We start from the raw sequence: 196,995 nt of genomic DNA on the forward strand, positions 1-196,995 counted from the left end.
GGGCCACCCCCGACACCCCGTTTCTGGCGGTCTCGGTCGGCCCGGCCCCCCGCCGTATACCAACTAAGCCGTATTGGCGGAGGGCGCGAGGGCGGGTTGTCCGTCGCGCCACCGGAAGGGGTGAAGAGTCGTAACTTTCCCGTACGGTTCGCGTTCGAGCACGCTAAGAACTAGGTGGGGCCCCCTAGCGGGATCCCGCGAGGACCTCCTCCGGACGGCGCCGGCCGAGGCGGCGGGCGGCGGCCAGGGCCGGGTCGAGGGAGGGGACGGCTGCCAGCAGTTCCCGGGTGTAGGCGTGGACCGGACGGTCGTAGACCTCGTCGACGGGGCCCTCTTCCACGATCACTCCGCCCCGCATGACCGCGACCCGGTCGCTGACCTGGCGCACCACCGCGAGGTCGTGCGCGATGAAGACCAGGGCGATGCCGAGCTCCCGCTGGAGTTCGGCCAGCAGGGCGGTGACCTGCGCCTGCGTGGTCACGTCGAGGGCCGAGACGGGCTCGTCGCAGACGATCAGGCGGGGCCGGGGCGCGAGCGCCCGGGCGATGCCGACGCGCTGGCGCTGGCCTCCGCTGAACTCGTGCGGGTACCGGTCGTAGTGGGCCTCCTCCAGGCCGACCCGGACGAGTAGTTCGCCGACCCGGTCCCGGATCGCCCGCCGGTCCTTCTCCCCCGCCGTGCGCAGCGGGTCGGCGATGGATTCGCCGATCGAGCGGCGCGGGTTGAGCGAGGACACCGGGTCCTGGAACACCATCTGCACCCCGGCCGCCAGCCCGGCGCTCTGCGCCCCGTCCCGCCGGATCTGCCCGGAGGTGGGCTCCAGCAGCCCGACGAGCATCCGCCCGAGGGTGCTCTTGCCGCTGCCGCTCTCCCCGACGATCCCCAGCGTCTCCCCGGCGCGCACGAGCACCGACACCCCGCCCACGGCCTCCACCCGCCGCTTGCCCCGCCCGAACTCCTTGCGCAGCGAGAACGCCTCGACGACGGGCACCCCGGTCTCCACCTCGGCCACATCCGGCTCCACCGGGGCCCCTTTCAGCCCCGCCGGCGTGTGAGGCGCGGGCACGGGCAGCGCCCGTACGGCCCCCGGCCGGGGCGCCCGCACCGCGTCGAGCCGCGGCACCGCCGCCAGCAGGGCCGCGGTGTACGGATCGGCCGGCGCCGACAGCACCGACCCGACCGGGCCCCGCTCCACGACGGCCCCGTCCCGCATCACCAGCACCGCGTCCACGTTCTCCGCCGCCACGCCCACGTCGTGGGTGACCAGCAGCAGCCCGAGCCCGCGTTCCTCGCGCAGCCCGTGCAGCAGGTCGAGGATCTGCGCCTGGACGGTGACGTCGAGCGCCGTGGTCGGCTCGTCCGCGATCAGCAGCCGCGGTTCGCACGCCAGGGCCATCGCGATCAGGGCCCGTTGCCGCATGCCGCCGCTGAACTCGTGCGGCCGCGCCCGGGAGCGGCGTACCGCGTCGGGGATGCCCACCCGGTCCAGCACCTCCACCGCGCGGGCCCGGCCCGCGCGCCGCGTCACGGCGGCGTGCACCCGGTAGACCTCGGCGATCTGGTCGCCGATGGCGTAGTACGGGTCCAGGGAGCTCAGCGGGTCCTGGAAGACCATCGCGGCGACGGCCCCGCGCAGCTCCCGGAGCTCTGCCGCCGACGCCGCGCCCACGTCGGTGCCGCCGACCCGGACGGTGCCGCCGAGTCGTGCGCCGGTCCCGTGGTGCAGCCCCAGCAGGGCTGCCGCGACGGTGGACTTGCCGCTTCCGGACTCCCCCACGATGCCCAGGGCGCGGCCGGGCTCCAGGGTGAAGGACACCCCGTCCACGGCCCGTACGTACTCCCCCGGCCGGCCGACCGGGAAGTCGACGGTGAGGTGGGCGACGTCCACCAGCGGTGCCCGCGTCATGCCAGAACCACCCTTCGGTCCGCGACGGCGTACAGCAGGTCGGCGATGACGCCGGCGATGACGACGGCCGCGCCGATGGAGAGCACGACGCCCACCACGACGGGCAGGTCCACGACCCGTACGCCGTCGATGAGGGTCTTGCCGAGTCCGGGGATCCCGAACAGCGACTCGGTCAGCACGGCGCCGCCGATCATCGTGCCGAAGTCCACGGCGCTGAGGGCGATCACCGGGGCCACCGCGCCCCGCACGGCGTGCCGGGTCACGATGGCGCGCTCCCCGACCCCGTAGGCGCGGAAGGTGCGGATGTGGTCCTCGGCGAGCGTTTCCAGGATGGAACTGCGGCTCAGCCGGGCGTACTTGGCGCTCTCGAAGAAGCCGAGGGTGACCCAGGGCAGCAGCATGTTCCACGCCCACTGCTCGGGATCCTCGCCGAGCGGTACGTACGTGGGGAAGGGCAGCCACTGGAGGTAGGCGCAGACGGCCATGAGGAGCAGCAGCCCGAGGATGAAGACGGGGGTGCCGGTGGCGGCGAGGGTGAGCACGGTCAGGGCCCGCTCGGTGAGCCCGCCGCGGCGCAGCGCGGAGAGCAGTCCGGTGCCGACGCCGATCACGAGCCAGATCACCAGGGCGCCCAGGGCCAGCGACAGGGTGGCGGGGAGCCGCTGCAGCAGCAGCTCGGTGACCTGCTGGTCGTTCTGGTACGAGAATCCCAGGCAGGGTGCGTCGCAGTGCAGGACGAGCCCGGCGCCGCCGGAGTAGTCCCGGCCCACCAGCAGTCCCTGGAGGAACGTCAGGTACTGGGCGACGGTCGACTCGTTCAGCCCGAGCTGTTCGCGTACCTGGGCGATCTGCGCCGGGTTGCAGCGCTCCCCGCAGGCGAGCCGGGCGGGGTCGCCGGGGACGAGGTAGAAGAGGGCGTAGATCACGACGGACAGGGTGAGCAGCACGAGCAGTGCGCCGCCGGTCCGTTTGAGCACGAAGCGGGTCACGCCGAGCGCTCCTTTCTGGTGCCGACCCGCAGCCGGGAGTCCTCCCGCGGGTCGAGGGCCGTGCGGACGGCGTCGCCGAGCACGGTGAAGGCGAGCACGGTGACGAAGAGCAGCCCGGCGGGGAGCAGCACGTAGGCGGGGTCGGCGCGGAACCAGGTCTGGGCGCTGGAGAGCATCTGCCCCCACGAGGGGGTGGGCGGCTTCACGCCGACGCCGAGGAAGGACAGCGAGGCCTCGACCACCATGGCGGTCGGGACCTTGATCGCGGCGAGGGTGATGACGGGCGCGGCCAGTGAGGGCAGCAGCTCGCGGCGGGCGATCCGCAGGGTGCCGCTGCCCGAGAGCCGGGCGGCGTCCACGAAGTCCAGCTCCTTGAGGGAGAGGGTCTGGGCGCGGACCATCCGGGCGAGGCCGCCCCAGTCGAGGAGTCCGATGACGAGGATCAGCAGCAGCGGCCGCGGGAAGCCGGACGGGACGACGGCGGTGAGGGCGATGGCGATCACCAGCATGGGCAGGGCGATCATCACGTCGGTGACCCGGCTGACGACCTGGCCGGCGAACCGGCCGCCGAGGGCCGCGGCGAGCCCGACGCCGACGCCGACGAGCACCTGGACGAGGGTGGCGCCGAGTGCGACGAGCAGCGAGACCCGGGCCCCGTAGAGCAGCCGGACGAACAGGTCGCGGCCGGTGCCCGGTTCGACGCCGAGCCAGTGCTCGCCTGAGATCCCGCCGAAGGAGCCGAGCGGGACGCCCCCTCGCGCGGAGTCGACGAGCTCGTCGTGGTAGGCGTTCGGGTCCTGGCCGGCGAGGTGGGCCAGCAGCGGTGCGGCGAGGGCGAGGAGGACGAGGAGCAGCAGGACGGCGGCCGCCGCCACGGCCGAGGGCCGGGCGCGCAGCCGCCGCAGGACCTGCCGCCCGAGGCCCGGACCCGGGGCGACGGCCCCGGGCCCGGCCTGCGGCCGGTGGGCGAGGAGCGTCACTTGACCGAGACCTGCGAGATGTCGAGGACGCCGGTCCAGTCGCTGATGACGACGTTCTTGACGTCCTTGCCGACGAGCCGCTTGTAGACCGGGTGGAAGAGCGGGACGTCGAGCGCCTGCTCGCCGATCTTCTTGTCGAGGGCGCCCCAGCGCTTGCCGGCCGCCGCGAGGTCGGTCAGCTTGGCGATCTCGTCGATCTCGGTGTTGACGGCCGGGTCGTTGAGCTGGGCGTGGTTGTAGTTGCTGCCGTTGGTGACGATCTGCCGGCCGTCGAAGATCGGCGCGAGGAAGGGTGCGCCGGACGGCCAGTCGGCGCCCCAGCGGGAGAGGAAGAGGCCGGGGGTGTTCTTGGCGTCCCAGCGCTTCTCGTTGAAGGCGTTGTTCTCCAGCCCCTCCAGCTTGACGGTGATCCCGGCGGCGGCGAGCGCCTGCTGCACGGCGGTGGCGACCTCGGGGCTGGTCTGCCGGTTCTGGGCGTTGGAGTGGGTGAGCGTGATGGTCAGCCCGTCCTTGAAGCCCGCTTCGGCCAGCAGTTCCTTGGCCTTGGCCGGGTCTCCGGTCTTGCCGGCCGGGAAGTGGTCGTAGGCGGTGAAGCCGAAGGCCTCCTGCTCGGGCAGGAAGGTGGTGGCGGGTTCGGCGAGGGCGGAGCCGCCGGCCGCGTTGATCACGCTGGTGCGGTTGATCGCGTAGGAGATCGCCTGGCGGACCTTCGGGTTGTCGAAGGGGGCGACCTTCGGGTTGAAGGCGAGGTAGTTGACGTAGCCGAAGTGGCCGGTGCCGACGCGCCCGCTCAGCTCCTTGTTGTCGCCGATCTGCGCCAACTCGGCCGGTCCCAGGTTGGTGTCGGTGGTGACGGCGGCCGCGTCGGGGCCCGAGCTGGTGGACAGGCGCTGGTTGATGACCGCCGCGTCGAGCCCGGAGCGGACGTCGATCTTGTCCGGGTAGGCCTTGCGCTCCTCGTCGGTCTTCTCGTCCCAGTTCTCGTTGCGCTCCAGGGTGAGGTGTTCGCCGTCGTTCTCGTTCTTGACGACCTTGTACGGGCCGGAGGAGACGGGGTGCTCCTCGTACTTGACCCCGTTGTCCTTGGCCTTGGGCACGGGGGCGAACTGCGTCTGCGTGGCGAGGAAGGGGAACTCCCCCTCGGGCTTGCGGAGTTTGAAGACGATCGTCTTCGCGTCGGGCACCAGGATCGAGACGAGGCCCTTGCCGCCGTCCTTGTACGGGCCCTCGTACGTCTCCCCGCCGACCAGCCAGTCGCGCAGGTACGGGGCTCCGCCCGACAGCTCGGCGGCGAAGGACCGCTCGATGCCGTACTTGATGTCGGCGCTGGTGATCGGCGAGCCGTCCTCGTACTTCAGCCCGTCCTTGAGCGTGTACGTCCACTCGGTGGCGTCGGCGTTGGGCTTGCCGAGGTCGGTGGCCAGGTCGGGCACCACCTTGGCGCCGGCCGGGCCCGCCTCGCGGTTGCGGGTGGTGAGCGTGCGGAAGACGAGCGAGGGGACGTTGCCGCCGCCGGAGGTGTACAGGCGGGCCGGGTCGAAGTCGGTCTGCGGCTCGTTGTTGAGGACGGTCAGGGTGCCGCCCTTCTGCGGGGCGGCGGCGCCCGGGGCGCCCGGCTTGTCGCCGGCGGAGGCCTTGTCCGCGCCGTCCTTGGGCCCGCAGGCGGCGGCGCCCCCGGCCAGAACGACGCTGACGGCGACCGCGGCCACGCGGCGGGATATGAGGGACTGACGGACCATGGGGAAAGGGACCTCTCGGCGTGAAGGGAGATGCGGAAAAGGCCACGCGAGGGGCAGCGGTCCACGTCGGCGCGGTCGGCGGCATGCCGACGGCGGGGACGGAAGAACAAAAGGAGCCGCACCTGCGGGCTGGTGGCCCCGGGCGCGGCGGAACGACGGAGAAAGGCGGAAGTCGCGCGCTCAGGGAGGCGTCAGCGACAGAGGATGTCGGCCACGCTGTGCGCGGTCACACCAAGCAGCGCCAGCTCAATGGCGGCGCTCGCGGCGGTGGTGTGGATGTGCGACATGCGGAGAACAATGACCGACCATCGAACATTTTGTCAAAGCCCTATATCAACTCCCGGGATACACCCAGGGGTTGGGCTTGCACTGGATTCCGTTGATGTCCAGGGACTTCGTCTGCTGCTGCATGATCGGGGCGAGGGCGCCCGGGGTCTGGCAGCTCACGTGGCCGTGGCCGAGCCGGTGGCCGACCTCGTGGTTGATGAGCATCTGGCGGTAGGCGAACATCTGGTCCGGGCCGAACGTCACCGAACCCTGCGCCCAGCGGTACGCGTTGATCATCACGCGGTCGGTCGCCGCGGAGTCGCAGGAGACGTTGTCGATGGTGGTGTCGAGCCCGGACTTCTTGCACCAGACGCCGGTGGTCCCGGGGCTGGCGAGCGTGATCACGAAGTCGGCCTCGCCGCCCGGCACCCGCTCGAAAGTCTTCGTACCGCCGTGGCCCCAGCTCCGGTCGTCGTTCAGCGTGCGGTGCACGGCCTCGGCGAACAGCTGCGGATCGAGGCCGAGCCCCTGCTCCACGTCGACGCGGTAGCGGACCACCTTCCCCTTGCCGGGAGCCGGCGCCACGCCGGGCACGGTGTCGAAGGCGCCGGGGCCCTTCAGCTTCTCGTCGATCGGGAACCGCTGCGCCATCTTCTGGTCGTACGAGAGCTCCGGCGCGGCCTGGAGCGCCGCGGAGGCGTCCGGGGTCGGCCGGCCGTCGGACCGGGAGGCGGCGGAGTTGCCCTGCGCGGTGTGGCTGTTGCCCTCGTCGGCGGCGCGCAGGGTGTTCTTCGCGTTGTCGTTCTCGGAGGCCGCCTGGCCGGCGACGACGACGGCGAGCGCGACGGTGAGCGCCGCGGCGGCCATTCCGGCGTAGGTACGGCCCTTGCCGCCGCGCCCGGCCGCGGGCGGCGCCTCCACCGGCTCCGCGGCGGGGGCGGTGACCGGCGTGCGCGGCGCGGGGATCCGGCGGTGCGAGCCACTGGCGGTGAAGGCGTCCTCGGCGACCGGGACGGCGCGGTGGGGGCCCGTCGTGGTCATCGGTGAATCCAGGCGGACCTGCGGGAAGCCGACCGCGGGGGTGCCGAAGGCCGGGGTGTCGAAGACCGGGCTGTCGAAGACCGGGGTGCCGTGGGTGGGCGCCTGGTGGACCGGGGTGCCGAAGGCGGGGCTGTCGAACGCCGCGCTGTCGCGGACCGGGGTGTCGCGGACCAGGCTGTCGCGGACCGGGCTGTCGATGACCGGGGCCGCGGGCCGGGTGCGGGGGGCTCCGCGCCAGTCCCCGTAGGCCGCACCGGTACCGGCCGCGGCGCCCCAGGCTCCGCCGGGCTCGTGCTGTTCGGGATGTCCGCCGCGTGCGCCGGACACCGGCTCGCGGCGCGGCGGGGCCGCGTACCCGCGGGGGGCGGCGGCCGGTTCGGCCCGCCCGGCGGGGGCGGGGGCGGTCCGGGCGCCGGCCTGTTCGGCCGGCTGCGGATGGCCTGAGCCGGGGCCGGGAGCCTGTCCGGGCTCCTTGCGGCTATGTCGTCCCACGTCGTCAGACCTTGCCGTCCTCGTCGGTGTTCACGGTGTGCTCCGGCGCGGCCGGATCCGGCAGGGCCCGATCCGCTGCGCCCGGGTCCGGCTGGGCGCCGTACCCGTCGGCGGTGGCGTCCAGCAGGTCCCGGAAGGCGGCCTCGACCACCTCGGGGTACTCCATCATCGCCACGTGCCCCGCCTGCGGGAGGCACAGCAGCCGCGAACCCCGGTAGGCCGCGGCGGCCTTGCGCGCCATACGGTACGAGACGAGCTGGTCCCGGCCACCGTAGACCAACAGGGTCGGTGCGAGCACCCGCTGCGCCTGGCGCCACAGTCCGTGCTGGCCGCCGAGGGTGTAGGCGTCGACGATGCCGCGCGAGGAACGGCTCAGCGCGTCCCAGAAGTACGGGAGCGCGAGCCGCCGTTCCATTTCCTCGACGGCCTCCTCGAACACCTCGGGCTTCACCCGGGAGGGGTCTCCGTACAAGAGGTCCGTCAGCCCCCGGGTGCGCTGTTCGGCGCTCAGCCCCCGGGTGAGCCGGTCGAGGAAACCGGCCATGCCGGGCAGCGCGAGCAGCGCGGTCGGCACGGCCGACTTCTGCACGCGCAGTTCGGGCAGCGCCGGGGAGACCAGGGTCAACGTGCGCACCAGGTCGGGCCGGACGGCCGCGACCCGGGTGGAGACGGCCCCGCCGAGGGAGTTGCCGAACAGGTGCACCGGTCCGCGTCCGGCGGCGTCGAGGTGGCGGATGACGGCGCGGGCGTGCCCGGTGATGGAGTAGTCCCGGTCGGCGGGCGGCGGGGACCAGCCGAAGCCGGGCAGGTCCAGGGCCTCGCCCTCGACGGAACCGGCCAGCCGCTCCATGAGCGCGGACCAGTTCTGCGAGGATCCGCCGAGCCCGTGGACGAACAGCGCGGGCGGCAGGCCGGACCGGAGGGCCGGGCGTACCCGTACGTTCATTTCCAGCCCGGGCAGCCGGTCGGTGCGCAGCTGCTCTCCTTCGGCCAGTCGCACGGCTCCCACCTGGGAAGACTGGGCGGAAGACGAGGGGGCGGAGGACCGCACACCCGGCAGCTCGGTCGAAGACATGGGGCAATGTTACGAGACGATCACGCAGCTCCTCTTGTGTTCGCCGTCACAGAGGCTTGCGGAACCGTCTGGCGGGGTATGCGCGATCCTCCTAGGCTCATAAGTGGAAAGGGGAGTTCCATGACTGTCGACCCTGCGGAACCGGACACCTTCCAGTCGGAGCGGCCGGAAGCCCTCGACGTGGAGGCCCCCGAGGCGGACGCGGCGGAGCAGAACACGGAGTTGAATCCGGTCGGTGACGATCCGCTCACCCCCGTCGGCCAGCGCGAAGCCTCCGACGCGGACGCCGCCGAACAGACCCGGGTGGTGAACCTGGACGAGGACGATTACCGCTGAGCCAGCGCTGACCAGCATCTCCGGTGGGTCACCGGCGGTCCGTACCGCGAGAAAACTCGGCTTGAACCCTCCAGATTCGGTTACCGAAAAGTACGATGGCCGCGCGGCGCAAGGCGCACTGTGTTCTAGAGAAAGTGGGAGGCGGCGTGACAGCCATCGAGCAGACCGAGGCAGCGCGTCCGCGGGGCACGCGACTTCCGCGCCGGGCCCGGCGCAACCAGCTCCTGGGCGCCGCCCAGGAGGTCTTCGTCGCGCAGGGTTACCACGCAGCGGCCATGGACGACATCGCGGAACGCGCCGGAGTCAGCAAGCCGGTGCTCTACCAGCACTTCCCCGGCAAGCTCGACCTCTACCTGGCACTCCTGGACCAGCACTGCGAGGCCCTGCTGCTCGCCGTGCGCACCGCGCTCGCTTCGACGAACGACAACAAGATGCGCGTCGCGGCGACGATGGACGCGTACTTCGCGTACGTCGAGGACGAGGGCGGCGCCTTCCGGCTCGTCTTCGAGTCGGACCTGACGAACGAGCCGGCGGTGCGCGAGCGCGTCGACCGCGTCTCGCTGCAGTGCGCCGAGGCCATCTCGGACGTCATCGCCGAGGACACCGGCCTGTCGAAGGACGAGTCGATGCTGCTGGCCGTGGGCCTGGGCGGGGTCTCGCAGGTCGTGGCCCGGTACTGGCTGTCGAGCGAGAGCCCGGTCGCCCGCGACACCGCGGTGGGTCTGCTGACCTCCCTCGCCTGGCGCGGAATCGCCGGTTTCCCGCTGCACCCGACGGACGTCTGAGCGGCGCCGGCCCGGGTTTCCGGGCCGGTCCCGGCGCTCCCCGCCGGTCTGACCGGCGGCTGTTCGCTGCGAGCGTTTTCGACGCGCGGCGGACACGTCCCCTCTCCGGGCTAATGTGGACCGGGTAACGGCGCGGCTGATCGCGCGAACCGGACCGTCGGAGGGACAAGGCCGTGGAGGTCAAGATCGGCGTGCAGCACGCACCCCGGGAGATCGTGCTCGAGAGCGACCTGAGTGCCGAGGAGCTGGAGAGCATCGTCACCGCCGCCCTGTCCGGCTCGGCGCCGCTGCTGAGCCTCACGGACATCAAGGGCCGCAAGGTCCTGGTGCCGTCCGAGCGCCTGTCGTACGTCGACCTGGGCGAGCCCAGCGCGCGCAAGGTCGGCTTCGGCGCTCTCTGAGCCCGGAAGTACCCAGAAGTCCAGAAGTACCCAGAAGTACCGAGAACGGCCCGGTGGACGAGTCCGCCGGGCCGTTTCCGTTTCCTCCGCTTCGGGTAGGACCGGTGTAAGACACGCTCCCGGTACGCCCCGGTACGCCCGACGTTCGAGAGGAACCCCCATGCTGCTGATCGAGGCGCTCGGCTCCGCTCTCCTGGGCCTCGCCCTGGCCGGAGCGGCCGTCCGCGTGCTCGGCCCGCGGCTTCCGTCCTCGCGGGCGGTGCTGGCGAGCGGAGTGGCGGGCGCCCTGTTCGGTACCTATCTGACGCACACCGCGCTGGGCCCCGGGCACAGCACCCTGTTCGCGACCCTCCTCGGCGGCGCGCTGGTCTCGATGGTGGTGCTGTCCCTGCTGCTGCGGCCCGCCGGCCGGACTCCGAGGCCGCCCCGCCGGGCTCCGTTTTCGGTTCCGACGCGGGGCTAGACGGCCCCGCTGAGCCCCCTGGCACACGCTGACACTTGCTGACACCCACGGAGGGACGCAGGTCGCACAGACGCAGGCCGGCCCCCGCGCGGATGCTCCGCGCGGGGGCCGACGTACGTCCCGGGGCCCGGACTACGCCGCGAGGCCCAGGGCCGCCATGCGCTTGGTGTGCGCCTTGGTGATCCGGGTGAACATCTCGCCGACGGCCGCCAGGTCGAAACCGGCCGCCATCCCGTCCACCCCGCCTACCAGCATGGTGGAGAGCGCGTCGCGCTCCGCGACCACGCGCTGCGCCTGCGACAGCGCCTCGCCCATCAGCCGGCGGGCCCACAGCGCGAGGCGGCCGCCGCAGCGCGGGTCGGCCTCGATGGCGGCGCGCACCTTCTCGACGGCGAAGCCGCCGTGGCCGGTGTCGTCGAGCACGCTCACGACGAGCCCGCGGGTGTCGGTGTCCAGGTGGGTGGCCACCTCGCGGTAGAAGTCACTGGCGATGGAGTCGCCGACGTACGCCTTGACCAGGCCCTCCAGCCAGTCCGACGGGGCGGTCTGGCGGTGGAAGTCGTCGACGCCCTTCGCGAAGGGATCCATCGCGGCGGTGGCGTCCTCGTCGATCGCGGTGAGCCGGTCGCGCAGGCGCTCGAAGTGGTGGAACTCGGCGGAGGCCATCTTCGCGAGCTCGGCCTTGTCGCCGAGGGTGGGCGCGAGCTTCGCGTCCTCCGCGAGGCGTTCGAAGGCCGCGAGTTCGCCGTACGCGAGCGCCCCGAGCAGATCCACCACGGCGGCCCGGTACTGCGGCGAGGCGGAGGCCGTGGCCCAGTCCTGGGCGGCGATACCGGCCGCCTCGGCGGGGGCGCTTTCGTCGGCGGGCGATGCGTTTTCAACGGTCGACATGCACCGCACAATAGCTCGCCGAAAGGCACCGTGAACCACCTGCTCAGTCCACGTAAACGCGCCTACCTGGTGAATTCACCCGACACAGCTGCGCGATTCCGGGGTACAGTGGTAATGCGCCTGCCGAACACTCGGCGGGCCATCCGAATGAGGATGCCCGGTCGGTGGCCCGATCGGCTCCACCCGACCGCCCTCGGCGTGATGCGCACGTTCATACGTCGCCTCCCAAGAGGGGCCCCCTCAGCGGCATAAAGCGCCTGAGCGATGGCTCGTGGTCCCGCGCAGCTTCGTACGTACGTAGTAGTACTGCAAGCCCGGCACGGTACGACCCCCTTCGCCGCCTCGCGCCGCGTCTCACAGAAGAGGCAGCACCCTGACTACGTTCCGAGACCTCGGGATCTTTCCCGAGACGGCCGAAGCCCTTGAGGCCGTCGGCATTGTGTCCCCCTTCCCGATCCAGGAGATGACCCTCCCCGTCGCCATGTCCGGCACGGACGTCATCGGCCAGGCCAAGACCGGTACCGGCAAGACGCTCGGTTTCGGCCTCCCCCTGCTGGAGCGCGTCGTCGTCCCCGCGGACGTCGAGGCGGGCCGTTCCACGCCGGAGCAGCTCACCGACGCCCCGCAGGCCCTCGTGGTGGTTCCGACCCGCGAGCTCTGCACCCAGGTCACCAACGACCTCCTCACCGCGGGCAAGGTCCGCAACGTCCGCGTCCTCGCCATATACGGCGGCCGCGCGTACGAGCCTCAGGTCGAGGCGCTCAAGAAGGGCGTCGACGTCATCGTCGGCACCCCGGGCCGCCTGCTCGACCTGGCCGGGCAGAAGAAGCTCGACCTCTCGAAGGTCAAGGCCCTCGTCCTCGACGAGGCCGACGAAATGCTCGACCTGGGCTTCCTGCCCGACGTCGAGCGGATCATGTCCTACCTGCCGGCCAAGCGTCAGACGATGCTGTTCTCGGCGACCATGCCGGGCGCCGTCATCGGACTGGCCCGCCGGTACATGACGCAGCCGACGCACATCCGCGCCGTCTCGGAGGACGGTGAAGGCGCGACCGTCGCCAACACCACGCAGCACGTCTTCCGTGCGCACAACATGGACAAGCCGGAGCTCGTCTCCCGCATCCTGCAGGCCGAAGGCCGCGGGCTCGCCATGATCTTCTGCCGCACCAAGCGCACGGCCGCCGACATCGCCGAGCAGCTGGAGAAGCGCGGCTTCGCCTCCGGCGCCGTCCACGGCGACCTGGGCCAGGGCGCCCGCGAGCAGGCGCTGCGCGCCTTCCGCAACGGCAAGGTCGACGTGCTGGTCTGCACCGACGTCGCCGCGCGCGGCATCGATGTCGAGGGTGTCACCCACGTCATCAACTACCAGACGCCCGAGGACGAGAAGACCTTCCTGCACCGCGTGGGCCGCACCGGCCGCGCGGGCAAGAAGGGCATCGCCGTCACCCTGGTCGACTGGGACGACATCCCGCGCTGGCAGCTGATCAACAAGGCGCTGGAGCTGGACTTCCACGACCCGGTGGAGACGTACTCCACGTCCCCGCACCTGTACGAGCAGATGAACATCCCGGTCGGCACCAAGGGTGTCCTGCCCCGCGCCGACCGCACGCGCGCCGGCCTGAAGGCCGAGAACCTGGAAGACCTGGGCGAGACCGGCGGCCGCGGTGGCCGTGGCGGCCGCGACGGTGGACGTGACGGCGGCCGCGATGCCGGCCGTGACGGTGGTCGTGGCCGCGACGGCGGACGTGACGGTGGCCGCGGTGCCGCCGCCCCGGCCGCCGCCGAGGAGCGCCCCGCCCGTACCCCGCGCCAGCGCCGCCGCACCCGTGGCGGCTCGGACCAGGGCGCCGAGCTCCTGACCCCGACCCCGGTGACCGCCGAGGCCGCCCCGGTCAGCCCGGTCGCCGCGGCCGCTCCCGCGGTCAAGGCCACCGCGGTCCAGGCCCCGGAGACTCCGGCCGCCGACGAGGCGCGCAAGCCGCGTCGCCGCCGGACCCGGTCCGCCGCTCCGGCCGCCACCTTCGTCGCCCCGGCGACGGTGCTGGAGCCGCTGGCCCCGTTCGTCAGGGAGCCGGAGCCGGACTTCCAGATCGCCCCGCCGGTCGAGCCGGTCCGCGCCCCGCGCAGCGGTGGCTCGCGCAGCAGCGCGCCCCGCAGCAGCACCCCGCGTGCCCGTGCGCCCCGTAAGGCAGCGGCCGCTCCGGTGGCCGAGGTCGTGGCCCCGGTGGCCGAGGTCGTCGCCCAGGCCGCCGCGGTCGAGGCTCCGGTCGCCCCCGTCGTCGCCGCGGTCGCGGTCGCCGAGGAGGCCCCGGTCAAGCCGAAGCGCACCCGGACCCGCAAGGTCGCGGCCGCCGCCCCGGCCGCCGAGGCCGTCGCCGAAGCCGCCGCTCCGGTGGCGGAGGAGGCTCCGGTCAAGCCGAAGCGCACCCGCACCCGCAAGGTCGCGGCCGCCGCCCCGGAGGCTCCGGCCGCCGAGGCCGCCGCTGCGGTCGCCGAGGAGGCTCCGGTCAAGCCGAAGCGCACCCGGACCCGCAAGGCCGTCGCCGCGGTGGAGACCCCGGAGGCGTAACGCCCTGCCGATGGCCCCGGTCCCCTTTCCAGGGGCCGGGGCCATCGGCGTACCCGGGGCCGGGCGGAGCTCCCGTACGGGCGTACGGGCCGGTAACCTCGGGCCATGAGCAAGCCGCCGACCCTCACGCTCCCGCCCTCAGCCCGTGCGTACCGGCTGGCCACGGCCCGCGGCGAGTTCGCCGTGCACGAGGCCGTGCCCGTCGGGCCGGCCCGTGGCACCGCCCTGCTGGTGCCCGGCTACACCGGCAGCAAGGAGGACTTCCTCGGCCTCCTCGGGCCGCTGTCCGCCGCGGGGTACCGGGTGGTCGCCGTCGACGGCCGCGGCCAGCACGAGAGCGGCGGCCCGCGCACGCAGGCCCCGTACGCCCTGCCGGAACTGGCGCGCGACGTCCTCGCGCAGACCGCCGCCCTGGGCGCGGACGGTCCCGTGCACCTGCTGGGGCATTCGCTGGGCGGGCTGATCGTCCGGGCCGCCGTGGTCCGCGACCCGGCCCCGTACGCCAGCCTCACGCTGCTGAGCAGCGGCCCGGGCGCGGTCTGCGCGGACCAGCAGGGCCGTACGAAGCTGCTCGTCTCGGCGCTGGAGGCGATGGGCGACGACATGCCGGCCATCTGGGACGCCATGCGCGCCATGGATCCGCGTGACGCTCCCGCCGAGGACCCCGCCCTCAAGGCCTTCCTGCGCGGCCGATGGCTCGGCACCGTCCCCGAGCAGCTGATGGTCACCGGGCGGGCGCTGATCGAGGAGCCGGACCGGATCGACGAGCTCGCCGCCGCGGCGCCCGCTCTGGCGAAGCTGGTGCTGTCCGGGGAGTCGGACCCGGTATGGCCGGTGTCGGAGATGGACGCGATGGCGCGCCGGCTGGGTGCGGCGCGGGTGGTGGTCCCGGGGACGGAACACTCGCCGAACGCCGAGGATCCGGCGGCCGTCGCGGCGGCACTGGCGGCGTTCTGGGGGGCCTCTGACGTCTCCGGTACGCGTTAGTAGTTAGACAAGGAAAAAATTTCCTTAGCGTAGGGAATGTTTGCGGCTTACACTTCGTTAACCCTGTAGAAGGAAGAAACACTGACGAAGGGAGAAGCCCCATGCGCTTCGAGATTCTGCGCCTGGACGACGTCGACGGATCTGCCGTGGACAGCACCGTCGTGGACGCGGCCTCCGTCAACCGGATCGTGCAGCAGGCCGCGGCCGTCGGCCAGCGCATCCTGATCCGACCGGCTGAGACCGTGTCCAACTGACGCGTACGCGTCCACCTGACCGCGGCCGTCCGGCCGCGTCCATCCATTCGCCGAACGCCCCCGCACCGATCCCGGTGCGGGGGCGTTCGCATGCGCGGCGGGCGGCGTCACGCGGTCCGGATCACCTGGAGCACGCCGTTGATGATCTGCTGGACCGCGATGGCCGACAGCATCATGCCCGCCAGACGCGTCACGAGGACCACGCCGCCGTCCTTGATCACGCGGATGATGACGAGCGAGTAGCGCATCACCACCCACAGCACGACGTGCATCGCGACGATCGCGGCCCACACGGAGAACTGGGCGGTGAACCCGTCGGCCTTCTGCACGGCCAGGATCACCGAGACGATCGCGCCGGGTCCGGCGAGCAGCGGCATCCCGAGCGGGACCAGCGCGACGTTCACGTCCTTGGTCTGCTTCGGCTCGTCGGTCTTGCCGGTGAGCAGGTCGAGCGCGATGAGCAGGAGCAGGAGCCCGCCCGCGATCATCAGGGCCGGCACCGAGACGTGCAGGTAGTCGAGGATCTGCTGGCCGCAGAGGCCGAAGACGGCAATGACGCCGAAGGCCACGCAGACGGCCTGCCAGGCCATGCGGCGCTGCACCTTGGCGGGACGGCCGGAGGTCAGCGCGAGGAAGATGGGCGTGATCCCCGGGGGGTCCATAATCACAAAAAGGGTGAGAAAGAGGGATCCGAAGACGGCGAAATCGAGCACAGTGATGCCTTGCAGGAGAGGGGTGTCACGAAAAAAGAGGCGACGGAGCGGGAGGCGGGAGGGGCGGCGGCAGGGGTCAGCCGCGCACGCGTCCACCGGCGCCGGGGACCGGGAACGCCCCGGTGGCACGGCGGGTGATCTCGCCGTAGATCTCGGGGTCGGTCGTGTACTCCCCGAGGCGGCAGGTCTTGCGGCTGCCGTGGTAATCGCTGGACCCGGTGGTCAGCAGACCCAGGTCGGCGGCCAGGCCGCGCAGGCGCGCGCGGGTGGCGTCGTCGTGGTCCATGTGGTCGACCTCGATGCCGTCCAGGCCGGCCGCCGCGAGGGCCGCCACGGCGCTCTCGGGCACGCAGGTACCGCGCTTGAGGGCGGCGGGGTGGGCGAAGACGGTGACCCCGCCGGCCGCCTTGACCAGGCGGATCGCGTCGAACGGGTCGAGCTCGTGCTTCTCGGCGTACGCGCGGCCCCCGTCGGCGAGCCACTCCGCGGTGAACGCGTCGGACACGGTGCGCACGACGCCGAGCTCGACGAGAGCGGCGGCGATGTGGGGGCGGCCCACGGACCCCTCGCCGGCGATCCGGTCCACCCGTTCCCAGGTGATGTCCACCCCGAGGCCCTGGAGCTTGCCGACCATGGCCTGGGCGCGCGGGGTGCGGTCGTCGCGTACGAGCTCCCGCTCGCGGGAGAGCTCGGGCTCCTCGGGATCGAAGAGGTACGCCAGCATGTGCATGCCGATGCCGTCGAGCCGGCAGCTCAGCTCCGCGCCGGTCACCAGGGTCAGCCCCTCGGGCACGGCGGCGATGGCCTCGCGGTATCCGGCGACGGTGTCGTGGTCGGTCAGCGCCACCACGTCGAGCCCCGCAGCGGCGGCATTGCGCACCAGCTCGGCGGGGGTGTCCGTACCGTCCGAGGCCGTGGAGTGGGCGTGCAGATCGATGCGCACAGCCGGACTCCAGGGTTCACGCGCGGACGGGGGACACTCCAGGATACCGTCCGCTTTTCCCGCTAAGCCCCCCTGCCCGACCGGCCGCGCGAGCGGTGCGTCAAGAGGAGAGGATGCGGGGGCTCAGGGCTCCGCAGGGCAGCAGCTCCACCTCGGCCCCCGCGTCGCGCAGGTCGGTCAGGACCAGCTCGTCGTACATCAGCAGTCCCGACTGCTCCGGCCAGACGATCGCCCACAGCCACAGCCCGCGCGCCTCGCCGGCGAAGACGGCCCGGTCCTCGGGGACCCCGGTGACGTGCCAGAGCGGCGTCGGGCGCCCGGCGGCGACCACCTTGGCGTGCGGCGGGGCGGAGACGTTCATGTAGCGGCCCGGGTCGGGGGCGTCGAGGCCGGCGAACCGCGCGCCCAGCCCGACGCCCAGCTCCTCGGCGACCAGCAGCAGCTCGCCGATGCCGCCGAGCGGGCCGGGGCCCGAGCAGGCCACGGCGGTGGCCCGGCCGCCGCTGCGGTCGTCACCGGCGGAGGCGATCCCGGTGAACAGCCAGCCGACGGGCAGCGGCCAGGGCATCCAGACCGGTACCTGCGCCCGGTTCACCACCACGCCCAGGCCTTCGACGCTCGGCGGGATCACGGGCTGCAGGGGATGGACGGTGCCGTGCACCGTGCACTGCCAGGAGTCGGCGAAAAGACCGGGCGCCCTGACCCGGCCACCACACTTCGGGCAACTCGGTTCGCCCCTCATAAGAAGCCACGCTCCTCCCCGCCGCCCGCCCCGTCAAGATGCGATCACCCGTCCGGGCGGCCGGATGTTCAGTCCAGGGGGACCGCCGTGCGCAGGGGGTCGCGCAGATCCGTGCCGCGGGCGAGCCAGCGTTCCTGGAGGGCGGCCGCTCCGTGGACGCGTTTCCAGGCCGCCTCGTTCGCCGTCATCGGCAGGAGGGGGAAGAAGGAGACGGGGTCCATGGGGTCGTCCAGGGCGAGGTCCTCCACCAGGCCGCCGGGTTCCGCGACGAGCACGGAGGTGAACGGTGCCCCTTCCCAGAGGGGTTCGCCGACGTCCAGGGAGGCGCCGGGCGCCACGATGAGCCCTTCCACCTGGGGCGAGGCCGCCAGCACGGCCAGCGGCCGCAGCAGCCTGTCGGTGGGCGCGAGCCCGCCCCGTACGGTCAGGACGAGCTCCGCGCGCGGTCCGCGGACGGGGTCGGAAACCACCGCCGTCGGGTCGGTCATCGGCTGGGCGGACATGCCGAGGGTCGCGTACCGCACGAGGTCACCCACGGTGAAGCGGAGGACTTCGAAGCGGTCGGTGCCCAGGAAGGTGACGGCGGCGCGGGCATCGGGTTCGCCGAGGGCGGAGCGCAGCCGGGCTTCCACAAGGGCCAGAATTTCTGCCATGGAGCGAGCATAGAACTCGTATCAGCCGGGTAAAGGGCGGGTCTTGACCATCCGTCGGCTGATATCGTTGACCGCTGGTCGGGGACGCTCTCAGAAGAGAAGTTTCAGTGCCCCGGCGACAGGACGTCCCTTACGGGGGACCGGCCGGAGGAGGTGGGGCTGCGGTGCATCGAAGTCGATCGCACAGTACGTGCGGTACCTCTCGCTCTTCCACTTCGCCGACGGGCGCGCCGCGCCCCCTTTGATCTGCACGTCTTCACCACGTCGGATCGGTCGAAGAGCGACGGAAGAACTGTGTCCTCCCGTCCTGATCCTTCCGCCTGCCCGCCCGGCCTGCCCGACCGGGTGCGGGTGCCGTCCGGAAGGACCTCCCACCCGTACGGTCCGCAGCCGTGCGCGCGAAGGAGCCTGCCATGTCGATGCTGCCCTACCTCCGTGCCGCCGTCCGTCCCGCACTGCGCAGGTCCACTCCGGCCCAGCCCGGCTACGACACCACCCGTGACCCGTCCGCGAACAGCGCGGTGGTCGACTGCGCGGTTTACCGCGACGGGCGGCGCGACGGACGTGGACAGGGCGCCTCCTGTCTGACGCCCCGTGAGGCGCTGCGCGAGGTCCGCGAGAACGGCGGGTTCGCGTGGATCGGGCTGCACGAGCCGACGGCGGCCGAGTTCGCCGGGATCGCCGCGGTGTTCGGGCTGCACCCGCTCGCGGTGGAGGACGCGGTGCACGCGCACCAGCGGCCGAAGCTGGAGCGCTACGACGACACCCTCTTCACGGTCTTCAAGACGATCCACTACGTCGAGCACGCCGAACTCACCGCGACCAGCGAGGTGGTGGAGACCGGCGAGGTGATGTGCTTCACCGGCCCCGACTTCGTCATCACCGTCCGGCACGGCGGCCACGGCTCCCTCAAGGGCCTGCGCCACCGCCTCCAGGACGATCCGGCCCTGCTCGCCAAGGGGCCGTCCGCCGTCCTGCACTCCCTCGCCGACCACGTGGTCGACGGGTACATCGCCGTCGCGGCGGCCGTCCAGGACGATATCGACGAGGTGGAGAGCGAGGTCTTCGCCGCCCCCGCCAAGGGCAGTGCGCGCGGCGGGGACGCGGGGCGGATCTACCAGCTCAAGCGCGAGGTGCTGGAGTTCAAGCGGGCCGTCTCCCCGTTGCTGCGCCCCATGGAGCTGCTCAGCGAGCGCCCGATGCGGCTGGTGGAGCCGGACATCCAGAAGTACTTCCGCGACGTCGCCGACCACCTGGCCCGCGTGCACGAGCAGGTCGTCGGCTTCGACGAGCTGCTGAACTCCATCCTGCAGGCCAACCTGGCGCAGGCGACCGTCGCGCAGAACGAGGACATGCGCAAGATCACCTCCTGGGCGGCGATCATCGCCGTGCCCACGATGATCTGCGGGGTGTACGGGATGAACTTCGAGCACATGCCGGAGCTCCAGTGGCGGTACGGCTATCCGATGGTGATGGCCACCATCGCGGGGACCTGTTTCACGATCCACCGGGCCCTGCGGCGCCACGGCTGGCTGTGAGGCCACGTGCGGTGACGTCACTGGTGGTGAGCCCACTGGCGGCGACGCCACTGGCTGTGGGCGGGCGCGGGGCGCTGGCTACCCTGTGCGCATGACTCTCAGCGCGCTCGATCTGGCCCTCGTCGAGGAGGCCACCAAGAAGTCCGGCCTCATCTGGGTCCGCGGCTCCGGGGCGGACCGCGGCCTGTGGCACGCCTGGGTGGACGGCGCGGCGCACGTGCTCGGCGACGGGCCCGGGGAGCAGCCCTTCCCGGGGCTCGCGGACGGGGGCGCGGCCGAGGTGACCGTGCGCAGCAAGGACAAGGGCGGCCGGCTCGTCGCGTGGACGGCGACCGTACGCGAGCTCGTGCCCGGCAGCGAGCCCTGGGAGGCCGCGGTGGCCGAGCTCAAGGGCAAGCGGCTCAACGCGCCCGACTCCGCCGAGATGACCGGACGCTGGGCGCGGGAGTGCCGGCTGCTGCGCCTGGAGCCGGAGTCGGTGCGCACGGAGCTCCCCGGGGGTTCGCTGGCGGCGGTCCCGCTGGGCTCCCCCGCGACGACCCGGCAGCCGATCCCGGCGGGGCTGCCGAAGCTGCTGCTGAAGCGGAAGAAGAAGGCGGCCCGCTAGGACGGGAGGGGCGCTAGCCCTGCGGGTTGGCGCCCTGGCCGGATCCCTGGCCCGAGCCCTGGCCCGAGCCCTGGCCCGGGCTCTTGCTCGGGCTCTTGCCGGAGCCGCCGTCCGCGTCCTTGGTGGTGGGCAGTTCGGAGCCGTAGTCCACCGTCTGGTCCGGCGCGGGCGCGGTGAGCTCGACCGGCGTGCCCCATTCCGCGAGGGTCACCCGGCCGGCGCCGCCCGCGCGTTCCATGAGGAGCGGGTAGGGGGTGCCCTCCAGGGAGACCGAGAGCTTGCCGCCCTTGCCCTGGTCCGCCGAGACCTGGACGGCCCGGGTGTGCCCGACCTTGGTGTAGTCCTCGCCCTTGGTGAGCTTCCCGTCGAGCCCGAGCAGCCCGTCGAGCATGACCTGCATGTCGGTGAAACCGCGGAACTGCTTGTAGGAGGGGTCGCCCTCGGGCACCTTGACGAACTTGTCGCCCAGCTTGCCGGCCGCCTCGGACTGGCCCCAGAACGCGGCGCCCGCCTTGAGGTAGAGCTGTTCCTTGACCCGCAGCAGCTGGAAGGTGGTGTCGTCCTGGGACTTCACCTCGCCGGAGCCGCCGTCCGCCCCGAGCCGCATGTCCAGCGTGAAGGACTTGCCGCCGCTGACCAGGGTGCCGGAGAGGTGGACCGAGTGGGCCCCGGTGACGGCCGTCTTCGCCTTGTCCTGGATCTGGTCGGCGGACAGCTTCCCGACCCCGTTCGTCCCCTCGTCGGGATCCGCTCCGCACCCCGTTCCGACGACGGCCAGGCCCGCGCACAGGGCACTGACGAAGGCGGCCCGGCGCAGCCGCGGGGCGGGGAAATAGGCGGTCACGGGCGGGTGCCCCTCTCGTTGCGTCGGCGAGCAGCTGGCAGCGTACCCGCCCGTACGCGGGCCCCTGCGCGGCACCCGCACGCAGCTCGTGGGGACGCGCGTACGGGGTCGCGGGGGCGCCGTGCCGGAGCGGTGCGCGGCCCGGCCGGACGGCCCCACCAGGAGGTTGGGTGCGGTACGGGCTAACCTGAGGGACGGCAGTACCGGTGATCGACGGATGACGCAGCTCGTAGGAGGCGCTCGGATGGCGGCAGGCGCCCCACGGATCTTCGTCTCGCATCTGTCGGGTGTGCCCGTTTTCGACCCCAACGGCGACCAGGTGGGCCGGGTGCGCGACCTCGTCGCGATGCTCCGCGTGGGCGGCCGGCCGCCCCGGCTGCTGGGTCTGGTGGTCGAGGTCGTCAGCCGGCGGCGGATCTTCCTGCCCATGACCCGGGTGACGGGCGTCGAGTCCGGCCAGGTGATCACCACGGGCGTGGTCAACATGCGGCGCTTCGAGCAGCGCCCCACCGAGCGGCTGATCCTCGGCGAGCTGCTGGACCGGCGGGTGCGCCTGGTCGCGGACGACGAGGAGGTCACCGTCCTGGACGTGGCCATCCAGCAGCTGCCGGCCCGGCGCGACTGGGAGATCGACCGGATCTTCGTACGGAAGGGCAAGTCGGGTGCGCTGCGGCGGCGCGGCGAGACCCTGACGGTGGAGTGGTCGGCGGTGACGGGCTTCTCGCTGGAGGAGCACGGGCAGGGTGCCGAGAACCTGGTCGCCACCTTCGAGCAGATGCGCCCGGCGGACGTGGCGAACGTGCTGCACCACCTGACGCCGAAGCGGCGCGCCGAGGTGGCCAGCGCGCTGGACGACGACCGGCTCGCGGACGTCATGGAGGAGCTGCCCGAGGACGAGCAGGTGGAGATCCTCGGGAAGCTGAAGGAGGAGCGCGCGGCCGACGTCCTGGAGGCGATGGACCCGGACGACGCGGCCGACCTGCTCTCGGAGCTGCCGGAGGACGACAAGGAACGGCTGCTGACGCTGATGCGGCCGGACGACGCCGCCGACGTGCGGCGCCTGCTGTCCTACGAGGAGAACACCGCGGGCGGTCTGATGACCACGGAGCCGATCGTGCTGCGGCCCGACGCGACGGTCGCCGACGCGCTGGCCCGCGTACGGCAGTCGGACCTGTCGCCGGCGCTGGCGGCCCAGGTGTACGTGTGCCGGCCGCCGGACGAGACGCCGACGGGCAAGTACCTGGGCACGGTCCACTTCCAGCGGCTGCTGCGCGATCCGCCGTTCACCCTGGTCAGCTCGATCGTGGACACGGGCCTGGCGCCGCTGCGGCCGGACTCCTCGCTGCCGGTGGTGACCAGCTACCTGGCCGCGTACAACATGGTCGCGGTCCCGGTCGTCGACGAGAGCGGCTCGCTGCTGGGCGCGGTCACCGTGGACGACGTACTGGACCACCTGCTGCCGGACGACTGGCGGGAGACGGACTTCCATTCGGAGGGCCCCGGGGGTCCCGAGGATTCCGAGCGTGCGGAAGGGGCCCTCCGTGGGGACTGAGCGGGGGCGCGGCGAGCAGCCGCGCGAGCGGCGCAAGGAGCAGATGCGGGAACGGCGCGAGCAGGCGCGGGCGCAGGCCCGCGAGCACGGGCTGGCGGAGGCCGCCGCCGAACGGGCGGAACGTTCCTCTTTCGAGCGCGGCGAGCGGGCCAAGGCGGGCCAGACGACGGGCGCGAGCGCACTGTCGCGCTCGCGCACCCGCCTCGACCTGCCGCGCCCGGCCCGCCGGCGGCTGCTGCCGGAGTACGACCCTGAGGCCTTCGGGCGGCTGTCGGAGCGGGTCGCGCGGTTCCTCGGCACGGGCCGGTTCATCGTCTGGATGACCGTCGTCATCATCATCTGGGTGCTGTGGAACATCTTCGCGCCGGTGAGCGTGCGCTTCGACCAGTACCCGTTCATCTTCCTCACCCTGATGCTGTCGCTCCAGGCCTCCTACGCGGCCCCGCTGATCCTCCTGGCGCAGAACCGCCAGGACGACCGCGACCGGGTCAACCTGGAGCAGGACCGCAAGCAGAACGAGCGCTCGCTGGCCGACACCGAGTACCTGACCCGCGAGATCGCGGCCCTGCGGATGGGTCTGGGCGAGGTCGCCACGCGCGACTGGATCCGGTCCGAGTTCCAGGATCTGATCAAGGAGATGGACGAGCGGCGGCTGTTCCCCGCCGAGAGTGACGAAGGCGACCGCTAGCAGCCTTTCCTGAGGCGTGCCACCGCGCCGTACCATCGGGGCATGGCTACCGACACAAGCTCCGCCTCCGCCGCTGCCGTGCCCGAGCAGGACGCGATCCTGGACGCGCTGGCGACGGTGAACGACCCCGAGATCCACCGGCCCATCACCGAGCTGGGCATGGTCAAATCGGTGGAGATCGGTGACGGCGGCGAGGTCGCCGTCACCGTGTTCCTGACCGTGTCGGGCTGCCCCATGCGCGAGACCATCACCAACCTGGTCACCGAGGCCGTGCAGCGGGTCCCCGGCGTCACCTCGGTCGCCGTCACGCTGGACGTGATGAGCGACGAGCAGCGCAAGGACCTCGCGGCGACCCTGCGCGGCGGAACCGCCGAACGCGAGGTCCCCTTCGCCCAGCCCGGCTCGCTGACCCGCGTCTACGCGGTAGCCTCCGGCAAGGGCGGCGTCGGCAAGTCCTCCGTCACCGTGAACCTGGCGGCGGCGATGGCGGCCGACGGCCTCAAGGTCGGCGTCGTCGACGCCGACATCTACGGCCACAGCGTGCCGCGCATGCTCGGCGTGGAGGGCCGCCCCACCCAGGTCGAGAACATGATCATGCCGCCGTCGGCGCACGGCGTGAAGGTCATCTCCATCGGCATGTTCACCCCGGGCAACGCGCCCGTGGTGTGGCGCGGTCCGATGCTGCACCGGGCCCTCCAGCAGTTCCTGGCCGACGTGTTCTGGGGCGACCTGGACGTCCTGCTGCTCGACCTGCCGCCGGGTACGGGCGACATCGCGATCTCCGTGGCCCAGCTCGTGCCGAACGCCGAGATCCTCGTCGTGACCACCCCGCAGCAGGCGGCGGCCGAGGTCGCGGAGCGGGCCGGCTCGATCGCCGTGCAGACCCACCAGAAGATCGTCGGCGTCGTCGAGAACATGTCCGGGCTGCCCTGCCCGCACTGCGACGAGATGGTCGACGTGTTCGGCTCCGGCGGCGGCCAGAAGGTAGCCGACGGCCTGACCAAGACGATCGGCGCGAACGTGCCGGTGCTGGGCTCGATCCCGATCGACGTCCGCCTGCGCGAGGGCGGCGACGACGGCACCCCCGTCGTCCTGTCGGACCCCGACTCCCCCGCCGGTACGGCCCTGCGCGCCATCGCCGGGAAGCTCGGCGGCCGGGCCCGCGGCCTGGCCGGCATGTCGCTGGGCATCACCCCGCGCAACAAGTTCTGACATGGAGAAGGGGCCCGCAGCGAGGAAATCACCTCGCAGCGGGCCCCTTCCTCATGCGTCCTACTCGTACGCCGCCAGGTCCCCGATCACCGAGAAGCCGAGCCCGTACGCGCTCATCCCGCGCCCGTACGCGCCCAGGTGCACCCCGCTCCCGGTCGACCCGGCCAGCACCCAGCCGAACTCCGACTCGCGGTAGTGGAACGGCGTCGGCTCCCCGTCCACCGGCAGCGACAGCGTCGACCAGTCCGGCCCCGCGAGGTCGTCGGCAAGCTCCCACGCGGCCTCGGTCTGCTGGTCGAGCCAGTCGTCGCGCAGGCTGTGGTCCATCTGCCCCGGCCAGCTGTACGCCAGCAGCCCCGAGCCGGCCAGCCAGGCCGCCGAGGAGACCGAGGTGGCCTCCAGGACGCCGGTGCCGTCGGCGGTGCGCCGCAGCGGGTTGCTGGCCACCGTGACGACCACCGCGAAGCGCTCCTTCTCCCCGGTGGCGATCTCGCCGCGGGCGGAGGGCTCGTCACCGTGGCCGGTCGAGCCGTGCTCCACGCTGCCGTCGGCGCCCGCGGCGACCTGCATCAGCCAGCGCGGACCGGTGAAGGCCCCGTCCAGCCCGTACCAGGGGAAGTCGGCCCGCAGGTACCCCTCGGCCGCCCGGCGGGCGGCAGGGACGGGCGGGGCGGCCGCGTCCGGGGGCTGCGGATGGTCCTGGGCTGCGGGCGTCTGTGCCTCGGCTGGCTGCGTGCCTACCCGGCTACTGCGCGTCGTCTCCATCTGAGCGGCCTCTCGTTCCGTGGGATCCGGAACGGCCCACCCCCCTCGGGCGTCCTGGGTCCGGACTCAAAGGAGGATAGCCATCCGACCGCGGTTCACCGGGCAGGCGGGCGCGCGCGTGGTTCCGGGTGGCGTCAGGTCGCGTCGGCGTCGAAGCGCGTGCGCTGCTCCTGCGCCGGGGTCGCGGGCTTCTTGACCATGTCCGGTCCCGCGCCCGGCGTGGCGGCGGGGAGGGCTCCGCCGGCGGCCGCGGCCGCGTCGGACTCCTTGCCGTTGACCGCGTCGGTGACGTCGTTGAGTTCCTTGCGGAGGTCGAAGCTGCTCCGGATCTCCTTGAGGTCCTCGTTCTCCGTCAGCTGCTTGCGGATGAAGTTCTTCGGGTTCAAGTCCTCGAACTCGAAGTCCTTGAACTCCGGACCGAGCTCGGAGCGGATGTCCTGCTTCGCGCTGTCGGAGAACGCACGGATCTTCCGGATCACGCCCGTGACGTCCTGGATGACCTTGGGCAGTTTGTCCGGGCCGAAGATGAGAATGGCGAGCACCACGATCGTGACCAGCTCGAGTGCGCCTATGTCGTTGAACACCTTGCCCCGCTCCTCGGCTCTCTGCACCATCAGGCCTGTCACACGGTACCCGGCCGGGTCCGCAGGCCAATACACCAGGACCGCCTGATTACCGGGCGGATTCTGGATTCACCGGCCCGTCACGAACCGTTCGCCGAGCCCAGGACCACTTCCAGCGTGCGCTCCCGGCCGCCCCGCAGCACGGTGAGGGTGAGCCGGTCGCCCGGCCGGTGGGCCCGGATCTTGATCACCAGCTCGTCGCCGCCGTGCACCCGTACCCCGTCGACCTTCGTGATCACGTCGCCCGGCCCGATGCCCGCGCGGGCTCCGGGCCCGCCCGCGGTGACGGCGGGCTTCCCGCCCTCGCCCTTCTCCCCCACCCGGGCCCCGTCGCCGGAGTACTCCATGTCCAGGGTGACGCCGATGACGGGGTGGGTGGCGCGGCCGGTGCGCATCAGCTCCTCGGCGACGCGCTTGCCCTGGTTCACCGGGATGGCGAAGCCGAGGCCGATGCTGCCGCGCTGCTGTCCGGAGCTGTCCCCGCCGTCGCCGCCGCGGATGGCGCTGTTGATGCCGATGACCTGGGCCCTGGCGTCGAGGAGCGGCCCGCCGGAGTTGCCGGGGTTGATGGGGGCGTCGGTCTGGAGCGCGTCGACGTAGCTCACGTCGCTGCCGTCTCCCTTGTCGCCGCCGGCGGTGATGGGGCGGCCGGTGGCGCTGATGATGCCGGCGGTGACCGTGTTGGACAGGTCGAAGGGGGCCCCGATGGCCACCACCGGATCGCCGACCTTCACGTTCTCGGAGTTGCCGAGCGCGAGCGGCCGCAGGCCCCGTACCCCGTCGACCTTGACCACGGCCAGGTCGTAGCCGGTGTCACCGCCGACCAGCTCGGCGGCGACGCTCTCGCCGGTGCTGAAGGTGACCGTTATGGTCCGGGCCCCGTGGACCACGTGGTTGTTGGTGAGGATGTGGCCCTGCCCGTCGAGGACGAAGCCGGTGCCGGTCGAACCGCCCTCGGCGCCGTTGACGTGCAGGGTCACCACACCCGGCAGTGCGGTGGAGGCGATCCCGGCCACGCTGTCGGGGGCCCGGCCGCCGTCGGCGGGGGCCGCCTGCGGGAGTTCGAGCCGGGTGCCGGCCTGCCGCTCGGCGAGGACGCCGGCGTAGCCGCCGATGCCGCCGGCCAGGAGGGCGGCCCCGAGGCCGAGGACGATGCCCTGGCGCAGCCGGATCCGGCGGGACCCCGCCTTGCCGTGGTCCACCGACTGGAGCGGGCGCACGCTCCACGGGTCGTACCGCGGCGCCGCGTCCGGGCCCGCGTCCGGGCCCGCGTCCGGGCCTGCCCCGGTCTGCGGCCCGGTCCGCGGGGGCGGTACGGATCCCCCGGGCGCGCCGGCCGGCTCCGCGGGGCGGCTCCACCACTGGGGTACGGGGGCCGGGACCGCGACGGGATCAGGGTCCGGCTCGGGCTCGGGCTCCGGGTGCGGGTCCGCGTGTGCGGCGGCCCGTGGGGGCGGTACGGGTCCCCCGGGCGCGCCGACGGACTCCGCCGGGCGGCTCCACCACCGGGGCAGGGGGGCGGAGACCGGATCCGTCGCCGGATCGGTCCGCTGACTGTCGGACATGGGTGCTCCCCGCCTGCCTGTCGTTCTCCGCCGGCCGCCGGGGCGGCGCATCTGGCGGAGATTCAACCAGGTCGCCCCCGCCGCCCGCCCCTGCGGGCCGCACGGGCGGTGCGGGCGGTGCGGGCGGTGCGGGGAAACCGCCCGGGACCGCTCAGCGGTACAAGGACACCGGGTGGGCGGAGGCGGTCGGGCGGGAGGGCGCCGGGGAGGACGCGAGGGGGGTGACCGAGCGGAGCGTCGGTACGGTGCCCGGCTTCGGCAGCCGGTTCTCCCGGACCACCGCGTCGACGACCGGAACCACGGGTCCCGGGCGGGCGGCCGGGGCTTCGCCCCGCGCGTTGGGCTCGATCGCCTCCATCGGGAGCGTGCCGCCCAGCGCGATCGCGGCGAGGGACACTGCCCCGGCGGCCACGAAGGCGAAGCGGCGCCGCTGGCGGCCCACATCGTGTATCCGGAAGCCCTGCTGCTGCGGTGCGGCGGCGGCCGCGGGCGGCGCGTAGCCGAAGGACCCAAAGGGCTCGGCTCCCGGCGGCGGGCCGAAGGGGCCGGAAGGGCCTGAGGGGCCCTCGGAGCCGCTTCCCGGCAGCCCCTGCAACCGCGCCAGCAGCCCGGCCGACAGCGGAGGCGGTGCGCTCTCCACGAACATGGTCTTCAGGCGGCGCTGCGCATCGGCCTCGGCCTTGCACTGGGAACACGTCGCCAGGTGCGCCAGTACCCGCTCGCGCGCGTCGTGCTTCAACTCCCCGTCCACGAGGGCCGCGAGGCGGTCGCCCAGGTGCTGCTCGACGGAGGAAGCCTGTTCGGCGGCGGACGGCTGCCCGGCGGAGAACGGTTCGGCAGGCGACGGGGACGGACTGATCCCGCTCACTCGGCTCCGCCCTCTCCCCCGGCGCCCGGGGCGCCCACCGCCACACCGGCCAGCGCGCGCTGCTCCGCACGGGCCTCGGGAGACCGGTGCTTGAGCGCCTTGCGCAGGTGCGAACGGCCACGGTGGATACGGCTGCGCACGGTGCCGAGCTTCACGCCGAGCGTGGCGGCGATCTCCTCGTACGACAGGCCCTCGATGTCACAGAGCACCACGGCCGCACGGAACTCGGGGGCGAGGGTGTCCAGCGCCTGCTGCACGTCCGCGTCGAAGTGGGTGTCGTGCAGCACCTGCTGCGGGGACGGCTCGCGGCTCGGCAGCCGCTCGGCGGCGTCGTCCGCGAGGGCGTCGAAGCGGATCCGCTGCTTGCGCCGGACCATGTCGAGGAAGAGGTTCGTGGTGATCCGGTGCAGCCAGCCCTCGAAGGTGCCGGGCGTGTACGTGGACAGCGAGCGGAAGACGCGGACGAAGACTTCCTGCGTCAGGTCCTCGGCGTCGTGCTGGTTGCCCGTCAGCCTGTAGGCGAGGCGGTAGACCCGCGCACTGTGCGTGCTGACGATCTCCTCCCACGAGGGAGGGGTCCACGCCTGGGAGCCCGCATCGGCGGCGAACGTCGCGGTGGTTGCGGTGTCTACGGTGCGGAAACGGTCAGCAATGTTGGTCACGGATTTCGGCTCACCGGCCGACCAGAAGAGGCGTCGGAGGACACCCCCACGATCCACAGGCGCAGCCGCACCTCCCCTGTCGGCTCTGGTGGTGTCCAGCGGAATCCCTACCATAGCCACCCCTCCCGTCAGCTCTGGATAAGCATTTTTGCAGTAACTTTGCACAGGCTCCGGGCCCCGGGCTGCTCTTGCGTCTCTACTGCTCTCAACGCCCGGTCCCATCTGCGGGTTCCCGACTCCAGCGGATACAGTCACCGTTGCGCCAACTATGGGGACAGGAGAGGGTCATTACCGGCAACCGGCAGACGAGCTGGGCGTTCGCCGACGCGTTTGTCGCCGAAGACGACGCTCTGCGGTGGGCCCGCGACCGGTCCAGGGAAGCGGGACTGCGGTCCGTCTCCCCCGGCACCGGGGCCGCGCTGCGCCTGCTCGCCGCCACCGCCGACGCCAAGGCGGTCGCCGAGATCGGCACCGGAACCGGCGTGTCCGGCATCCACCTCCTGCACGGAATGCGCGCCGACGGGGTCCTGACCACCGTGGATCCCGAACCGGACCGGCAGGCCTTCGCCCGCCAGGCCTTCCGCGCCGCCGGCTTCGCGGGCAACCGCGCCCGCTTCATCCCGGGCCGCGCCCTGGACGTACTGCCCCGGCTGGCCGACGGCGGGTACGACCTCGTCTTCTGCGACGGCGACCCCTCCGAGTCCCTCGACTACCTCGCTGAATCGTTGCGCCTGCTCCGCCCCGGCGGCCTCGTCTGCTTCGAGGGGGTCTTCTCGGACGGCCGTACGGTCGACTCCGCGGCCCAGGCGGTGGAGGTGCTCCGCGTCCGCGAACTGCTGCGCACCGTCCGGGAGACCCCGGCCCTGGAGGCCGCCCTGCTCCCGGTGGGCGACGGCCTGCTGTGCGCGGTCCGGCGCTGAGCCCACCGGGCGGCGGGCGCAGGCAGGTGCAGGCGGGCGCAGGCAGGCGCGGCCGGTCAGCGCAGCAGGGCGAAGGTCAGCGCGGCCGCACCGCCCAGCGCGGCGCCGGCGAGGAGCTGCGCCGCGGTGTGCGCCTTGAGGACCAGCCGGGACCACCCCACGCCCGCGGCGACCAGCACCGCGGGCAGCACGACCGGGCCGAAGACCAGCAGCAGCACCATGACGGTGCCGGCGGCCACCGACATGTGGATGGATATCTGCCAGCCGATCGTCACCAGCAGCGAGCAGACCAGCCCGACGAGCATCGCGACGACGAGCGCGAAGACGTCGGCCGGGGCGCCGAGCACGCGCAGGAGGGTGATGCCGGCGGCGACCGAGACCAGGCTCAGCCCCATCGGGACGACCCGCTGGCGCCGTATCCGGATGTGCTGGTCGGTCAGCCGCCCGCGCCGGACCCCGAGCAGGATGATGCCGATCGGGACCACCCCGCAGAACAGGGCGCCGAGCAGGCCCCAGCCGAGACCGGACCACGACCCGGTGCTGTGCCAGCCGATCAGCAGGAGCTGGGCCACGACCAGGTTCGCCGGGGCCAGGACCTCGGTGAGGACCCGGGCCGTCCGCTCGCGGGGCGTGGACGCGGCGAAGGCGGGCGGAGCGGGCGGGGAGAAGGTCACGGCAGGGCTCCGGGGTCGGGTCGGCGTCGGCGCCCGGGTCGGGGTCGGGGTCATGACCGGGGACACAACACTGCCCCGGCCGCTTGGTGCGGCCGGGGCAGTGCAGAGAATGCAGCGAAAGTACGGTCAGTCATCCCTGGTGGACCTGGGGATCAGCCGACGACCTTCTTCAGGGCGTCACCCAGGGCGTCCGCCTCGTCCGGAGTCAGCTCGACGACGAGCCGACCGCCGCCCTCGAGCGGTACGCGCATGACGATGCCCCGCCCCTCCTTGGTGACCTCGAGCGGGCCGTCGCCCGTCCGCGGCTTCATGGCCGCCATGCTCGTTCCCCTTCCTGAAACCAGTTCATCGTCAGCCGACGGCTCCATTCAGGCGCCTAGTACCCGGCATCGAACACATTGCTTCCAGGCCATTATCCCGCATGTCAGGACCCGATGACCAACATCGGCTGGGAACGCTTGTGCAACGCGCTTGACCAAAACCACTCATTTCGGGGACACGCCTGCGATACTTCGCCGCCGCGACACGCGAATGCCCTTCCGTTTATTTGACGCACATCACATGTGCGACCCCGGCCCGGTCCGCCATGCTGACCTTTGCACCGGCCGGTACCGGCCGGTAGCCAGCCCGCGACGAAGGGGGACCCCCGCCATGGCCGACAGCGTGCTCTACGAAGTGACCGACGGACTCGCGACCATCACGATCAACCGTCCCGAGGCCATGAACGCCATGAACACCGAGGCCAAGGTCGCCCTGCGCGACGCGGCCCGGGCGGCGGCCGCGGATCCGGCCGTACGGGCGGTGCTGCTCACCGCGGCCGGCAACCGGGCGTTCTGCGTGGGCCAGGACCTCAAGGAGCACGTCGGGTTCCTCGCGGCCGACCGGGAGCACGGCTCCTCCCTGACCATGAACACCGTCGCGGAGCACTACAACCCGATCGTCCGGGCGCTGACGGAGATGCCGAAGCCGGTGGTCGCGGGCGTGAACGGCGTCGCGGCGGGCGCGGGCTTCGGCTTCGCCCTGGCCGCGGACTTCCGCGTGGTCGCGGACACCGCCTCCTTCAACACCTCCTTCGCGGGCGTCGCCCTGACGGCCGACTCGGGCGTCTCGTGGACGCTGCCCCGCCTCATCGGCGGCTCGCGCGCCTCCGACCTGCTGCTCTTCCCCCGGTCCGTGAAGGCCCAGGAGGCCCTGGACCTCGGCATCGCGAACCGCGTGGTCCCCTCCGAGTCGCTGGCGGCCGAGGCGCTCGCCGTGGCCCGGCGGCTGGCGGAGGGTCCGACGGTCGCCTACGCGGCGCTGAAGGAGTCCCTGGCCTACGGAGCCTCCCGCTCCCTCTCCGAAGCCCTCGACCACGAGGACGTCCTCCAGGCCCGCGCGGGCGCCTCCGAAGACCACGGAATCGCCGTGGACGCCTTCCTCGCGAAGCAGCCCCCGAAGTACCTGGGCCGCTAGCGGCTCCGCGCGGGGTGCGGGTACCGCTGCGCGGGCGGAGCTCCCCTACCCGCCCTTCGCCCGTTCCCCGGGCTGCGCCCGGACCCCTTCTGGGGCTCCGCCCCAGACCCCGGTCCTCAAACGCCGGACGGCTGGAATTGCTGCGCCCGAGCCCCTGGGGGTCGGCCCCGGCCGACCACAATCAGCCCCTCCGGCGTTTGAGGAGCGGGGGTCCGGGGGCCGGCCCCCGGCAACGGGGTCCGGGCACAGCCCGGGGAACGGTGGAAGGGCGGGTAGGGGACCCAGCCCCGCAGGGTCGGGGCACGCCGGGCGGGGGCCCGTCAGGGCAGTTTGCGGGTCATGCAGCGGGAGAGGTGGTCGTTGACCAGGCCGCAGGCTTGCATCAGGGCGTAGGCCGTCGTGGGGCCCACGAAGCGGATGCCCGCCTTCTTCAGGGCTTTGGCCAGGGCCGTGGACTCCGGGGTCACCGCCGGGATCTCGGTGGTGCTCTTCGGGGCCCGCCCCGGGGCCGGGGCGTGGGACCAGATCAGGGCGTCGAGTTCGCCCTCCCCCCACCCGACCAGGGTCTTCGCGTTGGCGAGCGTCGCCTCGATCTTGGCCCGGTTGCGGATGATCCCCTCGTCGGCGAGGAGCCGTTCCACGTCCGCGGCCCCGAACCGCGCCACCTCGGCGATCTCGAAGCCCGCGAAGGCCGCCCGGAACCCCTCCCGGCGGCGCAGGATCGTCAGCCAGGACAGCCCCGACTGGAAGGCCTCCAGGCACAGCCGCTCGTACAGCGCGTCGTCCCCGTGGACCGGCCGGCCCCACTCCGTGTCGTGGTACGCGATGTAGTCCTCGGTGGACAGCCCCCAGGGGCAGCGCAGCCCCCCGTCGGGGCCGGCGAGCACCCCACTCACTGTTCGGCGGCCTTGGTCAGGTCCACGGAGCCGTCGGCGGGCGCAGCAGTGACTGCGGACCCGCCCGCGGGCACGGCCGCCGCGGTGAGCTCGGCGATCCGCGCGTCGCGCTCGGCCAGCTCCGCCGCCAGCCGCTCCAGTACGTCGTCCACGTCGGACATCCGGTAGCCGCGCGGGGCCACCGGAAGGCGCAGCTCGTCGATGTCCGCCCGGACGACGGGCCGGTTCTCGGGCAGGGCGTCGGACAGCCGGTCGGGCTCGGCCTCCGGCAGCACGGCCTCGGACCCCCCGCCGGCCACCGCGAGGGTGACTCCCGCGACGACCACGACCAGCGCGATGAGCAAGAACGCGAACACGATCAACTCCCCTGAGAGACTCCGGCCACCAGGTTAAGGTCGCAGGCGAGGCGCGAGGGTCGCCGAAGGAGGAAAGAGCGGGATGCTGCGACTGGGCAGGCGCGAGTTCGACGACCACGAGCCGGTGATCATGGCCATCGTGAACCGGACCCCTGACTCCTTCTACGACCAGGGAGCGACCTTCCGCGACGAGCCGGCCCTGGACCGGGTCGAGCAGGCGGTGGCCGAGGGCGCCGCGATCATCGACATCGGCGGCGTGAAGGCCGGTCCCGGGGAGCACGTGGACGCGGCGGAGGAGGCCCGGCGCACGGTCGGTTTCGTCGCCGAGGTGCGCCGCCGCCACCCCGACGTGGTGATCAGCGTTGACACGTGGCGACACGAGGTCGGCGAGGCCGTCTGCGAGGCCGGGGCCGATCTGCTCAACGACGCGTGGGGCGGGGTCGACCCGAAGCTCGCGGAGGTCGCCGCGCGGCACGGCGCGGGCATCGTCTGCACCCATGCGGGCGGGGCCGAGCCGCGGACCCGGCCGCACCGGACCGAGTACAAGGACGTGATGGCCGACATCCTGCGCGTCACGGTCGGCCTGGCCGAGCGGGCGGCGGCCCTGGGCGTACCCCGCGAGTCGATCATGATCGATCCGGGTCACGACTTCGGGAAGAACACCCGTCATTCCCTGGAGGCGACCCGCCGCCTCTCGGAGATGACGGAGACGGGCTGGCCGGTGCTGGTCTCCCTCTCCAACAAGGACTTCGTCGGCGAGACCCTCGACAAGCCGGTCAAGGAACGCCTCCTGGGCACCCTGGCCACGACGGCCGTCTCGGCCTGGCTGGGCGCCCAGGTCTACCGCGTCCACGAAGTCGCGGAAACCAAGCAGATCCTTGAGATGGTCCGCACCATCCAGGGCCACCGCCCCCCGGCCGTTGCCCGCCGGGGCCTCGCCTGACCCCCGGCACCACCGGCCCCCGGAACCGCCGGGGGCCGGCGTGGCGGTCGGCGGGTGCTACCTGGCGACTTCCTTCGTCACGAGGGCGATCGCCTCGTCCACGTCGTCGGTGACGTGGAACAGGTAGAGGTCCTTCTCCGAGGCCTTGCCCTGGGCGATGACCGTGTTCTTCAGCCAGTCGATGAGCCCGCTCCAGTACGCCGTGCCGAACAGCACGATCGGGAAGCGGGTGATCTTCTGCGTCTGGACCAGGGTCAGGGCCTCGAACAGCTCGTCGAGGGTGCCGAGCCCGCCCGGCAGGACCACGAAGCCCTGGCTGTACTTCACGAACATCGTCTTGCGGACGAAGAAGTACCGGAAGTTCAGCCCGAGGTCGACGTGCTCGTTGAGCCCCTGTTCGAAGGGGAGCTCGATGCCGAGGCCCACCGAGAGGCCGTTGGCCTCGCGCGCCCCCTTGTTGGCCGCCTCCATCGCGCCCGGGCCGCCGCCCGTGATCACCGCGAACCCGGCTTCCACGAGCGCGCCGCCGATCCGCACGCCCGCCTCGTACTCCGGCGAATCCACCGGCGTCCGGGCGGAACCGAACACGCTGATCGCCGGCGGCAGCTCCGCCAGGGTGCCGAAGCCCTCGATGAACTCCGACTGGATGCGCAGGACCCGCCACGGATCGGTGTGCACCCACTCGGAGGGCCCGGCCGAATCCAGCAGCCGCTGGTCCGTCGTACTGCCGGCCTGCACCTGGCCCCGCCTCCTCAGCACCGGCCCGAGCTGCTGCTCCTCGGGCCGATGACGAGCGGACCCTTCAGGGTTGCCCATGATGTGCTCCCTCCTGCTGATCGTTGGATCAGGTTAGGCGCACAAAGGTGACGAGAAGCGGAATTCAGGAGGTCAGCCAGGCGCGGAGTCGTTCCTCGCAGTGGAGGATGGCCTTGGTTTCCACTCGCTCGTCGGCCTTGTGGGCCAGGAGGGCGTCGCCCGGGCCGTAGTTGACGGCCGGGACGCCGAGGGCGCTGAAGCGGGAGACGTCCGTCCAGCCGAACTTCGGCATGGCGTGTCCGCCGACGGCTTCCATGAAGGCGGCGGCGGCCGGGTGGGAGAGGCCGGGGAGGGCGCCCGGGGAGAGGTCGTCGATCACGAACTCGTCGATGTCGCAGTCCGCGAAGACCTCGCGGACGTGGGCGATGGCCTCGTCCGTGCTGCGGTCGGGGGCGAAGCGGAAGTTGACCGTCACCGTGCACGCGTGCGGGATGACGTTGTTGGCGACCCCGCCCTCGATGCGGACGGCGTTGAGGCCCTCGTGGTACTCCAGGCCGTCGATCACGGGCTTGCGGGGCTCGTACGCCGCCAGCGTGGCCAGGATCGGGCTCGCCGCGTGGATGGCGTTGGAGCCCATCCAGCTGCGCGCGGAGTGGGCGCGCTCGCCGGACGTGCGGAGCAGCACGCGCAGGGTGCCCTGGCAGCCGCCCTCGACCTCGGCGTTGGAGGGTTCGAGGAGGACGGCGAAATCGCCGGTCAGCCAGTCGGGGTGGGCTTCGGCGACCTTGCCGAGGCCGTTGAGGTCGGCGGCGACCTCTTCCTGGTCGTAGAAGACGAAGGTGAGGTCCCGGTTCGGCTCGGGGACGGTGGCCGCGATGCGCAGCTGTACGGCGACGCCCGACTTCATGTCGGTGGTGCCGCAGCCCCACAGGACGTCGTTCTCGTCGAGGCGGGAGGGCACGTTGTCGGCGATCGGCACGGTGTCGAGGTGCCCGGCGAGTACGACGCGTTCGGCGCGGCCCAGGTGGGTGCGCGCGACCACGTTGTTGCCGAAGCGGTCCACGGTCAGGTGCGGCAGGCCGCGCAAGGCGTGTTCCACGAGGTCGGCGAGTACCTTCTCGTCGCCGCTCACGGAAGGGATGTCGACGAGCCGGGCGGTCAGCTCGGCGGCGTCCAGGGTGAGGTCCAGCTCGGATTCGGACATGGAGCTGACCCTAACGCCCCGGGCTGCGGCGAAGCCTTGTCCGTCCGGCCGATGGACGCGCCATATGGCTCAAGTACGGTGGGCGGCGTGCCGCAGACCGATCCCTCCCGACCTCGCCGCCGCCGGCGCCCGCTCCGCTGGGCCGCGGGGTTCCTGGTGCTGGTGGCGGTCGCGGGGTACTTCGTGGTGCAGCGCGCGTCGAACGACAACGGCGGCGTGCCCTACTGCACGGTGTCGGCCGACGGGAAGAGCGGTGCGAAGGGCTCCGGCCAGTTCGGCGAGATGTCCCCGGAGCAGGCGTCGAACGCGGCGGTGATAGCCGCCGTCGGGGTGTCCAAGGGGATGCCCGACCGGGCGGTGACCATCGCGCTGGCCACGGCCATGCAGGAGTCGGCCCTGCGCAACCTCGACCACGGCGACCGCGATTCGCTGGGCCTGTTCCAGCAGCGGCCCTCGCAGGGCTGGGGCACGCCGGAGCAGATCATGGACCCCGTGTACGCGGCCGGGATCTTCTACGACCGGCTGGCCGAGGTCAAGGGGTACTCGCGGCTGCCGCTCACGGTGGCGGCGCAGAAGGTGCAGCTGAGCGGTTTCCCGCAGGCCTATGCGAAGCACGAGCCGGAGGCCACCGTGCTGACCGCCGCCTTCACCGGCGCCGGCCACCTGACCTGCACCGGGCCCGCGCCCGTGCGGGCCGGCGATCCGGCGAAGGTGCGGGCGGAGCTGACCCGGCTGCTCGGCAAGAACCCGCTGTACACGCTGCCCGCGGCGGGCGCGGGCGCGGGCGGCGGGGCCGGCGGAGGTGACGGGGCGGCCGCCGGGTCCGAGGTGACCCTGGTGGCGAAGGCCGGCGGCGGGGAGGCGGCGGCGCGGACCGGCCAGGTGCTCGCGCAGTGGGCGGTGGCCGGCTCGCGCGAGCTGGGGATCACGCGGGTCTCGTACGGCGCCGGGTCCTGGGTGGCGGGCAAGGACGGCGACCGGTGGCGGGAGCGGAGCGCCGCGGCCGCCGGGAACGGCGCCGCGGATCCCGCCGCGGCCGCCCCGGGCCAGGTACGGATCTTCGTGCGCGGCTGAGCCGCGGCGGACGGGCACGGACGGGCACGGACGGGCACGACGGGGCAGGGACGGGCCTGGACGGACGTGGACGGGCGTACGACCTGTCGCCCGTACGGGGGTGACCCGAACGGCGGACACGAGGCGCGTGGCGGGTCCGCAACCGCAGGTCGGCGCGCGTTCAGGGCGGTCGGGGCGGAAGCCGATTAAACGATCCGTTACTGATCCTTTACCCACCGGCTCCGCAACTCGCGCCCCCCTCCGACCGGTTGTCACGGCGTACTCAGCCGCTACCGCTTAGGAGCATCATGTCCCTCCCCCTGACCCGTCGGATCGCCCGTGCCGCGCTGCTCCTCGCAGCCGGGGCAGCGCCCGTGGTCGGTGCGGCCGGCGCGGCCAGCGCCGCGGGCCTGGAGTCCGTGCCGCAGCTGGGCGCGCTCACCGCGCCGGACGCGACGGTCGCCGCCGCGGGCGACACCGCCACCGGGGCCGTGCCCGCCGCCTCCACCCTGTCCGCGCCCGCGCCCGCCGGCGAGGTGACCGGCGCCGCGGGCAGCCTGCTGGCGGGACTCCCGCTGGCCGGCGGCGGGCTGCCGGGCGGACTCCCCGGCGGACTGCCGGGCGGGCTGCCCGGCCTCGGCTAGCAGCTGCCGCCGGAACACCGGAACCACCGAGAAACACCGAGGGGCCCGGGAGCACGAACTCCCGGGCCCCTCGGGCCGTCCGTGCGCAGTACGGCGCGGGCCGGTTACGCCAGCCGCTTGACCGCCGCCGCGACGCGCTCGTCCGTGGCGGTGAAGGCGACGCGGACGAACCGCGCACCCGCCTCGCCGTAGAAGTCGCCCGGTGCGACCAGGATGCCGAGTTCGGCCAGGTGGGCGACGGTGTCCCAGCAGGGCTCGTCCCGGGTCACCCACAGGTACAGGCTGGCCTCGCTGTGCTCGACGCGGAAGCCGTGCGCCTCCAGGGCCGTGCGCAGCGCCGCGCGGCGGGCCGCGTAGCGCACCCGCTGCTCCTCGACGTGCCGGTCGTCGCCGAGGGCCGCGACCGTGGCCGCCTGCACGGGGGCCGCGGTCATCATGCCGCCGTGCTTGCGGATCTGGAGCAGCTCGCCGAGGACGTCGGCGTCGCCGGCGATGAAGGCGGCCCGGTAGCCGGCCAGGTTGGACCGCTTGGAGAGCGAGTGGACGGCGACGATGCCCTCGTACGAGCCACCGCAGACCTCGTCGTGCAGGACGGAGACGGGCTCGGCTTCCCAGCCCAGTTCGAGGTAGCACTCGTCGCTGAAGACCAGGATCCCGTGCTCGCGCGCCCAGGCCACGATCCGTACGAGCTCTTCCTTGGGGAGGACCTCGCCGGTGGGGTTGGACGGGGAGTTGAGCCACAGCAGCTTCACGCGGGCCGGGTCGAGCTCGGTGGTGGGGTCGTCGTAGACCACCGGCTCGGCGCCGCACAGCCGCGCGCCGACCTCGTACGTCGGGTAGGCCAGGCGGGGGTAGGCCACCTGGTCTCCGGCGCCCAGGCCCAGCTGGGTGGGCAGCCAGGCGACCAGTTCCTTGGAGCCGACGACCGGCAGGACGTTGCGGTGCCCGGCGGTGCTCGCGCCGAGGCGGCTGCGCACCCACCCGGTGATCGCGTCGCGCAGGGCGGGGGTGCCCCAGACCGTGGGATAGCCCGGGGAGTCCGCGGCCTCGATCAGGGCGCGCTGGATCAGCTCCGGCACCGGGTCGACGGGGGTGCCGACGGAGAGGTCGACGATCCCGTCCGGGTGGGCCGCCGCCGTCGCCTTGTACGGCTCCAGCTTGTCCCAGGGGAAGACGGGAAGACGGGCTGAGACTGCGGCCACGCTGTGCTCTTTCCAGGAGGTCTTCGTTGTGCTGTCGGAACGGGCAAAACACCTCGGTCCCGTGCGGCTGCGAGCCGGACGGGACCGAGGGGCGCTGCTACTGCCTGAAAGGTCAGTGCTCGCCGTTGATGCCGGCGGGCAGCGCTGCGATGAAGGGGTGGTCGCGCTCGATCAGGCCGAGCTTGGAGGCACCACCGGGCGAGCCGAGCTCGTCGAAGAACTCGACGTTCGCCTTGTAGTAGTCCTTCCACTCCTCCGGGGTGTCGTCCTCGTAGAAGATGGCCTCGACCGGGCAGACCGGCTCACAGGCACCACAGTCGACGCACTCGTCCGGGTGGATGTACAAGGACCGCTGGCCCTCGTAGATGCAGTCGACGGGGCACTCTTCGATGCATGCCTTGTCCTTGACGTCGACACAAGGCTCCGCGATGACGTAGGTCACGCTCTCGTTCCTCCTCATAAGGGCTTTCCATATCGCGCGGGAGCGCGGCGTCGTCGATGCCCGCCTCTAGTATCTCCGTTCCCGGGCACGATCCGAACAGGAGGGGCGGACAGAGCTGTGGAAATCACTGCCGGTGGACGGCTGGAGATCCGGATTACACCCGCTGACGTGGGTAAACGTGTCTCTGTGCGACGGGTGGAGCGCGGCTCGGCCGGGGGCCCCTCTTTCACGGACACCGTAGGGGTTCTCACATCCTGGAACGCGGGTGTGGTCACGATCACACGAAAGACCGGCGAGTCCGTCCGCATCGCGGAATCCTCGCTGGTGGCTGGCAAGGTCGTACCGGCCGCGCCGGCCCGCCGCAGGGGTCCCGCGGCCTCCTTCGAGGAGCTCGCGGGGGTCTGCGCACGGGCCTGGGTGCCGCTGGAGAGCGAGCCGCTGGGCGAGTGGACGCTGCGCGCGGCCGGCGGATTCACCCGCCGGGCCAACTCCGTACTGCCGCTCGGCGATCCCGGCACACCGCTGGACGATGCACTCGCGCGAGTGACCTCCTGGTACGCCCGGCGGGGCCTTCCGGCCTACGTCCAGACCTCCACGGGCGCCGCGGGCACCCAGGAGCTGCTGTGCGCGGAGCTGGAGGACCGGGGCTGGATCCGCGAGGTGTCGGCCGACGTGCAGGTAGGCGGGCTGGCGGCGGTCGGTGACCTGGACGTGGACGATTCCCTGGTCGCGGGCGTACGGCTGACCCGCGAACCGGACGAGGACTGGCTCTCCCGCTACGGGCGGGTGAAGGATCCCGCAACCGCCCGCCGGGTACTGACGGAAGGCCCCTCGGTGTGGTTCGCGGCCGTGCCCGGGCAGGCGATCGGGCGGCTCGTGGTGGACGGCCGGTGGGCCGGGTTCGCGGCCGTCGAGGTCGACCCGGAGCACCGGCGCCGCGGGCTCGCCTCGGCCGTGATGGCGGCGCTGGCGCGGCGCGCGCTGGAGGAGGGCGCCTCGGCGGCCTGGCTCCAGGTGGAGAGGGACAACACCGCGGCGCGGGCCCTGTACGACGGGATGGGCTTCGGGGTGCACCACTCCTACCACCACTACCGGGCGACGGCGTGACCTCGTCCTGGCGGGAGCAGTTCGCCGCCGAGGCGCGGGCGGAGCGCCCCGATCTGGCCGCGCTGTGCCTGCTGCTGGCCGCGGAGGGCGACCCGGACCTCGACGAACGGGCCATGGACTGGGCGCAGATCGAGCTGGACCGGCTGGCGGGGATGCTGCCGTACGGGCTGCGGGGCGCCCGCGCGTGGGCCTCGGCGGTGAGCGAACTGCTGGGCGGGCGGATGGGCTTCCACGGCACGCCAGCCGACTACGACCGGCTCTCGTCCTCGCTGCTGCACGAGGTGCTGCGACGGCGCCGGGGGCTGCCGATCCTGCTGTCCGTGGTCTGGCTGGAGGTGGCCCGGCGGGCCGGGGCCCCGGTGTACGGGCTGGCCCTGCCTGGGCACTTCGTCGTCGGCTTCGGGGATCCGGAGGAGGGTGTCGTCGTCGACCCCTTCGCCGGGGGCGCCTCGCTGGGCGCGGGGCCGGCGGAGCTGGCGGCGGGGCCGCGGACCGCCGCGCGCACGATGGACATCGTGCTGCGGATCCTGAACAACATCCGGGCGTGGGCCTCGTCGCGGCCCGAGCACTCGGGGGTGGCGCTGTGGGCACTGGACCTGGCGCTGCTGCTGCCCTCGCATCCTGCGGCGTTGCGGTACGAGCGGGCGAAGCTGCTGGTGGAGCGGGGGGACTTCGCGGTGGGGGCGGCGGAGATGGAGTCCTACGCGGTGGTCGTGGACGTGATCGATCCGCCGTCGGCGGTGCGGATCCGGGCGGAGGCGGCGGCGGCGCGGGCCCTGCTGAACTAGCCCGTCGGCCCGGCTCGGCCGCACCCTTACCGCTGCGCGGGGCGGATTTCCCCGCTGCGACGCTTGCCGCTGCGCGGGGCAAAGGTCCCCTACCCGCCCTTCCACCGTTCCCCGGGTGCTGCCCGGAGCCCGGTCCTCAAGCGCCGGACGGGCTGGGAGGGGTACCGGGCTGCGCCCGGACCCCACGGGGCTCCGCCCCGGACCCCGTGCCTCAAACGCCGGCGGGGCTGATTCTCCGGACGGCTGGGTTACAGCCAGCCCTTTTCGCGGGCCACGCGTACCGCCTCCGCGCGGTTGCGGGAGGCCAGTTTCTGGATGGCTGTCGAGAGGTAGTTGCGGACGGTGCCCTGGGACAGGTGGAGGAGGGTGGCCAGTTCCGCGTTGGTGGCGCCGGACTCGGCGGCGCGCAGGACCTCCCGTTCGCGGTCGGTCAGGGGGTTGGCTCCCTCGGCGAGGGCGGCCGCCGCCAGGGCGGGGTCGATGACTCGCTCCCCCGCCAGGACCTTGCGCACGGCCGCGGCGAGTTGGGCGGCCGGGGCGTCCTTGACGAGGAAGGCGGAGGCTCCGGCCTCCATCGCTCCCCGCAGGTATCCGGGGCGGCCGAAGGTGGTCAGGATCACGATGCGCAGGGAGGGCAGGGCGGTGTGCAGGGCGGCTGCCGCCTCGATGCCCGTCATGCCGGGCATCTCGATGTCGAGGAGGGCGACGTTGACGTCGTGGGACCGGGCTGCGGCCACCACCTCGTCGCCGCGGGCGACTTGGGCCAGTACCTCGATGTCCGGTTCCAGTCCGAGGAGGGCGGCCAGGGCCTCGCGGACCATCGACTGGTCCTCCGCGAGGAGGATCCGGATCGGGCGGGGGCTCATGAAGGCGATCCTAGTGCTGTGGCCGGAAGGGTTTGCCGGGTCGCGTCGTCCGGTGCGGTGCATCGCAAGGCGGAGGACCACGCCTCGTACTGGACGTACTGGCGTGGTCCGACAACGCGGCGAGGTGCCGTGCCGGGCGGCGTGACCCGGTGAACCTTTCCGGTCACAGCACTAGGGGGCTCAGCGGAACGCTCGCCCGGAGCCGGAAGCCCGGCCGGTCCCGGGCGCGCTGCCCGGCCGGGCCCGCGGTGAGGGTGCCGCCCGCCGATGCCAGGCGTTCGGTGAGGCCCGTCAGCCCGTTGCCGGGGGTGCAGGGGCCGGCGCCGCCGTCGTCGGTGACCGTCAGCTCCGCCACCGGGCCCGCCAGGGTCTGCCGGGTGGCCAGGGTGACGGTGCAGCGGGCCGCGCCGCTGTGCCGGACCACGTTCGTGACGGCCTCGCGCAGCGCCCAGGCCAGTGCCGATTCGACCTCCTCCGGGAGCTGTCCGGGCCCGTCCGACGGGAGGTCCGCGAGGATGCCGGCCGCCGTCAGCGCGGTCCGCGCCCCCGCCAGTTCGCCCGGGAGCGTGGGCCGCCGGTAGCCGCTCACCGCTTCGCGTACGTCGACCATGGCCTGCCTGCTGACCTGCTCGATATCCGCCACCTGGCGGGCGGCCTCCTCGGGCCGGCCGGGCAGCATGCGTCCGGCGAGCTCGCTCTTGAGGGTGATCAGCGACAGCGAGTGGCCCAGCAGGTCGTGCAGGTCCCGGGCCATCCGCAGCCGTTCCTCGTTGGCGGCGAGCTGGGCCACCGTGGCCCGTGCCCGGCGCAGTTCGATGGTGGTGCGGATCATCGTGCGGATGCCGACCATGGCGAAGCCGCCCATCAGGGCCGGGATGAGCAGTCCGGCGAGGTAGGCCTGGCCGCCGGGCACCGTGAGGGCCGTGGCCGTCAGCAGGGCGGTCGCGCCGGGGACGGTCCAGCGGGAGACCTCCCCGGGCAGGGCGGCTCCGGAGGCGATGGCCACGTAGACGAAGAGCACGAGCCATTCGCGGCCGAGGCTCAGGGAGAGGACGGTGGCCTGGGCGGCGAGCACCGACACCGAGAACAGGACCCGGCGGGTCTCCGTCTGACGGCCGGTGCGGAAGACGAGGAGCAGGTACCAGGCGACGAACGCGGCGAGCCCCAGCCAGCCGAGCAGCCGGACGCCGAGGGAGTGGCCGCCGCTGATCAGGTCGGTGACGGGGGCGCCGAGGTAGACGAGCCAGACGCTGATCCACAGGGCCTTCACGATCCGCTGCCGGCCGTTCTCGGGCGGCACCCCGACCCCGGTCGCACCCGGCACCCCGGTCGGTTCCCCGGCTTGCGGGATGCTCGTCACGGCTCTCACGCCTTCAGGGAGTCCTTGCGGTACAGCCAGGCGGCGGCACCAGTGAACAGTACGAAGTAACCCGCGAGGATCGCCACGTCCTTGGCGTCCGGCGCGCCGCCCAGCTCGATGGCGTGCCCGAGGCCGGCGTAGGCGGTGGTCGGGAGCCATGCGCAGATGTCCTGCAGCCACTGCGGGAAGGCGGCGGTGGGCATCCACAGGCCGCCGAGGATGGAGAGGCCGAAGTAGCAGAGCATGGTGATCGGGCGGACGTTGTCCCCGCTGGCGAGGTAGCCGAGGGCGACGCCCAGGGCGGCGAAGACCAGGCTGCCGGCCCAGATGGAGCCGGTGAGGGCGAACCACTGCCAGGCCTCGAACCGGACGCCCTTGGCGGACGCGGCGACCGCGAAGACGACGAGGATCGCGGGGAGCGAGAGCACGCCGGCGCTGGCGGTCTTGGCGATGACGTAGCCGTGGCCGGGCAGGGAGGTGAGGCGCAGCTGGCGGACCCAGCCCGCCTCGCGCTCCTTGGCGATCCGCTCGCTGTTGCCCATGAGGACGGCGGTCAGCGCGCCGAAGGAGGCCATCGCCACCATGTAGAACGCGGGCATGGTCAGTTCCGTGCCCATGACCTTGGTCGTGCCGCTCAGGGTGCCGCCGAGCATCAGGAAGAGGGCGGCCGGGTAGAGCACGGTGAAGAACAGGTACTTCTTGTTGCGCAGGGCCCGGGTGACTTCGAGCCTGACCAGTTTGACCGTTCCGGGGTTCGGCATGGTGTTCAGGCCTCCTCGGCCGCGGTGAGGGCGATGAAGGCCTGCTCCAGGCCCAGTCCCGCGACCTCCAGGTTGCGGGGGTACAGGCCCAGGGCGTACAGGGCGTGGACGGTCGCGTCGGCGTCGCCGGACTGGAGCCGGACCGTGTCGCCGTGGCGTTCGAAGCCGGTGAGGTGCGGGAGTCCGCGCAGGGCCTGCTCGTCGGCCGCCGGGCCGGTGAGGTCGAAGGTGATCCGGCGGGCGCCGGCCTTGGCCTTGATCTCGGCGGCGGTGCCGTCGGCGAGGAGCCGGCCCTTGCTCAGGACCAGTACCCGGTCGGCGATGGCGTCGGCCTCCTCCAGGTAGTGCGTGGCGAAGAGGACGGTGCGGCCCTGGGCGGCCTGCTCGCGCATGGTGGCCCAGAAGGCCTGGCGGGCTGTGACGTCCATGCCGGTGGTGGGCTCGTCGAGCACGATCAGGTCGCTGTGTCCGGCCGTGGCCAGGGCGAAGCGCACCCGCTGCTCCTGGCCGCCGGAGAGCTTGTTGACCAGCCGGCCGGCGATGTCGGTGACACCGGCGAGGCCGAGGACCTGCTCGGCCGGGTACGGGCGCGGGTGCAGGGCGCAGGCCAGCTCGACCAGTTCGCGTACGGTCACTTCCTCCATCAGGCCGCCGGTCTGGAGCATCGCGCCGACCCGGCCGGCCACCACGGCCTCGCGGGGGGTGGTGCCGAAGAGCCGGACGGATCCGGAGTCGGCGGGGCGCAGGCCGAGGAGCAGGTCGAGGGTGGAGGACTTGCCGGCGCCGTTGGGGCCGAGGAGCGCGACGGTCTCGCCCGGGTACAGGGCGAGGGACAGGCCGTCGACCGCCCGGACCGGGCCGTAGTTCTTGGTGACGTTCTCGAAGCTCACCACGACACCGTCGGGGGCGGGTCCGGTGGCGGCGCCGGGCCGCGTCGCTGTCTTCGTCTTCATGGCTCAAGGCTCGCCCGTACGGGGGTCCGCGCGGCAGTGTCCCGCGTCGTGAGGGCCGCATGACGGATGTCATGCGGCCGGGGTGACGCGGATGCGCCGGAGCCCCTCCCCGGCCGGTCGGGGAGGGGCTCCGGTGCGTGCGGTCAGCTCGGGTTGGTGGGGATGACCGCGGTGCGCTCGGCGGTCGTCTTGCCGCGCAGCGCCTTGCCGAGGACTCCGGCGACGTCCTGCGGGGTGACGGCGGTCTTCTCGCCGGTGCCGCGCATGATGAGGACGCCGTCGAAGGTGTTCCCGTAGGCCGTCTTGAGGGCTTCCAGGTCGTACTTCTCGACGAGGTGCCCGTCGACGACCTGCATGCTCAGGATCTTCGGCAGGGACTTGGCGCCCAGCGGGATGGACTTGGTGCCCGCCTTGACGAGGACCGGCGCCGACATCGCGGGCTGGGCGAAGTCCTTCATGGCCCGGTCCAGTTCGGCCTGGTCGACGACCGGGTCCTTGGTGGCGACCGGGAGCGTGACCGGGGCGGCCTGGCCGGTGGCGACCATGTCGTGGAAGGCCTTGGTGACCAGGCTGACGGAGCCGTCCACGTCGAGGGTGGAGCCGGGCTTGCCGGGAACGGCGAGGGCCTTGCCGGTGTCGAAGGTGATGGTGCCCTCGGTGGCGGTACCGGCCGTGCCGGCCAGCTCCTGGAGGGCGACCCGCAGCTTCTCCTCGTCGGTGGGCAGGACGGCCTCGGCCTTGCGCTCGCTGCCGAAGAGCGAGCCGATGACCGTGACGGGGTTGTAGTCGCTGCCCGCCGCGTTGCGGACGGTGGTCTGGCTGTCCAGGCTCAGGCCGGCCTTCTCCGGCTTCAGCTCGACCGGCTTGCCGCCGACGGTGAGCTGGAGCGGGGCGACGGCGCGGTTGCCGAAGGAGGTCTGGAGCTTGGCGATCGCCTCGTCACGGCTGCCGCTGATGTCGACGCCCTCGACGGTGGTGCCCTTGGGGACGTCGGAGTGGTTGAGGAGCAGGCCGGCTCCGTAGGCCACGCCGAGCAGCACGAAGAGGGCGCCTCCGAGGAGGGCCACCTTGCTGCGGCCCTTCTTGGCGGGCTTGGCCGGGGCGGGCGCGGGGGCCTTGCCCTTGGCCTTGGCCTTGTTCGCGGGGGCCGGGACGGGCGCGGGCTGCGGGTATCCGGCCGCGTCCACCTCGGGGCCGGGCCACCTCGGCTCCTGCGCCCCGCCGACCGGTACGGAGCCCAGCGCGGGCCCGCCGGTCGGCCCGTCGGGTCCGCCGCCGCTGCCGGGCCAGGCCGGGGCGGGCGGTACGGGGGCGATCAGGGCCTTGGCGACGGGACCGGTGGTGGGGCCGGAGCCGTAGTCGACGCCGGCCTGCGGCACGGGCGGTCCGGCGGGGCCGGGGCCCTGCGGGGCCGCGGGGGCGCCCGTACGGGGACCACCGGGTCCGGCGGGCGGCGCGGGGTAGCCCGCACCCGGCCCGGTGCCGACACCGGGGCCGCCGGGGCCGGGGCCCATGGGCGCACCGGGGCCGGGGCCCATCGGAGCACCCGGGCCGGGGCCCATCGGAGCGCCCTGGCGCGGCCCGGCCGGGCCCTGGGCGAAGCCCTGCTGCGGGGGCCCGTCGAAGCGCCGGCCGCCGGCCTGCGCCGGGGCGGGCCCGGGACCGCCGGGACCGGGACCCATCGGAGCACCGGGGCCGGGACCCATGGGCGCGCCGGGACCGGGACCCATCGGCGCACCCGGACCGGGACCCATGGGCGCGCCCGGGACCGGGCCGGGGCCCTGCTGCGGAGGTCCGTCGAAGCGGGGGCCGCCGGCCGGGGCCGGTCCGCGCCCCGGGACCGGGGCGGGGCCCTGCGCCGGGCCGGGGCCCTGTGCCGGGCCGGGCGCGGAGCCGGCCTTGCGCGGGGCGAACCAGTTGCTGGGCATGTCCCCGCCCGGACCCTGCTCGGGCGCGGCCGGCGGGGCGGGCGCGGGCTCGGGCGCCTGCCCGGCCTCGGCTTCGGGCATGGCCTGGCGTACGACCACGGGCGGGATCGGCCGCGAACCCGGGATGTTGATCCGGATCCGGGTCGTCAGCTGGGTCTCCGTCTTCGGCCCGTCGGAATCGGGGGTGGACGGCTTCGCGGGCGGTGCGGTCACTGAACTCTCCTCCGGGATGGTCGCCGCGCCCGGACCGGGGGGCACTGCCGTGGTCGGATACTGGCCTGATCCGTGCGCCGGCGTGCCCGAGGGGTACGCGGCTCCGCCGCGCCCAGCGGGCCCGGCGGACGGACTGTCAGTATCACGACTCAAAGCAGGTTCTCCCGATCGGCTCCGCCACCCGTCATAGCGTGCGCGGGCAGCTCGGCGGCCGGTCCACCATACTGGCCGCCGCCCGCACGCACCCGGCCGCCGGGAACGAAGGGTTCCCCTTGACCTCCTGCGCGGCCCCTCCGTGCCCCTTCCGGGCACCTGTCGCCGGACCTCCGGGGGCTCGCGCACGCGGCGGCCGAGCCGCTCGTCAAGGCGTCGCGTGCGTCCGACGCCGTGTCACCCGGCGTTCCTGGCGGCCGAAAGCGGCCGTTCCCCCGGGAGGCTGATCGTGGCGCACATCACAGCGAGCACCACTCCACCCAAAAGGTAGGCGTACATGCTGATTCCGGACGAACCGAGCAGGAAGTCGCCCTCCGCCCGGGGCACGCCGAGGAGTACGTAGGAGAGGAACCAGCCACCCGTGGCCGCGCCGACGCCGATGCCGGTGCCCAGGGCGATCCGGGCGCCGAGGAACAGGCCGAAGAGCCCGAGGAGCGCGAGCGCCAGTCCGGCCGGGAACCAGAGGTCGACGACGAGCCAGCCGGCCGTTCCGGTCAGGACCCCGGCCGCCAACAGGCCCAGCAGGGCGGCGATCCGCCCCGCGCTCCACGCGCCGGTCATGCCCGCACCCCCGCGAAGAGGTCGCGCTCGCGCTCGCCCGCCGGGACACCCGGCTCGCCGAGGACCAGCTCGTAGTACTCGTGGGTGAACAGCGGCTGCGCCAGGTCGTTGGAGAGGGCGAAGACGGGCCCGTCCACCGCGATCTGGGTGGCATGGGCGCGCATCGCGGCGGTCTTGGCGGCCACGAACGCCTGCTCGGCGGCCTCGTCCCCGCCGATCTCGGCGGTGATGCGCTCGTCGGCGACCACCCCCGGCACGTCGTCCGGTGCGGCCGGCGCCGGAAAGGGCACCTCGCTCCCGGCCTCGCGGAGCCGGGCGAAGCCCTCCTCGACGACCGTGCGCGGGACGCGGTTCCAGTAGAGCTTCTCGATGGCGTGGGGTGCGCCGAGGTCCGTGCGGTACGAGGGTTGCGCGGCCAGTTCGGCGGCGCGGGTGGCGACGCGGTGGGCCTGGATGTGGTCGGGGTGGCCGTAGCCGCCGTCCGGGTCGTAGGTGACCAGGACCTGGGGGCGCAGTTCGCGGATCACCTCGACGAGGTACCCCGCGGCCTCGTCCACGTCGGCGGACCAGAAGGCGCCGGGCCGGTGGTTCTGTTCGGCGCCCATCATCCCGGAGTCCCGGAAGCGGCCGGGGCCGCCGAGGAACCGGTGGTCGGCGACGCCCAGTTCCCGCATGGCCTCGGCGAGCTCGCCGATGCGGTGGGCGCCGAGGGCGTCCTCGCGGTCGGACGTCAGGTGGGCGAGGTCGGCCGGGATGACCTCGCCCTCCTCGCCGAGCGTGCAGGTCACCAGGGCGACGTGGACGCCCTCGGCCGCGTACTTGGCCATGGTGACGCCGTTGTTGATCGACTCGTCGTCCGGGTGCGCGTGCACGAGCAGGAGCCGACGGGCGGGAAGACCGTTCATGGGACTCACCCTACGAGCTGCGCGGGACCCGGCGCCCACGACCCCGCGCGGCGTCGCCCGCGCGGGCCCCCTGAGTGCCCCTGAGTGCCCGCGCTAGAACTTGAGGCCGCTGATCATGCTCGCCACGTTGGACGTCAGCTGGGAGAGCGTCGGAGCCACGGTCGAGCTCGCCAGATAGAAGCCGAGCAGTACACAGACCACTGCGTGACCCGCCTTCAGGCCCGAACGCCGGACCAGCAGGAAGACGACGACTGCCAGCAGCACCACGGCCGAGATCGATAGTGCCACGGCGTTTCACCTCCACGTCGAGCGGACATCGGGTTCGCGTACTCGCAACTCGGTGCTCGGCAGAGTCATACCCACCGTGCGCTACGGATCATAACTATCCGTACCCCGACATCGATCGATTCCGGCAGCACGAGGGGCGCACGCCGCGCACGTCCGGGGTCACAGGAGTGCCGGCCGGGGAAGCTGTACGCCTCCCCGGCCGGCTGTCGGCACCCGCACGGCCGCACGGGATCAGGCTGCACGGCCCAGATCTCGGGACAGAAACGGTCAAGTTGCCTGTTTGTAAACCGAGTTGTGGATATGCCAGGTGCCGTTCACAGCTGTGGCGAGAAATGAGCGGTCGCGGGGGCCCGCAGCTCACTCCTTGGTCGGTGGAACGACGGTCCGCTCGGATGCGAAATGGCAGGCCGAGGGGTGGGCCGCCGGCCCGCCCGGGAGGAAGGCCGGGATCTCCAGCAGCGGGACCTCCGAAGCGCAGCGCGCCTCGGCCTTCCAGCAGCGGGTGCGGAAGCGGCAGCCCGAGGGCGGGTTCGCCGGGGAGGGCACGTCGCCGGAGAGGATGATCCGCTCGCGGCCCGCGCGGGCCTGCGGGTCGGGCACCGGGACGGCGGAGAGCAGCGCCTGGGTGTACGGGTGGGTGGGGTGGTCGTAGATCTGCGTGTCGGTGCCGATCTCGACGATCCGGCCGAGGTACATGACGCCGACCCGGTCGGAGATGTGGCGGACGATCGAGAGGTCGTGCGCGATGAACACGTAGGAGAGGTTGAACTCGTTCTGGAGGCGCTCCAGGAGGTTGACCACCTGGGCCTGGACGGAGACGTCGAGGGCGGAGACGGGCTCGTCGGCGACGATGATCTCGGGCTGGAGGGCGAGGCCGCGGGCGATGCCGATGCGCTGGCGCTGGCCGCCGGAGAACTGGTGCGGGTAGCGGTTGATGTACTCCGGGTTCAGGCCGACCACGTCCAGCAGGTCCTGGACCTTGCGGCGCCGGTCGCCCTTGGGGGCCACCTCGGGGTGGATCTCGTAGGGCTCCCCGATGATGTCGCCGACGGTCATGCGGGGGTTCAGCGAGGTGTACGGGTCCTGGAACACCATCTGGATGTTGCGGCGTACGGCCTTCAGGGCGCGGCCGGACAGCTTGGCGAGGTCCTCGCCCTTGTACCTGATCGCACCCGCCGTCGGGCGTTCGAGGTTGACGAGCATCTTGGCGACGGTGGACTTGCCGCAGCCCGACTCCCCCACGATGCCGAGGGTTTCGCCGGCCCGCAGGTCGAAGGAGACCCCGTCGACGGCCTTCACGGCGCCGACCTGCTTCTTGAACAGGACGCCCTGGGTCAGCGGGTAGTGCTTGACCAGGTCCTCCACCACGAGGATCGACTCAGCCACCGAGGCACTCCTTCCAGAAGAAGCACGCACTGGCGCGGTCCGGTCCGACCTCGGCCAGCGGCGGTACGTCGGTGCGGCAGACGGCCCGGGCCATCGGGCAGCGCGGGTTGAAGGCGCAGCCGGGCGGGATGGCCAGCAAGTTGGGCGGCAGTCCCTTGATGGCGTACAGCTCCTGGCCCTTCTGGTCCAGGCGCGGGATGGAGTCCAGCAGGCCGCGGGTGTAGGGGTGGGCCGGGTTCCGGTAGATCTCGTGGACGGGGGCCGACTCGACGATCCGGCCGGCGTACATGACCGCGATCTTGTCGGCGACGTCGGCGACCACGCCCAGGTCGTGGGTGATCAGGATCAGGCCCATGTTCAGCTCGCGCTGGAGCTCCGCGAGGAGATCCATGACCTGGGCCTGGACGGTGACGTCCAGGGCCGTGGTCGGCTCGTCCGCGATGATGAGCGAGGGTTCGAGGGCCATCGCCATGGCGATCATGATGCGCTGGCGCATGCCCCCGGAGAACTGGTGCGGGTAGTCCCCCACCCGCTCGCGGGCCGCCGGGATCTTCACCCGGTCCATCAGCTCGACCGCCTTGGCCCGGGCGTCCTTGCGGGACATCCCGCGGTGGACCTCGTACATCTCGCCGAGCTGCGCGCCGACGCTCAGGACGGGGTTGAGGGAGGACAGGGCGTCCTGGAAGATCATGGCCATCTCGGCGCCGCGGATCTTCCTGCGCTCCTCCTCCTTCATCTTCAGCAGGTCCTTGCCCTTGAAGAGGATCTCGCCGCCCGCGATGCGGCCCGGCGGCATGTCGAGGATGCCCATGACGGCCTGGGCGGTGACGGACTTGCCGGAGCCGGACTCGCCGAGCACGGCGAGGGTCTCGCCTTCGGCCACGGAGTAGTTGACCCCGTTGACGGCCTTGGCGACTCCGTCCCGCGTCTTGAATTCCACGTGCAGATCGCGCACTTCGAGCAGCATGTGCGGGGCTCCTCAGCGCAGCTTGGGGTCGAGGGCGTCGCGCACCGCGTCGCCGAGCATGATGAACGCGAGCACGGTGATGCTGAGCGCGCCCGCCGGGTAGAGCAGCATGTGCGGGGCGTTGCGGATCTGGGAGGCGGCGTTGGAGATGTCGATGCCCCAGGAGACCGTCGGCGGGCGCAGGCCCACGCCCAGGAAGGACAGGGTGGCTTCCAGGGCGATGTAGGTGCCGAGCGCGATGGTGGCCACGACGATGACGGGTGCGATGGCGTTGGGGGCCACGTGCCGCAGCAGCATCCGGCCGTTGCCGGCGCCGAGCGCCCGCGCGGCCTGGACGTAGTCGTTCTGCTTGGCGGTGATGACCGAGCCGCGGGCGATGCGGGCCAGTTGGGGCCAGCCGAGCAGCACGATGAAGCCGACGACGGGCCAGACGGTGGTGCTGGTGACCACGGACAGGAAGACCAGGCCGCCGAGGACCACGGGGATGCCGAAGAAGATGTCGGCGACCCGGGAGAGCAGGGCGTCGCCCCAGCCGCCGAAGAACCCGGCGAGCCCGCCGAGCGCGGAGCCGAGGAGGGCCGCGCCGAGGGTGGCGCAGATGCCCACGGTGATGGAGGCGCGGGCCCCGTAGACGGTGCGGGTGTACACGTCGCAGCCCTGGGTGTCGTAGCCGAAGGGGTGGCCCGGTGAGGAGCCCTGCTGCGATTTGGACAGGTCGCACTGGAGCGGGTCGCCGCTCGCGATGAGCTGGGGCCAGATGGAGATGACCACGAGGAAGAGGATCAGCAGCGTGGAGACGATGAAGACGGGGTTGCGGCGCAGCTGGTGCCAGGCGTCGGACCACAGGGAGCGGGCCTTCTCCTGGGGGCCGCCGGGGGCTCCCCCGAGCTCCTTCTCCAGTGACTCCCCCTCTTCCAGGGCGAGATCCATGGCCCCTCCCTGGCCGGTGGGGGCGATGGCCTCGTGGGGGCCGGGGCGCAGCGGATCGTAGGCGGCGTGCTCGGGGTCGGGCTCAGGCATAACGGATCCTCGGGTCCAGGACCGCGTAGAGCAGGTCGACGAGCAGGTTCGCCAGCAGGAAGACGATCACGAGGATGGTCACGAAGCCGACCACCGTCGGGGAGTTGTTGCGCAGGATGCCCTGGTAGAGCTGGTAGCCGACCCCGTGGATGTTGAAGATCCGCTCGGTGACGATGGCTCCGCCCATCAGGGCGCCGATGTCGGTGCCGATGAAGGTGACCACGGGGATCAGCGAGTTGCGCAGCAGGTGGCGGGTGACGACCCGGCGGCGGGGCAGGCCCTTGGCCACGGCGGTGCGGACGTAGTCGGCCTTGACGTTCTCGGCGATGGAGGTCCGGGTGAGCCGGGTGACGTAGGCGAGGGAGACCAGCGCGAGCACGATGCCGGGCAGGATCAGTTCGCTGAAGGGGGCGTCCGGGGAGACGGTGGGCCGCACCCAGCCCCATTTGACGCCGAACAGGAACTGGAGCAGGTAGCCCGTCACGAAGGTGGGCACCGAGATCACCACGAGGGTGAGGACGAGCACGCTGGTGTCGATGGACTTCCCGCGCTTGAGTCCGCTGATCACGCCGAGGGTGATGCCGACGACGATCTCGATGGCGATCGCGACGACGGTCAGGCGCAGGGTCACCGGGAAGGCGGAGGCCATGAGTTCGGTGACCTTCTGGCCGTTGAACGCGGTGCCGAAGTCGCCCTGGAAGATCTGCCCCATGTAGTGCAGGTACTGCTTCCACAGGGGCTGGTCGAGGTAGAGGTCCTTGCGGATGCGCGCGGCGGTGGCCGGGTCGGGGGCCTTGTCTCCGAAGAGGGCCGCGACCGGGTCACCGAGCGCGTACACCATGAAGAAGATCAGGAACGTGCTGCCGATGAACACGGGGATCATCTGGAGCAGTCGCCGGATCACATAACGTCCCATGGACTGCTCCAGGTTCGATCCGTCTGAAGGGTCAGCTGACCTTGATCTGGTCGTACACCGGGACGCTGAACTGGTTGAGCGCCACCTCCGAGATGCGCTCCGAGTGGCCCGCGCTGCCGTTCTGGTACCAGAGCGGGATCGACGGCATCTGGGCCGCGAGGATCTTCTCGGACTCCTGGAACTTGGCGGTCGCCTTGGCGGCGTCGGTCTCCCGGTTGGCCTCGTCGACGAGCTTGTCGAACTCCGGGTTGCTGAACTTGCCGTAGTTCGAGGAGGCGCCGGTGTAGTACAGCGGCTCCAGGAAGTTCTGGATGAGCGGGTAGTCGGCCTGCCAGCCGGAGCGGAAGGGGCCGGTCAGCTTGAAGCTGCTCTGCTGGTTCCTGAAGTCGGCGAAGGTGCCGACGGGGTTGACGGTGCAGACCGGGCCCTCGCCCAGGGCGTTGTTGACGCTGTTGCAGACGGCGTCCATCCAGTCGCGGTGCGAGCCGGTGTCCACGTTGGAGGTCAGGGTGACCTTGCCGCCGGGCAGTCCGCCGGCCTCCTGGATGAGCTTCTTGGCCTCGGCGGGGTTGAAGGAGCAGGCCTCGCCGCAGGCGGTGGCGGAGAAGCCGCCCTTGTCGCCGAGGGCCGGGGAGGTCCAGTCCTTGGCCGGGGTGCGGGTCTCGCGGAAGATCTGCTTGGTGATCTCGTCGCGGTTGATCGCCATGGAGATGCCGCGGCGGACCTTCTCCATGCCCTCCTTGCTCCACTGCGGGTCGTACAGCGGGAAGGTGAGGGTCTGGATGATCAGGGCCGGCTGGTTGATGTAGCGGTCGCCGAGGTCGTTCGCGACGTTCTTCAGCTGCTGCGCCGGGATGTCGTCGACCAGGTCGAGGTTGCCGGAGATGAGGTCGGTGTAGGCGGTGTTGTTGTCGGTGTAGACCTTCAGGTCCACTCCGCCGTTGACCGCCTTGTCCTCGCCGGTGTACGCGTCCCACTTGCGCAGCTTCATGCCGGTGCCCTTGGTGTACGAGTCCACCGTGTAGGGACCGTTGCCGACGGGCTTCTTCAGCCAGCCCTCGTGGTCGGTGAAGAAGGACTTGGGCAGGGGGGAGAAGGCCTGGTAGCCGAGGGTCTCGGGCCAGGTGGAGAACTTCTCCTTGAGGGCCACCGTGAAGGTCTTGGGGTCCTTGACGACCAGGCCGGACATGGTCTTGGCCTTGGGGTCGCCCTTCTCGGGGTGGACGTCCGCGTAGCCGACGATGTCGGAGAAGAAGGGCGAGTTGTTCTGCTTCTTGGTGACGTCGGCGCCGTAGTTCCAGGCGTCCACGAAGGACTGCGCGGTGACGGGCTCGTCGTTGCTGAACTTCCAGCCGTCCTTCAGCGTGATCGTGAAGTTCTGGCTGTCGGTGGTCTCGATCTTCTCGGCGAGGAAGTTCTTCGCCTCGCCGGTCTTGGGGTCGTACCGCTTGAGCCCCCGGAAGATCATGTCGAGGACCTTGCCGCCCTGGACCTCATTGGTGTTGGCGGGCTCCAGCGGGTTCTGCGGGTCACCCCACGAGGAGCTGACGATGCCCGCCTCGCCGCCTCCGCCGCTGTCGCTTCCTCCGCCGCAGGCGGTCGCCGCGAGGGCGACGGCCGCCGCACATGCGGCCCACTTGGCGTGGGTGGCTCCGCGCATGGAGTGCCTCCTCATGGATCCCAAGACTCACTTAGGGGCCAATGTCACCCTATGTGGGGTCCCGCACACTCCTCGTTGGACCGATTGCACCCTCGCGCCGCTCGGCTGTCACCCCTGCGAGTGCAAAGCAGACCCGCGCAGCGTCAGCTCCCAGGTGTCCACCGCATGGTGCGTCCGCATGCCGTGCGCCTCGTACAGCCGCAGCGCCCCGGTCGCGTTGGCCGTGTCCACGCCGAGGCCCACCGTGGCCCGGCCGCGGGCGGCGTAGGCGGCGAAGCAGTGGCGCAGCAGGAACCCGCCGACGCCCCGGCCGCGGGCCTGCGCCCGTACGCCGAGGTGGCTGAGCCAGCCCATGCTGGTGCGGTCGTCGCGGGTGAGCAGGACCCCGGCGTCGCCCAGTACGGGCAGGCTCGCGATCCACACCAGCGACCAGTCCAGGCTCCGGCCGTCGATGTGGTCCAGCCAGGGCTCGTACGGGCGCTCCACGTGCCCGAAGTGGTCCGCGAAGGTCTCCTCGATCAGGGCGTGGGCGCGCCGGCGCTCGGCCTCGTCGCCGTCGCAGGGGCGAAGCGCGAGCCCGGCGGGCGGGGCCGGGGGCGTATCGGCCGGGCCCAGCGGGCGGGTCAGCACCCGGTGGCTGCGCACCGTGCGGTACCCGCGGCCGGGCAGCAGGCCGGGGTCGAGGGTGCGGCCGCCGCTCGGCGCGAGCCACAAGAAGGCGCGCGGGGCCCCGGCGGTGAGTTCCCGGGCCCTGGCCTCCACCCGCTCCAGCAGCCGCACGGCGGCCTCGCGGCGGCCCGGCAGGACCCGGAAGTGGCAGTCGGCCCGGCCGGGGCCCGAGTCGGCCCACACCAGGGCGTAGCCGAGGAGCCGGCCGTTCTGGAAGGCGAGGAAGGAGTCCGCCTCCAGGTCGACGTCGGGGTGGTGCAGATCGGCTTCGACGGCGCCGAGGTCGGTTTCCGGGCGGCCGATCTCGATCCGGTCGATGGCGTTGAGGAGCCCGCAGATGTCCGGGGCGTCGGAGGGCCCCGCGGGCCGGACGGTGAGCATGCGGGCCATCAGACCACGGCGGCGGTCGGGAGGACGTCAGAAGTCACAGGGGGTCAGAGCGGGGCGGAGGGGGGCGGAGGGCATCGGGCGGCGTCGGGGAAACGGCAGGGCGCCCGCCGCCGGAGAGATCCGGTGACGGGCGCCCTGAGGTGTCGCTTCGGTGAGGTCAGACGGCCAGGACGGCCTTCTCCTCGGCGAAGTGGCAGGCGGACTCGTGCGAGGCCAGCGACTTGACTCCCTGGAACCGCTCCGGGATGGCGAGCAGCGGCTCCTCCACGGAGCACTTCTCCTCGGCCTTCCAGCAGCGGGTGCGGAAGCGGCAGCCCGACGGCGGGTTGGCCGGCGAGGGGACGTCACCGGTGAGGATGATCCGCTCGCGGCCCTCGCGGGCGTCCGGGTCCGGCACCGGCACCGCGGAGAGCAGCGCCTGGGTGTACGGGTGGGTCGGGTGCTCGTAGATCTGCTCGTCGGTGCCGATCTCGGCCATCTTGCCGAGGTACATGACGCCGACGCGGTCCGAGATGTGGCGGACGATCGACAGGTCGTGCGCGATGAAGATGTAGGAGAGGTTGAACTCCTCCTGCAGCTTCTCCATCAGGTTGATGACCTGGGCCTGCACCGATACGTCGAGCGCGGAGACCGGCTCGTCGCAGATGATGATCTCCGGGTTGAGCGCGAGGCCGCGGGCGATGCCGATGCGCTGGCGCTGGCCGCCGGAGAACTGGTGCGGGTACCGGTTGATGTACTCCGGGTTGAGACCGACGACGTCCAGGAGGTCCTGCACCTTGCGGCGCCGGTCGCCCTTGGGGGCCACCTCGGGGTGGATGTCGTAGGTCTCGCCGATGATGTCGCCGACCGTCATGCGCGGGTTCAGCGAGGTGTACGGGTCCTGGAACACCATCTGGATGTTGCGGCGTACGGCCTTCAGGGCGCGGCCGGACAGCTTGGTGATGTCCTGGCCCTTGTAGAAGACCTCGCCGGCGGTGGCGCGCTCCAGGTTCATCAGCAGCTTGGCGACGGTGGACTTGCCACAGCCGGACTCGCCGACGATGCCCAGGGTCTCGCCCTGGTACAGGTCGAAGGAGATCCCGTCGACGGCCTTGACGGCGCCGACCTGCTTCTTGAACAGGATTCCCTGGGTCAGCGGGAAGTGCTTGACCAGGCCGCGGACCTGGAGGATCGGCTCCCGTGCGGGGGCGTTGGTGAGCTCAGCCATGGAGCTGCTCCTTCCAGAAGTGGCAGGCGCTGTGACGGCCGGCCAGCTCGCTGCCGTCCTGCTCCGTGACGGGCTGCAGGGCGGGGATCTCGGACCGGCAGATGTCCTGCGCGGCGATGCAGCGCGGGCTGAACGAGCAGCCGGTGGGCAGGCGCAGCAGGTTCGGCGGCAGGCCCTTGATCGCGAAGAGCTCCTGGCCCTTCTGGTCCAGGCGCGGGATCGAGTCCAGCAGGCCCCGGGTGTACGGGTGCGCCGGGCGCTTGTAGATCTCGTGGACCGGAGCGGTCTCGACGATCCGGCCGGCGTACATGACCGCGATCTTGTCCGCGACGTCGGCGACCACGCCGAGGTCGTGGGTGATCAGGATCAGACCCATGTTCAGCTCGCGCTGGAGCTCCGCGAGGAGGTCCATGACCTGGGCCTGGACGGTGACGTCCAGGGCCGTGGTCGGCTCGTCCGCGATGATCAGGTCGGGCTCCAGCGCGATCGCCATGGCGATCATGATGCGCTGGCGCATACCGCCGGAGAAGTGGTGCGGGTAGTCGTCGACCCGCTCCTTCGCCGCCGGGATCTTGACCTTCTCCATCAGCTCGATGGCCTTGAGCCGGGCGTCCTTCTTCGACATGCCCTCGTGGACGCGGAACATCTCGCCCAGCTGGTAGCCGACGGTGAGCACCGGGTTCAGGGAGGACAGGGCGTCCTGGAAGATCATGGCGATCTTCCGGCCGCGCAGCTTGCGCCGCTCCTCGAAGCTCATCTTGAGCATGTCCTGGCCGCGGAAGAGGATCTCGCCCTGCGGGATCTTGCCGGGGGGCATGTCGAGGATGCCCATGATGGCCTGCGCCGTCACGGACTTGCCGGAGCCGGACTCGCCGAGGACGGCGAGGGTCTCGCCGGCGCTCACCGAGTAGTTGACGCCGTTGACTGCCTTGGCCACACCGTCGCGGGTGTGGAACTCGACGTGCAGGTCGCGCACTTCGAGGAGCGGCGTCTGCGGGTCCCCGTCACGCGGGGAGGGAAGGCTGGAGGTGTTGTCCATGGTGATCACTTACGCCCTCCTCAGCGCAGCTTGGGGTCGAGGGCGTTGCGGACCGCTTCGCCGAGCATGATGAAGGCGAGGACGGTGATGCTGAGCATGATCGAGGGGTACAGCAGGATGTGCTGGGCCACTCGGATCTGCGAAGCACCGGCGGAGATGTCCACGCCCCACGAGATGGTCGGGGAGGCGAGGCCGAGACCCAGGTAGGACAGGGTCGCCTCGGCCGCGATGTAGCCGCCGAGCGCGATCGTGGAGACCACGATCACCGGGGCCATGGCGTTCGGCAGGATGTGCCGGAACAGGATCCGGGTGGTGCCGGCGCCCAGCGCCTTGGCGGCGTGCACGTAGTCCGCCTGCTTCACGGTGATGACCGCTCCGCGCATGACGCGGTTGATCTGCGTCCAGCCGAGGAAGGCGAGGGCGAAGACGACCGTCCACACGGTGCGCTCGGTGAAGGCCTGGAGGACGACCATCGCGCCGAGCAGGAACGGGATGCCGAAGAAGATGTCGGTGACGCGCGACATGATCGCGTCGGTGATGCCGCCGAAGTAGCCGGCGATCATTCCGGTGATGCCGCCGAGCACGGTGACGATCGCGGTCACGGAGACGGCGACGATGACCGAGGCGCGGGTGCCGTAGATGAGGCGCGCGTAGACGCTGCGTCCCTGGCCGTCCCAGCCGAGCCACTCGGGGGAACCCACGGCGCCCAGTTCGGGCTTGCCGAGGAAGTGGTGGACCAGGTCGCCCTTGGTGGGGTCGATGCTGGTGAACCAGCCCGGGAAGGCGGCGATCACGAGGAGTACGAAGATCAGCGCCGAGGAGACCACGAAGTAGGGGTTGCGGCGCAGGTCGGCCCAGGCGTCGCCCCAGAGGCTGCGGGCCTTCTCGGCCTTCACCGGCTCCACCGGAACGCCGGGCGCCGCGGAGGTCTCGGCCGCCACGATTTCGGTCTTGGTCAGATCAGGCATACCGGATCCTCGGGTCCATGACCGCGTAGAGGAGGTCGACGAGCAGGCTGGCTATCAGGTAGACGACGACCAGGACGGTGACGACACCGACCACGGTCAGTCCTTCGCGGCGTACGACCGAGTCGTAGATCAGACCACCGACGCCGTGGACGTTGAAGATGCCCTCGGTGACGACGGCGCCGCCCATCAGGGCACCGATGTCGGTGCCGAGGAAGGTGACGACCGGGATCATCGAGTTGCGCATCAGGTGCACGCCGATGACGCGTCGCTTGGGCAGGCCCTTCGCGACGGCGGTGCGGACGTAGTCGGCGCGCAGGTTCTCGGCCATCGAGGTGCGGGTCAGGCGGGCCACGTAGGCGAGCGAGAGCGATCCGAGCACGATGGCCGGCGCGACCAGTTCGCCCCAGGTCTCGTTGATGCTGACGTTCGGCTGGATCCAGCCGAGCTGGAAGGCGAACACCGACTTGACGATGAAGCCGAGCACGAAGACCGGCATCGAGATGATCAGCAGGGTGAGGATCAGGATCAGGTTGTCGACCAGCTTGCCGGCCTTGAGACCGGCGACGATCCCGAGGGCCAGGCCCAGGACGATCTCGATCGCGAACGCCATGAAGGCCAGACGCATGGTGACCGGGAAGGCGGCACCGATCACTTCGGTGATCTCACGTCCGCTGCGGATCTGGGTTCCGAAGTCGAAGTGGAACAGGATCCCGGAGATGTAGTTCCAGTACTGCTGCCAGATCGGCAGGTCCAGACCGTGCTGGTGACGCAGCGCGGCCAGCGTTGCGGGGTCGGTGCCCTTGTCCCCGAAGAGTCCGGCCACGGGATCGCCGGGCAGGCTGTACACCATAAAGAAGATGAGCAGGGTCGTCCCGAAGAAGACCGGGATCATCTGGAGCAGTCGTCGTGCGACATAGCGCCCCATCATGCCTCCGTAGAAGATGCGGCAGGCGCAGCCGGACGGGCCCTTTCGCCACGCACGCGCGTGACGGTTACGTCACTGCGTCGCGAAAGGGCCCCCCGGGCGCTGCATGTAGGCCCGAATGTGGGCCGGCTCCCCGCCGGCCCACATCCGTCGAAAGGAATTACGCTGTGGGACTTACTTCTTGACCTCGACACCCTCAAGGATCGGGTCGCCGTCCTGGGCGTACTTCACGTTCGAGACCTTCTCCGAGTAGCCCGCGTTGACCTTGTAGTACCAGAGCGGGATCGACGGCATGTAGTTGACGAGCTCCTTCTCGATGGCCTGGTAGGCCTTCACGGACTCGTCGAGCGTCGGCGCGGTGTCCGCGGCGGCGATCTTCGCGTCGAGCTCGGGGCTCGAGAAGCCACCCTGGTTGCCGCCGGCGCCCGTACGGAACAGGTCGCTGATGAAGTTGGCGTTCACCGGGTAGTCGAGCACCCAGCCGGAGCGGTAGATCGACTTGACCTGCTTGGACTTGCGGGCCTGGAGGTCGGCCTGGAAGTCCGGCTTGGCGTCACCGGTGCACTTGACGCCGGTGGCGGCGGTGATGCTGCCGCAGACGGCCTCGACCCACTCCTTGTGACCGCCATCCGAGTTGAACTGGATGAAGATCTCGTTGTTCGGGACGCCGCCGCCCTCGGCGATGAGGGCCTTGGCCTTCGCCGGGTCGAACTTGGTGACGTCACCGGAGCCGGTCGGCGTGTAGCCGAGGACGCCCTTGGCGACCCAGCCGGTCGCCGGCTCGCGGGTGCCCTGGAGCACCGTCTTGGTGATGGTGTCGCGGTCGATCGCCATCGACAGACCCTGGATGACCTTCGGGTCGATCTTCTTCGGCTTCGACCACTGGTCGGCGTAGTACGCGATGGCCAGCGTCTGGACGGCGGAGTACGCCTGGTCCACGGCGCGGTCACCGAGGTCGGCACGGTAGACCGGGAGGTCCTTCGGGCCGATCTGGCGCAGGACGTCGACGTTGCCCGACTTCAGGTCCTCGTAGGCGGTCTCGAGGGTGGTGTAGTTCTTGAGAATCACACCGCCGTTCTTCGCCTTGTTCTCGCCCTTGTAGTCGTCGAAGCGGGTCAGCTCGATCTGCTTCTTGTGCTCCCAGGACTTGAACTTGTACGGGCCGTTGCCGACCGGCTTCTCACCGGCGGCCGCGGGGTCCGCGTAGAACGAAGCGGGCAGCGGGGAGAAGACCTCGTAGCCGAGCTTGTACGCGAAGTACGGCACCGCGTTGTTGAGCTCGATGGTGAAGGTGTTCTCGTCGACGATCTTCAGACCGTCGAGCGCCTCGGCGGTGGGCTTGGCGCCCTCGGCCTCGGGGTGCAGGGCCTCGAAGCCCTTGATGTCGGCGAACCAGGACGCGTTGCCCTGCTTGTTGTTGATGTTCGCGGCCCAGTTCCACGCCTTGACGTAGGACTCGGCGGTCACCTTGGTGCCGTCGTGGAAGGTCCAGCCCGGCTTCAGCTTGACGGTCCAGAGCTTGCTGTCCGTGCTGGTGACCGACTCGGCGTTGACGTTGACGATCTTGCCGTCGGCGTCGTAGTCGACGAGCTGGGAGAACAGACCCGACATGACGATCGAGCCGTTGGACTCCATCGTGTCGGCCGGCTGGAGGAGCTTCTCCGGCTCGCCCACCTCGACCGAGAAGATTCCGTTCGGGTCAGCCTCACCGCTGGCGCCGGACTTGCCGCCGCCACCGCCGCAGGCAGTCGCTGCCAGGGCGACGACAATCGCGCCCGCTACCCACTTGGCGCTCTTGGCACCGCGCATGGGTTTCCTCCTCATGAGTCCACTGTCTGATGTGAAGGACACAGGTGCGTTTCGCCGACACCCCTGACGGCGATAGGACCGGTGTCCCGAGTGTGCTCGTGAGTCGACGCTCCCCACAGCGTGTGACCCATTGACCCGAGCTCAATGGAGCCATCCTCAGGGACTGCCTGACCGTAAACCACACTTAAGTGGTCTCGTTTTCACAACATCGCACTACGGCTAAAACCCGAAATCCGGACAAACGGATAGGAGACAGACATGAACGAAACGGACTGTTAGCTCTTCTTCCGGAGTGTCACGGTCGGTATGCGGACACCGGACCGAAACAATCCGCTTGACAAAAGCGAACAGCCCCCTCCGTCACGGTGTACGTGACGCAGGGGGCTGTCCACTGAAGCCGTATCCGGCAGGACCCGGGTGTGACCCAGGTCCTACCCGATTACTTGCCGGACTTGGCGCGCGAAGCGGTGCGCGAGCGGTCCTTCTGGTCCAGGACGACCTTGCGGATGCGGACGGCCTCCGGGGTCACCTCGACGCATTCGTCGTCGCGGCAGAACTCCAGGGACTGCTCCAGGGAGAGCTTGCGCGGGGGCACCACGTTCTCGGTGTTGTCCGCGGAAGCCGCACGCATGTTGGTGAGCTTCTTCTCCTTGGTGATGTTCACGTCCATGTCGTCGGCGCGGGAGTTCTCGCCGACGATCATGCCCTCGTACACCTCGGTGCCGGGCTCGGTGAACAGGACGCCGCGCTCCTGCAGGTTGATCATCGCGAACGGCGTGACCGAACCGGAGCGGTCGGCGACCAGCGAACCGTTGTTACGGGTCACCAGCTGGCCGAACCACGGCTCCAGGCCCTCGTGGATCGAGTGGGCGATGCCGGTGCCGCGCGTACCGGTCAGGAACTCGGTACGGAAGCCGATGAGGCCACGGGACGGGACGACGAACTCCATGCGGACCCAGCCGGAGCCGTGGTTCGACATGTTGTCCATGCGGCCCTTGCGGACGCCCATGAGCTGCGTGACCGCGCCCATGTGCTCCTCGGGGACGTCGACCGTCATGCGCTCGACCGGCTCGTGCACCTTGCCGTCGATGACCTGCGTGACCACCTGCGGCTTGCCGATGGTCAGCTCGAAGCCCTCGCGGCGCATCTGCTCGACCAGGATGGCGAGCGCGAGCTCACCACGGCCCTGGACCTCCCAGGCGTCGGGACGCTCGGTCTCCAGGACGCGGAGCGAGACGTTGCCGACCAGCTCGCGGTCCAGACGGTCCTTGACCTGGCGGGCGGTGACCTTGCGGTCCTTGACCGCGGACTTGGCGTCCGCGCCCTTGCCGCTGCCGCCGCGGCCGACCATCGGGGAGGTGTTCGTACCGATGGTCATGGAGATCGCCGGCTCGTCGACCGAGATCAGCGGGAGCGCGATCGGGTTCTCCGGGTCGGCCAGGGTCTCGCCGATCATGATGTCGGGGAAACCGGCGACCGCGCAGATGTCACCCGGGCCCGCCACCTCGGCCGGCTTGCGGGTGAGCGCCTCGGTCATCATCAGCTCGGTGATGCGGACGTTGGAGATGGTGCCGTCACGCTTGATCCACGCGACGGTCTGGCCCTTGCGGAGCTCGCCCTGCTCGACGCGCACCAGCGCGATGCGGCCGAGGAAGTTGTCCGCGTCCAGGTTGGTGACGTGGGCCTGGAGGGGGGCCTCCTCGTCGTACACCGGGGCCGGGACGTGGGCCAGGATGGTGGAGAAGAAGGGCTCCAGGCTGTCGCTGTCCGCGGGGACGGTGCCGTCCTCCGGCTTGGTCAGCGAGGCCACGCCGTCACGGCCGCAGGCGTAGACGATCGGGAACTCGATCTGGTCCTCGTCGGCGTCCAGGTCGAGGAAGAGGTCGTACGTCTCGTTGACGACCTCGTCGATCCGGGAGTCCGGGCGGTCCGTCTTGTTGATGCAGAGGATGACCGGCATCTTCGCCTGCAGGGCCTTGCGCAGGACGAAGCGGGTCTGGGGCAGCGGACCCTCGGAGGCGTCCACCAGCAGAACGACGGCGTCCACCATCGACAGACCGCGCTCGACCTCACCACCGAAGTCGGCGTGGCCGGGGGTGTCGATGATGTTGATCGTGATCGGGGCAGACCCGTCCTTCGGGTGGTACTTCACCGCCGTGTTCTTGGCGAGGATCGTGATGCCCTTCTCACGCTCCAGGTCGTTCGAGTCCATCATGCGGTCGTCGAGGTGCTGGTGGGCGGCGAAGGCACCGGCCTGCTTGAGCATGGCATCGACGATGGTCGTCTTGCCATGGTCGACGTGGGCGACGATGGCGACGTTACGGATGTCGTGGCGCGTGGGCACTTCGGCGCTTCTCCCGGGATCGTGGATGGCGGCGCGTACGGTCCGGCACGCGCGCCTCGACCGGGCGGAAAACCTGCCACGGCCTTACCCCATCGTACGTCGGCTGGCGGGAACTGCCTGCCGGGGGGTCTGTCAAGAGGCCGGACGACTGAGCAGGACCGGGTCCTGGGTGGGGGGACTCGGCCGGGGGTGAAGCCGGTAAACACGCGGGTCAACGGGTACGTACGACCTTGCCCGCCGGGTGTTCCGGCGGGCAAGGGACTTGAGTCACATCTGAGCTTGAGACCTTCGAATCAACCCCGGATGCACCCGTTCGTCATCACTTCTTCGCGTTACTTCTCCGCGTTCTTGTCCTTGGCCGTGGCCGGCTTCTTCCAGCCGATGTCCTGGTAGCGCGGGGCTCCGAGGCCGAAGGCGCCGGCGTTGGTCAGACCCGGCTTCACGGCGACCAGCTCGGGGCGCTGGTAGAGCGGGATGGACCCGGCCGTCGCCCAGATCCGGGCGTCGGCCTTGCGCATCAGGTCGCGGGAGGCCGCCTCGTCCAGCTCGCCGAGCGCCTGGTCGAAGAGCTGGTCGATGTGGTCGGTGCCGACCCGGGTGTAGTTCTGTTCGACCAGCAGCGAGCCGTCGGCGGCCGGCTCCGGCTTGGCGAAGATGGGCCGGGCGTCGGTGGCCGGGTAGGCGGTCGCGGGCCACGAGTAGAGCGCCAGGTCGTACTGGCCCGAGGCGATGTGGTCCTTGAAGAAGCTCTCGTCGGCCACCTTGGTCAGTTCGGTCTGCACGCCGACCTTCTGGAGCATCTGCGCGATCCGCTCCCCGACCGTGCGCAGCGCCTCCGAACCGGGACCGGCCGGCAGGACGAAGCGCAGGGCGAGGGGCTTGCCGTCCTTGGCGAGCACGTTGCCGGAGGTGCGTACGGCCTGCTTGGCGGGGGCCGGGGCGGGGCTCGCCTTGGCCGGGTCCGCCGGTTCGGCGGCGGTCTCCGCGTCGAGGGCCGGGCTGCGCTTGCCGTCGTCCACGGCCTCGGCCTGGGCCTCGGCCTGGCTGCGCAGGTGCTGCTCCTGGAGGGCCGCGAACGGGGCCGGGGCGAGCACCGGGGAGGGGTGGTTCTCCCCGCTCGCGCCGAAGGCGTCGGCGTCGACGACCTCTCCGTCCGGCTGCCCGCCCGGCTGTGCGTCCGGCTGCCCCTCGGGCAGGCCGTCGCCGTTGCGCCCGTCCTCCTGGCCCACGATGTAGAGGCCGTCGTTCCCGGTGCCCGGGCCCGCGGCCGGGACCGCGGGGGTCTTGGAGTCGTCCGTCTCCTTGGCCGCCTCCGCACCCGCCTTGGCGCCCGCCGGTTCGGTGATCTTGCCGCCCCGGCGCCAGCCGGCGTCCGCGAGCAGGGCCTGCGAGGCCTGGGTGTCCTGGCCGCCGAGGGCGTCGCTGTTGTCGGCGTACGCCTGCTGCCCGGCCAGTGCGAGGTGGCTGCCCACCGGCTTCGCGGGCAGGCCCAGCGGCTTCAGCACGATGTCGGCGAGCGCCTGGCGGTCCAGGGCGCGGGCGACGGCGCGGCGCACCCGCTCGTCGGCGAGCGGGCCGCTCGCGCCGTTCATGGCGAGCTGGGTGTAGGCGGGCTCCAGGGACTTGCGGACGGTGAATCCGCGCAGGGCGCTCTGCTCCTCGGCGTACCGCTTCACGGCCTCCGCGTGCTTCTGGCGGGTGGCCTGCGCCTCCTTGGCCTTGTCCTCGTCGAGTCCGAAGGCGAGCGCCCACGCCAGGGTGGCCTGCGCGGGCGTCACCGAGGCGGCCGGGCCGTGGGAGCCGTCGGCCTTGGCGGCGTCGCGGCGGGCCAGGGCGATCCGGTCGGCGCCGGTGCGGTCGATCTCCGCCAGGTCGAGCTTGCCGGCGGCCAGCGCGGCGGGGCGCTCGGAGCGGGGCACCGCGGTGAGGACGAGGGTGTCGAGCTTGGCGGGGCTGCCCCACCAGCGCGGGTTGCGGGTCAGCGAGGCGGTACCGGTCTTCTTGTCGACGGCGCCGAGCCCGAAGGGGCCCGCGGTGACCTTCAGGGCGCCCCGGGCTCCCTCGTTGAAGCTCTCCGGGGTGCCGGTGACCTGCTTCGGGTAGAGGGGGCTGAAGAGGGAGCGCCAGTCGGTGTACGGCCGGACGAAGGTGACCTTGACCTCCAGGTCCGTCTTGCCGCGCTCGATCTTCTCGATCCGGTCGTAGCCGGCGTTGCGCGCCGTCCAGTACGCGGAGTCCTTGCCGTTCAGGGCCCGCCACTGGGAGACGAAGTCGGCGGCGCCGATCTCGCGGCCGTCGCTCCAGACCGCCTGCTGGTTGAGCTTGTACAGGACGACCTGCTTGGGCTCCCGCTCGACGACCTCGGCCTTCTCCAGGTAGTCGGGGTTGGCCACCGGCCGCCCCTTGCCGTCCAGCACGAACAGCTGGGGCAGGACCGCCCCGGCGATCCGGTTGGTGGTGGCGTCGGCGTCGGCCTGGAAGGCGTTGAGGGTGCCCGGCATGGAGTCCACGGCCCACCGCAGCACCCCGCCGTCGGCGATCTTGTCGCGGGCGGTGGTCGCGATGTCCTGTCCGGCGGCGGCCGGGCCGCCCTCGTCGTCACCCGCGCCGCAGCCCGCGAGCAGCGGCAGTGCAAGAACTCCCGAGGTCAGGAGCGCCAAGGACCTGCGCCTTCTCTGGGACATGGGTGGTACCTCCGGGACGGGGCGTGGGGGAGCCGTGAAAGGGGGTTTTGATCACGTTCGGCGGTATATGGAGCTGATCACACTGGGTGCCGAAACCCACTGAAATCGACACCCCGCCGCACCCACCGCAGCCGGACCCCGCCACGCCGCGAACCCCACCCGTGCGGACCAATCCGGCTTGCCTTCCGGGCGGGCGTTCCCCCGTAGGAGGGACGGAAGCGGGGGCGGGGAGGGGCGCACGTCCGAGACTGCGCGCCCGCAATCGCTGCACGTCCCTTCACAACGGGGGACGAGAGGCGCGACACTCGCAGGCGCACATGAGCGTTGCCACCGCACCCAGCGGAAGTGAGGGCAAATCATGTCCCTGCAAGACGATTTGACGGCCGTACGGCGCAATCTGAACGAGCTGGTCCGCTCGGTGGAGCAGCTGGAGCGCGACGTCGCGCGGCAGGCACCGCCCGCCTCCCGGGCTCCCGGCGGCGGCGCGATGGTCAGCGTTCCGGACACCCCGTACGACAGCGCGCTGTGGACGGACGCGGACGACGAAGGCCTCGGCGTCCGCGACCGCCGCGCCCCCTGACCCGGCTCTCCCGCACACCCCACCGCCCCACCGGACCCGGTCACCCGCAGCGACGGGCGGCCGGGCCTCCTGGGCACCCCTCATCACTCCACCCGGAGTCCCCCTTGGCCACAGGCACCCAACCATCCCCACAGCGGCCCGGCGGCGTCCACGACGCCTCGCGGGCCGCGATATCGGCCCGGCACCTGCGGACCGACCGGTGGTGGCTCTCGCCCGCCGGCACCGCGGCCGGGCTGTTCGCCTTCATCGTCTACTCGACGTGGCGGGCCTTCGCCAACGCCGACTACTACGCGGCGCCGTACGTCTCGCCCTTCTACTCCCCGTGCCTCGCGGAGAACTGCGCGGACATGCGGAGCGGCCCGAACCTCGACCTCTTCGGCAGCTGGTGGGGCCTGTCCCCCGCGCTGCTGATCCTGGTCTTCCCGCTCGGCTTCCGGCTGACCTGCTACTACTACCGCAAGGCCTACTACCGGGGCTTCTGGGCCTCGCCGCCCGCCTGCGCCGTCGCCGAGCCGCACGCCTCGTACAGCGGTGAGACCCGCTTCCCGCTGATCTTCCAGAACATGCACCGCTACTTCTTCTACGCGGCGCTGCCGGTCGCGGGCATCCTCACCTACGACACCGCGCTGACCTTCCGCGACGAGCACTACGCGTGGGGCCACATGGGCCTCGGCACCCTGCTGTTCCTCGTCAACATCGGGCTGATCTGGGCGTACACCCTGTCCTGCCACTCCTGCCGGCACATCATGGGCGGCCGCCTGAAGCACTTCTCCAAGCACCCGGTCCGCTACCGCCTGTGGGGCTGGATCAGCCGTCTCAACACCCGTCACATGCAGCTGGCGTGGGCCTCGCTGATCAGCGTGGCCCTGTGCGACTTCTACGTGTACCTGCTGGCCAGCGGCGCCTTCACCGACCCGAGGATCTTCTGAGATGGCTCAAGTGGAACGGCAGCAGTGGGACGTGGTCGTGGTCGGCGCGGGCGGCGCCGGGCTGCGGGCCGCGATCGAGGCGCGCGAGCGGGGCGCCCGTACCGCCGTGATCTGCAAATCCCTCTTCGGCAAGGCCCACACCGTGATGGCGGAGGGCGGGATCGCCGCCTCCATGGGCAACGTCAACGAGGGCGACAACTGGCAGGTCCACTTCCGCGACACGATGCGCGGCGGCAAGTTCCTGAACCAGTGGCGGATGGCGGAGCTGCACGCCAAGGAGGCACCGGACCGGGTCTGGGAGCTGGAGACCTGGGGCGCGCTCTTCGACCGGACGCCCGACGGGAAGATCTCGCAGCGCAACTTCGGCGGGCACGAGTACCCGCGGCTCGCGCACGTCGGCGACCGGACCGGGCTGGAGCTGATCCGCACCCTCCAGCAGAAGATCGTCCAGCTCCAGCAGGAGGACTTCAAGGAGTACGGGGACTACGAGGCCCGGCTCAAGGTCTTCCAGGAGTGCACGGTCACGAGGGTCCTGAAGGACGGTGAGCGGGTCTCGGGGACCTTCTGCTACGAGCGCGAGAGCGGCCGGTTCTTCGTCCTGGAGGCCCCCGCGGTGGTGCTGGCCACGGGCGGGATCGGGAAGTCCTTCAAGACCACCTCGAACTCGTGGGAGTACACGGGCGACGGCCACGCGCTGGCGCTGCTCGCCGGGGCTCCGCTGCTGAACATGGAGTTCGTGCAGTTCCACCCGACCGGCATGGTCTGGCCGCCCTCGGTGAAGGGGATCCTCGTCACCGAGTCGGTGCGCGGCGACGGCGGGGTGCTGCGCAACAGCGAGGGCAAGCGGTTCATGTTCGATTACATCCCGGACGTGTTCAAGGAGAAGTACGCGCAGTCCGAGGAGGAGGGCGACCGCTGGTACGAGGACCCGGACCACAACCGGCGCCCGCCCGAGCTGCTCCCCCGCGACGAGGTGGCCCGCGCCATCAACTCCGAGGTCAAGGCCGGGCGCGGGTCCCCGCACGGCGGGGTCTTCCTCGACGTGTCCACCCGGATGCCGGCCGAGAAGATCAAGCGGCGGCTGCCCTCGATGTACCACCAGTTCAAGGAGCTGGCGGACGTGGACATCACCGCCGAGGCGATGGAGGTCGGCCCGACCTGCCACTACGTCATGGGCGGCATCGCGGTCGAGTCCGACACGGCCGCCACCCTCGGGGTGCCCGGCCTGTTCGCCGCCGGTGAGGTCGCGGGCGGGATGCACGGTTCGAACCGGCTCGGCGGGAACTCCCTGTCCGACCTGCTGGTCTTCGGCCGCCGGGCCGGGCTGCACGCGGCCGGGTACGCGGCGCGGGAGGCCCCGGCCATCGGCGGGCGGCCCGAGGTGTCCCAGGCGCAGGTCGACGCGGCGGCCGCGGAGGCGCTCGCCCCGTTCCATGCCGCCGAGGGCGCGGAGAACCCGTACACCCTGCACCAGGAGCTCCAGACGGCCATGAACGACCTCGTCGGGATCATCCGCCGGGAGGGCGAGATGGCCGAGGCCCTGGAGAAGCTGGCGACCCTGCGGCTACGGGCCTCCCGGGCCGGGGTCGAGGGGCACCGGCAGTTCAACCCGGGCTGGCACCTGGCCCTGGACCTGCGCAACATGCTGCTGGTCAGCGAGTGCGTGGCCCGCGCGGCCCTGGAGCGCACCGAGAGCCGGGGCGGGCACACCCGTGAGGACTGCCCGGCGATGGAGCGTTCCTGGCGGCCGGTGAACCTGCTGTGCCGGCCGGTCGACCCGGCCCCCTCCGACCCGGCGGCGGACCGGATCGAGCTGACCCGCGTGCGCACCGACCCCATCCGACCGGACCTGCTCGCGCTCTTCGAGAAGGAAGAGCTGGTCAAGTACCTCGCCGAAGAGGAGCTCTACGAGTGAGTACCTACGATGCCGCGTTCCGGATCTGGCGGGGCGACGCGGAGGGCGGTGAGCTGCGCGACTTCACCGTGGAGGTGAACGACGGGGAGGTGGTCCTGGACATCGTGCACCGGCTCCAGGCCACCCAGGCCTCCGACCTCGCGGTGCGGTGGAACTGCAAGGCGGGCAAGTGCGGTTCATGCAGCGCCGAGGTCAACGGGCGGCCGCGGCTGATGTGCATGACGCGGATGTCGACCTTCTCCCGCGAGGAGACGATCACCGTGACCCCGCTGCGGGCCTTCCCGGTCGTCCGCGACCTGGTGACGGACGTGTCCTTCAACTACCAGAAGGCGCGGGAAGTACCCGCCTTCGTGCCGCCCGCCGGGGTGGCGCCGGGCGAGTACCGGATGCAGCAGATCGACGTGGAGCGCTCGCAGGAGTTCCGCAAGTGCATCGAGTGCTTCCTGTGCCAGGACACCTGCCACGTGGTGCGCGACCACGAGGAGAACAAGGCGGCCTTCGCCGGTCCGCGCTTCCTTATGCGGGTGGCGGAGCTGGACATGCACCCGCTGGACGCGGCGGCCGAGGCGGGCCTGGACCGCAAGCGCACGGCGCAGGAGGAGCACGGGCTCGGCTACTGCAACATCACCAAGTGCTGCACGGAGGTCTGCCCGGAGGGCATCAAGATCACCGACAACGCCCTGATCCCGCTGAAGGAACGGGCCGTGGACCGCAAGTACGACCCGCTGGTGTGGCTGGGGAACAAGATCGGGCGTCGCTCCGGTCAATAGCCGCCCCCAATCGTTCACTCGGCAGGACAGAATGCCCCCTGAGCAACGTCGTCGACATGACCTCAGGGGGCATTCGCGGTGCGGGTGGGGGATCAGCTGGCGGACCGGTACCGCCTCGAACAGCGGCTCGGCCAGGGCGGCATGGGCGAGGTGTGGCGGGCGCAGGACACGGCGCTGGAGCGGGCCGTGGCGGTGAAGGTGCTGCTGGAGGCGGCCACCAACGACGAGCTCGTCGCCCGCTTCCGGCGCGAGGCCACCATCGGGGCCCGGCTCCAGCACCCCGGCATCACCGTGGTGCACGACGTGGGCCAGGAGGACGGACGGCTCTTCATCGTGATGGAGCTGCTGGCGGGCGAGGACCTGCGCACGGCGCTGCTGCGGGCTCCGGGCGGGATGCCGGTGGCGGCCGCCCTGGACCTCGCCGCGCAGACCGCCGAGGCGCTGGCCGCCGCCCATGAACGCGCGGTGATCCACCGGGACTTGAAGCCGGCCAACCTCTTCCTGCTGCCCGGGGGCCGGCTGAAGATCTGCGACTTCGGCATCGCGCACTCCTCGGACGCCACCGCCGGCTGGACGGTGACCGGCCGGATCTTCGGCAGCCCGCCGTACATGGCCCCCGAGCAGTGGCGGGGCGAGCGGGTGGACGCCCGGTGCGATCTGTACGCGCTGGGGGGCGTGCTGTACGCCCTGCTGAGCGGGGAGGCGCCCTTCGGGGAGGCCGAGAGCCCCTACGTCCTGATGCGCCGGCACATCGAGGACGCGCCGCTCCCGCTGCGCACGGCCGGCGCCCCGGTCGCGCCGGAGGTGGAGCGGCTGGTGCGGCAGCTGCTGGCCAAGGACCCGGCGGACCGGCCGGAGTCGGCGGCCGTGGTGGCGAAGGAGCTGCGGGGGCTGCTGGGCGGCTCGTCGGCGGCGGCTACGGCGGCGGCCACGACGGCGGCCCCGGAGCCGGCCCCCGACGGGACGGCCGCGGCGGCGCCGGGGGACGGTGGCCGCGGCGGAGCCGGGGGCGGGACTGGGGGCGGGGGCGGGGGCGGAGCCGCGGGCGGGTCCGCGGCCGCGCCCGAAGACGGGGTCGTGGACGAGCCGGTCGCCCGGGACCGGGGACCGGTGGTGCCCGGCGTGGGGCAGCAGTTCCTGCGGGACCTGCTGACCGAGGTCGAGGACACCCTCCTGCTGCTGCCGGCCGACAGCGAGTCCCGCATCGAGATCCTGGGCACGGCCGCCGACACCGCGGCCCGCTTCGACGCGGATCTGGCCCGCCGCCTGCTGCGCGACGCCGAGGCGGCGGCCTGGACCGCGGGCCGCCACGACGGTGCGCGGGTGGCCCGGCATCTGCTCCGGCTGGCCGGGAGCACCGCCGCGCACGCCCCGGCCCGGTCCCACCGGCTGCTGACGGACGCGCACCAGGCGCTGTTCACGGTGCCCGACCCCGATCGGGCGGGCCTGCTGCGGGAGGTGGCCGGGAAGTTGCTCAAGGTCGACCCCGAGCAGGCTCGCCAGATCTCCGAGCACCACCTCGGTAACAAGCCCGAGGACAGACCCCTGATCGACCGGATCCAGAAGGCGGCGATCGCCTCCGACCCCGAATGGGCCCGGCTGTACCTGGACTTCATCACCGACCCCGGCCAGCGGGCGGCCGAGACGTACGAAATGGTCGTGGCCATGGGGGTGCGGGACCTGCCCGCGGCCCTGAAACTCTCCGAGCGGATCGGCGACGCGGTGGCCCGGCTGCTGGTCCTGTGCCAGCTGGCGGAGGACCTCGCCGCGGCCAAGGACCACGAGAGCGCGGCGCGCGTGCTGGAGCAGGCCGGGGCGGCGCTGCCCCCGGCCCTGTCCGAGCGGGCCTCCTGGCTGCGGGAGGAGGCCGACCGGCACGCCGCGAGCGGGCGGGACGTAGACGCCGAGCGGCTGCGCGGCCGAGCGGCCGCCCTGCTGCGGGGCCGGCTGGAGGCGGCCGCCGACGAGAAGGCGAGCCATTGTGCGGCCGCCCTGGCCGGCGCCCGGGAGCGGGTCGTGGCGCCCGCCCCGGCGCAGCAGGACCTGGGCCGCGCCGCGGAACGGGCCCGCCGGGCCCGGAGCCTGCCCGACGCCGCCGAGCGGGCCGGCGAGCTGCTCGCCGCCGCGTGGACGTACGCGGCCGGGGGCGGCGCGCCCTGGCTGACAGCGGTGGCCGCCGACCCGGGTACCCCGCTGTCGCCCGGGACGACGGTCGTCTTCGCACCGGCCGGGACCGGCTACCGCAGTCCCGCGCCGGGCAAGCTCGCCTGGTCCGGGGGCGCGATGGCGGACGAACTGCACGCGGCCGGCGGACACCTCGTACGGCGGTCGGGAACCGAGGTGGCCTTCCTGAACCCGGAGACGGGCACGCTCCACTGGACGGCCCGTGCCGACGAGGGGGTGAGCGGGGCGCCCCGGCTTCCGGGGCAGCGGCGGATGCGGATCTCCTGCGTCGCCGACGCCGCCACCGTCTACGTCGAGGTGTCGCGCACCGACGAGCCCGGGGTCCGGCTGGTGGCCCGGGAGCCGGAGAACGGCCGGGTGCGCTGGTGGCGGGACCTGCCGGAGCGCCGGCCCCTGCACAACCTCGGCCCGGTGCTGCTGCACGGGGCGCCGGGCGATCTCACCGCTCTGGAGGCGGCGACCGGCGACGTGCTGTGGCGGCGTTCCCTCCCGGACCCCGCCGCCGGGTCACCGGCGGCGGCGGGCGACTGCCTGCTCCTGAAGGACTCCCGGCTGCTCCAAGCACTGCACCTGCCGACCGGCCGTGCGGTGTGGTCGTGGTCCGTGGATTCGCCCGCGAAGCACACGGTGTACGGGGAGCAGGACCTCGGGGACGGCCCGGTCCACTTCCTGGACGGCCCCTTCCTCATCGCCCTGCGCCGGAGCACCGGCCGGCATCTGTGGCGGTTCGACGTGGGCCACGCCGCGGAAGGGCCGCTGATCGAGGCGGGCACGGTGTACGTGGCCGCGTACGATCCGGGCCTGGGCGGGGACCGGGTCGTCGCACTCGACGCCGGGACCGGGGCGCTGCGCTGGCAGCGCACGCTGACCCGGCACCGGGGTCCGCAGTGCGCGCTGCGATTCCTCGGCCTGCGGGCGGGCGCCCTGTACGTCGACGTCCGGAGCGCCGGCCGCCGCAGCCGGTTCGGCCGTACGACGGATCCGTACGTCGGCGCGCTGGACACGGGGACGGGCATGACGCAGCGCATGTGGGAGCACCCGGCCTCCTCCGACGGTGAGACCCTGCTGGTCGGCGAGCGCCTCGTACTGTCCTGGCCCACCCTCTCGGCGTACGCCCTGCCGTAGCCGCCGGACCCCGCACCCGGGGCCGGGCGGCTCCGGGTGCGGGGGCACTGAACCACCCATACCCTCCGAAATGTGACTCCGCCGAAGAGCAGGACGAAGAAGCGCGCGAAGAGGCGCACGAGGAAGCGCACCACCCCCGGGATACCCGCCCGGACCGGCCTCGCCCTCGCCGCCGGGCTGCTCGCGGCCACCGGCTGGGCGGCGGTCACCGCCCCGGCCGCCCGGGCCGACGATCCCGTCACCCTGTCGCAGCAGGGGCAGATCACCGACCGGGTGGGCGCCCTGGGCGACCGCAGGCCGGAGGTCACCGCCGCGCTGGACAAGCTGTACGCCGACCGCAAGGTCCAGCTGTTCGTCACGTACGTGCGCGACTTCTCCGGCCGGTCCGCGCAGAGCTGGGCCGATGCCACCGCCCAGAAGAACGGCCTCGGGCAGAACGACGTCCTGCTGGCCGTCGCCACCGGGGCCCGGCAGTACGCGTATTCGGCCGATGTCGACTCCGGATTCACCAAGGAGCAGCTCGCGGCGGTCGCGCAGACCGCCATCGAGCCGGCCCTCAAGCAGAACGACTGGGCGGGCGCCGCGATCGGCGCCGCCAACGGCTACGACGCGGTCCTGGGCGGACTGCCCGTGCCGGTGCCGGCCGTCGTGCCCGGCGAGGCCGACCCCGGAGGCGCCGGGGCGAGCGGCGAGAGCGGTGCCGGGGACTTCGTGCTCCCGGTGGTCGCGGTCGGCGCGGCCGGCGCCCTCGGGGCGTACGCGTACACCCGCCGCAAGCGCAGGCAGGCGGGCGGCGGCAGCAGCGGCGCACGGACCACCGGCTGGTCCGGGCAGGGGCCCGCACCCGTTCCGCTGCCGGAGCTGGACGCCAGGGCCAAGGCCCTGCTGGTGGAGACCGACGACGCGATCCGCACCAGCACCGAGGAACTCGGCTTCGCCACCGCCCAGTTCGGCGAGGAGGCGGTGGCGGCCTTCACGCAGGCGGTGGAGTTCGGGAAGGGCGAGCTGACGGCCGCGTTCCGGCTGCGCCAGCAGCTCGACGACGCCTACCCGGAGGACGACGCCACCCGGCGCCGGATGCTCGACGAGATCGTGGCCCGCTGTACGGAGGCGAGCCGGCGGCTCGACGCCGAGACGGCGGACTTCGACCGGCTGCGGGACCTGGAGAAGAACGCCCCGCAGGCGCTCGCGACCGTCGAGGCCCACTTCCGCGCCCTGACGGGCCGTACGACCACGGCGGTGGCGACCCTCACGGCGCTCGCCCGCCAGTACGCGGACTCCGCGGCGGCGCCGGTGGCCGCCAACCCCGAACAGGCAAAGGACCGGCTGCTGTTCGCGACGACCAGCCTCGGCGAAGCCCGGGCCGCCATCGACTCCGGCGACAACGGCAAGGCCGCCGTGCACGTCCGGGCGGCCGAGGGCGCCGTGGACCAGGCGGCCACCCTGGTCGACGCGGTGGAGCGGCGGGCGCAGGAGCTGGCGGAGGCGGCCGGGAAGCTGCCGGGCGCGCTGGGCGAGACGGACACGGACCTGGCCGATGCGCGCGGGCTGCTGACCGGCACCACCGAGGGCTCGACCGGCGATCTGCGCGGCCGCATCAGCCGGGCGGAGGCCGTACTGGCCGACGTACGGCAGGAGCAGAGCGCCGGCCGGTACGACCCGATGGACGCGCTGCGCCGCGTGGAGGAGGCCGACGCGGCCCTCGACGAGGCGCTGGCCGGGGCCCGCGAACGGGAGTCGGGCCGGCAGCGGGCCGCGGCCCTGCTCGACCAGGCCCTGCTCACCGCGCGCAGCGCGATCGGCGCGGCCACGGACTACATCACCACCAGCCGGGGTGCGATCGGCAGTCAGGCCCGGACCCGGCTGGCGGAGGCCCAGCGCCACCTGGAGCGGTCCACGTCCCTGGCGGGCCCCGACCCGGCGGGCGCACTCTCCGAGGCCCAGCAGGCGGAGTCCCTCGCGCGCCAGGCGCAGCAGCTGGCCGAACAGGACGTACGGGGCTACCAGAACCCGTACGGCGGTGGCCGACAGCAGGGCGGCGGCATGGGCGGCGCGGTGCTCGGCGGGATCATCCTCGGCGAGATCCTGGGCGGCGGCCGCGGCGGGGGCGGGGGCGGTGGCTTCGGCGGCGGTTTCGGCGGAGGCGGGGGCGGCGGCCGCGGACCCGGCTCCTTCGGCGGCGGCGGCACCCGCGGCCGCATGGGCGGCGGCGGCCGCTTCTGACACGCACGTACCCCCTCCCTCTCCCCCTCCCCTCCCAAGGAGAAAGACCACATGAGCAAGCAGAGCATCCTCGGCCGAGTCACCCAGCTGGCCAAGGCAAACATCAACTCCCTGCTGGACCAGGCGGAAGACCCGCAGAAGATGCTGGACCAGCTCATCCGCGACTACACGAACAACATCTCCGAGGCGGAGCAGGCCGTCGCCACCACCATCGGCAACCTGCGGATGCTGGAGGCGGACCACAAGGAGGACGTGGACGCGGCCGCGGAGTGGGGCGGCAAGGCCCTCGCGGCGAGCAAGAAGGCCGACGAACTGCGCGCCTCCGGATCCACCGCAGACGCCGACAAGTTCGACAACCTCGCGAAGGTCGCCCTCGGCCGCCAGCTGCAGTCGGAGAAGGAGGCGAAGACGGCCGCGCCGACGATCGCCGCCCAGACCGAGGTGGTCGACAAGCTGAAGTCGGGCCTGGACTCGATGAAGACCAAGCTGACGGAGCTGACGGCGAAGCGCGACGAGCTGGTCTCCCGGGCCAAGACCGCGCAGGCCCAGAACACGATGATGGACGCGGTCAAGAACATCGACGTACTGGACCCGACCAGCGACATCGGCCGCTTCGAGGAAAAGGTCCGCCGCGAGGAGGCCATGGCCCTGGGCAAACAGGAACTGGCCGCCTCCTCCCTGGACGCCCAGTTCGAGTCCCTGGACGACCTCGGCAAAACCTCGGAAATCGAAGCCCGCCTGGCCGCCCTGAAGTCCGGCAAGGCGGCCTGACGGCCACCCCTTCCCAACAGCCCGCGGCGCTCAGGTCCCGAAAGAGGCAACCTGAGCGCCGCGCGCGCTGCTGGGGAGCAGGATGCCGTTACGGTCAGCGCCACGGTAGGCCGGTACGGCGAGCCAACCGGAGACTATTTGGCAGACACCCGCCCAGGAGCCGTGGTAACGCACTGCCTGTTCACACTGAGAAGCCGGTCAAGGCCGAGCCCTGGCAGGCTCGGAGCCCCGGCGGGAGGGGCCCCTCGTCGGTCGGGCAGCTTCGCCGTACCAGGGTTCTCCGGGGACCGCCATGGCCAACGCTGTGACGCTTACGCTCGGCCCAGGCGGCCTCCGGGCGTTCCTGGTACACCTCCGGTGACCGGCCGGCTAGGTTCCCCTCCCGCGCTCCGCGACCACTCACCACGACGAACTCGCCCCCGAACTGGGGCCTCCCGCCCCTCGGAGAGAGGGCCGGAGCTTGGGTAGAGCCCCAGAACAGTGCCTGCTGGTGGCGTTGCGCGCCCGCGCCGGCCGGGCGGAGAAAGGAACGGGCGGCGACCCCGAGGGGCCGGAGCGCGCGCGGGCCGCGGCAGCGGTCCACCTTGATCAAGTAGAGAAACTCTGAACAGCTTCCCCTGCTGCCCACCTGGCCAAAATGTCCGGCTGGCTGTCAGGGCACTGTTGCCATCGCTTCTTCGATTCGGCCAGGGCGGTTTCCAGCTTCTCGCGGGGCGAGGGGCCTGAGTCGGCGTCGTCGTCATGGTGTGGCGGCGGGAACACGCCGCGGCGGCTCGTCTCGCGTTTGATCTTCCGGCGCTCGTTGAAGATCCGCTGGTGTTCCTCACGGATTGTGAGCCATCGCTGGTCGAGTTCCGCTTCCCGTGCCCGACGCTGCGCCGTCCGAGCGTGCTGCTCCAAGCGGCTGTCTCCGCTGACGCTGACCTACATCCACTCCGTCCTCAAGTCCGCCCCGGAGCACGCCGTGCGCGAGGAGGAGATCCCGCGCAACGTCGCCCGCAACGTCCGCACCGGCGCATCCCGACCCCGACGCTTCGAACCCCTCACCGCCACCGAGGCCCGCCAGTTCCTCATCGCCGCACAGGGTCACCGGCTGCACCACCCTGTTCGAGCTCGCCCTCCATACCGGACTCCGCAAGGGCGAACTCCTCGGACTTCGCTGGGAAGACCTCGACCTCGACGCGGGCACCGCCGCAATCCGCCGAACCTTGCAACGCACCAACGCAGGCGGGCTCACCACGCTGCCCACCAAGACGCGGGCCTCCGAGCGCCGTATCGCCTTTCCCGCCCGCTGCGTCCAGTCGCTGAAACTCCACCACGATCAGCAGCAGCGCGAGCGCGAGGTAACAGGCACCACGTGGCAGCACAACGGGCACGTATTCACCACCGCGCAGGGCAGACCGATCGACCCCACTAACCTCACCCGCACCTTCACCACGCTCCTCCGCAAGGCCGGCCTCCGCCGCATCCGCTTCCACGACCTCCGCCATTCGACCGCCGCTCTGCCCCTGGAGGAGGGGGTCGAACTCATCGTGATCAAGGAACTCCTCGGCCACGCCCACATCGGCGTCACCGCCACCGTCTACGCCCACGTCCGGCTCCGCCTCCAGCACGATGCCATCGACCTCCTCAGCCCCGCCCTCGACCACCCCTGGCACACGGCACGGCAACGGCGGCGAACACCCCTGGTGTTCGCCGCCGTTGCCGTCAACTACTGCCGTCAGACACGACTGAAGCCCCATCAGTCACAACGATGGGGCTTCAGATTTGCCGTCATAGCCAAGTGGAGCCGCTAGGTGTCAGCCCTGCGCGTCGCCCATCAACCCGTCAGCAATGCGACGAGCCGTGTCATCCGCGACCTCACTCCACACCACCAAGCCCATGGAATCAAATTCCTCCAAGAGTGCCTGCCGAATTTCTTCCATCGAGCGTCCACCATGGGTCCGATGGATATTCGCAACAGCGCGTTCAAATTTCTTCAAGTGCTCTTGAACGCCCGGAATGTCCTTGTCGTACTCTGCGGGGTCCACCACTCACACGTCACCGCCAATCATTCTCGCAGCTCGCAGCCATCCACTACGACTATAGGTTCCTGCGATAGACTTGCTGCAGGTATGGCATCGCTCCTGGTCCGAAGATGTGCTCAAACCTCCCGCTCACCTCATCGGTGACCCGGGTCGTTATATGTCCCTCTGCGGTCAATCGGTCGTACGTGCATTTACACATACGGAAGATGAGAATCGCCGGGCGGTCACCGGTAGCCGTACGGCTTCCGCCAAACGTTGCAGCGGCGCTCAGGGTATCCAAGTCGCCAGGGCTCACCCGATAAGTGAACAGGTTGCCGGGCTGCCCCACACCCCCACCGTGGGAATTCCCGCGGGCAGCATCGCCGCTCAGTCCATTGGCCTCGATGCTATCGGCATGAGTTGAGCTCGTCCCATGCACGAAGTCCATAGACTCGTTGCAATTGTGAACGAGTACTGGGGTGGCGCCTGCGAGCACATAATACGTGTGGACGTCAGAGATCGTCAGGTCGTGGGTGCGCTGGCGCTTGGTGTACTTGTTTAGGGCGGTGATCTCTACGTGCTTGCCTGCGCTGGTGCGCAGGGTCGTGCCCACCTGGAGGTCGCCGGCGTTGACCCATTCGGCGAGTTCCGGAACCCAGAAGGGGTGGGTGTCCGTGGCGACGATGACGGCCGGGCCGTCTTCGGCGGCCACGGTGAGTTCGGTGAAGTCCTTGTCGTCCTCGGTGCGAATGGTTTCGAGAACGGTCTTCTTGTAACTTTCACCGGTCTGCGGGTCGGTGGCGAATACCACGTCCCCGACCTCGATGTCCTGGATTTCCTTGCGGGAACCGTCCGCCATGAGGACTTCGGTGCCCGGCAAGAAGGAGTGGCACAGCTTCTTAGCGTTCTTCAAGAACGACTTGCCGACGCCACCGAAGACAAGGGTGGCCATTTCGACCAGGCCTTCGCCGTCTTCGTAGGCCGGGTCGGAGGTGTCGACCCCCAACTCCTCCATCAGGCTGTCGTATCCGCCTCCCGCGGTCAATCCGAAGCGTGTGAGCGGGTTGAAGAAGTCGAGCGAGGAGGCGAAGTAGCGACCCATCCCGGGGATCGTGTTACGGCTGAATTTCAGCTTGCGCGGCGTCATGTCGTACCAGTCGCCGTAGCCTATGCCGCCGTAGACCTTGTCCTTCTTGCCCTTCTTGCTCTGGGTTATCCATGACGACCACTTCCAGCCGCCGTTGCCCTTGTACTCCCAGCTCTCGTGATAGTCGGTCGTCGCCCCGCTGCGGTCATTGTCGGATGCGCACCTGCTGGTGTTTCCGCCGCAGACTCCATCAGGTCGCAGGCCCGACGGGTCCGAGAGACTGACGGGGTTGTTGTTCGAGTACGTGTATCCGTGGAGCTGCTGGGCGTCGGACAGGTCCATGATCGGGTCCACCGAGATGAAGCGGCCGATCGTGGGGTCGTACTCGCGGGCGCCGAGATGGGTGAGGCCTGTTTCCGTGTCCTTCGTTCCGCCTACGAAGCCTTTTTCGCCTGCCCAGTTGGCCGGCTGGGTTCCGCGGTCGTCGCCGAAGATTCCGGTCTTGCGTCGCGTCACCGTCTGCGCGGCATCGGCGGTCACCTGCGTGGTGCTGGTGTTGTGGTGGTCGGCGACAGTGAAGGTGAGCTTGCCGCCGGTGCGCATGGCGACACCGCCGTAGTAGCGGGTGCCGGTGATCTTGCCGGCCTTGTCGAGCTTGAGCTCGTTACCGGCGGGGAGGTAGAGGGTTGTTCCCGTCGAGTCCTTGCGCAGGAGTCGCTGGCCGCCGCTGTCGTAGAGGTAGGAGCTGGTGGACGTCCCCTGCTTGACCGTCTTGAGGTGGCCTTCGGCGTCCCAGTCGAGGTACTGGGTTTCGCCCGTGCCGCTCTTGCGGGTCTTCGTGTTGCCCAGAGCGTCGTAGGTGAAGGTCTCGTCGTGCGGGTCGGTGCCGGTCTGGGTGACCTTCGGCAGGTCGTGCTTGCCGGCAGTCGGGGTCGCGTAGGTGCGGATGGTGTCGGCCGTGGGGCCGGAAGCCGTCTTGTGCTGGGTCTCCGTCTTGCGGTTGCCGACCGCGTCGTAGGTGTACGTGGTCCAGTACTGGTCCGTGCCGCCGAGGGCCGTGGCCGACGGCGAGGCCGCGCAGGTCTCGCCCTTGTTGGTCCACGCCTGGGTGATGCGGCGCAGTGCGTCGAGGTCGACGCACTGGGTGTCGGTGGTGCGGAGGGCGTCCTGGCCGTACGCCGTGGCGATCGAGGTCAGGTTGCCCGCGGGGTCGTTCGTGTACTTGGTGTCCTCGATCCGCTGGGGTGCGACGTCACGGTCCGTGTACACGCGGCTGAGCGCGCCTGTGTGCTCGTCGTACTCCGTGGACCGGTACAGGCGCTGTCCGGCCGAGCCCAGCTCCTGACGGATGGCGCGCCCGTAGTGGTCGTACGTCATCGCCGTGACAAGGCGGCTGTTGCCCGCGGCCATGCTGTTCAGCAGGCCGGAGACCGTCTTGTACGTGCTGCCGACCGTTTCGGCCGGGAGGTCGCCCAGGGCGGGCTGCTTGGTCGTCAGGACCTGGCCGCTGATGTTGTAGCTGTTTGTCCAGCTGTACGTGCCCGCCAAGGACCCCGTGTCGGGGGTGGACGGGATGGTCATCTCAGTGGTGAGGGGCTGGTAGAGGTCGTTGTAGGTGAGGATCTCCGACTCGTAGGCCTTGCCTCCCACGTACCGGGTGGACTTCGTCGGCTGGCCCTTGGCGACCGTGTCGTAGACCTGGGCGGTCAGGACCGTCGAGCCCTGCTTGGTGCTGACCACGCGGCCGAGGGCGTCGTAGTCGGTGTGCAGGGTGACACCAGTGGCGTCCGTCACGTCCGTGACGCGGTCGCCCTGGTCATAGGCCGTCTTGGTCAGGCCCCTGTCCGGGTCGTCCGTCTCGACCTGCCGGCCCCGGACGTCGTAGGTGTAGGTCCACTTGACGTTGGCCGGGTCGGTGACCTGCTCCAGCTGGCCGAGCTTGTTGTAGCCGTACTTGGTCGACTGGGAGGTCGTCCGAGCGGCGTTGGTGTACTGCTTCTGTTCGACGGTCCGTCCGAGCCCGTCGGTGACCGTGGTCGTGGCGATGCCGCCCTGGGGCGGGACGACCGTGGTGGTGTCCCCGGTGTAGCTCGTGGTGGTCCGCTTGGTCTCGGTGCCGAACTTCTTCGAGATGACGGCGGTGGTTCGGCCGGCACCGTCGAAGAGGGTGTCCGTGGGCCTCGTACACGTGGACCGGGGTCGAGCTCTTCTTCATCATCAGTGGCTTCGTGATCTGTATGAGCAGCTGGGGCCGCAGCCTGAGCGAATTCTTCACGTCCCGTGTGGTCCGGCTCTATCCCGCGTACTGGTTCGCCGTCCTGGCCACCACGGCTGTGGTCACTCTCTGGCCGGTGGTCGTACAGCCGCCGGGCTCGAAGGACGTGCTCCTCAACCTCACGATGCTGCACGAAGCGTTCAAGGTCAGCTCGGTCGATGCCGTGTACTGGACGCTCTGGGTCGAGATCCGCTTCTACCTGCTGTTCGCCCTGGTGGTGTGGAAGGGCGTGACCTACCGCCGGGTGGTTCTCTTCTGCGTGCTGTGGACCGTCGCCTGTGTCCTGGTCACCGCCGGTCGGGCGCCCTTTGCCAACTACATCCTCATGCCCGAGTACTCGCCGTACTTCATCGCCGGCGTGGCGATGTACCTGATGTACCGGTTCAAGCCGACCCTGCTGCTCTGGGGCATCGTCGCGATCTCGTGGCTCTTCTCGGTCCGCCAGGTCACGCTCTACAGCGACGGCCTGGCCGTCAGCCTCGGCCGGACCATGGATGCCAAGCCCGCCATCGCGCTCATGACCCTGGGCTATCTGGTGATGCTCGCGCTCGCGCTCGGCAAGCTCTCCTGGATCCGCGGCAAGTGGCTCACCGTGGCCGGCGCCACCACGTACCCGCTCTACCTCCTCCACGAGCACATCGGCTGGACCGGAATCCGCCTGCTGCGCCACGACCTCTCGCCGTGGGCGCTCGTTGCCGTGATGACGGTGGGCATGCTCGTCGCCGCGTGGCTGGTCAACCGCTTCGTCGAACGCCCCCTTGCCGGCGTCCTCAAGCGCGGCCTCGCCCGCGGCTTCGAGCCCCTGCGCCGCACACCGGGGGCAGGGTCGGGTACGTAGCCGAGCAAGGGGCGCATGAGTGAGGGGGAGTCCCGTACGGGACTCCCCCTCACTCAGTCTTCGGGCCCGGCGGCGGACGCCTCACACGGCTCCTGGACACTCACCCGTACATGCTCAGCAGTTGCTCCGCCGACAGTTCGGTCACCGATTCGGCCACTGCGCCCGGGAGCGGGAGTTCGAACCAGACCGTCTTGCCGCGGTGGGTGCGGCGGGTGCCCCAGCCCGCGGAGAGGAGGCCGACCAGTTGGAGGCCGCGGCCGCCCTCGTCGGTGTCGCGGGCCCGGCGGCGGCGGGGCTGGACCAGGTTGGCGTCCCAGACCTCGCAGACGAGGGTGCGGTCCAGCAGGAGGCGCAGCCGGATCTCGCCCTCGCCGTAGCGCAGGGCGTTGGTGACGAGCTCGCTCACCAGGAGTTCCGTGGTGTCGAGCAGCCCCTCCAGGCCCCACGCGGGCAGCTTCGCCCGGGCCAGTTCGCGGGCCCGGCCCACGGAGCGGGCCTCGCGCGGGAGCTGCCAGTCGCCGACCGCGTCCACCGGGAGGCCCTGGACCCGGGCCATGAGCAGCGCGATGTCGTCCTCGCCGTGCCGGGTGTCGAGGGTGTTCAGGACGTGGTCGCAGACCTCCTCCAGCGGGCGCGAGGGGTCGGCCAGCGCGTTCCGCAGGCCGCGTAGGCCCTCCTCCAGGGGGTGGGTCCGGGATTCGACCAGTCCGTCGGTGTAGAGCGCCAGCATGGCGCCTTCGGGGAGTTCGACCTCGACCTCCTCGAAGGGTTCCCCGCCCACGCCCAGCGGCATGCCGGTGGGGATCTCCAGCAGCAGGCCGGGGCGGGGCGCGGCGCCCTCCTCGACCGGTTCCACCAGCACGGGCGGCATGTGGCCGGCGTTGGCGATGGTGCAGCGCCGGGTGACCGGGTCGTAGACGGCGTAGACGCACGTGGCGAGGTACACCTCGGAGCGGTCGGCGTCCCGCGAGTGCAGGGCGGCCCGGGAGGCCTGCTGGGAGCCGCCGGGGGCGCCGAGGCCCCGGGCGATCTCGTCCAGCGCGGTCAGCACCTCCGCCGGTTCCAGGTCCAGCAGCGCGAGGGTCCGTACGGCGGTGCGCAGTTCGCCCATGGCCACGGCGGCCCGCAGTCCGCGGCCCATGACGTCGCCGACGACCAGTGCCGTGCGGTGCCCGGGCAGCTCGATGACGTCGAACCAGTCGCCGCCGACCTCGGTGGCGGCGTTGCCGGGCAGGTAGCGGCAGGCGATGTCGAGTCCGGCGGCCTCCGGGTCGCCGGGGGGCAGCAGGCTGCGCTGGAGTATCAGCGCGCGTTCGTGCTCGCGCCGGTAGAGGCGGGCGTTGTCGATGCAGACGGCGGCGCGCGCGGCGAGCTCCACGGCGACCGCCCGGTCGCGTTCGCCGAAGGGCTCGCTGCCCTTGGTGCGGGAGAACTGTGCGAGTCCGACCACCGTGTCGTGCGCGACCAGCGGGACGACGAGGGTGGACTGGACGAGGTCCCCGGAGTCGGATCCGCCGCCTTCCACCAGCCGCGGCCGCGCCGTGCGCAGCGCGAAGGCCCCCGGCGATCCGGCCGGGTACCGGTGCACCTCCCCTACGGAGACCAGCGCGCCCGGGCCGGACAGCGGGGCGTCCGACACGGCCGAGGAGAAGGCCACCCGGCGCAGCGGCGCCGAGGGCGCCCGGCCCGTTCCGTGGCCGGGCAGGCTGGGCACGCCGGGGCCCTGCGGGCGGGCGGGTCGGTCGTCGTCACCGAGCAGCAGCCCCTGGTAGAGGTCGACGGCGGCCAGGTCGCAGAAACCGGGGACGGTGACGTCGAGGAGTTCGCGGGCGGTGGTCTCCAGGTCGAGGGAGTTGCCGATGCGGTGTCCGGCCTCGTTGAGCAGGGCCAGGTTGCGCCGGACCCCGGCGGCCTCGCGGGCGGCGAGGTGGCGGCGGGTCACGTCGATGCCGATGCCGGCGACTCCGATGGGGCGGCCGGTGCCGCCGTGGACCCGGTAGAGGTTGATGGACCAGTGGCGGTTGTCCCGGCTGCCGGGGGCGGCGCCGGTGATCTGGAGGTCGTTGACCGATTCGCCGGTGTCCAGACACCTGCGCAGCGCTTCGGCCATCCGGTCGGCCTCGTGCGCGGGGAGGTAGTCGTGGACGGTGCGGCCGCGGTGTTCCTCGGCGGCGCCGCCGAAGACGGTCGCGAAGCGGCGGTTGGCCCGCTGCACGGTGAGGTCCGTACCGAAGAGCAGGAACCCGAAGGGAGATTGGCCGAATATCGCCTGCGAGGCGGCCAGATCGGATTCGATCCGGCGCAGCGCGCGGACGTCGACCACGACGCAGAGCGCGGCCCGCTCGGCGGTTTCGGTCTGCGTCGGCATCACATAGATCTCAGCCACCCCGTGCGCACCGTCGCCGCCGGGGATCCGGAAGGGGATCAGGCCGGTCCATTCCTTGCCGTCGAGAATCTCGCCCACCCTGCGGTGGGCGCCGGCGCGCAGTTCCGGAGGCATGAAGGCGTCGACGGGGTCACGGCCGACGGCCTCGGCGGCGGTCAGCCCGAAGAGTTCTTCGGCGCGCAGGCTCCACTGATCGATGAGCCCGTCGGGCCCGATCGAGAAGGAAGCGACCTTTATGTAGTCATATATCGAGCCAGGCGGGCTGCTGTGCCACAAGGAGTCGTGCCAGGTCTCCCCAGACGCGTCCCCGGGCACACGGGCCTGATGTGCCTGTGCAGGTATCTCGCTCACGCGACCGTCCCCTCCAGCTCACCGCAACCGGACCGGCCATGACCGAAGTATTCAGCACCACGGCGCTCTACGACACGGCCTTCGCGATCACAAAAAGATCCCGTTGTTTTCCGGCCAGGCCGTGTGATCGTCGGCTGCCCCTCACCTTGTTACTCACCAGGAAGAGCCAATTCGAACCACACGGTCTTCCCCGACTTCCCGTGGCGGGTCCCCCAGCGCTGTGCCGAGACGGCCACCAGATGGAGTCCGCGGCCCCCCTCGTCGTCGGGTGCGGCGACCCGCTCGCGGGGTGGATCCGGAAGCGGATCCGAAACCTCCACGAGAAGTGCCGGACCCGGGAGGGCCTCGGCCGCGGCCTGATTGCGCCGTACCAGGCGGACCCCGATGGGGCCGGAGGCGTACCGCAGGGAGTTGGTGACCAGCTCGCTGACCAGCAGGACGGTCACGTCGCCGACGGAGTCGAGACCCCACTCGCGAAGGGTGCCGCGCACCGCGTGGCGGGCGGTGCGGACGGCACCCGGTTCGGCGGGAAAGGCCCATTCGGCGCATTCACCGTCTGTGTCGATCACGCCGATCACTTCCCGGGCCGGCTGGCGACCCCAGTCCGGTTCGACAGGGACAGAACCACGGGGGACAAGTACGAGATAGGGATTAATAGCGACATACCCGATATTCACGGCGTCGTACCACTCGGCCCCCCACGGACCGGCGCACTGTGGCGCAGACGGCCTAGCGCGTGCGCGTCACGCGCCCCCGCGAACGCCTCCAGCGCCGCGAACGCCTTCAGAGCCGGCGCCTCCAGCGCCGGGGACGCCGTCGGCGGTGCCCAGCCGGCGGCCCGCCTCGGCGACGGCCGGGCGGTCCTGGTCGAGCCAGTCCACCGAGTCCAGCTCTTCCGGCCGGAGCCAGCGCAGCTCGTCGTGGTCCTCCAGCGGGAGCGGATCGCCCGAGAGCAGCCGGGCCGTCCACACGTGCAGGACGAGGCCGGGCTTCAGCGGCCACTCCCCCGGGATCCGCTCCAGCGCCTCGGTCTCGACGCCGAGCTCCTCGCGCAGCTCGCGCACGAGCGCCTCGGGTACGGATTCGCCCGGCTCGGCCTTGCCGCCCGGAAGCTCCCAGCGGCCGGCGAGCTCCGGGGGCGCGCTCCGGCGGGCGGCCAGCAGGCGCCCCTCATGACAAAGGGCTCCGCCCACGACCACTCGTACAGTCATGGACGGAGCCTAAGGCAGCGGCGACGGGTGCGCCGCACCGCTCAGTTCCTCGTGCCGGTCCGGCCGGCGGTGCTGTCCTGGGCGAGCCGCTCGATCCAGTACAGCTGCTTGTGCCCTCTGTTTTCGAGGCTGTCGGCGACCTTCTGGGCCTCGGCCCGGGTGGAGTACCGGCCGACCCGGTAGCGGTTGCCGTTGTCGTCCTCACGTATGACCAGCCACGGGAGCAGGGCACCGCTGTCGTTCATCGCGTTTCACCCTCCGCCGACGTACCTGCCCGGGAAACCGCATTGCGCATATGCCCGAGCCTACGCCCGACCTTTACTCAGCGGATACGGTTTTTCACGAAGAGGTACCTCGCAGGCGTACGCATCCGGCCATGCGTACGAGTGAGCCGTGCGCGCCGGTTCAGACCCCGCGCACGGTCGGAAGCGGAAGGATCACGGCGGCGCCGGCGTCCGCCGTGCGGCAGACGTCCCCGCAGGTGGCGTCGAGGGAACAACAGAGCGAGCAGATCGGGCCGGAGACGACGGGGCAGGCGGCGATGTCCGGGAGCTCGTACGCGGACTCGCAGACGGAGCACAGGTGCGTGGCGGTGACGTCCTCGACCTGCACGTCCGGGCCGTTGACCGTGTTCGGCCTGGCCAGGTAGTACTTCCCCTTCGTCGCCCAGGCGATCAACGGGCAGAGGACGAGCGCGAGTCCGGCCGCGATGAAGGTGGAGAAGGCCTCCGCGTACGTCCCGAAAAGGCCGAAGAAGGCGAGGATCGAGACGGTGGAGGCGATCACCATCGACCCGAAGCCGGCCGGGTTGACCGAGTACAGGTAGGCGCGCTTGAACTCGATGTACGGCGGGCTGAGCCCGAGCCGCTTGTTGATCACGAGGTCGGCGGCGACCGCGACGATCCAGGCGATGCCGACGTTGGAGTAGAAGCCCAGCAGCTTGCCGAGCATCGCGAACATGTTCAGCTCCATCAGCGTCAGCGCGATGCCGAGGTTGAGGAAGATGTACCAGACGCGGCCGGGGTGGCGGTGGGTCACCCGGGAGAAGAAGTTCGACCAGGACAGCGAGCCGCTGTAGGCGTTCGTGACGTTGATCTTGACCTGGGACACGATGACGAACAGGGCGGCGACGGGCAGGGCGAGACCCCCGAGCCAGGGGCGCAGCGCCTCCAGCTGCGGGGCGATCGGCTCCAGCGCGTGGGTCTTGCCGACGGCCTCCAGGGCGACGAAGGCGAGGAAGGCGCCGCCGAGCTGCTTGGCGGCGCCGATGATCACCCAGCCGGGGCCGGCGGCGAGCACGGCGAGGTTCCAGCGGCGGCTGTTGGCCGGGGTCTTGGCGGGCATGAACCGCAGGTAGTCGGCCTGCTCGCCGATCTGCGCGATGAGCGAGAGCGCGATGCCCGTGCCGAAGCCGAAGCCGATCCACGAGAAGCCGGAGCCGGCCCCTTCCGTGCCGCCGAAGTGCGCGAAGGCGCCCCAGGCGTCGGGGGCCTCGAAGGCGAGCACGAGGAACGGCAGGACCAGCCCGATCAGCCAGATCGGCTGGGTCCAGGCCTGCACCTTGGCGAGGGCGCCCATCCCCTTGAAGACGATCGGGATCACGATCAGCGTGGTGAGCAGGTACCCGATCTCCACCGGCAGACCGACGGCCTGGTGCATGGCCTGGGCCATGATCGAGCCTTCGAGCGCGAAGAAGATGAAGGTGAACGAGGCGTAGATGAGGGAGGTGAGGGTGGAGCCGAAGTACCCGAACCCGGCGCCCCGGGTGACCAGGTCCATGTCCAGGCCGTACGTGGCGCAGGCGCGGGCGATGGGGATGCCGGTCAGGAAGATGACCACGGCGGCGGCCAGGATCGCGGCGGCCCCGCTGGTGAAGCCGTAGGCGAAGACGATGGAGGCGCCGATGGCGAAGTCGGCGAGGTAGGCGATGCCGCCGAGGGCGGTGCCGGCGACGGTGCCGGGGCCCCAGCGGCGGAAGGAGTGGGGCGCGTACCTGAGCGAGTAGTCCTCGCGGCTCTCGTCGGCGGCGAGCTTGGCGTAGCTCCGGCGCGGTTGCTGCGCCGCGGGCGCCGGGGCGGGGGTGACGGTATCGGTCATACCGCCGGAAGGTAGGCCGCTTCCGTGACGGCCCGTCACGCTTGGGCATTGCCCGGGGGTTACACCCCCGCCCCCCGCCCCTCGCGGGGCAAACCCCCCGCCGACCCCGGCGGCCGGCGCGCGGGGCCCCGCCGGGGGGGGCCCCCCCCCCCCGCCGCCCGCCCCCCCGCGGGGGGGGGGGCCGCCCCCCGCGCCCCCGCTCCTCAAACGCCGGAGGGGCTGGGTTTGGCTGAGGTCAGCCGCCAACTCGCCCGCACACGCCGGGCAGAATCCAGCCCCTCCGGCGTTTGAGGAGCGGGGGTCCGGGGGCTGGTCCCCGGGAACGGCGCCGCACGCGGGATCAGTGCGCCGCGCAGGGTGCCGGGCTGTCCGGCGGGTTCACCTCACCGGGAGGTGGTACGCCAGGCGGTAGCGGTCGGCGGGGACGATGACGTCGGCGGTTTCCACGGCGCGGCCGGAGGCGAAGTACGTGCGGCCGATCACCAGGACGACGTGCCCCGGCACCCCGCCGAGCTGCATGCTCTCCTCCGCCAGGCCCGGACGCGCGCCGACCTCCTCGACCACGTTGTCGACGACCACGTCGATCGCCGCCATCCGGTCCACGACGCCCGCGCCCCCCAGCGGCCCCTCCTCCGGGAGCATCACCGGCGTCCGGCCGGTCACCGTCAGCGGCTCCCAGGAGGTCGACAGCATCATCGCCTCGCCCGCGTCGCGGTACACGTACCGCGTGCGCATCACCCGCTCGCCCGGCTCGATGCCGAGCCGCTTCGCGATGTCCGCCGGGGCGGCGGCCTGTTCGCTGCTGGAGTCCCAGGTGCCGCGCGCACCGGCCTCCGCCTGCTCCTGCCGGAAGGGGGTCGAGACCCCGCCGGTGCGGTAGCCGGAGCGGGCCACGCGGCGCGGGACGGGTTGCTCGCGCACGTACGTGCCGGATCCTGACCGGCCTTCGACCAGGCCCTCCGCCATGAGGACCTTGCGCGCCTCCAGGGCCACCGTGTCGGAGACCCCGTACTCCTCACGGATCCGGGCCTGCGAAGGGAGCCGGGCGTGCGGAGGCAGGGACCCATCGACGATCTTCCGTCGCAGATCCCCGGCGACGCGCAGATAGGCCGGCTGCTCGCCGAAAGTCACAGGCCACTCCCATCAGGTTGACAGACAGCTACAGCCTGGCAACCGAGGGTTGTCCATCGCAAGCAAGGGCCAGAGTTTCACCCGAAGTGATGAAGCCAGGTCACTCAAACCCACGCGTCACATGCGTTACGCGGACTCTCTGGAAGGACTCCGCCCGGGACCGGGCACAGCGGGCGCACCGGGCTCACCGGGCGAGGCCTCATCGGAGTCCCCGGAGCCCTCCAGCCACTCGGGAACCGTGGTCGACAGTCCGTACGCCCCGCGCAGCGTCTTCTCCAGCTCGACCGGCAGCGCGGCGGCCGCCCGGTCCCACGCGTCGAGGAAGGCGTCCCCGGTCTTCGCCCGCGCCGCCTCCTGCCAGGCGCGCCGTGCGACCTCCAGCCGCTCCCGCTGCACCCCGGCCGGACCGGCCAGCTCGGGCCGGTCCTTGACCGTGTCCAGCAACCGCGCCTCGGCCCCGAGGGCCTTGTCCATGTCCCACGCCCAGGCCTGGTGGGCGGTGAGATCGTCGGCCGGCTCCGCGTCCGGCTGCTCGCCCAGCGCCTCGTCCACCCCCTTCATGACCTTCAGGAACTCCACCTGTCCGGGCGTCAGCATGCCCGCGTCGTTGCGCAGGCTGCCGCGGTGGTCCTCGTTCGGGGTGCCGATCACGCACACCAGCCGCCGGTCCCCCTCGCGCCAGCTGCGGCGCGAGGGCGTGAAGTAGTACAGCTCCGCGTACGAGGGCAGGGCCCAGGTGTCCATCGCGTACGTGTCCTGCGCGCTCCAGCACTCCTTCGCGGCGGCGGTCCTCATCTGCTCCGTCCCGGGGTACTGCGGATCGCTCATCGAGGTCGCGGAGGTGACCTCCGCGTCGTGGACCTCGGCGCAGTCGATGCGGAACACCAGGGGCGACTCGGCGAGCAGGTCGCCGCCGGCCACGTTGAAGCAGTGCCCGACCCGCAGTTCGGCGGCGTCGACGAGGGTGCCCGCCACGTCCCCGCGGAACTGCGCCGCGCGCCCGGAGCCGCCCCGTTCGCCGAGCTCCTCCAGGGCCCGCCCGACCACGGGGACCGCTGCGGCGGCGGCGATGCTCAGCAGCAGCGACACCACCAGCCCCCAGACGGCGAGCGCCTTGCCCCGTTCGCCCTTCTTCCGGATCTGGGCGAGGGCCACGAGGGCGAAGACGATGCCGAGCGGCGGGAAGCAGAGCAGCCCGACGAGCAGGGAGGCGAGCGCGAAGCCGTTGAGCGGCGGCTGCCCGTACGCGTACCCCTGCGGGGGCGGTGGGGCGGGCCAGTGGTGCGGGGGCTGGTGGGTCACGGGGCTCCAGGAAAGGGCGAACGAATGCGCGAATGGTACGCAGCGGGGGCGACCGCCTGAACGGTCGCCCCCGTGGTTCATCGGTTCATCGGTTCATCGCGTTCCTGCTCCCCCGGCGTCAGAACTGCAGCGCCCAGGAGTCGATCTTTCCGGTGTCCGCGGAGGCGAGGTCCGCGACCCGGAGCTTCCAGACGCCGTTGGCCACCTCGGCGGAGGCGTTCACGGTGAAGGTCTGGATGATGTTGTCCGCGCTGCCGCCGGTGCGATTGCGCAGGTTGTAGACGGTGCCGTCGGGGGCGACGAGGTCGACCTTGAGGTCACCGACGTAGGTGTGCTTGATGTCGACCGGGACGCTCAGCGTGGCCGGGGCGTTGCCGGCGATCCCGCTGACGGTGATCGGCGATTCGACGGTGGCGTTGTCGTTGACCGCGTAGTCGGCGGTGTTCTCGAAGCGGGTGCCCGGGTTCGGCGGGGTGGTGGAGGTGCCGATGTTGAGCAGCCGGTTCGGGGAGCCGGTGCCGGGGCTGGTCACGACGTTCGGCGTGGCCGCGTTCACCAGGGCCGTGGAGACCTGGGCCGGGGTGGCCGCCGGGTTGGCCGCGAGGTAGAGGGCGGCGGCGCCGACCACGTGCGGGGTCGCCATCGAGGTGCCGGAGATGGTGTTGGTGGCGGTGTCGCCGGTGCCCCAGGAGGAGGTGATGTTGGAGCCGGGGGCGAAGAGGTCCAGGACCGCGCCGTAGTTGGAGTAGCTCGCCTTGGCGTCGGTGTTGGTGGTGGCGCCGACGGTGATCGCCTCGGTCACGCGGGCCGGGGACTTGGTGTTGGCGTTGGTGGACTCGTTGCCCGCCGCGACCCCGTAGGTGATGCCGCTGGCTATGGAGTTGCGCACGGCGGTGTCCAGCGCGGAGTCCGCGCCGCCACCGAGGGACATGTTCGCGACGGCCGGCTTGACGGCGTTGCGGGTCACCCAGTCGATGCCGGCGACGACCTGGGCGGTCGTACCGGAGCCGTTGTTGTCGAGCACGCGCACGCCGACGATCTTCGCCTTCTTGGCCACGCCGTACGTGGTGCCCGCGACGGTGCCGGCGACGTGCGTGCCGTGGCCGTGGCCGTCCTGGGCGGTGTTGTCGTTGTCGATGGCGTCGAAGCCGTCGGAGGCGCGGCCGCCGAGGTCCTGGTGGGTCTTGCGGACGCCCGTGTCGATGATGTACGCCGTGACGCCCTCGCCGGCCTTGTCCGGGTAGGTGTAGCTCTGGTTCAGCGGCAGGGCCGTCTGGTCGATCCGGTCCAGTCCCCAGGACGGCGGGTTGGGCTGGGTGGTGTCGACGGTGAACACCCGGTTCTGCACGACGGACTTGACCGCGGGGTCCGCGGCGAGCTTCCTGGCCTGCGCCTCGGAGACCTCGACGGAGTAGCCGTTGAGGGCCGCGCTGTAGGTCCGGTCGATCCTCGCGCCGTACCGCTTGGCCACGGCCTTGCCGCTGTCGGCCGTGGAGCGGGCGGCGGAGTCGTTCAGGGTCACGATGTAGCTGCCGGCGACCGTGCCCTCGGCGCCTGCGTTCTCGATGACTCCCTGCGGAGCGAGCGGGGCCGCCGAGGCGGGTAACGCGAGGGCGGCTCCGAGGGCGAGGGCCAGTGTGGCGGTCGCTCCGATGCCGACGGTCTTCCGGCGAGTGTGACGCATCGCGGACATGTGAGGGGTCCTCCTCATCGGTGGTGCGTTGCGGGGGGTGCGCGGCGATCGGGCGCGGACGGGCCAGGGCACAGCTTTTAGCCATGCCCATGACAAACATTTCGGCCCAACGACGCGCCGCTGACGAAAGGTTGACCCACGGAGTCGCTCCACCACAAGAGGACAACGAACGCGTAACATCCGTGCCATACACAGGCCATGAACGAGCAAAGGCTCTCCGCACATGACGCACGCACTCCCCGGCTACGTCTGCGCCGAAGACGGCACCCGCGCCGACGCGCGGACGGCCCCGTGGTGCTGCCCGGCCTGTGACGGCCCCTGGGACCTCGACTTCGCCCCCGACCCGGCGGCCCCGCTGGAGCCCGCGGCCGGGCCCCACTCGCTCTGGCGCTTCGGCTCCGCCCTGCCGCTCACCGGGGCCTTCGGGGTCACGCTGGCGGAAGGGAACACCCCGCTGGTGCCCCTGTCGGAGCGGGCGCACGCCAAGCTCGACTTCCTGATGCCCACGCTGTCCTTCAAGGACCGCGGCGCAGTGATGGTCGTGGAGCTCGCGCGCCGGCTGGGCCCGCGGCGGGTGGTGGCGGACAGCAGCGGCAACGCCGGTACGGCCTTCGCGGCCTACTGCGCACGGGCCGGGCTGAGCTGCGAGGTCTTCGTACCGGAGGGCACCTCGGCGAAGAAGACGGAGCAGATGCGCGCGCACGGCGCGACGGTGACGGTGGTGCCCGGCGGCCGCGAGGCGACGGCGGCGGCGGCCCGCGAGGCGGCCGACCTGCCGGGGGTGTTCTACGCCAGCCACGTCTTCAACCCGTACTTCCTGCACGGCACCAAGACCTACCTCTACGAGATCTGGGAGGCCCTGGGAGGCCACCTGCCCGAGGTGGTCGTCGTCCCCGTCGGCAACGGCACGCTGCTGCTCGGGGCCGCGCTGGCGGCGCAGGAGCTGGCCCGCCGCGGGGTCCGCCCGCCCACGCTGATCGCCGTCCAGTCGGCGGCCGTCTCCCCGCTGGCCTCGGCCTTCCGCGCGGGCGCCGAGGACGCGGAAGCCGTCCCCCAACTCCCCACCCTGGCCGAGGGGATCGCGATCCCGGCGCCGCCGCGGGCCCGCCAGATCCTGAGGGCCGTCCGCAGCTCCGGCGGAACCTTCCTGACCGTCACCGACGAGCAGATCCGCGCGGCCCAGCTCGACCTGGCCCGGCGCGGGCTCTTCGTGGAGCCCACGGCCGCCGCCTGCTGGGCCGCGGTCGGACCCACCGCACCCGACGACCCCCTCCAGGGCCGCACCGCGGTCGTCCCGCTCTGCGGCGCGGGCGCCAAGACGGGCCTGGCCGCACCGCCCGTCTGACCGCACCGCCCGGCTGACCGCAGCGCCCGGCCGACCACGCCGCCCGTCTGACCGCACCGCCCGGCCGGGGGTGCCCCGCTGCGGAGAAATCCATGATGGGTGCAGGGGACAGCGACATAGGCTCCGCGTCATGCGCACCCCAACGGCCCGTATCTGGTTCGCCCTTGCCCTCGTCTACGTCGTCTGGGGTTCGACCTACCTCGGCATCCGGATCGCCGTCGAGACGATGCCCCCGTTCCTCTCGGCCGGGGCCCGCTTCATCGCCGCCGGCCTCCTCCTGGCCGGGATGGTCGCCTGGCGCGACGGCCCGGCCGCCCTCCGGGCCACCGGGGCCCAGGTGCGCTCCGCGGTCCTGGTCGGGCTGCTGCTGGTGCTCGGCGGCAACGGCCTCGTCGTCCTCGCCGAGACCTCGATCCCCTCCGGGCTCGCCGCCCTCCTGGTGGCCGCCGTACCGATGTGGCTGGTCGTCCTGCGCGCCGTCTCCGGCGACCGCCCCTCCCCCCGCACCCTGGCCGGGGTCCTGCTGGGCTTCGGCGGGCTCGCCGTCCTGACCAGCCCGGGGCTCGGCGGGGAGATCGCACTCGGCGGGGTGCTCCTGGTACTGGCCGGCTCGGTGTGCTGGTCGCTCGGCTCCTTCGGGTCGGGGAAGCTGCCGCTGCCCGCGAACCCCTTCACCGGCAGCGCGTACCAGATGCTCGCGGGCGGCACCGGCGGGATCCTCGTCGGCCTGTGCCGCGGCGAACACCACGGGCTGGACCTCGGCTCGTACTCCACCGCGTCCTGGCTGGCCCTCGGCTACCTCGTGCTGGTCGGCTCGCTCGTCGGTTTCACCGCGTACGTGTGGCTGCTGCGCGCGGCTCCGCTCTCGCTGGTGGCCACGTACGCCTACGTGAATCCGGTCGTGGCCGTCGCCCTGGGATGGCTCGTCCTCGACGAGGCCCTGACCTGGCCGATCCTGCTCGGTGGCGCGATCGTCGTGGCGGCGGTGTGCGTGATCGTTAGCACCGAACGGCGCGGCTGACCGGCTCCGGGGCGACTAGGCCGTCTCTTTCGGATCTTGTCGGCCGAGCCCGCGGCGTCCGGTGCCGTGCCCGGGCGTGCTGCCGGGGCGTTCGCGTACTGGGCGTACGTGGTCGCCCCGGCAGTGCGGCCGGGCGCGGTGCCGGGCGTCGCGGGCCCGGCAAGATCCGAAAGAGACGGCCTAGCCCGCGGGCTTCGCCGCCCGCTCGTACAGGGCCTTGGCCCGGTCGTCGAACAGGGCGGCCGTGGAGTCCACGTCCGTGTCCCCGCCGCTCAGCACCCCGATGAGCTGCCCCGGCCGCCCCGGACCGCCGCGGTCGGCGATCCACGGGCTGCCGCTCGTGCCGGTCCAGAACCCGGAGCAGTTGATGTAGAGCATCGCGGGGTCGTCCTCGTCGTGCCGGCTCTGCGTCGTACAGGCGACGGGCTTGTTCTCGGGGTTGTGCTCCGACTGCGGATAGCCGACGACGGTCACCTCCCGCTCGTAGCCGGAGGTCCAGACGGGCTTCGGGGCCTCCCCGCGGCCGACGACGTCCTGCAGGCTGCGCCCGTCCGCGTCCGGTTCGACCGTGAGGAAGGCGAAGTCGGCGGTGTCCTCGCCCCACTTCGTCCAGCGCTCGTCGACCTGCACGGAGCGCACCTTCCACAGGCCGAGCGGCCGCTGCCCGGAGCCCTCCCCGGAGAAGGCGGGGGCGAAGGAGAGCTCGCCGATGGCCAGCCCGTCGTGCGCGGCCTCGCCCGGCCGCCCGTCCTCGCCGGCGGGGGCCACGCAGTGCGCGGCGGTGGCGACGACGTTGCCCTGCGGGCTGTCGACCACGCTGGCCGTGCACCAGTGCTCGCCGCCCGCCATGAGGACGCCGACGGTGGGGAAGGGGACCGTGCCGCGGTCCTCGTACCCGCCGGAGTTCCCGACGAACACCACGGCGAGCAGCCCGGCGGCCCCCGCGAGGGCGGCCGAGACGATCCCCTTGAGCCCGGGGCTCACCGCGGGGCGGCGCCGCTCGCGCCGCCGCTCGGGGCCGGCCGCGGCTTCGGGGTGGGTGCGGACATCACCTTGCTGATCCACTCCAGTGCGCCCTCCCTCATCCCGCGGACGTAGGACTTCCCGTTGTGCTCACCATCCTGGATCACTTGCAGCGTGGTGTGCACGGGGCCCTTCCCGTACTCCTTCATGAACCGCTCGGCCTTCTCGCGGCCGGATTCCGCGGTGCCGATCTGGAAGTTCACGTAGACGTCCGGGCCGCCCGCGGCGATCAGCTTCGCGGCGAGCTTCTCGGGGTTGTTCTCGTCCATGGCCTGCGTGTTCCCCTTCCACAGCGGGGAATCGGGGACGATGTCGACCCCGCTCGCGATGGCCGCCTTGAAGCGGTCGGGGTACTTCAGGACGTGCTTGAAGGCACCGAAACCGCCCGCCGAGGAGCCCATGAAGGCCCAGCCGTCGCGGGAGGTGAAGGTCCGGAAATTGGCCTTCGTGAAATCCGGGACGTCTTCGACCATCCAGGTGCCCATCTTGGGCTCTCCGGGGATGTCCGAGGCGTCGAAGTGGTGCTTGGTGTCCGCGTTGTGCACCGGCATGACCAGGATGAAGGGCAGGCTCTTGCCGGACTTCGCCCCGTCGCTCACGGCCTGCTGGAGGCCGAGGCCGGGGCCGGTCCCCCAGTAGTTCGTGGGGTAGCCGCGGCCGCCGGGCAGGGAGATCAGGACCGGGAAGGCGCTGTCGGCGTACGCCGGATCGTCGTACTCCTTCGGCACCCACACCCAGACGTCGCCCGTGAAACCGGACTTCTTGCCCGTCAGGGTGGTCTTGGCGATCTGGGTGCCGTCCGGCAGCCGGGAGGTCCGGACGAACGCGGCCTTCGGCCCGGTCGGCATGCGCACGCCGGGCGCGGCCCCGGTGTCGGCGGCGGTGGCGGCCGCGGCCCGGGACTTCCCGAAGGAGACGGGATCTCCTATGTCCGAGAAGAGCCCGTAGCGGTACGCGGCCGTCCCGCCGCCCGCCACGAGGGCGAGCCCGAGGCCCCCGCCGATCAGGATCATGCGCAGCCGGCGCCGGGGGCGGCCGTGGCCGGTCCCGGGGGCGGCCGTGGTCGCGGCGCCGTCGGGACCGGCCGTGGTCGCGGCCGTGGTCCCGGCCTCGGTCCCGGCCTCGGTCCCGGCCGTGGCGGCGTCCCCGGTGGTGGCGGCCCTGTCACCCTGCAGGTCTTGGTGCACGGATCGTTCCCGTTCCTTCTCCGGCGCCCCTGGGGGGGCGCGGGTTGGACCGTTTGGTCCCCCTTACATCCTTAACAGAGGTATGAACGACCGGATGGGTTGCCTGGGACGGGTGGACGTGGCGCGGGCCACGCGGATCAGCCGGTTTCGGGCTTCGGACCCTTGAGGACCTTGCTCACCCATTCCAGTGAGCCCTCCTTCATGCCGCGCACGTAGTGCCAGCCGTTGTGCTCGCCGTTCTGGATGTCCCGGATGGTCATCTTGACCGGGCCCTTGGCGTACTTCTGCTGGAACTGCGTCATGCGGTCCTTGCCGCTCTCCTTGGTCCCGATCTGGAAGTTGATGTAGACCTCGGGACCGCCCGTGTCGATCAGCTTCTGGGCGAGCTTCTCGGGGTTGTTCGCGTCCATCTCCGCCTGGTGGCCCTTCCAGAGCGGGGAGTCGGGGACGATCTCGCCGCCGCTGGCGATCACCGCCTTGAAGCGGTCCGGGTGCTGGAGGACCTGCTTCATGCCGACGAAGGCGCCGGAGGAGGAGCCCATGAAGGCCCAGCCGTCGCGGGACTCGTACGTACGGAAGTTGGCGCGGGTGAAATCCGGGACGTCCTCGGCGATCCAGGTGCCCATCTTGGGCTGACCGGGGATGTCGGAGCCGTCGTAGTAGTACTTCGCGTCCGGGTTGAGGACCGGCATGATCACGATGAACGGCAGGCTGGTGCCGGCCTGGACGCCCTCGCTGATGGCCTTCTGGAGGCCGAGGCTGCGGTCGGCCCAGTAGTTGTTCGGGAAGCCGTTGCCGCCGGGGAGCGCGATGAGCACCGGGAACCCGCTCTTGGCGTACTTCGCCTCGCCGTACTCCTTCGGCGTCCACACCCACACGTCGCCCTCGAAGCCGGACTTCGCGCCCTTGAGGCGGGTCTTGGCGATGATCGTGCCGTCGTCGAGCTTGGTGGTCTGCTTGAACTCGGAGGCCGGGCCGGTCGCGAGCCGTACGTCCGGGTCGCCGGTCGGAGCGGGCGGGCTCGCGGGGGCCCGGCCCGTCCCCTGCTCGGCCCCCGGACCGGCGGGCGGCGGGGTCTTGCCGAAGCTCACCGAGGAGCCGTTGCCGGAGAACCAGTCCAGCTTCCAGGCGGCGAAGCCGCCGCCACCGAGGACGAGCACGAACGCCAAGGCCGCGGCGGTCCACACGGCGCGGCGGGAGCGGGAGCGCCTCGGGGGCCCGGGTATGTGCGGGGGGACGTACGCCCCGGCGGGCGGGTCGGGCCGGTACGGCGGGTGGGGCTGGGGCGCCTGGTAGGGCGGGTACGGCTCGTACGGCTCGTACGACTGGTACGGCTGCTCATCGGGCCGCGGGCGCTGCGGATCCTGGTGCACGAACTTCGCTCCGAACGGTCATGGCTGCCCCCCGGTGGGACAGAAGGGGCTGGGCTCCCCCTAGTCCTGATGTGTGAATGCCCCGGACAGTTCCAAATCAGTGCAAAAACATGATCCGGAGCCGCGGAACCTCACCGCAGCGCGTCCAGCACGCCCGCGCAGCGGCCGAGCAGCCCGACCCTGGGCGCGGCCCCTGCCGCCACGGCCGCGGCCGGCCGGGGAGCCCGTACGGAGATCTCCACGGCCTTCGGCCTGCCCGGCGAGCGGGTCTTCCCGGAGGGCATAGCCGCCGACCCCCGCACCGGCACGGTCTACGTCGGCTCCCTCGCGAACGGCGCCGTCTACCGGGCCCGCTCCGGCGGGCGCGCGGCGGAGGTCTTCCTGCCGCCGGGCACCGACGGGCGGCACACCGCGAACGGACTGCGCGTCGACGGGCACGGCCGGCTCTGGGTGACGGACCCCACCTCGGGCGTCTCCGTCTACGACACGCGCTCGGGGGCCCGGCCGGCGCACTTCGAGATACCGGGGAGCGCGCCGCGCTTCCCCGGACCGACCCGGCCTCCGGGGCGGTGTCCCGCGTGGCCCTGACCGGCGGGGACCTGAAGACCGCCGACGGACTCGACCTCGCCCCCGGCGGGGTGCTGCGCGCGGCCCAGAACACGCGCAACACCCTGAGCCGCTGGCAGGTGTCGGCCGACGGCGCCCGGGCCCGTCTGGTCCGCACCCTCACGGACCCCTCGCTCCAGATCCCGACCACGCTGGCGCGGGTGCCGGGGCGGACCCTGGTGGTCCGGTCGCAGTTCGACAAGGAGGGCGGGCCGATGCCCTCGGCCGACGGCGCGCCGACGGCGTTCACGGTGGCCGCGGTCCGCGGCTTCTGAGGCCCGGGCGGGCTCCGTCGGGGGCCTCCGCGAGGCCGTCGGGCGCCGTCGGGAGGCCGTCGGGCGCCGTCGGGAGGCCGTCGGGCGCCGTCGGGAGGAGGTCGGGCGCCGTCGGGAGGAGGTCGGGGGCCCCTCGGCAGGTCAGCCCCGCAGGTAGGCCAGGACGGCGAGGACCCGGCGGTGGGACTCCTGCGCCGGAGGCAGGTCGAGCTTCATCAGGATGTTCCCGATGTGCTTGCCCACCGCCGCCTCCGAGACGGTGAGCCGGCGGGACACCTCGGCGTTGGAGTGCCCCTCGGCGACCAGGGCGAGGACCTCCCGCTCGCGGGCCGTGAGCCGTTCCAGGGGGTCGCGGCGGCGGCCGATGAGCCGGCGCACCACGTCGGGGTCGACCACGGTCCCGCCGGCCGCCACCCGCGCGACGGCGTCGAGGAACTCCTCGACCTGCCCGACGCGGTCCTTGAGCAGGTAGCCGACGGCCGTCCCGTCCCCGGAGTCGAGCAGCTCGGCGGCGTACGAGCGCTGCACGTACTGGGAGAGGACCAGGACGGGCAGGTCCGGCCGCCTCTCGCGCAGCCGCACGGCCGCCCGCAGTCCCTCGTCGGTGTGGTCCGGGGGCATCCGTACGTCGGTGACGACGATGTCCGGCCGGTGCTCGGCGACGGCCGCTTCGAGCGCGGCGGCGTCGCCGACGGCCGCCACCGTGCGGTGGCCGAAGCGGGCGAGCAGCCCGACGAGGCCCTCGCGGAGCAGCACGGAGTCCTCGGCGAGGACCACGCGCAGGGGCTGCCGGACGGCGGCTCCCGCGGGGGCGGACGGGTTCACCGGGTGTCCGGCGCCTCCAGCGCCTTGGCCGGCCTGGTCGGCTTCGGCGCCTTGGTCGGCTTCGGCGGCTTCGGCGGCTTCGGAATGCACGGGATCTCCACACGCAGCAGGGTCGGGCCTCCGGGAGGACTGGTCAGGGTCAGTCTGCCGTCCACGACGGACACCCGGTCGGCGAGTCCCGTGAGTCCGCTCCCCCGCCCAGCGTCCGCGCCGCCGCGGCCGTCGTCGGCCACTTCCACGGTGAGGCGGGTTCCGTCGTGCCGGCCGGTGACGGTGATCCGGGCCGCCCCGCTGTGCTTGGCCGCGTTGGCCAGGGCCTCACTGACGAAGAAGTACCCGGCGGACTCGGCCGGTTCGGGCAGCCGGCCGGGGAGGTCGAAGTCGGTGTCGACCGGGACCGGCGAGCGGTCGGCGATGTCGGCGACGGCGTCGGGCAGGCCCCGGTCGGTGAGCACCTGGGGGTGGATGCCGTGGACGAGCTCGCGCAGCGAGGTCAGTGCCAGCCCGGCCTCGGCGTGTGCGGCGGCCAGTTGTGCGGCGAGCGGGCTGCCGGGCGGGGCGTCGAGCCGGGCCAGGCCCAGGGTCATCGACAGGGCGACGAGCCGCTGCTGCGCGCCGTCGTGCAAGTCCCGTTCGATCCGCCGCCGCTCGGCGTCGAAGGCGGCCGCCAGCCGGGCCCGGGAGCTGGTCAGCTCGGTGACCTTGACGGCCAGGTCGCCCGGGCCGGGGCCGAGCATCAGCCGGGCCAGGGCCGCGCGGGCGGCCGCCGCCGCGCCGAGCCCGCAGAGGAGGAGCGGGAGGAGGAGCAGGCCGGCCGCGGCGCAGAGCAGGGCCCCGGGGTAGCCGGTGACGCCGTGGATCTTGAGGGGGTTGGCCTGCTGCCCGTCGAGGGCGAGCAGCACCGGGGTCGCCAGGAGGTCGGCGGGCACCAGCAGCGCGGCGCCGACGGCGAGGAGTTCCAGCGGCCACAGCAGGGTGGCGGCGAGCACCGCGTAGGTCAGTTCCCGCCAGGTGGCCTGCTCGCGGAAGCGGGTGCGGGCCCATGCCGCGGGCCCCGTACGGTCCGGGTCGCGGTGCGGGTCGGGCAGCGGCGCGGAGCCGGGGTCGAACAGCCGCAGCCGGCGGCGCTCCAGGGCCGCGAACGGTACGCCGGACAGTGCGAGCGCGGCGAGCAGCGGGAGGCCGACGAGGACGAGGGCGAGCACCGCCCCGGACACCGCGAGCAGGGTCAGCACGGTGCACGCGAGGGCGCCGGTGATGCCGCCGGTGAGCAGGTAGGCGGCGGCGCGCCACGGCCGGGCTGTGCGCAGGTAGCGGCCCGGAACGGGGAGGGGGAGCGGCATGCGTCCACCGTAGGCGGCCGGTGCGGGCGGCGCGGTAGGGCTGGCCCTACCCCTGGGACTCGCCCCTGCCCCGCTGACCGGGGGGTGCTCGGCCGGTTGGCTGGGAGCCATGCTGAAGATCGCATTGAGGTCGCTGCGGCGGCGCTGGATGACACAGGTGGGAACGTTCGTCGCGGTGGCCCTGGGGGTCGCGCTGATGACGGTCATGGGGCTGGGGCTCGCCGCTTCGGCGGCGCTGCCGGCCGGTGCGGAGACGGCGGGCCTCAACGCGATGCTGGGCACCGCGGGCGGGGTGGCCTCGTTCGTGGCGGCCTTCGTGGTGGCCTCGACCTTCTCGTACGCCGTGGCCGCGCGGCGGCGCGAGCTGGGGCTGCTGCGGCTGGCCGGGGCGACGCCGGGGCAGCTGCGGCGCCTGGTGATGACGGAGGCGGCGGCGGTGGGGCTGGCCGGGTCGGCGGCCGGAATCGCCCTGGGCGCGGCGGGGGCGCCGCTGACGGCCCGCTGGACGGTGACGCAGGGGCTGGCTCCCGCCGGGTACGCGATCGGGGACCAGAGCTGGCCGCTGCACACGGCGTTCTGGACGGGACTGCTGGTCGCGCTGTCGGGTGCGTACGCCGCTTCCCGGCGGGCGGGCCGGGTCGGTCCGCTGGAGGCGCTGCGCGAGGCCGTGACCGACGAGCGGCCCATGACTCCGGGGCGCTGGGCGGCCGGTGGCGGGCTGCTGCTGTGCGCGGTCGCCTTCGTGGGGTGGCGGCTCGGGTCGGACCCGGGTTCGCTGCTCAAGCGCAAGACGTACACCTGGCAGCCGATGCTGCTGATCTCCGCCTGCGGGATGCTGGCGCCGGTGCTCGTGCGGCCCGCCGTGCGGCTGCTGATGTGGCTCCCGGTCCGGCTGACCTCCTACGCGGGCCGGCTGGTGCGGGCGAACGCCGCCGCCGGGATCCGCCGGACGGCGGCGGTGGCGGCTCCGGTGCTGGTGATGGTCGCGCTGACCGGATCGCTGCTGGGGGCGGCGTGGACCCTGGGCGAGGCCAAGACGGTGGAGGCGCGTGCCCGGACCGGCGCGGACTACGTGCTGACCGGCGGGCGGCTGCCGGATTCCGCGGGGATCCCGGGCGTCCCGGCGGGGAAGGTCCTCGCGGTGGCCGACACCCGGCTGACGGTGCTGGAGGAGGGGTTCGTGAAGGTGCCGACGGAGGCCTCGGCGGTCGACCCGGCGGCGCTGGCGGAGGTCTCCCGGCTGCCGGTGGTGGCGGGTTCGGTCGCGGATCTGGACGACGGCGGCATCATCGTCACGGAGGAGTGGTGGCAGCACCGGGTCGGGGACTCGGTACCGCTGTGGCGGGCGGACGGCACCGCCGCCCGGCTGCGGATCGTGGCCGTGATGCGGACCGGCACCGGCGACAACGGGGCGTACGTCACCCGGCGCAACGCGCCCGGCGCCGAGGTCTCGCGCATCGAGGTCGAGGCCCCCGCGGCGGCGGCCGCAGCGGTCCGCGAGGCGGCGGCCCGGTACGGGGCCACGGCCCGGACCACGCACGAGTGGGTGGCGGCGACGCACCCGCGCACCAACCGCTTCACGGCGCTCGGCTACGTCCTGGTCCTGGGCATCGCCCTGGTCTACACGGCGATCGCGCTGGCCAACACCCTGCTGATGGCCACCTCCGACCGGTCCGGCGATCTGCGCCTGCTCCGGCTGGCCGGGGCCACGCGGGGCCAGGTCCTCGCCGTGACGACGGCCGAATCCCTGCTCGCGACCGCGGTCGGCACCCTGCTCGGGACGGCGGTCACCGCGGTCAACCTTGCGGGCATGCGCGCCGCCCTCGCGGTGCTCGGCGTCGACTCGCCGGTGGTGGTCCCCTGGCTCGCGATGGGCGCGGTCGCCGGTGCCTGCGCGGCACTCTCGGCGCTCTGCACCGCCCTGCCGGCGGCCCGCGCCCTGCGCCGCGGGACAGGTCGAACTGGCCCCTTGTGGACCACGACGTGCTCGCCGGCCGCGGCCCGTTCCGGCACGGACCCGAGATAGAGACCTTGCTTGTGTATCGAATTGCGCACGAAGGGCCCGGCTGACCGGATTCACGGAGACAGGGCCTCTCCCGCCGGTCTGCGCACCGCTCCAAGCCGGGCCTGCTCCTCCTCGACGATCTGGCGGGCCATCGACGTGTCCGAGACGTCGACCGCGTCCGGCGTCGACTCGGCGACCGCGCTGCGCCGTGCGTACGCGTCGAACAGGCGGGTCTTGTTCTTCAGCATCTCCACCATCCGCTCGTCCACCCCGCGGGTGGTGAGCAGCCGGTGAACCCGGACCGAACGCACCTGCCCCATGCGGTGGGCCCGTGCCACCGCCTGGTGCTCGATGGTCGGTTTGATCTGAGGCTCACAGATGATCACCACCGACGCGGCCTGCATGTTGAGCCCCACCCCCGCCGCCTCGATCTGCGCCACCAGCACCGCATGGCCCGGTACGGCGGCGAACTCGTCCACCAGCTGCTGACGGCGCGCGGGCGCCACGCTTCCCGAGAGCGGACCGAACACCCGACCGCCACCCGTGCCCCGCGCAGCGTCCAGCGCCTCCTTCACCGTTCCGAGGACGTCCCTGAAGTTGGAGAACACCACCACCTTCAACCCGTTCTCGGCGGCGTCCTCGACGATCTCGCACAGCCGGTTGAGCTTGGCCGACTTCTCGGGGCGCGCGTACGCCGCTCTGCGCATCGCCATGAAGTTGCCGGCGCGCACGGCCTCGCGGTACGCATCCTCGTCCGACGCGCTCAGCTCCTCCCACTCGTCCGTCTGCTGGAGCGCGGGCAGTTCGGTCAGCACATCCTGCTGGTTCCGGCGCAGGTAGACCGGGGCGACGGCCTTCCGAAAGGCCTTGGAACCGACCACTCCGTCACGGTCGCCGACGAACCCTGCCAGGTGCGGCTGGAGAATCTGCACAAGACTGCGGAACTCGGCGACCCGGTTTTCCATGGGCGTGCCGGTCATGAAGAGAACGCGTTCGCAGTGCCCGGACCATTCGGTCACGGCCTGGGAGCGACGCGTCTTCGGATTCTTCGCATAGTGCGCCTCGTCGACGACCAGCATCCCCACCTCGCCGCCTCCCGGCGCCGGGAAACCACGCAAGGCGTCGAAGGTGGTCACTCCTACGCCGCCCCGGCCCTTCCAGTCGGCGAACGCTTCTTGCCTGTCGGGGCCGTGCAGAGGCATCACCCGCAGCGTGCTGCGGGCCTCGATCTCGCGTGTCCAGTTGATCAGGACGCTCGCCGGGCAGACGACCATGAAGTGGCTCTGACCCTCGGCGGCGAGATGAGCCAGAGCGGCGATGGCCTGAATGGTCTTGCCGAGCCCCATCTCGTCGCCAAGGATCACCTTGCGTTGCGCCAGGGCGAAGCGCGCCCCGAAGGCCTGATAGCCGCGCAGCGACACCCGCCGGTGAGTGTCGTCCAGCATCTGATCGCGGACCCGCTCGGCAACTTCGTCGGGCAGGAACCCCTCGGCAGCGGCGGTGTCGGGCCGGCGGCCCGAGATCTCCGCAAGCTGGCTGTAGTACTCGGCGGAACGCAGCTCGAAGTCGACCCAGGCCGCGACCTCGGTCGAGGTACCGCGCAGCAGATCCACCGAGGCCTGGGCGAGCAGCTCCGGCACCCCTGCCTGCGCTGCCTCCTCGGTCAGACTGCGGACCTCTGCAACGGCCTCCCTTGCCCGAGCCCGCTTGGCCTGCCCCACCAGCAGCATCCGCAGCCGCCCGGAGGCCGGCCTGGCCTCGGCCAGCAGGGGACCGAGCCGCTCCGAGAGGGCCGCGGCCGCGTCGACGGCTCGCCGCGCATCGGGGCCCGCTTCCACCAGCACGTGCAGGGCCATGACGAGTGAGGTGGTTCGCGGCTCGGGCCGATCCACGTCGATGTGGACGGCGATGGTCTCGCGAACGGCATCGGATATCTGACGTGCCGCCGCGATGACCTGATCGGCGGTCCGCTGCCCCACGCCGGGGATCTGTCGCAACCGGTAGGAACCGGCATCGAGTACCTGCCGGATCGACCGCAGCCCGCTCCTCTCGACTTCCCCGAGCCTCAGCCGGCCCTCGGTGACCTCCTTCAGCCGGGCCACCGGGATGGCGTCCAGCGCCTGTTCCGCCGCCGTGTCGTAGATCGGCTTCAGCGCCGCCCGAACCGCCTCGACGGCCCGCCCGTGGTCACCGACCACCGCCTGCGCCGCCTCGTACAGCCGCCCTCCCGCGGCAACCGCCTCCCGCTCACTGCGCCCCATCCGCCGCGCCCCCTCTCACTGTGTCCCCGCATGCTCCCACCGCTGCGTCCGGCCCGAGGCGCAGGCCGAACTCCGCAAGATCCCTCGCGATAGGGCACTGCGCATCCTGGCCAAGCAGACCGAGCTGGAGACCGACCCCCTCCAGCACGGTCACGACGAAGGGGTCGGACCCGACAGAGTCCGACCCCTTCTGCTCCCCAGCCTGAGCTGCTGACCGCTACCGTGAAGCCATGACCGCACTGCCCGACTGGATGCGCCCGCCGCGCGCGGAAGGCTGGTTCGCAGAAGACCTGGACCGCCTCCCGGAAGCACCGCGCCACACCGAGCTGATCGACGGAGCCCTCGTATTCATGATGTCGCCCCAGCGCTGGTGGCACGGAGAGATCGTCACCGACCTCACGTTGGCTCTCAGGGAGCAGGCCCCAGCCGGTTTCAGGGTCGGCCGGGAGATGACCATCCGCCTCGATGCCCGCAACCGTCCGGAGCCGGACCTCGTCGTGACCACCGCGCCGTACGACCCGGATTGCACCTGGTTCGCTCCTGCAGACGTCCAGCTGGTCATTGAGGTCGTCTCACCGGAATCCGCCCACCGTGACCGGACAGTCAAGCTTCGCAAGTACGCCGAGGCCGGCATCCGGCACTACTGGTGCATCGAGGACGAGGACACCGTCCCCGCCGTGCACGTCTACGAGCTCGACGAGCCGACCGGCTCGTACGCGCCGGCGGGAATCTTCCGCCACACGCTCCGGCGGTCCCTTCCGTTCGAGATCAGTCTCGATCTCGACAAGCTGGCGCCCGGCCAGCCGGGCTGACGGGACGCTTCCAAGTCAGCACCAAGTCAGCACGGGAATGCAGAGGGGGTCGGACTCATCAGAGACCGCCCCCCCTGACCTGCACGTTTGACGAAACTAGCTAACATGCAGTAACGAAACGACTACACGTTGAAGCGGAACGTGCAGTGCAGGGCTCTCACCTGCGGAAACGCGACTTCGAGCGGGCCAAGTCAGCACGGAATCAGCACGGGAAAACAAGGTCAGCACCTACGCAACTTCTTCGTACCCGGCCGCTACGCTCGGCGCCTCGGTCGACACCGGTACGGGCACCGGCCTCATGGCATTCTGCATGACCTCGCGGCATCGATGCCAGGCGCCTGGGACGAGATGGCCGTAGATGTCGACCGTCGTCTTGATCGACTTGTGGCCGAGCCACCTGCTGACCTCATGGATCGGGATGCCGTTTGCGAGTGCGGTCGAGGCGAAGAAGTGTCTGAGCGAGTGCGGGGTGTACTTGTGCTTGCCGCTCGCATCCACTAGCCCAGCGGCCTTGCATGCCTTCCGGAAGTGGTACCCGTAGGTCGTGGCCGTGGGCATCGTCCCCTTGCCTCGCTCGCGCGGGGCGAAGAGGACATCCAGCTGCCGGCCGTCCCCTGCCCGGTCCTGGAAGGCAACCGGGACTCCACCCCACTCATCCTCGTGCGCGTCGATCTCCTCTTCGAGGAAGGGAGCCGTGGGGATGTCCCGGTACTCCCCCTCGGCGCGGTGCTTGAGGGGAGTGAACATGGTGCGGGAGTTGCCGCGGTTCGCCTTGGCGCTCACCTGCCAGCGGACCCGGATGAACTCGGGCCGCCGGCACTCACTCGCGAAGGCCAGGGTTTCGCTGATTCGGAGACCCGCCCCCGACTGCAAGTAGATCGTGAGGCGGTACTGCGGCGAGATGTGCTTCGCGAGCAGCTCGACCTCGCCAAGCGTCGGGATCTCGTCTTCGTCCACGGCGAGCGAGCTGACGCGGTCGATCTTGACGCCGACAGCCGGGTTTGCGGCGATGCGCTTGTCGGTGACGGCGGCCTCCATCATCGCCGTCACGAACTTCATGCGGTCGTTGATCGTCGAGGCCGCCATGCCCTCACCCGATCGGTGGAGGGCGGCTATGAACTTCTCGAAGTCAGCTTTGGCGAGCCCGGCCAGCGTCTTGCGGCCGAGATGGGGGACGAGGTGGTTCCTCGCGAAGCCCTCGTAGTTCCGCATGGTGCCTTCGGCGAGGACCTGCCGCTCCAGCCACTCCTTGACCCACCAGCGAAGCGTCATCGCTCCCCGCGCGGGGTCGAGGTAGACCCCCATCCCCTTGTCGTTCTCGACCTTCGTAGCGAAGGCGTCGGCGCCGTCGGGTCCGGTCTTCTTGGCGAAGCTCTTCTCCCGCTGTCTCGCGGTCCGCCCGCCCGGCTCTCGGTATCGAACGGTCCACTTGTGGCCGCAGCGCGCCTTCTCGCAGGGGTAGTAGCGATCCTGCTCCTCTTCTTTGCAGGGCTGAAACACGGTAGCCATGTGGCTCCTCTCCTCAGTTGGGGGCGGGCGGAGCCGTCACCCGTAGTGGTCTTCGAGGTACGCGACGATGTCGCGCTCACGGAATCGGAGGAGGCGGCCAACCTTCTGGGGCCGCAGTCCCCACGTCCGGTACTTGTTCTTGACGGTGATCTCGCTGACCTTCAGCCACGAGGCCACCTCTTTCGGCGTCAACAGCCGGTTGCTCCCGCCCTGCATCAGCGCCAGGTCACCTGCGTGGCTGTGTCCACGGCTCGCCAGGCGGCTTCGGCGGAGGCCAGGGCCTGCTTGCGCTCGTCTTGGAGCTGCTGAACTTGTGCAGTTACGAGCTTCAGGTCCTTCACCCCGAGTAGCTTCGCGACTCGTCCGAGCATCTCCGCCGGGTCCTCCGCCGGGGGCTGCTGGGCGGGGCGCGAGTACACCCGGCACTCTTGTCCGCTGGCGCCGAGGACCCAGCCCCAGCCGTTCCTTAGCGCCTTCTCGGTGGGCTTCAAGCGGCGGCTCCGAAGTAGTCCGCCCGAGAGAGGGACGTCAGGTGGTACATGCCGTGCTCGCATTCGTAGTAGCGGTTCTCGAAGGTGACTCCTCGGCCGGTGCCTCGCCGGTCGGCAACGCCGCGCCGTTTGGCCTGCGCCTTGCCTAGGGCTCGCTCAGCGGCTCGGGGGTCGGGGTAGGCCCGCTTCGAGCCGCAGGGGCAGGCCCTGAAGTCGATGGTTCTGGTGGTCATCTCGTTCTCCTGTTCCTACTTGCGGAACCCCTCGCAGGGGCAGGTGGGTATCTGACAGGCACCTCGGGCGGCCGAGGCCGCGGAGTGGGTAAAGGGGGCATGGCCGCACTCGTCGTGCTGGCAGTACCCCTTCCACTTCTTGCCGTCGTGATTGGCCAGCATCGCGCCAGGACTGTGGAGCGAGACGATGCGTCCTGTGCCGCCGAAGGCCATCTTGGAGGCGAAGGTCTTGGCCTCGGCCTCGTTGCCGAAGGGGGCGAAGTTCAGGCCGCGGTGACCATCGCTCCATGTGTGGACGAGGGCCACCCAGTCGCGCATCTGGAGGATGGACCCGATCTCCTTGATTAGGGCCTTGGCCATCTGGTCGGCGTTGTCGAAGCCGGGGTCTTCCAGGACGGCCTTGACCGCGTCTACCTCCTCGCGGCGGGGGGTGATCCTCACCGGCGCCCTGCCGGAGCGACTAGCCGCTCAAGGCGACCCAGGACTTCAGGCAGGGTGCCGGCCGACGCGCCGGACCGGATGTCGGCCACGAGCCTGCGCAGCTCGCTCTTCAATGCCGGCATCGACACCGGGCCGGTGAGGTCCGCCACAAGTTCCGCCGTCGCCGGGGTGGGGTCGACCACCTCGACGGGGAATCGGAACCAGTCGGCATCCAAGGCCCAGGCGTAGCCGATGACTTGCCAGCCACCGCCCAGGATCTTGAATCCCGCGTCGCCGTCAGCGTCTCGGATCTCGGTGCCGACCGGCAGCTCGTCGAGAACGGCGGGGGTGGTGATGGGGTTGTTGGTCACTGCGTCCCCTCCTTCTGCTGAGAACACTATTACATTGACCCCATCAGTTCAACTCTTACATTCGCTGGGCGAGGAGCCGGAGCTTGTCGCCGAGGGCGTAGGCCGAGCGGTCGTTGACGAGAACCTCGTCGAAGGCCCACCCCGCAAGTGCGTTCTCGCTGGTGTGGTCCGAGGCCGGAATCAGCGTCTGGCCGGGCCGCACGACGTTGACCACCACGCCACCCCGCCGAACGATCTCTGCGGCCTCGTTGGGGAATCGGACATCGGTGATGACCGTCGGCCCCCACCCCGCCGCGTCACGGAAGAGGGCATCAACCCAGATGTTCTCGCCGAGAACGGTTCTGCCGGCCTCGGTGCCACAACGCTGAAGATAGGCCCGCACTTCAGGATGGGCCGACTTGGTGTAGCTCCAACCGTATCGGTCCACCTCCTCGGCAAGCGGGAAGCTCCCGTTGATCTCGTCGTCCACGGTCCACGGGTTGACGGCGTACAGGAAGTCCTTGACCTTGTCGGCGAAGGCGCGACGCTGCCAACCGATTGCCACGAGGGCCTTGGCTGCGGTGTCCTTGCCGGAACCGGCAGCGCCGGCCAGTCCGATCAAGGTGACAGGGTTCGGCAGCGCGCCCAGGAGGTCCACGTCAGATCCCGACAGAACGGAGACCCAGTTCTGCCGACTGGGTACGGCGTTGGGGTCCACGTCTACGTGAAGCCGGAAGACCTGGCGGCGCGGGCCGTCCCAAGCCGCAGTCCTCACCTGAGGATCGGCGACAAGGTACCCCTCACGGGTAACGGTGTGCCCTCGGGTGTCGCGGCCGGTGGCGCGGACCCGCTGCCCAGTTACCAGATGGATCTTCATTTTCATGTTCAGATTTCCCTGCTGTCGATGAGGCGGTAGAGACCCGGTGCGCGAACGTGGCCGTGGCACACATCGCAGTCACACCGGTGGAGGCAGAGCGAGCAGCCGGGCTCGTCGCAGTACGGATCGGGGCCGTGCCAGGTGTGGGAGGGGTCGGGTTCTGGGCATCCCCACCCGGCGCAAGAAGAGTCCCGCGACCAGGTCGGGTACACGATGTGCTCGCGTTGGCCGAGGAGCCCGTGCGCGACGTGCTCACCAGGGCAGTCCACTCGGGAGCGGTCCGCGCTACCTTGAGTCAGGAAGGCCGCCCGGCATCCGGTGCACTGGAAGCGACCCTCGGGGCGAAGCCGGAGGAGATGCTTCACTGGGCATCCCGCGTGGGCCGACCGTAGAGGCGCCCGACCGAGTCGACGCCCCATGTGTGGCCGGGGTCCAGCCACAGGTCGAGGTCGGCATCGATGTCTGATCCGCAGCGGGAGCAGGCGAACTCCCCGCCCGGGACGGCGTACAGGAGTCCTTGACCGCAGGGTCCGCACCAGACGTAGTCCACCCCGGCCTTCACGCGACGACCTGCCGTCGACCGACATGCAGTGCGAGGGCCTGCTTGGCCGCGGTGACCGCCCAGTCGAATCCGTAGTGGCCCCAGCAGGCGTCTATCTCTTCCCAGGTAGACATGGTGGCGCCCTGGTCGTCAACGCGCAGCCAATCGACGGCCTCCTCGACGATGTAGCCGTACACGTCTCCCTCGGCCCACGCCTGGTACTCGGCACGTTCGGCGTCGAGGTACGCCTCGGGCAGCATGCCGAGGTCTTCAGCGTCCTCGCGCATCAGGTACCAGAGGGATACGGGCCCTCGTGCCGGGCGGGACTCGATGACGATCGCGTTGTGGAAGATCCGGGCCCAGCGAGTGAAGGTGTCGATGCCCTTCCAGCGGTTCCAGCTCACGCGCTCCCAGGCTTCGGCCAGGGGGCCGCCGTCCTTGTCGACGGGGGCGTACTGGCCGAGGTGGGTGTCGACGGTGATCACGTGGGCCAGGTGGTCGAAGTCCTCGCGCGGGTTGCGGGCGTCCTCATCGGGGACCAGGCGGACGCGGAAGCGGCCGTCGTTGGTGGTGGTGATGGTCTCGGTCATGGTTCTCCGTGCGGGTCAGAGGGTCGGGGCGGTGAAGTGGATGTCGCAGGACGTCCGGCGGCACGGCCGGCCGAGGGCGGTAATGAACTGCCGGTGGGCCTCGAAGGCTTCGGTCAGCCAGTCGTCGCCCTCGACGAAGTCGGGCCGCTTCTCGGCCCACCGGGCGCGGACCTTCGCGACGTCGGGTATCTCGTAGAACTCGCTGGCGCCGTGCTGGCGGATGAGGTCGATCCAGGAGGCTCGGACTCGGTCGTATCCGCGTCGGGAGTGGTCGTATCCGGAGGCAGGGTCGATGTCCTCGATCGCGACGCCGGAGGCGATGCAGATGCCGGCGCGGGCGTCGGCCATGGAGGTGAGCCGGTCCGCCTCGCAGACGGGGCAGTCGAGGGGGCTGCGGGCGTAGTGCATGAGCAGGAGGTTCGCGCGCATGGTCTCTTCCTCGGGTGGTCAGGCGGCGAGCACGTGAACGGGCTCGGCAGGGGTGAGGGTGGGGGTGTAGATGTCGGCGAGGTACCGGCGGAGGTGGTCCTCCCAGTGCCGAGAGAGGAGGCTGCCGATGACGACGGCGCTCATCGGTGGGGCAACGACGTCGCCGATCTGCTGCGTGCAGCTCGACCGGGAGCCGGTCCACGGGTAGCCAGGGCGGAAGCCCACCAGGAGGGCGGCCTCGTCGAGGCTGAATGTCCGGTCCTTGTCGTGCTCCCAGTACCAGCCACGGATTTTGCTGGTGATGCCGGTCGCGGGTTTGTCCGCCGACCAGCAGTTCCCGCCCGCCGTCTTGCGGAAGCCTCTGGTGTTGACGCGGATACCTTCGGGCCAGCCGAGCGCCTGGGCGGCGGCGGTGGCCGGCATGGGCGCCTTGGGCGTGAGAGCGTCCATGTCGACGTAAGCGTGGCGGGCCGCCATGAGGAAGACGCGCTTGCGCCGGGAGGCGAGGCCGTAGTCCACGGCGTCAAGGACGCGGTACTCCGCGCTGCACCAGTCCGCCGACCACAGTTCTTCGCGCAGTCCGTCGAGGATGAGCTCGGGCAGGGCCGAGCTCTGTTCCATGGCCAGCCAGCGGAGGTTGTCCCACTGGGCGGTGAGGGTGAGCGCCCAGATCAGCACCTCGGCGACGAGGCCGATTCGCTCGTCCGTCATGTCGGCGATCGGGGCGCGGACCTCGTCCAGGGTGAGCAAGGGGCCGGTGAACCCCGCGTAGCCGTCCCAGTCGGGGTTGTTGCAGATGAGGCAGATGTCCTCCACCTCGCAGGCGCCGCAGTCTGCGCTGTCGTGCCAGTGTCCGAAGGTGGCCTCGAACGCCGCCGTGAAGATATCGAGCAGCAGTTCCTGATTGCGGGGGTCGAGTCCGGCACGCTTGCCGGCCGGTGACCAGCACTGGCAGGGCGCGGAGACGATCAGTCCGCGTACCCAGCGCAGCGCCGGGTGCTTCGGGTTGAGGGAGCGGACGTCGGCGGTGATGCGTCGGAACCCTGCCGCGCAGGCGGTTGCTGAAGCGCCCTTGTGCATTTCGACGCCCACGATGTCGAGCTCGTGTTGCAGCACGTCCCGTACGCCGACGTCCCAGCCTCCCGGTCCCGCGAAGAGGTTGACGACTCGGTCGGGGTCCCCGGGCTTCGGGGGGGAGAGCCAGTGGGCGGGCCAGGGCGCGGCGATCTCCGCGAGTTCTTCCGGTGTCTTGCCGGAAAGGTCCAGGTCGTCGGGGACGCCGAGCGCTCCGGCGGTGTCGAGGCGGGTCAGGGACATCAGGCCACGTCCACGACGTTGACGGATGAGTCGAGGGTGATCACGGCGTTCCCTCGGCGTAGGCGGCTATCCGGGCGTGGAGGTCGGTGATCTTCGTGTCGGCCTTGCGCAGCTCGTCGCAGACCTGTCCGCGGTGCGCCTCGGCGTTGCGGAGGCGGGCTTCGAGCTCCAGGCGCTCGCTGATCCGACGCCAGTGCGGGTACTCCGCCTCAAACCGGTCGGCGGCTTCATCAACCATCTGGCCGAGGCGTCGGGCTGCGGACGTGTCCCAACCGACCTCCTTTTCGACCTGGTTGGTGTACTCCCAGCGGTGCAGGGCGTTGTCCCATCGCCAGCGCCCCAGCCTGCTGACCTGCTCGTCAAGGGACCGGATACGCCGGGCGCCGACGCGGTAGTACCGCCCCCGGATCTTCAGGAAGCCGGGCTGCTCCTCGTCGGTCGAGGAGCTGATGGCCAGGCGGGAATAGACGACATGCTTCCGCGTGCCTCCCCAGTTCTCCTCCGCCGTCTTGGCTGGTAGGGCCGTGACGTTGAGGTCTCCCTCGGGGAACGTGAACGTCGCGTGGTGGTTCATGGAGGTCTCCATCGGTCAGGCGGGGATGCTGTAGGGCAGGCCGGCACGGAGGGCGGCTGCAAGTTCCTTGGCCGCGCGCTTGAACTGGCCGAGGGCTTCCATCGCGAGGGCCCAGTCGCCCGTGGGGAGGTCGCGGATGTCGTCCATCCACGTCAGGCAGGCGTGCGGGCTGAGGTAGTGGAGCAGGGTGCCGTCCGTGCCGACGACGACTACTTCGGCGGGGTCGAACCAGGCCGTATCGAGGTCGAGGAGGTGCCCGCAGTGATCGCAGAGGAAGAGGCTGGAGGGCTGGGCCCCGTAGGGGCCGATGCCGCAGTCGCGGCAGGTCATCGAGCTCATAGGTATCCCTTGGAGGGCGCCCGCCCCGTGTCCTTCGACGGGCGGGGCGGGCGCGGACTTGATGTGTGGGGTCAGAGGTCGAGCTGAGCGATGAGCTCGGTGACGAGCTGCTGCTCGTAGAGGGTCAGAGGGGGGCGCGCGGCCTTCGGCTCGTCCTTGAACCAGGCGGCCGGCCAGATGACGGTGGGGAGCGCGAGAATCAGCGCTTCGGCAGCGTCGGCCAGGTTCAGCCCGGCAACGTGCTCGTCTTCCCAGGACCAGGTACGGCCCGGCTCGGGCTCCTGGCGCATCGTGGCGATGGCCTCGTCCAGCTCGGTGACGAGGTGCTTGACCCGGTCGTTCAGCGGGATGTTCGTCGTCATCGGTACGCGTTGGCGATCTCGATGACTTCCTTCGACTGGATCTCCTCGAAGACAGGGCCCAGCTCGTACCACTCGTTCTCGTTCTCGTTGAGCCAGTCGCGCAGGCCGTCCTCGTCGAAGAGTTCACCGTCCTCGTCGACGAACTCCTCCGGTACGTCGAGGTCGATCTCGATCTCCCCGTGGGTGATGGTCTCGACGGGGAACTTCACGGTCATCTTCATCAGGGCGTCCTTCAGGTACAGGCCGATGCGGCAGAAAGCACAGGTCAGGTCTTCGTCGAGGAGCTCGGGAACGGCTCTGCACTCGACACAGGGTTCGGTGTTCATCGCGGGCTGAAGACGTAGATGCCGCCGTACGCGGGCTCGGCGTGAAGGCCGCTGGAGAAGAGCTCCTCGGCGGCGCGGTCCCAGTCGATCGAGTTCCACGGCCAGCGCGTCATGCGCTCCGTGTCCTCGGAAGACTTCTCCTCGGCCCACTCCTGGGCGTAGTGCCCCTCGGACTCGTGGAAGCCGCGGTACTCCTCGCGGAAGCGGTCGAGCCAGTGGGCGTTGTCGACGTCGTCGCCCCACTCGGCGACCCAGGCTGAGAACGGGCCGAGCTCGTCGTGCGTGAGGCCCTGAAGGGCCTCGGCGATCTCGGCGGCGTGCGCTGGGGAGCACTCCCCCTCAAGGGCGCCGTGGAACTCGTCGTGGTCCGTGACCCACAGCTCTTCGTGGTCCGTTGATCCACCATGAAGATCTTCGGGGGTGACAAGGTCTCCTGTGTCGGCGTCGTACCAATCCCCGGTCAGATAGCCGGAGTTGTAGCAGGCCAGGCAGCAAATCCAGACGCGCGGCTGGACGGTCATGGACAGGGTTGAGGCGGTCATGTGGTCCTCGCTGTCAAAGGGGGCCGCCGGGCCAGTCGCCCGGCCCGGCGGAGAGTGTTCAGCTCTGGGTGGCGCGGCCGTGGACGTAGCCGCTGAGGGTTCGCGCGCCCTTGATGGCGTAGTGGGCGACGAACACCGACGCCACGAACAGCACGATGTTGGGGCTCTTCTCGCCCAGCAGGGTCCAGACGGCGCTGGCGAGGATGACGGGCAAGAGGGCGTCGAAGATCTGTTTCATGGGACTCCTTGTGCGCGATGCGGGCTGGCATCGTCAGGCGGGGCAAACCAGCGCCCCGCGACCCCCTTTCGGAGGTTTCGCCTGGTGATCGCTTAGCGGTCGGAGTCTTCGAGTACGGGCCACAGCTCCCGTGTGCGGTAGGCCCCGATCGACTTGTGCAGGTCGTCCAGGGCGCCCTGGAGGTCACGGACGCACGGGTCGCACAGGAACCGCCGGTCATTCGGAGAGCGCGTGTACGGGCCCCGGCGCCCAGTGGCCGGGCCGCACAGCTCACAGAGCCCTCCACCCTGGATGTGCTGGAAGACGACGGTCTTGCGGCCGTTGTGCGGGCTGGTGCTCTCGACGTAGGCGTGGCCCTCGTGGGCGGCGGCCTGGAACGCCAGGCGGTAGCCGTCGTCGTGCCAGGTACCGCCGTGCTGCCAAGCCCCGCACGAGCCGTCGTGGTCTTCGGGCTGCTCGTATCCGCAGTCGCAGATGTAGAGGTCGTAGGGCCAGGTCACTTGGCCCTCCCCGACAAGGGCTCCTTGGTGGGCCTGCCGACCAGCACGGTCGCGAAGTTGGCCATGACGACCATGGCCATGTGCTCAAGATCCGGACCACCGTCCGGTACGGGTGCTCCGAGCATCCGCAGGGTGGACAGGCAGCGGGCTACGAGACCAGCCATGCCGTTCGTGTCCACGAGGTGTGCGCAGAGTTCGCAGGCTCGCCACCGGCCATCATTCAGGAGCGGCGTCACCACCCCCTCGATGGTCATCAGGGCGACGCGGGCCCGGTCCTGGGGGACGTAGAGCCACCGGGCGCCGGGCAGGCCGCAGAAGTCACACTCGACCATCGCTCCGCCTCAGGCCGTCAGGGCGAGCTGAGACGTCTCGCCCTTGTAGTGGGAGTCGCCTTCGTCGTCGCTCTCGGCGTGGCACTCCAGCCACAATTCGGCAGCACGGAACTGGTCGTGGGCCTTGAGGAAGTCCGCGAGGCGCTCGACCTCCCCGCAGTTCAGGTGCTCGGCGATGCCGGACGCCAGCATGCCGTCGTCAAGGAGGTCCACCAGGTCATCCGCTGCGGTCCGCAGTACGTAGAGCTCGTCTTCCAGGGCGCCGACGATGTCGGCCGCGATGGTCAGCGCGACAACCGTGCTGTCACGGTGGGTACGCATGACACCCCAGGGATTCAGGAGGCGACGGAGCCTGGACGGGTCGGCCGGCATGCCCTTGCGGTTCATGAAGGGCAGGGTGAGGCGCTTGAAGGCACGCATGTGTGTCACTCCGGTGGTGGTGGGGTCGTCTACAGGCAAAGCAGGGGCGGGGTGATGAGGGAGAGCTCGGGCTTGACCTCCTGAACGGAGATGCCATGGGGCTCCCAGAACCCGCAGTCGGGATCGCCTTCGCACAGGCAGTCACGGCGGGAGGTCTCAACGAGGGCCTCGGCGCCGAAGCGGGCAAAGCTCAGGGCGTCGTCCCGGTCGTCGAACCGGGTCTCCTCGCGGTGGTCGTAGGTGACGACGTATCGGTCCTTGCCGGTCCGCCGGATCTCCCAGAGTCCGAGAAGGTCGGCGACCTCGTTCCAGACACGGACCTCGTACGGGCGGGTGGCAGTGCGCATGTGTCCTCGCATTCGGATGGAGAGCCACCCCTCCCCGGGAGGGGAGGCGCAGGGAGGGGTGGCGGTTCAGGGGAGAGGTCAGGCCGGCATGAGGGCGAGCTGCCCCGAGATCTCGTTGCGCAGGAAGTCACGACCCAGCGCGAGGAAGTGCTCACCGCGGCCGTGGTCGTACGCGTCTCGCACGCCGTCCCAGTCAGCCCAGCCGTCCGAGTCCTGGAACTCCAGGTCCCACAGGCAGTCGGAGGCGTGCTCGACGATGCTCTGGTGATCTGCCTCGGAGTCGTACGGGTAGTGCAGCTTCACGTCCTCCAGGGCCTCGTCGAGGTTCCCCTCGAAGACCTGGCGGCGCTGGTCGTAGTAGTCGTCCTCGTCCAGGAACGGGTGATCGTCCTTGACGAACAGGGCCAAGGCGACGGCCGCACGAAAGGCCGGGGTGTACGTACGGGTGCTGCGGCAGTCGCCCTCGCACGCCTCTCCGTGGCAGAAGTCGAGGCCGGGATCACACCCCGGCCGGCACTCCTCGGCGTGGATGCCAGGGCAGTCCTCGGGGCAGCCGCCCTCGTAGACCTGGACGAAGAGCTGGGCGTAGTCCCAGGCGCTCGTACCGCGTCCGCAGTCATACACCTGCTCGTCGGAGACCACGGTGTCCGTGCGTCCCTCGTCAGCCGCCGTGCGGATCAGGTCGCGGGCCACCTCGAAGTTCGACTTGTCGCCGATCCATCCGAAGCTGTCGTCGTGCCAGGTGAACATCTCCACGTGGGTCGGAGTGTCCTCGTTGGCGTACTTCCCCGTGTACCAGGACGGCCATGAGCGGTACGCGTCATCGAGTCGGGCCGCGTACTCGGCCAGCGTGTCCTCGGTTGGGGCGTCGAGACTGCGGTACATGGTCCTCGCGATTCGGTTGGAACGGGCGCCCCTCCCTGCCTTCAGCGCGGCAGGGGCGCCCACTTAGTTACACTCTTACATTGAGACCTCAGATGACGTCGGACTCTTCGAGCTCTACGCCCTCAACCCGGACGTCGGCGCAGTCCCAGACGAACCCGGGCAGGTTCGGCGCATCGGCGTCCACCGCAGCACGAACGGCGGCCTCGATCACGTCGCGACCATCGCGACTCTGGAGCCCTTCGTACGTGATGGTGATGGTGACCTCGGCGCGATACTCATCGACGATCGGGGAGAGCTTGAGCGACTCCAGGATCCCGCTGGCGGCATCCCTGGAAATCTCATCAGCCTGGTACGCGGCCAGGATCTGGTCGCGCACGCTCCCGCGGAACTGGCCGGCCTCACGGTCGGCCTCCTGGTAGAGCCCCTCCCACCGTCCGGCCTCGCCCTTGTAGTGGTCACGCAGCCCGACCAGCTCCGCGACCTCCAGGCCGTGATCCGTGGTCAGGTCGTTGATCACCTCGCGGAGGAGCTCGAACGCGTCGGACGCGCCCTTCAGCTTCCGCCGGGTGCCGTCCAGCTCGTAGGCAATCGCGAAGTTGCGCTCGCTCAGGTTGCAGGCCATCTCGAAGAAGGAGAGGTCGCCGAGCGGGTGGTCCTTACAGAGGTTCACAGCCATGTTGACTCCCGTCGCAGGCCGGGCAGGCGCCCGACTTCGAGCCGCAATGCGGGTTGCACTGCGGCTTCAACCGCCCCGACCTAGTTCAACTATTACAATCGGGGCAGCTTCAGCGCCCCCCGGTGGCTTCGCACCTACGCCCAAGGCGTCCGGGAGGCCCGGCCAGCAGGCCGGATGTTCATTTCGAGTGATTTGGGTGAGGCTCACTCGACGCCTCGTTCACCGTCCACCGTTCTGCCGTCCACGCTCCGCTCGCCTCACTTTCAAAGCGCGCAGTCCGCGTGCCTCACTTTCGAGGTTCGCGGTCCGTTTCCGGCCGTCCGATGGACGGTGAGCCCTAGCGCCCCAACTACATTCCTGCCGACCGAATCCTTCGACCTCCCGAACACCGCACCGCAGGGCATCCCACGGGGCAGCACAGCGAGTTGAGCCGAGAAGACCGGCGCCCGACTGCTACCGACTGGATAGGTCGATACGGGCAGCGTTCCTTTCACCTGGGGTGGCTGTACCCGAAGGGGTTCTCGATGCCGTCCGATCGCGCTTCCATCAAGCGGCAGGATGCCCTACCTACGGTCGCGCTCTCATCCGGGCCGGGGTCGCCCTTCCTTCACCCCCGACGCCTGCCTCTCGGCGGTATCGGGACGGTGGTCTTACTGTCCGCTCAGCGGCATGTAGGCCAGCAGGCGGGGAGTGTGTGTGCCGTTCCGGCGGGGCCGGTCTGGCGTTGGCTCCGACCCTAGCGGGCCTCGACCTGGTTTCGCAACTCTTACATTCGCTTGTTGCGATCCGCCGTCCCGCTCCATCGGCGGCGCCGCTCATGCGGCCCGTTCTCGACTTCCCGGTCTGGCGTTGGGTCCGAACCTAGTAGATCGGAGCCCGGTTTCGCAACTCTTGCATTCGCTTCGAGTGCCGCCCCCACCCCGTCCGGCCTGCCTTGCGACTGGCGTTCCGTGGTGGCGACATGGAGAACACTACGGGCAGTAGTCACACTCTTGCAAATCCAACCCTAAAGTCGCAGGTCAGAGCGTGTTTCAAGCCTGCGCAGAAGGGGCCTGAGTGGCGCTGTGAGGCCCGTTCCGGGCCCGATCCTGCCGCTCCCCCGGGCCCTGCCCGCCATGTCCTGAGGCTGGCGCCTGTCTGCCTTGGGGGGTGCGGGGGGTGAGTGCCTGCACGACGCGCGGAGGGTAGCGCACAGGCAGCGGACAGCCGGAGGCGGGAGCCGGGCAGGGGTGGGGGGTGACCCCCGGTATACGCGCACGCGGACCGCCACGTCTTAGCAGCTCGGATTCCGCCACGGTTCCAGGGTCGCTCACAGGCCGACGGCCCGCCTGCCACCTGGGCAAACGGGCCGCGAGCCGTGCTGAACAATGCCGCCTTACGCAGCCTGGGCCTCTCCGAGATACCGATATCCAGACCGTTCGGAACACCCGAGGCGCTCCGCCAACGTGAGCCCGGTGACCTTCTCGCCGCTGGCCTTCATGGCGGCGATCGTGTTCTTCACGACGCCGGGGGAAACCGCCTTCCTCTGGGCCCGCTGGCGGTGGGGCTTCGACTCCGTGGCGGCGGCCTCCGCCAGCTCCTCCGCGATCTCGTCGACCAGGCCGGCGGCGTCGGCGGTCAGCTCGTCGACGGTCTCTGTCAGTTCCTCGTAGCTGTTGGCGATGCCGTGGCTCTTCGAGACGAGCTGGCGGCCTGCCAGGTCGAGCGCCTCCGCCAGTTCGCCCGCCAGGTAGGCAGTCGTCTCTTCGGCTTCCCGCACCCGGTCCCAGGCCGCCAGTTCTTCGGCCGGCATGGCTGCCATGTGCAGCATGTGTGCCACGACCAGCGGCGGCACCGAGGAGACGACCGCTACCAGCAGAGCGGAGGTCGTCATGTACCCACGGTCGATCAGGTGGGCCACGACCTGAGCTGACAGTGCCAGCGCCAGCGCAACCCCGGCGCCGATGGTGGCAGTGACGCGGCCCGGGGCCTTGGCAAGGTGGCGCTGGGTGGCAATGACGGCGGCGCACGCGGCATAGGCGGAGACACAGACCGGCATGAGCCAGGTGACCCATCCCCGCCAGCCAGCGATCTCTGCCATTCGGATTTCGCCAGGTACGGACATGACGAGGGCTGCCACCAAGACAAGGGGCCTGCCGCCGACGAAGACGGCCTTGGCGTACCAGGGCATCTGCATATTGGTCATCACTTCGCCCCTCACGCGGCCATGGCGGCGCGGCAGCGCTCACGGCCCTGCCGGGCGGTGGCCAGGTCATCAAGCGTTGACTCCGGCTCGGCGGGCACGGTTCCCGCCAAGAGCGCGGCGGCCCGGTCGAGCTCTGCCTTGCAGGTGGCGCACACTTCACCGTGGCGGCCGAGCGGGAAGGGTGCCCGGCAGACCTCGCAGCGGTCACGGGTGTCCGGAAGCGGCTTGGGCTTCGGGGCCGGCCGCTCGGGCATCTGGTTCTTGAGGCGGTAGGAGATCAGCGCGGCGGCGGAGTCGACGTTCTCGGGAAGGCGGGCCATCAGCGCGGCGGTGATCTTCGCAGCGTTGTGGCCCTCCGCCAGCCAGACGGCGGCGAGCGGTGCCAAGCGAAGGACCTCGGCTGTGCTCAGCTTCAGGCGGGGCTCGATCCCGCCGAGGTGGGCAAGCGCAGCGGCGGCCCGGCCCGTTTCGGCGTCAGCCGGGGCGTGGTCGTTAGTCGTGTCGGAGGCTTCTTCCTCCTCCTCGACGTCTGCCTCATCGGCCTGCTGCGGCGTCGGGACGGGGAGGAGGTTCTTTCCCTGGTTCTTTATCCCCTTGGGGGAATCGCCGACGCGCCGAGCATTCGGATCACCGGCCGCCGGGATGCGGTCCATCGGAAGGTCAGAGATGTGGGACTGGGTACCCCAGAGCCCGGTCTCGGGGTCCTGGCCGCGTTCCCGCCGCAGATACCCCGCGCTCTCCAGCGCGGTGAACGCCTTCGCGACGGCTCGCCGGCCTTCCTCGACCTGGTCGGTGATGGTGTCGATGGTGGCCCGCGTACCGTCCGGCAGGGACAGGAGCGTAACAAGCAGGCCCCGGGCTGTGAGGGACAAGCCGCGGTGGCGTGCGGCGGCGTTGGGCACGACCACGAAGGAGGTGGCGTGCCGGTTACGATGCACTCGCATCTAGAGGTCTCTTCTCTAGGTGAAGACCCCGGCCTGGTGTTCGCGCACCGACCGGGGTCGTTTACGTTCTGTGCTCCGCACCGTATGACAGAGTGTGACTCCAATGCAAGAGTTGACCGCATAGTGCCCCTCGGGGTCATAGAAATAGTGTGACTGCGATCACCACCTGGTCGCTTCCAGAACTCGCCGCTGCCTCCGTATATATGAGTAGAGGGGCAAGCCTCCTGGGGCTTCCCTCCGAGGGCGCCTCCGGCGCCCACCCTTCGAAGCCTCCTTCGCCGCTGCCCCCTGCCGGGGGCGCCTGTCGCAGCTCCTGTTCGCCGCTGCGTCATTCCTGACGTAGGAGGCTGATGTCCTGGACTACGTCTGACCGAAGGCTTCGCCTGCCGCCGAACTGGCCGCAGCTCCGACGCCGCGTCCTGGTCAGGGACGGCCATCGCTGCACAGCCAGAGATCAGTACGGCGTGCGCTGTGTCGAGCCCGCCACCGACGTAGACCACGTCCGGCCCGGTGACGACCACCGCGAGGCCAACCTCAGATCGCTCTGCGGGTGGCATCACCGGGCCAAGTCGTCCCGCGAAGGAGCCGCCGCGAAGGCGGCCAGCCGCAGACGCCATGACCGCAAATTCCGTCGGACCGAGGCCCACCCGGGCCTGCTGTGACCGCGCAGAGCTCCAGGCCATGAGCCCGTCGAGCCGCGCCGGCCCCCGAGGAACCCTCCCCTCGGGGGCCCATGACTTCTTTGGAGGTGAGCAAGATGTCCGGCCCCGTACCCAACCGCGAGTCAGACCTTGCTCGCCCCCGCGAACGCAAGGGCAGCGATGTTCAGCCCGTGACGCGAGGCGTTGCACGGCCCACGAAGGTGCCGAATGCCGATCGCTCCTGGCACCCCATCGCGAAGCGCCTGTGGGACTCCCTCAAGACGAGCGGCCAGGCCGACTTCTACCAGGATTCAGACTGGGCGCTCGCCTTCTCCTTGTGCGAAGACCTCTCGTACTACAAGAAGGCCGGCAAGCGTAGCGGCCAGATGCTCCAGACGATCTACAGCGCATTCGAGAGGCTGCTCGTCGCCGAGGGGGACCGGCGCCGCGTGCGCGTGGAGCTGCACGAGCCGGAACCTGAAGTGCAATCCGCGGCGGTACTCGCCATCGCCGACTACAGGCAGGATCTCGGGCTCGCCTAGTGAGGTCCCGCCTACGCAAGACGGACCGACCACCGAGGGGAGGTGAGCCCCATCCCAGCCCTCACAGCAGAAGAGATCGACGCTCTCGAACCGAGCTTCCTCGGCCCCACCTGGCAGAAGGAACCCGACGGCTCCTGGAAGCTGCCCGAGCACACTCTCGGGTGGCAGATCGCAGGTTGGGCCGCAGAGTTCCTCAACGCCGAGGACGGCGGCCCCTGGCGCTTCACGCGCGAGCAGCTCCGCTTCGTCTTGTGGTGGTACGCGGTCGACGAGAACGGCCGCTTCATCTACCGCAAGGGAGTCCTTCAGCGCCTCAAGGGCTGGGGCTTACCGGCAAGGACCCGCTCCTCGCCGTGGTCTCCCTCGTCGAGTTCGTCGGCCCCTCGCGCTTCTCTCACTGGGAAAACGGGCACCCCGTTGGCGTTCCGCACCCCCAGGCGTGGGTTCAGATCGCAGCTGTCAGCCGCGATCAGACCCGCAACACCATGACCTTGATGCCGTCCTTGATCTCGAACAAGCTGATCTCGACCTACGGCATCAAAGCAGGCGCGGAGTTGATCCGCGCGAACGGCGGCCGGCAGCGCCTCGAAGCGGTGACCAGCAGCTTTCGCGCGCTCGAAGGCGGGCGCGTCACCTTCACCGTGTTGAACGAGACCCACCACTGGGTGACGGGCAACAACGGCGACCGCATGTACGAAACGATCGACGGCAACGCCACGAAGAAGGACTCCCGGTACCTGGCGATCACGAACGCGTTCCTCCCCGGCGAGGACAGCGTCGCGGAGAAGATGCGCGAAGCGTTCGAGAAGATCCTCGACGGCCGCGCAGCGGACATCGGCGTCATGTACGACTCGATCGAGGCCCACCCCGCGACGCCCCTGACGCCCGAGGCTATCCGCATCGTTCTGCCGAAAATCCGCGGTGACGCCATCTGGCTGCGGGTCGAAACCATCCTTCAGTCGATCCTCGATACGACGATCGCACCCAGCCGCTCGCGGCGCATGTGGCTGAACCAGATCGTGGCCAGCGAGGACGCGTTGTTCGGCCCGGCCGAGTGGGACGTCCTACGCGACGACTCGAAGGTGCTCCAGCCCGGCGACGAGATCGTTTTGGGGTTCGACGGCGGCCTCCGCGACGACTCAACTTGCCTCGTGGCAGTGCGCGTTACCGACATGTACGCCTGCATTCTCGGCATCTGGGAGAAGCCCGACGGCCCTCGCGGCGACGATTGGACGGTTCCCCGGGCACAGGTCGACAGCGCTGTGCACGAGGCATTCCGCGCGTTCGACGTGAAGGCGTACTACGCGGACGTAGCACTCTGGGAGAGCTACATCAGCGAGTGGTCCGACGCCTACGGCGAGGGCCTGGCCGTGAAGGCTCCCGGTAAGGACGCCATCGGCTGGGACATGCGCGCGTCTCTGAAGGCGTCGACCATGGCGCACGAGCGCCTCATGCGCTCCATCTTCGACCGCAAGCTAGTTCACGACGGCGACCGCACACTCCGCCGGCATGCGCTCAACGCACGCCGCAGGACGAACAACTACGGCATCTCGTTCGGCAAAGAGGGCCGGGAATCGCCCAAAAAGGTCGACGCCTACGCCGCGCTGATGCTCGCGCACGAGGCCCTGGTCGACCTGCGCGCCCGAGGCAAGAAGGTCCGCAAGAGGACCGGTCGCGGCTTCTTCCTTTAACCAATTTGCAAGAGTGTAACTTAGGTGGTGATCGCGTGGCCGTGCCGACTTCCCCCACTGCGCTCGCACGCCAGCTCCTCGCGATCCTCAATCGCGACGGTGACCGCCTACGGCGGATCGACGACTACCTCCACGGCCGCCACGCCGACCCCTACATGCCGGCCATGGCGGATGACGAGTACCGACTGCTCGCCAAGCGGTCCATCTCCAACTGGCTCCCCCTGCTGGTCGGAACCCCCGCGCAGGCCCTGTACGTCGATGGCTTTCGGCCGGGAATGGTCGCGGGCGGCCTCCCCGCCCAGGCCGAAACCACTTCGGACGAGTGGGCACACTGGCAGCGGTCTCGGCTTGACGCCCGACAGGCAGCCGTCTATCGGGGTGCGCTGACGTACGGGCACAGCTTCACCGTGACCGAGCGCGATTCCGCGGGCCGGGTCCGAACGAAGGGCCTCTCCGCCCTGAAGACGGCCGCCCTGTTCGAAGACCCGGCGAACGACGACGTTCCGCATGCGGCATTGACGGTGATCGCCTGGCCATCCCCCGAGACCCTGGGCCGGGCCCGGATGTGGGATGCGCGCGAGGAGTTCACGGTCAGCTTCAAGAGCCTGGACGACGCCAAGAGCATCACCGTGTCCCGCGCCCGTCGGCATGGCGCTGGCGAGTGCCCCGTAACCCGCTTCGCGGCTCTTGTCGATCTCGAAGGCCGCACGCTCGGTGTCATTGAGCCGATGATTTGCCTACAGGATCGAATCAATCAAACGATCTTCGATCTTCTCGTCGCTCAGACCTATGCCAGCGTAAAGGTGCGCACGGCAACGGGAATGGCACCACCTATCCAGCGCGATCCGGAGACCGGTGACCCTACTCTCGACGAGCAGGGCAATCCGATACCACTTCCGATCAATCACAACGCCAGGCGATTCCTTTTCGCCGAGGATCCTGACGTCAAATTTGGAAGCCTGGATGAAACCCCGCTCGGCGGCTTCATCGACAGCGTCGATATGTCCATCCGGCATCTTGCCGCGGTCAGCCAAACCCCACCGCATCACCTTCTAGGTCAGATAGCCAACTTGAGCGCTGAAGCCCTTCTGGCTGCGGAAACTTCCCTGAGTAGAAAGATCGCCGAGTTCCGGACAGCCTTCGGGGAAAGCTGGGAACGAGTCTTTCGGCTCGCCGCCGAGCTCTCCGGACACATGGGCGCCGAGGACTATCAGGGCGATGTTATCTGGCGGGATATGGAGTCCCGCTCTCTGGCCCAGGCCGCGGACGCGCTGGGCAAGCTTCGTGAACAGCTTGGAATTCCCGCAAAGGGACTTTGGCGCCGCGTACCTGGTGTCACGCAGACCGAATTCGAGGACTGGGAGGAGCTGGCCGAGGACGAAGATTCCGTCGGACAGCTCGCTTCGGCCCTCACCCGCGCTACTACGGATTCTCGAAGCGATACCTACGCGGAAGCCGCCTGATGTCGGATACGAGGCAGGCGGAGTCTGAAGAGGTGTCCGTCGCCTACAGCGTGGCGTTGTCCCGGATCGGCGCCGCGACCACGGCGGATGCCCTGGCCTTGTGGGCCGCGGTACCCGTCGTGCAGCGGGGGGCGACTGCCGGGGGCTGGCTGCGCCAGGCGATCACGCTCGTGATGAGCCGGAGGCGCCAGGCGCGCGACCTGGCCCGCGCGTACTACCGCCTGGCTCGTGCGCTTCAGACGGGCACGACGGTGGCCGACCCGTATCACCCCGAGCCTGCATACGTCACCCTCGGCGATCTCCGCCGCGAGTTCGCCGCGCTGGCCGGCCCCCACGAACCACCCCGCACAGAGCCAGGCGAGGCCGCGACCGGCGAGCCCGGGGAAGCCTCGCCTGGCTCCGGCCGCGAGTCAGGCCACACCGACGAGGAAGCCCAGGCGGCTCCCGACCTTGATGAGGAGCAGGTGCTCGACGAAGAAGGCGACGACTGGGAGCGAGTGCTCGTCGAGGAGCTCGATCGTCTAAACGAAGATGAGGAGCGCATCGAAAGAGAGGCGGAGGAAGAGGTCCGGACGGTCCTGGAGGCCCTCGGGACTGAGAACCTGCGCCGCCGTGTATCCGCGATCGACGACCGGCAGCCGGCCCGGGATGCTGACCGGCAGCGCGATGACGCACATCGCCAGTCAGGGTCCCAACAGGCCGCTGCGGCTGGGCGGGTGGCGATGAACGGTGGCCGATCGGCAACCTGGAATCACATGCGACGAGACGGCCGGGCTCTCGGCTACGTGCGCCTCTCCCGCACGGGTACTCCGTGCGGCTGGTGCGCCATGTTGATCAGTCGGGGCCCTGTCTACAAGTCGCGCGAGTCCGCCACGTTCAACGATGGCGACCGCTACCACGACCGCTGTCACTGCTACGCGATGCCGGTCTGGAACCGGGATCAGTACCAGTCGAGCGCGCTGACGGCCCTGTCGCGACAGTACGAAGCCCAGTGGCCACAGGTCACCAAGGGCCACACAGGCAAGAGCGCCGTGAGCGCCTGGCGGCGTTTTATTCGACAGAAGCAACGAGCCGCAGCCCAGGAGGCGCGGCGCACAACCCCCACACCCCCGGAGGCGTGACCCTGTCCGAACAGCCCCCTGCCCCGACCGAGGAACAGCAGCCCGACGAAGCTGGGTCCGCAGAAATACCGGCCGGCACCCCGGAGGACGAGCTCCCAGAATGGGCCCGCAAGGAGCTCAGCAAGATCCGGGGCGAGGCCGCTTCCTATCGCACCCGACTCCGGGACGCCGAAGCCCAGCTCGGCAATGCCAAGACCGCTGAGGAATTCGAAGCGGCCCTCGCCGAAGTAACGGCGAAGAACGCGGAGCTGGAGCACTCACTCACCGTTGGCCAGGTCTCCCGGAAGTACGACCTGCCCCAGGAGCTGACGAGCCGTCTGCGCGGTACCACCGTGGAGGAGCTGGAGGCGGATGCCAAGGCTTTGCAGGCTCTCCTCGCCCCGAAGATGCCCGAGCAGCTCGGGGGCGGCCTGACGCCGTCCGACAATGACGACGGAGAGATGGACCCCCGCGCTCTCGCTCGGCGCTTCCGCCGCAGCTAACGCATTGCACAAACGTTCCCCTTAACCCCCGCGTCACGCGACCGGGGGTTTCCTTATGCCCCCGGAGTTGCATCACTTGCCCACCGCTCAGCACCAGGTAGTAAAGCCTCAGAAGCTCGTTAACACGGCCGTGGGAATGCTTGAGCAGGAGCTCATCATTCCCAATCTCTTCCGCAAGGAAGGTGTTGACCAGTTTAAGGGCGCGGACAATGACACCATTTCCGTGAAGGTTGAAGGCGTCCTCCCCTTCCACGACTACGCCTTCCGAAACGACCGGTCGCAGCCGATCCAGTTCGACGAGTACAGCGAACGCAAGATCGCCGTCACCTTCGGCGGAAACTCCTACTCAGCCGTGAAGCTGACCGACGAGCAGAATGACTTCGACATCACCGACTGGTCGAAGCTCCTGCGCCCGCAGGTCCGCGCCGTCGGCCGCGGCCTTCAGCGGCGCGCCGTGAAGACCCTCACCGGCCAGAACTACAACGTCACCATCGGTAACGTCCAGCAGAACTTGCGCGGTGCCCTCATCGAGGCTCGCCGCGTCCTGAACCGCTTTCACGCTCCGGAGGAGAGCCGCTACCTCCTGGTCGGCAGCGAATTCGAGTCGGCACTTCTGACCGACGAAAAGCTGAACCTGGCACAGAACGTAGGCGACTCCATCGCCGAGTCCGCACTTCGCACTGCCACTCTTGGCGAGCGCTTCGGATTCAGGATCGTCGTCGACCAGACGATTCCGGCAGACACGGCTTACGCATTCGCATCCTCCGCTTTCATCTTCCTTTCGGGCGCCCCCTCCGTACCGCAGTCCGTTCCGTACGGCGCCACGACTTCTTTCGAGGGCATTGCCCTTCGCTGGATTCGCGACTACGACTCGCTGTATCTCCAGGACCGCTCCGTCGTGAACACCTACAACGGCTTCCGAAGCGTCACCGACGTCCTGGTCGGCTGGGACGACGTAGCCGAGAAGGAGATCATCAGCTCCCAGGAGCACTTCGTGCGCGGGATCAAGCTCCAGCTCGACGGCAAGTCGGATTACCCGGCGGCGGCTTCCGAACTGGCGAAGATCACGGGCATCAGCGACGCCAAGGTGTGGACCCCGACCGGCATTAAGCCGGAGACCGACCCGGCGAACGCGTAGTTCATGGCGTACGCCACCCTCGACGCGCTCAAAGCCCGGCTGGACTGGGACCTCGACGACGACGAAGCGCGCATCGCCACAGCAGCCCTTGAAGACGCCTCCGACCTTGCCGTGACCTACGGTCGCGACTGGCCGGAGGCGTCGGTCCCTCGGCTCGTTCGTACGCTGGTCCTGAAGGCGGCTGCCCGCTACGTGCGGAACCCCCACGGATACGTGCAGAGCCGGGCAGGCGACGAGACCCTGGCTTGGTCCGACGCCCACGGCCGCGACGCCGGCACGGTCTACTTCACCCGCGAGGAAATCCGCCTTCTTGAGGATCTCGGCGGACGCCGCCCGACGTTGACCAGCGTCGTCGTCAGCGCGTGGGGCACGAGGGACCGCCCCCATCGGGCCAGCCCCGTTCCGGTGGACTACGGCGGAGACCCCTTCCCGTTGTACGGGACGGAGCACTCACCGTGGTGAACGACTTCAGATCGACTCGCTGCCGGTAGCTCGTTGAAGAAGTGACCCGACACGCAGTTGCTCGCTTGCGAAGAACCCGCTGATAGTGGCGAACGTGTCCAAGATCGGCTTTCCTTCAAGGTTCGCTCTGTACTGCTTCCGCTGTGCCGCTCGTTCCTGCCGCTCCTCGGGCAGCTGATCCACGGGGCGCCAAACCACGCGGCTCAGTCCGTTACCCCCCGCGTCAGCGACTACGAAGGCCAGCTGATGTGTGGCCTGGTTACGAGCCCAACGCGCGCCTTGCACGACGGACTTCCCGTACTTGTCAGCCTGGTCGTACGTCGGGTCGTCGTGGTCGAGGTTTTCTGCCACCGCGCAAGCCCAGAACAGCGCCTCCGTTGCTGTGGCCAGGACGACGATCCCGTCCTCTTCTGGACGTGCACCCTCTACTGCCAGCCGGAGCCTGATGACCGCTCGGGCGTACCCGATGTAGGCCACCGAAAGCGGCATCAAGTCGGCTATCTCGTGCTGGTCTGACATCCTTGGACACCCTTCTGAACGACGAACCTCGCAGGCTACTCCGGCCACTTGAACGGGAGAGCCCACAAGGGAGGCGCCACGAGCATCCAACGTCGCCGCGGCCAACCCGCCCGCATCTGGAAGACGACCACCATCACCGACAACCGCGGAAACGAGGTCGTGGTCGCGGATGCGGACGGCCCCCATCAGGTGCGGGTCGCTGCCATCCCGCAGCGCTCGGCCCGAGCCGAAGTGCCCGGCCAGCAGCAGATCAACGTGGTGAGGCTCATCGTCGACCCGCACCTTGACGACGTCACCCTCTGGTCCCGCGTGGAGTACGCGGGCCGCCAGTGGGACATCGTCTCGCCTCCGGCCTACCACCACGGAGACCGCCGCGCCCGGCACTGGAGCATCGACATTCGGGAGCGGCCCTGATGGCGAAGGTCTACAAGAGCGTGGGCGGCCGGAAGCTGACCAAAATCCTCGCCCTCAACGAAGCCGTTCAGGCGGAGCTCGACGTCCGCACCTTTGAGATCGCCGTTCGCGCGGAGGAGTTGCTCGTCCAGCACCGTGCAGACGGTCACGCCCGGATCGATATCGACGAGGGCAGAGTAGACCGCTTCGTCGTGCTTTCCGACGAGCGTGGCCAGCAAGCCGCGCTGAGCATCGAGTACGGCCGCCAGGCCAGCGTTGTCGTCCGCACGGACAAGGACGGCAACGACTACCTCGACGCCGTCCCGCCCATGGACGGCCTCTACGTCCTGGCCACGGCCGCGCACCTGCCGAAGAAGCGGAAGGGCAAGGTGAAGGTCGACTAGTGGCCGGCATCCCCCCGACCATCAAGGCCCTGGCAGAGCTCAGCCCGGTTGAGGACCTCCTCCTTGCCGTCCTCCGCGAGGGCCTCCCCGGTATCCGCGTCCAATCCCTGATCAACCGCAACCAGCGCTTTCCGCTCGTCCTGGTCCGCCGCGACCCGAGCTTCGGAGCGTGGGACGGCGACACGCGCTTCACCGACTCTGCCCGGGTCGTCGTCAACTGCTTCGCCGAAGACCCCGACGGCGACCAGGACGCCGCGATCTTGTCGGAGGCGACACGCGTCGTCCTGCGCGACGCCTGGCTCAACAACGTCGTCGTGCCCGGTCGCGGTCACCTCACCCGCGTCGAGATGAACTCCGCCGGACGCCGCGCCTCCGACTGGGCCACGGCCACCGGCCCCGTCCAGTACGCCGACCTCCCCACCGGGGTGTGGCGATACGAGTCCATCTTCGACATCACGATCCGGAAGCCGCGCGCCCGCCCCTTCCCCCTCTGACCACCCCCGGCACCAGCCCGGCCCGCTCCCCGGCAGGCCGGGCTTTCGCGTGCGCCCGCAAGAAGGATCCGCTCTTTGCCCATCAACGACTCGGCGACCCTTGTCGTCGGCACCGGCAACTACCTCACCGCCCCCGTCGGAACGCCGATGCCGGACAACCTGCTCGTTCCCACCTCACCGTGGTCTGCCGTCGGCCACACCTCTTTGGAAGACCTCTTCGGTCTCACCTCCGAGGGCGGCGAGGCCACCACCATAGGCACCCTCCAGAACAAGTCCCTTCGGACGAAGTACAGCCAGCGCACGGAGCAGATGACCTTTACGCTCCAGCAGTTCGACACCCCAGCCCTGAAGCTGTACTTCGGCGCCAACGCCCCAATCCTGCTGGATGGCTCCGTTGGTGTGCCGGCCGAGCCTGTCCCCACCCAGGCCGCGTTCCTCGCCGTCTTCGTCGATGGCGAGAACCACTTCGCCTTCTATGCGCCGAAGTCGGAGATTTACAGGGCTGACGACATGTCTATCGCGGACACGGAGAGCCTGGCCGGCCTGCCCCTCGGGGTGAAGCCCATGGTCCACGGAAGCAACTCGTGGACGTACGCCGTGACCCCGCTCGGCGGAACCATCGCCACGGGCGCCACCGCAGGCACTCCCGGCAGCTTCACGCCGTCCGGAGCCAGCGCCCCGGCCAAGTTCGCCGCGCTGACCGGCGTCACTGCCTCGCCCGCGACCGCTTGGACCACCGGCCAGCACGTCGTGCTCGGCGACGGCTCCAAGGTGAAGTGGATCGGCACGGCCTGGGCCGCCGGCATCGCCTGATCCCCCCTTCCTCATCAATTCCAGCACCCCTACCTCGGAGGTCCTCCCCCATGGCTTCGTACTCCCTCGACGACATCCGCACCGCCGCAGAGGCCCGATACGGCTCCACCGACATCGACCTCGGCGCCGAGACCGTCCGTCTACTCAACCCCCTTCGCCTCCCGAAGGAGCGGCGCGACCAGCTGGCCAAGCTCCAGGACCGCATGAGCGCCGAGGATGCGGACCAGGAGCTCCTGCTCTCCGAGGCCATCCGTCTCGTTGCCGAGCGCCCGACGAGCGCGGACGCGCTCCTTGAGGCCGTTTCGGGTGACCTCGCGCTCCTTGCCGAGATCTTCGACGCCTACGGCCGGAGCACCCAGCTGGGGGAAGCCTCGGCCTCTGCCGCCTGATCGACGACTACGGGGAGGGCCTGTACCCCGACCTGCGGCTGCACTACGGCGTTGACCTCGCCGACGTCATCGCGGGCCGAGGCCCCTCCCCCGCTCTCGTCCTTCTTCTCGCGCGGAGGCTTCCCGACACCTCCCTCACGGTCGCGCTCGCCGCAGGCGGACGGGAGTTCCTCGGCTGGGGCCAGGACCGCCACCTGGTGGCCGATCTCTTCGACGCACTCAACGCCAACACGAGGGCGACCGGCCAGTGGGCGAAGGGCAAGGCCCCCAAGCTGCCCGAATACCCGCGCCCCAAGGCGACCACACCACAGCCCCAGCAGCGACCGGCGGTCACCGTTGCCCAGCTCTACGCCCAGTTCCAAGGGAGGTGACCGATGCCCGCAGGGCAGGTGATCGGCCGCGTGGCCATCCGGGTCCTCCCCGACACCGACGGCTTCCGTCGACAGGCCGAGCGGCAGCTCGAAACCATTGAACAGCAGCTCGACAAGCTCAAGGTCGGCACGAAGATCGACATGTCCGGAGCCTCGAAGGCGTTCATCGAAGAGCTCCGGAAGATCAACTCACGGAACCGGCAGTCGGACGCGCGCAAGATCCGCTTCTACACCACGATATCCACGGACGGCATGGCAACAGCCATACGGAACGCCGCGCGCGAGCTCCAGCACCGTGCCAACTCCCAGAAGATCGACTTCAAGGTCAACGACCTGAAGGCCACGGGGAAGGTTGAGCTCGATCTCGACCAGCAGTCTGCCGACCACGTAAAGCGCAAGCTGAACGACTGGGCGAGCGACGTCTCGCCGCTGAAGGTCATGGTCGAGCTGGACATCGCCAACGGGGCCGGCGCTGCGGTCTCGGCCCGTCTCCAGGTGCTGACCCGCCCTCGTACGGTGCCCATCCTTCCCGAGCTGGACAACGGCGCGGTGGCCCGCGTCGGCACCGCGCTCGCCGCGCTCAGCGGCGCCCGAGTGATCAACTCGATCTTCGAAAAGCTCGGCAACACGCTGAAGAACCTCGACAAGAACGTACCGATCATCGGATCGCTTGCCGTCGCGATCTCCGGCCTCGCGGCTTGGGGTCTCTCCGCGGCCTCCAACCTGGCCGCCCTGTCCGCATCGCTCGCACAAATCGGCTATGCCGGCCTGCTCCTGCCTGGCCTGCTCGGCGGCATGGTGGTCGGCCTTGGCATAACGATCGCCGCCTTCAAGGACTTCAACAAGGTCATCCCGGAGGTCAAGAGCGCCCTCGCCGGCCTCCAGGACACGATCAGTACGAACTTCTGGGCGCAGGCCGAACAGCCCATCAGGGCAATGGTCGACGACCTGCTCCCGAGGTTTCGGACAGGCGTCGCCGACACTGCCACCGCCCTGGGCGGCTTCTTCGGCAGCCTCGCCACGAACCTCGGCACCTCGCTCTCCCCGGCCTTGGACCAGATGTTCCGGGACTTGTCCCAGTCCATCGCCAACGCGACCCAGGGCACGGATACCTTCGCGTCGATCATCGCCACCCTCGGCAAGGTCGGCACCAGCTACCTCCCCCAGCTGGCCACCTGGTTCGTCTCCATCTCGGAGAAGTTCGACGGCTTCCTTCAACGGAAGGGCGAGAACGGGCTCAAGGCCGAGATCGACCAGGGCATCCAGTCCCTGAAGGATCTGGGCTCGGTCCTCTACAACACGGGCGGCATCCTCGCCGGAATCGCCCGTGCGGCCGAGGCTGCTGGCGGCTCCTCGCTTGGCATGCTCGCCGGCACCCTGGAGCGCATCCACAGCACTGTGGACAGTGCGGGCTTTCAGGAGGGTCTGACCGGCGTCTTCCGTGCCGCCCACGAGGCGATGAGCCAGATCGCCTCGACCTCGGGTCCGGCGGTCAAGAACCTCTTCGCGGAGTTCGCCCAGCTTGCAGAAACGATTCTGCCGCAGGTTGGCGGGATCATCGGCACGGCGCTGAACGCCATCGCATCGGCGCTCGCTCAGCCCGCAGTCACCGACGGCATCCGCGCGATGTTCAACGGCATCGGCTCTGCCGTTGCCGACCTCGCGCCGGCCATGGCCCCCGTCGGCCAAGCGCTCGGCGCTCTCATGCAGGTCGTCGGGGCCTTCGCCGCGATGCTCGGCCCGCTAGTAGCTGCGGTTATCACGCCACTGGCCACAGCCTTCACGGCCCTGGCCCCCGCGATCATCCCGATCGTCAACCTGCTAGGCACGCTGCTGACCGCCGCCGTCCAGGCGGTCGCACCCCTGGTCGTTCAGCTGGCCGAAGGGCTCCAGCCCATCATCTCGGCGATGGCTGAGGGCCTGGCCCCGATCATCCCCGTCGTCTCGGCCGCCCTCCAGACGGTCGCCGCCGCGCTGAGCCCGCTGATTGAGGTAGCCCTCCAGCTCCTCGAAGCGGTGATCAAGCCGCTGATCCCGGTCATCACCGAGATCGTCGCGGCGGTCCTGCCACCCCTCGCCGACGCCCTGGCACGGGTGGCCGAAGCGGTCACGCCCCTCCTTGAGGTCCTGACCGCTGTCGTCGACTTTCTGATGCCGATCCTGGCTCCGGCCATCGTCTTCATCGCAAAGCTGCTGGGAGACGCCCTGACACAGGCGATCAACGGCGTGGCGATGGTCTTCGAAGGCGCCCTCAAGATGATCAAAGGCGTCTGGGACATCTTCGCCGGCATCTTCACAGGCGACTGGGAACGCGTCTGGAACGGCATCAAGTCCTTCGTATCCGGCATCTGGGAATGGATCAAGGGCGCGTTCCTGATCCTCATCAACATCGGCATCCTCGGCGTCGGCAAGAAGATCCTCGGCCTCTTCAAGGGCCTGTGGGAAGGCTCCTGGACCGGCATCAAGTCCCTCAGCTCGTCCATCTGGAACGGGATCAAGGGCCTGTGGAACGGATTCCTCGACCTCCTCGGCTCGCTCGGCCGATCCGCGATGTCCGGACTGCGAACCCTCTGGGACGACGCCTGGAACGCGATCAAGAGCAAGGCGTCCTCCATCTGGAGCGGGATCAAGGGCCTGTGGAACTCCTTCCTGGACACCCTCAAGTCCCTTGGCAGCTCCGCCATGTCAGGCCTGAAGTCCCTGTGGGACGACGCCTGGAACGGCATCAAGACCCTCTGCTCCCGAGCCTGGGACGGCATCAAGGACGCCGTCAAGGACGGCACGCTCACGGTCGTACGCACGGTCAGCGAGCTTCCGGGCAAGGCCAAGTCGGTGCTGAGCGGGATCGGATCGGCTCTGATCGACGCGGGCAAGAAGCTGATCGGCGGCCTGATCGACGGCATCAAGTCCATGTTCGGCTCGGTCAAGGACACCCTCGGCGGCCTGACCTCGAAGTTCAAGGACTGGAAGGGCCCCCCGAAGAAGGACAAGATCCTTCTCTACGAGGCGGGCCAGATCATCATCAAGGGCCTGATCAAGGGCTTGGAATCCCAGTACGGCAAGGTGAAGGACTCTCTCCAGAACCTCACCTCGCAGATCCCGAAGGACGCCTCGCAGGGCTTGCGTGACCGCATCGCCCGCGACCGTACCCAGCTACTGAAACTCGCCGCCCAGTGGGAGGCGGGTTCGAAGCGACTGGAGGCGGCGCGCGACAAGCTCGTCCAGCTCCGCAAGCAAGCCCAGGACTACGCGGGCCGCGTCGTCGACCGGATCATCGACACGGGCGACGTCACCAAGGCGAAGGACGGCTCCTTCGGCGGGATCGTCACCAACCTGACGCAGGCGGTCGATCAGGCGAAGCGGTTCGCCAAGGCACTCGCCGTGCTCAAGGCCAAGGGCCTGTCCCAGACCGCGATCGACCAGATCGCCACGGCTGGGCCCGAGGCCGGGCTCACTGCGGCGGAGTCGATTGCTGCGGCCGGCAAGGACGGCATTGCCAAGATCAACGCCCTTCAGGCCCAGCTCGCCAAGTACGCCAAGCAGGCCGGTAAGACCGCCTCCGATGCCATGTACGCCAACGGCATCGCGGTCGCCGAAGGCATCGTCAAGGGACTGGAGGTCAAGCAGCAGGACATCGAGAAGCAGATGCTGAAGATCGCGGACGCCATGGTCGATGCGATCAAGAAGGCCCTCGGCATCCACTCCCCCAGCAGGGTCTTCGCCACGCTGGGCGGATACATCGGACAAGGTCTCGCCCAGGGCATCGCCGCCGAGCGGCCCCGAGTCGCCCGCGCGGTGGACGACCTGGTCGACACAGGGACGGTCACCCGCCCCAGTGCGGTGCGCGGCCTGTCCGCTGCCGTCGGCCGCGCCCTGGCGGCACCCCCTGCAACCAGCGGCACAACGAAGATCCTCAACTACTACGCGGCACCCGGCAACAGCCTCTCCTCGCAGGAGGACCTGTTCGCCGCGGCTAGCCGAGCTCGGATGGTGGGCTGGTGACGCTGGTACTGGAGAACGACGTTGACACCCTGCGTCTCGACGAAGGCGAACAGACAGGCAGCGGGATACAGGCCCTGGCCGGCATGACCGGCTTGGGTCTGCCTCCCGTCGCTGCCCAGTGGCTGGAGGGCGCGGGAGACGGCGCCCGCTACCGGGGCCAACGCGTCCTGCCCAGAGAGATGGACCTCCCTCTCGACATCGTCGGCAGGGACCGAGCGCACCTCCAGCAGCTCGTCTCGCGGCTGGCCCGCATGCTGTCCGGCCCCTGCCGCCTGGTCGTCATCGACGAGGAGGGCGTGCGGTGGTCCACCCTTGTCGTCCGTGTCGGTGGCGGCGACTACCCGTATGCCGGCGGCCTGGACGTGCAGACCACCATCACCCTGCGCGCCCCCGATCCGTACCTCCACTCCTCCGTCATCTCGACGGAGCGGATCGGCGCTGATTCCGCCAGGCCGTTTCTCTCAAGCCTGGCCTCTCTGCCAGTCGCCTCCAGCCAGGCCATCGGCGAGATCAGCGTGGACAACCCCGGTGACGTGGACGCCTACCCGACCTGGGAGATCGTCGGGCCAGGCAAGAACCTCACCCTCGTCTCCCCGCGCGGCGAGGTTCTCCGATGGACCGGAATCCTCGCTGCGGACGAGCGCCTGATCATCGATACCCGTGCGGGAACCGTCAAGGACGCCAAGGGCGCGAACAGGTACGCCCTCCTGGACACGGCACCCCGCTTCTGGACTCTTCCACCCGGCATCTCCAGCGCTGGTGTCAGTCTCCTCGACGCCACCACCGCATCCCGTGTCACCTGCTCTTGGCGGCCCCGAAGATGGATGGTGATCTAACTGAAGCTGTCCGACCTGACCGTTGAAGTCCGCCGCGCCGACCTGACCCGTGTCGGCCTGATCCGCCCTGAGGACCTGACCCTCAGCCTGGAGATCACCCATAACAACGTCGGGTCCTGGACCCTCACCCTGCCCACAGAACACGAACTCGCCGACGTACTGCTGACCCCCGGATCGGGCCTGATCATCACCGGCCCCGCCGACGTCCTGGCCTCGGGCCCCATGACAGCCTACGAGCACGCCGCCACGCCCGAGGACCGACGCGGGTCCATCGTCTTCAGCGGCGTCACCGACAGTCTGATCCTTTCCGACATGCTGGCCTGGCCCGAGCCCTCCAACCCGGACGTTTCCAAGCAAAAGGTCGGGCACGACACCCGCACCGGGCCCGCGGAATCCCTGATGCACGCCTACGTCGCCGCCAACGTCGGACCCAGTGCGCCACCCGCCCGACGACGGCTGTCGCTAACCATGGGGGTGAACCTCGCCCGCGGAAGTGTCACCACGAAGTCGGCGCGCTTTCCGCCCCTCGGTGAACTCCTCTCCGAGATCGCCGCCCCGGCTAGCCTCGCCTTCAGAATCGTGCAGCGCGGTTCTCATCTGGTATTCGAGACCACGGCGACGGCAGACCGTACCCGCGAAGTCCGTCTGGACGTTGCGGCAGGCACGCTTGCCGGTCAGCGAGTGGCCGTCTCCACCCCCGGCGCCACGCGGGTCATCGTCGCCGGCCAGGGCGAGCAGGAAGCCCGAACCCTCCTGCCCGTCGAAGATGCAACCTCGATCGCTGCTGAATCCGCCTGGGGCCGACGCATCGAACGCTTCGTCGACCAGCGCAATACCAACGATGCTGCCGAACTCGCCCAGGCCGGCAAGGAGGTACTGGCCGAGTCCGGGTTCACGGGCACCGCCGTGCAGGCCGTCCCGGTCGAGGACTCGACAATGGAGATGGGCATCGACTGGGGCCTCGGCGACCGCGTCACCGTGATCGCAGGCGGACGGGAACTGACCGCACCCGTCACGGGCATGATCATCAAAGCCGGTGATGGCGGCTTCCAGGCCGGAGCTCTCCTCGGCGACCCTGTGCCCCTGGACCGCAATGCAGCTGCCGCCCGGCAAGCTCAGACCGCAGACTCCCGCATCTCCTCCCTCGAACGCACGGCGGAGCCCGTACCTCCCGGCCCCCGGGAGCTGAGCCCAGCAGGCTTCACCCAGGTCGCGCCACCGCCCGACTACCCGAACGGCGCGTCTGTCCTCTACCTCACCGCAGCCGAAGCAACGGCCGGAGGCTGGGACTTCGGCGGGAAGTACGGCTTCCTCCGCACCATCAAGGACGCCAACGGGGACGCCTCCCAGACCTGGAGCCGCGTACACGCCGCGACCACGACGCATGAAGAGTGGCACCGGGGCGGCAACAGGTCCACAGGCTGGAGCGCCTGGCGACAGGGCGCCTTTGACACGATCCTTCCGCCTGCGGGCGTGGCCCAAGCCGCGCTGCCCAGCACCTACCCCGCAGGGGTCTCCACTCTCACCATGAACTCCGACCAGGCCACCGATGGAGGGTGGGAGTTCGGCGCAGGAGGACGGTTCGGGGTACTCCGCACCATCCGCCCGTCCGGCAGCACCTTCGCCTCCCAACAGTGGCTACGCCTCAGCCCGACCACTGTCGAGGAGTGGCTCCGCACTGGGGCCGACAGCGGCGGATGGACCCCGTGGCGCAAGGTCGCCTTCGAGAGCCAGGGCACATCAGCGTAGTCCGGCAGGCCCGGCCCCATCCCTCACCACTAAGGACAACCCAGAACCCTTGGCCATCACCTCATACCCCTTCGATGGACAGGCAGTTTCCGAATCCCAATTCGGCATGCTTTTCCGCGAGTTCGCCGACTCCGGTATCGCAGCCTCGGCGTCCGCCTCCAACTTCTTCACCAGCGCCGACGGCACCGCCATGACCGTCAAGGTGACGGGCGGCTTCGCCGTCCTACGCGGACACGCCGTCCTCTCGACCGCGACCGAGGCCCTGCCCATCGCGGCGGCCGGGGCGACGACCCGCACCGATCGCATCATCCTTCGCCTCGACCCGGCAGCCAACTCCATCGTGCTCGCGGTCCTTCAGGGAACGGCCGGCGCGGCAGCTCCCACACTCACCCAAACCGACACCGGCATCTACGAGCTACCACTCGCGACCGTGACCGTCGGCGCCGGTGTCACAACCATTGCCGCAGCAGCCATCGCTCCTGATCGCCGGTTCGTTGGTGGCTCCGTCGGCGTCTGGACGACCTCCACCCGCCCGACGTCACCGCGCCTGGGCAAGGTCGGCCTCAACACCAGCACCGACGCCTTCGAGTACTGGTCCGGCTCCGCCTGGACCTCGTTGATCCCGCCGATCTCCTGGTCCAGCCTGACCGGCAAGCCCAGCAACTTCTCCCCGAGCCCGCACGGGCACAAGTGGGCGGACATCAGCGACGCCCCGGCGACCCTTCCCCCGGGACCCCACACCCACCCCTGGGGCGAAGTCACCGGCAAGCCGACCACCTTCCCGCCCGACACACATGCGCACTCCTGGACGTCCGTCACAAGCAAGCCGAGCACCTTCCCTCCGGCGGGCCACGATCACGACTGGGACGAGGTCACAGGAAAGCCGAGCTCATACCCCCCTGCGACGCACCAACACGACTGGGCAGCCGTCTCCGGCAAACCGACCACGTTCCCCCCTTCCGGGCACTCCCACGGATGGAACGACATCTCAGGCAAGCCCGGCCAGTTCCCGCCGACAGACCACTGGCACGGTCAGTACCTGGACTCAGGCGGCACGATCTCCTGGGCCAACGGCTCCAAACAGCCCCACAACAACTCGGCCAGCGGCTCAGGCACTTGGTACGCGGTTTGGGTCGAGGGCGACGGCACCTTCTGCCGCAATACGAGCTCCATCCGCTACAAGGAGAACGTCCGGGACATCGAGATCCGCCCCGAGGGTGTCCTTGCACTGCGGCCACGGATCTACGACCGGAAGCCCACCGAGGACAAGCCTGATGCTCGCAAGAACGAGTACGGCCTGATCGCCGAGGAGGTCGCACGGACCCTCCCCGAGATCGTCACGTACAACGAGGAGGGGCAGATCGACGCCCTCCGGTACGACCTGCTCGGCGTTGCTCTGCTGCCCGTGGTTCAGGACCAGTCCCGGCGCATCACCTCTCTGGAGCAGCGGCTCGCCGCCCTCGAAGGCCGGCTCGCGGAGGCCCCGTGACCATAGCCCTCGCGCCTACGGCTCAGGCCGCCCTGATCTCGGCAGCCGGGGCCGTCCTGGTGGCGTTGGTCGGTGTCCTTGTCGAGCTCGTTCGCCGCCAAGGTGCCGCACTCGCCGAGGTGCGCGACCACGCCCAGGAGGCCCGCGAGCAGGTCTCCAACGACCACACCACGAACCTCCGCGATGACGTAGATCGCGTCATCCGGGGTCTCGACCGGGTCCTCGACGGCCAGGAACATCACGCCGAAGAGCTCTCATCCCTGCGGCGCGAGATCGCCCACGAACGTGTTGAGCGCCTGGCCGTAGCTGGGCGCCTCGATCGACACCTCACCGAAGCCAACTGACCCACATCGCTACCAGGCCCCGCCGGAACTCCGGACGGGGCCTTCGTCATGACCAAGGAGCAAATCCTGAGCATCAACATCGTCTCCCGTTCGACCTGGGGTGCAAAGCCGTGGAACGGCACCCCCGACACCGTGCCGCTGAGTGAGCGCACCGAGTTCTTCATCCACTACGACGGCGGTGACCCCGTCACCCGGACCGGCAACGCGGTTCCGCAGGCGATCGAGCGGACTCACCGCGCCCAGGGGTGGGCGGGAGTCGGCTATTCCTTTGTCATCGACCAGAGCGGCGTCGTCTACGAGGGTCGCGGCTGGACCCTCCAGGGCGCCCACTGCCCCGGACACAACGTGAGCGGCTTCGGTGTCCAGATCGCCATCGGCGGCGACCAGTCCCCCTCGGTGGCGGCCCTGCGCTCGGCCCGCGCCCTGTACGAGGAGGCGTGCCGGCGTACCGGCCGGACTCTGGCCAAGAAGGGCCACAAGGACGGGTTCGCCACCGAGTGCCCCGGCCCGCGGCTCTACGCCTGGGTGCAGGCTGGCATGCCCGTCAGCGGCACTGGTGGCGACGGCGGGAACAGCACTCCGTTCCCGGGCCGCAGCGCGTTTGTCCTGGGCAAGTCCCACCCTGCCGTGACCGTGCTCGGTCAGCGCCTGGTGGCCCACGGCTTTGGCCGCTTCTACAAGGAGGGCCCCGGACCGCGCTTCACCGAGGTTGATCGCGCAGCCACCGCTGTGTTCCAGCGGGCGCAGGGCTGGAGTGGTTCTGATGCGGACGGATACCCGGGCCCGTCCACTTGGTCCCGCCTGATGGCTCCGGCAGGCCGCTGATGAGCAAGATTCTGAAGCCGGGCTCCAGGCCCCTCGGTCTCGTCAGTCTGCTGCCCGTCCGGTACCGGACTCGCGCCGGGGCGATCCTGGCCGCGATCGGTGTCGCGGTGAGTGTCGCGGCCATCGTCTACGCGGACAGTCCCGAGGTAGCGGTGATCGTGCAGATCATGACCGCCCTTGGCGTAGTCGCCCCGGCTGAATCGGACAGCGTCAATTAATGATCACGGCCCCCGCCAGCTTCGGCTGGTGGGGGCCTTCCGGTGTTTACGCCTTGCCCGCAGCTTTCGCGGCGTCGATCTGCTCTCGCGTCATGACCTGGCGCTCCGCCCGCTGGCCTCTGGGCTGCCGGCCGGTCGCCGCCTTCTTGGCCTGCCGGGGCTTCGGCGTCTCGGCGGCGGCTACCGCCTCAACCGGTTGGCCGAGCACTTCCTCGAAGGGCGCGGCATGCTCACCGCACCGCACCGTGACGACCGAGCGGCCACTCTCAGTCTCCGTAATGGTGTAACTAGTGACCGGGACGCCGAGCCGTCGACAGACGTCGCAAACTTCTACCTCGATCAGCACAACCCTTACGTCTCCTTGTTCGTCTTGACTCGTCCAACTATTACATGCCACTGTAGAGCCGTGCCTGCTGCCACAACAACGGCCGGGCACTCAGAGGAGGACCGCCAGGCCAGGGAAGGGTGGACACATGGGCCGTGCGAGCAAAGTCGTGAACCATGACGAGGCAAAGCGTTGGCTCAAAGAGGGCAAGTCTTATGCCTGGATGGTAGCGAAGTACAAGCAGAAGTACCGAGTCGATACGGACCCCGGATATTGGGCGGTCTACAGGAACCGTGCTGGCCTGCCGCTTCGCATTACCCGAAACGACGACCTGATCCCCTGGCAGGTAGAGGAGGGGCATCGATGGCACTACGACCTGGTGATGCTCCGCTTCGAGGCGAGGCGCCGCGCACTTGAGAAGGGCGATCAGAATCTGCCGCCTCTCTCGGAGAACGACGCGAGCCGGTTGGACGCCTGGAAGCAGAATCTAATCCAGGCGAATGCGGTCATTTACTACGACCCCACGACCGAAGACGGCTTCTTCTGGGTTCCTCGGGAAACTTCTGACACCGACATTGTCCGAGAGATTCTCCCGGGAGACCCCGCGAAGCCCCGCAAGAAAAGCAGCGGAGGCTCCGCGTCGTAGACGAAGTCAGCGGGCCACCCCCGGAAGCACTGGGGTGGCCCGCTGACTTTATGCAGCAGAGGCGTTGGGCGGAGCCGAGGCGATTCGACTCAGCATGTCCCCAGCCATGAGAGTCGCGGCCACCAGCCCGCTCGTATCCTCAGGCATCTCCAGCGCAGGAATCCACAGCAGGAGCGATCCCTGAATCGTCTCGTCCCACATCACGGGAACGGCTACGGAGTCCCAGCCGCTCATGCATTCCTGCCGCCCGATGGCGAAGCCGGAGTCGATGATGTCCCTGAGCGAGTCGACGAGCAGCTCGTTGTCACGGATGACGCCAGGGCCGACCCCCTCCGGCACCTGCTCGGCAAGAACCCGCTCCTGGAACGGCGCCGGCATGTGCGCGAGAATCACCCTCCCGCTGGCTCCCGTACGGAGCGAGCGACTGTACTTCACCAGCTCAAACGGGTCGATGCCGATGGACTTCGGGTCGAAGTCGCCGATGGCGTAGTCCGTGCAGATGCGTCGGGTTCCAACAACCGCGTAGTAGGCGACCAGCCCTCCCGTAGACCGCTGGAGCTTGTCGAGGACGGCATGCGTCATCTCCTCGTCCGGGGTCTGTGCAAGCGCCTGCATCGAGAGCCGAAACGCGCCGGGGCCAAGGCGGTAGAGCTGGCGACCGTTTTCCTTCACCTGGGCGAAATTTCTGTCCGCAAGTCCATCTTGAAGGACCCGGTAAACGGTTGCCCGATCGAGGCCTGTCGCCTTGGCAATAGCCGCAGGTCCGTGACAGTCACCGTCGAGGTCAGCGAAAGCTCGCTGGACTAGAAATACTCGCTTGCCGTGCGCCGTGCCCTTGGCCGTGGTCATTACTTCCCCTGAACAAAACGCAGCGCCGCCTTCCCCGGCGACGCCACGAATACCTGTGATCCCAAGCCTGCGCCTTTGCGGAGCGCGGGCTTAGAGATCGATGTTACTGCCGGGTTTGCTTGATCGTTACCTTACCTGTCGTCAGTCGGGCCTCAAGGTCCGCGTGCGCCCTTGCCGCCTCACCACTGTTGTAGCAGGGGCCTATGACAGGCCGCAGATCTCCGCGCGCCGTGGCCTCGAACAAGGCAGCCATAGAATCTCGCAGCGCGTATCGAACGCCGTACAGGTTCGGAAGCCAAAACCCTGATACCGACTGCGACTTCTGCATGAGCTCCGTGATCGACGGTGAGCGGCGGTCCCCGGACACGCATCCGTAAACGACCATGCGGCCACGAGGGGCGAGGGCAGCGAGAGTTGAGTCGAAGACCGAGCCTCCCGTCATCTCCAGCGCGGCACTCACAGGGCCCTCGTTGGCTTCGAGGATTCGGGCGGCGAGGTCCCCGTCCACTGAGGAATCGAGGACGACGTCGGCCCCCAGCCCGCGGACGAGCTCCACCTTGTCCCGCCCTCCGGCCAGAGCGATGACGCGGGCTCCGGCGAGCTTGGCGAGCTGAACCGCGAGGGAGCCGACACCTCCGGCGGCGGCCGGCACCAGGACCGAATCTCCCTTTGTGATCCTGATCACCGAGTGCAGCAGGTGCCAGGCGGACTGGCCCTGGAGGGTGAGCGCGACGGCCTGCTCGTCGCTGATGTCGTCCGGGACTTCCCAGGTCAGCAGGCGGCGCACCACCGCCTTCTCTGCATACCCGCCCCCCTGGCACAGGCCCACGACGCGGCGCCCATCGGGCAGGGTCCCCATGACCTCATTGCCCGGGATGATCGGGTACTCGACCTGCGCCAGGTAGTCCCCCTGCCGCACGTGGATGTCTGCGTAGTTGACGCCGGACCGCGAGACGGTCACCACGTGGTGGCCTGCGATGGCTCTCGGGTCTGGCACCTCCATCTGCCGCAGCACCTCCGGGCCGCCCGCCTGAGTCATCACAATCGCTCGCATGTTGATCCTTTACTTGATTAGGTGTATCCACCACTTTATGCGTCCCGTGAAGGGCTCATCTCGTTATTTCGCGTGGCGAAACGGGCCCACATCGCCCCTCGTTTCATCACGCGAAACGAGACCCGCCTCATTTCGCGTGGCGAAATGAAAGGTTATTGCAATTCCCGAAAAGGGGTCTAAATCACTCCGACCGGAAGCCCTGGGTCCAGTACGGTTTGCAAGGGTTGACCAGAGGGTAGCCCTGCGGGCAGGATCTAGGCTCGCACGAACGTTCGACCGCTGGCGCGGGGAAGCGCCGGCACGGGGAGAGGAGCCGTCGGATGATGCATGGCCAGGGGGCGGTCTCCATGTGTGAAGCCGAGCCGATCAGGCGAGCCGAGGTCTTGTACTTGCCGGGCGTCGCCCTGCACGTCACCGAGGACCAGACGGACTGCCACATCACGGTCAGCCCTGATCACGCCCCGGACCACCTGCGCCGCATCCTCCAGGTCGCCAAGCAGCGCGGCCTCGGACTGCTTGACCAGGATGAATGCGAGCCGACCCTGCTCGCGGACGATTCCGTACGTCTCTACCTACAGACCGCCGCATAGCCACTGGGAGCCCAATTTGCCTCTGACTCTGACCGACCTTCCGGCCCCCGCTGTCCCTCGGGACGGGTGGGGACGCCCTCTTGTCGTGCCCAAAGCCGGCGGGGCGCCCAAGCCCCTGACGAGGACGACGACGTACATCGACTGCATCGAAGACAAGGCCGCCCTGACCGCCTGGAAGTCCCGCATGACCCTCGTGGGTGCGTCCCGCGACCCAGCTCTCGTGGCGCGAGTGAAAGAGTTGAACTGCGAGAGCCGGGAAGACAAGGCGGTGCTGGACGAGCTTGCCGAGCGGGCCGTGAGCCTCGCTGGAGCAAATAGCAAGCGCGAGCACGGAACCCACCTGCACACGCTCTCCGAGGCCGTCGACCGCGGGGAGCCCCTTCCTCTCGGCACATCCAACCGCGACCTGGCCGACATGGCCGCGTACAAGATGGCGATGGTCGGCTTCGACACCGTGGCCATCGAGCAGTTCGTCGTCGTGGACGAGCTCGGCGTCGGCGGAACCTTCGATCGCCTGCTGCGCTACTCGGGCCCAGGGCCTGACGGCCGGCACTTCAATGGTCTCCTGATCGGAGACCTGAAGACGGGATCGGTCCAGTACGGCGGCCTCAAAATGGCCAGCCAGCTCGCCGTGTACGCCCATGGCGAGCGCTACGACCACACCCGCTTCCCCGTGGACGGACGCGATAAGAAGGCTCTGGCCGCGTGGCGGAAGACCTCCGTGCCGGCCAACGAGGCCGCGACCGCCTACGCCGAAGCAGCCGAGGTAAGCCGGGACTGGGGCGTGATCATTCACCTGCCCGCAGGGGAGGCGCAGTGCACCCTGTACTGGGCGAACCTGCGGATCGGATGGGAGGCCGCGCTGCTCGCACGTGACATCCGACGGATGCGCGCAACTCGGGGGGCGCTCGCCGCGTTCGGGAGTCCAGCCCAGCGGAACGTTTGATAGAGTGTAACTACACACCGGGGAGGCCCGGTCGCCACACGAGGGGAACAGCGATGCCCGAAGAGGCCCTGTCGATCACCATCAAAGTCCCATGCGGGGAAGGGCAGACCGCCCCGCACGTCGCCTTCAGCGGCACCGCCAGCGGCCTTCGCGAGGGGCTCGGCTCCTTCTTTGGACTTGAAAGTAAGAGTGTAACTTCTCTTACTCTCCACGAGATCCTCGTCGAGGTCAGCCAGCTCGCCAGAAGCGCGGAGGCCATCACCTCCGGCCTGGGTGCCCACGTCGTCCCGCAGGCATCTGCACCGACGCCCAGCGCGCCGCAGGGTAGCCCCACCGGCAGCCCGGCCTCCGCCGTTCTGGAGCAGATCGCCTCCTGCCAGACCGCTGATGAGCTGCGCCGCCTCTGGGCGGCCAATCAGGCCGCCTTCGCGGAGCCGGTTGTCATGGACGCCTGGAAGGCGCGCGGCCGAGCACTTCAGGCGTCGTGATGGGCCGTCGACTGCTCGGCGCGGCTGTCGCCGTCGTCCTCGCCGCCGGGCCCTTGAAGCCCCGACGCCTCCCCCACACCCCCTACCCCGTTCACCGAAAGAGTGGAGATCAGCACTAGTGACCCTGAACCTGAAGAACATCCCGACCCAGGCCGGCGGTTGGTTCAAGCCGAAGGAGGCCGTCGATGCCGTCGCCATCCTCGTTGAGGTCTCGGCGTGGGACCGACAGCGCCCGACGCCCAACGGCCCGAAGGACAGCGCCCTTTGCACCGTATCGATCTTCCGGACCCCGGAGCAGCTCTCGTCGCTGACCCCCGAGGTCTCGCAGGGGATGCGGATCGAACAGACCGTCCTCGCTCGTGACCTGGAAACGATGGTCGGCAGCGCCGTGCTTGTCACCGTCGCTCAGATCCCGCCGACGAAGCCCGGCGCCAATCCCGCTTGGGTCTGGCGCCAGGTCAACGATTCGGCCATCCGGACCCAGGTCATCGCGTACGCCGAGCAGCGCGACAAGGCCGTAGAGGCCGCGGTGACCGCAGCGCCCACGTTCGACTGACAGATCGGCCAACAGGAGGGGGCGGCCTCGACGTCGCCCCCTCCCCCTTCACGATTGGAGCCGATCAAGTGCTCACCCCTGGACGGTCCTTGACCCTCCACGCTGAAGCGGGCCGCGAACTTCCCCGGATCGCCGCGTTCGAGGCCCTCTACAACATCGGCTGCCGCCCCCGACAGGGCGAGGTCATCATGATCGCGGGCCGGTCGGGAACCCAGAAGTCCGGCCTGGCTCTCTACTGGGTCGCCCAGATGAACCTTCCCACCCTGTACTTCTCGGCGGACATGTCTGCCTTCACCGCCTCTTCCCGTCTGGCGAGCATGGCTACCGGCGACACGACCGAGATGGTCGAGGCAGGCATGGCGGCAGGCGGCCGGCACCGCCAGGAGTACCTGTCCGCCCTAGCAGGCTCGCGCATCACGTTCTCCTTCGGGAGCCCGATCGCGTGGAAGGCCGTGGATGAGGAGCTGGAGGCATACATCGAACTCTGGGACGCGTATCCCGAAGTTCTGGTGTTCGACAACCTCATGGACTTCGAAAACTCGGAGTCCGACTACACCGAGCAGATGGCCGTGATGTCGGGCTTGACGGAGCTGGCCCGAGCAACTGGCGCAACCGTGATCGTGCTGCATCACGCAAGCGACAAGTCGTGGGAGGCAAAGTCTGATCCGTGGGCTCCGCCGTCCCGAGATCAAGTCAAGGGCGGCCTGAGCGAGAAGCCCGAGCTCTCACTCTCCGTGGCGCTGGACCCGTCGAGCCTCGAATACCGGATAGCCGTGATCAAGCAGCGCATGGGGCCATCCGATCCCACAGCCCGGCGGTACGCCACCCTGCGCTGCCACCCCGACATCACCCGCTTCTCCGCGCTCGCCCCGCGCCAGTGGTCGCCGCTCGACGCTCTGAAGCAGTGAGGAATGTAAGAGTTGACTGATGTAACGGCGCGGAACCGCCGAAACAAGCGGCGCGGAGCCGACTGGGAGTCGGAGCTCCGCGACCAGCTACGAGCGGCGGGCTTCGACATCGAGCGCCTCCGACTCACTGGCAAGGACGACGAGGGCGATCACATCGTCCGGCGACCAGGTGGGCGCCCCCTCATCATCGAGGCGAAGAACGCAGTCTTCGAGCCCAGTACGTTCGTCCGCGAGGCCGTGCGCGAGCGGGACAACTACGCCCGCCATCGTGGGCTGGACCCTTCCGGCGTTGACGCCGTGGCCGTCGTCCGCCGCCGTGGTGCGAGCTGGCGCGACGCATACGTCCTCACCACGGTGTCCGAGTATTTCGGCCTCTCACGTGAGGTCGACCGGTGAGGCAGTTCGAGGAGATGGCCGAGCACCGGCGTCTGGCGAGGGAGTTCTCCGACCTGCTGACCGAGTCCGAACCCGAGGGGCTCGACGACCTCGGATGGGACAAGCAGGACGCCTACTTTCGTGGACGGAGGGTCGCATGAGACTTCGCGACATCGGCCGGCAAGAGCACGAGGACGACCGGCCGAAGCCCGACCTGGTCGCAGTCCTGGAGCACTACGGGGTCTCGATGACCCGGACCGGCATGGTCGCCTGCCCGCTGCACGAGGATCGAACTCCTTCGTGCTCCGTGGACGAGGACAAGGGCCTCTGGAAGTGCCACAGCTGCGGCCACGGCGGCGATTCGTACAACTTGATCATGCAGAAGGAGAGCACCACCTTTGTCGGAGCGCGAACCCTTGCGGCCTCTCTCGGCCTCCCAGCGGACGATGCTGGAGGAGGCAACGAACGCCTATCAGGCAGCTCTTACGGCGGACGCCGCCCGCTACCTGGCCGAGCGAGGGATCGGCGAGGAGGAGGTGGCTACGTTCCGGCTTGGCGTCGTCGCTGATCCTCTCCCCGGCCACGGCCGCTACCGCGGAATGCTGGCGATTCCCTACCTCGGGCACGACGGACACACCCTGACCGTCCGCTTCCGCTGCCTCGAAGAGCACGACCACCGCGCCTTGGGCCACGGGAAGTACAACACGATGCCCGGCGATCCGCCCCGCATCTACGGAGTCGACTCCATTCACCAGGCCGGAGACGAGATCCACCTCAGCGAGGGCGAACTCGATCGGATCATCCTGCGGAAAGTTGGCTTCCACGCCGCAGGCGCCCCCGGCGCCGAGATGTTCTTCGGTCGACACCGTCGGATGCTCGCTGGATTCTCCCGCGTCTGGCACTGGCCCGACCCTGACGAGGGCGGGGCGCGCATGGCCGCCAAGGTGAGCCGAGGCCTCCGTACCGCTGCCTCCGTACGCCTGCGGGCCGGGGACGTCACCGAGACCTACAAGGCCGGCGGCGCCCAGGCCCTCTACGACCTCTACGAGAAGGAGAAGTCCAAGTGACCGAGAAGCCCACCGTGAAGCGGCAGCCGCGGAGAGCGGACCCAACCACGGCCGTGCTGGCCGAGGTACGGGCCGAGCGTAAGTCGCTGCCAGAAGAGGACCGCCCGCTGGGCGGAGGATTCCGGCCCGATCGGGCCCGCCTGCACTACCGCCGCGAAGCCGACCGCTGGGCCGAGATCGCCTTCGCCCGCTCGCTGGCCGACCACCCCGGCTGGGACGCCGAGCTCCTGGCCGTACTCAATGCGGCCATCGCCACAGCGGACTCCGCGACCGCCCGCGCCGGACTCATCCAGGTGGCCGCCCTGGCAACGGCAGCCGTCGAGCAGCTTGACCAGGGGGCGGCATGAGCAGCCCTTTGCCGGGCTCCCCTGGTCCCCGCCTGATGGCGATCTGGGAAGCCCTAGACGGCCGCGAACGTGCAGCCTTCGAGCGCCACCTCCTCCAGGACACGGCGGCCGAGGACCTCGTCTGGACTCTCGACCGACACGGGCATCAGGTGTCCGCATCAACCATCCGCACCTACCGGCGCCGCCTGCGCCAGGAAGGGGTGACCGCCCATGAGCGACACCCTGCTTGATGAACTCCTCTCCAAGCCGGTCGGCCCCTCCCTCCCGGCCCGCCAGGTCGACCCCGAGCGGGACTACACCCGACAGATTGAAGTGGCCGGAGACACCGCAGAGGTCACCGTCCGTGGCCCCCAGGGCATCGATTCCGAATCAACTGCGGCCGACGTCCTTCGGGCGCACCAGCTCGATCCGGCCGAGTGGGAGGTCACGGCGTTCCGCTCCTCTGAGTGGACGATGCCGGGTGGCGAGACGGGCGTCTCCGCACGCTTCAACTTTGGCCGGCGCAAGGATGCCGTTGCCGAGCGACCCAGCGTCGACGAGCTGCTCACCGTCTTCGACAACTACACCCCGCCGGTACGCCTGGCCCAGCGCGCCGAGGGCGAGTGGTCCTACGTGATCGCGATCGGCGACATGCAGTTCGGCAAGGCTGACGGCGACGGGCCCGAAGGGACGCTCCGCCGCTCGATCGAATGCATCGATCGAGCCGCAGTGCTGCTCTCCGAATACCGCAAGCGCTTCAGCATCGACCACGTCCACATGGCCTGGCTCGGCGATCACGTAGAGGGCTTCGTGAGTCAGGGCGGTGCGAACACCTGGAGGACCTCGCTCACCCTCACGGAGCAGATCCGCCTCACCCGTCGCCTGATGGCATACGCCATCGTGAAGCTCTCGCCCCTGGTCTCCCGCCTCACGGTGGTTGCCGTACCCGGTAATCATGGTGAAGCGGTACGGCCGGGAGGCAAGGGCGTGACCCGCTACGACGACTCCCACGACACCGAGGCCCTGATCTCCGTCAACGAGGCCCTAGCGCTCGCTGGCGACGACTTCGCCCACGTAGAGATCTACGTGCCGGACTCTGACGAACTCACGGTCGTCGTGGACTGCTCCGGCACCGTCGTGGCCCATGCACACGGCCACCAGTGGCGCTCTGGCCGACACTTCGAATGGTGGAAGGGCCAGTCCTTCAACAAGGCATCCGCCATGCACACCGCCGATCTGCTGCTTGCCGGCCACCTCCACCACGAACTGATCGACACCGACGGTCCCCGAACCTTCGCGCAGGTCCCGGCCATGGAGTCCGAGTCGACCTGGTGGCGTCATCGCACCGGCACGGTCGGAGCACCCGGCCTCATGGTCATGGTGACCAAGGACGGCCAGGTGCCGGTCAAGGAGGTGGTCCGATGACCCTGAATCTCGCCGACCTCGAATCAGCCGAAGCTATGGCGGCCGACTGGTCTGTACTCGCCGAGCCCCAGGTGGACAGCGTGGCCAAGGCGGTCGCCCGCGGCTTCGCCCGCGACTACGGCCTGACGCTGGAGTACGACGACGCCGTCCAGGAAGCCGTCCTCGTCTGCGCCGAGCGATCCGCCGACGTCCGACGCATCCTCTCCGAGTCCGGACCCGGCCTGCTGCACCGTTGGGTGTCCCAGCGTCTCCGGGACCGCTGGCTTACCGAGGCTCGGCACCGTGTCAGCCACACCTCGTACGAAGCCGCTCAGCAGGCGGCAGGAAGCGGTGAGCGGTGAGCGGCTATGACCGGCGACTCGTCGAACATCTCCTGCCGGCCGTTTGGGACGTAGAGGCCGCTTACGGCATCCGCAACCCCACGGCCCCTGACGCCGACATGCCGAAGGGAAGCATCGACAAGAAGTCCGCGGGAATCCTCTTCGCCCACCTCGCCGATATCCGGCGGGGCTGGGCGACTGCCCCCCTCTCGCTGGCCGAGCGTCAAGCCCTGCTGCTCCGGTACGGCGCCGACGTGCATGACGATGAGGCTGGAGCCCTGCAAGGGGTCACGGCCAGGGCAGCGCGGTATCGGTGCGAGCGGGGGGTCGGGAAGATCGCTGCACACCTCAACGGGGACACCTACGTTGACGGGTACGAGGAACTCCCGATCACGGCTCGGTGAGAATTGGCAGTTGCACGAGGTTCGCCGCCCCGGCCACCATGTGGAAGGGGCGGCGCGCCAACACTTCGGGGTCGCCCCTGCGGATCAGTCGCCAGTACCGGCGAGTTGGAGCACAGCAGGTACAGGAACAGATCGCTCGGGGCGTCCGGCGCCGTACGCTCTTCGTGAGGTCTCACGTCCCAGGAGAGTGGATACGAGTATGCCCCGCGTGCTGGAGGAGCAAGAGGAGATCGGCGGCCGGATTCGTCGGCGTCGACTGATGATGGGCCTGACGCAGGCCGACCTCGGCTCGGCCCTGGGTAAGTCCCAGGGCTGGGTATCGAAGGTGGAGAAGGGACTCATCGAGCTGGATCGGTCCGCGCTGATCAGCCGCCTGGCAGCCGCGCTTCATTGCCACCCCAACGACCTGATCCGCCGTCCGTACGACCATCGCCCGACGAGCGAGAACCGTTGGCAGGAGTCCGCCCTGCTGATTGTTCGTGAGCTGCGCCGGTACGACCTGGCCCCCACTTTCGTCGGCACCCCCCGGCCGGCCGCCGAGCTGTGGCAGGAGACTGTGCGCCTGTCCCGGCTTCGGGACGCTGCCGCGTCAACGGCCGTCATGAGGTCCGTTCCTGATCTGCTGCGGGAAAGTCGGGCCCTGGCCGAGGTCGCCAGCGGTAGCGAGCAGGAAGACGCGTGGGCCATGTACGCGGTGTTGTGCAAGTTCGCGCACACCGCCGCCAGCGCCCTAGGCCATGCGGAGCTGACTGCCCTGGCCTGCGAACGAGCCGAGTGGGCCGCCCGGCTTTCTGGTGATCCGCTAATGCAGACCGTCGCCGCTGGTGTACGCGTATCCAGCATGTGGGCGTCTGCCGACTACGACGACGCCCTGGCCTTGGGAGACAAGTCCCTGTTCGGCATTCAGGATGTCTACGAGGCGGGCGACCCCCTCGCCCTGAGCGTGTGGGGCGCGGCGCAGCTCCGTGCGGCTGTCTCCGCCTCCAGAGCCGGGAATCGGGCTGAAACCGCCACCCGCATCGGCTACGCCAAGGAAGCTGCCGGCCGCATGGACGCCCTGGCCGAACGGCCCTTCGATCGCTACAACCTGAACTTCAGCGCGGGCAACGTCACCATCCATGGCATTGCGGTGGAGCTTGAGATGGGGGACCACGTCAACGCCCTGGATCTCAACGAACAGGCCAACCCCCAGCAGATTGCCACCCTCCCCAACTCCCGTCGCGGACACCATCACATGGACCTGGCCCGCGCATACATGTGGGAGAACCAGCGCGACAAGGCATTCACCCAGTTGGCCGAAGCAGAGCGTCTGGCACGCGAGTTGGTCACGAACCACCCGGTCGCCCGAGCGACGCTCCGCAAGATCCTGCACTCCGAACGCTCCGCGACCCGTGAGGCACAACGGCTGATGGCGAGCCGGTTCCACATCGACATGTGAACACGACTTACCTGGAGGCCAATTGGGGGTCCGCGCAACACGCGCGCACCCCCAATTTCCTTGCGCTGAACTGCGGGTATTCCTCAGGGGAATTTTCACCCCATCCACAGTTCCTACGGTCTGTCACATGACACCTACGCGTCGTACTGACCAGGACCGCGTACGCCGTCGCGAACTTGCCGACGCCGCAGCGGGTTGGAGCCCTCAGCGCGGGGACCTCGCCTTCGACACCCTTCGAGAGGTAATCGGAGTGGTCGTCGGGCTTCCCGAGGACAACGACACCGAGCTTCACCACCTCGTTCCCGAGGGCGGCGGCGACGGGTGGAGTGCTCCCGTTACCCGTCTCGCGCAGCCCTCCGGTCAGCCGGAGGATGCTGGAGCCGACACGTGACCTGGGCTCCCGATCACCACCTGGCCGAGATCACCGTTCACCCGCTGATCGGCCGCGAGGTTGCCCACCTGGCAACCGGGCGTAAAGGGACCGTCGGCCTCGTGCTGGAACACCGGTCAAAGATCGGCAATCGCCTGATCAGGACCGTCGCACACATGCGACCCCTGGACGCCTCGGGCCGTGAGTGGACCGCCGAAGTCGAGGAACTCCAACCCATTCGCCCCATTGCCCCGGACATGCCGGCGGGGTACCGATGACCAGCCATGACCAGCAGTACCCCACATACACCGACGTGAGCGCCTTCTTTGCCGGCGCGTCTGCCGCGAGACAGCACCCCAACCTGGATGGCGGTCAAGCCCTCGCAGAGGGAGGCGGTCGTGACGGCCGCGAGGATCGGTGATCTCGTCCATGACGGGCCCGAGCCCGGCGGCTGGATCTACACCGACCGGCTTGCTAGCGGGGCCGTCATCCTCCGGCCCCGCTACGGCGGCGGAGGGCTCACCAAGACCGCCAAACACCCCGAAGATCTGCGGGTGATCAAAACCCGCAAGGAGCTACGACTCGAAGCCCCCTTGTGGGTCTAGCCGGCAATTCCCTGCGCCCTGGCGCGCGCCCCCTCCCGCACCCCCGCTTCCTCCGCCCGGGTGTGTGAATGTCCCCCTTCGAGGGGGCGCGCCCCCGGCCGCAGGGCCCTCAGCCCCTGGCGTCCGTCCGGGCACCAGCGCACCGTTTACCGAGAGGAAGTCTCATGGCTAAGCACAGCCCGCCCCCGCCCCCGCCGTCCAACCCGTCCCCGCCCCCCGGCCAGCCCGCTCCGCCGCCCCCGCCCCCGAACCCGGACACCGCCACCCCGCCCGGATCTGGGACGCACCGCAAGTGATCTCGACCGCGCACCAGGGGCGCCCCAGCCGCATTGAGCTGGGGCGCCGCCTCATCGAATCCGGAGCACTCTCCTCGGACTGGGCTCCCTCCTTCGCGGCCGTAGACCGGGCCTCATTCCTTCCTGACCAGATGTGGGTATTCGTGCCCGCGAACCAACCCCAGGACCCGGTCGCCACCGCCACCGCAAGCACGGTCAGCATCCATCGACGTGAGGACGAAGGGGCGTGGTACGGGTTTGCGGACTCCGACCTGTCGATCGTCACCCAGTGGGACGATGGGAACCATCGGGGGGGCAATCCCGGCCGAACAGCCACGTCCTCCTCGTCGCAGCCGTCGGTGGTCTTTCGCCTGCTGAGCGCCTTGGACGCCGACCACGGCATGCGGGTGCTGGATGCGGGGTCTGGCACCGGTGAGACCGCCGGCCTCCTGGCCCATCGCTGCGGTGCCCGCAACGTGACCACCATCGACGTGGACGCCTCCGTCTCCGCCACTGCGCGTGAACGCCTATGCGCAAACGGGTTGTACGCCGAGGTCGCTGTAGGGGATGCCCTTGCCGGCCACCCCGCCAATGCCCCGTACGACCGGCTGCTTTGCACGTTCGGCGTCCGCACCATCCCCGCGCCTTGGATTCAGCAGGCGCGTTCGGGAGGCGTGATCGTCGCCCCTTACGGCACCCACTACTCCAGTCGTGATGCTGCACTTCGTCTTACCGTCCGGCCGGACGGAACCGCTTCCGGTCCGTTTGTCGCCGGAGTTGAGTTCATGAAGGCCCGCGCGCAGCGCACGGCGTGGCCGGAGCATGCCGAGTACGTCAAGGCGTGGCCCGGCTCCAGCGGCACGGGCGTTCAACCGGATGACCTTACGGACACCGATGCCGAGTTCGCCATCGCCCTCACGGTCCCGCGCGTCGCCCACACGGTGTACCGCGAAGACGGTGGAACACGTGCGGCGTGGTTCTACTCGCTCACGGATCGGTCCTGGGCTTCTGTGCGCTGGCCCGACGAGTGCGGGCCCGGCGTTGTCCACCAGAACGGCCCTCGCCGCCTGTGGGATGCAGTGGAGGCGGCCCTCGACTGGTGGGGCACCCAGGGCCGCCCTGGACTGACCCGGTTCGGTCTCACGATCACCCCCGAAGCTGCTACACCTTGGTTGGACGAACCCGGGAACTTGCTGCCCGGGGCAAGGTGGCGATAGGGGATGACGTGGACGGCGAGGGACCTGACCCCACACCACGCCGCAACTCCCTGGAGCGCTGGATGGATCGCCGAGACCGGCGCCGTGCTTCAGACCACTGGATCACCGGAACCCGCCGCGCCCTGCCCCTTATCCCCGGGGGCGGCGGTTCCCACCTCGCACCCGACCAGCCTCGCCTGCTCCTGGAGCGCGACGAGGACGGTCGCTGGGCTCCCGTCGGCGTCGCCATTGACGCTGCCGCAGCCGCCGAGTTCCTCAGCCAATAGCACCGGCGCCCGGAATCGGCCCGCACGGCTGCTGAGCTGGCTCTTACGTGGCTGGCGTCAACGACTTGCCGTTCTGCTTTACACCGTCGCCGTCTGCGCCTTGGTGCTCGCTCTGGCCCTGGCCAGCACTCCCAGCCGCTGAGGCACTCTCCGACGCACCTCAACTTGGAGGATTTGGTGCCCACCCACCGCTTAGCCGTCCGGAACTTTCTCGGCGGCCACAACCTGACCCCGCCCGACCTCACCATGGTTCTCCTGATGCGCGAGGACGACGCGCGGGCCACCGGCCCGCTGCCGACGTTTACCGTGAAGGAGATCCCGAACGTTGTCGCCACCCTGGATGATCTCGGTGTCCGTTCGATCAAGGTCTTCGCCGGGTCGCGCATCAGGGACGCCCGCGCCTCCCAGGCAGCGTCCCCGACCGGCCTGATGGCGCGGAGCATCAAGGCCGCCAAGAAGGCACGCCCCAGCATGGCGGTGCTCACAGAGACCTGCGTGTGCTCGCACAACGACTCGGGCGAGTGCTGGCTCGCTGACACCCTCGGCCGCATGGACCTCGAAGAGACCACCGCAGTCATGGCGGCCCAGGCGGTGATGCAAGCCGAGGCCGGCGCAGACATCGCGGGCCCGGCCGCAATGATTCCGGGCTCGGTCCGAGCCGTCAGGGAAGCTCTGAACTCGGCTGGGCACACCGACGTCGCCCTCATGCCCCACCTGATCTTCACGTCGTCCCTTTACGACGGCTACCGGACCACGATGAGCGCGGCCCCTCGGTCGGGCGCGCGGGCCTTCCAGATCAATCCGCGGCAACCGGAGCAGGCCGTCCATGTTGCCTTGGAGATGGTTGAGGAGGGCGCGGACATGCTCCTTACCGAGCCTGCCCTCCACACGGTGGACACCCTCGTGCACCTGAAGGACAAGGTGCCCGTTCCGGTGATGCCGTTCTCCGTCTCCGGGGAGTTCCTGCGTCTGACCGATCCCCGCCCCGGGGGTGGTCGGGACATGCGGGGGCTGATCGAGGCGTACACCGTCCTCAAGCGCGCGGGCGCCGATCGGATCGTTACGTACGGCGCCCTTGAGATCGCTCGCGACCTCAGGGCTTCCTGATCGACTTCAGAATGCCGGCCGCACCCTGGGCGAGAAGGTCTGCCGCGACACAGGCACCGAGCTTCTCGGGGTCGTCGATCGGCCCCGCCCCGGACGCCGTGACCTGCTGTGTGCCATCCAGGGAAGTCACAGCGGCGAAGAGGTGCAGGAGTCCGTCAAGGCCGATCCGACCCCAGGCGCCAACCGGAACGGAGCAGCCTCCGTGCAGCTCAGCCAACAGCGCGCGCTCGGTACGTACGCACGCGTCAACACTTGCGTCTCCGGTCCGCGCCAAGAGAACTGCTGCCGGGGAGTCGGCGCGGACCTGGATTCCGAGCGCACCTTGTCCTGGGGACGGAGGGAAGACGGCGGGGTCGAGAACCTCGTGCACCTCCGGCATCAGTGCAAGGCGATTCAGGCCCGCTGCGGCCAGCACCACCGCGTCCAGAGCGCCCTTCGTCGTCCGGGCAAGTCGCCCAGGAACGTTCCCGCGGATCGGCACCACGTCCAGGTCGGGCCTCAGCGCGAGCAGTTGTGCGATCCGGCGCGGAGCACCGGTTCCGACACGGGCTCCAGTCGGGAGGCCCTCCAGGGTCGAGCCGCACAGCACGTCCCGCACATCCTCGCGAGGGCCGGGGGTCGTCAGAAGGAGAGTGCCTTCGTGTACGGAGGTGGGCAGGTCCTTGAGTGAGTGCACGATCACGTCGACCTGGCCGGTCACGAGGGCCGCTTCCTGATTAGTGGAGAAGGCGCTCCCACCGGAAGTCTTGGCGACTTCGGCGAGCGTAGGTGTCACGCGGTCCTGATCCCCGCCTTCGAGGATGATCTCCCGCTTGAACGTCACGCCGGGGAACTGCTGAGCAACCGGGGCAAGCCACTCCGCGACCTGCGTCCGGGCCAGCTTGCTCGCTCTCGAACCGATTCGAAGCACATCGCTCATCCAGCTCAACTCCTCGCATAAGCAGGCTTGTTGAGCCGCAAGCCTACTTGCACCAGAAGCATGCAGTTTCCGACAGAATGTCATCAAAGGAGAATCTCGGTGAAGCCACTGCGCATCGGCGCTCGCGCGTCCCTGATGTCCCTCATGCAGACCGCGCCCCTGATGGCGAAGCTCGGCCCCACTCCGATGCTCTTACGCCCCTTCCATGAGGCAGGGGGCGACCGGGAGCAGAACCGCGCCCCCTTGGAGGCGAACGGCGTCTTCTCCGAGGAGATCGAAACCGCCCTCATCTCCGGCGAGGTCGATGTTGCCGTGCACTGCCTCAAGGATGCCCCCACGCACGACACGGCCGGCACGATCATGGCCGCCTACCTGCCGCGCGATGACCGACGCGATGCGCTGGTGACGCGAGAGCCCGACCTGAATCTCCTGACGCTACCCGCTGGGGCCCGAATCGGTACCGCCTCAATGCGAAGGACGGTGGCCCTTGGTCACGTCCGGCCCGACATCGAGGTCGTGCCGATGCGAGGCCCCATCAACGCCCGCCTGCGCGCCCTCGCACAGGGCGAGGTCGAGGGCCTGATCGTCGCCGCCTGCTCCATGGAGCGCCTCGGCCTGTCCCACCGCATCGGGGAGCGCATCAGCACCGAGATCATCTGTCCGCCGCTCGGCGCCGCGATCATCGCCCTCCAAACCCGCGAGGATGACATGGAAACTCGCAAGGCGCTCTTCAAGCTTCACCACGCCGATACGGAAGTGGAAGCAGAGGCCGAACGTCTGGTTCTCCGCCAGATGGGCGGCTTCTGCAACGCCCCCCTGGCGGGCTACTGCACCACCAACCACCACGACGAGGGCAGCACGTACACCGTTCGCGCCCGCGCGTTCAGCCCGGATGGGAGCGTCGCGATCGACACCCGCCTTACCGGCGACGACGCCACGACGACCGCGCTGGCCGTCTGCGGCCTCCTCACCCAGCACGGAGCGCGCGAACTCGCTACTGGCTGAGCCGTCAGCGCCCAGAGTCGCCCCAAGGGCATGGTCCATTTGCGGAAGCGAGCAACAGCTCGGCAAGAGATAGACCCTGCCCTCCGCTCGCTGGACCAAGCCTCCCAGGAAGGTGCCCGCACCGATTTGGTGTTGCATCCACCTGGCCCCGTCGGCCCACTCTCCCTTCCCGGAGCTTCCGGCGCTGACCGCAGAAGTCAGCACCAAGTCAGCACGGGAGGGGTGATCACAGGTGTTCAGAGGTGCTTCCAGGTCAGCACCAAGTCAGCACGGGAAATAACTAGGGGCCCACCCCGGAAGGGTGGGCCCCGCCTGACCTGCATGTTTGCCAGATCAGTAGTGCCGTGTTATGAGACCGCTCAGACGTTGAACCTGAACTCCACCACGTCGCCGTCCTGCATGACGTAGTCCTTGCCCTCCATGCGGGCCTTGCCCTTGGAGCGGGCTTCGGCGACCGAGCCGCAGGCGACCAGGTCCTCGAAGGAGATGATCTCCGCCTTGATGAAGCCGCGCTGGAAGTCGGTGTGGATGACGCCCGCGGCCTCGGGGGCGGTGGCGCCCTGCTTGATGGTCCAGGCGCGGGTTTCCTTCGGGCCGGCCGTCAGGTAGGTCTGCAGGCCCAGGGTGGCGAAGCCGACGCGGCCGAGGGTGGCCATACCGGGCTCTTCCTGGCCGACCGACTGGAGGAGTTCGAGGGCCTCGTCGTCGTCGAGCTCGATGAGCTCGGCCTCGAGCTTGGCGTTCAGGAAGATCGCCTCGGCCGGGGCCACCAGCGCGCTCTGCTCGGCCTTGAAGGCCTCGTCCGTCAGCTCGTCCTCGTCCACGTTGAAGACGTAGAGGAACGGCTTGACCGTGAGGAGGTGCAGTTCGTGGAGGAGGTCGCCCTGCTCCGTGCCCTTCGTGATGCCGTGCGAGAAGAGGGTGTCGCCCGCTTCGAGGATCTTCACGGCCTTCTCGACGGCCGCGAGGACCGCGACCTTCTCCTTCTGGAGGCGGGACTCCTTCGTCAGGCGCGGCACCGCCTTCTCGATGGACTGGAGGTCCGCGAGGATCAGCTCGGTGTTGATGGTCTCGATGTCGTCCTTCGGCGAGACCTTGCCGTCGACGTGGACGACGTTCTCGTCCTTGAAGGCGCGGATGACCTGGCAGATCGCGTCCGATTCGCGGATGTTCGCGAGGAACTTGTTGCCGAGGCCCTCGCCCTCCGACGCACCGCGCACGATGCCGGCGATGTCGACGAAGTCGACCGTCGCCGGGAGGAGCTTGGCGGAACCGAAGATGCCGGCCAGGACGCCGAGGCGGGCGTCCGGAACGCCGACGACGCCGACGTTCGGCTCGATCGTGGCGAACGGGTAGTTGGCCGCCAGCACGTCGTTCTTGGTCAGGGCGTTGAACAGGGTCGACTTGCCGACATTCGGCAGGCCGACGATTCCGATCGTGAGCGACACGTTGGCGACTTCCCGTAGCTGGAGGGGGCGGCGGCCCGGAGTGGGCCACCGGACAGTTTACTTTCCGATGAGGGGGGCCCGATGTACGCGTGTCCGGGCACGCGATCGGCGGCCTCCCCGCCTAGTTTTGGGGGGTGGAGCGATACAAGGCGCGTACGGTACGTCACCCGGCGGAGCGGTCTGCGGAGCAGTCTGCCGCGCGGTCGGCGGAGCAGTCTGCCGCGCGGTCCGCGGAGCAGGCCGCCGAGCGGTCCCCCCGGCGGGCGCCCGCGGCGGTGCGCCGGCTGCCGCGGCCCCGGCTGACCGGGCTCGGCGGCGGGCTCTTCGCCTGCGCCGCGATGTTCCTGATCGGCGGCCTCGACTGGCTGCTGTTCGACGCCTCGCTGTTCCTCTACGGCCTGCTCTTCCTCCCCGTGGCGGCCGCCACCGCCCTGTGGGTGCGGCCCGCCGACCTGATCACGGCGCCGATCACCGCCCCGATCGCCTTCGCCGCCGGAGCGTGGCCCGTGTCAGGCGGCTCCGGCGGCTTCGCCGGCGAGGTGATGGGGCTGGTGTCCGCGCTGTCCCTGCACGCCGGCTGGCTGTACGCCGGCACGCTGGTGGCCGCCCTGATCACGGTGGTGCGCAAGGCCGTCCTCATCGGCCGCCGCCGGATGCCCCGCCGGGTCGCCTGACCCCGCCGGGTCGCCTGGCCCCGCCGCGTCGCCTGACCCCGGCGGGGCTCCCCGCTGCGGCTACTTCGACGCCGACCGCGCCGCCATCGCCGCGCCCACGATGCCCGCGTTGTTCTGCAGCTCCGCCGGCACGATCCGGGCCCGGACACCCTCGATCAGCGGCAGGAACTTCTCCGGTTTGCGGCTCACGCCGCCGCCGATGATGAACAGGTCCGGGGAGAAGAGCATCTCCACGTGCGCCAGGTACTTCCCGACCCGGCGCGCCCAGTGCTCCCAGGTCAGGTCCCCGTCGTCCTTCGCCTTCACCGAGGCCCGGGTCTCCGCGTCGTGGCCCTTCAGCTCCAGGTGGCCCAGCTCGGTGTTGGGCACCAGGTGCCCGTCCGTGAAGAGCGCGCTGCCGATCCCGGTGCCCAGCGTGAGCAGGATGACGGTGCCGTCGACCCCGCGCCCCGCCCCGTAGGCCATCTCCGCGACCCCGGCCGCGTCCGCGTCGTTCAGGACCGTCACCGGGCGGCCGTCGAGCTTCGAGGAGAGCAGCGCCGCCGTGTCCACGCCGACCCAGGCCTTGTCCATGTTGGCCGCCGAGCGGGTCACCCCGCCGGTGACCACCCCGGGGAAGGTGACCCCCACCGGCCCGTCCCAGTCGAAGTGGCGCACCACCTCGACGACGCAGCCGGCCACCCCGTCGGGGGTGGCCGGCTGCGGTGTCAGCACCTTGTGGCGCTCCTGCGCCAAGTCGCCACGGTTCAGGTCCACGGGAGCACCCTTGATCCCGGAACCGCCGATGTCCACGCCGAAGATCTCCATGGACTCACCGTACGAAAAGTCCCGCCGGAGCGCCCTGCCGGGGAGGGACCTACTTCTGTACGCCCTCGGCCGCGCCCGGAGCCGCGACGAGCTCCGCCGCCTCCGCGCGCAGGTCGCGGCGCAGTTCCTTGGGCAGGGAGAAGACGATGGATTCCTCGGCCGTCTTGACGATCTCCACGTCGCCGTACCCGCGCGCGGCCAGCCATTCCAGCACCTCGTCGACGAGCACTTCCGGCACCGAGGCGCCGGAGGTCAGGCCGACGGTGGTGACGCCGGCCAGCCAGGCCTCGTCGATCTCGCTGGCGAAGTCCACCAGGTAGGAGGCCTTCGCGCCCGCGTCGAGGGCGACCTCGACGAGGCGGATGGAGTTCGAGGAGTTCTTGGAGCCGACGACGATGACCAGGTCGCAGTCCTTGCCCATCACCTTGACCGCCTCCTGGCGGTTCGAGGTGGCGTAGCAGATGTCGTCGCTGGGCGGCGAGACGAGCAGCGGGAACCTGGTCTTCAGGGCGTCGACCGTCTCCATCGTCTCGTCGACGGACAGGGTGGTCTGCGAGAGCCAGACGACCTTCGACTCGTCGCGGACGGCGACCTTCTCGACGTCGTGCGGGCCGTCCACGATGGTGATGTGGTCCGGGGCCTCGCCGGAGGTGCCGATGACCTCCTCGTGGCCCTCGTGGCCGATGAGGAGGATGTCGAAGTCCTCGTTGGCGTAGCGGATCGCTTCCTTGTGCACCTTGGTGACCAGCGGGCAGGTGGCGTCGATCGTCGCGAGCTTGCCGCGGGCCGCCTCCTCGTGGACCACGGGGGCCACGCCGTGCGCGGAGAACATCACGATGGAGCCCTCGGGGACCTCTTCGGTCCGCTCGACGAAGATCGCGCCCTTGTTCTCCAGGGTCTTCACCACGTACTTGTTGTGCACGATCTCGTGCCGCACGTAGACCGGGGCGCCGTACTGTTCGAGCGCCTTCTCGACGGCGATCACGGCTCGGTCCACGCCCGCGCAGTAGCCGCGCGGGGCGGCGAGCAGGACGCGGCGGGATGCGGGAACGGGGGCGTCAGCAGTCATGGGCTCCATCGTACGGGGGTGTCCAGCAGGCCGGGGGTCCCCCGTTCGGCACACACTGGGTCGAACATCCACTCAGGCCGTACCCCCGGAGGAAAGATGGCGTCCGCGACGGATCCCAGTACGCCGCCCGGCCCGCCCGGATCGGCCGGGCCGTCCGGCGGCCCGGCCGCCGCACCCGGCAGCTCGCTCCGGCGCAGTCTCGGATTCCGGGACCTGGTGGTCTACGGGCTGCTCTTCATCGCCCCCATGGCCCCGGTCGGGGTCTTCGGCACCCTCGACGCCAAATCGCACGGCGCCGTCGCCCTCGTCTACCTCTTCGCGACGGTGGCGATGGCCTTCACGGCCTTCTCGTACGCGCAGATGGTGCGCGTGGCCCCGCAGGCCGGCTCGGTCTTCACGTACGCCCGCAAGGGCCTCGGCGAGGGTCCCGGGCTGATCGCGGGCTGGATGGCGATGCTCGACTACCTGCTGATCCCGGCGGTCGCCTACCTGTTCTCCGGGATCGCCATGAACGCCCTGGTCCCGGAGGTCTCCCGCTGGGTGTGGACGGCCCTGGCGGTGGTCGTGACCACCCTGCTCAACCTGTGGGGCGTACGGGCCGCCGCCCGCGTGGGCTTCGCCGTGCTGGCCATGGAGATCGCGGTCCTGCTGGTGTTCCTGGTCTCGGCGGTGACCGTGCTGATCCAGGGCGCGGAGCACCGGGCCTGGCTCTCCCCCTTCACCGGGGACGGCTCGCTCGGCGGGTTCTCCATGGCCGCCGTGCTCGGCGCGGTGTCCGTCGCCGTCCTGTCCTACCTGGGCTTCGACGCCATCGCCTCCTTCGCCGAGGAGGTGACGGGGGGCAGCGCGAAAGTGGCGCGGGCGGTGCTGTTCTGCCTGGCGCTGACCGGGGTGCTGTTCATCGCGCAGACCTATCTGGCGGCCCTCCTCAGCCCCCTGTCGGCGGCGGAGCTGGCGGCCGACCCGGGGAAGCAGGGCTCGGCCTTCTACACGACCGTCGAGGCCTCCGTGGGGATGTGGCTGCACGACCTGGTCGCCGTCAGCAAGGCCATCGGGGCCGCCTTCGCCGCGCTGGCCGGGCAGGCCGCGGCGGGCCGGCTGCTCTTCGCGATGGCCCGCGAGGGGCGGCTGCCGCGCGCGCTCGCCCGCACCTCGCACGGCACCCCGCGCCCGGCCCTGCTGGTGGCGGCGACGGTCACGCTGATCGCGGCCGTGTGGGCGGCCCGGCGCGACGACGGGCTGGACCACCTCGTCTCGGTGGTGGACATCGGGGCGCTGGTCGCGTTCACGCTGCTGCACGCCTCGGTGGTCGGCTGGTTCGTGGTCAAGCGGCGCGAGGGGGCCCCGAACTGGCTCAAGCACCTCGTCGTCCCGGTGCTCGGCGCCGCCGTGACCATCACGGTGATCGTCGAGGCCTCGTGGACCGCGCAACTCGTGGGGGCCGTGTGGCTGCTGGTGGGCCTGGGCATCCTGGTGGCCCAGCGGGGGCGACGCGGACGGGACGAAGGCTCCCGGCCCGGCGCCGGTGTCGGCGCAGGCGGTTAGCCTGCGTGCATGGGTCTGAATTCGTCGGCTGACGCGCCGCTGCCGGTCGGTCAGGTCTCCCGGCTCATCGGGGGCTGGATCGACAGGCTCGGCCAGGTGTGGGTGGAAGGGCAGATCACGCAGCTCTCGCGGCGGCCGGGGGCGGGGGTGGTCTTCCTGACGCTGCGCGATCCCTCGCACGACATCTCCCTGAGCGTGACCTGCTTCCGGCAGGTCTTCGACGAGGTCGCGGACTCCGTGTCGGAGGGCGCCCGCGTCGTGGTGCTCGCCAAACCGGAGTGGTACGCCCCGCGCGGGCAGCTGTCCCTGCGGGCCACCGAGATACGGCCCGTGGGCATCGGCGAGCTCCTGGCCCGGCTGGAGCGGCTCAAGCGCTCCCTCGCCTCCGAGGGGCTCTTCGCACTGGACCGCAAGAAGCCGCTGCCGTTCCTGCCGCAGCTGATCGGGCTGGTGGTGGGGCGGGCCTCGGCGGCCGAGCGCGATGTGCTGGAGAACGCCCGGCGCCGCTGGCCGGCGGTCCGCTTCGAGGTCCGCAACGTCGCCGTCCAGGGGGTGCACGCGGTGCCCCAGGTGATCCAGGCGGTCAAGGAGCTGGACTCCATGCCCGAGGTCGACGTGATCATCGTGGCCCGCGGCGGCGGCAGCGTGGAGGACCTGCTGCCCTTCTCCGACGAGGAGGTGGTACGGACCGTCGCGGCGGCCCGTACCCCCGTGGTCTCGGCGATCGGGCACGAGCCGGACTCCCCGCTGCTGGACCTGGTCGCGGACCTGCGGGCCTCCACGCCCACGGACGCGGCGAAGAAGGTGGTCCCGGACGTCGGCGAGGAGCTGGAGCGGGTGCGCCAGCTGCAGGGCCGGGGGCTGCGCGCGGTGCGCGGGCTGCTCGACCGGGAGGAGCGGGGGCTCGCGCACGCACTCGCGCGGCCCGTCTTCGTCCACCCCCAGCGGATGGTGGAGACCCGGGAGGCGGAGGTGGACGCCCTGCTGGCGCGCGGCCGCCGGACCCTGGGGCACTTGCTGGACCGGGCCGATTCGGAGCTGGCGCACACCCTCGCCCGCGTGGTGGCGCTGTCCCCGGCGGCCACCCTGGAGCGCGGGTACGCGGTGCTCCAGCGGGCCGACGGGCACGTGGTGCGCTCCCCCGAGGACGTGTCGGCGGACGACGTGCTGCGGGCGCGGGTGGCGGAGGGGGAGTTCTCGGTGCGGGTCGCCGCCGCCGGGGAGCCCTCGTAGGCGCTACGGGCAGCACGGACGGCAGAGCCCTTCACACTGCCGCAACAAATTTCGGTGTACTACACAGTTAAGGTGGGAGCGGGAATGGCCGGGACCGATACGGCGCTGGGGTACGAGCAGGCCAGGGACGAACTGATCGAGGTCGTCCGCAAGCTGGAGGCCGGCGGCACCTCGCTGGAGGACTCCCTCGCGCTCTGGGAGCGCGGCGAGGAGCTCGCGAAGGTGTGCCGCCACTGGCTGGAGGGGGCCCGCGCCCGGCTGGACTCCGCGCTCGCGGCGCGCGAGGCGGCGGAGGGCGCCGGCGGGGAGTGATCTCGGTCACCAGCCGAGAGATTTAGTTGAAACTTCATCTACTTGCGTCGTAGTCTCTGGACATCGCTACAGCAGTCCCGCAGCCCCGCACAGAAGAAGGCTTTCCGATGTCTCTCGTTCTCGACGCCGCCGCTCAGGACCTCCTCTTCCGCGAGGCCCGCACCGCCAACACGTTCTCCGACGAGCCGGTGACCGAGGAGCAGGTCCAGGCGATATACGACCTGGTGAAGTTCGGCCCGACCGCCTTCAACCAGACGCCGCTGCGCATCACCCTGGTCCGCTCCCCCGAGGCCCGCGAGCGCCTCGTGAAGCACATGGCCCAGGGCAACCAGGCCAAGACCTCCACCGCCCCGCTGGTCGCGATCCTGTCCGCGGACAACGAGTTCCACGAGGAGCTCCCGCAGCTGCTCCCCCACTTCCCGCAGGCCAAGGACGCCTTCTTCTCCCAGCGTCCGGTCCGCGAGCAGTCCGCGCTGGTCAACTCCGCGCTGCAGGCCGCGTACTTCATCATCGGCGTCCGCGCCGCCGGCCTGGCCGCCGGCCCGATGACCGGCCTGGACTTCGCCGGCGTCCAGAAGGAGTTCCTGGACGACGACCACACCCCGCTGATGGTCATCAACATCGGCAAGCCGGGCGAGGACGCCTGGTTCCCGCGCTCCCCGCGCCTGGAGTTCGACCAGGTCATCACGACCGTCTGAGCCCAGCCCCGCAGGCAGTGAACGCAAAGGCCGCGCCCCCGGAATCCCGGGGGCGCGGCCTTTGCGCGTCGTTCTGCGGTCGTTCTGCTGAAGTCGTTCCGAGGTCGCCCTCAGGTCGTTCCCACGCCGTACCGCGTCCCGCTACGAACCCTGCTTGAACTCCAGCGCCGCGGCCATCGCGCCGAGCTGCTCGAAGGAGGCCGTCCCGGTCACCACCGTGACGTGGCCCTGCTCGTGCCGCACGAGGGCGTCGTACTTCTCGCCGTCCCAGCGCTCCCAGACCTGGTCGCCGACCTGCTGGGTCTGCCCCGTGGCCGTCGCCTTCCGGGTGACCTTGGCGATGTACTTGTCGGAGGCGTCCGCGGACTGCTCCACCGCCACGTACTGCTGCGCCGGGTCCAGGAAGCCCAGGTGCCAGGAGCTGGCCTCCTTGCGCGAGTAGCCCACCGAGGTCGCCCGCCACTCCGGCGGCAGCCCGACGGGCACCGCCACGGGGTACGGGGCCGCGCGCCGGGCCGTGAGGCTCTCGACGCGGTAGTCGACCACTCGCGTCGGATCGGCCTTCTCGTCATGTGGGATGACCAAATAGATCCCCCCGACCACGAGCCCGATCACCGCCAGCGACCGGACCATGTCCACGACCGTCTGCTTGCCTTTCATACCTGCCACAACACCATCGTCCCGCATGCCCCCGGACGATCACCGCCGGGGTCCGAAAGGCGCGCCGCGCACCGCGCAAGGTGTCCGCTCAGGACAATCGGCTGACCGATATGGCGCTCATACGTGACCCGGTCTGCTCAATATGTCGACGTACCGATAGAGTCCAGGGACCCTCACTCCCGGCCGTCGCCGTACAGAAAGGTGCGCTCCGATGACCGAGCACAACCTGCCGCCCCAGCTCGAAGTCTCTCCGGAGGCACCCGACCGCAACCTCGCCCTGGAACTCGTCCGGGTCACCGAGGCCGCCGCCATGGCCGCGGGCCGCTGGGTCGGGCGCGGGGACAAGCTCGGCGCCGACGGCGCCGCGGTCAACGCGATGCGGACCCTGATCTCCACCGTCTCGATGAACGGCGTCGTCGTCATCGGCGAGGGCGAGAAGGACGAAGCCCCGATGCTCTTCAACGGCGAGCGGGTCGGCGACGGCACCGGTGCCGAGGTCGACATCGCCGTGGACCCCATCGACGGCACCACCCTGAACGCCAAGGGCATGCCGAACGCCATCGCCGTGCTGGCCGCCGCCGACCGCGGCACCATGTTCGACCCGTCCGCGGTGTTCTACATGGAGAAGCTGGTCACCGGCCCCGAGGCCGCCGACTTCGTCGACATCAACGCCCCGGTCTCCGTCAACATCCGCCGCGTCGCCAAGGCCAAGAACATGGCCGTGGAAGACGTCACGGTGATCATCCTGGACCGCCCCCGCCACGAGGGCATCGTCAAGGAGATCCGCGAGACCGGTGCGCGCATCAAGTTCATCTCCGACGGCGACGTCGCCGGTTCGGTGCTGGCCGTCACCGAGGACAGCGGCATCGACCTGCTGCTCGGCATCGGCGGGACGCCCGAGGGCATCATCTCGGCCTGTGCGATCAAGTGCATGGGCGGCACCATCCAGGGCAAGCTGTGGCCCAAGGACGAGGCCGAGCGCCAGAAGGCGATCGACGCGGGCCACGACCTGGACCGCGTGCTCTACACGAACGACCTGGTCTCCGGCGACAACGTGTTCTTCGTCGCCACCGGCATCACGGACGGCGAGCTGCTGCGCGGCGTCCACTACCGCTCGGAGACCGCGACGACCTCCTCGCTGGTCATGCGCTCGAAGTCGGGCACGATCCGTCAGATCGACTCGACCCACCGCCTCTCGAAGCTCCGCGCGTACAGCGCGATCGACTTCGACCGCGCCAAGTAGCCCACGGGCGGCACGGACGAGCCGGGCATACGGAAGGGGCGCTCCCGCGTGCGGCGGGGGCGCCCCTTCCGTATGCCCCGGTCCTACGAGGCTTCGCGCAGCTCCCCCGCCCGGCGCCGCCGGCGGGCCAGCACCACGCGGCGCTCGGCGGCGGTCAGCCCGCCCCAGACCCCGTAGGGCTCGGGCTGGATCAGTGCGTGCTCCCGGCAGGCGACCATGACGGGGCAGCGGGCGCAGACCCGCTTGGCGGCGTCCTCGCGGGACAGCCGGGCGGCGGTCGGCTCCTTGGACGGGGCGAAGAACAGCCCGGCCTCGTCGCGTCGGCACACCGCGTCCGCGTGCCATGGGCCGTCCTCTTCCCTGGCCGGCACCCGAGGCTTCGGTACGACCGCCGCCGGGCGCCCCTGAAGACTCTGGACGGCGGCTACCTGCAGGGACTGGCGCGGCGGATGCGGCACGGTCTACTCCTGACGACGTATACGCGAGCGAGAGAGGCGACGCACCTGTCCCTACCCGCTGTGCGCGCCCCTATGCACCGTGTGCCGCCGATCCGGCCGGTTCGACCGAAAGGTGCCCCCGCCCCGAGGCCGCCCCGGACCCGCCGCCGGACCGCCCCGCCCGGCCCCGCGCCCGTCGCCCGGGCGTCACCCGGACGTCATGCCGCGGGCGGCGTCCAGTCGGGCCGGCGGCCCAGGAAGGCGAGCAGCGCACCGGCCGGATCGGTGTCGGGACCGGGTGCGGAAGTGAGCGCCGGGGCGTACGCGAACCCGCGCAGCGGCTCGGCCAGCAGCCGGGCGGCCGGGCCGAGCGCCAGCGCGAGGGCGGGGGTGAGCGGGGAGGCCTGGCCGGTGGCGACCGCGAGGTCCCAGGCGTGGACGGCGGCGTCGAGGGCGGCCGCGGCGACCGCGGTCTCGGCGGGGAGGGTGAAGGGCGGCAGCGGCACGGCCACCTCGGCGGTGCCCGGCAGGACCCCGGCGAAGGCCTCCGCGGCGGCGGCGAGGGCCGGCTCCAGCAGCTCGGCGGGGCTGCCCGTGAGGGCGCCGGTGGGCGCGAAGGGGTCCTCGGCCGGTCCCGGGCCGCCGGTGAGGCGGCCCGCGTAGGCGAGCTGGTCGCCGGCCGCGTGCTGGAGCACTTGGCCGACATTCCACTGGTCGCACGGCGTCGGTGCGCCGAGGGCGCCGGCCGGTACGGCGCCCGCGACGGAGCGCAGCGCCTCGTGTGCCTGGTCGAGGAGGTCCCACTTGGATGCGGTCATGGACCGGACCCTACGGGCATCCACCGGCCAAAGGACCTGATTTCAGTGCCAGTTGCCCCGGCGCCGGCCCTACCGGTCTTACGGGGTGCCCGTCACGCCCTTGCGGAGCCGGTTCGCCAGGTCCACCAGGCGGGCGCCGGGCTTGGGGCGGGCCTCGATGTTGCCCAGCAGGGCGAAGCCGCGGACGATCACGACCGGGGCCTGCGGGTCGGTCGCGCCGCGCCCCTCGCCGCGCACCTCGAAGTTGCCGAGGACCCCGCTGCCGTAGCCGCGCAGGGTGACGTTCTCCGGGACCAGGACCTCGACGTTGCCGAGGATGCTCGTCACGTTGATCTCGGTGACCTGCTGCTCGAAGACGGCCTGGGTCAGGTCGATGCTGATGTCGCCCAGGACGGAGACCGCGCGGGTGTGCGCGCCCGGGCGCCAGCGGCCCTTGCGGGAGGAGCTGCTGCACACGGCAACGACCGTCTCCACCGGGACGCCCGGGACGCCCGCCGGGGCTCCCGGGGCGTAGTGCGCCTCCTGCGGCCGGGCGCCGGGCACGGGCAGGTCCCGTACGAGCACCTCCAGCTCGGCAACCGTCTTCACCGCGTACAGCGAGTCGAGCCGGTCGGAGTGCTCCTCGGCGGTCAGCCGGCCCTCGGCGACGGCGTCGGCGAGGATCTGCGCGATCCGGTCCCGGTCCGCGTCGGAGGCACGCAGCCCGGGGGCCGGAGCCGGTGCGGGTGCGGGGGCCGGCGCGGGGGCCGGCGCGGATGAGGGCTGCTTTTCCAGGTCCACGCGCCCAGCATAGCGAGACACGATAGATCGCGATACTGGCCAGTGAGCCTTACCTCACAACAAAAGCCGCCGGAAGAGGTCCTACGCTGGATACCGCGCTGCCAAACGGTCGTCAGCGCCGTCTGCCGAGTGAGGGAATGACTGCCGTCATGCCAGAGTTTGCGTACACCGACCTGCTGCCCCTGGGCGAGGACTCCACCCCGTACCGGCTGGTGACCTCCGAAGGCGTTTCGACCTTCGAGGCCGACGGCCGTACGTTCCTCAAGGTCGAGCCGGAGGCGCTGCGCAAGCTCGCCGAAGAGGCCATCCACGACATCCAGCACTTCCTGCGCCCCGCGCACCTCGCGCAGCTGCGCCGCATCATCGACGACCCCGAGGCCTCGGCGAACGACAAGTTCGTCGCCCTCGACCTGCTGAAGAACGCGAACATCGCGGCGGCCGGCGTCCTGCCGATGTGCCAGGACACGGGCACGGCGATCGTGATGGGCAAGCGCGGCCAGAACGTCCTCACCGAGGGCTCGGACGAGGCGGCCCTCTCCCGCGGCATCTACGACGCGTACACCCGGCTCAACCTGCGCTACTCGCAGATGGCCCCGGTCACCATGTGGGAGGAGAAGAACACCGGCTCGAACCTGCCCGCGCAGATCGAGCTGTACGCGACCGACGGCGGCGCGTACAAGTTCCTCTTCATGGCCAAGGGCGGCGGCTCCGCCAACAAGTCCTTCCTCTACCAGGAGACCAAGGCGGTCCTCAACGAGGCCTCCATGATGAAGTTCCTGGAGGAGAAGATCCGCTCGCTCGGCACGGCGGCCTGCCCGCCGTACCACCTGGCGATCGTGGTCGGCGGCACCTCGGCGGAGCACGCCCTGAAGACGGCGAAGTACGCCTCGGCCCACTACCTGGACGAGCTGCCCACCGAGGGCTCCGCGCTCGGCCACGGCTTCCGCGACGAGGCCCTCGAACAGCAGGTCTTCGAACTCACCCAGAAGATCGGCATCGGCGCGCAGTTCGGCGGCAAGTACTTCTGCCACGACGTCCGCGTCGTCCGCCTCCCCCGCCACGGCGCGTCCCTCCCGATCGCCATCGCCGTCTCCTGCTCCGCGGACCGCCAGGCCACCGCGAAGATCACCGCCGAGGGCGTCTTCCTGGAGCAGCTGGAGCGGGACCCGGCGCGCTTCCTTCCGGAGACGACGGACGAGCACCTCTCCGACGCCGCGGACGTGGTCTCCATCGACCTCAACCAGCCGATGGACACGATCCTCGCCACCCTCACCCGGCACCCGGTGAAGACCCGCCTCTCGCTCACCGGCCCCCTGGTCGTGGCGCGCGACATCGCCCACGCCAAGATCAAGGAACTCCTCGACTCCGGCGCGGAGATGCCGCAGTACCTGAAGGACCACCCGGTCTACTACGCGGGCCCCGCGAAGACCCCCGAGGGCTACGCCTCGGGCTCCTTCGGCCCGACCACGGCCGGCCGCATGGACTCCTACGTCGAGCAGTTCCAGGCGGCGGGCGGCTCCAAGGTCATGCTGGCCAAGGGCAACCGCTCCCAGCAGGTCACCGACGCCTGCGGCAAGCACGGCGGCTTCTACCTCGGCTCCATCGGCGGCCCGGCGGCCCGCCTCGCCCAGGACTGCATCAAGAAGGTCGAGGTCCTGGAGTACGAGGAGCTCGGCATGGAGGCCGTCTGGAAGATCGAGGTCGAGGACTTCCCGGCCTTCATCGTGGTCGACGACAAGGGCAACGACTTCTTCCAGAACCCCGCCCCGGAACCCACCTTCACCCACATCCCGGTCCGCGGCCCGGGCCTGGCGTAACACCTCACCGCGCCGGGGCGGGCGACCTCCCGCCCCGGCTCACAGGCAGGTCACCTGGCGGACGTAGACGCACTGACTCCTCGGGACGATCAAGTAGACGAACATGCCGTCGTCAAGGTCCATGACGGCGCCCTTCGGCCCAAGCTCGCGGTAGACAGTGCCGTCGAGGTAAAGCGCTTGCGCTGCCCGTACGAGTTCATCGGCGGCCTTTTCCACTTCCGCCACGAAGGCCGGTGGAGCACCTCCGATGACATGTTCCTCACTGGGGTCGTACTCCCACCTCCAGGTCACTCCTTCACCGCCTGAGCGGCCTCGGCCTCGACGGCGGACAGCTCGTCCATGGCGGGGCGGAAGCCGGGGTCGTCCTTGCCGGTGGTGCGGTGAATGGCGGTCAAGGCGTCGTTGCGACGGGTGAAGAGATCCGGGCGCCGCTCGATCTCCACCTCGCGCATCCACCAGTCGAGCCAGTGGGTGAGGTGACCGATCTTCCCGCTGCGGATGGCCGCGGCCAGTGCGTTCTCCTTGTGCTGCTCCAGCTCTGCCAAGCGATGCGGGGCAATACGGGCGAGGGCGACCCGCACGGCCTCGGGGGTGCGCTCAGGGCGCGGGATCAGCGCCGCGCCGTGGTCAGGCTGTGTGGTCACGGTGTCCTCCAAGGGGTGGCCCGGTCAGCGTATCCATTCCCCGCTCCGTGAGCCCGGGCGCAGGCTTCCCGCACCCTTCCTCCATGGTTCCGGGCACGGCAAGGCCCTGCCCTGCCCGGCAGGGCGCCCGCATCCGGTTAACGTCGGGGACACGGCCCCGCACAGTTGTGTTCACCCCGGTTTGCAAGGATTTCCGTATGCCAGCGACGACCGACCACACCCCGGCCCGCGGAACGCGGGTCATCGCGCATCGCGGGGCCTCCCACGAGCATCCCGAGCACACCATGGCCGCCTACCGGCAGGCCATCGCCGACGGGGCCGACGCGCTGGAGTGCGATGTGCGGCTCACCGCGGACCACCGGCTGGTCTGTGTGCACGACCGCCGCGTCGAGCGGACCTCCGACGGGCGCGGGGTCGTCTCCGCGATGACGTACGAGGAGCTGCGCGCCCTCGACTTCGGGGCGTGGAAGGGGTCCGGCCATGCCGGGGCCCGGGTGCTGCTGTTCGAGGACCTGGTCAAGGAGGCGCTGGCCGCGCCGTATCCCGTCGGGCTGGCCGTGGAGACCAAGCACCCCACCCGCGCGGGCGGCCGCTTGGAGGCCGAGCTCGTACGGCTGCTCGGGGAGTACGGGCTCGCCGACGGAGCGAGCGGCCGCGTCGAGGTGATGAGCTTCTCCCGGACCGCGCTGACCCGGATGCACCGCCTCGCGCCGGGGCTGCCGGCCGTGTACCTGATCGAGCGCAGGCTCCGGCCGGTCCGTCCCCCGTACGCCACCCACGCGGGCCCGGGCATCGACCTGGTACGGCAGGATCCGGGTCTGGTGGGCCGGCTGAAGGCGAAGGGGCTCCGGGTGCGGGTGTGGACCGTGGACGAGCCCGAGGACGTGGAGCTCTGCGTCCGCCTGGGCGTGGACACGCTGATCACCAACCGGCCCCGGGACGTGCGCAAGCTGCTGCTGGACATGTGAACACCCGGCCGGGGTGCGCCGGCCGGGCGTGGGGGGTCCTGCGGAGCGTCGGACCCACGGGGGTACGGGTCCGCGGGCGGTTACGCGAAGCGCTGGTTGGCCGAGCCGTTGCAGGTCTGGAGGCGCAGCGGCTCGTGCGCCGCGGCCACCGTCAGGCACATGCCCGGGGCGGCGGCGGGCCGGTAGGTGGCTCCGTCGCGGACGAACTGCTGGTTGGCGCCGCCGTGGCAGTTCCAGATGATCATCGCGGTGCCGTTGCCGTAGTTGGCTCCGGGCGCGTCCAGGCAGCGGTCGTGGGTGAGTTCGACGTGGAGGGACTTCTTCGCGGAGTCGTACCACCAGCCCTGGTTGCGGCCGCCGTGGCAGTCCCAGCCGAGGACCTTGGTGTTGTTGGCGCTGGAGCTGCCGCTGGAGTCGACGCAGTTGCCCGTCGCCTCGTTCCTCAGCGGCTTGTACAGGTCGTCCCAGGCCCCGGCCTGCAGGACGGGGGTGCCGGTGCTCGCCGGGTCGGCGCAGGAGGCCTCGCGCAGGCCGGAGGCGTAGAGCTGGGTCAGGCAGGAGGCGAAGGCGCCGTGGCCGCGGTAGTTGGGGTGGAAGGACTGGCGGGCGGTGTTCTCGTCCCACGGGAAGTGGTCCCCGAGGTCGAGGTAGAGGCCGCGGGCCCAGGTGTCCTCCATGCACACCTCGTGGCCCTGGAAGAGCCGCGAGTTGTCGAGGTAGGTCGCGCCGGCGGCGAGGGCGGCCGCGCGCATGCCCTTCTCGAAGGCGGGCACCGCGTAGTTGCGGCCCCAGGCGGCGTCGGAGTCGTAGCCGGCGCAGCCGCCGGGGAGCTTGCCGGGGAAGTCGGGGTTGTCGTTGAAGTCGGGGCCGATGGGGCTGGGGTAGCCCATCACGACCAGCTTGTAGTCGGAGTCGGCGTAGCCGGCGTCGCGCATGACAGACTTGAGGTCGCCGATCGTCGACTGCACCTTGGGCTTCAGCCCGTCGACGCGCGCCTGCCAGCCCGGACCGTACTTCGGTTCGCAGGTGCCCTGGCTGAGCACCCAGCGGGTGACGCAGTCGGTCATGACCGGGCCGAACTGCAGGTCGTCGTTGGCCCCGGCGACGAGCACCACCATCTTGATCCTGGTGTTGCGGGCCTTGATGGCCAGGCTGTCGCTCTGCACCAGCTCGTCGGCGTACTGCTTGCTGCCGCCGATCTTGATGTTGCCCGTGTAGCCGCCGGAGCAGGCCGCGTTGAAGGTGTAGTCGGCCGCGATGCCGGTGCGGTGGATCGCCGAGTCCGGCGACCGGTGGCACTGGTTGGACGCGGTGTTGGTCGCGGGGTCGTAGTTTCCGACGCCCTCGCCCGAGATCTCGCTGTCCCCGAGCGAGATCAGGCCGGTCTTGCGGTCCGCGAGCGGGCGGATCGCGGAGTCGCCGTAGATCTTGACGGCCTCGGCGGCCCGGATGGCCTCCAGTTCGGGCGGGAGGGCCGTGACCGCGGCCCCGGCGGAGGCCACGGCGGAGGACCCGGAGGCCGTCGCCGCCTGGGCCACGGGGGTGATGGCGGTGATGCCGCCGAGGGCGGCCGCGACCACCGCGACGGCGGCGAAGGTAGACCTGAACGTGGATCTGAACGTGGATCTGAACCTGGACTGTGTACGGACACGTGCCATGAGCGCCTCCCCGATCTCGGTGTTACCCCCGGTATTTACTGGCCGGTAGGCGAGTTGGGAACAGTCCGAACAAGACAATTGCTCAACTTTTTGAGGAGGCACCACACATGACCGAAGACCAGCAGCCGACCGGGGACTCCGCGGAGTACCGCACCGAGCACGACTCCATGGGGGACGTACGCGTCCCCCTGCACGCCAAATGGCGAGCCCAGACCCAGCGCGCCGTGGAGAACTTCCCCATCTCCGGGCAGCGCCTGGAGCGCGCCCACATCGAGGCGCTGGCCCGGATCAAGGCCGCGGCCGCCACCGTCAACGCCCGGCTCGGCGTGATCGACGCCGACATCGCCGCCGCCATCGTCTCGGCGGCGGACGAGGTCGCCGGGGGCCGCTGGGACGAGCAGTTCCCGGTCGACGTGTTCCAGACGGGTTCCGGGACCTCGTCCAACATGAACGCCAACGAGGTGATCGCCACCCTGGCCGCCGAACGCCTCGGCCGCGACGTCCACCCCAACGACCACGTCAACGCCTCGCAGAGCTCCAACGACGTCTTCCCGTCCTCCATCCACATCGCCGCCACCGCCGCCGTCACCGGCGACCTCATCCCCGCCCTGGAGCACCTGGCCGGCGCGATGGAGCGCAAGTCCGCCGAGTTCTCGCAGGTGGTCAAGGCCGGCCGGACGCACCTGATGGACGCCACCCCGGTCACCCTGGGCCAGGAGTTCGGCGGGTACGCCGTGCAGCTGCGCTACGGGGTCGAGCGGCTGCGCGCGGCGCTGCCCCGGCTGGCCGAACTGCCGCTGGGCGGGACCGCCGTGGGCACCGGGATCAACACCCCGCCCGGGTTCTCCGCGGCCGTGATCGCCGAGGTGGCCGCGGCGACGGGACTGCCGCTGACCGAGGCCCGCGACCACTTCGAGGCCCAGGGGGCCCGGGACGCCCTCGTCGAAACCTCCGGAATGCTGCGTACGGTCGCCGTCTCCCTCACCAAGATCTGCAACGACCTGCGCTGGATGGCCTCGGGCCCGCGCACCGGATTGGCCGAAATCAATCTCCCGGATCTCCAGCCGGGCTCCTCGATCATGCCCGGAAAGGTCAATCCCGTCGTCCCGGAGGCCGCGCTGATGGTCGCCGCCCAGGTGATGGGGAACGACGCGGCGGTCGCCGTGGCAGGTGCCGCGGGCAATTTCGAGCTCAACGTGATGCTCCCCGTGATGGCCCGCAACCTCCTGGAGTCCATCCGGCTGCTCGGCTCCGTGACCCGCCTGCTGGCCGACCGGACCGTGGCAGGAATCACCGCCAACACGGCCCGGGCCAGGGAGTACGCCGAGTCCTCCCCCTCCGTGGTGACCCCGCTGAACCGGTACATCGGCTACGAGGAGGCCGCCAAGGTCGCCAAGAAGTCCCTCGCGGAGCGCAAGACGATCCGCGAGGTCATCCTGGAGTCGGGCTACGTGGACCGCGGCGACCTCACCCTGGAGCAGCTCGACGAAGCCCTCGACGTCCTGCGGATGACCCACCCCTGACCCCGGCGCGGCCGCCCCGGCCCGGGGTCCGGATCCGGTCGTTTCCCGCCCTCGGACACCTCGGTGACCTGCAGCGCGGCGATCCCCCGGACCCCCGCCCTAAGATCTGCCCATGACAGGTACCGGAGGCCGCGGGGGCGGCAGCGCGCGGAGCTCGGAGAGGGGCCCGGCACGGGGTTCGGCGCGGAGTGCGGAGCGGGGCGCCGCCGAGGACGTCCGCTGGGCGCCCGGGGAGCAGATCCTCTGGCGCTACCGCGATCACGCGCCCGCCGCGAAGGGCGCCGTCCACATCTGCCGGCCCGTGACCGTGGTGACCGACACCGACGAGCTGCTCGCGGTGTGGATGGCGCCCGGGACCGAGTGCGTCAAGCCGGTGCTCGCCGACGGGACCCCGGTCCACGAGGAGCCGCTCGCCACCCGGTACACCGCGCCGCGGACCACCGTACGGTCGCGCTGGTTCGGGGCGGGGGTGCTGAAGCTGGCACGGCCCGGGGACCCCTGGTCGGTGTGGCTGTTCTGGGAGCACGGCTGGCACTTCAAGAGCTGGTACGTGAACCTGGAGGAGCCGCGGACCCGGTGGTCCGGCGGCATCGACTCCGAGGACCACTTCCTGGACATCTCCGTCTACCCGGACCGCACCTGGAAGTGGCGGGACGAGGACGAGTTCGCACAGGCCCAGCGGTCGGGCCTGATGGACCCGGAACAGGCCCGGCGCGTGCGCGCGGCCGGCCGTGCGGCGGTGGACCTGATCCGGGCCTGGGGTCCGCCGTTCTCCGAAGGCTGGCAGGATTGGCGACCGGACCCGGCCTGGGGTGTGCCGGCCCTGCCGGAGGACTGGGACCGCACTCCGGCGCATATGACCTCATGAGACCCTTGATGCGCCCCCGGGAGGCAATCGTAGGATCGTCCTCCGCCGGGGCGTCGGCGGTCAAATGTCGCCAGCAGCACAGCATTTGGCCTAGGCCGACGCGATAACGAGAGGTAACGAGCGGGACGCGGAAACGCGGGGTGATGGTGTCCCCGCCGCTGAGCGGGTATACCGCGACTGACCGAGTTGAGTGCAGCGCACATCGAGCGCAAACGGACGGAATGCCACGCGTGACGGAGTACCCCACCTCTCAGGAGGGCCCCCAGCCGGTTGCCTCCGGCGGTCGGACGGACGAGCCCGGCCACGGCACGGAGGAACTGGGCCACGGTAAGGCCCCGCTCCCGGCGGCCGAGGCCGTGCGCACGCATGCGCAGCCCCAGGCGGCGGACCTGCCCCGCCCCCGCGCCACCGCGGAGGCACCGTCCGCCTCCGAGGGGGCCGGGGAGCCCGGCGGCCCCGCCGCCGTGCCCGGCCAGGGCGCCGCCCGGGTCCGGGCCGGCCGCGACGAGGCCGCGGCCGCCGAGGCCGGCAGCGCGCGCACCCGCGACGGCGAAGCCGCTCGCGAGGCGGCCCGCGCGGCCGCGGAGCGACCCGGCACGTCCGGGCAGGCCGGAACGTTCGGGCAGGCCCTCTCCGGGCAGGCCGCCGCATCCGCGCACGGCGCCGGCTCCGGACTGCCCAGCGGCATCGGGGTCGACGCGACCATCGCGCGCCGGGAAGGCGACCGGCTGCGGTTCGTCGGAGCCGCCACCCGGCGGATCGCCCGCGGCATCGACCTCGACGAGATCGTGCTCGGCCTGTGCCGGGCCACCGTGCCCACCTTCTCCGACGCCATCCTCGTCTACCTGCGCGATCCGCTGCCGGTCGGCGACGAACGGCCCGTCGGACCGGTCGTTTTAAGGCTGCGCCGAACCGACCGGCTGCGGCCGATCGACGAGTTCACCGGAGCAGGAGCGGGAACAGGAGCGGGAGCGGGCGCGGCCGCCGCAGCGGGGGCGGGTACGGGAGCCGGCCTCGCCGGCGCCATGACCCCCGACGGCGAGCTCGACTTCAGCCAGCTCGCCCTGGTCGGCCCGCAGGGTGACCTGCCCGCGGCCGAGCTGTGCGAGATCCGCCCCGGCGGGGCGCTGGCCGAGGTGCTGCGCGGCGTACGGCCCGTCTTCGGGTCCTCCGCCGCGGCCCGCGCCGCCCTGCCGGAGCTGCTGGGCGCCGACCACCCGGTCCCGCGCGGCCAGCGGGCCATCCTCGCGCCCCTGCGGGGCCGCCGCCGCGTCATCGGCGCGGCGGTGTTCCTGCGCACCCCCGAGCGGCCCGCCTTCGAGACGAACGACCTGCTGGTCGCCGCGCAGCTGGCCACCCACACGGCGCTGGGCATCGACAAGGCCGTGCTCTACGGCCGCGAGGCGTACATCGCCGACGAGCTCCAGCGCACGATGCTGCCCGACAGCCTCCCCCAGCCCACCGGGGTCCGGCTCGCCAGCCGCTACCTGCCCGCCGCCGAGACGGCGCGGGTCGGCGGGGACTGGTACGACGCCATACCCCTGCCCGGCAGCCGGGTGGCGCTCGTCGTCGGCGACGTCATGGGCCACTCCATGACCTCCGCCGCGATCATGGGGCAGCTCCGTACGACGGCCCAGACGCTGGCGCAGCTCGACCTGCCGCCCGCCGAGGTCCTGCACCACCTGGACGAACAGGCGCAGCGCCTGGGCTCCGACCGGATGGCCACCTGCCTCTACGCCGTCTACGACCCGGTCTCGCACCGGATCACCATCGCCAACGCCGGCCACCCGCCGCCGGTCCTGCTCCACCTGGGCGGCCGCGCCGAGGTGCTGCGCGTACCCCCCGGCGCCCCCATCGGCGTCGGCGGCGTGGACTTCGAGGCAGTGGAGCTGGACGCCCCGGCCGGGGCCACCCTCGTGCTCTACACCGACGGCCTGGTCGAGTCCCGGCTGCGCGACGTCTGGACCGGCATCGAGCAGCTCCGCGAGCGCCTCGCCACCACCGCGCAGCTGACGGGCCTGGACCACCCGCCGCCGCTGGAGGCCCTGTGCGACGACATCCTGGACATGCTCGGCCCCGGTGACCGGGACGACGACATCGCCCTGCTCGCGGCCCGCTTCGACGGGATCGCGCCCAGCGACGTCGCGTACTGGTTCCTGGACCCGGAGGAGACCGCTCCGGGCCGGGCCCGCCGGTTCGCCCGCCGCGCGCTGGCGCGCTGGGGGCTGGAGGAGCTGGAGGACTCGCTGGAGCTCCTGGTCAGCGAGGTGGTCACGAACGCCGTGCGGTACGCCGAGCGGCCGGTGACCCTGCGGCTCCTGCGGACGGACGTCCTGCGCTGCGAGGTCGGCGACGACTCCCCGCAGCTGCCGCGCCAGCGCCGGGCCCGGGACGACGACGAGGGCGGCCGCGGCCTGTTCCTGGTCAACCGGATGGCCCGCCGCTGGGGTGCCACCCGGCTGAGCAGCGGCAAGGTCGTCTGGTTCGAGCTGGCCCTGCCGGCCGCGCCGGGGGCCCCGGAGCGCCGCTGACCGGTCCCGTACGGACGCCGTGGACACCTGGACGCCGTAGACACCTCTGCCCCGCAGGCTTCGCGCCTGCGGGGCAGAGGTGTCTACGGGCCTACGGGCCTACCGGTCGCGGTGTCCCGCAGCGCCTACGGCTGGGGCTCCCGCTCCGGCGGCGAGGGCTTCCCCGAGGCCGACTTCGTCGGCGTCGGGGTCGGCGTGGGCGTGGGAGTCGGGGTCGGCGTCGGGGTCGGCGTCGGCGTCCGGCTCGGGGTCCGGCTCGGCGGCGGGGGGCTGCTCGGTGTCGGGGTGCTCGTGGTCGGGCTCGGCGTGTTCGACGGGGTGATGCTGGAGCTCGGCGTCTGGACCTTGCCCATGTCCGCCTCGTCCAGGTCGAAGGAGCCGGTCCTGGTGCCCTTGAGCGCGTCGAGGGTGTACTGCTTCCAGATCGCGGCCGGGAAGCTGGAGCCGCCCGCGCGGCCGCCGCCGGCGGTACCGGTGAGGCTGGTCTGGGTGTGGGTGCCCGGCTCGTCTCCGAACATCGCGACGACGGTGACCAGTTCCGGGGTGAAGCCGGTGAACCAGGCGGCCACGTTCTTCTCGGTGGTGCCGGTCTTGCCCGCGGCCTCGTAGGCCGAGCTCTCCACGGCCCGGCCGGAGCCGTCCTCGACGACGCCGGTGAGCACCTTGGTGACGGTGTCGGCGGTCCTGCGGCTGATGGCCGCGTCGCCGACGGCGCGGACCGGCTTGTACTCGCGGTCCACGTGCTTGGCGGACTTGATGATGCTCGGCGTGACCTTCTTGCCGTGGTTGTCGAAGGTGGCGTAGACGCCGGCCATCTCGACAGTGTCGGCGCTCATGGTGCCGAGCGACATGGCGGGCTTGTCCTCGGGCCAGCCGTCGCGGTCGACCATGCCGAGCTGCAGGGCGGTCTTCTTCACGTTCTTCGGCTTGACGTCCACGATCATCTGGGCGTACACGGAGTTCACCGAGGCGTTGGTGGCGGCCTGCACCGTCATCATCGGGTTGCCGTAGTCGCGGTCGTCCTGGTTCTGCGGGTTGAACGGGACGTCGCTGCCGACCACGGGGCGCTTGCTCGTGCCGTCGTAGAGGGCGTTGGGCGTGATCGGCTTCCCGTCCTGCGTGCTCGCCTTGCCCTCCAGGGCGGAGGCGAGCACGATCGGCTTGAAGGTCGAGCCCGGCTGGAAGTCCTTGCGCAGGGCGTTGCTGGCCCACTGCTCGCTCTGGCCCACGCCGCCGTACATCGCGACGATGGCGCCGGTCTTCGGATCCACAGAGGTGGCGCCCGCCTGCACGGCGGCGTCGACGGGGCGGCCCTTGCGGTCGAGCTTGGATTCCAGCTCGTCCTGGACGGCCTTCTCCAGCGCGGCCTGCTTCTTCGGGTCGACGGAGAGGGTGATCTCCCAGCCGCCGGCCTTGAGCTGGCCCTCGGACATGCCGGTCTGCCGCTTGAGCTCCTCGTCGGCGGCCTGGATCAGGTAGCCCTTCTGGCCTTCCATGCCGCTGGGCGCCTTGGGCTTGATCGGCTCCTGGAACTTCATTTCCTTGCGCTTGGCCGGGTCCAGCTTGCCCATCTCGACCATGTTGTCGAGGACGCCGTTGAAGCGGACCATGACCAGCCGCTTGCCGTTCGGGCCGGCGGTCGCCCAGTCGTACTGGCTGGGGGCCTGGAGGACGGCGGCGAGGTACGCGCCCTGCTCCAGGGTCAGCTTTTCGGCGTCGACCCCGTAGTAGGCCTGGGCCGCGGCCTGGATGCCGTAGGCATTGCGGCCGTAGAAGTTGGTGTTCAGGTAGCCCGCGAGGATCTCGGGCTTCTCCATCTCCTGGTCGACCTTGAGGGAGATGATCAGCTCCTTCAGCTTGCGGGTCGCCGTCTGGTCCTGCGTCAGGTAGAAGTTCTTGACGTACTGCTGGGTGATCGTCGAACCGCCCGCCTTGCCCTTGCCGGTGGCCGTGTTGAACAGGCCGCGGGCGATGCCCTTGAGGTCGACGCCCTTGTCGCTGTAGAAGGACTTGTTCTCGATCGCGATGAAGGCCGTCTGCACGTCCGCCGGGATCTTGTCGATCGACACGATCTGGCGGTTCGTGGTGCCGACGCGGGCCAGGACGGTGCCGTCGGAGAGCTTGTAGACGTTGTTCTGCGTCAGCGCCTCGGCGTTGGGGTCCGGCGGGTCCACGTAGAAGTAGAGGCCGACCAGGGCCGCCATGCCGAGCAGCACGGCCCCGAAGAAGGTGCCGAGCACCTTCCGCCAGGTGAAGAAGCGGCGTATGCCGGTCGGCTTGCCGCCCGAGGGCCCGCCCTTGCCCTTGACGCGCCCGCGCGGCGCGCGTCGCGCACCGCGCTGTTGCTGCGCCCTTCGCGCTTCTGCTCGGCCCATCGCTCCCGCTCCGCTCGATAACCCCCCGACGTCAGCTCAGAAAGCTAACACCGCAGGCTGTGACAAAAACTGGCCAACGGGTTCCCATACCGGGCAATTCGGACGTGACAATGAGCACCCATCCCACTGGAACCGACGCAGCCCGACCCCCGGAGGTTGCCGGGGCCCGCACGGCATTCCCGCCAACTGCCCCCGCCCGGCGCCCGCTCGGCCCCCGCACCACTCCTTCCCCCTCCCGTCCGGTTCAAAAAAGTGATATCACTTTGCTAGGTGGCTCGACCGGCCACCACGGAACGAAACGGGGCAGATGATGACGAACACCACGGGCGGTACCGAGGCAGGCGTACGGGAGTTCCCCGCGCGGAGCGTGGGCGGCGGGCTCGCGCTGCTGCTCGGCCTGGCGGGAGTGGCCGCCGGGGCGGGCCTGATCGCGCTCGGCGCCGTCTCGGGTTCCGACGGGGCCAAGGCGGGTCTCATCGCGGCGGGCGTCCTGCTGACCATCGCCGCCGTGATCGCCATGAGCGGCCTGAACACGGTCGCCCCGGGCGAGGCCCGCGTGGTCCAGCTGTTCGGCCGCTACCGCGGCACCGTCCGCACCGACGGGCTGCGCTGGGTCAACCCGCTGACCTCCCGCCGGCCCCTGTCCACCCGGGTCCGCAACCACGAGACGCCCGTCATGAAGGTCAACGACGCCTACGGCAACCCGATCGAGCTGGCGGCCGTCGTGGTGTGGCGGGTCGAGGACACCGCGCGCGCCGTGTTCGAGGTCGAGGACTTCACCGAGTTCGTCGAAACCCAGACCGAGGCGGCCGTCCGGCACATCGCGATCGAGTACCCCTACGATGCCCACGAGGACGGCGGCCTGTCGCTGCGCGGCAACGCCGAGGAGATCACCGAGAAGCTCGCCGTCGAACTGTCCGCCCGCGTCGAGGCGGCCGGCGTCCACATCATCGAGTCCCGCTTCACCCACCTCGCGTACGCCCCGGAGATCGCCTCCGCGATGCTCCAGCGCCAGCAGGCGGGTGCGATCGTCGCGGCGCGCAAGCAGATCGTCGAGGGCGCGGTCGGTATGGTCGAGCTCGCCCTGAACCGCCTCGCGGAGCAGGACATCGTGGACCTCGACCCGGAACGGAAGGCGGCGATGGTGTCCAACCTGATGGTGGTCCTGTGCGGCGACCGCGCGGCCCAGCCGGTGGTCAACACGGGCACCCTCTACCAGTGATCCCCGACGAAGGCGCGGACTCCCCCGCCGACGGAGCCTCCACCGGCCCGGCGGCGGCCCCCAAGGCCGCGCGGCAGGCCCGCAAGCAGGTGCTGCTGCGGCTCGACCCGCAGGTGCACGACGCGCTCGCGCGGTGGGCGGGCGAGGAACTGCGCAGCGCCAACGCGCAGATCGAGTTCCTGCTCCGCCGCGCCCTGTCCGAAGCCGGCCGCCTCCCCGGCGGGGCGGGTCCCATCCCGCCCCGGGGCCGCCCCCGCGCCTCTCCGGATTCCTGAGGCCGCGTCGGTACGCTCTGCGCGTCACCCCGGGGGGGTCTCCCACCGAATGCGAGGCTCGGATGCACTGGACCGACGGGAAGCCCGGACCGGACCCCGAGGAAGCGGCCGGACCGGCCGCGGCGGGACCGGAGTCGGAATCGGAGTCGGCAGCACCGGAGTCGGCCCCGGCGGTGGGCGCCGGAGGCGGTACGGGCCGTCCGGCCGTGCGGAAGGCGGTCACCGCCCTCGCGGTGGCCACGGCCGGTTCCGGGCTGATCTGGTCGGCGCTGTCCGTCACCGAGATCCCGCACGACTCCAAGCCGCCCGCGGCCGCGTGCTCGTACACCCCGACCACGGCCGGCCCGGGCGGGGTACCCGTGCACGACCCCGCGCGGGCCCGCCCTTACACGGCCGAGCTGGTCACCGACCAGGGCAGGGTCACCATCGAGGCGTTCACCGAGGCCGCCCCCTGCGCCACCACCTCGTTCGCCTTCCTCGCCGGGAAGAAGTACTTCGACGGCAGCGCGTGCCACCGGGTCACCACGAGCGGGATCTTCGTACTGGAATGCGGCGACCCCGCCGGCCGGGGCCCGGGCGCGGGCGCCGCCGGGCCGGGCTACTCCTTCCCCGACGAGAACCTGAGCGGCGCCGCCTATCCGGCGGGCACCGTCGCCCTGTCCAAGGCCGAGCCCGGCCGCAACGGCAGCCGGTTCTTCATCAGTTACGCCGACCCGCAGTTCGTCATGGAGCCCGACTGGACCCCCTTCGCGAGGGTGGTCGGCGGGCTGGACGTCCTGCGGCGGATCGCCGCGAACGGCACGGCGGACGGGTCGGCCGACGGGCGGCCCAAGCAGCCCGTGGTCTTCCGGTCGGTGACGGTCCGCCAGGCCACCCGGAGCTGACGGACCCCGCGGGCCCCGCCGCGGACCCCGGCGGCCCGTACGCCCGCGCGTCAGGACCGGTGGCCCAGCAGGAGCACCCCGTCCTGCTGGGCCGCGATCCGGTACCCCTGGCTCCGCGCCCGGTCGAGGGCCATGGATTCCTGGATCGCGGACTGCGGCCACCTCAGCTGCGGTGCGACGGTGGTGTCGACGACGATCCACTCGGGATCCGGCCGGCTGTCCCCCCAGCCGAAGAGGCTGACGCTGGTGCGGTCGGCGAGGTGGGGCAGCAGGTACGTCGACGCCTGGACCGTGGCGCCGTCCGGGATCCGGTCCATCACGCGGTGGGCCGCCACGACATGGGGATCGTCCTTCCAGGTCGCCGGCTGGACCAGCTGCCACAGCGGGAAGTGCGGCAGCAGCAGCAAGGTGACCGCCGCGCAGCCCACGAGGTAGCGGTACAGGCTGCGCCCGCGCGTGCCCCGTAGCCGCAGGGAATCGGCGAACGCCACGAAGACGACCGGCATGAGCAGCAGCGAGTAGTGGTAGCCGGTCCCCCAGTGGTCCGGGTAGCCGGAGGCGAGGCGCCACAGCATCGACGGCAGGGCCACCAGCACGAGGGGCGAGCGCAGGGCCAGGAACAGCGTGGGGGCCAGGACGAGGAGGAGGGTGGTGACCTTCTCCTGCGGGGTGATGAGACCGAGCGTGAACCGGTGGAGCAGCTCCGGTACGCCACCGCCCGCCCCGCCGGCGGCGCCGTCTCCGGGGTTGTGGGAGAGGAAGTAGCCGTCGAACCCGCCCGGGTGGAAGGAGCTCAGCACCAGCAGGGCGAGCGCGCTCCCGACCACGCCGGCCGCAGCCGTGAGGAGCCCCGTCCTGCGGCCGCCCGGCCCGCCCCGCCAGGCGATGAGCAGGCCGATCACGGCCACGGTGAGACCGAGGTCCTCCTTCACGAGCAGGAGCGGCAGCGCCCAGTACGCGGCGGCGCGCAGCCGGCCGCTGCCGAGGGCCGTCAGGGAGAGCGTGAGCAGCGGGAGGGCGAAGGCCCATTCGTGGAAGTCGGAGGAGACCCCGCTCGCGATCCCCCACGCCAGGCCGTAACAGGTACCGATGACCGCGGCGGCCGCGGAGCCCACCGTCCGGCGGACCCAGAAGGCCAGCGGGAGCACGCTCCCGGCGACGAGCGCGGCCTGCGCCACCAGCAGCACCTTCACCGACGGCCACAGCCAGTACAGGGGTGCCAGCAGCGCCAGGACGGGCGAGAAGTGGTCTCCGAGGACCGGGAAGTCGGGCCCCTTGACCTCGGAGACGGGCAGCTGCCCGGACGCGTAGGACCGCACGACCTGTACGAAGATCCCCAGGTCGAAGCTGCGGGAGTGCAGACGCTCGTGGATCCGCAGGGACAGGGCCATGTAGGCGAAGAACAGGGCCCCCGCCATGGCCCAGATCCACCAGTCGGATGCGGGGCGGCCGGGTGCGGACGGCTGCGGCGCCGGCCGTACCTCGGTGCCCGTCTGCTGCGGTGGGAGTGCGGCGACGTTGCCGGTGGGTGCTCGCATGAACCTTCAAGATGCCAGCAACGGCACGGACCGGGCCCGGGGCCGTCTCCCGCGGGATCAGGTTCCTTCGAATGGCAGACACCCGGCGGACACCAGGCGGAGGCCGGGCCGGACGCCCCGCGCTCCGACGACCGCCTCGCCCCTATGCACTGCGCGTATACATCGAGGGTATACACCGCATGTATAGTCGTCCGCATGTCCATCAGTCACGCGCTCCTCGGCCTCCTCGAAGCCGGTCCCCGGCACGGTTACGACCTCAAGCGGACCTTCGACGAGAGATTCGGCCACGACAAGCCCCTCGCATACGGGCAGGTCTACTCGACCATGTCCCGGCTGCTGAAGAACGGTCTGGTCGAGGTCGACGGGGTGGAGAGCGGCGGCGGCCCCGAGCGCAAGCGGTACGCGATCACCGACGCCGGGATCACCGACGTCGAGGGCTGGCTCGCCCAGCCCGAGAAGCCCGAGCCGTACCTCCAGTCGACCCTCTACACGAAGGTCGTGCTGGCCCTCCTGACCGGCCGCAGCGCCCAGGAGCTGCTGGACACCCAGCGCGCCGAGCACCTGCGCCTGATGCGCATCCTCACCCAGCGCAAGCGCAAGGGGGACCTCGCCGACCAGCTGGTCTGCGACCACGCCCTGTTCCACCTCGAAGCGGACCTGCGGTGGCTCGAACTCACCGCCGCCCGCCTCGACCAGCTCGCCCAGGAGATAGGCCGATGACCCCCGCCGGCACGCTGCTCAGCGCCACCGACCTCCGCAAGACCTACGGCAGCACCCACGCCCTCGACGGCGCCGAATTCTCCATCCACGCCGGTGAGGTCGTCGCCATCATGGGACCCTCCGGCTCCGGCAAGTCGACCCTGCTGCACTGCCTCGCCGGGATCGTCACCCCCGACTCGGGCACCATCACCTACGCCGGACGCGAGCTCTCCGCCATGAACGACGCCGAGCGCAGCGCCCTGCGCCGCAGCGAGTTCGGCTTCGTCTTCCAGTTCGGCCAGCTCGTCCCCGAGCTCACCTGCGTGGAGAACGTCGCCCTGCCGCTCCGCCTGACCGGCGTGAAGCGCAAGCAGGCCGAACGCACCGCCCTGGAATGGATGGAGCGGCTCCAGGTCGACGACCTCGGCGGCAAGCGCCCCGGCGAGGTCTCCGGCGGCCAGGGCCAGCGCGTCGCCGTCGCCCGCTCCCTCGTCACCAACCCCCGGCTGATCTTCGCCGACGAGCCCACCGGGGCCCTCGACTCCCTCAACGGCGAGCTCGTCATGCAGTTGCTCACCGAGGCCGCCCGGTCCACGAACGCCGCCGTCGTCCTCGTCACGCACGAGACCCGCGTGGCCGCGTACTCCGACCGCGAGATCGTCGTTCGCGACGGCAAGTCCCGCGACATGGAGCGCGCGGTATGAGTCACGGGACCCATACCCAACAGAGCAAGCGCGGCGGCTCCGCCGTGCCCGGCGAGCAGCCCGCGTTCCGCGTCTGGCTCCGCGACCTCGGCCTCGGTGTCCGCTTCGCCTTCGGCGGCGGCCGCCAGGGCTGGACCCGTACCCTCCTCACCGGTCTGGGCGTCGGCCTCGGCGTCGCCCTGCTGCTCGTCACCAGCGCGGTCCCCGGCGCCCTCGCCGCCCGCGACGCGCGCGGCGCCGCCCGCCAGACCTTCACCTCGCCCACCGCCGAGCAGCCCGGCCGCAACACGCTGCTGATCACCGACGCGAACCAGACGTACCGCGCCTACGGGGTCGACGGCCGGCTGGTGCAGCCCGAAGGGCCGGACGCCCCGCTGCCCCCGGGCGTGAAGAAGCTCCCCGGCGCCGGCGAACTGGTCGTCTCCCCCGCCCTCGACAGGCTGATGAAGAGGGGCGAGGGCAAGCTGCTGCGCGACCGCCTCGACGGGAAGATCATCGCGACCATCGGCGAAGCGGGCCTGGTGGGACCCGGCGACCTCTACTTCTACGCGGGCAGCGACCGGCTCGCCGAGCTGCGGAACGAAGCACCGAACTACATCGAGCGGATCACCGCCTTCGAGAACTCCGCGGAGAAGGAGGGCCTGGACCCCGTCCTCACGCTCCTCGTGGTGCTCACCTTCGTCGCCCTGCTGATGCCGGTCGCCGTGTTCATCGGCGCCGCCGTCCGCTTCGGCGGAGACCGCCGCGACCGCCGGCTCGCCGCCCTGCGCCTGGTCGGCGCCGACGGCCGGATGGTGCGCCGGATCGCCGCCGGCGAGGCCGCCGCAGGATCGCTGATCGGCCTGGCCCTGGGCACCGGCTTCTTCCTGGCGGCCCGCCAGCTGGCCCCGGCGATGGACCTCTACCAGCGCAGCGTCTTCCCCTCCGACCTCAACCCGGCGCCCTGGCTGGCCGTGCTCATCGCGATCGCCGTACCGGCCGCGGCCGTCGCCGTGACGCTCTTCGCCCTGCGCGGCGTGGTCATCGAACCGCTCGGCGTGGTCCGTACGGCCACCCCGGGCCGGCGCCGGATCTGGTGGCGGCTGCTGCTCCCGCTGGCCGGGCTCGGCCTGCTGGCCCCGCTGATCGGCAAAGGCAACGACAGCGGGCAGTTCAACCAGTGGCAGGTCTCGGGCGGCGTGGTCCTGCTCCTCGTCGGCATCACCGTCCTGCTCCCCTGGGTGCTGGAACGGGTCGTCGGCCGGATCGGCGGCGCGGGCCCGGTCTCCTGGCAGCTGGCCGCGCGCCGGCTCCAGCTCACCAGCGGCAGCTCCGCCCGGCTGGTCAACGGCATCGCCGTCGCGGTCGCCGGAGCCATCGCCCTGCAGATGCTGTTCGCGTCCACCGCGGACTCGTACACCCGCGACACCGGCCACGACCCCAGCCGCGCCTCGCTCTCCGTCATGCAGCGCACCCGCGGCGGGGGCGAGGCCGTCGCCCGGGCCCTGACCGGGACCAAGGGCGTCACCCAGGCCGTCGCGGAGTCCTCGACCAATGCCGGGCGCAGCACGGACATGAGCTACTCGGACACGTCGATCTCGGTGACGACCGGCACCTGCGCCGCCCTCAAGGAGTTCGCGGAGCTGCCCTCGTGCAAGGACGGTGACGCCTTCGTGATCACCGGCGGCGCTCCGAGCGGCATGACGGGCGACACCGCCAAGCCGGGCGAGAAGCTGTTCGCCGGGAACATCTTCAAGGACAGCGGGGACGACCGTACGAAGCCGGTCGCCTGGACGGTGCCCGCCGACGCCCGCACCGTGCAGGCCCGCAAGGGCCCCATGGGCGAGATGCTGACCGGGCTGCTGGTCACCCCGTCCGCCGCCCCGAAGGGCATGGGCGGCTACCAGTCCTCCCGGGTGTACGTGAAGCTGGACCCGAAGGTGCCCGACGCCGTGGAGCTGGCCCGCACCGCGGCCTTCAAAGCCGACCCGATGTCCGTCCCCATGACGATCCAGGCCACCGAGGTCAACGACCGCTACTCCTCCATCCGGACCGGCCTGTTCGTGGGCGCCGCCCTCGTGCTGATGCTGATCGGCGCCAGCCTGCTGGTCTCCCAGCTGGAGCAGCTGCGCGAGCGCAAGAAGCTGCTGTCGGCGCTGGTCGCCTTCGGCACCAAGCGCTCCACGCTCAGCCTCTCCGTGCTGTGGCAGACCGCCCTGCCGATCGGCCTGGGCCTGGCCCTGGCCGCGGTGGTGGGGCTCGCCCTCGGTGTGGTGCTGATGCAGATGGCGGGGGCCGCGATCCGGATCAACTGGACCGCGGTCCTGGGGATGGTCGGCATCGGCGGGGGCGTCGCCGTCCTGGTGACCCTGCTCAGCCTGCCGCCGCTGCTGCGCCTGATGCGCCCGGACGGGCTGCGCACGGAGTAGCCCGGCCCGCGCACGCAGCCCCGTACGCCCGCTCCTCAGTCCGTCAGCCAGACGGGGAGCGGGCGTACGGCTTCGCGCAGGGCGTCGGCGACGGCCCGGAACTCCTCCGCGCGGGCCGTGCCCGTCCGCATGGCCAGCGCGATCCGCCGCGAGGGCGCCGGTTCGGCGAAGTACCCGGTGGCCAGGTGCTCGTTGCGGGCGGTCTCCAGGCGCAGCGCGGTGCGCGGCAGCAGCGTGACGCCCAGTCCCCCGGCGACCAGTTGTACGAGGGTGGACAGCCCGGCGGCGGTCGTGGTGACGTCCGCCCCGGCGGTGCGTCCCGCGTCGTGGCAGATGTCGAGGGCCTGGTCGCGCAGGCAGTGCCCCTCGTCGAGGAGGAGCAGCCGCAGCCCGCGCAGCTCCTCGCGCGGGATGTCCTTGCGTCCGGCGAGCGGATGGTCGCGCGGTGCGAGCAGGACGAAGTCCTCGTCGAAGAGCGGCAGTTCGGTGACCCCGGGCACCCCGAGCGGTACGGCGAGCAGCAGCAGGTCGAGCCGCCCGCCGGCCAGCCCTTCCAGCAGCGAGGCCGTCTGCTCCTCGTGTACCTGGAGGTCGAGCCGGGGGTAGCGCCGGTGGAAGAGTCCGAGCACGGTGGGCAGCAGGTACGGGGCCACGGTGGGGATCACCCCGAACCGCAGCGCCCCGGTGAAGGGGGCCCGTACCGCCTCGGCCTCCTCCAGCAGCCCGTCCATCGTGTCGAGCACGGCCCGTGCGCGGCCCGCGATCCGCTCCCCGGCGGGCGTGAGCAGCACCTTACGGGTGGTGCGCTCCAGCAGCCGCACCCCGAGCGCCTCCTCCAGCGCGGACACGGCGCCGGAGAGGGCGGGCTGGCTCATCCCCATCGCGGCGGCCGCGTCCCGGAAGTGCAGCTGCTCGGCGACGGCGGCGAAGGCCCGCAGCTGGGCGAGCGTCGCCTGTTTCGGTCCTCTGGGACCTCTGTGCGCCACAGCCATTGATAGGTACCTCCGATCGCTGGGCACCAGGTTAGCTATTTCTGCAATCAATGCCGCTGTGTCAGCATGTGAGATACGTCCAACCCCCCGGAAAGCCCCCAAAAGGGTCACTTTCCTTTGCGCAAGGAGAGCACGTGCTCACTGTCGGCGACCAGTTCCCCACCTACGACCTGACCGCCTGCGTCTCGCTGGAGGCCGGAGCCGAGTTCGCGCAGATCGACCACAAGACCTACGAGGGCAAGTGGAAGATCATGTTCTCCTGGCCGCTCGACTTCACCTTCGTGTGCCCGACCGAGATCGCCGCCTTCGGCAAGCTGAACGAGGAGTTCGCCGACCGCGACGCCCAGATCCTCGGCTTCTCGCTCGACTCCGAGTACGTCCACCACGCCTGGCGCAAGGACCACGCCGACCTGCGCGACCTGCCCTTCCCGATGATGTCCGACATCAAGCGCGAGCTCTGCGCCGACCTCGGCATCCTCGGTTCGGACGGTCTGCCGATGCGCGCCGTCTTCATCGTGGACCCGAACAACGAGATCCAGTTCTCCATGGTGACCGCCGGTTCCGTCGGCCGGAACCCCAAGGAGGTCCTGCGGGTCCTCGACGCCCTGCAGACCGACGAGCTGTGCCCCTGCAACTGGAACAAGGGCGACAGCACCATCGACGCCGGCGCGCTGCTGGCCGGTGAGTGACGGATGTCCCTCGACTCCCTGAAGTCCGCGGTCCCGGACTTCGCCAAGGACCTGAAGCTGAACCTCGGCTCGGTCATCGGCAATCAGGACACGCTGACGCAGCAGCAGCTGTGGGGCACCGTCTTGTCCTGCGCCATCGCCGCCCGTTCCCCGCGCGTCCTGCGCGAGCTGGAGCCCGAGGCCAAGGCGGCCCTGTCGCCGGAGGCGTACACCGCCGCCAAGTCCGCCGCGGCGATCATGGCGATGAACAACGTCTTCTACCGCACCCGCCACCTGCTCTCCGACCCGGAGTACGGCACCCTGCGCGCGGGCCTGCGGATGAACGTCATCGGCAACCCCGGCGTGGAGAAGCTCGACTTCGAACTGTGGTCGCTCGCCGTCTCCGCGGTCAACGGCTGCGGCCAGTGCCTGGACTCGCACGAGCAGGTCCTGCGCAAGGCCGGCATGGACCGCGAGACGATCCAGGAAGCCTTCAAGATCGCCGCGGTGATCCAGGGCGTCGCCGTCACCCTCGACGCCGAGGCCGCCCTCGCGGGCGAGTAACCCTTCGCACGTAGTGCACGCAACAGGGCCCCCACGACTCCGGTCGCGGGGGCCCTGCTGCGTGTCTGTGCCCGCGCCTAAAGGTTGTTGCAGAAGGGTGGGTGTTGGCAGGTCGGTGTGCCGGTTGACCTGCTGTTTCACTGGGCTGTGGCGAGGTTGTGCATGGTGGCGACGGCTTGGACGGCGTGGTGGAGGCCGTCGCGTTTCTGGCGGCAGTCGCGGAGGATCTTCCAGTTCTTCATGCGGGCGAAGGTGTGCTCGATGCGGGCGCGAACGCGTCGGTGTTCGGCGTTGTCTTCCTCCTGGCCGCGCAGGAGGGGGCGTCCGGCTCGTCTGCGGTGCGGGACGATCAGCCCGGTGCCGAGGTAGGCGCCGTCCGCGATCACGATCGTCCCGGCCGCGGCGGCGGGCAGGTCCGACTGCCGCCAGACGTGGGCATCGGCCTTGTTCCCGGGTGCCGGCCGAGCGGACGCGATCACGAGGCGGCTGTCGGCGTCGATGATGACCTGCACGTTCGCCGAGAACCGGTAGTTGCGCGACGAGGCGGCCACGGTGCGGTCGCGGACCGGGATCAGGGTGCCGTCCACGATCCACAACCGGTCCATGCCGGCGACGGGCCGCGGTGCCGGCTCCAGCGCGAGGAGCGGACCCAGCCTGTTGATCACCCGGCAGACCGTGGCCGGGGAGATCCCGAACAGCGGGCCGAGCTGGCGCATCGTGAGGTTCGTCCGGTAGTACACCGCCACCAGCAGCACCCGGTCGGGCAGCGGCAGACACCACGGACGGCCACCGCCGGGCCCGTTCCCGCCCCGCTCCCGCACCACCTTCACCAACTTCACGAACCGGTCCATCCGCAACCCGGTGAACGTCTCCACCCACAACAACTCAGCCCGCAACACCCCACCCATACAAGAGGAATGCCCCATCCCAGATGTTCTGCAACAACCTTTAGGGGGTGTCCGCAAAGTGGCACCTGCCTCGCGACGCCCGGCACGCGCTCTCGGCGCACCGGGCGAAATCCCGAGTACGTCCAGTACACGGGCTTCCGCCCGGCACACCGAGAGCAC

200 protein-coding genes, 1 other RNA gene and 3 pseudogenes are annotated in these 196,995 nt (G+C 70.5%); 93 read left to right on the forward strand and 111 right to left on the reverse strand.

Features of this window, described 5'->3' with window-relative positions:
• Positions 1–184: 184 nt before the first annotated feature.
• The 7 genes from ACIA8F_RS22845 to ACIA8F_RS22875 all read right to left on the reverse strand — a co-directional run bounded on the left by ACIA8F_RS22845 (position 185) and on the right by ACIA8F_RS22875 (position 8,489).
• Complete coding sequence (locus ACIA8F_RS22845) at positions 185–1,906, reverse strand: dipeptide ABC transporter ATP-binding protein (RefSeq protein ID WP_399381287.1); 1,722 nt, start codon at positions 1,904–1,906, stop codon at positions 185–187.
• Positions 1,903–2,895 (reverse strand): ABC transporter permease, encoded by a 993-nt coding sequence (locus ACIA8F_RS22850; RefSeq protein WP_399381289.1) that lies wholly within the window; start codon positions 2,893–2,895, stop codon positions 1,903–1,905. The genes ACIA8F_RS22845 and ACIA8F_RS22850 overlap by 4 nt, the downstream gene beginning before the upstream one ends.
• Positions 2,892–3,875, reverse strand: a complete 984-nt coding sequence (locus tag ACIA8F_RS22855; protein ID WP_399381291.1) for an ABC transporter permease — start codon at positions 3,873–3,875, stop codon at positions 2,892–2,894. Before ACIA8F_RS22855 ends, ACIA8F_RS22850 begins: the two co-directional genes overlap by 4 nt.
• Entirely contained in the window at positions 3,872–5,614 is a 1,743-nt protein-coding gene (locus tag ACIA8F_RS22860; protein WP_399381293.1) for an ABC transporter substrate-binding protein, read from the reverse strand. The genes ACIA8F_RS22855 and ACIA8F_RS22860 overlap by 4 nt, the downstream gene beginning before the upstream one ends.
• A 191-nt stretch (positions 5,615–5,805) precedes the next feature.
• Complete coding sequence (locus ACIA8F_RS22865; RefSeq protein ID WP_399381295.1) at positions 5,806–5,901, reverse strand: Ms4533A family Cys-rich leader peptide; 96 nt, start codon at positions 5,899–5,901, stop codon at positions 5,806–5,808.
• 46 nt (positions 5,902–5,947) lie between these two features.
• On the reverse strand, positions 5,948–7,414 hold the full coding sequence (locus ACIA8F_RS22870; protein ID WP_399381296.1) for a DUF3152 domain-containing protein: 1,467 nt from the start codon (positions 7,412–7,414) through the stop codon (positions 5,948–5,950).
• 4 nt (positions 7,415–7,418) lie between these two features.
• Positions 7,419–8,489, reverse strand: coding sequence for an alpha/beta fold hydrolase (locus ACIA8F_RS22875; protein ID WP_399381298.1), 1,071 nt, complete (start codon positions 8,487–8,489; stop codon positions 7,419–7,421).
• A gap of 120 nt (positions 8,490–8,609) precedes the next feature.
• Here ACIA8F_RS22875 and ACIA8F_RS22880 point away from each other — a divergent pair, with 120 nt between their 5' ends.
• From ACIA8F_RS22880 to ACIA8F_RS22895, 4 genes are all read left to right on the forward strand, one after another.
• Complete coding sequence (locus tag ACIA8F_RS22880; protein WP_399381300.1) at positions 8,610–8,825, forward strand: hypothetical protein; 216 nt, start codon at positions 8,610–8,612, stop codon at positions 8,823–8,825.
• A 146-nt stretch (positions 8,826–8,971) separates the two neighbouring features.
• Positions 8,972–9,610 carry a TetR/AcrR family transcriptional regulator gene (locus ACIA8F_RS22885; RefSeq protein WP_214949215.1) on the forward strand — a complete coding sequence of 213 codons (639 nt, stop codon included), beginning with the start codon at positions 8,972–8,974 and terminating at the stop codon, positions 9,608–9,610.
• 173 nt (positions 9,611–9,783) lie between these two features.
• Positions 9,784–10,011, forward strand: coding sequence for a DUF3107 domain-containing protein (locus ACIA8F_RS22890; protein WP_243335978.1), 228 nt, complete (start codon positions 9,784–9,786; stop codon positions 10,009–10,011).
• A 160-nt stretch (positions 10,012–10,171) separates the two neighbouring features.
• Positions 10,172–10,474, forward strand: a complete 303-nt coding sequence (locus ACIA8F_RS22895; protein WP_399381303.1) for a hypothetical protein — start codon at positions 10,172–10,174, stop codon at positions 10,472–10,474.
• Between the two features lie 132 nt (positions 10,475–10,606).
• Here ACIA8F_RS22895 and ACIA8F_RS22900 read toward each other — a convergent pair whose 3' ends face one another.
• Complete coding sequence (locus tag ACIA8F_RS22900) at positions 10,607–11,365, reverse strand: ferritin-like fold-containing protein (protein WP_399381305.1); 759 nt, start codon at positions 11,363–11,365, stop codon at positions 10,607–10,609.
• A 463-nt stretch (positions 11,366–11,828) separates the two neighbouring features.
• On the opposite strand from ACIA8F_RS22900, the gene ACIA8F_RS22905 reads away from it, so the two are divergent.
• From ACIA8F_RS22905 to ACIA8F_RS22915, 3 genes are all read left to right on the forward strand, one after another.
• Positions 11,829–13,934 (forward strand): DEAD/DEAH box helicase, encoded by a 2,106-nt coding sequence (locus ACIA8F_RS22905; protein ID WP_399381307.1) that lies wholly within the window; start codon positions 11,829–11,831, stop codon positions 13,932–13,934.
• Positions 13,935–14,039: 105 nt separating this feature from the next.
• Entirely contained in the window at positions 14,040–14,921 is an 882-nt protein-coding gene (locus tag ACIA8F_RS22910) for an alpha/beta fold hydrolase (protein ID WP_399381309.1), read from the forward strand.
• A 101-nt stretch (positions 14,922–15,022) separates the two neighbouring features.
• The gene (locus ACIA8F_RS22915) at positions 15,023–15,175 is read left to right on the forward strand and encodes a hypothetical protein (RefSeq protein ID WP_243335969.1); all 153 of its coding nucleotides are present in this window, start codon (positions 15,023–15,025) and stop codon (positions 15,173–15,175) included.
• A gap of 107 nt (positions 15,176–15,282) precedes the next feature.
• Here the strand turns inward: ACIA8F_RS22915 and ACIA8F_RS22920 are convergent, their stop codons facing one another.
• From ACIA8F_RS22920 to ACIA8F_RS22935, 4 genes are all read right to left on the reverse strand, one after another.
• Entirely contained in the window at positions 15,283–15,888 is a 606-nt protein-coding gene (locus ACIA8F_RS22920; RefSeq protein WP_399381311.1) for a MarC family protein, read from the reverse strand.
• 76 nt (positions 15,889–15,964) lie between these two features.
• Positions 15,965–16,831, reverse strand: a complete 867-nt coding sequence (locus tag ACIA8F_RS22925; protein ID WP_399381313.1) for a PHP domain-containing protein — start codon at positions 16,829–16,831, stop codon at positions 15,965–15,967.
• 100 nt (positions 16,832–16,931) lie between these two features.
• Entirely contained in the window at positions 16,932–17,573 is a 642-nt protein-coding gene (locus tag ACIA8F_RS22930; protein WP_399381315.1) for a DUF6758 family protein, read from the reverse strand.
• Positions 17,574–17,641: 68 nt separating this feature from the next.
• Positions 17,642–18,226 (reverse strand): suppressor of fused domain protein, encoded by a 585-nt coding sequence (locus tag ACIA8F_RS22935; RefSeq protein ID WP_399381317.1) that lies wholly within the window; start codon positions 18,224–18,226, stop codon positions 17,642–17,644.
• 413 nt (positions 18,227–18,639) lie between these two features.
• On the opposite strand from ACIA8F_RS22935, the gene ACIA8F_RS22940 reads away from it, so the two are divergent.
• Both ACIA8F_RS22940 and ACIA8F_RS22945 read left to right on the forward strand, forming a co-directional pair.
• Complete coding sequence (locus ACIA8F_RS22940; protein WP_399381319.1) at positions 18,640–19,764, forward strand: magnesium and cobalt transport protein CorA; 1,125 nt, start codon at positions 18,640–18,642, stop codon at positions 19,762–19,764.
• A gap of 91 nt (positions 19,765–19,855) precedes the next feature.
• On the forward strand, positions 19,856–20,371 hold the full coding sequence (locus ACIA8F_RS22945) for a hypothetical protein (protein ID WP_399381321.1): 516 nt from the start codon (positions 19,856–19,858) through the stop codon (positions 20,369–20,371).
• 13 nt (positions 20,372–20,384) lie between these two features.
• Here the strand turns inward: ACIA8F_RS22945 and ACIA8F_RS22950 are convergent, their stop codons facing one another.
• Entirely contained in the window at positions 20,385–21,215 is an 831-nt protein-coding gene (locus ACIA8F_RS22950) for a hypothetical protein (protein ID WP_399381323.1), read from the reverse strand.
• Between the two features lie 244 nt (positions 21,216–21,459).
• Between ACIA8F_RS22950 and ACIA8F_RS22955 the strand changes: the two genes are divergently transcribed.
• Genes ACIA8F_RS22955 through ACIA8F_RS22965 form a run of 3 tightly spaced genes read left to right on the forward strand, consistent with a single transcriptional unit; the run spans position 21,460 to position 24,667 of the window.
• The gene (locus tag ACIA8F_RS22955) at positions 21,460–22,767 is read left to right on the forward strand and encodes a magnesium transporter MgtE N-terminal domain-containing protein (protein ID WP_266880959.1); all 1,308 of its coding nucleotides are present in this window, start codon (positions 21,460–21,462) and stop codon (positions 22,765–22,767) included.
• 43 nt (positions 22,768–22,810) lie between these two features.
• Positions 22,811–23,455 carry a DUF1003 domain-containing protein gene (locus ACIA8F_RS22960; protein WP_399381593.1) on the forward strand — a complete coding sequence of 215 codons (645 nt, stop codon included), beginning with the start codon at positions 22,811–22,813 and terminating at the stop codon, positions 23,453–23,455.
• A gap of 42 nt (positions 23,456–23,497) precedes the next feature.
• Positions 23,498–24,667 carry an Mrp/NBP35 family ATP-binding protein gene (locus tag ACIA8F_RS22965; protein ID WP_399381326.1) on the forward strand — a complete coding sequence of 390 codons (1,170 nt, stop codon included), beginning with the start codon at positions 23,498–23,500 and terminating at the stop codon, positions 24,665–24,667.
• Positions 24,668–24,727: 60 nt separating this feature from the next.
• On the opposite strand, the gene ACIA8F_RS22970 is transcribed toward ACIA8F_RS22965, so the two are convergent.
• The 5 genes from ACIA8F_RS22970 to sigE all read right to left on the reverse strand — a co-directional run bounded on the left by ACIA8F_RS22970 (position 24,728) and on the right by sigE (position 29,264).
• Complete coding sequence (locus ACIA8F_RS22970) at positions 24,728–25,432, reverse strand: hypothetical protein (RefSeq protein WP_399381328.1); 705 nt, start codon at positions 25,430–25,432, stop codon at positions 24,728–24,730.
• 134 nt (positions 25,433–25,566) lie between these two features.
• Complete coding sequence (locus ACIA8F_RS22975) at positions 25,567–26,016, reverse strand: sec-independent translocase (protein WP_399381594.1); 450 nt, start codon at positions 26,014–26,016, stop codon at positions 25,567–25,569.
• Positions 26,017–26,135: 119 nt separating this feature from the next.
• Positions 26,136–27,620, reverse strand: a complete 1,485-nt coding sequence (locus ACIA8F_RS22980; protein WP_399381330.1) for a trypsin-like peptidase domain-containing protein — start codon at positions 27,618–27,620, stop codon at positions 26,136–26,138.
• A 151-nt stretch (positions 27,621–27,771) separates the two neighbouring features.
• Entirely contained in the window at positions 27,772–28,488 is a 717-nt protein-coding gene (locus ACIA8F_RS22985; protein WP_399381332.1) for an anti-sigma factor family protein, read from the reverse strand.
• Positions 28,485–29,264 (reverse strand): RNA polymerase sigma factor SigE, encoded by a 780-nt coding sequence (gene sigE, locus ACIA8F_RS22990; protein ID WP_243335949.1) that lies wholly within the window; start codon positions 29,262–29,264, stop codon positions 28,485–28,487. The genes ACIA8F_RS22985 and sigE overlap by 4 nt, the downstream gene beginning before the upstream one ends.
• A 143-nt stretch (positions 29,265–29,407) precedes the next feature.
• Between sigE and ACIA8F_RS22995 the strand changes: the two genes are divergently transcribed.
• Positions 29,408–30,070: an O-methyltransferase gene (locus ACIA8F_RS22995; protein WP_383944782.1), complete on the forward strand. Its 663-nt coding sequence runs from the start codon at positions 29,408–29,410 to the stop codon at positions 30,068–30,070.
• A 56-nt stretch (positions 30,071–30,126) separates the two neighbouring features.
• Here ACIA8F_RS22995 and ACIA8F_RS23000 read toward each other — a convergent pair whose 3' ends face one another.
• Positions 30,127–30,744: a hypothetical protein gene (locus tag ACIA8F_RS23000; RefSeq protein ID WP_399381335.1), complete on the reverse strand. Its 618-nt coding sequence runs from the start codon at positions 30,742–30,744 to the stop codon at positions 30,127–30,129.
• A 152-nt stretch (positions 30,745–30,896) separates the two neighbouring features.
• Entirely contained in the window at positions 30,897–31,064 is a 168-nt protein-coding gene (locus ACIA8F_RS23005) for a DUF3117 domain-containing protein (RefSeq protein ID WP_003966491.1), read from the reverse strand.
• A gap of 331 nt (positions 31,065–31,395) precedes the next feature.
• On the opposite strand from ACIA8F_RS23005, the gene ACIA8F_RS23010 reads away from it, so the two are divergent.
• Positions 31,396–32,199, forward strand: coding sequence for an enoyl-CoA hydratase/isomerase family protein (locus tag ACIA8F_RS23010; RefSeq protein ID WP_399381337.1), 804 nt, complete (start codon positions 31,396–31,398; stop codon positions 32,197–32,199).
• Between the two features lie 320 nt (positions 32,200–32,519).
• Here the strand turns inward: ACIA8F_RS23010 and ACIA8F_RS23015 are convergent, their stop codons facing one another.
• Together ACIA8F_RS23015 and ACIA8F_RS23020 are read right to left on the reverse strand one after the other, a co-directional pair.
• On the reverse strand, positions 32,520–33,095 hold the full coding sequence (locus ACIA8F_RS23015; protein WP_399381339.1) for a DNA-3-methyladenine glycosylase I: 576 nt from the start codon (positions 33,093–33,095) through the stop codon (positions 32,520–32,522).
• Positions 33,092–33,457, reverse strand: a complete 366-nt coding sequence (locus tag ACIA8F_RS23020; RefSeq protein ID WP_399381341.1) for a DivIVA domain-containing protein — start codon at positions 33,455–33,457, stop codon at positions 33,092–33,094. Before ACIA8F_RS23020 ends, ACIA8F_RS23015 begins: the two co-directional genes overlap by 4 nt.
• Positions 33,458–33,533: 76 nt before the next feature.
• Here ACIA8F_RS23020 and folP point away from each other — a divergent pair, with 76 nt between their 5' ends.
• Positions 33,534–34,394, forward strand: coding sequence for a dihydropteroate synthase (gene folP, locus ACIA8F_RS23025; RefSeq protein ID WP_399381343.1), 861 nt, complete (start codon positions 33,534–33,536; stop codon positions 34,392–34,394).
• Between the two features lie 57 nt (positions 34,395–34,451).
• Here folP and ACIA8F_RS23030 read toward each other — a convergent pair whose 3' ends face one another.
• Together ACIA8F_RS23030 and dapE are read right to left on the reverse strand one after the other, a co-directional pair.
• Entirely contained in the window at positions 34,452–35,210 is a 759-nt protein-coding gene (locus tag ACIA8F_RS23030) for a TIGR00730 family Rossman fold protein (protein ID WP_399381345.1), read from the reverse strand.
• A 64-nt stretch (positions 35,211–35,274) separates the two neighbouring features.
• Entirely contained in the window at positions 35,275–36,354 is a 1,080-nt protein-coding gene (gene dapE / locus ACIA8F_RS23035) for a succinyl-diaminopimelate desuccinylase (protein WP_399381347.1), read from the reverse strand.
• 78 nt (positions 36,355–36,432) lie between these two features.
• Here dapE and ACIA8F_RS23040 point away from each other — a divergent pair, with 78 nt between their 5' ends.
• Positions 36,433–37,428, forward strand: a complete 996-nt coding sequence (locus tag ACIA8F_RS23040; RefSeq protein WP_399381596.1) for a hypothetical protein — start codon at positions 36,433–36,435, stop codon at positions 37,426–37,428.
• 287 nt (positions 37,429–37,715) lie between these two features.
• Positions 37,716–38,051, forward strand: coding sequence for an ATP-binding protein (locus ACIA8F_RS23045; RefSeq protein ID WP_399381349.1), 336 nt, complete (start codon positions 37,716–37,718; stop codon positions 38,049–38,051).
• A 104-nt stretch (positions 38,052–38,155) separates the two neighbouring features.
• Here ACIA8F_RS23045 and dapC read toward each other — a convergent pair whose 3' ends face one another.
• Positions 38,156–39,253, reverse strand: a complete 1,098-nt coding sequence (gene dapC, locus ACIA8F_RS23050; RefSeq protein WP_399381351.1) for a succinyldiaminopimelate transaminase — start codon at positions 39,251–39,253, stop codon at positions 38,156–38,158.
• A gap of 112 nt (positions 39,254–39,365) precedes the next feature.
• Positions 39,366–39,695, reverse strand: a complete 330-nt coding sequence (gene fdxA, locus ACIA8F_RS23055) for a ferredoxin (protein ID WP_030713714.1) — start codon at positions 39,693–39,695, stop codon at positions 39,366–39,368.
• A 117-nt stretch (positions 39,696–39,812) separates the two neighbouring features.
• Here fdxA and ACIA8F_RS23060 point away from each other — a divergent pair, with 117 nt between their 5' ends.
• Together ACIA8F_RS23060 and ACIA8F_RS23065 are read left to right on the forward strand one after the other, a co-directional pair.
• The gene (locus tag ACIA8F_RS23060; RefSeq protein ID WP_399381353.1) at positions 39,813–40,802 is read left to right on the forward strand and encodes a GNAT family N-acetyltransferase; all 990 of its coding nucleotides are present in this window, start codon (positions 39,813–39,815) and stop codon (positions 40,800–40,802) included.
• Complete coding sequence (locus ACIA8F_RS23065; RefSeq protein ID WP_399381356.1) at positions 40,799–41,590, forward strand: tetratricopeptide repeat protein; 792 nt, start codon at positions 40,799–40,801, stop codon at positions 41,588–41,590. The genes ACIA8F_RS23060 and ACIA8F_RS23065 overlap by 4 nt, the downstream gene beginning before the upstream one ends.
• Positions 41,591–41,838: 248 nt before the next feature.
• Here the strand turns inward: ACIA8F_RS23065 and ACIA8F_RS23070 are convergent, their stop codons facing one another.
• The 21 genes from ACIA8F_RS23070 to ACIA8F_RS23170 all read right to left on the reverse strand — a co-directional run bounded on the left by ACIA8F_RS23070 (position 41,839) and on the right by ACIA8F_RS23170 (position 67,622).
• A complete protein-coding gene (locus ACIA8F_RS23070; RefSeq protein ID WP_399381358.1) occupies positions 41,839–42,456 on the reverse strand; it encodes a DNA-binding response regulator in 618 nt (205 codons plus the stop codon).
• A gap of 163 nt (positions 42,457–42,619) precedes the next feature.
• Complete coding sequence (locus tag ACIA8F_RS23075) at positions 42,620–43,816, reverse strand: sensor histidine kinase (protein WP_399381360.1); 1,197 nt, start codon at positions 43,814–43,816, stop codon at positions 42,620–42,622.
• 5 nt (positions 43,817–43,821) lie between these two features.
• Positions 43,822–44,577: an ABC transporter permease gene (locus ACIA8F_RS23080; RefSeq protein WP_399381362.1), complete on the reverse strand. Its 756-nt coding sequence runs from the start codon at positions 44,575–44,577 to the stop codon at positions 43,822–43,824.
• Positions 44,578–44,582: 5 nt separating this feature from the next.
• Positions 44,583–45,530: an ABC transporter ATP-binding protein gene (locus ACIA8F_RS23085; protein ID WP_399381364.1), complete on the reverse strand. Its 948-nt coding sequence runs from the start codon at positions 45,528–45,530 to the stop codon at positions 44,583–44,585.
• A gap of 143 nt (positions 45,531–45,673) precedes the next feature.
• Positions 45,674–47,671, reverse strand: a complete 1,998-nt coding sequence (locus ACIA8F_RS23090) for a hypothetical protein (RefSeq protein ID WP_399381366.1) — start codon at positions 47,669–47,671, stop codon at positions 45,674–45,676.
• Positions 47,672–48,061: 390 nt separating this feature from the next.
• A complete protein-coding gene (locus ACIA8F_RS23095) occupies positions 48,062–48,445 on the reverse strand; it encodes a DUF6113 family protein (protein ID WP_399381368.1) in 384 nt (127 codons plus the stop codon).
• On the reverse strand, positions 48,442–49,350 hold the full coding sequence (gene mshB, locus ACIA8F_RS23100) for an N-acetyl-1-D-myo-inositol-2-amino-2-deoxy-alpha-D-glucopyranoside deacetylase (RefSeq protein ID WP_399381370.1): 909 nt from the start codon (positions 49,348–49,350) through the stop codon (positions 48,442–48,444). Before mshB ends, ACIA8F_RS23095 begins: the two co-directional genes overlap by 4 nt.
• Before the next feature lie 93 nt (positions 49,351–49,443).
• Positions 49,444–49,638, reverse strand: a complete 195-nt coding sequence (locus ACIA8F_RS23105) for a hypothetical protein (protein WP_266904827.1) — start codon at positions 49,636–49,638, stop codon at positions 49,444–49,446.
• 357 nt (positions 49,639–49,995) lie between these two features.
• Positions 49,996–51,024, reverse strand: a complete 1,029-nt coding sequence (locus ACIA8F_RS23110) for an ABC transporter ATP-binding protein (protein ID WP_399381372.1) — start codon at positions 51,022–51,024, stop codon at positions 49,996–49,998.
• Complete coding sequence (locus tag ACIA8F_RS23115; protein ID WP_399381374.1) at positions 51,017–51,991, reverse strand: ABC transporter ATP-binding protein; 975 nt, start codon at positions 51,989–51,991, stop codon at positions 51,017–51,019. Before ACIA8F_RS23115 ends, ACIA8F_RS23110 begins: the two co-directional genes overlap by 8 nt.
• A 12-nt stretch (positions 51,992–52,003) precedes the next feature.
• Complete coding sequence (locus ACIA8F_RS23120) at positions 52,004–53,011, reverse strand: ABC transporter permease (protein WP_399381375.1); 1,008 nt, start codon at positions 53,009–53,011, stop codon at positions 52,004–52,006.
• Complete coding sequence (locus ACIA8F_RS23125) at positions 53,004–53,927, reverse strand: ABC transporter permease (RefSeq protein ID WP_399381377.1); 924 nt, start codon at positions 53,925–53,927, stop codon at positions 53,004–53,006. The genes ACIA8F_RS23120 and ACIA8F_RS23125 overlap by 8 nt, the downstream gene beginning before the upstream one ends.
• Positions 53,928–53,958: 31 nt before the next feature.
• The gene (locus ACIA8F_RS23130; protein ID WP_399381378.1) at positions 53,959–55,587 is read right to left on the reverse strand and encodes an ABC transporter substrate-binding protein; all 1,629 of its coding nucleotides are present in this window, start codon (positions 55,585–55,587) and stop codon (positions 53,959–53,961) included.
• A gap of 108 nt (positions 55,588–55,695) precedes the next feature.
• Complete coding sequence (locus ACIA8F_RS23135) at positions 55,696–56,637, reverse strand: GNAT family N-acetyltransferase (protein ID WP_399381380.1); 942 nt, start codon at positions 56,635–56,637, stop codon at positions 55,696–55,698.
• Positions 56,638–56,803: 166 nt separating this feature from the next.
• Positions 56,804–57,853 (reverse strand): ABC transporter ATP-binding protein, encoded by a 1,050-nt coding sequence (locus tag ACIA8F_RS23140; RefSeq protein ID WP_399381382.1) that lies wholly within the window; start codon positions 57,851–57,853, stop codon positions 56,804–56,806.
• The gene (locus tag ACIA8F_RS23145; RefSeq protein ID WP_383950918.1) at positions 57,846–58,892 is read right to left on the reverse strand and encodes an ABC transporter ATP-binding protein; all 1,047 of its coding nucleotides are present in this window, start codon (positions 58,890–58,892) and stop codon (positions 57,846–57,848) included. The genes ACIA8F_RS23140 and ACIA8F_RS23145 overlap by 8 nt, the downstream gene beginning before the upstream one ends.
• A 20-nt stretch (positions 58,893–58,912) precedes the next feature.
• On the reverse strand, positions 58,913–59,860 hold the full coding sequence (locus ACIA8F_RS23150) for an ABC transporter permease (RefSeq protein ID WP_399381383.1): 948 nt from the start codon (positions 59,858–59,860) through the stop codon (positions 58,913–58,915).
• Positions 59,853–60,785, reverse strand: a complete 933-nt coding sequence (locus ACIA8F_RS23155; RefSeq protein WP_399381599.1) for an ABC transporter permease — start codon at positions 60,783–60,785, stop codon at positions 59,853–59,855. The genes ACIA8F_RS23150 and ACIA8F_RS23155 overlap by 8 nt, the downstream gene beginning before the upstream one ends.
• Positions 60,786–60,959: 174 nt before the next feature.
• Positions 60,960–62,594, reverse strand: coding sequence for an ABC transporter substrate-binding protein (locus tag ACIA8F_RS23160; RefSeq protein ID WP_399381385.1), 1,635 nt, complete (start codon positions 62,592–62,594; stop codon positions 60,960–60,962).
• A gap of 439 nt (positions 62,595–63,033) precedes the next feature.
• Entirely contained in the window at positions 63,034–64,938 is a 1,905-nt protein-coding gene (gene typA / locus ACIA8F_RS23165; protein ID WP_399381387.1) for a translational GTPase TypA, read from the reverse strand.
• A gap of 332 nt (positions 64,939–65,270) precedes the next feature.
• On the reverse strand, positions 65,271–67,622 hold the full coding sequence (locus ACIA8F_RS23170) for an ABC transporter family substrate-binding protein (RefSeq protein WP_399381389.1): 2,352 nt from the start codon (positions 67,620–67,622) through the stop codon (positions 65,271–65,273).
• Between the two features lie 358 nt (positions 67,623–67,980).
• Between ACIA8F_RS23170 and ACIA8F_RS23175 the strand changes: the two genes are divergently transcribed.
• From ACIA8F_RS23175 to ACIA8F_RS23205, 7 genes are all read left to right on the forward strand, one after another.
• Positions 67,981–68,202, forward strand: a complete 222-nt coding sequence (locus tag ACIA8F_RS23175; RefSeq protein WP_399381391.1) for a hypothetical protein — start codon at positions 67,981–67,983, stop codon at positions 68,200–68,202.
• 104 nt (positions 68,203–68,306) lie between these two features.
• Positions 68,307–69,131 carry a hypothetical protein gene (locus ACIA8F_RS23180; RefSeq protein ID WP_399381393.1) on the forward strand — a complete coding sequence of 275 codons (825 nt, stop codon included), beginning with the start codon at positions 68,307–68,309 and terminating at the stop codon, positions 69,129–69,131.
• Between the two features lies 1 nt (position 69,132).
• A complete protein-coding gene (locus ACIA8F_RS23185) occupies positions 69,133–71,046 on the forward strand; it encodes a fumarate reductase/succinate dehydrogenase flavoprotein subunit (RefSeq protein ID WP_399381395.1) in 1,914 nt (637 codons plus the stop codon).
• Positions 71,043–71,816 (forward strand): succinate dehydrogenase/fumarate reductase iron-sulfur subunit, encoded by a 774-nt coding sequence (locus tag ACIA8F_RS23190; RefSeq protein WP_399381397.1) that lies wholly within the window; start codon positions 71,043–71,045, stop codon positions 71,814–71,816. The genes ACIA8F_RS23185 and ACIA8F_RS23190 overlap by 4 nt, the downstream gene beginning before the upstream one ends.
• Before the next feature lie 84 nt (positions 71,817–71,900).
• The gene (locus ACIA8F_RS23195) at positions 71,901–75,125 is read left to right on the forward strand and encodes a protein kinase (protein ID WP_399381399.1); all 3,225 of its coding nucleotides are present in this window, start codon (positions 71,901–71,903) and stop codon (positions 75,123–75,125) included.
• A 141-nt stretch (positions 75,126–75,266) separates the two neighbouring features.
• Positions 75,267–77,348, forward strand: a complete 2,082-nt coding sequence (locus tag ACIA8F_RS23200) for a TPM domain-containing protein (protein WP_399381602.1) — start codon at positions 75,267–75,269, stop codon at positions 77,346–77,348.
• Positions 77,349–77,399: 51 nt separating this feature from the next.
• A complete protein-coding gene (locus tag ACIA8F_RS23205) occupies positions 77,400–78,119 on the forward strand; it encodes a PspA/IM30 family protein (protein ID WP_399381401.1) in 720 nt (239 codons plus the stop codon).
• Positions 78,120–78,707: 588 nt separating this feature from the next.
• Here ACIA8F_RS23205 and ACIA8F_RS23210 read toward each other — a convergent pair.
• Complete coding sequence (locus tag ACIA8F_RS23210; protein WP_399381619.1) at positions 78,708–79,019, reverse strand: hypothetical protein; 312 nt, start codon at positions 79,017–79,019, stop codon at positions 78,708–78,710.
• Here ACIA8F_RS23210 and ACIA8F_RS23215 point away from each other — a divergent pair.
• Positions 78,988–79,771, forward strand: a pseudogene (locus ACIA8F_RS23215) (tyrosine-type recombinase/integrase); the annotation flags it as partial. The gene ACIA8F_RS23210 and the pseudogene ACIA8F_RS23215 overlap by 32 nt on opposite strands.
• Before the next feature lie 147 nt (positions 79,772–79,918).
• Here ACIA8F_RS23215 and ACIA8F_RS23220 read toward each other — a convergent pair.
• From ACIA8F_RS23220 to ACIA8F_RS23230, 3 genes and pseudogenes are all read right to left on the reverse strand, one after another.
• Positions 79,919–80,149 (reverse strand): hypothetical protein, encoded by a 231-nt coding sequence (locus tag ACIA8F_RS23220; protein WP_399381403.1) that lies wholly within the window; start codon positions 80,147–80,149, stop codon positions 79,919–79,921.
• Between the two features lie 52 nt (positions 80,150–80,201).
• Positions 80,202–83,006, reverse strand: coding sequence for a polymorphic toxin-type HINT domain-containing protein (locus tag ACIA8F_RS23225; protein WP_399381405.1), 2,805 nt, complete (start codon positions 83,004–83,006; stop codon positions 80,202–80,204).
• Between the two features lie 87 nt (positions 83,007–83,093).
• Positions 83,094–83,345 (reverse strand): annotated as a pseudogene (locus tag ACIA8F_RS23230) (hypothetical protein); the annotation flags it as partial.
• 74 nt (positions 83,346–83,419) lie between these two features.
• Here ACIA8F_RS23230 and ACIA8F_RS23235 point away from each other — a divergent pair.
• Positions 83,420–84,325 (forward strand): annotated as a pseudogene (locus tag ACIA8F_RS23235) (acyltransferase family protein); the annotation flags it as partial.
• 100 nt (positions 84,326–84,425) lie between these two features.
• On the opposite strand, the gene ACIA8F_RS23240 reads toward ACIA8F_RS23235, so the two are convergent.
• The 8 genes from ACIA8F_RS23240 to ACIA8F_RS23275 all read right to left on the reverse strand — a co-directional run bounded on the left by ACIA8F_RS23240 (position 84,426) and on the right by ACIA8F_RS23275 (position 94,496).
• Complete coding sequence (locus tag ACIA8F_RS23240; RefSeq protein ID WP_399381407.1) at positions 84,426–87,062, reverse strand: SpoIIE family protein phosphatase; 2,637 nt, start codon at positions 87,060–87,062, stop codon at positions 84,426–84,428.
• A 149-nt stretch (positions 87,063–87,211) separates the two neighbouring features.
• The gene (locus tag ACIA8F_RS23245; RefSeq protein WP_399381409.1) at positions 87,212–87,640 is read right to left on the reverse strand and encodes an ATP-binding protein; all 429 of its coding nucleotides are present in this window, start codon (positions 87,638–87,640) and stop codon (positions 87,212–87,214) included.
• A gap of 165 nt (positions 87,641–87,805) precedes the next feature.
• Positions 87,806–88,273, reverse strand: coding sequence for a (deoxy)nucleoside triphosphate pyrophosphohydrolase (locus tag ACIA8F_RS23250; RefSeq protein ID WP_399381411.1), 468 nt, complete (start codon positions 88,271–88,273; stop codon positions 87,806–87,808).
• A gap of 41 nt (positions 88,274–88,314) precedes the next feature.
• Positions 88,315–88,518: an SPOR domain-containing protein gene (locus ACIA8F_RS23255; protein WP_399381413.1), complete on the reverse strand. Its 204-nt coding sequence runs from the start codon at positions 88,516–88,518 to the stop codon at positions 88,315–88,317.
• A 160-nt stretch (positions 88,519–88,678) separates the two neighbouring features.
• Positions 88,679–90,370: a purine-cytosine permease family protein gene (locus ACIA8F_RS23260; RefSeq protein WP_399381415.1), complete on the reverse strand. Its 1,692-nt coding sequence runs from the start codon at positions 90,368–90,370 to the stop codon at positions 88,679–88,681.
• A gap of 378 nt (positions 90,371–90,748) precedes the next feature.
• Positions 90,749–91,501: a GntR family transcriptional regulator gene (locus tag ACIA8F_RS23265; protein ID WP_327304786.1), complete on the reverse strand. Its 753-nt coding sequence runs from the start codon at positions 91,499–91,501 to the stop codon at positions 90,749–90,751.
• Positions 91,502–91,627: 126 nt separating this feature from the next.
• A complete protein-coding gene (locus ACIA8F_RS23270) occupies positions 91,628–92,803 on the reverse strand; it encodes a septum formation family protein (protein ID WP_399381417.1) in 1,176 nt (391 codons plus the stop codon).
• 118 nt (positions 92,804–92,921) lie between these two features.
• Positions 92,922–94,496 (reverse strand): S8 family peptidase, encoded by a 1,575-nt coding sequence (locus ACIA8F_RS23275; RefSeq protein ID WP_399381418.1) that lies wholly within the window; start codon positions 94,494–94,496, stop codon positions 92,922–92,924.
• Positions 94,497–94,719: 223 nt separating this feature from the next.
• Here ACIA8F_RS23275 and ACIA8F_RS23280 point away from each other — a divergent pair, with 223 nt between their 5' ends.
• Positions 94,720–95,841, forward strand: coding sequence for a threonine synthase (locus ACIA8F_RS23280; protein WP_399381420.1), 1,122 nt, complete (start codon positions 94,720–94,722; stop codon positions 95,839–95,841).
• A 130-nt stretch (positions 95,842–95,971) separates the two neighbouring features.
• Positions 95,972–96,862: an EamA family transporter gene (locus ACIA8F_RS23285; RefSeq protein WP_399381422.1), complete on the forward strand. Its 891-nt coding sequence runs from the start codon at positions 95,972–95,974 to the stop codon at positions 96,860–96,862.
• 180 nt (positions 96,863–97,042) lie between these two features.
• Here the strand turns inward: ACIA8F_RS23285 and ACIA8F_RS23290 are convergent, their stop codons facing one another.
• The 4 genes from ACIA8F_RS23290 to ACIA8F_RS23305 all read right to left on the reverse strand — a co-directional run bounded on the left by ACIA8F_RS23290 (position 97,043) and on the right by ACIA8F_RS23305 (position 100,729).
• Complete coding sequence (locus tag ACIA8F_RS23290; protein WP_399381424.1) at positions 97,043–97,927, reverse strand: trypsin-like serine peptidase; 885 nt, start codon at positions 97,925–97,927, stop codon at positions 97,043–97,045.
• Positions 97,843–99,072, reverse strand: a complete 1,230-nt coding sequence (locus tag ACIA8F_RS23295) for an alpha/beta hydrolase (RefSeq protein ID WP_399381425.1) — start codon at positions 99,070–99,072, stop codon at positions 97,843–97,845. The genes ACIA8F_RS23290 and ACIA8F_RS23295 overlap by 85 nt, the downstream gene beginning before the upstream one ends.
• Before the next feature lie 137 nt (positions 99,073–99,209).
• Entirely contained in the window at positions 99,210–100,445 is a 1,236-nt protein-coding gene (locus ACIA8F_RS23300; RefSeq protein ID WP_399381427.1) for an alpha/beta hydrolase, read from the reverse strand.
• Positions 100,446–100,576: 131 nt separating this feature from the next.
• Positions 100,577–100,729 (reverse strand): hypothetical protein, encoded by a 153-nt coding sequence (locus ACIA8F_RS23305; RefSeq protein ID WP_399381429.1) that lies wholly within the window; start codon positions 100,727–100,729, stop codon positions 100,577–100,579.
• Positions 100,730–101,023: 294 nt separating this feature from the next.
• Between ACIA8F_RS23305 and ACIA8F_RS23310 the strand changes: the two genes are divergently transcribed.
• Positions 101,024–101,326 carry a superoxide dismutase gene (locus tag ACIA8F_RS23310; RefSeq protein ID WP_399381431.1) on the forward strand — a complete coding sequence of 101 codons (303 nt, stop codon included), beginning with the start codon at positions 101,024–101,026 and terminating at the stop codon, positions 101,324–101,326.
• Positions 101,327–101,467: 141 nt separating this feature from the next.
• Here the strand turns inward: ACIA8F_RS23310 and ACIA8F_RS23315 are convergent, their stop codons facing one another.
• Positions 101,468–102,151, reverse strand: coding sequence for a response regulator (locus ACIA8F_RS23315; RefSeq protein WP_399381433.1), 684 nt, complete (start codon positions 102,149–102,151; stop codon positions 101,468–101,470).
• Positions 102,148–103,494, reverse strand: coding sequence for a sensor histidine kinase (locus ACIA8F_RS23320; protein ID WP_399381434.1), 1,347 nt, complete (start codon positions 103,492–103,494; stop codon positions 102,148–102,150). The genes ACIA8F_RS23315 and ACIA8F_RS23320 overlap by 4 nt, the downstream gene beginning before the upstream one ends.
• A gap of 109 nt (positions 103,495–103,603) precedes the next feature.
• Here ACIA8F_RS23320 and ACIA8F_RS23325 point away from each other — a divergent pair, with 109 nt between their 5' ends.
• Positions 103,604–105,520, forward strand: a complete 1,917-nt coding sequence (locus ACIA8F_RS23325; RefSeq protein ID WP_399381436.1) for an FtsX-like permease family protein — start codon at positions 103,604–103,606, stop codon at positions 105,518–105,520.
• A 50-nt stretch (positions 105,521–105,570) separates the two neighbouring features.
• Here ACIA8F_RS23325 and ACIA8F_RS23330 read toward each other — a convergent pair whose 3' ends face one another.
• Complete coding sequence (locus tag ACIA8F_RS23330; protein WP_399381438.1) at positions 105,571–107,760, reverse strand: DEAD/DEAH box helicase; 2,190 nt, start codon at positions 107,758–107,760, stop codon at positions 105,571–105,573.
• A gap of 230 nt (positions 107,761–107,990) precedes the next feature.
• Between ACIA8F_RS23330 and ACIA8F_RS23335 the strand changes: the two genes are divergently transcribed.
• The gene (locus tag ACIA8F_RS23335; protein ID WP_399381440.1) at positions 107,991–108,572 is read left to right on the forward strand and encodes a Uma2 family endonuclease; all 582 of its coding nucleotides are present in this window, start codon (positions 107,991–107,993) and stop codon (positions 108,570–108,572) included.
• A 228-nt stretch (positions 108,573–108,800) separates the two neighbouring features.
• On the opposite strand, the gene ACIA8F_RS23340 is transcribed toward ACIA8F_RS23335, so the two are convergent.
• The 26 genes from ACIA8F_RS23340 to ACIA8F_RS23465 form a co-directional block, all read right to left on the reverse strand.
• Positions 108,801–110,081 carry a tyrosine-type recombinase/integrase gene (locus ACIA8F_RS23340; RefSeq protein ID WP_399381442.1) on the reverse strand — a complete coding sequence of 427 codons (1,281 nt, stop codon included), beginning with the start codon at positions 110,079–110,081 and terminating at the stop codon, positions 108,801–108,803.
• Between the two features lie 36 nt (positions 110,082–110,117).
• Positions 110,118–110,297 (reverse strand): helix-turn-helix domain-containing protein, encoded by a 180-nt coding sequence (locus tag ACIA8F_RS23345; protein ID WP_399381444.1) that lies wholly within the window; start codon positions 110,295–110,297, stop codon positions 110,118–110,120.
• Positions 110,297–110,572 (reverse strand): hypothetical protein, encoded by a 276-nt coding sequence (locus ACIA8F_RS23350; protein ID WP_399381446.1) that lies wholly within the window; start codon positions 110,570–110,572, stop codon positions 110,297–110,299. The genes ACIA8F_RS23345 and ACIA8F_RS23350 overlap by 1 nt, the downstream gene beginning before the upstream one ends.
• Complete coding sequence (locus ACIA8F_RS23355; RefSeq protein WP_399381448.1) at positions 110,569–110,805, reverse strand: hypothetical protein; 237 nt, start codon at positions 110,803–110,805, stop codon at positions 110,569–110,571. Before ACIA8F_RS23355 ends, ACIA8F_RS23350 begins: the two co-directional genes overlap by 4 nt.
• 15 nt (positions 110,806–110,820) lie before the next feature.
• Positions 110,821–111,246 carry a hypothetical protein gene (locus tag ACIA8F_RS23360; RefSeq protein ID WP_399381450.1) on the reverse strand — a complete coding sequence of 142 codons (426 nt, stop codon included), beginning with the start codon at positions 111,244–111,246 and terminating at the stop codon, positions 110,821–110,823.
• Positions 111,243–111,596 carry a hypothetical protein gene (locus tag ACIA8F_RS23365; RefSeq protein ID WP_399381452.1) on the reverse strand — a complete coding sequence of 118 codons (354 nt, stop codon included), beginning with the start codon at positions 111,594–111,596 and terminating at the stop codon, positions 111,243–111,245. Before ACIA8F_RS23365 ends, ACIA8F_RS23360 begins: the two co-directional genes overlap by 4 nt.
• Before the next feature lie 55 nt (positions 111,597–111,651).
• Entirely contained in the window at positions 111,652–112,458 is an 807-nt protein-coding gene (locus ACIA8F_RS23370; protein ID WP_399381454.1) for a hypothetical protein, read from the reverse strand.
• A 355-nt stretch (positions 112,459–112,813) separates the two neighbouring features.
• The gene (locus ACIA8F_RS23375; RefSeq protein ID WP_399381456.1) at positions 112,814–113,014 is read right to left on the reverse strand and encodes a hypothetical protein; all 201 of its coding nucleotides are present in this window, start codon (positions 113,012–113,014) and stop codon (positions 112,814–112,816) included.
• The gene (locus ACIA8F_RS23380; protein WP_399381458.1) at positions 113,011–113,583 is read right to left on the reverse strand and encodes a hypothetical protein; all 573 of its coding nucleotides are present in this window, start codon (positions 113,581–113,583) and stop codon (positions 113,011–113,013) included. Before ACIA8F_RS23380 ends, ACIA8F_RS23375 begins: the two co-directional genes overlap by 4 nt.
• A gap of 15 nt (positions 113,584–113,598) precedes the next feature.
• Positions 113,599–114,012 (reverse strand): hypothetical protein, encoded by a 414-nt coding sequence (locus tag ACIA8F_RS23385; RefSeq protein ID WP_399381459.1) that lies wholly within the window; start codon positions 114,010–114,012, stop codon positions 113,599–113,601.
• 18 nt (positions 114,013–114,030) lie between these two features.
• On the reverse strand, positions 114,031–115,329 hold the full coding sequence (locus ACIA8F_RS23390; protein ID WP_399381460.1) for a DNA cytosine methyltransferase: 1,299 nt from the start codon (positions 115,327–115,329) through the stop codon (positions 114,031–114,033).
• A gap of 40 nt (positions 115,330–115,369) precedes the next feature.
• Positions 115,370–115,903, reverse strand: a complete 534-nt coding sequence (locus ACIA8F_RS23395; RefSeq protein WP_399381461.1) for a hypothetical protein — start codon at positions 115,901–115,903, stop codon at positions 115,370–115,372.
• Positions 115,904–115,918: 15 nt separating this feature from the next.
• The gene (locus ACIA8F_RS23400; RefSeq protein WP_399381462.1) at positions 115,919–116,242 is read right to left on the reverse strand and encodes a hypothetical protein; all 324 of its coding nucleotides are present in this window, start codon (positions 116,240–116,242) and stop codon (positions 115,919–115,921) included.
• A gap of 71 nt (positions 116,243–116,313) precedes the next feature.
• Complete coding sequence (locus tag ACIA8F_RS23405) at positions 116,314–116,604, reverse strand: hypothetical protein (RefSeq protein WP_254382809.1); 291 nt, start codon at positions 116,602–116,604, stop codon at positions 116,314–116,316.
• On the reverse strand, positions 116,601–116,930 hold the full coding sequence (locus tag ACIA8F_RS23410) for a hypothetical protein (protein WP_399381464.1): 330 nt from the start codon (positions 116,928–116,930) through the stop codon (positions 116,601–116,603). The genes ACIA8F_RS23405 and ACIA8F_RS23410 overlap by 4 nt, the downstream gene beginning before the upstream one ends.
• Entirely contained in the window at positions 116,927–117,472 is a 546-nt protein-coding gene (locus ACIA8F_RS23415) for an antirestriction protein ArdA (protein ID WP_254382807.1), read from the reverse strand. The genes ACIA8F_RS23410 and ACIA8F_RS23415 overlap by 4 nt, the downstream gene beginning before the upstream one ends.
• A 58-nt stretch (positions 117,473–117,530) precedes the next feature.
• Positions 117,531–117,710, reverse strand: a complete 180-nt coding sequence (locus ACIA8F_RS23420) for a hypothetical protein (protein ID WP_399381466.1) — start codon at positions 117,708–117,710, stop codon at positions 117,531–117,533.
• Positions 117,711–117,728: 18 nt separating this feature from the next.
• Positions 117,729–117,793, reverse strand: an RNA gene (locus ACIA8F_RS23425) — hammerhead ribozyme type II.
• Positions 117,794–117,802: 9 nt separating this feature from the next.
• Complete coding sequence (locus ACIA8F_RS23430; protein WP_399381468.1) at positions 117,803–118,210, reverse strand: hypothetical protein; 408 nt, start codon at positions 118,208–118,210, stop codon at positions 117,803–117,805.
• A complete protein-coding gene (locus ACIA8F_RS23435) occupies positions 118,207–118,542 on the reverse strand; it encodes a hypothetical protein (RefSeq protein WP_399381470.1) in 336 nt (111 codons plus the stop codon). The genes ACIA8F_RS23430 and ACIA8F_RS23435 overlap by 4 nt, the downstream gene beginning before the upstream one ends.
• A gap of 9 nt (positions 118,543–118,551) precedes the next feature.
• A complete protein-coding gene (locus tag ACIA8F_RS23440; protein WP_399381472.1) occupies positions 118,552–118,962 on the reverse strand; it encodes a hypothetical protein in 411 nt (136 codons plus the stop codon).
• A 29-nt stretch (positions 118,963–118,991) separates the two neighbouring features.
• Positions 118,992–119,309 (reverse strand): hypothetical protein, encoded by a 318-nt coding sequence (locus ACIA8F_RS23445; RefSeq protein WP_399381473.1) that lies wholly within the window; start codon positions 119,307–119,309, stop codon positions 118,992–118,994.
• Between the two features lie 78 nt (positions 119,310–119,387).
• A complete protein-coding gene (locus ACIA8F_RS23450) occupies positions 119,388–120,194 on the reverse strand; it encodes a hypothetical protein (protein ID WP_399381475.1) in 807 nt (268 codons plus the stop codon).
• Between the two features lie 88 nt (positions 120,195–120,282).
• Positions 120,283–120,870 (reverse strand): hypothetical protein, encoded by a 588-nt coding sequence (locus ACIA8F_RS23455; protein WP_399381476.1) that lies wholly within the window; start codon positions 120,868–120,870, stop codon positions 120,283–120,285.
• Between the two features lie 1,375 nt (positions 120,871–122,245).
• Positions 122,246–123,055, reverse strand: a complete 810-nt coding sequence (locus tag ACIA8F_RS23460) for a hypothetical protein (protein WP_399381477.1) — start codon at positions 123,053–123,055, stop codon at positions 122,246–122,248.
• A gap of 11 nt (positions 123,056–123,066) precedes the next feature.
• Positions 123,067–123,957: a helix-turn-helix domain-containing protein gene (locus ACIA8F_RS23465; RefSeq protein WP_399381479.1), complete on the reverse strand. Its 891-nt coding sequence runs from the start codon at positions 123,955–123,957 to the stop codon at positions 123,067–123,069.
• Positions 123,958–124,756: 799 nt separating this feature from the next.
• Between ACIA8F_RS23465 and ACIA8F_RS23470 the strand changes: the two genes are divergently transcribed.
• The 7 genes from ACIA8F_RS23470 to ACIA8F_RS23500 all read left to right on the forward strand — a co-directional run bounded on the left by ACIA8F_RS23470 (position 124,757) and on the right by ACIA8F_RS23500 (position 131,539).
• Entirely contained in the window at positions 124,757–125,182 is a 426-nt protein-coding gene (locus tag ACIA8F_RS23470; RefSeq protein ID WP_399381603.1) for a hypothetical protein, read from the forward strand.
• Positions 125,183–125,535: 353 nt separating this feature from the next.
• On the forward strand, positions 125,536–126,873 hold the full coding sequence (locus ACIA8F_RS23475) for a terminase (RefSeq protein ID WP_399381481.1): 1,338 nt from the start codon (positions 125,536–125,538) through the stop codon (positions 126,871–126,873).
• A gap of 35 nt (positions 126,874–126,908) precedes the next feature.
• Entirely contained in the window at positions 126,909–128,336 is a 1,428-nt protein-coding gene (locus ACIA8F_RS23480) for a phage portal protein (RefSeq protein WP_399381482.1), read from the forward strand.
• A 32-nt stretch (positions 128,337–128,368) separates the two neighbouring features.
• Entirely contained in the window at positions 128,369–129,457 is a 1,089-nt protein-coding gene (locus ACIA8F_RS23485) for a hypothetical protein (protein WP_399381484.1), read from the forward strand.
• Positions 129,454–129,939, forward strand: a complete 486-nt coding sequence (locus tag ACIA8F_RS23490) for a hypothetical protein (RefSeq protein ID WP_399381485.1) — start codon at positions 129,454–129,456, stop codon at positions 129,937–129,939. The genes ACIA8F_RS23485 and ACIA8F_RS23490 overlap by 4 nt, the downstream gene beginning before the upstream one ends.
• Before the next feature lie 136 nt (positions 129,940–130,075).
• Positions 130,076–131,077 (forward strand): hypothetical protein, encoded by a 1,002-nt coding sequence (locus ACIA8F_RS23495; protein ID WP_399381487.1) that lies wholly within the window; start codon positions 130,076–130,078, stop codon positions 131,075–131,077.
• Between the two features lie 3 nt (positions 131,078–131,080).
• Positions 131,081–131,539 (forward strand): hypothetical protein, encoded by a 459-nt coding sequence (locus ACIA8F_RS23500; RefSeq protein WP_399381488.1) that lies wholly within the window; start codon positions 131,081–131,083, stop codon positions 131,537–131,539.
• 6 nt (positions 131,540–131,545) lie between these two features.
• Here ACIA8F_RS23500 and ACIA8F_RS23505 read toward each other — a convergent pair whose 3' ends face one another.
• A complete protein-coding gene (locus ACIA8F_RS23505) occupies positions 131,546–132,058 on the reverse strand; it encodes a hypothetical protein (protein WP_399381490.1) in 513 nt (170 codons plus the stop codon).
• Between the two features lie 48 nt (positions 132,059–132,106).
• Between ACIA8F_RS23505 and ACIA8F_RS23510 the strand changes: the two genes are divergently transcribed.
• The 13 genes from ACIA8F_RS23510 (at position 132,107) to ACIA8F_RS23570 (ending at position 144,385) form a co-directional block, all read left to right on the forward strand.
• The gene (locus ACIA8F_RS23510) at positions 132,107–132,472 is read left to right on the forward strand and encodes a phage head-tail adapter protein (RefSeq protein ID WP_399381492.1); all 366 of its coding nucleotides are present in this window, start codon (positions 132,107–132,109) and stop codon (positions 132,470–132,472) included.
• The gene (locus ACIA8F_RS23515) at positions 132,472–132,855 is read left to right on the forward strand and encodes a DUF5403 family protein (protein ID WP_399381493.1); all 384 of its coding nucleotides are present in this window, start codon (positions 132,472–132,474) and stop codon (positions 132,853–132,855) included. Before ACIA8F_RS23510 ends, ACIA8F_RS23515 begins: the two co-directional genes overlap by 1 nt.
• A complete protein-coding gene (locus ACIA8F_RS23520; protein WP_399381495.1) occupies positions 132,855–133,349 on the forward strand; it encodes a hypothetical protein in 495 nt (164 codons plus the stop codon). Before ACIA8F_RS23515 ends, ACIA8F_RS23520 begins: the two co-directional genes overlap by 1 nt.
• Positions 133,350–133,424: 75 nt before the next feature.
• Positions 133,425–134,162: a hypothetical protein gene (locus ACIA8F_RS23525; protein WP_399381497.1), complete on the forward strand. Its 738-nt coding sequence runs from the start codon at positions 133,425–133,427 to the stop codon at positions 134,160–134,162.
• 50 nt (positions 134,163–134,212) lie between these two features.
• Positions 134,213–134,551, forward strand: a complete 339-nt coding sequence (locus tag ACIA8F_RS23530) for a phage tail assembly protein (protein ID WP_243333656.1) — start codon at positions 134,213–134,215, stop codon at positions 134,549–134,551.
• Positions 134,552–134,748: 197 nt separating this feature from the next.
• Positions 134,749–134,922 (forward strand): hypothetical protein, encoded by a 174-nt coding sequence (locus tag ACIA8F_RS23535; protein WP_254382783.1) that lies wholly within the window; start codon positions 134,749–134,751, stop codon positions 134,920–134,922.
• A 3-nt stretch (positions 134,923–134,925) separates the two neighbouring features.
• Positions 134,926–138,924: a hypothetical protein gene (locus ACIA8F_RS23540; RefSeq protein WP_399381500.1), complete on the forward strand. Its 3,999-nt coding sequence runs from the start codon at positions 134,926–134,928 to the stop codon at positions 138,922–138,924.
• Complete coding sequence (locus ACIA8F_RS23545) at positions 138,921–139,760, forward strand: phage tail family protein (RefSeq protein WP_399381502.1); 840 nt, start codon at positions 138,921–138,923, stop codon at positions 139,758–139,760. Before ACIA8F_RS23540 ends, ACIA8F_RS23545 begins: the two co-directional genes overlap by 4 nt.
• Positions 139,761–139,847: 87 nt before the next feature.
• Positions 139,848–141,509, forward strand: a complete 1,662-nt coding sequence (locus tag ACIA8F_RS23550) for a siphovirus ReqiPepy6 Gp37-like family protein (RefSeq protein ID WP_399381606.1) — start codon at positions 139,848–139,850, stop codon at positions 141,507–141,509.
• Positions 141,510–141,615: 106 nt separating this feature from the next.
• Positions 141,616–142,998 carry a tail fiber domain-containing protein gene (locus ACIA8F_RS23555; protein WP_399381504.1) on the forward strand — a complete coding sequence of 461 codons (1,383 nt, stop codon included), beginning with the start codon at positions 141,616–141,618 and terminating at the stop codon, positions 142,996–142,998.
• Complete coding sequence (locus ACIA8F_RS23560) at positions 142,995–143,342, forward strand: DUF2746 domain-containing protein (protein ID WP_399381506.1); 348 nt, start codon at positions 142,995–142,997, stop codon at positions 143,340–143,342. Before ACIA8F_RS23555 ends, ACIA8F_RS23560 begins: the two co-directional genes overlap by 4 nt.
• Before the next feature lie 48 nt (positions 143,343–143,390).
• Positions 143,391–144,167 (forward strand): peptidoglycan-binding protein, encoded by a 777-nt coding sequence (locus tag ACIA8F_RS23565; RefSeq protein ID WP_399381508.1) that lies wholly within the window; start codon positions 143,391–143,393, stop codon positions 144,165–144,167.
• The gene (locus ACIA8F_RS23570; protein WP_399381509.1) at positions 144,167–144,385 is read left to right on the forward strand and encodes a hypothetical protein; all 219 of its coding nucleotides are present in this window, start codon (positions 144,167–144,169) and stop codon (positions 144,383–144,385) included. The genes ACIA8F_RS23565 and ACIA8F_RS23570 overlap by 1 nt, the downstream gene beginning before the upstream one ends.
• Before the next feature lie 46 nt (positions 144,386–144,431).
• Here ACIA8F_RS23570 and ACIA8F_RS23575 read toward each other — a convergent pair whose 3' ends face one another.
• Positions 144,432–144,731 carry a hypothetical protein gene (locus ACIA8F_RS23575; RefSeq protein ID WP_399381510.1) on the reverse strand — a complete coding sequence of 100 codons (300 nt, stop codon included), beginning with the start codon at positions 144,729–144,731 and terminating at the stop codon, positions 144,432–144,434.
• A 127-nt stretch (positions 144,732–144,858) separates the two neighbouring features.
• Here ACIA8F_RS23575 and ACIA8F_RS23580 point away from each other — a divergent pair, with 127 nt between their 5' ends.
• Positions 144,859–145,356 (forward strand): hypothetical protein, encoded by a 498-nt coding sequence (locus ACIA8F_RS23580; RefSeq protein ID WP_399381511.1) that lies wholly within the window; start codon positions 144,859–144,861, stop codon positions 145,354–145,356.
• 48 nt (positions 145,357–145,404) lie between these two features.
• Here the strand turns inward: ACIA8F_RS23580 and ACIA8F_RS23585 are convergent, their stop codons facing one another.
• Both ACIA8F_RS23585 and ACIA8F_RS23590 read right to left on the reverse strand, forming a co-directional pair.
• Complete coding sequence (locus tag ACIA8F_RS23585) at positions 145,405–146,205, reverse strand: IclR family transcriptional regulator (RefSeq protein ID WP_399381513.1); 801 nt, start codon at positions 146,203–146,205, stop codon at positions 145,405–145,407.
• A 103-nt stretch (positions 146,206–146,308) separates the two neighbouring features.
• On the reverse strand, positions 146,309–147,259 hold the full coding sequence (locus tag ACIA8F_RS23590; RefSeq protein WP_399381514.1) for a zinc-binding alcohol dehydrogenase family protein: 951 nt from the start codon (positions 147,257–147,259) through the stop codon (positions 146,309–146,311).
• 320 nt (positions 147,260–147,579) lie between these two features.
• Here ACIA8F_RS23590 and ACIA8F_RS23595 point away from each other — a divergent pair, with 320 nt between their 5' ends.
• From ACIA8F_RS23595 to ACIA8F_RS23685, 19 genes are all read left to right on the forward strand, one after another.
• On the forward strand, positions 147,580–147,849 hold the full coding sequence (locus ACIA8F_RS23595) for a hypothetical protein (RefSeq protein WP_399381516.1): 270 nt from the start codon (positions 147,580–147,582) through the stop codon (positions 147,847–147,849).
• Between the two features lie 85 nt (positions 147,850–147,934).
• Complete coding sequence (locus ACIA8F_RS23600; protein ID WP_399381517.1) at positions 147,935–148,795, forward strand: hypothetical protein; 861 nt, start codon at positions 147,935–147,937, stop codon at positions 148,793–148,795.
• Positions 148,796–148,848: 53 nt separating this feature from the next.
• Positions 148,849–149,283: a hypothetical protein gene (locus tag ACIA8F_RS23605; protein ID WP_399381519.1), complete on the forward strand. Its 435-nt coding sequence runs from the start codon at positions 148,849–148,851 to the stop codon at positions 149,281–149,283.
• Between the two features lie 118 nt (positions 149,284–149,401).
• A complete protein-coding gene (locus ACIA8F_RS23610) occupies positions 149,402–149,839 on the forward strand; it encodes a hypothetical protein (protein ID WP_399381521.1) in 438 nt (145 codons plus the stop codon).
• 89 nt (positions 149,840–149,928) lie between these two features.
• Positions 149,929–150,747: an AAA family ATPase gene (locus ACIA8F_RS23615; RefSeq protein ID WP_399381523.1), complete on the forward strand. Its 819-nt coding sequence runs from the start codon at positions 149,929–149,931 to the stop codon at positions 150,745–150,747.
• A 12-nt stretch (positions 150,748–150,759) separates the two neighbouring features.
• Entirely contained in the window at positions 150,760–151,143 is a 384-nt protein-coding gene (locus tag ACIA8F_RS23620; protein WP_399381525.1) for a hypothetical protein, read from the forward strand.
• Complete coding sequence (locus tag ACIA8F_RS23625) at positions 151,140–151,283, forward strand: hypothetical protein (protein ID WP_399381527.1); 144 nt, start codon at positions 151,140–151,142, stop codon at positions 151,281–151,283. Before ACIA8F_RS23620 ends, ACIA8F_RS23625 begins: the two co-directional genes overlap by 4 nt.
• A 101-nt stretch (positions 151,284–151,384) precedes the next feature.
• Entirely contained in the window at positions 151,385–151,690 is a 306-nt protein-coding gene (locus tag ACIA8F_RS23630; protein ID WP_399381609.1) for a CHC2 zinc finger domain-containing protein, read from the forward strand.
• Positions 151,572–152,189, forward strand: coding sequence for a topoisomerase (locus ACIA8F_RS23635; RefSeq protein ID WP_399381610.1), 618 nt, complete (start codon positions 151,572–151,574; stop codon positions 152,187–152,189). The genes ACIA8F_RS23630 and ACIA8F_RS23635 overlap by 119 nt, the downstream gene beginning before the upstream one ends.
• The gene (locus tag ACIA8F_RS23640; protein WP_399381530.1) at positions 152,186–152,536 is read left to right on the forward strand and encodes a hypothetical protein; all 351 of its coding nucleotides are present in this window, start codon (positions 152,186–152,188) and stop codon (positions 152,534–152,536) included. The genes ACIA8F_RS23635 and ACIA8F_RS23640 overlap by 4 nt, the downstream gene beginning before the upstream one ends.
• A 210-nt stretch (positions 152,537–152,746) precedes the next feature.
• Positions 152,747–153,940, forward strand: a complete 1,194-nt coding sequence (locus tag ACIA8F_RS23645; protein ID WP_399381532.1) for a hypothetical protein — start codon at positions 152,747–152,749, stop codon at positions 153,938–153,940.
• Entirely contained in the window at positions 153,937–154,281 is a 345-nt protein-coding gene (locus ACIA8F_RS23650; RefSeq protein WP_399381534.1) for a hypothetical protein, read from the forward strand. Before ACIA8F_RS23645 ends, ACIA8F_RS23650 begins: the two co-directional genes overlap by 4 nt.
• A complete protein-coding gene (locus ACIA8F_RS23655) occupies positions 154,278–154,664 on the forward strand; it encodes a hypothetical protein (RefSeq protein ID WP_399381535.1) in 387 nt (128 codons plus the stop codon). Before ACIA8F_RS23650 ends, ACIA8F_RS23655 begins: the two co-directional genes overlap by 4 nt.
• 208 nt (positions 154,665–154,872) lie before the next feature.
• Positions 154,873–156,102, forward strand: coding sequence for a helix-turn-helix domain-containing protein (locus ACIA8F_RS23660; protein ID WP_399381612.1), 1,230 nt, complete (start codon positions 154,873–154,875; stop codon positions 156,100–156,102).
• Positions 156,103–156,489: 387 nt separating this feature from the next.
• A complete protein-coding gene (locus tag ACIA8F_RS23665) occupies positions 156,490–156,750 on the forward strand; it encodes a hypothetical protein (protein WP_399381536.1) in 261 nt (86 codons plus the stop codon).
• A gap of 120 nt (positions 156,751–156,870) precedes the next feature.
• On the forward strand, positions 156,871–157,077 hold the full coding sequence (locus ACIA8F_RS23670) for a hypothetical protein (RefSeq protein ID WP_399381538.1): 207 nt from the start codon (positions 156,871–156,873) through the stop codon (positions 157,075–157,077).
• Between the two features lie 292 nt (positions 157,078–157,369).
• Positions 157,370–158,569 carry a protein-L-isoaspartate O-methyltransferase gene (locus tag ACIA8F_RS23675; RefSeq protein WP_399381540.1) on the forward strand — a complete coding sequence of 400 codons (1,200 nt, stop codon included), beginning with the start codon at positions 157,370–157,372 and terminating at the stop codon, positions 158,567–158,569.
• A gap of 8 nt (positions 158,570–158,577) precedes the next feature.
• Positions 158,578–158,835: a DUF6087 family protein gene (locus ACIA8F_RS23680; RefSeq protein ID WP_399381541.1), complete on the forward strand. Its 258-nt coding sequence runs from the start codon at positions 158,578–158,580 to the stop codon at positions 158,833–158,835.
• A gap of 177 nt (positions 158,836–159,012) precedes the next feature.
• On the forward strand, positions 159,013–159,942 hold the full coding sequence (locus ACIA8F_RS23685; protein WP_399381543.1) for a hypothetical protein: 930 nt from the start codon (positions 159,013–159,015) through the stop codon (positions 159,940–159,942).
• On the opposite strand, the gene hemC (ACIA8F_RS23690) is transcribed toward ACIA8F_RS23685, so the two are convergent.
• Positions 159,929–160,861, reverse strand: coding sequence for a hydroxymethylbilane synthase (gene hemC, locus ACIA8F_RS23690; protein WP_399381545.1), 933 nt, complete (start codon positions 160,859–160,861; stop codon positions 159,929–159,931). The genes ACIA8F_RS23685 and hemC (ACIA8F_RS23690) overlap by 14 nt on opposite strands.
• Positions 160,862–160,960: 99 nt before the next feature.
• Here hemC (ACIA8F_RS23690) and hemC (ACIA8F_RS23695) point away from each other — a divergent pair, with 99 nt between their 5' ends.
• Positions 160,961–161,866 carry a hydroxymethylbilane synthase gene (gene hemC, locus ACIA8F_RS23695; RefSeq protein WP_399381547.1) on the forward strand — a complete coding sequence of 302 codons (906 nt, stop codon included), beginning with the start codon at positions 160,961–160,963 and terminating at the stop codon, positions 161,864–161,866.
• Positions 161,867–162,225: 359 nt separating this feature from the next.
• Here hemC (ACIA8F_RS23695) and ychF read toward each other — a convergent pair whose 3' ends face one another.
• Positions 162,226–163,314: a redox-regulated ATPase YchF gene (ychF, locus tag ACIA8F_RS23700; protein ID WP_399381548.1), complete on the reverse strand. Its 1,089-nt coding sequence runs from the start codon at positions 163,312–163,314 to the stop codon at positions 162,226–162,228.
• A 134-nt stretch (positions 163,315–163,448) separates the two neighbouring features.
• Between ychF and ACIA8F_RS23705 the strand changes: the two genes are divergently transcribed.
• Positions 163,449–163,988, forward strand: coding sequence for a DUF6542 domain-containing protein (locus ACIA8F_RS23705; RefSeq protein WP_399381550.1), 540 nt, complete (start codon positions 163,449–163,451; stop codon positions 163,986–163,988).
• Between the two features lie 60 nt (positions 163,989–164,048).
• On the opposite strand, the gene ppgK is transcribed toward ACIA8F_RS23705, so the two are convergent.
• Complete coding sequence (gene ppgK, locus ACIA8F_RS23710) at positions 164,049–164,795, reverse strand: polyphosphate--glucose phosphotransferase (RefSeq protein ID WP_399381552.1); 747 nt, start codon at positions 164,793–164,795, stop codon at positions 164,049–164,051.
• 49 nt (positions 164,796–164,844) lie between these two features.
• Positions 164,845–165,873 carry a 4-hydroxy-3-methylbut-2-enyl diphosphate reductase gene (locus ACIA8F_RS23715; RefSeq protein ID WP_399381553.1) on the reverse strand — a complete coding sequence of 343 codons (1,029 nt, stop codon included), beginning with the start codon at positions 165,871–165,873 and terminating at the stop codon, positions 164,845–164,847.
• A gap of 87 nt (positions 165,874–165,960) precedes the next feature.
• On the opposite strand from ACIA8F_RS23715, the gene ACIA8F_RS23720 reads away from it, so the two are divergent.
• From ACIA8F_RS23720 to ACIA8F_RS23735, 4 genes are all read left to right on the forward strand, one after another.
• Positions 165,961–167,409 (forward strand): APC family permease, encoded by a 1,449-nt coding sequence (locus ACIA8F_RS23720; RefSeq protein ID WP_399381555.1) that lies wholly within the window; start codon positions 165,961–165,963, stop codon positions 167,407–167,409.
• 9 nt (positions 167,410–167,418) lie between these two features.
• On the forward strand, positions 167,419–168,642 hold the full coding sequence (gene xseA, locus ACIA8F_RS23725) for an exodeoxyribonuclease VII large subunit (RefSeq protein WP_399381557.1): 1,224 nt from the start codon (positions 167,419–167,421) through the stop codon (positions 168,640–168,642).
• A gap of 84 nt (positions 168,643–168,726) precedes the next feature.
• Positions 168,727–168,954 (forward strand): exodeoxyribonuclease VII small subunit, encoded by a 228-nt coding sequence (locus ACIA8F_RS23730; RefSeq protein ID WP_399381558.1) that lies wholly within the window; start codon positions 168,727–168,729, stop codon positions 168,952–168,954.
• Between the two features lie 107 nt (positions 168,955–169,061).
• Positions 169,062–169,652, forward strand: coding sequence for a malonic semialdehyde reductase (locus ACIA8F_RS23735; RefSeq protein WP_399381559.1), 591 nt, complete (start codon positions 169,062–169,064; stop codon positions 169,650–169,652).
• A gap of 141 nt (positions 169,653–169,793) precedes the next feature.
• Here the strand turns inward: ACIA8F_RS23735 and ACIA8F_RS23740 are convergent, their stop codons facing one another.
• Positions 169,794–170,312, reverse strand: a complete 519-nt coding sequence (locus tag ACIA8F_RS23740) for a DUF4245 domain-containing protein (protein WP_399381614.1) — start codon at positions 170,310–170,312, stop codon at positions 169,794–169,796.
• Between the two features lie 211 nt (positions 170,313–170,523).
• Between ACIA8F_RS23740 and glpX the strand changes: the two genes are divergently transcribed.
• On the forward strand, positions 170,524–171,555 hold the full coding sequence (glpX, locus tag ACIA8F_RS23745; RefSeq protein WP_383952039.1) for a class II fructose-bisphosphatase: 1,032 nt from the start codon (positions 170,524–170,526) through the stop codon (positions 171,553–171,555).
• Positions 171,556–171,638: 83 nt separating this feature from the next.
• Here the strand turns inward: glpX and ACIA8F_RS23750 are convergent, their stop codons facing one another.
• The 3 genes from ACIA8F_RS23750 to ACIA8F_RS23760 form a co-directional block, all read right to left on the reverse strand.
• A complete protein-coding gene (locus ACIA8F_RS23750; protein ID WP_374213444.1) occupies positions 171,639–172,013 on the reverse strand; it encodes a WhiB family transcriptional regulator in 375 nt (124 codons plus the stop codon).
• A 197-nt stretch (positions 172,014–172,210) separates the two neighbouring features.
• On the reverse strand, positions 172,211–172,810 hold the full coding sequence (locus ACIA8F_RS23755) for a TIGR03086 family metal-binding protein (protein ID WP_399381562.1): 600 nt from the start codon (positions 172,808–172,810) through the stop codon (positions 172,211–172,213).
• Between the two features lie 78 nt (positions 172,811–172,888).
• Complete coding sequence (locus ACIA8F_RS23760; protein WP_399381563.1) at positions 172,889–173,590, reverse strand: DUF1707 domain-containing protein; 702 nt, start codon at positions 173,588–173,590, stop codon at positions 172,889–172,891.
• Between the two features lie 149 nt (positions 173,591–173,739).
• Here ACIA8F_RS23760 and ACIA8F_RS23765 point away from each other — a divergent pair, with 149 nt between their 5' ends.
• The gene (locus tag ACIA8F_RS23765) at positions 173,740–175,407 is read left to right on the forward strand and encodes a fumarate hydratase (protein WP_399381564.1); all 1,668 of its coding nucleotides are present in this window, start codon (positions 173,740–173,742) and stop codon (positions 175,405–175,407) included.
• A gap of 39 nt (positions 175,408–175,446) precedes the next feature.
• Here ACIA8F_RS23765 and ACIA8F_RS23770 read toward each other — a convergent pair whose 3' ends face one another.
• Positions 175,447–175,632 carry a hypothetical protein gene (locus ACIA8F_RS23770; protein WP_399381566.1) on the reverse strand — a complete coding sequence of 62 codons (186 nt, stop codon included), beginning with the start codon at positions 175,630–175,632 and terminating at the stop codon, positions 175,447–175,449.
• A gap of 62 nt (positions 175,633–175,694) precedes the next feature.
• A complete protein-coding gene (locus ACIA8F_RS23775) occupies positions 175,695–176,051 on the reverse strand; it encodes a hypothetical protein (protein WP_399381567.1) in 357 nt (118 codons plus the stop codon).
• Between the two features lie 197 nt (positions 176,052–176,248).
• Between ACIA8F_RS23775 and ACIA8F_RS23780 the strand changes: the two genes are divergently transcribed.
• Positions 176,249–177,019 (forward strand): glycerophosphodiester phosphodiesterase, encoded by a 771-nt coding sequence (locus ACIA8F_RS23780; protein WP_399381569.1) that lies wholly within the window; start codon positions 176,249–176,251, stop codon positions 177,017–177,019.
• 80 nt (positions 177,020–177,099) lie between these two features.
• Here ACIA8F_RS23780 and ACIA8F_RS23785 read toward each other — a convergent pair whose 3' ends face one another.
• Positions 177,100–178,677 (reverse strand): ricin-type beta-trefoil lectin domain protein, encoded by a 1,578-nt coding sequence (locus ACIA8F_RS23785; RefSeq protein WP_399381571.1) that lies wholly within the window; start codon positions 178,675–178,677, stop codon positions 177,100–177,102.
• 107 nt (positions 178,678–178,784) lie between these two features.
• Between ACIA8F_RS23785 and ACIA8F_RS23790 the strand changes: the two genes are divergently transcribed.
• From ACIA8F_RS23790 to ACIA8F_RS23800, 3 genes are all read left to right on the forward strand, one after another.
• Entirely contained in the window at positions 178,785–180,200 is a 1,416-nt protein-coding gene (locus ACIA8F_RS23790; protein WP_399381573.1) for a class II fumarate hydratase, read from the forward strand.
• A gap of 112 nt (positions 180,201–180,312) precedes the next feature.
• On the forward strand, positions 180,313–181,068 hold the full coding sequence (locus ACIA8F_RS23795; protein ID WP_399381575.1) for a DUF402 domain-containing protein: 756 nt from the start codon (positions 180,313–180,315) through the stop codon (positions 181,066–181,068).
• A 230-nt stretch (positions 181,069–181,298) separates the two neighbouring features.
• A complete protein-coding gene (locus ACIA8F_RS23800) occupies positions 181,299–183,599 on the forward strand; it encodes a SpoIIE family protein phosphatase (RefSeq protein ID WP_399381576.1) in 2,301 nt (766 codons plus the stop codon).
• A gap of 125 nt (positions 183,600–183,724) precedes the next feature.
• On the opposite strand, the gene ACIA8F_RS23805 is transcribed toward ACIA8F_RS23800, so the two are convergent.
• Complete coding sequence (locus ACIA8F_RS23805) at positions 183,725–185,974, reverse strand: transglycosylase domain-containing protein (protein ID WP_399381578.1); 2,250 nt, start codon at positions 185,972–185,974, stop codon at positions 183,725–183,727.
• 310 nt (positions 185,975–186,284) lie between these two features.
• On the opposite strand from ACIA8F_RS23805, the gene ACIA8F_RS23810 reads away from it, so the two are divergent.
• From ACIA8F_RS23810 to ACIA8F_RS23820, 3 genes are all read left to right on the forward strand, one after another.
• Positions 186,285–187,196, forward strand: a complete 912-nt coding sequence (locus ACIA8F_RS23810) for an SPFH domain-containing protein (RefSeq protein WP_399381580.1) — start codon at positions 186,285–186,287, stop codon at positions 187,194–187,196.
• A complete protein-coding gene (locus tag ACIA8F_RS23815; protein WP_399381616.1) occupies positions 187,196–187,471 on the forward strand; it encodes a hypothetical protein in 276 nt (91 codons plus the stop codon). Before ACIA8F_RS23810 ends, ACIA8F_RS23815 begins: the two co-directional genes overlap by 1 nt.
• 62 nt (positions 187,472–187,533) lie before the next feature.
• A complete protein-coding gene (locus ACIA8F_RS23820; protein WP_399381582.1) occupies positions 187,534–188,355 on the forward strand; it encodes a peptidylprolyl isomerase in 822 nt (273 codons plus the stop codon).
• Positions 188,356–188,405: 50 nt separating this feature from the next.
• Here ACIA8F_RS23820 and ACIA8F_RS23825 read toward each other — a convergent pair whose 3' ends face one another.
• The gene (locus ACIA8F_RS23825) at positions 188,406–189,893 is read right to left on the reverse strand and encodes a DUF2079 domain-containing protein (RefSeq protein WP_399381583.1); all 1,488 of its coding nucleotides are present in this window, start codon (positions 189,891–189,893) and stop codon (positions 188,406–188,408) included.
• Between the two features lie 195 nt (positions 189,894–190,088).
• Between ACIA8F_RS23825 and ACIA8F_RS23830 the strand changes: the two genes are divergently transcribed.
• The 3 genes from ACIA8F_RS23830 to ACIA8F_RS23840 are packed head-to-tail and all read left to right on the forward strand — an operon-like array spanning position 190,089 to position 193,704.
• Positions 190,089–190,613: a PadR family transcriptional regulator gene (locus ACIA8F_RS23830; protein ID WP_327304826.1), complete on the forward strand. Its 525-nt coding sequence runs from the start codon at positions 190,089–190,091 to the stop codon at positions 190,611–190,613.
• Positions 190,610–191,296, forward strand: a complete 687-nt coding sequence (locus ACIA8F_RS23835) for an ABC transporter ATP-binding protein (RefSeq protein ID WP_399381584.1) — start codon at positions 190,610–190,612, stop codon at positions 191,294–191,296. Before ACIA8F_RS23830 ends, ACIA8F_RS23835 begins: the two co-directional genes overlap by 4 nt.
• A complete protein-coding gene (locus ACIA8F_RS23840) occupies positions 191,293–193,704 on the forward strand; it encodes an ABC transporter permease (RefSeq protein ID WP_399381587.1) in 2,412 nt (803 codons plus the stop codon). Before ACIA8F_RS23835 ends, ACIA8F_RS23840 begins: the two co-directional genes overlap by 4 nt.
• A gap of 35 nt (positions 193,705–193,739) precedes the next feature.
• Here the strand turns inward: ACIA8F_RS23840 and ACIA8F_RS23845 are convergent, their stop codons facing one another.
• A complete protein-coding gene (locus ACIA8F_RS23845; RefSeq protein ID WP_399381588.1) occupies positions 193,740–194,696 on the reverse strand; it encodes a hydrogen peroxide-inducible genes activator in 957 nt (318 codons plus the stop codon).
• 134 nt (positions 194,697–194,830) lie between these two features.
• Between ACIA8F_RS23845 and ACIA8F_RS23850 the strand changes: the two genes are divergently transcribed.
• Both ACIA8F_RS23850 and ACIA8F_RS23855 read left to right on the forward strand, forming a co-directional pair.
• Positions 194,831–195,385: a peroxiredoxin gene (locus ACIA8F_RS23850; RefSeq protein ID WP_274549338.1), complete on the forward strand. Its 555-nt coding sequence runs from the start codon at positions 194,831–194,833 to the stop codon at positions 195,383–195,385.
• A gap of 3 nt (positions 195,386–195,388) precedes the next feature.
• Entirely contained in the window at positions 195,389–195,928 is a 540-nt protein-coding gene (locus tag ACIA8F_RS23855) for an alkyl hydroperoxide reductase (RefSeq protein ID WP_399381589.1), read from the forward strand.
• Between the two features lie 137 nt (positions 195,929–196,065).
• Here the strand turns inward: ACIA8F_RS23855 and ACIA8F_RS23860 are convergent, their stop codons facing one another.
• A complete protein-coding gene (locus tag ACIA8F_RS23860) occupies positions 196,066–196,836 on the reverse strand; it encodes a transposase (protein WP_399381591.1) in 771 nt (256 codons plus the stop codon).
• Between the last annotated feature and the right edge of the window lie 159 nt (positions 196,837–196,995).

This window comes from Streptomyces sp. NPDC051563, assembly GCF_044454225.1.
Classification (GTDB): domain Bacteria; phylum Actinomycetota; class Actinomycetes; order Streptomycetales; family Streptomycetaceae; genus Streptomyces.

Excerpts from the sequence above, each read along its gene's own strand:
- ACIA8F_RS22845 (WP_399381287.1), bottom strand. The coding sequence starts at position 1,906 with ATGACGCGGGCACCGCTGGTGGACGTCGCCCACCTCACCGTCGACTTC.
- ACIA8F_RS22860 (WP_399381293.1), bottom strand. The coding sequence starts at position 5,614 with ATGGTCCGTCAGTCCCTCATATCCCGCCGCGTGGCCGCGGTCGCCGTC.
- ACIA8F_RS22865 (WP_399381295.1), bottom strand. The coding sequence starts at position 5,901 with ATGTCGCACATCCACACCACCGCCGCGAGCGCCGCCATTGAGCTGGCG.
- ACIA8F_RS22875 (WP_399381298.1), bottom strand. The coding sequence starts at position 8,489 with ATGTCTTCGACCGAGCTGCCGGGTGTGCGGTCCTCCGCCCCCTCGTCT.
- ACIA8F_RS22880 (WP_399381300.1), top strand. The coding sequence starts at position 8,610 with ATGACTGTCGACCCTGCGGAACCGGACACCTTCCAGTCGGAGCGGCCG.
- ACIA8F_RS22895 (WP_399381303.1), top strand. The coding sequence starts at position 10,172 with ATGCTGCTGATCGAGGCGCTCGGCTCCGCTCTCCTGGGCCTCGCCCTG.
- ACIA8F_RS22900 (WP_399381305.1), bottom strand. The coding sequence starts at position 11,365 with ATGTCGACCGTTGAAAACGCATCGCCCGCCGACGAAAGCGCCCCCGCC.
- ACIA8F_RS22905 (WP_399381307.1), top strand. The coding sequence starts at position 11,829 with ATGACCCTCCCCGTCGCCATGTCCGGCACGGACGTCATCGGCCAGGCC.
- ACIA8F_RS22910 (WP_399381309.1), top strand. The coding sequence starts at position 14,040 with ATGAGCAAGCCGCCGACCCTCACGCTCCCGCCCTCAGCCCGTGCGTAC.
- ACIA8F_RS22915 (WP_243335969.1), top strand. The coding sequence starts at position 15,023 with ATGCGCTTCGAGATTCTGCGCCTGGACGACGTCGACGGATCTGCCGTG.
- ACIA8F_RS22930 (WP_399381315.1), bottom strand. The coding sequence starts at position 17,573 with ATGAGGGGCGAACCGAGTTGCCCGAAGTGTGGTGGCCGGGTCAGGGCG.
- ACIA8F_RS22935 (WP_399381317.1), bottom strand. The coding sequence starts at position 18,226 with ATGGCAGAAATTCTGGCCCTTGTGGAAGCCCGGCTGCGCTCCGCCCTC.
- ACIA8F_RS22940 (WP_399381319.1), top strand. The coding sequence starts at position 18,640 with ATGTCGATGCTGCCCTACCTCCGTGCCGCCGTCCGTCCCGCACTGCGC.
- ACIA8F_RS22945 (WP_399381321.1), top strand. The coding sequence starts at position 19,856 with ATGACTCTCAGCGCGCTCGATCTGGCCCTCGTCGAGGAGGCCACCAAG.
- ACIA8F_RS22955 (WP_266880959.1), top strand. The coding sequence starts at position 21,460 with ATGGCGGCAGGCGCCCCACGGATCTTCGTCTCGCATCTGTCGGGTGTG.
- ACIA8F_RS22960 (WP_399381593.1), top strand. The coding sequence starts at position 22,811 with ATGCGGGAACGGCGCGAGCAGGCGCGGGCGCAGGCCCGCGAGCACGGG.
- ACIA8F_RS22965 (WP_399381326.1), top strand. The coding sequence starts at position 23,498 with ATGGCTACCGACACAAGCTCCGCCTCCGCCGCTGCCGTGCCCGAGCAG.
- ACIA8F_RS22970 (WP_399381328.1), bottom strand. The coding sequence starts at position 25,432 with ATGGAGACGACGCGCAGTAGCCGGGTAGGCACGCAGCCAGCCGAGGCA.
- ACIA8F_RS22980 (WP_399381330.1), bottom strand. The coding sequence starts at position 27,620 with ATGTCCGACAGTCAGCGGACCGATCCGGCGACGGATCCGGTCTCCGCC.
- sigE (WP_243335949.1), bottom strand. The coding sequence starts at position 29,264 with ATGGTAGGGATTCCGCTGGACACCACCAGAGCCGACAGGGGAGGTGCG.
- ACIA8F_RS23005 (WP_003966491.1), bottom strand. The coding sequence starts at position 31,064 with ATGGCGGCCATGAAGCCGCGGACGGGCGACGGCCCGCTCGAGGTCACC.
- ACIA8F_RS23010 (WP_399381337.1), top strand. The coding sequence starts at position 31,396 with ATGGCCGACAGCGTGCTCTACGAAGTGACCGACGGACTCGCGACCATC.
- folP (WP_399381343.1), top strand. The coding sequence starts at position 33,534 with ATGCTGCGACTGGGCAGGCGCGAGTTCGACGACCACGAGCCGGTGATC.
- ACIA8F_RS23030 (WP_399381345.1), bottom strand. The coding sequence starts at position 35,210 with ATGGGCAACCCTGAAGGGTCCGCTCGTCATCGGCCCGAGGAGCAGCAG.
- dapE (WP_399381347.1), bottom strand. The coding sequence starts at position 36,354 with ATGTCCGAATCCGAGCTGGACCTCACCCTGGACGCCGCCGAGCTGACC.
- ACIA8F_RS23045 (WP_399381349.1), top strand. The coding sequence starts at position 37,716 with ATGTCCCTCCCCCTGACCCGTCGGATCGCCCGTGCCGCGCTGCTCCTC.
- ACIA8F_RS23070 (WP_399381358.1), bottom strand. The coding sequence starts at position 42,456 with ATGAGCCCCCGCCCGATCCGGATCCTCCTCGCGGAGGACCAGTCGATG.
- ACIA8F_RS23080 (WP_399381362.1), bottom strand. The coding sequence starts at position 44,577 with ATGCCGAACCCCGGAACGGTCAAACTGGTCAGGCTCGAAGTCACCCGG.
- ACIA8F_RS23085 (WP_399381364.1), bottom strand. The coding sequence starts at position 45,530 with ATGAAGACGAAGACAGCGACGCGGCCCGGCGCCGCCACCGGACCCGCC.
- ACIA8F_RS23095 (WP_399381368.1), bottom strand. The coding sequence starts at position 48,445 with ATGACCGGCGCGTGGAGCGCGGGGCGGATCGCCGCCCTGCTGGGCCTG.
- mshB (WP_399381370.1), bottom strand. The coding sequence starts at position 49,350 with ATGAACGGTCTTCCCGCCCGTCGGCTCCTGCTCGTGCACGCGCACCCG.
- ACIA8F_RS23115 (WP_399381374.1), bottom strand. The coding sequence starts at position 51,991 with ATGCTGCTCGAAGTGCGCGATCTGCACGTGGAATTCAAGACGCGGGAC.
- ACIA8F_RS23120 (WP_399381375.1), bottom strand. The coding sequence starts at position 53,011 with ATGCCTGAGCCCGACCCCGAGCACGCCGCCTACGATCCGCTGCGCCCC.
- ACIA8F_RS23125 (WP_399381377.1), bottom strand. The coding sequence starts at position 53,927 with ATGGGACGTTATGTGATCCGGCGACTGCTCCAGATGATCCCCGTGTTC.
- ACIA8F_RS23130 (WP_399381378.1), bottom strand. The coding sequence starts at position 55,587 with ATGCGCGGAGCCACCCACGCCAAGTGGGCCGCATGTGCGGCGGCCGTC.
- ACIA8F_RS23135 (WP_399381380.1), bottom strand. The coding sequence starts at position 56,637 with ATGCTCACCGTCCGGCCCGCGGGGCCCTCCGACGCCCCGGACATCTGC.
- ACIA8F_RS23140 (WP_399381382.1), bottom strand. The coding sequence starts at position 57,853 with ATGGCTGAGCTCACCAACGCCCCCGCACGGGAGCCGATCCTCCAGGTC.
- ACIA8F_RS23145 (WP_383950918.1), bottom strand. The coding sequence starts at position 58,892 with ATGGACAACACCTCCAGCCTTCCCTCCCCGCGTGACGGGGACCCGCAG.
- ACIA8F_RS23150 (WP_399381383.1), bottom strand. The coding sequence starts at position 59,860 with ATGCCTGATCTGACCAAGACCGAAATCGTGGCGGCCGAGACCTCCGCG.
- ACIA8F_RS23155 (WP_399381599.1), bottom strand. The coding sequence starts at position 60,785 with ATGGGGCGCTATGTCGCACGACGACTGCTCCAGATGATCCCGGTCTTC.
- ACIA8F_RS23160 (WP_399381385.1), bottom strand. The coding sequence starts at position 62,594 with ATGCGCGGTGCCAAGAGCGCCAAGTGGGTAGCGGGCGCGATTGTCGTC.
- ACIA8F_RS23170 (WP_399381389.1), bottom strand. The coding sequence starts at position 67,622 with ATGTCCCAGAGAAGGCGCAGGTCCTTGGCGCTCCTGACCTCGGGAGTT.
- ACIA8F_RS23175 (WP_399381391.1), top strand. The coding sequence starts at position 67,981 with ATGTCCCTGCAAGACGATTTGACGGCCGTACGGCGCAATCTGAACGAG.
- ACIA8F_RS23185 (WP_399381395.1), top strand. The coding sequence starts at position 69,133 with ATGGCTCAAGTGGAACGGCAGCAGTGGGACGTGGTCGTGGTCGGCGCG.
- ACIA8F_RS23205 (WP_399381401.1), top strand. The coding sequence starts at position 77,400 with ATGAGCAAGCAGAGCATCCTCGGCCGAGTCACCCAGCTGGCCAAGGCA.
- ACIA8F_RS23250 (WP_399381411.1), bottom strand. The coding sequence starts at position 88,273 with ATGACTGTACGAGTGGTCGTGGGCGGAGCCCTTTGTCATGAGGGGCGC.
- ACIA8F_RS23255 (WP_399381413.1), bottom strand. The coding sequence starts at position 88,518 with ATGAACGACAGCGGTGCCCTGCTCCCGTGGCTGGTCATACGTGAGGAC.
- ACIA8F_RS23260 (WP_399381415.1), bottom strand. The coding sequence starts at position 90,370 with ATGACCGATACCGTCACCCCCGCCCCGGCGCCCGCGGCGCAGCAACCG.
- ACIA8F_RS23275 (WP_399381418.1), bottom strand. The coding sequence starts at position 94,496 with ATGTCCGCGATGCGTCACACTCGCCGGAAGACCGTCGGCATCGGAGCG.
- ACIA8F_RS23280 (WP_399381420.1), top strand. The coding sequence starts at position 94,720 with ATGACGCACGCACTCCCCGGCTACGTCTGCGCCGAAGACGGCACCCGC.
- ACIA8F_RS23285 (WP_399381422.1), top strand. The coding sequence starts at position 95,972 with ATGCGCACCCCAACGGCCCGTATCTGGTTCGCCCTTGCCCTCGTCTAC.
- ACIA8F_RS23305 (WP_399381429.1), bottom strand. The coding sequence starts at position 100,729 with ATGCCCTCCGGGAAGACCCGCTCGCCGGGCAGGCCGAAGGCCGTGGAG.
- ACIA8F_RS23320 (WP_399381434.1), bottom strand. The coding sequence starts at position 103,494 with ATGCCGCTCCCCCTCCCCGTTCCGGGCCGCTACCTGCGCACAGCCCGG.
- ACIA8F_RS23325 (WP_399381436.1), top strand. The coding sequence starts at position 103,604 with ATGCTGAAGATCGCATTGAGGTCGCTGCGGCGGCGCTGGATGACACAG.
- ACIA8F_RS23330 (WP_399381438.1), bottom strand. The coding sequence starts at position 107,760 with ATGGGGCGCAGTGAGCGGGAGGCGGTTGCCGCGGGAGGGCGGCTGTAC.
- ACIA8F_RS23335 (WP_399381440.1), top strand. The coding sequence starts at position 107,991 with ATGACCGCACTGCCCGACTGGATGCGCCCGCCGCGCGCGGAAGGCTGG.
- ACIA8F_RS23340 (WP_399381442.1), bottom strand. The coding sequence starts at position 110,081 with ATGGCTACCGTGTTTCAGCCCTGCAAAGAAGAGGAGCAGGATCGCTAC.
- ACIA8F_RS23345 (WP_399381444.1), bottom strand. The coding sequence starts at position 110,297 with ATGCAGGGCGGGAGCAACCGGCTGTTGACGCCGAAAGAGGTGGCCTCG.
- ACIA8F_RS23355 (WP_399381448.1), bottom strand. The coding sequence starts at position 110,805 with ATGACCACCAGAACCATCGACTTCAGGGCCTGCCCCTGCGGCTCGAAG.
- ACIA8F_RS23370 (WP_399381454.1), bottom strand. The coding sequence starts at position 112,458 with ATGAAAATGAAGATCCATCTGGTAACTGGGCAGCGGGTCCGCGCCACC.
- ACIA8F_RS23380 (WP_399381458.1), bottom strand. The coding sequence starts at position 113,583 with ATGACCGAGACCATCACCACCACCAACGACGGCCGCTTCCGCGTCCGC.
- ACIA8F_RS23385 (WP_399381459.1), bottom strand. The coding sequence starts at position 114,012 with ATGCGCGCGAACCTCCTGCTCATGCACTACGCCCGCAGCCCCCTCGAC.
- ACIA8F_RS23390 (WP_399381460.1), bottom strand. The coding sequence starts at position 115,329 with ATGTCCCTGACCCGCCTCGACACCGCCGGAGCGCTCGGCGTCCCCGAC.
- ACIA8F_RS23395 (WP_399381461.1), bottom strand. The coding sequence starts at position 115,903 with ATGAACCACCACGCGACGTTCACGTTCCCCGAGGGAGACCTCAACGTC.
- ACIA8F_RS23400 (WP_399381462.1), bottom strand. The coding sequence starts at position 116,242 with ATGAGCTCGATGACCTGCCGCGACTGCGGCATCGGCCCCTACGGGGCC.
- ACIA8F_RS23405 (WP_254382809.1), bottom strand. The coding sequence starts at position 116,604 with ATGACGACGAACATCCCGCTGAACGACCGGGTCAAGCACCTCGTCACC.
- ACIA8F_RS23410 (WP_399381464.1), bottom strand. The coding sequence starts at position 116,930 with ATGAACACCGAACCCTGTGTCGAGTGCAGAGCCGTTCCCGAGCTCCTC.
- ACIA8F_RS23415 (WP_254382807.1), bottom strand. The coding sequence starts at position 117,472 with ATGACCGCCTCAACCCTGTCCATGACCGTCCAGCCGCGCGTCTGGATT.
- ACIA8F_RS23420 (WP_399381466.1), bottom strand. The coding sequence starts at position 117,710 with ATGAAACAGATCTTCGACGCCCTCTTGCCCGTCATCCTCGCCAGCGCC.
- ACIA8F_RS23435 (WP_399381470.1), bottom strand. The coding sequence starts at position 118,542 with ATGGTCGAGTGTGACTTCTGCGGCCTGCCCGGCGCCCGGTGGCTCTAC.
- ACIA8F_RS23440 (WP_399381472.1), bottom strand. The coding sequence starts at position 118,962 with ATGCGTGCCTTCAAGCGCCTCACCCTGCCCTTCATGAACCGCAAGGGC.
- ACIA8F_RS23445 (WP_399381473.1), bottom strand. The coding sequence starts at position 119,309 with ATGCGCACTGCCACCCGCCCGTACGAGGTCCGTGTCTGGAACGAGGTC.
- ACIA8F_RS23450 (WP_399381475.1), bottom strand. The coding sequence starts at position 120,194 with ATGTACCGCAGTCTCGACGCCCCAACCGAGGACACGCTGGCCGAGTAC.
- ACIA8F_RS23455 (WP_399381476.1), bottom strand. The coding sequence starts at position 120,870 with ATGGCTGTGAACCTCTGTAAGGACCACCCGCTCGGCGACCTCTCCTTC.
- ACIA8F_RS23460 (WP_399381477.1), bottom strand. The coding sequence starts at position 123,055 with ATGACCAATATGCAGATGCCCTGGTACGCCAAGGCCGTCTTCGTCGGC.
- ACIA8F_RS23470 (WP_399381603.1), top strand. The coding sequence starts at position 124,757 with ATGTCCGGCCCCGTACCCAACCGCGAGTCAGACCTTGCTCGCCCCCGC.
- ACIA8F_RS23495 (WP_399381487.1), top strand. The coding sequence starts at position 130,076 with ATGCTTGAGCAGGAGCTCATCATTCCCAATCTCTTCCGCAAGGAAGGT.
- ACIA8F_RS23500 (WP_399381488.1), top strand. The coding sequence starts at position 131,081 with ATGGCGTACGCCACCCTCGACGCGCTCAAAGCCCGGCTGGACTGGGAC.
- ACIA8F_RS23505 (WP_399381490.1), bottom strand. The coding sequence starts at position 132,058 with ATGTCAGACCAGCACGAGATAGCCGACTTGATGCCGCTTTCGGTGGCC.
- ACIA8F_RS23515 (WP_399381493.1), top strand. The coding sequence starts at position 132,472 with ATGGCGAAGGTCTACAAGAGCGTGGGCGGCCGGAAGCTGACCAAAATC.
- ACIA8F_RS23530 (WP_243333656.1), top strand. The coding sequence starts at position 134,213 with ATGGCTTCGTACTCCCTCGACGACATCCGCACCGCCGCAGAGGCCCGA.
- ACIA8F_RS23540 (WP_399381500.1), top strand. The coding sequence starts at position 134,926 with ATGCCCGCAGGGCAGGTGATCGGCCGCGTGGCCATCCGGGTCCTCCCC.
- ACIA8F_RS23555 (WP_399381504.1), top strand. The coding sequence starts at position 141,616 with ATGCTTTTCCGCGAGTTCGCCGACTCCGGTATCGCAGCCTCGGCGTCC.
- ACIA8F_RS23565 (WP_399381508.1), top strand. The coding sequence starts at position 143,391 with ATGACCAAGGAGCAAATCCTGAGCATCAACATCGTCTCCCGTTCGACC.
- ACIA8F_RS23570 (WP_399381509.1), top strand. The coding sequence starts at position 144,167 with ATGAGCAAGATTCTGAAGCCGGGCTCCAGGCCCCTCGGTCTCGTCAGT.
- ACIA8F_RS23580 (WP_399381511.1), top strand. The coding sequence starts at position 144,859 with ATGGGCCGTGCGAGCAAAGTCGTGAACCATGACGAGGCAAAGCGTTGG.
- ACIA8F_RS23585 (WP_399381513.1), bottom strand. The coding sequence starts at position 146,205 with ATGACCACGGCCAAGGGCACGGCGCACGGCAAGCGAGTATTTCTAGTC.
- ACIA8F_RS23590 (WP_399381514.1), bottom strand. The coding sequence starts at position 147,259 with ATGCGAGCGATTGTGATGACTCAGGCGGGCGGCCCGGAGGTGCTGCGG.
- ACIA8F_RS23595 (WP_399381516.1), top strand. The coding sequence starts at position 147,580 with ATGATGCATGGCCAGGGGGCGGTCTCCATGTGTGAAGCCGAGCCGATC.
- ACIA8F_RS23605 (WP_399381519.1), top strand. The coding sequence starts at position 148,849 with ATGCCCGAAGAGGCCCTGTCGATCACCATCAAAGTCCCATGCGGGGAA.
- ACIA8F_RS23630 (WP_399381609.1), top strand. The coding sequence starts at position 151,385 with ATGGTCGCCTGCCCGCTGCACGAGGATCGAACTCCTTCGTGCTCCGTG.
- ACIA8F_RS23645 (WP_399381532.1), top strand. The coding sequence starts at position 152,747 with ATGAGCGACACCCTGCTTGATGAACTCCTCTCCAAGCCGGTCGGCCCC.
- ACIA8F_RS23650 (WP_399381534.1), top strand. The coding sequence starts at position 153,937 with ATGACCCTGAATCTCGCCGACCTCGAATCAGCCGAAGCTATGGCGGCC.
- hemC (WP_399381545.1), bottom strand. The coding sequence starts at position 160,861 with ATGAGCGATGTGCTTCGAATCGGTTCGAGAGCGAGCAAGCTGGCCCGG.
- ppgK (WP_399381552.1), bottom strand. The coding sequence starts at position 164,795 with ATGGAGATCTTCGGCGTGGACATCGGCGGTTCCGGGATCAAGGGTGCT.
- ACIA8F_RS23715 (WP_399381553.1), bottom strand. The coding sequence starts at position 165,873 with ATGGAGCCCATGACTGCTGACGCCCCCGTTCCCGCATCCCGCCGCGTC.
- ACIA8F_RS23720 (WP_399381555.1), top strand. The coding sequence starts at position 165,961 with ATGGCGTCCGCGACGGATCCCAGTACGCCGCCCGGCCCGCCCGGATCG.
- xseA (WP_399381557.1), top strand. The coding sequence starts at position 167,419 with ATGGGTCTGAATTCGTCGGCTGACGCGCCGCTGCCGGTCGGTCAGGTC.
- ACIA8F_RS23730 (WP_399381558.1), top strand. The coding sequence starts at position 168,727 with ATGGCCGGGACCGATACGGCGCTGGGGTACGAGCAGGCCAGGGACGAA.
- ACIA8F_RS23735 (WP_399381559.1), top strand. The coding sequence starts at position 169,062 with ATGTCTCTCGTTCTCGACGCCGCCGCTCAGGACCTCCTCTTCCGCGAG.
- ACIA8F_RS23740 (WP_399381614.1), bottom strand. The coding sequence starts at position 170,312 with ATGAAAGGCAAGCAGACGGTCGTGGACATGGTCCGGTCGCTGGCGGTG.
- glpX (WP_383952039.1), top strand. The coding sequence starts at position 170,524 with ATGACCGAGCACAACCTGCCGCCCCAGCTCGAAGTCTCTCCGGAGGCA.
- ACIA8F_RS23755 (WP_399381562.1), bottom strand. The coding sequence starts at position 172,810 with ATGACCGCATCCAAGTGGGACCTCCTCGACCAGGCACACGAGGCGCTG.
- ACIA8F_RS23765 (WP_399381564.1), top strand. The coding sequence starts at position 173,740 with ATGCCAGAGTTTGCGTACACCGACCTGCTGCCCCTGGGCGAGGACTCC.
- ACIA8F_RS23780 (WP_399381569.1), top strand. The coding sequence starts at position 176,249 with ATGCCAGCGACGACCGACCACACCCCGGCCCGCGGAACGCGGGTCATC.
- ACIA8F_RS23785 (WP_399381571.1), bottom strand. The coding sequence starts at position 178,677 with ATGGCACGTGTCCGTACACAGTCCAGGTTCAGATCCACGTTCAGATCC.
- ACIA8F_RS23790 (WP_399381573.1), top strand. The coding sequence starts at position 178,785 with ATGACCGAAGACCAGCAGCCGACCGGGGACTCCGCGGAGTACCGCACC.
- ACIA8F_RS23795 (WP_399381575.1), top strand. The coding sequence starts at position 180,313 with ATGACAGGTACCGGAGGCCGCGGGGGCGGCAGCGCGCGGAGCTCGGAG.
- ACIA8F_RS23805 (WP_399381578.1), bottom strand. The coding sequence starts at position 185,974 with ATGGGCCGAGCAGAAGCGCGAAGGGCGCAGCAACAGCGCGGTGCGCGA.
- ACIA8F_RS23810 (WP_399381580.1), top strand. The coding sequence starts at position 186,285 with ATGACGAACACCACGGGCGGTACCGAGGCAGGCGTACGGGAGTTCCCC.
- ACIA8F_RS23820 (WP_399381582.1), top strand. The coding sequence starts at position 187,534 with ATGCACTGGACCGACGGGAAGCCCGGACCGGACCCCGAGGAAGCGGCC.
- ACIA8F_RS23825 (WP_399381583.1), bottom strand. The coding sequence starts at position 189,893 with ATGCGAGCACCCACCGGCAACGTCGCCGCACTCCCACCGCAGCAGACG.
- ACIA8F_RS23830 (WP_327304826.1), top strand. The coding sequence starts at position 190,089 with ATGTCCATCAGTCACGCGCTCCTCGGCCTCCTCGAAGCCGGTCCCCGG.
- ACIA8F_RS23835 (WP_399381584.1), top strand. The coding sequence starts at position 190,610 with ATGACCCCCGCCGGCACGCTGCTCAGCGCCACCGACCTCCGCAAGACC.
- ACIA8F_RS23840 (WP_399381587.1), top strand. The coding sequence starts at position 191,293 with ATGAGTCACGGGACCCATACCCAACAGAGCAAGCGCGGCGGCTCCGCC.
- ACIA8F_RS23845 (WP_399381588.1), bottom strand. The coding sequence starts at position 194,696 with ATGGCTGTGGCGCACAGAGGTCCCAGAGGACCGAAACAGGCGACGCTC.
- ACIA8F_RS23855 (WP_399381589.1), top strand. The coding sequence starts at position 195,389 with ATGTCCCTCGACTCCCTGAAGTCCGCGGTCCCGGACTTCGCCAAGGAC.
- ACIA8F_RS23860 (WP_399381591.1), bottom strand. The coding sequence starts at position 196,836 with ATGGGTGGGGTGTTGCGGGCTGAGTTGTTGTGGGTGGAGACGTTCACC.